Source organism: Microvirga terrestris (assembly GCF_015694425.1).
Classification (GTDB): domain Bacteria; phylum Pseudomonadota; class Alphaproteobacteria; order Rhizobiales; family Beijerinckiaceae; genus Microvirga; species Microvirga terrestris.
The window spans coordinates 281,449-460,680 of record NZ_JADQDN010000003.1 but is presented as its reverse complement, the minus strand read 5'-3'; the positions used below and the strand labels follow the sequence as shown (position 1 = coordinate 460,680).

The window sequence follows — 179,232 nt, the reverse complement described above, 5'->3', positions numbered from 1 at the left end:
GAGCGGGCGAGCTGGCCGACCTCGTCCTTGCGCTCGACCCCCGTGACGCTCACCTCCAGATCGCCCGAAGCCAAGCGGCCCATCGCTCCCGTCATCGAACCCAACGGACGCGTCACACCGTAGATCGTGATGGCTGCAAGGAGGCCGATTGCCAAGGTCAGGCCGACAACGGAGGAGGCAATCAGTTTGGCAGAGGTGAAAGAGGCGAGATCCGCCGCATCCTGCTTCTCCTGCTCCAGGGTCGTGGCATTGGCTGTGACAAGCTCGTCGAGCGCCTGCGTGGCTTTCTGGCGTATATTGCGTCCCTCGCCGCTGGAGAGCTTGAAGGCTTCGTCGCTTTCGTTGAGCTGAGCATGGGCAATGGTCCGGCCCATGATAGCGAAGTAGTCCTCGACGATCTTTTTCAATTGCTCGATGGTCGCGCGGCGCTCCGGCGTTTCGGACAGCGCAGTCAGGGACTCCAGCCCTTTTAGGGTTTTCTCCTTCGCCTCCCGGAAGGCCTGCTCGTAGACCGCCATTTCCTGGAAGCGCGTCTCAATGATCAAGTTCTTTTCTTGAACCGCCGCCTCGTTGACATTGGCCTTGATGTTCAGTGCCATGCTGCGCCGAGCTGCATGGACATCGACGATCTGCTGGGTTTCCGCCGCGAGCGTATCCAGAGCAGTTTTGGCGAAGATGATGAGGCCGATGGTGACAGCCATCATCACGAGCACCGGAATGGCCAGCTTTGCAATGATTTTGAGATTGTTCAAGGCGCGCATCGAATTTCAATGGCCTGCCCGCATCACCGCGGGAGGCGCGCGCCCCCACGACGCGCTTATCCAGGCTACGAAGTTCTAGCCGGGAATACATACCTGAGCTATTACGGTTAATACCTATTGCTGAAGTAAGATTTTATTAATTACTTAGAAAATCTAAGCAGAGATAAAGCTGAATTTACAATTCGTTAACAGATCGAATCTAGAAGCTGTTTCCGCTTCGCCGAAATAACTTTAGAGCACCACGATGCCGGAGTGCTTGGCCTTGGTGTCCGGCTCAACATGGATCGTGATCAGGGCGTCCTCCACATCGGCCTTCAGCGCTCGTTCCAATCGGTCGCAGATGTCATGGGCATCGGTCACGCTCATGGCACCCGACACGACGAGGTGGAAATCAATAAAGGTCATCCGGCCTGCATGGCGCGTGCGCAGGTCGTGCGCTTCGATGGCACCTTCCGCATTCAGAGCGATGATTTCCCGTACGCGGATGAGCGTGGTTTCCGGCAGGGCCTCATCCATGAGGCCGCCGATGCTCTCCTTGATCAGCCCCCATCCCGACCAGAGAATGTTGACCGCCACCATGGCGGCGAGCGCTGAATCGAGCCAGGCCCATCCAGTGAGCGGCACGAGCAGGAGGCCGATGATAACCACCGCCGATGAGACCACATCGGTGAGGAGGTGACGCCCGTCCGCCACCAGGGCGGGTGACCGCAGGCGCCGTCCGCGGCGGATCAAAGCCCAAGACCAGACCGCGTTGATCACGCTGGCCACCATGTTGACGGCAAGCCCCTGCATCGGAGCATCGATCACCCGCGGCGACATGAATCCGAAATAGGCTTCGCGCAGGATCGCAAGCGCTGCGACGATGATCAGCACGCCTTCGAGCACGGCTGAGAAATACTCCACCTTATGGTGGCCGTAAGGGTGATTGGCATCCGCCGGTGCGGCACTCAGACGAACGGCCATGAAGGCTGCCACTGCCGTCACCACGTTGATAACGCTCTCCAGCGCGTCGGAATAAAGCGCAATGCTGCCTGTGATGTAATAGGCGGCATATTTCAGGACGAAAACAACGGTTCCGACGAATATGCTGCCAATGGCAAGCTTTTGAATCTTGTCCATGGCACGTCACTTAAAAGTTGGCTCAGCGGGAAACAAGGCGAGCTTATAGGGCCTGTTTCTACAAGTGCAAGGACTTGTTTTTACTTGCAAATCGGTTGCAAAATCATGATGCTCGACGGAGCGATCGGCAGAATGTCAAGCCCGTTCCAGGATCGGCTGGCCTCACCTTTTCAAGCTCATGCCGCAACTTGGTGCAGCCGCCCAGAATGTGCATCACTCGGGGATCGCCGCCGCCTTCGCCATCAGCTTCTTATAATAGTTCGACAAGGGCGGGGAGAGCGTCTGGCATTGCTGGACCAGGGCCAAGGCTTCCACGCGCTTGCCCGCGCTGATCGTGTCGAGAAGCGTGGGATGCAGCTCCGTCAGCTGTGCAAGCGCCGGGTCCTGCTTGCACTGCTCGATTGGAGCCACGATGGTGAAGATCGCCGATTTCTCGCTGCGGCCTTTGACGGCGATGCGATCGAGTTCGATCAAGACGAAATGCTCCTGCAGGGCCTTCGCCGTGGCAGGGCCCAGCACGATCGAGACGCCGTATTCCTTCGACAGGCTCTCCAGGCGCGAGGCAAGGTTCACCGTGTCGCCGAGCACGGAGTAATCGTAGCGCCAGCGCGAGCCTACATTGCCCACCACGCAGTCGCCGGTGTTGATGCCGACACCGATAGCAAAGCGAGGGGCGTCCTCACCCTGCTCCTGCCGCAGCTCCTCATTGAGGATCTTGACCGCCTCCAGCATGCGCAGGGCGGCGCGTGCGGCGTTCAGCGGGTGATCCGGGCTGGGGAGAGGCGCGTTCCAGAACGCCATCACGCAATCGCCGATATATTTGTCGATGGTGCCGCCTTCCGCGAGCACTGCCTCCGAAAGCGGATCGAGCAGACGGTTGATGAGCGCGGTCAGCCGCTCCGGCTCGTCCTTCAGCTTTTCCGACAGGGTGGTGAAGCCGCGCACGTCGCAGAACAGGATGGACAGGTTGCGGCGCTCGCCACCCAGCTTCAGGGCGCTGGGGTCGCGGGCGAGCTGCGCCACGAGATCCGGTGACAGGTAGCGCGAGAACGCCTCCGACACGGTGCGGCGCAGATGTCGCTCGCGGGCATAATCGAGGCCGAACCGCGCTCCGAACACGGAGAGCGCTGCAGCCGCCGGCAGGGCGGGCGGCGCCCAAACCCGTCCAAAGCGCAGCAAAGCCCAGGCTCCGACGATGAAGAAGGCGAGGAGGAAGGTGGCTGCAAGCCCCGTCTTCCATGTGACGCCGCGGGTGGAGAAGGCAGCCGCGAGGAACGCTCCGGCGACCACGAGCAGCACCATGACCAGGCTGGGGAGCGGGAGCGCGTAGAGGTTATGGCGGAGGTTGTCGAGGATCGTAGCCTGGACCTCCACACCGGCCGTGAGCGTGCCCTCGGTCAGCGTATAGGGGGTCGGGAAGGTATCGGGGGCTCCCGCATCGGCAGTCGTGGCGGCCTGGAGGCTCAAGCCCACCAGAACGACCTTGTCCTTGAAATAATTAGGGGGAAGGAAAGTCTTCGGATCGAGAGCCTGATAATAGGATGCGGTCGGATACGAACGCCGGGGTCCGAAGTACTGGATCAGCGCCCCGTCAGGAGCGGGAGCCTGCGGCTCTCCCTTCAGCCGCAGCGCCTCGGCGGCGAAACTGCCCTGAATGGGTGGCATGCGGCGCAGGTAGGCATCGCCGTCGAGATGCATCGAGGCAATGCCTGGGACGGCGCCGGCATCCAGGAACTGATCGAGCGGATTGACTCGCGTGACCTGCGTGCCCTGCTCCAACGGCGTTGTGACATCGTCAGCTGCGAGCACCACATCCGGGCCGAGCGCGCTGGCGAGGGCTGTATCGGCTTCTGCCGTGGTGGGATCGGCGAAGATGATGTCGATGGCGATGACCTTCGCGCCGGCTGCGCGTAAGCTCTCGATCAGCTTCGCGTGGATGTCACGAGGCCAGGGCCAGCGCTGTCCAATCTCGCCGATGGAGGGCTCGTCGATAGCGACGATCACGGCACCGGGCTCAACAGGTAGCGGAGGGGCGATGACCGACAGAATGTCGTAGAGCCGCGCCTCGATGAGGCGGACAGGCGAGAAGAACAGAAACGGTATCAGCAGCGCCGCGATGATCCCGGCCATGGTGAAATGGCGCCAGAGAGGTTCTCCGCCGCCATGATCCCGTGTCGTCCCAGAACTCTTCACCTCAGAACCTAGCTTTCACACTCGCCTCGATGGTGCGACCCGGCCCGCGGATATCGGGAGCCAGTTCGAAATCCTCGTCGAACATATTGAGCACGCTCAGTCCGAACAGGAGGCGGCGATCCGGAGTCTCCCAGCTCAAGGCTGCATCTGCCGTCCAGTAGTCGTCAATCTCACGCCCCCGCAGGTTGCCCGAAATGTCTCCGAGGAAGGTGCCGGCAAGGGTGAATTTGAGCCGGCTCGGATGGACGAAGGTAACGCCCGCACGGGCGAACTTGCCGGCGATGAAAGGTACGTCGGCACCGGGTGCCTCTTCCGAACGAATGTCCGACGAGATCGTCCCGATGGTACCGAAGACACCGATCCCGTGGGTCAGCCAGAGGTTGGCCGTTGCGGCAAGCCGATCAACGCGCGCCTTGCCGATACCGATGTCATCGAAGCTGTAGGCGATCGGAAGATTTAAGTTTTGGGCATCCTGGCGCTGATATTCCACAGAGGTAAAGACATACGGCGACCATTCCGCATCCCAGCGCAGGGCCAGAGTTTTGGTTTCTCCGCCCAATTGCGTGGGCAGGGCATTCGGCACCAAGCCGACCGTGGTCACAGGCGCCAGGGTGAACGGGATGGGAGATCCCGTGTCCTGGCGGTAAGCCGCACGAAGCCATTGGCCCTCGACGGGTGAGATCCCGATCCCGACCCGTGGCGAAACCTCGTCATCCGCCGACTGACCTCCGACCTTGACCGTGCTGTGCTCGATGCCCGCCTGCGCCTCGATCCAATCGAAGGGGCGCCAGAAGACATCCGCGTAGAGGCGGGTCGTGCGGAAGCTTGTGCTCGATTGATCATTGATGTCGGTGAAGTCGAATGTTTCCGTCGCTGTGTTGTAGACGAAGGCTCGGCCCTCATTGCGGGTGATCGTCCGGCCCCTTTGTGCCTCGAAGCCATAATGTAGGGTCAGGTCGCCGAAACCGATCATGTGGGACAGGGCGGCCGAAGCGCCCTCCGTCCGCGTCCGGTCCCAATTGCGGCCTCCAACGATGAAGCCGGGGAAAGATTCGGCATTCGCCGTGTTCGTGAAGCTGCGGTTGATGGCGTTGATGCCGAAGACGGCGCCCGTCAGGACGTTGCGGTCGCTGAAGCTATGGCTCCAGCCTGCCCCACCCAGTACGGCGGCATTGTTCTGCGTCCCCTCGCCGAAGTTAGTCGGGGTGTTGATCGTGGCGATGGCCGGATCGTTGTTCGCGCCGGCCCCGAACACGAGGAAACGGTCGGCCGCCGAAGGCGCCATGCCAATGAAGAAGGAGCCGCTATTGGCATTCTCCCGGTCGATAAGATCGCGTCCGTTCGTCTTGAGGCGGTTTGCCGTGATATTGAAGGAGGTTGGAATCGGCTCGTTCGAGAAGCCCTGCACATTTGCATCCGCACCCCAGCCGAGGCGCCCATTGTGATGGAGGAGCGAGCCGCCCACTTCCGCGTCCACGAAGGGGCGACGATAAAAGTCGGGCCGTCCGATGCGGCCGGACACGGCCAGCGGATCGAAGAAGAGGCCCTGGATGGTGAGGTTGAATGCCGAGAGATCCAGGCCGACGCCACTCTCGATGTTTGAGACGTCCGGCCGGCCCGTCACGAGGCTGGGCCGCTCCACGGCCGACTGGTCGAAATAGCTCGAGGCGTCGAAGGGATCGAACACCCGGTCGCCGTAGAAGCGGGACCACTCGTTGAGGTTCAGGAAGCGGTAGGCCTGAGCCGGGTAGGAGCCGCCATCCTTGTTGATGGCAATGCCGGCGAAATCGCCGCCGCGCTGGCGGTAGCGGCGCAGAGTCTCACGAGCTGCGAGCACGGCCTGATCCGCCTGGTACTGATCGATGGCGATGCCCGTTCGCACGCTCGAGACGGCCGGATCGTTCGGGTCGAGCCGATCCGCATTGTCGAGAGCCTGGATCGCCAGCTCGTCGTCGCCGTTCTGGTAGTAGGAGGCAGCAGCCAGCAGAAGGCCCTGCGACAAGCCGGGATTAGCGGCCGATCCGGCGAGAATGGCCTCCAGGCCTTTGATCGCCTCCCCCTTCTGCATCAGGTAGCGGCCTCGGGCCAGATAGGCCACATGGAAGCCGGGATCGAGGGTGAGTGCCTTGTCGATCATCGCGCCCGCTTCCTCGACCCGGTACTGATCGAGAAGGAAGATCGCCAGATTGGCGTAAGCGACTGGGCTATACGGATCTTCCGCAATGGCCCGGCGCATGGCCTCTTCGGCGGCAAGCGGTCGGTCCCGGTCGGATTCAAAAAGGCCGAGCGTGTTCCAGAGGCCGGAATTGCCGGGCGCGATCTCGAGAGCCCTGCGCATGGCCTCGATTGCCGCGTTGACCTCGCCGTCGATGTCGCCGCGGATGCTGCTCTCGGCGGCAATCACCTCGGGATCCTCCGGGTCGAGGGCCTTGGCCCTCGCGATCGAGGCGCGCATCTCCTCGCGCCGGTTTAAGGCATAGGCAATCGTTGCCGCCGTCGTGGCAATCCGCGTATCGTTGGGGAAGCGCTTCGCCGCCGCCTTCAGGACCTCGGCCGCAGCATTTAGATCCTGCTTGAACGCGACCACATAGGCATGGGCCAGGGCCGCGAATGGATCGTTGCCCAGAGCCTTTGGCTCCGCATAGATCCGGTTCGGGTCGGCCAGCGATTGGGTGATATAGCGCCCGTAGGAGGCCAGCACGCGCCGCTTGGGATCGAGGCCCCGTTCGGCCCTGGCAAACAGGGCAGCGGCCTCGGACCACCGGTGCTGCGATCCGAGAAGGGCTGCTTCGACCATGTCTGCGCGGGCGCGCTGGGTGGCGCTCAGGCGGCGGCTGCGAGCCTCGGCGAGCGCCTGCGCGGCAACGACCCTTCCGTCATAGGAAGGGGCGATCTCGGCAAGGACCAGCCAATCCTCGACGCTGCGCGCCTGCGGGGGAATGGCTTTGATCCTGGTGCGCTCCTCTCTTAAGGCTGGCCCCACCAAAGGCGTGGTCGAGAGAGACGAGAAGGTCTCACGCAGGCTCAGGTAGAAGAGCATCTGCTCCCGGTCGTTCGAGTTCGTGATCACGAACTTCGTCGGAGCCTGCCCAATCGACGCGACGGCGCCTTCACCCTGGCGGACCGTCACGGAGCCTTGGGCATTGGTGAGCTCGACTACGCCTTCGAGCACAATGAGGGATGTGCGGCCTCCCTCGACCGAAAGAGACCAGTCTGTGCCGCGGATGGCCGCGACCGCTGCGGGCGTCTTGACGTCCACGCCTGAGCCGCCGCGGGCCGCGCGGGCCCAGATGTTGCCGGCTTGGAGGCTGAGCTGGGTGTTGCCGGTCTGGCCGCCGGCGACGTCATTGACGGTCAGGGTCGAGTTGCGCCCGACGCGGATCTGGGTCTGATCGGCAAACAGGATCGCGAGATTGCCGATCTCGTTGGTCCGCAGGGTATCGCCGCCCACCACGTTCTGCTGAATGGCGGCCGCGCGCCAGAGATCCTCGCGCACGAAGCGCATTTCCTCGCCGCCCTTGGTGGCCACGATGGCGCCCGCCGCCGGGACCGGGCGCGGCACGGGAGACTGCGCCTGCGCATGCACGAGGCTCAGCACAAGAGCGCTTGTTGCGGTCAGAAGGCGAGAAGATTGTACAGACATGAAGGACCAGCTTGATCGGAAGCTACCTGCTCTAACGTTACTAGAGCTTAGCAGCAAGAGCCGGGGATCAAAGCCGATTTACATCTTGGCCGGTGTGTTTTGGAACACAGGGTAAATCACTGCAGCATATCGGCCACAGATGACGCCGCAGAGTCACGCAATCAGGCGGTCTTGGTGCGGGCCATGAGAAGCTTCTGCTTCAGGTCGTGCTGGGCAAAAGGCTTTTGCAGAACCGGGCGATCGCGGAAGGTGTCGCGAATTCCGGCACTGCCGTAGCCCGTGGAGAACACGAAGGGAATCGAGCGCTGTGCCAGGGCCTCCGCTACCGGATAGATCGGTTCGCCGGCCACGTTCACGTCGAGAATGGCCAGATCGACCTGCTCGCGGGAGACGGCCTCAAGGGCCGCGGACAGCCGGGCCGCCGGGCCGATCACCTCGCAGCCGAAATCGAGCAGCATGTCTTCCAGCAGCAGGGAAATCGCAGCTTCGTCCTCGACGACAAGGATTCGCAGGCCATTGAGATCGCCGTCGCTCATTACGCTATCGGTCACGGTTTTGCTTTCTTTCAGGCAAGGCGCTGTTAGATTGTTCCCCAGCGCACGGAACACATGCCCTGGATTTTTTGGACTTCAAGCCTTGAGACTCAGACGCTTCTATCACTTTTGCGCCTCCATGCAAAAGGGCCTGGAAATACCCTGATCCATGATATCATTATAGAACATGATTTCAGGGCGACACAGGTCCATTTCCCCTTAGTCTGGAACCCTCTTAAGTCGTATGGCAGCTGTGATAGGAAAAACCGAACGTTTCGGGGTTCTTCGGCTTCTTGCATCTCTTAGCGTCCCTCTGACGCTGTCGAGCGCCCAAGGCCTTGCTCACGGGCATCATCCCATTGTGGTCGCCTCCAAGGCCAATACCGAAGGCGCCCAGATCGTCTATGAGCGCGCCCCCCGTCGTGCGGACCGAGGCGCTGAAGCGATTTCCGAAAATTTCGAAAGCTTTGAACCGGGTCTTTGTCTCTCACAGCACGGCCAAGCTTCAGGCGCTCAATGCGGAGATCGTGGTCGACGAACGGCCGGCCAGGAATGTGGCCGAGCGTTACCTGAACCAGCTTCATCCTCGTCCAGGTGGGTAGGTGCTCGTATGCCCCCTTGCAGAAGCCAAGGCTTGTCCTGAATAATCCCCCATGGTCTCGCGTTTCTCCGCCCTTTCTCCCGCATTCGCCTGGAACCGCCATCATGCCTAAGCGGCGACCCAGGGAGCCGATCCTCATCGTCCTGCATCAGGAGCATTCGACTCCCGGCCGTGTGGGACGCTTGCTTAGAGAGCGCGGCTATCCACTCGACATCCGCCGCCCTCGCTTCGGCGATCCGCTGCCGGAGACGCTCGCCGCGCATGCCGGCGCCGTCGTGTTCGGCGGGCCGATGAGCGCCAACGATCCGGATGATTTCATCAAGCAGGAGATCGACTGGATCGAGGTGCCGCTCAAGGAGAACAAGCCCTATCTCGGCCTCTGCCTCGGCGCGCAGATGATGGCCAAGCACCTAGGCGCCGGCGTCTGGGCGCATCCGGAGGGCCGGGCCGAGATCGGCTATTACCCACTTGTGCCGACGCGGGCAGGCGAGGCCCTGAGCACGGATTGGGGGGTGCCTTGGCCGAGCCACGTCTATCACTGGCATCGGGAAGGGTTCGATTGCCCCTCGGGCGCGGAGACGCTTGCCACCGGCGATGATTTCCCGACCCAGGCGATCCGGGTGGGTGAAAAGGCCTTCGGCCTCCAGTTCCACCCGGAGGTGACCCACGCGATGCTCTGCCGCTGGACGGTCGTGGCCGAGGAGCGCCTCGCGATGCCCGGCGCCCAGGACCGAATCCGCCAGATCGAAGGGCGGTTTCAGCACGACCCGCATGTCTCCCGCTGGCTTGACCGGTTCCTAGACCACTGGCTAACCGAAAAGCAGTGAGAACCAGCCATGAAGACTCCCGTCCTGGTCAGCGAGCGCCTGTGTTTTCATCCTTGGGAAACCGAGGATTTTCCGCTGTTCGCATCGCTTCACGGTGACCCTGAGGTGCAGCACTTCCTGCAGATGGGCGATCCGCCCTGGGACGAAGCGCACCTTTTGGCCAAGTTCGAGGGCTTCCGGGCCGATTATGCGGCCCACGGCTGGACCAAGTTCAAGGTCACCGACCGGCAAGGAGCGTTCCTTGGCCGTGCCGGCTTCGGGTGTTTTCCGGAAACGGATGAGCTCGAACTTGGCTACAGCTTCAAACGCGCTCTCTGGGGTCAGGGCTATGCAGCCGAGGCCGCCCGGGCGCTGCTGGACTGGATCTACACGGCCAAGTCCGTCGATCATGTCATCGGGTTCGCGGTGGCCGAACATGCAGCCTCCCGCCGGGTGCTCGAAAAGGTCGGGATGTCATTGACCGGCATCAGGGATGTCGATGGAATTCCCAACGCCTTCTATCGCCACGACCGCCCAGACTGAGGCACCTCGGTTGCTTCACGTCGCGTCGAACTCGAAGGGCGACACGCCGCGCCGCATCTCGTCGACAATGAGCGCATGCATCAGTGGAGGAGCGGCGCGCTGCGGGCAGGCGACGCGCTCGCACAGGCGGCAGTTGATGCCGATGGGCGTGGCTTCAGCGGAGGTCAAATCGTGGCCTCGGGTATAGACGAGGCGATGGGCATATTTCAGCTCGCAGCCGAGGCCGACCACGAATTGCGGATCGGGCGTTCCCCACGGTTTGAAGGCGCGCTTGACTGCGCGGGCGACAGAAAACCAGCGCGATGAATCCGGCAGCTCGACGATCTGGGTCGCCACCTGGCCCGGTGTGCGGAAGGTGGAGTGCAGGTTCCAGAGCGGGCAGGTACCGCCGAACTGCGAGAACGGGAAGCGGCCGGACGAGAAGCGCTTCGATACGTTGCCGGCCGAATCCACCCGCACTAGGAAGAAAGGAATGCCCCGTGCACCGGGGCGGGCCAGCGTGGTGAGGCGATGGGCCACCTGCTCGAAGCTGGCGCCGAAGCGGGCGCCCAGCACCTCCACGTCGTAGCCCAAGGCCTCCGCAGCCGCGTGGAACTTCGCATAGGGCATCATCAGCGCGCCGGCGAAATAGTTGCCGAACGAAACCCGAAGCAGCCGCCGCGCCGGACCGTCCGCCGGTTCCAGCCGCGCGGCCAGCGCGTCGATGGTCTCGCGCATCTCGGTGAAGGCCAATTGGTAGGCGGCTTGGAAGGTTCTCCCAGAAGGGTCTACCAGTTCGGAGATCAGCAGCTGCCGGCGGTGATGGTCGTAGCGGCGGAGTGAGTCCGGCATCACGTCGACCGGCATCACCCGCACCCGGATGCCGTGCCTGGCGTGCAGGCGCTCGCTGATCGCGAAGAAAAGATCGTGGCCGCTCGATGCGAGTTCCGAGGCGAGCGTCTCGGCGGCTTCGTCCAATTCCGGAAAATGGTTCTTGGCCTCGTGGATCAGCTCCCGCACCCGGTCGACCGGGTTGACCGGGGCTGAGTCCTCGGCGCGGTCGCGGTCACTGAGGCTGGGCATCACTGCCTCCCGGGCCCCGCGCATGGCCTGGTAGGCCCGATAAAGGCGGTTGATGGCGTCCACCAGCGAGGGGGCGCTCTCCACGGTCTCGCGCAGCTCGAGCCGCGCCACCGGAGTTGAGCGGAACAGCGGATCGGCGAAAACCTCCTCCAGGTCCGACACGGTGCGTTTGTGATCGTCGTTGGCGAACTCGCGCGGGTCCAGCTGATAGGCATGGGCGAGGCGGATGAGCACCTGGGCGGTGATCGGGCGCTGGTTGCGCTCCATCAGGTTCAGGTAGCTCGGCGAGAGCCCAAGCTCCTCGGCCATGCGGGACTGGCTCAGGTTGAGGTCCCGCCGCAGACGCTTCAGGCGGGGGCCAACGAAAAGCTTTCTGCTCTCATCCATGTTGTAAATCTTTTTACAATCTTACACGGGGTGACTTGTCATCGATTTACAAGGCGACTTTTCTTCGGGAATCAACCGTTGAAACAATGGCTGCTTCAGGGATTATCAGAAGAATACGCCCCGCTGCACCGCATCAATACTGGCCTGCAGGGAGGTTTTGTCAAGGAATGTAAACAGAAGGATAAGCCATGACCGTCCAGACGCCTCCGGGTTCGCTGCAAGACCTGATCCCCTCCGCTCCTGCGGGCCGCTTCGACGGTGTGAGCCGCCCCTACACGGCCGAGGACGTGCTCCGCCTGCGTGGCTCCTTCCCCATCGCTCATACGCTGGCCGAGCGTGGCGCGCAGAAGCTGTGGCAGCTGCTGCATGAGCGTTCCTACGTTCATTCGCTCGGCGCCATGACGGGCAACCAGGCCATGCAGATGGCCCGTGCCGGGCTCGAGGCGATCTATCTCTCCGGCTGGCAGGTGGCCGCCGACTCGAATGTCGCCGGCGCCATGTACCCCGACCAGTCGCTCTATCCGGCCAATTCCGGTCCCGAGCTGTGCCGGCGCATCAACCGCACCTTCCAGCGCGCCGACCAGATCGAGCATGCGGAGGGCGGCGCGCAGCGCGACTGGTTCCTGCCCATCGTGGCCGATGCGGAGGCTGGCTTCGGCGGGCCGCTGAACACCTTCGAGATCATGAAGGCCTATATCGAGGCCGGCGCCGCAGGCGTGCATTTCGAGGACCAGCTCGCCTCGGAAAAGAAGTGCGGCCATCTCGGCGGCAAGGTGCTGATCCCCACCTCGGCGCACGAGCGCAACCTGACCGCCGCGCGGCTTGCCGCCGACGTGATGGGCACCTCGACCCTGATCATGGCCCGGACCGATGCGGAATCGGCCAAGCTCATCACCTCGGACGTGGACGAGCGCGACCGGCCCTTCATCGAACCCGACAGCCGTACGCCGGAAGGGTTTTATCGCCTCAAGGACGGCACAGGCCTCGACCATTGCATCGCCCGCGGCTTGGCCTACGCGAAACTCGCCGACCTCCTGTGGTGGGAGACCTCGCACCCGGATCTCGACGATGCCCGCAAGTTCGCGGAGGCGATCCACAAGCGCTATCCGGGCAAGCTGCTGGCCTATAACTGCTCGCCCTCCTTCAACTGGAAGAAGAAGCTGGACGACGCCACAATCGCCAAATTCCAGCGCGAGCTCGGTGCCATGGGCTACAAGTTCCAGTTCGTGACGCTCGCCGGCTTCCACCAGCTCAACTACGGCATGTTCGACCTGGCGAGCGGCTACCGCGACCGTGGCATGGGCGCATATTCGGAGCTGCAGGCGGCCGAGTTCGCTGCCGAGACGAGCGGCTATACCGCCACCCGCCACCAGCGCGAGGTCGGCACCGGCTACTTCGACAAGGTCTCGGTGGTGATCACCGGCGGCAAGTCCTCCACGACCGCCATGGCCGAGTCGACAGAGACCGCCCAGTTCCAATCCTCGACCAAGCTTCAGGCGGCCGAGTAAATCTCGATAAACCTCAAACCCTTTCAGCAATGGAGATCGACAATGAGCAATTCACGTTTCTGGGTGGTCGGCGGCGAGTACACCTCCTGCGATTGCGAGAGAATCGTTCAAGGCACGGAACGGGTCGTCGGACCCTTCGAGAGCCGCACGGAGGCCGAGCGCACCTGGCGCACCCTGTCCGAGGATCACCGGCCGCAGGCCCAGGTCCGGTTCACCATCGCCCAAGAACCTCCGTCGACCCTAAGTGCCTAAAAGAGGCCCTTGAGGCGCTGAAGGTCGCCCCGCCGGAGGACGAAGGTTCCTTCGGCGGGATCTTTTGCGGTCACACGAAGTTTTTATCCTCCGGCTCAACTCTTCTTGAGTCCCCCTCTGCCTAAATCGCCGGACTGTCCTAAAAACAGCAGGGCAATGTTCGACTAAGGGGGTTCATATGAAGTCCATCCTCAAGCCGGTGGTGGTTGCTGCTGCCCTCGGGCTGGCGGCAATGGGTGCCGCCAGGGCCGATGTGGTCGTCTCGTCCAAGATCGACACGGAAGGCTCCGTTCTCGGCAACATCATCCTGCTCGCCCTCGATGCCAACGGCATCAAGACCCAGGACCGGATCCAGCTCGGGGCGACCCCGGTCGTGCGCAAGGCCCTCACGGCGGGCGAGATCGACATCTACCCCGAATACACCGGCAATGCGGGCTTCTTCTTCAACAAGGCGGACGACCCGGTCTGGAAGGACGCCGCCAAGGGCTTCGAGACCGCCAAGAAGCTCGATTACGACGCCAACAAGATCGTCTGGCTCGACCCGTCGCCGGCCAACAACACCTGGGCCATCGCCCTGCGCAAGGAAGTGGCCGACGCCAACAAGCTCAAGACCATGTCCGATTTCGGCCAGTGGATCGCCAAGGGCGGCAAGGTGGTGCTGGCCGCCTCCGCCGAGTTCGTGAACTCGGAAGCCGCCCTGCCGGCCTTTCAGAAGACTTATGATTTCCGCATGAAGCCCGAGCAGCTCATCGTGCTGTCCGGCGGCGACACCGCGGCCACCATCAAGGCGGCGGCCGAGCAGACCAACGGGGCCAACGCCGCCATGGTCTACGGCACCGACGGCGGCATTGCCCCCTCCGGCCTCGTGGTGCTGACCGACGACAAGGGCGTCCAGCCCGTCTATGCTCCGGCGCCCGTCGTGCGCGAGGCGGCCCTGAAGGAGAACCCGAAGATTGGCGAGATCCTGAAGCCCGTCTTCGCCTCCCTCGATCTGGCCACCCTCCAGGGGCTGAATGCCCGGGTTCAGGTCGGCGGCGAGCCGGCCAAGGCCGTAGCGACGGATTACCTGAAGTCCAAGGGCTTCCTGAAGTAACCTGAACGTTTGATCTCGGAGGATGAGACGTCAATCACTGATGTTCACTCTGAGACGCAGGCGCCTTCTCCCTCCCCCTTGTGGGGAGGGCCGGGGTGGGGGTGTGAGCGCAGGACTGGACCAGCGTGACGCTCACACCCCCCACCTCCAACTCCTCCCCACAAGGGGGAGGAGGGTTTTACGAGCCAGACTCCCAAGTCATAGGGCGGCGCGATAAAGAGCCTGAAGTTTTGTGAACACGATCTCCTCCCGAACCACTGCGCCCGGCATGCCCACCCTGCGCCCCACCTTGCACCTGGACCGGCTCGGGAGCGTGATCGCCGGGCTCATCGGCCTTGCGCTCTTCGCGAGCCCCTTCGTCACGTACCGGGCCAACCGCATCGTCTCGGGCGAAGGGCGCCTGCTTGTCGACGCTTTGCCGCCGGCAGGCGCACTTATCACCGTCGTCGTGGTGCTTGGCGTCGCGTTCTGTGCGGCGCTGGCGCGTAAGCCCCTCGCCCGGCTGGCGGCAGCCTCCCTCGGATTGTGCGTGATCTTTCCCGCCATCGGCATCTCGGCGGGCTTCGTCACGCCGGCCGGCAACACCTTCGCCCGCGTGTCGCCTGCCATCGGCTTCTGGCTTCTCGCGCTGGCCTTCGCGCTCCTGGCCGCCGACGCGCTGACGCGCCTGCGTTTGGGTCCTTGGGGAAGGCTCGGGGCCTTGAGTGTCGCCGCGGGCGCGCTGGCGCTGCTGCTCGTGTCGGGCGCCTGGAACGATCTCTCCCTGATGAAGGAATATGCGAACCGGGCGGAGACCTTCTGGCGCGAGGCGCGCCAGCACCTATGGCTCGCCTTAGGATCGATGCTGGCCGCCTGTCTCGTGGGATTGCCGCTGGGCCTGGCAAGCCACCGCGTTCCCGCCTTGCGGGCCGCGATCTTGAACGGACTTGGCATCGTGCAGACAATCCCGAGCATTGCGCTCTTCGGCATCCTGATCGCGCCGTTGGGATTTCTGGCGGCAAACGTGCCGCTCGCCGCAGCACTCGGCATCCGAGGCATCGGAGCGGCGCCCGCTTTCATCGCGCTGTTTCTCTATTCCCTGCTGCCGGTGGTGGCCAACACCATGGCGGGCTTGAGCCAGGTGCCGGCCGACGTGATCGAAGCCGCGCGCGGCATGGGCCTGTCGCGGCGCCAGCGCCTCGTGCAGATCGAGCTGCCGCTCGCGCTTCCCGTGATCCTCGCGGGCATCCGCATCGTGCTGGTGCAGAACCTGGGGCTCGCCACGATCGCCGCGCTGATCGGGGGAGGGGGCTTCGGCACCTTCGTGTTCCAGGGCATCGGCCAGACGGCCATCGACCTCGTGCTGCTCGGGGCCATTCCGACGGTGGCCCTGTCCTTTGCCGCGGCCATCATCCTCGATGCGATCATCGACCTGACACGGCGGGGCGCGCATGATCGAGATTGAAAATCTCAGCAAGCGCTATGGCGACAATATCGTCGTCGACGACGTGTCGTTTACGGTCGGAGACGGCGAGATCGTGGTCGTCGTCGGCACATCGGGTGCCGGCAAGTCGACCCTGCTGCGCATGATCAACCGGCTCGTCGCTCCCGATGCAGGCCGCGTTCTCATCGACGGACAGGACACGACAACCATCCCGGAAGACGAGCTGCGGCATCGCATCGGCTATGTCATCCAGGGCTACGGCTTGTTTCCGCATCGGACGGTCGCGCAGAACATCGCCACGGTGCCGCGCCTTCTCGGCTGGGACAAGGCGCGGATCGCGGCCCGGGTCGAGGAACTGCTCGACCTGTTCCAACTCGATCCGGGTGAGTTCGCACAGAAATTTCCGCATCAACTGTCCGGCGGCCAGCAACAGCGCGTCGGTGTCGCTCGGGCGCTCGCCGCAAAGCCCGCGCTTCTCCTGATGGACGAGCCTTTCGGCGCGCTCGATCCCGTCATTCGCGGCAAGGCGCAGGACGATCTCCTCGCGATTCAGCGACGGCTCGGCACCACCATCGTGCTCGTCACCCACGACATGAACGAGGCCTTCCATCTGGGCGACCGCATCGCCGTGATGGATGGGGCAAGGCTCCTGCAATATGCCACCCCGGCGCAACTGCTGACCCATCCGGCGGAAGCCTTCGTCGAGCAGCTCGTCGGAACAGTGGAGCGGCCCTTCCGCCTGCTGTCCCTCGTGACGGTGAAGGACGCCATGGAGCCCGGATCCGCAGACGGAGAGCCGATCACCGTCTCGGCGACCTTGCGCGATGCGCTGGCGCAGCTGATCTGGCGTGGCAGGCCGGCTCTCCCCGTGGCCGATGCATCGGGGGCTCCCATCGGGCGCATCAGCGTCGACGGCATCCTCAAGCACGGGCGGCCTCTCGCATGAGCGCGCGGGCCGTGATCCTGCGCGTTGCCGCTTTGCTGCTGCTCGTCGTCTTCGTGACGGCACCGCAGCTCTTTGCGTTCGCGTTCGCGCCGCTGGCCGCCAACAACGCCCCAGCGATCTACAATCAGGGTAGCCTGCTCGCGCTCACCCTTTCGCATCTGCGCATCGTGTTCCTGGCCACATGCGCCAGCACGGCCCTGGCCGTTGCGCTCGGCATCTTCGTCACGCGGCCAAAGGGCCGGGAGTTCCTGCCGCTCTCACGGAGCCTCGTGAATATCGGCCAGACCTTCCCGCCCATCGCCGTGCTGGCGATCGCCGTGCCGCTTGTGGGTTTCGGAGAAAAACCCACCTTCATCGCGCTGTTTCTCTACGGTCTCCTGCCGATCTTCGAGAACACGCTGGCCGGGCTGACGGAGGTTTCGCCCCAGACGCTGGAGGCCGCCAGGGGGATGGGCATGAATGCCCGCCAGCGCCTGTGGCAGGTGGAGCTGCCGCTCGCCCTGCCGGTGATCCTCGCCGGAATCCGGCTGTCGGTCATTATCAGCTTAGGGACGGCGACCATCGGCTCGACGGTAGCGGCCAAGGGGTTGGGCGAGGTGATCATCGCCGGACTTCAGTCCAACAACATCGCGTTCATTCTTCAGGGCGGGTTGGTGGTTGCCTTGCTGGCCGTTTTGATTCACGACGGGCTCGGGCTGACCGAACGGATGGCTGCGCGAAAGCTTGGCCGTTTCGTGGACGAGACTGCATGACGATTCTGGCACGACTGAAGACAGAGACCCGAGCGGCCCACGACCGCATCGAGACGGCGATGGATCTCGACCGCCGGATCGCCTCACGGGAGGCCTACCGGGATCTGCTCATCCGCTTCTACGGGTTCCACAAGGCCTGGGAAGAGGAAGCCGCCGGCCAAGCGCCCGACCGGGGTTTCTTCGAGCGTCGGCGCAAGACGCAGCATTTGGTGAAGGACCTCGAGGCTCTAGGACTAAAATCGGAGGACATCATCCGTTTGCCACAATGCCGTCCTCTGATGCCACTCTTAGGCTCGGAGGCCGTCCTTGGGAGCATGTATGTGGTCGAGGGTTCCACCCTCGGCGGCACCATCATCGCACGCGAGGTGGAGCGCCGGCTCGGATTCACCGCGGAGACGGGCTGCGCCTATTTCCGCAGTTACGGACGTGATATTGCGGCCATGTGGAGGTCGTTCGGCGCGGTGCTTCTGGAAGCGTCCTCGCCGAAGGTCGACGATCTGATCGTCGAGTCCGCACAAAAGACCTTCACCGTGATGCATGATTGGCTGTGCGAGACCCCATGACCCTGCAAACGCCGCAAGATATCGACCTGACCGCCTGCGACCGCGAGCCGATTCACATTCCGGGCAGCATCCAGCCGCACGGAATCCTCCTGGCGCTTCGGCTCTCCGACCGGACGCTCGCCTATGCCAGCGCCAACATCGCGGAGCTCTTCGGCCTGGATCCGACCGGCGCCCTGGGCCGGCCTTTGGCCGAAATTCTGCCGATCTTAAGCAGGGAATTCGAGGAACAGCTCGCCGATCCGCCACCGGCCGGGACCACGCGCTATCTGCGCACGATCGATGTTGCCGCGACAACGGGTCAGCGGACCTACGAGGCCGCGATCTCCCGCTCGGGCGCATGCGCGGTTCTTGAGCTCGAGGAGACGCCCCGGGAAGACGTCTCAAGTCTCGATTCGCTGTACCCGACCCTGCGCCGCTTCGTGGAACAGCTGCAGGGGGCCTCCAGCGTCGATGCCCTGTGCGAGCTTGCAGCGCAGGACATTCGCCGCATGACCGGGTTCGACCGGGTGCTGATCTATCGCTTCGACGAGCTCTGGAACGGCACCGTCATCGCCGAGGACCGCAACGAGGTCTTGCCGTCCTATCTCGGCCTGCGTTTTCCGGCCTCCGACATCCCGGCCCAAGCGCGGGAACTCTACCGGCGCAACCGCCTTCGCATCATCTCCGACGCCAACTACACACCCGTGCCGATCCAGTCGCGAAGCCCTGAGCCGCTGGACCTAAGCGACTCGGTGCTGCGCAGCGTCTCCCCGGTGCATCTCGAATACATGCGCAACATGGGAACGCTCGCCTCCATGTCGATCTCGATCCTGCGCGACGGCAGGCTGTGGGGCCTGATCTCCTGCCACAGCAAGGAGCCGAAGCGGGTCTCGCTCCAGGTGCGCAACGCCTGTGATTTCCTCACCCAGATTTTCTCCCTGCAGCTCGAGGCGCGCGAGAACACGTCGCTCGCCGAAAACCGGGTGCGCCTCGGCGCCGTGCAGACACGGCTCCTCGCCCATATGGCGGCAGAAGACCACTTCATCGCCGGTCTCGTGAACCACCCGGACGACCTCATGCTCCTGGCCGGAGCGCAAGGCGCGGCGGTGCTCACGCCGGACCATTGCTGGCTTTTGGGCCAGACCCCGGGCGAGGAGGAGGTCAGGGCCCTGTTCGCCTGGCTCTCACGGCATAACCAAGAGGATGTGTTCGCGACGGACAGCCTGTCTGAAGCCTATCCGGCAGCGAAGAGCTATGCGGACCGGGCCTGCGGCATTCTGGCGATCTCAGTCTCGAAGGCGCATTCGAGCTATGTGCTCTGGTTCCGCCCCGAGGTGGTGCAGACGGTCAAATGGGGCGGCAATCCGCAAAAGCCCGTGCAGGAGGAAGCCGGCACCGCCCGGCTCCACCCGCGCCGCTCGTTCGAGATCTGGAAGGAGACGGTGCGGGAGCGGGCCCTGCCGTGGGATCGCAGCGAGATCGAGGCGGTCAAGGAACTGCGCAACGCCATCGTGAGCATCGTGCTGCGCCGGGCCGAGGAACTGGCCGCCATCTCCGAGGAGCTGCGCCGCTCCAACAAGGAGCTGGAGGCCTTCTCCTACTCGGTCTCCCACGACCTGCGCGCGCCGTTCCGGCACATCGTGGGCTATTCCGAGCTCCTGAAGAAGCAGGAAGGGAACGACCTATCGGAGAAGGGCAGGCGCTATGTCGACACCATCATCGATTCCGCCTACACGGCCGGAACCCTAGTGGACAACCTGCTGCGCTTCTCGCAGATGGGGCGCACGGCTCTCAAGCCGCGGCGGATCGACGTGCATCGCCTGATCGACGAGGTCCGGCAGCAGCTCATGGTGCATGCGGGCGATCGCCGGATCGAATGGGTGATCCGCGACCTGCCCGAGGTGACGGCCGATCCGGTGCTGATCCGGCTTGTGTTTGAAAATCTTCTCGACAATGCCGTAAAGTACACCCGCCCCCAGGAGAAGGCCCGCATCGAGATCGGCTCCACGCGCAACGATGGGGAGACCGTCTTTTTCGTGCGCGACAACGGCGTCGGGTTCGATATGAAGTACATCGACAAGCTCTTCGGCGTCTTCCAGCGGCTGCACCGGATGGAGGATTTCGAGGGGACCGGCATCGGCCTCGCCAATGTTCGCCGCATCGTCGAGCGACATGGGGGCCGGGCCTGGGCGGAAGGCACGCTCAACAAGGGCGCGACCTTCTCCATCTCCCTGCCTGACGAAACAAACACTGAAGGAGCGGCGTGAATGCCGGACTTGAAGCCGATCCTGCTGGTTGAGGACAACCCGAAGGATCTTGAACTGACCCTGGCGGCCTTGGAGCAGAGCCAGCTCGCCAACGAGGTCGTCATCGTGCGAGACGGCGCCGAAGCGCTCGATTTTCTCTATCGCCGCGGTGCGCATGAGAGCCGCAACACCAGCGACCCCGCCGTGGTCCTGCTCGACCTCAAGCTGCCGAAGGTGGATGGGTTGGAGGTCTTGGAGAAGGTGAAGTCCGATCCGCATCTCAGGCAGACCCCGGTCGTGATGCTCACCTCCTCGCGGGAGGAGAGCGACCTCGTGCGCAGCTACGAACTCGGGGTGAACGCTTTCGTGGTGAAGCCGGTGGGCTTCCGCGAGTTCTTCGATGCGATCCAAGATCTCGGCGTGTTCTGGGCCATCCTCAACGAACCGCCCCCGCGGCGCCACGGAGAGTAACGCTGCCGATGAGCGTGCAGGACCGTCCTCAGTCCGGCCCGATGCTGCGCATCCTCCTCCTGGAGGACAGCGCGCTCGATGCTGAGCTGGTCACGGAGGCTCTGGCCTCCGCTGACCTGACCGTCGCGACGGAGCGCGTCGATACGGCGGCCGATTTCGCCCGGGCGGTGCAGGACGGGGGCTGGGACATCATCCTGGCCGATTACAGGCTTCCGGCCTTCGACGGGTTGAGCGCGCTGGAGATCGTGCAGGCGCGGGCCCCCGGCACGCCCTTCGTGTTCGTGTCCGGGGCGCTCGGCGAGGAGGTGGCGGTCGAAGCCCTGAAGCGCGGCGCCACGGACTATGTGCTCAAGCACAGCCTCGACCGGCTCCCGGGTACCGTTCTGCGGGCACTCGCCGAAGCCCGCGAGCGGGCCGACAAGCGCCATGCGCAGGATGCCCTTCAGACGCTTCTCGAGCAGCAGACGGCGCTTCTGCACGAGCTCGACCACCGGGTGAAGAACAATCTCCAGCTCCTCCTGTCCCTGATCGGGATCGAGATCCGTCAGGCCGAGGACGATCAGACCCGGCAGGTGCTCGGCCGCATGCGGGAGCGCCTGCAGGCGCTGGCCGCGGCCCATCGCGATCTCTACGACGGCAAGGGATCTGCGCGCTTCGATGCCTCAAGCTTCGCCAAGGGTCTCTGCCAGGAACTGACCGCCGCAATTCCCGGGGTGAGGATCACGCCGGAATTCGAGGTCGAGAACGTGGAGGTGGAGGCCGCCAAGGCGGCGCCCATCGCGCTCCTGTTCAACGAGATCGTCGTCAACGCTCTCAGCCACGCCTACATCGAACGCCATGGCAAGCTGAAGCTGACCTTGCGCATTCGGGACGGGGTTCTCCTGTTCCAGCTCTCGGACGATGCCTTCAGCCCGGAGGAGAAGCAGGCGGCACAGAACGGCGCGTCCGGCACGGTCCTCAAGGCTTTGTCGCGCCAGCTCGATGCCCATGTGGAATGGCCACCGGGTGAGCCGGCGACCCTCGTGCGCGTCACCATGCCGGCTCAGGACGTGAGCTAGCACGATGGCGCGGGAACCCATGGCCGGAACGAACACTGCCCAGGCGGCTATGGGCTTTCCCGGAGGAGCCAGGATATCCCTGCGCCAGATTCTCTGGGGGCTGGTGCTCACCATCTCGCTGCCGATCATCCTGGTAGCGACGGGCGGCTTCTACTCGGGCTACAGGGCCGAGCAGCAGGCCGTCGATCAGCGCATGCAGGAAACCGCCCGGGCCTTGAGCCTGCTGCTCGACCGGGAAATCGACAAATCGGTGCTGGCGCTGCGGATCCTGTCCCAATCGCCGACCCTGGCCAGTGGCGGGTTCGAAAGCTTCTACAACCGGGTGAAGGATGTCGATCTCGCGAATCCGTCCTGGATCGCTCTCTTCGAGCCGAGCGGCCGCGCCATCTTCAACACCCGCGTGCCCTATGGCGTTCGGTTGCCGGACAGCAACCGGCCGGATGCTCTTCGGCAGGTTAAGGAAACCCGCAAGCCTCATGTATCGGATCTCCACACGGGTTCCCTGACCGGACAGCGCCTCATCAACATCGACGTCCCCGTCATCATCGACGGGAGGGTGGCCTACATCCTGTCGCTCGCCATCACTCCCGAGACTTTTCAAGACATCATCCGCGACCAGAGGATCGCCGATGGCTGGAACGCCGCGGTCCTCGACCGCAGCAAGCGGATCGTGGCCCGGTCCCGCGCGCCGGAGCGGTTCGTGGGCCAGCCGGCCAGCGCCAATGTCCAGGAGGCTCTTGCGGCGTCCTCCGAGGGCGTTCTCCAGAGCGTCACGCTCGATGGCATTGCGGTGCGCACCTATTTCAGCCGGTCGCCGGCCTATGGCTGGACCTTCGTCATCAGCATCCCGACTTCGGAACTGGCACAATCGATCGAGCGCGCCCTCTTCTGGCTCACGATCCTGGCCGGGGTCGTTCTCCTCGGCCTGCTCCTGGCAGCTCTTCTGTCGCGCGCGATTGCGAGACCCGTCGACCAGCTCGTTGCGGCCGCCCAGGCGCTCGGCCGCCGGGAGGAGATCTCCGGACCGGACACCACGCAGGTTCTGGAATTCGACACGATCAAGACGGCGCTGGCAGAAGCGTCGGCGGATATCCGCCAGCATGAGCGCGACCGGGATGACGTTCTCTCGCAGATCGCGGAAAGCGAGGCCCGCCTGCGCCTGGCGCTCAATGCGGGGCATTTCGGCTCCTGGGAGTTCACGCCGGAGACAGGCTCCTTCATCACCTCCGCTACCTGCCGGGCCCATTTCGGCCGCAGGCGCGACGAGCCGTTCACTTACGCGGATCTGGTCTCGTCCATTCATCCCGACGACCGCGCCATGCAGGCCGAGGCCGTGGCGCAGGCGATTGCGACCAACACGGATTTGAATGTGGAGTATCGCGCGATCTGGCGTGACGAGAGCGAGCACTGGATCCGTGTCAGCGGGCGGACGCGGACGAGCGCAAACGGCCAGTTGTCCATGGTCGGCGTCTCGCAGGAAATCACCGAGCGCAAGCTTGCCGACGAACGGCAGGCGCTTCTGCTGCGCGAGCTGAATCATCGTGTGAAGAATACGCTGGCGACCGTGCAATCCGTGGCCTCGCTGACGCGCCGTTCGGCCGAGAACACGGATCCTGCGGCCTGGAACGCCTTCATGGATCGCCTGCACGGGCTCGCCAAGACCCACGATCTTCTGACGAACACCCAGTGGCAGGGCGCGCTCCTGGAGGATGTGCTCAAGAGCGAGCTCGATCCCTACCAGGACGCCATGCGCCAGCGCATCCGCCTGAAGGGGCCGAGGATCAACCTTCAGCCGAGCGCGGTGCTGGCCTTGGGGCTCGCCATTCACGAGATGGCGACGAATGCCGTCAAATACGGCAGCCTCTCGGTTCCGGACGGAAAGGTTCACGTGATGTGGGCCGTCACGTCCGGAAGCGCTCCGCCCTCGCTCCTCGTCGAATGGGTCGAGAGCGGCGGTCCGACCGTGAAGCAGCCGGAGCGCCAGGGCTTTGGAACCAAGCTCATCCAGCGCGGCCTGGCGCAGCAGCTCGGGGGCGAGATCAAGCTCGATTTCGCTCCGGCAGGCGTTCGCTGCGTGATCACCTTCCCGATCGCCACCATGGTCACCGATACCGACGATGTTGATGAGACCCGGCAGCGCTATGCGTCCTGATCAATCGTCCTGCTTGACAGAAGACCATGGGTCCAGCGCCCATGGTTTCGAAGCGCTAAGCTGAACCATGCGGTGCCTCAATGCCGACCATTCGCGACAAGCTCGAAACCATCCTGCAGCGTCTGGACGCGCGAGCCGCCGACGAGCGGGTGTTCGTCCGCCTCTACCGCGACGCCGCCCGTGCGGCTGCCGACGCGGCCGATGCCCGCCGGGATGCGGGCGTTTCCTTAGGCCCGCTCGACGGAGCGATCGTCTCGATCAAGGATCTGTTCGATGTGGCGGGCGAGACCACGCTTGCCGGCTCCATTGCGTTGCGCGACAGGCCTCCGGCGACGAGGGATGCCGTCATCGTCCGCCGCCTGCGCCAGGCGGGCGCCGTCATTCTCGGCAAGACCAACATGGTTGAGTTCGCCTATTCGGGGCTCGGCCTCAACCCGCATTACGGCACCCCGGGCAATGCGGCCGATCCCCTGCGCATTCCGGGCGGATCATCCTCGGGGGCTGGGGTCACCGTGGCGGAGGGCACGAGCGAGATCTCCATCGGCAGCGACACCGGCGGGTCGGTGCGCATTCCGGCAGCGCTCAACGGGGTGGTCGGGTTCAAGCCGACCGCCCATCGGGTGCCTCTGGACGGGGCGTTCCCTCTTTCGCCATCGTTGGACTCGGTTGGGCCGCTCGCGCGTTCCGTTCAGGACTGCGCCTCCACGGATGCCATCATGGCCGGCGAAGAGCCGTGGACCGTGAAGCCATATCCCCTTTCAGGATTGAGAATCGGCATTCCGCGCGGACGCCTTTTCTCGGATACGGAGCCGATGGTGGAGCAGGCTTTCGAGGAGGCCTTGAGCCGCCTGTCGCAGGCTGGGGCAAAGATCGACGACCATAGCATCGACGATCTGCTTACGGCCATGACGGAGACTACCGCCGCAGCCTCCATCGCGTCCATCGAGGCCTCCGAAGTTCATGCGGATTGGCTGGAGACCAAGGCTGTCGAAATCGATCCGCGCGTACGCTGGTCGATTGCACGCAGCGGCACCGTTCCCGCACCGGTCTACATCCGCATGATTCGCATGCGTCGGGCGCTGGGGGCCGCCATGGATGAGCGGCTGTTCCCGGTCGACGTGCTGGCGCTGCCGACGACGGCCGTCTCGGCGCCCCTGATCGCACCGCTGGAGGCTGACGACAGGCTCTACAACAAGACGGACTGGCACATCCTGCGCAACCCGATGTTCTGCAACCAGTTCGACCTCACGGCGATCTCGCTGCCCGTTGCCGGCTATGAGCGCCCGGTGGGCCTTATGCTGGTGGCGCGCCACGGAGAGGATAGACGGCTGCTGGAGATCGCAGCCGGGGTGGAGCTTGCACTGGGCGGCTGATTCAATTGTACAGACATCCTCTCTGTCGGAGGCGGGAAAGATCGCGTCAATCGAGTGCCGCCGGCACCGATCATGCCGACCGGCGTTATGATCGCTCCTGCAAACCTTGGAGAGCCCGAGCCGGATGATGCGCCAACTCTATCTCTGTCTGGGCTATGCGAGCCTTGGCCTCGGCGTGATCGGGATCTTCCTGCCGGTTCTTCCGACGACGCCCTTCGTTCTCCTCGCCGTCTGGTTCTTTGCCCGCTCGAACCCGGCTCTGGCCGAGCGGCTCTACAGCCATCCCCGATTTGGCCATCTGCTGACCACATGGCGCGATCAGAGGGCCATTCCGCTGCGTGCCAAGATCATGGCTCTGAGCATGCTGGCCGTCTCCTACGGGCTCATCCTGTGGCTGAGCGAGAGCGCTATCCTGCCAGTTGTCCTCGCGATCATCATGGGCAGCGTTGCGCTCTTCATCGCCACTCGCCCGTCACCGCGTGACAGGTTGGAGGACCGGATCCCGGAAGCCTGAGACGAGCGCATCGTGCGGACACGGCGGGCCGCGCTAGCGAAACGTGGACCCGGTTTTCGCTAGCGCGGCCCTTCGGGTCCGCACCAAACGATGCGCTCATCCAAGAAGCAGCATCGGATGGATCCCAAAAGTGCAAATCCACTTTCGGGTCCGAAGCGCAAGCGGGATCGGAGACATTTCGCATTTAGCCAAGGTTGCGCCATGTTGCGGTCACGGTTCCGGTTAGGCTGCGGGTATCTTGACCAGGAGGGAAGTCATGCGCAGTCTCAGCTTGTCGGTCTTCCTGCTTGCCTCGGCCGCCATGATCGCACCGCTTCTGATCGCCATGGCTTACGGTGCCAGCATCGTGATATCGGCCCTGATGTTTCCCTGAATTTCCACCACGACGAATCGCCGAGCCGTTTGTTCAGCTGCGCGGATTCGCGATTTCGGCCGTCAGCTTCGGCAGTTCCCTGGTCATCCAATCGACCATCTGATCGCTCGTCTTCAGGTGCGCCGGCATGGGAATGAACGGCCCAAGCGATTCATAGATGGCCGTGGGATCCTTGTGTCCCAGAATCGGATCGAGATCGTCCTCGATCTCGGGCGTGATGCTGCGGCTGCCGAACCAGGTCAGGAGCAGGAGGAGCATTCCGACGGCGCCCGCGAGGACGACCAGCAAGGATATCGCCAAGTCTGCCACCAGTTCCTTCCCCGCAATGAGAGGCCCACTTCGCTCATCTTTGAGCTTACCATCGAACGACCTTTCCTCCAACGATGCAAGCCGCCACCTTGCGACATGATGTTCCCTGTTTGATGGCGAGCGAATGAGGTCTACAATCGCCGCATGAGCAGGCGTCATGTCCGCTCATGCATAAAGGGGGCGTGCGATCGATCCTGTTGCAGGGGAGGCGCTCATGAGAACCTACTATGTGTTTCAATCCAGGGCGGAGCCGGGTCTGCGCGGATTTACCGAGATCTCCACGGGCGACACCCTGCCGGCCGATCTGGGGCCATGGGCCCTCGCGCATCAGATCGGTCCCGATGAGGAATGGAACCAGGACATCAGCCGCGCCGTCGTGGCGGCCGGAATCCTGGAGAACGGCTTCTATCTCTGGGGGCCCGTCAACCGCGTTGCCTTATCCCATCCGGTGATCGAGAGCGACCGGGTGGAAGGCACCGCCGTCTACGATCCGCACGCACGGCAAATCGGCACGATCAAGCGTCTCCTGATCGAGAAGGTGAGCGGCCGCGTCCTCTATGTCGACGTCACCTTCGGGGGCTTCTTCGGGATGGGCGTCCATCATCGCACGATCCCATGGGACAAGCTCTCCTACGACAAGGAGCTCGAAGGCTATCGCACCGACGTGACCGAGGCGCAAGTGCAGGGAGCGCCAGCCTTCTACGGCGACGATACGGTCTGGCCCGACCGCAGGCGCGAACAGGAGATGCGGGATTACTGGCATGATGTCCCGCGAGGGCCCATCTGACATCGCCGCTCCATCACATCCTGGAGGACCGCTATGATCGCGCATGTGTTCAAAGTCGGGGAGGTCGTGAAACCTCATCCATCCTGCAATGCTCTTCCGCACGATGTCTTCAGGGTGCTGCGCCTGTTGCCGATGACAGCCGGCGGCCTGCCGCTCTACTGCATCAAGAGCGAGACGGAGATGATCGAACGCGTGGTGGAGCAGAACGCGATCGAGGCTGCGCCGCGTTGATGGCATATGTACACGATACCGGGAAACCTGCACCGGCCCGGAACCAGCTTGAGGCTTGGCCGTTGTCTCTTTGAATACCTTCGTTCCCTCTGGCAACTCGACGGCCTGACGGTCTTTCCGCTCAGGCCTTTTTCTTTGTCGTGCCGGCTCGTCTCGGTCAGCTGCGCGTGGATTGCAGATTCAGCGCCGGCACGATGCTCTCATTCAAAGGGGAAGCATCGGATGCGTCAGGCTGCGGCAGGCTGGTGCGTGAGCGCCGGTGTCATCATGCGCCCGCGATTGATCAAGGTGGCAGCGCAGGTCGCGAGCGAGAGGGCAGCACGGTCCGAGCGCCTCGTCTGCAGGCAGATCACGTAAAGCCGCATCACCTCGACCGTGACATAGTGGAACGCCACATCCGAACCCCGAGCGAGCCTCATGCGCCGGGAGGCCGTGTCGAGCTTATTGAGATAGAGCGCCCGCTCCGTCTGCGGCTCCGCGAGAAAGCCGCTCAAGCCTCCAAAGGTATCCTCGAAATGTCCCCACAGGAGTGCCAAGTTCTTGGCGGCTTTGTCCTGCTGGTCGGGCACAAGCGTCTTGAACTCTCCCAGGAGGCTCCAGATCGGATCCTGTTCAAGGGCCTCGTCCTCAGCGGTGTTCACCAGCGGAACGAAGGGAAGCAGGGTCCGGGCATTCGATATCAGCACGGGACGCAGCCTGTCCCATTCGGAAAAGACTTTCGGAAGCACGATCAGCGCGGCGGCCAGAGCCGTCTGATCGAGCGCCTTGCCGATCTGACGAAGCACCGGACGCGCGGCCTCGCCATATTGTTCCACGATGCGCCAGCGCAGATGGCACAGCCTGGAAACCTGGTCGAGCTTTTCGATGAGTTCATGACGCGGCTGATCGTCGGCGGACCAAGGAAAGACGAAACCGGTTCTGGACTGAGGCGAAGAACTCATGAGGGTGACGATCCGATCCGCAAATCACTGTCGTGCAAGGCTCCGCTCATACAGGGGCAATCGCGGCAACTTTGAGGCTCCGGTTGGAGATTGAGGTTGTTGCTGCGCCTGCCGCAAGCCTGCCGCACCAAGATAGGAATTTGAGTGCTCCGTCAGTGAAAACTCTGCCGACAAATCAGAATGCCGCGCGCACAATGACGCCACGGGAGGCAACGCAACATCATCCACTTCGCCCCGAGCCGACCTTGAACCGCGACCGTTCATGCTTACGTGTCAAACAGACCCCTGATCCGGGCCCCTCTGACGCAGGAAGCGGTGGCGCTTGCGTGATGTCGGATCGTTTCCGATCCGGCCGCCGGCACAGAGATGCTCATGTTTCAAGAACTTCTGGCTTCCCTCGTCAGCCTCCTGATCGTCGATCCGTTGCAGGCGGAGATGAGCGAGCGCTTGGTGCAGGTCCGGGCGCCTCAGGCCGTGATCGCGGATGTGAGAACCTGCGCTGAGGCCTCGCTGCCTGGTCTGGCCGATCGCGCCATGGCCGAGCCCCTCTGGGTCGTGACCACGGCCCTCGACGTCTGGACTGGCCAGACTGCCCCCGAAAACATCCTCGGGAACACCCCTCAATGCGCGGCCGCCCTCAAGTCGGCACGTGTGTATCTGGAGAGCCGCGGGGCGTGATGACGCTCGTCTTCACCTGAGGATGGGCAGGTGAGGCCGGGACAGGGCATGCCAGAGGGAGCGCGGGCGTTCCGGATCAAGAAGTTCGTGATCCGCCAGTGCCTTTTCGGCGTCGTTGATTCTGGGTGGATCGAACGGCCGAAGAGAGCGTCCAGGGCCCGAGAGCGCGTCGATCGCTGCGATCAGGGACCGCCGCTCCGCCATCACGGCGAAGACCTGCTCCGGCGACGTGCCCAGATGTTCGGCCAGCAGCCGAGCCCGAAAGCTCCGGATCACGTGGGCGACCTGCGTGTCGTCATCCGTCTCGAGAGCGAGATCGCACTCGGTATCGTACCCCATCGAGCGGTTGTTCAGGTTGGATGACCCCACCCGCAGCAGCCGGTCGTCCATGATCATGATCTTGGCGTGCACATAGATCGGCTGCTCCCCCTCAGTGACCGGCGTATAAACCCGCAGGCGCCCGAAGCGGTCGCTGCGCCGTAGCATGGCCAGGAGACGAGCCCTTGCCGAGCCCATGGTTTCCTCCTCGAGCCAGCCTTCAGCCGATTCGGGGTTGACGATCACGAATTCGGGTCCGTCTGGCTCGCCTAAGCGCCGGGCGATGGCCTCCGCGACGGCACGCGACGCGAAGTATTGACTCTCGAAGTAGACGCTCCGGCGGGCGGCTGCGATCGCAGCGAGGTACAGCGCTTCGATCTCGCGCACCTCTGGTTGAGTGTCGTAGGCCGGGATGGTCCGGGCGATCGCGACCGCCACATCGGCCATGTCGACGGGCAATCCGTCGGGCCAGGGATCCGACACGGCAGGCGGTGGCGCCAGAACCTCTCCCGAGGCTCGCTCCCAGCGCTCCCGGGCATGATCGCCAAGAGCCTTGGCCGCCGCTCCGCTCACGGCCGTGGTGGCATCATGCCACGGCCCGTAGGCACGCCTCGTGAAAGGGCGGCGACGGCGGGGATCGGCATCGCGGTGCTCCGACGTATCCCAGCGATCGCCTGTCATGTCGATGCCACCGCAGAAGGCCACGGCATCGTCGATCACGACGATCTTGTGGTGGTGCGCCGCGCCGGGCGGGTGGGCGCCGTCGAGCTTGAAGGTGATGCGCTCATGCATGGCCCATTGGGCCACCCGGAAGAGGGTTGTGCCCCGCCACAGGGCCTTCACCATGCCGAGGTCCCACTTCAGAATGTTGACGTGAAGATCCGGCTTGGTGTCGACAAGCCATGTCAGGAACGCCCCCAGGTGCCGGGGATATTCATCTGTCCCGCCGGTGGGGTCGAGATCGATGCGCGTATCGAAATCCCACCCGATCATGAGGATGGAATGCTGCGCCTTGAGCATGGCCGACTGCGCGGCCTGGAAGTAATCGGCGGCATCGACGATGAGGGCAACGCGGTCGGCCTGCTCGATACACCAGCATGTATGGCCCGGCCGCAAGACTTGCACTGTTACTCTCTCCATCGCCCCACCGCCCTGCATGCTTGATTCCTCGATGAGAGCGTGGCGCCATCCAGGATGCCTTGGATCTAAACCGGACGCAGTCACCCCAGGTTCCGCCGGGAAAGCCGGGATCACGGCATCGGTCCGGGCACACTTGAGCGCTGGTCCGGATCGCGCCGGCCCGGCACGACTCTCAAGGTCGATCAACTGAGCCGATGACCGCCCGCGGGTCAGGCATACAACGCGCGTGCCTTGACGTGACCGACTGTGGTGCATGGCAAGCGCTGCGCCTGGAGGCCCGGGCTTGCCAATCGAGCCCTGGAACGGCAATCTCCGGCCTAACCAAAACATTCAGCGGGTGGTTGCCGGAGCATTGGCTCGTCGGGCGCCAGGATAAGGGAAGTTGCCACATCATGATCATGAACCGCGGAAATGCCGGTGCCGGCGAGACGGACGAGGGAACTCTGCTCGGGCGCCGTGAAGGGCTTCTCAGTCGCCGGTCGTTTCTGGTCGGGGCTAGTGCGCTGGGGCTGGCCGGTTGCGCCACATCCGACGGCATGAGCCTCGCGGAGGCATCAAGGGTCTACGGGCCGGTGCCGGATGAGAAGTTCCCGATCCCGGCGATCGATGTCAGCAAGGTCGATCCGAAATATTTTCGCCGGACCGTTCGCTACGACACCAAGGAGGCGCCCGGCACGATCATCGTCGATCCCGGCAATTACTACGTCTACCGCATCGAGGAGGATGGAAACGCTACCCGCTATGGGGCCAATGTGGGCCGAGACGGGTTCCGGTGGAGCGGAGACGCCTATGTCGGGCGCAAGAGCGAATGGGCGACCTGGACCCCGCCTGCGGCGATGATCAAGCGCCAGCCCGAGGCGGCCAAATGGGCCCGCGGCATGCCGGGCGGCCTCGACAACCCGCTCGGCGCCCGAACGCTTCATCTTTATCAAAACGGCGCCTACACGCTCTACACGATCTATGCCAGCCTCGACGCGGAATCGATCGGCAACGGCATCACCAGCGGCTGCGTCGGCCTGCTGACGCAGGACATGATGCACCTGTACGACCGGACGCCGGTCAAGACCAAGGTGGTCGTCCTGCCCGCTTAAGCAGCGGACCATCCCCGGTTGTCTGGCGCTGCCGGTGCGGGCAGCGCCAACACCAGGCCCGTTCTTGAAGCCTGAATGATTGAGGGAGTGGCGACCCCTAGGAGGTCGACGACGCAATCTTTATCGTCACGCAAGACCGCAGGCCCTTGTGGGTGCCCCGACGTTGCACCCGGGTGCAGAGAACGCGACGATTTCTCGGAAACTCAATGGCTTGGGGAAGGCTTGGTGGAGCTGAGGGGAATCGAACCCCTGACCTCTGCAGTGCGATTGCAGCGCTCTCCCATCTGAGCTACAGCCCCGGTCGTTTGAATCGAGCCAAGTGGCGGAAGTTTTAGGCCCGCCGACGTTGGTCTGTCAATCGGCCGGAGGCGGGGGCCTCCCGTGCCTCGGGCCCGGGATGGGATCCTCCTGCGATGCGGTTATGGGTTGTTCAGCCCCGCTTCAATCGTTACATGAGCAACGCCGATCTCCGACAGGTTTCCCATGCGCGCGCTCCTCAATGTCATTCTGCTGGCCCTGCAGCTCTATACCTACCTCATCATCGCCTCGGCGATCCTGAGCTGGCTGGTCGCCTTCAACGTAGTCAACACTCGCAACGACTTCGTCCGCTCGATCTGGAACTTCCTCGATGCGGTGACCCAGCCTGTGTTGCGGCCGATCCGGAACATCCTGCCCAATCTCGGCGGGGTCGACATCTCGCCCATCATTTTGATCCTGCTGATCATTTTCATCCAGAACTTGATCATCGACTACCTGATGCCGATCGCCTTCTAAGGGCGTTGGGCCATGCCCTGGCGGATCCGCCCCGGCGGCCTTGAGGTCCGGGTGCGCGTGACGCCCCGGAGCGGGCGGGATGCCATCGACGGGATCGAGACCCTGTCGGACGGCCGGCCGGTGCTGAAGGTCCGGGTGAGGGCAGCGCCGGAGGACGGGGCGGCGAACGAGGGCGTCCGGCGGCTCCTCGCCAAGGCCTTGAAGCTCCCGGCCTCGGCGGTGAGCCTGGAGGCCGGTGCCACCACCCGGCTGAAGACCTTTGTGATTTCAGGCGAGGGCGACGCATTGGCCGAAGCCCTTGCCGCCGTGACAGGACGGGAGAGCCCATGAGCGCCACGATCATCGACGGAAAAGCTTATGCCGAGGGTTTGCGCTCCCGCATCGCCAGGGCCGTGAAGTCTCTGGTCGGGCAGGGCGTCACGCCGGGTCTCGCGGTGGTCATCGTCGGCGAGGATCCGGCAAGCCAGCTCTACGTGAAAAACAAGGCCCGCCAGACCCTTGAGGTGGGCATGCGCTCCTTCGAGCATGTGCTGCCCGCTTCCACGTCAGAGGCGGAGCTTCTCGACCTCGTCGCCCGGCTCAATGCCGACCCGGCGGTGGACGGCATCCTGGTGCAGCTGCCCCTGCCCAAGCAGATCGACGCCCAGAAGGTGATTGAGGCCATCGATCCGGCAAAAGACGTGGACGGCTTCCATCCGATCAATGCCGGGCGCCTCATGACCGGTGTGCCGGGCCTCGTCTCCTGCACGCCCTTGGGCTGCCTGCTCCTGGCGCAGTCGGTGCGTCGCGATCTTGCCGGGCTCAATGCCGTGGTGGTCGGGCGCTCCAACATCGTGGGCAAGCCCATGGCGCAGCTGCTCATCGCCCAGAGCTGCACAGTGACGGTAGCCCATTCCAAGACCCGCGATCTTCCAGAGGTGTGCCGCAGCGCCGACCTTCTCGTCGCCGCGGTCGGGCGGCCCGAGATGGTGCGCGGCAGCTGGATCAAGCCCGGCGCCATCGTGATCGATGTGGGCATCAACCGGGTGCCAAATCCGGCCGCCGGCGAGGGCAAGACCCGGGTGGTGGGCGACGTAGCCTATGCGGAAGCGGCCGAAGTCGCTTCCGCCATCACGCCGGTTCCCGGCGGTGTCGGCCCCATGACCATCGCCTGCCTGCTGCGCAACACACTGGAGGCAGCGTGCTTAAGGCGCGGGCTCACCATGCCGCAGGTCGATTTCGCCGCCTGATCAGTTCGCCGCGAAGCAGTAGAGCAGCCCCGCGCCGCCGGTGCCGCGCAGGGCGTCCTGGCTGCAGCCGCCGCGCGTCGCGTGCGAGGAATTCCAGGACTTGGCCGGCGGCGACTCGTCGAGGCCCATGCGGTCGTGATGGCCCGTCATGGCGGCGCCCTCGGCGCCGCTCTTCGTCCAGTTGCCGCAGGTCATGTCCTCATTGCCCGCAAAGGCTGTGCCGTCGGGCTGCGACCCCGTGAGGATGTCGTGCTGGTTCGGCTGGTCGCCGCGGCCCTTCACGGGCTCGCCCTTCTCGGTGAGCGCGGTCTGCTTCGTGATGTTGTTATTGGCGCTGTGCAGGTCCGCCACGTCCTTGGCGATCACGGTTCCCTTGGCGTTCTGCCACGGCCCGCGCCCGATCCGGTCCTTGGCATTGACGCCGTTTGCGCCTTGGGTCGAGAGATAGGCGCGCCACATCTTGCCGCGAATGCCGGCGGCTTCGGCAAGCGTCTCGCAATGGCGGTCCGCGCCATCGAGGCCGCCGAGATCGGCGCCCTTGCCGGATCCCACGCTGGTGACGAAGAAAGTGGTGTCGGCCGAGGCCGTCTGGGCCTGGGTGATCCCGAGGGAGCCTAGGATCATGAGGCCGATGAGGCCCAAGAGCGATACGCCGTCCGTTCCACGCATTGTTTCCTCCGAAGGATGTGAAGACCCCCGTCACAATGACACTTCTGATGCGGGAGTCATTCCCTCCTCACGCCGATGTGAGGATCGGAATCCGGCCATGAAGGCCGCCCGGATGATTCCCGTCTCACGCACCATGCCGCAGATGCTCCACGAGCTGGCGCGCCGAAGCAGGGATGTCCTTGAGGGAGCGGATGCACAGGGTCAGATCGCGAGCGGCCCACACATCGTCAAGGTCGACGATCCCGATCGCCATGGTGCGGGCGGCGCGCTTGGCCGTGGTCTCGGGGACGATGCCGAGGCCGACGCCCGCCTCGACCATACGGCAGACCGCGTCGAAGCTGCGCAGCTGCACCCGCAGACGAATGGGCTTGCCGGTGCGGCTCGCCTTGCCGGCGAGGAATCGCTGGAGGGCGCTCGCCCGGTCGAGGCCGACGAAATCGTGCTCCAGCACCTCCGTGAAGGAAATGCCCGGCCGGGCGGCGAGGACGTGATCCTGCGGCACCACCAGCACGAAGCGGTCGCTGCGGAACGGGTAGGTTTCAAGCTGTCCGGTGTCGACGGTGCCGGCCACGATGCCGATGTCGCCCACGCCCTCGGCGATCAGCCCGACGATCTCGTCGCTGAGGCGCTCCTCCAGGTCGATGGAGACCTGCGGGTGTCCGGCCAGAAACGCGCTGAGCGCCTCGGGCAGGAACTCGGTCAGGGCATTGGTGTTGGAGAGGATCCGGATCTGGCCCGTCAGGCCGCCGGTATAGGAGCCCAGATCCTCCCGCAGGCGCTCGGCCTGGGCCAGGAGGGTCCGGGCGTGCTGGAGCAGGGTTCGTCCCGCGGGCGTCGGGGTCACGCCGGCCCGGGTGCGCAGGAGGAGCGGAGCCCCAAGGGACTTTTCCATGTTGCGGATGCGCGTGCTGGCGGCCGCCAGCGCCAGATGGGCCCGCTCCGCCCCATGGGTGATGCTCCCGGCCTCCACCACATGGCGAAAGAGGCTCAGGTCGGTCAGGTCGAATTGCATAGGTTCCCTTCGTCATTGGCGAAGGGAGATAAGAATAATTAAAAATTGTCCGTTAAGCGAGGGGCGCTATATCTTCGCGGCTGACGAAGCATGCTCCTCTGTTACCCGATTGGGCGGAAGGTGCATTGCGGTGCCGCCGCGCATCTTATACGAACCGTTCCAAACTATGCGCGACCTCGTCGCCGATCAGGAGTGAACATCATGGCTGAGGCGAAAGTGGCCCCGAGGCCCTTGTCCCCGCATCTTCAGATTTACCGGTGGAGCTGGACGATGGCGATGTCCGTCGCCCACCGCATCACCGGCGTTGCGCTTTACGGCGGCATCGCGCTCTTCGCCATCTGGCTCGTGGCGCTCGCCTCCGGGCCTGGCGCCTTCGACAAAGTGCAATGGTTCTTCGGCTCACCTATCGGGTACCTGGTCCTGTTCGGCTACACCTGGATCCTCATGCACCACATGCTCGGCGGCGTGCGCCATCTCGTGTGGGATTTCGGCCATGGCATGGAAGCGGCTCAGCGCATCAACATGGCCCGCTTCACCCTCGTCGGCTCGGTCGCGCTCACGCTGGCGATCTGGGTCGTCGCGTTCATCGCGTTCTAAGGAGACCGGAAAATGGCCGACAACAGGGCTGACACCCGCGTTTCCATGCGCACCCCGCTCGCCCGCGTGAAGGGCCTCGGCGCCTCCGGGCACGGCGTCGAGCATTGGTGGCTTCACCGCATGACGGCGGTGTCGAACGTGCCTCTCATCATCGCCTTCGTGATCATCGTGGCGGCGCTGGCGGCCTCGCCCTCCTACCAGGAGGCCATCGCCATCATCTCGCACCCGCTGGTGGCGATCATCCTGATTCTCGCGGTGGTCTCCGTGACCAACCACATGCGGCTCGGCATGCAGATCGTCATCGAGGACTACGTGCACGACAAAGGCCTGAAGATCGCGGCCGTGATCGCGAACAATTTCTATGCCGTGATCATTGGAGTGGCCTGCCTCTACGCCATTCTCAAGGTCAGCCTCGGCCGCATCCTGGTTTAAGGACAACAGACATGGCTCAAGCAACGAACGGCGCAGCCATCAACGGCAAGGCCTACAATATCATCGACCACACCTTCGACGTGGTCGTCGTGGGCGCGGGCGGCGCGGGTCTTCGCGCCACCGTCGGCTGCTCGCAGGCCGGCCTTCGCACCGCCTGCATCACCAAGGTGTTCCCCACGCGCTCGCACACGGTGGCGGCGCAGGGCGGCATCTCGGCATCCCTCGGCAACATGGGGCCGGACGATTGGCGCTGGCATATGTACGACACCGTGAAGGGGTCGGACTGGCTCGGCGACCAGGATGCCATCGAGTATCTCGTGCGCAACGCGCCCGCCGCCGTCTACGAGCTGGAGCATTGGGGCGTGCCGTTCTCGCGCACAGCCGAGGGCAAGATCTACCAGCGCCCCTTCGGCGGCATGACCACCGATTTCGGCAAGGGCACGGCGCAGCGCACCTGTGCCGCCGCCGACCGCACGGGCCACGCGATCCTGCACACGCTCTACGGTCAGGCGGTCCGCAACCAGACCAACTTCTTCATCGAGTATTTCGCCCTCGACCTGATGATGGACTCGGATGGCCGCTGCATCGGCGTCGTGGCGCTGAACCAGTCCACCGGCGAGATCCACCGCTTCCGCGCCCACATGACGATCCTGGCGACAGGCGGCTATGGACGCGCGTATTTCTCGGCCACCTCGGCCCATACCTGCACCGGCGACGGCAACGCCATGGTGCTGCGCGCCGGTCTGCCGCTGCAGGACATGGAATTCGTGCAGTTCCACCCCACCGGCATCTACGGCTCGGGCTGCCTCATCACCGAGGGGGCGCGCGGCGAGGGCGGCTATCTCACCAACTCGGAAGGCGAGCGCTTCATGGAGCGCTATGCGCCCTCCGCCAAGGATCTCGCCTCCCGTGACGTGGTGTCCCGCGCCATGACCATGGAAATCCGCGCGGGCCGCGGCGTGGGCAAGAACAAGGACCACATCTACCTGCACCTCGACCATCTCGACCCGAAGATCCTGCACGAGCGCCTGCCCGGCATCTCGGAGAGCGCCAAGATCTTCGCCGGCGTCGATGTCACGAAGGAGCCGATCCCGGTTCTGCCGACCGTGCACTACAACATGGGCGGCATCCCGACGAACTATCACGGCGAGGTGCTGACGCTCAAAAACGGCAACCCGGACACGGTGGTGCCGGGCCTGATGGCACTCGGCGAAGCGGCCTGCGTGTCCGTGCACGGCGCGAACCGGCTGGGCTCGAACTCGCTCATCGACCTCGTGGTGTTCGGCCGCGCGGCGGGGCTTCGCTGCGCCGAGATCCTGGAGCCGAACGCCCGTCATGCGGACCTGCACAAGAGCGCCGACGAGCTCGCGCTCTCGCGCCTCGACCGGTTCCGCTACGCCAACGGCTCGACCTCGACCGCGGAGCTGCGCCTCCAGATGCAGAAGACCATGCAGAACAACTGCGCGGTGTTCCGCACCGGCGAGGTTCTGGACGAGGGCAAGAAGCTCATCCACGACGTGTGGAACGCATCCGCCGACGTCAAGGTCACGGACCGCTCGCTGATCTGGAACACCGACCTCCTCGAGACGCTGGAGTTCGACAACCTGATCGGACAGGCGGTCGTCACCATGGAGGGCGCGGCCAACCGTCAGGAATCCCGCGGCGCGCATGCCCGTGAGGACTTCTCCGAGCGCGACGACAAGAACTGGATGAAGCACACGCTCGCGTGGCTCGACGACACCTCCCACAAGGTGACCCTCGATTACCGCCCGGTGCACACCTACACCATGTCGAACGACATCCAGTACATCGAGCCGAAGGCTCGCGTGTACTAAGGAAGACGAAAAACGATGGCCCAGTTCCAACTTCCCAAGAACTCCCGCTACACCGAAGGCAAGACCTGGCCGAAGCCGGCCGATGCCGCCAACGTTCAGGCGTTCCGCATCTACCGCTGGAACCCTGACGACGGGCAGAACCCGCGCATCGACACCTATTATGTCGACCGCGACGATTGCGGCCCGATGGTTCTCGACGCGCTGTTGTGGATCAAGAACAACGTCGACTCGACGCTGGTCTTCCGCCGCTCCTGCCGCGAGGGCATCTGCGGTTCCTGCGCCATGAACATCATGGGCGGCAACACGCTCGCCTGCACGCTCGGCATCGACGATTGCGGCTCGGACACGATCAAGATCTACCCGCTGCCGCACATGCCGGTGCTGAAGGATCTGGTGCCGGACCTCACGAGCTTCTTCGCCCAGCACGCGGCCATCGAGCCCTGGCTGCAGACGCAGACGGCGGAGCCTGAGACCGAGTGGCGCCAGACCCCGGAGGAGCGCTCCAAGCTCGACGGCCTCTACGAGTGCATTCTCTGCGCCTGCTGCACCACCTCGTGCCCGAGCTACTGGTGGAACGGCGACCGCTTCCTCGGCCCCGCGGCCCTTCTCCAGGCCTATCGCTGGCTCATCGACAGCCGCGACGAGTCCACCGGCGAGCGCCTCGACAACCTGCACGATCCGTTCCGGCTCTACCGCTGCCACACGATCATGAACTGCGCCAACACCTGCCCGAAGGGCCTGAACCCGGCGAAGGCCATCGCCGAGATCAAGAAAATGATGATCGCGCGCGCCGTCTGAGGCGGACTCGCAACACTTTTATCAAAAGGCGCCTCCGGCGCCTTTTTTTATGATTTGCGATCCCATATGTCGAAGCCGGAACAATGTTGGTCTAGGTTCATATTCCTCCAGATAGTTTTAGGCCGAAGATCAAGCCTTCCTGAAAAGATGGCACCGCACAAGAGGACCTCGATGAAGACTTACCACTGGCTCGCGATGGCCGTGATGGGCTCCGCTCTCGCTCTCGGAGCGTGCTCCTCGACCCGTCTCGGCGGCCCGCCGGTCCGCAGCGCGAACGCTGCCCCGATCGTCGAGGCGCCGCCGGTCGAGGCCGTGCCGTCCGGGCCGGTCGAGGCGACGCCGCTGCCTCCCGTGGCGGGCGCGCCGCTCGCCGCCGACCCCATGGCGCCGCCGGCCGCAGGCACCGACATTGCCGGCCTGCCGCCCGCCCCGCCGCCGCCGACCGTGGCGGCGCCCGCGCCTGCAGCTGCCCCGGCGCCGTCGAGCCGCACCGCCATGGTCGGCAACTGGAGCGCACAGACATCCGGCGGCAGCTGCCGCATCCAGCTTTCGAGCTCGCCGGCGCTCGACCTCTACCGCGCCTCCGCGTCGGGCTGCTCGAACCAGGACCTGTCCCGGGTCAATGCCTGGGACTACCGCGACGGCGAGGTCTATCTCTACCAGACCGGCGGAGCTGTCGCAGCGCGCCTGCGCGGCTCGTCCGCTTCGCTCAGCGGCGTCCTCGCCAAGTCCGGCGCTCCGCTGTCGCTCTCGCGGTGATAACTGAAAGCAGGCTCCTTTCCCTCCCCCTTGTGGGGAGGGCCAGGGTGGGGGTGACAGCGCCTGACCTGCATAGGTTCTCGCTTACACCCCCACCTCCAACTCCTCCCCACAAGGGGGAGGAGGGCTCGGGTCTAGCCGCATTCCGAGGAATGGCGACTTCGTTGAAAATCCCGCCTCAAGACGTTTGCGCTCAACGCTTCGGAGCGCTATCGATCAGCCCGTGAACGACACCTCCTTCTCCTCGCCCCGCTCCATCACCGCCCGCTACAACGCCCTGGTCACGTCCGGGGCCATCGAGCGCGATCCGGCGCAGGTGGCGCTGCTGAAAAGGCTGGAGGCGCTGGCGGAAAGCCTCGCCAATCATCGGCTTGCCCGCAAGCCCAGCGCGCTCGGCTGGCTCTTCGGCAAGAAAAGCAAGGACCATGCGCCGCCCAAAGGGCTCTATGTCTGGGGCTCGGTCGGGCGCGGCAAGACCATGCTCATGGACCTGTTCTTCGAGGCGCTGTCCGTACGGCGCAAGCGCCGGGTCCATTTCCACGCCTTCCTGTCGGACGTGCACGAGCGCATTCACGATTACCGGCAGAAACTTAAAAGCGGCGAAGTTTCGGGCGACGATCCCATCGCCCCCGTGGCCGAGGCTCTGGCGAACGAGGCCTGGGTGCTCTGCTTCGACGAGTTCACCGTCACGGACATCGCCGACGCGATGATCCTCGGGCGCCTGTTCACGGCGCTCTTCGCCCATGGGGTGGTGGTGGTGGCGACCTCCAACGTGGAGCCGGACAGGCTCTATGAGGGCGGTCTCAACCGCTCGCTCTTCCTGCCGTTCATCGGGCTCCTGCAGGAGCGGATGGCGGTGGCGAAGCTCGATGCCCGCACCGACTTCCGGCTCGAAAAGCTCGCCGGTAGCCCGGTCTTCTACACGCCGGCCGATGAGACCTCCCGCGCGGCGCTCACCCGCGCATTTCGCAGCCTCACGGGCCGCGAGCACGGCAAGCCCGTGACCCTGACCGTGAAGGGCCACCCGGTGGACGTGCCGCAGGCGGCCGGCGGCGTGGCGCGATTCTCCTTCGAGGACCTGTGCTCCAAGCCTTTGGGGGCTGCCGATTACTTGGCGGTTGCCGAGGAGTTCCACACGGTCATCCTGGAGAATATCCCCAGGATGACGTTCGAGCGCCGCAACGAGGTCAAGCGCTTCATCACGCTGATCGATGCCTTCTACGATGCCCATGTGAAGCTGCTGGCCTCCGCGGAGGCCGAGGCGCCGGAGCTCTACCACGCCGATACCGGCCGCGAAGCCTTCGAGTTCGACCGCACGGTGTCGCGCCTGATCGAGATGCGGTCCGAAGAATACCTGTCCCTGCCCCATGGCCGCTCCAACTCTGAGGCCTCCGGCAGCACCACCGGGCTTGCCGAGACATGAAGCGGCCCTCCGGCGGATCCTCACGGGTTGCCGATGACGCCCCGGCCGATACCCGGCTTCTCGCCATCGCGGCCGACCAGCTGAAGGAGTTCGGCCCCAGGCACATCACCGTCGTCGGCATCGCGGACGCCGCCGGCATGACCCACGCCAATGTCTACCGCTACTTCACCAACAAGGCGGCCCTCATCGATGCGGTCGCCGGCCAGTGGCTGCGGCGGATGGAGGCGACGATTGCCGACATCGCGGATTCCCCCGATCCGGCCGACGACAAGCTCGAGCGCCTGATCCAGGCCTGGGCGCGGGTTCACCGGGATCTCCTGAACGAGGATCGCCACCTCTTCGACGTCTATTGCACGGCCACCGAAACCTCGCGTCCCCTGGTGCGCAAGCATCGGGCCCGCATGCGCCAGCTCATCGAGCGGGTGCTGGACGAGGGCATCGTGACGGGCAAGTTCGACCCCCGGGACCGGGAGAAGGCCCACGCCTTCATCAGCGATGCGGTCTATCGCTTCATCAATCCGCTGACCGTACGCCTCGACGGGGAGGTGCCGCAGGACATCCTCGACCAGCGTCTAGCCGTCATGATCCGGGTGGTACTGAGGGCCTTGGCCAACGGCAGCGTATAGGGCCAGTTACAAATTTCAAAAATTGTAACAGGAAAATTCCAGCCCGCTCAGCCCAGCAAGCTTCTGTAAACACGAAGTATTTCCTGATTGTTAAGCTTGAGAACACTTTTACTGGGTCCCAAAGCCGGGCCTGTTAACCTTTTGATCGCTTGATGGCTGCCCATTTCTGGTGTCATACAGCGCCACCTCAAAAAGGCTCATGCCAACAATCCAAGGCAAAACCCAAGGACACACTATGGCCCGGAAAAAGATCGCGCTCATCGGTGCAGGCCAGATCGGCGGAACGCTCGCCCATCTCGTCGGCTTGAAGGAACTCGGCGACGTCATTCTCTTCGACATCGCGGAGGGCATTCCCCAGGGCAAAGGTCTCGACATCGCGGAATCCGCGCCGGTCGACGGGTTTGACGCCAAGTACAAGGGCGCCAACGACTACGCTGACATCGCAGGCGCCGATGTGATCATCGTCACCGCCGGCGTGCCGCGCAAGCCCGGCATGAGCCGCGACGACCTCATCGGCATCAACCTCAAGGTCATGGAAGCGGTCGGCAACGGCATCAAGCAGTACGCCCCGAACGCCTTCGTCATCTGCATCACCAACCCGCTCGACGCCATGGTGTGGGCGCTCCAGAAGTTCTCCGGCGTTAAGCCTGAGAAGATCGTCGGCATGGCCGGCGTGCTGGACTCGGCCCGCTTCCGTCACTTCCTGGCCGAGGAGTTCAACGTGTCGGTCGAGGACGTGACCGCCTTCGTGCTCGGCGGCCACGGCGACGACATGGTGCCGCTGGTGCGCTACTCCACGGTGGCCGGCGTCCCGCTGCCCGACCTTGTGAAGATGGGCTGGACCAGCCAGGAGAAGCTCGATGCCATGGTCGAGCGCACCCGCAAGGGCGGCGGCGAGATCGTCAACCTGCTCAAGACCGGCTCCGCCTTCTATGCGCCGGCTGCCTCCGCCATCGCCATGGCCGAGAGCTACCTCAAGGATAAGAAGCGCGTCCTTCCCTGCGCGGCCTATCTCAACGGCCAGTACGGCGTGAAGGACATGTTCGTGGGCGTTCCGATCGTGATCGGCGAGAACGGCGTCGAGCGCATCGTCGAGGTCGCGTTCTCCGGCGAGGAGAAGGCCATGTTCGAGAAGTCCGTCGCTTCGGTGCAGGGCCTCGTCGACGCCTGCAAGCAGATCAATTCGACCCTCGCTTAACCCTCACATGTCATGGCCGGCCTCGTGCCGGCCATCCACGTCTTCAACCGCTGCCGCGGAGAGAAACGAATGAACATCCATGAATATCAAGGCAAAGCGGTCCTGAAGGAGTTCGGCCTGCCCGTCTCCAATGGCGTTGCCATCTTCTCCGCCGACGAGGCGGAGGCCGCTGCCAAACAGCTCGGCGGCCCGCTCTGGGTCGTGAAGTCCCAGATCCACGCGGGCGGCCGCGGCAAGGGCAAGTTCAAGGAGCCTGAGGCCGGAGAGAAGGGCGGCGTGCGCCTTGCCAAGTCGGTGGACGAGGTGAAGCAGTTTGCCCAGCAGATGCTCGGCAAGACGCTGGTCACGATCCAGACCGGCGAGGCCGGCAAGCAGGTCAACCGCCTCTACATCGAGGACGGCTCCGACATCGAGAAGGAGTTCTATCTCTCCATGCTCGTCGACCGTGAGACCGGCCGTGTCGCTTTCGTGGTCTCCACCGAAGGCGGCATGGATATCGAGCAGGTCGCCCACGATACCCCCGAAAAAATCCTGACCTTCTCGGTCGATCCCGCGACCGGCGTGATGCCGCATCACGGCCGCACCGTCGCCAAGGCGCTGGGCCTGACCGGCCCGCTCGCCAAGGAGGCCGAGGACGTTGTTTCGAAGCTCTACAAGGCCTTCATCGCGAAGGACATGGAGATGCTTGAGATCAACCCGCTCATCGTCACCAAGGACGGGCACCTGAAGTGCCTCGACGCCAAGATCTCCTTCGACGGCAATGCCCTCTACCGTCATCCTGATGTGGTGCAGCTCCGCGACATCACGGAAGAGGACGAGAAGGAAATCGAGGCCTCCAAGTACGACCTCGCTTATATCGCGCTCGACGGCACCATCGGCTGCATGGTCAACGGCGCCGGCCTCGCCATGGCGACGCTGGACATCATCAAGCTCTACGGCGAAGAGCCGGCGAACTTTTTGGATGTCGGCGGCGGCGCGTCCGAGGAGAAGGTGACGGCGGCGTTCAAGATCATCACGGCCGACCCGAACGTGAAGGGCATCCTGGTCAACATCTTCGGCGGCATCATGAAATGCGACGTCATCGCCCGCGGCGTGATCGCCGCGGTGAAGACGGTCGGCCTGCAGGTCCCGCTGGTGGTGCGCCTCGAGGGCACCAACGTGGAAGAGGGCAAGCAGATCATCCGCGAATCCGGCCTCAACGTGATCCCGGCGGATGACCTCGACGACGCGGCGCAAAAGATCGTGAACGCGGTTCGTAAGGCTTAAGAATGCGCTTTCATCTGTCCAGCGCTGTGATGTTGTGTTTCCTGAGCGGGATTGTGTCCGCTCAGGGCGTTCATGCGCAAGCAACTGTACAGGTGAAATCGCCTGAAGAGGCATTGGTTCGTCTTTTCACGCGACTCTGCATCGATATTGGTCCCGATGCATCGGAAGGTGCAAAAGTCGCGCAAGCGCTCAAGTGGAAGCAGGGGGACAGTGCCGGTTCCGCTCCCTTGTGCCAAGCTAAAGGCGGGAATTCAAAATCAAGCTTTGGCATCTACAAAGATGAGAACTTCGGTTATCCAGTGTATGTCACGCTAGGCGAGAATTTCACAGCGAACGAACGCATCCAGACCTGTGCTGTTAAGCAAGTTGGTATCGACGTAGATGCTGCAATCGCATTGTTCAAGCAGACCGCAGGTGCTGGTCCCAGCCAAACCCACGACCACGGTGAAATGCGCGAGACTGTTTGGGGATTGCGCAAAGGCCAAACGAAGTATCGAGTTACCGCATTAGATTTCCGCCCTTCGCGGAAAAACGACGTTGTCCTCGCAATCTGCAATGACGGGAGCTGAGTGCTGCATGAAAATTCTCTCTCATTTTCACCCGTTATTCCTCAATAAAGAGACGCCTTAATGTCCATCCTCATCACCAAAGACACCAAGGTCATCTGCCAGGGCTTCACCGGCAAGAACGGGACCTTCCATTCCGAGCAGGCCATCGCCTACGGTACCAAGATGGTCGGCGGCACCTCGCCGGGCAAAGGCGGCTCCACGCATCTCGGCCTGCCCGTGTTCGACACGGTCATGGAAGCGCGCGAGAAGACCGGCGCCGACGCCTCTGTCGTGTACGTTCCGCCTCCGGGCGCGGCCGATGCCATCTGCGAAGCCATCCAGGCCGAGATCCCGCTCATCGTCTGCATCACGGAAGGCATTCCGGTGCTCGACATGGTGCGCGTGAAGCGCGCGCTCGAAGGCTCCAAGTCGCGCCTCATCGGCCCCAACTGCCCCGGCATCGTCACCGCAGGCGAGTCGAAGATCGGCATCATGCCGGCCAACATCTTCAAGCCCGGTTCCGTCGGCATCGTGTCGCGCTCCGGCACGCTCACCTACGAGGCGGTGTTCCAGACCACCAACGAGGGCCTCGGCCAGACCACGGCAGTGGGCATCGGCGGCGACCCTGTGAAGGGCACCGAGTTCATCGAAATGCTCGACATGTTCCTCTCCGACCCCAAGACCGAGTCGATCGTCATGATCGGCGAGATCGGCGGTTCGGCCGAGGAAGAGGCGGCCGCGTTCATCGCCCGCGAGGCCAAGAAGGGCCGCAAGAAGCCGATGGTCGGCTTCATCGCCGGCCGCACGGCGCCTCCCGGACGCCGCATGGGCCATGCCGGCGCCATCATCTCCGGCGGCAAGGGCGGTGCGGAAGACAAGATCGCCGCCATGGAGGCCGCAGGCATCCGCGTGTCGCCGTCGCCGGCCCGCCTCGGCAAGACCCTCGTCGAGGTTCTCAAGGGCAAGTAACCGATAAAGGCCGCCTCGAACCCGGGGCCGCCCACAGTCATTTTGAAATCGAGTATTGTCATGGCACGCCAAGACGCCAACGAAAAGCTTCTCAACACCGCCTTCCTCTATGGGGCGAATGCACCCTATATCGAGGACCTTTACGCCCGCTACGAGCAGGATCCGTCTTCGGTCGACGCCGAGTGGCAGGCCTTCTTCGGTGCCTTGAAGGACGACAAGCAGGCTGTCGAGAAAGCCGCCAAGGGCCCGTCCTGGGAGAAGCCGAACTGGCCAATCCACGCCAATGGCGAACTCGTCTCGGCGCTCGACGGCAACTGGGCGCAGGTCGAGAAGGCGGTCGGCGACAAGATCAAGGCGAAGGCACAAGCCAAGGGCGCCGAGATCAGCCAGGCCGACGTGCAGCAGGCGACCCGCGATTCCGTGCGCGCCATCATGCTGATCCGCGCCTATCGCGTGCGCGGCCACCTGCATGCCAAGCTCGATCCGCTCAACATCAATCCGCCTCCGAACGATCAGGAACTGCACCCGTCCCATTACGGCTTCACGGAAGCCGATTGGGACCGCAAGATCTTCCTCGACAACGTGCTCGGCCTCGAATTCGCAACGATCCGCGAGATCGTCGCGATCCTGGACCGCACCTATTGCCAGACGCTCGGCGTCGAGTTCATGCACATCTCCGATCCCGTCGAGAAGGCCTGGATCCAGGAGCGCATCGAGGGACCCGACAAGGAGATCACCTTCACCAAGGAAGGCAAGCGCGCCATCCTCAACAAGCTCGTCGAGGCGGAAGGTTTCGAGAAGTTCCTGGATGTCCGCTACACCGGCACCAAGCGCTTCGGTCTGGACGGCGGCGAATCGCTCATTCCGGCGCTGGAGCAGATCATCAAGCGCGGCGGCAATCTCGGCGTGAAGGAGATCGTGCTCGGCATGGCCCATCGCGGCCGCCTCAACGTGCTCACCCAGGTGATGGGCAAGCCGCATCGGGCGCTCTTCCACGAGTTCAAGGGCGGCTCCTTCGCGCCCGACGACGTGGAAGGCTCGGGCGACGTGAAGTACCATCTCGGTGCCTCGTCGGACCGCACTTTTGATGGCAACAACGTCCACCTGTCGCTCACCGCGAACCCGTCGCACCTGGAGATCGTCAATCCGGTGGTGCTCGGCAAGGTGCGCGCCAAGCAGGACCAGCACGGCTGCACGCCGGACAATCGCACGGCCGTGATGCCGCTCCTCATCCATGGCGACGCGGCCTTCGCCGGCCAGGGCGTTGTGGCGGAATGCTTCGGGCTGTCGGGCCTGCGCGGCCACCGCACCGGCGGCTGGATCTCGTTCATCATCAACAACCAGATCGGCTTCACCACCGACCCGCGCTTCTCGCGCTCCTCGCCCTATCCGTCGGACGTGGCGAAGATGGTCGAGGCGCCGATCTTCCACGTGAACGGCGACGATCCGGAAGCCGTGGTTTTTGCCGCCAAAGTCGCGGCCGAGTACCGGCAGAAGTTCCAGAAGCCTGTCGTCATCGACATGTTCTGCTACCGCCGCTTCGGCCATAACGAGGGCGACGAGCCGGCCTTCACCCAGCCGCTCATGTACCGCAAGATCCGGTCGCATCCGGCCATCGTGGAGCTCTACTCCAAGAAGCTCCTCGCCGAGGGCGTCATCACGGAGGCCGAGCTCGAAGAGATGAAGTCGAGCTGGCGCTCGAAGCTCGACGCCGAGTTCGACATCGCGTCGAACTACAAGCCCAACAAGGCCGACTGGCTCGACGGACGCTGGTCGGGCCTCAAGGCCGTGCGCGAGGATCAGGACGATCCCCGCCGTGGGCAGACAGGCGTGTCGACCGAGACCCTGCAGCAGATCGGCAAGGCGCTCACCTCGGTCCCGGAAGGCTTCCACCTTCACCGCACGATCCAGCGCTTCCTCGACAACCGCAAGAAGATGCTGGAGACCGGCGAGGGCTTCGATTGGGCCATGGCCGAGGCGCTTGCCTTCGGCTCGCTCCTGCTCGAAGGGCACCGCGTGCGCCTCTCCGGCCAGGATGTGGAGCGTGGCACCTTCTCGCAGCGCCACTCGGTGCTCACCGACCAGGAGAACGAGGAGCGCTATACCAACCTCAATCACATTGCTGAGGATCAGGCCCGCTACGAGGTCATCAACTCGATGCTCTCGGAGGAGGCGGTGCTCGGCTTCGAGTACGGCTATACGCTCTCCGAGCCGAATGCGCTGACCCTTTGGGAAGGTCAGTTCGGCGACTTCGCCAACGGCGCGCAGGTGGTCTTCGACCAGTTCGTGTCGTCGGGCGAGCGCAAGTGGCTGCGCATGTCGGGCCTCGTCTGCCTGCTGCCGCACGGCTACGAGGGCCAGGGACCGGAGCATTCCTCCGCCCGCCTGGAGCGCTTCCTCCAGATGTGCGCCGAGGACAACATGCAGGTCGGATACTGCTCGACCCCGTCGAACTACTTCCACATCCTGCGCCGGCAGCTGAAGCGCGACTTCCGCAAGCCGCTGATCCTGATGACGCCGAAATCCCTGCTGCGCCACAAGCGCTGCACGTCGTCTCTGTCGGACATTTCGGAGGGAACGTATTTCCACCGGGTTCTGCAGGACGATGCTCAGACCGGGCGCGACGTCACCAAGCTGGTGAAGGACGACAAGATCCGGCGCGTCGTGATCTGCACGGGCAAGGTCTATTACGACCTGCTCGAGGAGCGCGAGAAGCGGGGCATCGACGATGTCTACCTGCTGCGCGTCGAGCAGCTCTATCCGTTCCCGGCGAAGTCGCTGGCGGCCGAGATTGCCCGCTTCAAAAAGGCCGACGTGGTGTGGTGCCAGGAAGAGCCCAAGAACATGGGCTCCTGGATGTTCGTCGAGCCCTATCTCGAATGGGTGCTCAAGACGGCCGGCTCAAAGGTGGATCGCCCGCGCTATGTGGGCCGCCCTGCCTCCGCCGCCACCGCCACCGGCCTCATGTCCAAGCATCAGGCCCAGCTGCAGGCCTTCCTCGACGAGGCTTTCGCGGCCTAAAACCCGCGGGAGCTCTCACCCGATTCCGAGGGGCTGGGAAACCAGCCCCGCAAAGACCAAAAGACGATCATGGCAACCGAAATCCGCGTACCCACCCTTGGCGAATCCGTATCAGAGGCCACCATCGGCCGCTGGTTCAAGAAGCCCGGCGATCCAGTGAAGGCCGACGAGCCTGTGCTCGAGCTCGAGACCGACAAGGTCACCCTCGAGGTCAACGCGCCCGCGAGCGGTACGCTCGGCGACATCATCGCCAAGGACGGCGAGACGGTGAGCCCCGGCGCGGTGCTCGGCTCCATCGTCGACGGCGGTGCGGCGGCGGCTCCTGCCGCTGCCCCTGCAGCCGCCCCCAAGGCTGAAGCCCCCAAGGCCGCACCGGCTCCCTCTACTGCGCCCGCTCCCGCGGCAGCCGCTCCCGGCGGCGCCCAGGATCACGGCCCGGCTGTTGCCCGACTTGCTGCCGAGAGCGGCGTGAGCCCGGCCAATGTCGGCGGCACCGGCAAGGATGGTCGCGTGACCAAGGGCGACATGCTCGCGGCGATCGCGACCGGCGGCGCCCAGGCTGCCGCGCCGTCCGCACCGGTTCAGGTGCGTGCGCCTTCCGCGCCGAGCGATGCCGAGCGCGAAGAGCGCGTGAAGATGACCAAGCTGCGCCAGACCATCGCGCGCCGCCTGAAAGAGGCCCAGAACACCGCCGCCATGCTCACCACGTTTAACGACGTGGACATGAGCGCGGTGATGAACCTGCGCGCCCAATACAAGGACGTGTTCGAGAAGAAGCACGGCACCAAGCTCGGCTTCATGGGCTTCTTCACCAAGGCGGTGATCCAGGCACTCAAGGACGTGCCGGCGGTGAACGCCGAGATCGACGGGCAGGACCTCGTCTACAAGAACTACTACCACATCGGCATCGCGGTCGGCACCGAGAAGGGCCTCGTGGTTCCTGTGGTGCGCGATGCGGACGACCTGTCGGTTGCCGGCATCGAGAAGAAGATCGCCGATTTCGGTAAGCGCGCCCGCGACGGCAAGCTTTCCATCGACGAGATGCAGGGCGGCACCTTCACCATCACCAATGGCGGCATCTACGGTTCGCTCATGTCGACGCCGATCCTCAATGCGCCGCAATCGGGCATTCTCGGCATGCACCGCATCGAGGACCGTCCGGTGGTGCGCAACGGCCAGGTGGTCGTGCGCCCGATGATGTATCTCGCGCTCTCCTACGATCACCGCATCGTCGACGGCAAGGAAGCCGTGACCTTCCTCGTGCGGGTCAAGGAAGCCCTGGAGGATCCGGCGCGCCTCGTGCTCGATCTGTAAGTTTTCAACATTCCTGTCATGGCCGGCCTTGTGCCGGCCATCTCGATCGGAGAGGCGCTGCGTTTCACCGGATCGGGATCACCGGGACAGGCCCGGTGATGACGAAGCGAGGGTTCAATCAATGTCCTACGATCTCATCGTCATCGGCACCGGCCCCGGCGGCTATGTCTGCGCCATCCGGGCCGCGCAGCTCGGCCTCAAGACCGCCGTGGTGGAAAAGCGCAAGACCCATGGCGGCACCTGCCTCAATATCGGCTGCATCCCGTCCAAGGCCCTGCTGCACGCCTCGCACATGTTCCACGATGCGCAGCATTTCGCCGACATGGGCATCGGCGTGAGCGCTCCGACCCTCGACCTCAAGACGATGCTGGCCTTCAAGCAGGAAGGCGTCGACGGCAATACCAAGGGCGTCGAGTTCCTGCTCAAGAAGAACAAGATCGATGCCTTCATCGGCACGGCGCGCATCGCGGCCGCCGGCCAGGTCGAGGTCACGGCCGAGGACGGCTCGAACCAGGTGCTGGAGACGAAGAACATCGTCATCGCCACGGGCTCGGACGTCACCCGCCTGCCGGGCATCGAGATCGACGAGAAGACCGTGGTCTCCTCCACCGGTGCACTCGAACTCGAGAGCGTGCCAAAGCGCCTCGTGGTGATCGGCGCCGGCGTCATCGGCCTGGAGCTCGGCTCCGTGTGGCGGCGCCTCGGCTCCGAGGTGACCGTGGTGGAATATCTCGACCGCATCCTGCCTGGCATGGACGGCGAGGTCGCCAAGAACTTCCAACGCATCCTCGGCAAGCAGGGATTCCAGTTCAAGCTCGGCGCCAAGGTGACCAAGGTCGAGCGGACCGGCAACGGTGCGACGCTCACCGTCGAGCCCGCCGCCGGCGGCTCGGCTGAGACCCTAGAGGCCGATGTGGTGCTCGTGGCGGTCGGCCGCGTGCCCTACACGCAGGGCCTCGGGCTCGACAAGGTGGGCGTCCAGCTCGACAACCGCGGCCGCATCCAGACGGACGCGCATTTCTCCACGAACGTCACCGGCATCTATGCCATCGGCGACGTGATCGCCGGCCCCATGCTCGCCCACAAGGCCGAGGATGAGGGTGTTGCCGTAGCGGAGATCCTGGCCGGCAAGGCCGGCCACGTGAATTACGACGTGATCCCAAGCGTGGTCTACACGTTCCCGGAGGTCGCCTCCGTGGGCAAGACCGAGGAGGAATTGAAGGCGGCGGGCATTGCCTACAACACGGGAAAATTCCCCTTCACGGCCAATGGCCGCGCCAAGGTGAACCGCACCACGGACGGCTTCGTAAAGATTCTGGCCGATGCCACAACCGACAAGGTGCTCGGCGTTCACATCGTCGGCGCGGAAGCCGGCAACCTCATCCACGAGGCGGCAATCGCCATGGAGTTCGGCGCCTCTTCGGAAGACATGGCCCGCACCTGCCACGCGCATCCGACCCTTGCGGAGGCTGTGAAGGAAGCAGCCCTCGCAGTGGAGAAGCGCGCCATTCACATGTAAGATGACCGGATGGCAAAGCTCCACTTCATCTACTCGGTGATGAATGCAGGCAAGACGACCCATCTCCTGCAGGTTCGCTACAACTACATCGAGAACGGCGGCAACGTGCTGCTGTTCACCAGCCTGATCGACGACCGGTTCGGCGTCGGCAAGGTAAAATCGCGCATCGGCCTCGAGGCCGATGCGATCCCCTTGCGCAAGAGCGATGACATCGGTGCCATCGTGGCGGCCGAGCACGCCAAGAAGCCGGTCACGGTGGTGTTGGTCGATGAGGTCCAGTTCATGACCGCCGACCAGGTTCGCCAGCTCGCCTGGATCGTCGACGAGCTGAATGTGCCGGTCATGGCCTATGGGCTGAAGAACAACGTCTACGGCACGTTGTTCAGCGACGCGATCATCGCCATGATGGCGCTGGCGCAGGATTTCCAGGAAATCAAGCAGCTCTGCCATTGCGGCCGCAAGGCCACGATGATCCTGAAATACGACCGCAACGGCGAGGCCGTGCGCTCAGGCCCCGTGGTCGAGATCGGCGGCGAGGGTCGCTACGTGTCCGTCTGCAGGCCGCACTGGACGGCTGGCGATATCGGTCCCGCAGCGCGGCAGCTTTTGGCCGAAGCCGTGGTGGCGGCGGAGTAGCCGGTGACAGTGACATGTCATCCCCGGCGGTCCGCAGGACCGGGAAGGGGATCCACTGACACGCTCAGCGCTATGGATTCCCTTCCCCTCCGATGGCTTTGCCATCTCCGGCCGGGAATGACACCGTCTCATTCTCACACGCTTCCGTCATGGCCGGACTTGTCCCGGCCATCCCGATCCGGTGAAGCGCACTGCTTGTCCAATCGAGATGATCGACGATCCGGATCGGGTTCAGGAGGGTGGCGAACGGAGTGAGCTGGGAGAGGAGGCGTCATTGCACGAGCATGGCCCCTCTTCCGACCTGCTGCGCAGGCCACCCTCTCCCACCGCAAGTCGGGTGTTCCCGACTTGCTCATCCAGAATGCCGATCCTGGGAACACCCAGGATCGAGTGGGGAGAGGGATAGCAGCGTGAATGTTCATTATTTGTTCTTGACAATCCTCCTAAGCTCGGCTATAGCTGGGAACATCCTCGCCCGACGAGGGGCGCGCTCGCGAGGCGTCGCAGATGTGGGGCAAGGAGCGGTCCCGCCGCAGGTCTCGCACACCTGTGATCGCGGGTGGCCGATCCTGGCTCAGTTCCAGGTCCGCTGAAACAAACCGCGCGTGATGAGCAGTCCGGCTCTCACTTACCACCACAACCATCGAGCCGGGCTGCCCAACGCGCCACCCTCGATCTTAACCTTCAGGCTCGCAGCACCCGCTGCGGGCCACAAGGCGCTGGCTCTGTGACAATCAGAGCAACAGCGTCATCCCGGACGGCAAAGCCGATCCGGGATCGCCCAAACCAGTCCAGCACTGTCATCCCGGGGCTGCGCAGCAGAGCCCGGGATCCATAAACACAACAGCACTTCAGCTTACACCGTCAGCGGTTATGGATCCCCGCCCTCGCGGGGATGACAGCGTTGAGCTTCCAGCACTTAGTCTTGAAGACGATTCCAAATCGGCTGTGGCGTCCGAGAGGACACCTTCAGCCTTGCTGCTTCACCCGCGCTCTCGGATGCGCCGCGTTGAACGCATCCATCAGCCGGGCCGCGTCCACCTTCGTGTAGAGCTGCGTGGTCGAGAGCGAGGCGTGGCCTAAAAGCTCCTGGATGCCGCGCAGGTCGCCGCCCTTGGCGAGCAGATGCGTGGCGAAGGAGTGGCGCAGGGCATGCGGCGTGGCGCTGTCGGGCAGGCCCAGCGCCCCGCGCAGCTCCTCCACGGCAAGCTGGATGATTCGGGGCGAGAGCGGCCCGCCGCGGGCCCCGACGAAGAGCGGCCCCTCGGGCGGGATCGCATAGGGGCAGAGCGCCAAGTACTCCTCCACGGCCCGCTGGATAGGTGGGATCACCGGCACGCTGCGCATCTTAGCCCCCTTGCCGGTGACGGTGACGGCGTCAATACCGTTCACGGGCGCGTCACGCCGCTGCAGGCCGAGCGCCTCGGAAATGCGCAGGCCCGCCCCGTAGAGCAGCGACAGCACGGCAGCATCCCGGGCCAGGATCCAGGGCTTGCGATTCTCCGATGCCCGCGTCTCCACATCCGTCACGGCCACGGCCGAGGAGGCGGACAGTGGACGCGGCAGGTTCTTCTCCACCTTCGGGGTGCGAATCGCCGCGAAGGCCGAAGCCGTCCCGAAGCCCTCCCGCTCCAGGTGCCGGGCGAAGGAGCGCAGGGCCGCGAGTTGGCGCATCAGCGAGCGGCTCCCCACCGAATCTATCCGCCGGGCCGCCAGAAAGGCCCGGATGTCCATCGGTTTGAGGCTCAGGATGCCCTTGACGCTCGGCGGCTCCCCGAGATGGTTCGTCAGGAACGCCAGGAACTGGCGCAGGTCCCGCGCATAGGCCTCGACGGTTTTTGCCGAGAGCCGCCGCTCCTTGGCCAGCGAAGCAAGCCACGCCATCGCCTCCCGGCGGGTGTCGTCTGCCCCGGGGAGGACCAGATCGAGAACATTTTGCGTGGCGCCGCTTGACATGAGTCCCATTTATGCAAGGGCAGAACCCTAACAGTCACAGGTTAACCTCTTATCCCATGACAAGCCGCATCGCCGATGTCCTCATCCCGCTCGCGCTGGACACGGCCTATTCCTATGCCGTGCCGGACGGCCTTGGCCTCGAGGAGGGCGACGTGGTGCAGGTGCCGCTCGCCAATCGCGAGGTGGCGGGCGTCGTCTGGGGCTTGCGCGAGGGGCAGGGCGGCAACCTGAAGAAGGTGACTGGGATCATCGACGCGCCGAATCTCTCGCCCGAGATGCGCAAGTTCCTGGATTGGATCGCCTGGTACACCCTTGCGCCCAAGGGTTCGGCGCTGGCCATGGGTCTCAAGATCCCGGATGCCGACCGGCAGGAGGTCGCCCGCGTCGGCGTGCGGCTGGCAGGCGCCCTGCCGAAGCGTATGACGCCTGCCAGGCAGAAGGTGGTCGAGCTAGCGCAGGATGGGGCCGTGCGGCTCAAAAGCGAACTCGCCCAAGCGGCTGGCGTTAGCGTTGGGGTCATCAACGGACTGATCGACGAAGGGGCTCTCGAAACCGTGGCCCTTCTGGCCGAGCCCGTGGCAGAGCTGCCCAACCCCGCCTTCGGCGACACCGCGCTCTCCGATGACCAGGGCGACGCGGCGCAGACGCTCGTTGCCGCCATGGGCGAGGAGTATCCGCCCGTGATCCTGCTCGAAGGCGTCACGGGGTCCGGCAAGACGGAGGTCTATTTCGAGGCCGTGGCCGAGGCGGTGCGCCAGGGCCGTCAGGCCCTGATCCTGATGCCGGAAATCGCCCTCACGGCTCAGTTTCTCGACCGGTTCGCCGCTCGCTTCGGCGTGAAACCCGCCACCTGGCATTCCGGCGTCACGGGCCGCAAACGCGAGCGGCTCTATGCGGCCATCGCCTCGGGTGAGGTGAAGGTTGTAGCCGGCGCCCGCTCGGCCCTGTTCCTGCCCTATGCCAATCTCGGCCTCATCGTGGTCGATGAGGAGCACGAGACCGCCTACAAGCAGGATGACGGGGTGCATTACCACGCCCGCGACATGGCGGTGGTGCGCGGCAAGATCGAGAATGCCACCGTGATCCTGGCTTCGGCGACGCCCTCCATCGAGAGCCGGGTCAATGTGGAGCGCGGCCGCTACCGCCATGTGCGCCTGCCGGAGCGATTCGGCGGCCGCTCCATGCCGCAGATCCGGGCCGTGGATCTGCGCAAGGAGGCCATCCCCAAGGGGCGCTGGCTCTCGCCGACCCTCGTCGCAGCCGTGGAAGACACGGTGGCAAAAGGCGAGCAGGCGCTGCTCTTCCTCAACCGGCGCGGCTATGCCCCGCTCACCCTGTGCCGCAACTGCGCCCACCGCTACGAGTGCCCGAACTGCTCCTCCTGGCTGGTGGAGCACCGGTTCCGCCGCTCCCTCGTCTGCCACCATTGCGGCCATGTGGAGCGCACGCCTCAAGCCTGCGTCGAATGCGGCAGCGTCGATTCGCTGGTGCCCTGCGGCCCCGGCGTCGAGCGGATTGCCGAGGAGGCGGCAGAGCTGTTTCCCGACAAGCGCTGCATCGTGCTCTCCAGCGATTTTCCCGGCGGCACGGAGCGGCTGCGCACGGAGCTGGCCGCCATCGCGGCGGGCGAGTTCGACATCGTCATCGGCACCCAGCTCGTGGCCAAGGGGCACAATTTCCCGTTCATGACCCTGGTGGGCGTGCTCGACGCCGATATCGGCCTTACCTCGGGCGATCCCCGCGCGGCCGAGCGCACCTTCCAGATGCTGCAGCAGGTCACTGGCCGCGCCGGGCGCGGCGAGAAGCCCGGGCGTGCCCTGGTTCAAACCTGGCAGCCGGACCATCCGGTAATCGCCGCCCTGATCTCGGGCGATGCCGAACGCTTCTACGAGGAGGAGACCCGGGTGCGCGAGATGGCGGGCCTGCCGCCCTTCGGGCGTCTGGCCTCCCTGATCGTCTCGGCCGCCGAGCGCGAGGCCGCGGAGGCTCATGCCCGGGCCATGGCCCTGGTGGCGGAGCCGCCGCCCGGCGTCACGGTGCTGGGCCCCGCCGAAGCCCCACTGGCCCTGATCCGCGGCCGCTATCGCTTCCGCCTTCTGGTCAAGACTGAACGGGAGGTGGACCTTCAGGGTTATTTGCGTGGCTGGATGGCCCGCTGCCCCAAGATCCGCGGCAACACACGGGTCTCCATCGATGTGGATCCGCAGAGCTTTCTGTGACCAACCAGAGAAATTTCATCTAGACAGGTACCATGCCCAAGATCGTCCATTGCATCCGCCACGGCCAGTCTACCTTCAATGCGCATTTCGCCGAGCATGGCGAGGATCCGGGGCATTTCGATGCGCCGCTCACGGAGCTTGGCCAACGCCAAGTGGCCGAGCGGGCGCCGGAGTTGCGCCAGCACCCTTATGAACTTGTCGTGACCTCGCCCCTGACCCGGGCGATCCAGACCACCCTGGGGCTGTTCGGGACCCATCCCGCGTCGCCGACGATTCTCGTGGAATGCCTCCACCGGGAGCACCTGGAGAGCAGCTGCGACGTGGGCCGCGCCGTCTCTCATCTGGCCCAGGATTTCCCCCACCTGCACTTCGGCCACCTGGATGAGGTCTGGTGGCACAACGAGGGCGAGGTGAACGAGCGGGGCTTCGTCTACGAGCCGCCCCATGTCTTCGAGGAGCGGGTCGAGCGGTTCCGCGGCTGGCTGGCGGAGAGGCCGGAAACGATGATCGCAGTGGTGGGCCACGGCACCTTCTTCAGCAAGCTTGTCGGGCGGTTTCTCACCAATTGCGAAGTCGCCGCCCTGGAACTTTAGGCCCGGCCTCGGCAGACGCCCGGTTTTTCCGGTCCGAACAGGGCTCAGCTCGCCTTGCGCCTCGGAAAAACCCATGCTAGTGCACCCTCGCCTGACGGGCGGAGAAGGCTCCCGTCCCGGGCTCATTTCCACACCTGACGGGTCTCCCGGATGCCTCGCTCGCAGGCCTTTCCGGTCCGAGGGCCCGTTATGACAAGAGAGACGGTTACGTGGCGCAAAGCGGTTCCCATGATGGACCCCTCCTGTCGGGCGTAGCGTTGCGCTATGCTTCGGCGATGTTCGAAGTCGCCCGCGAGGCGAATGCCGTGGACGCTGTCGCCGGCGATCTCGCTCGCTTCGACCAGATGATCCGCGGCAGCGACGACTTGCAGCGCCTGATCTCCAACCCCATTTTCACGGCTGAAGAGCAGTCGAACGCGATCGGCGCCATTCTCGACAAGGCCGGCATTTCGGGCCTTGCGGGTAATTTCATCCGCCTCGTGTCCTCCAAGCGCCGGCTCTTCGTCCTGCCGGATATGATCCGCGCCTTCCAGAACCTCGTGTCCGATGCCAAGGGTATCGTCCGGGCGCAGGTCACCCTGGCGGAGGCGCCGTCCGACACCGTTCTGAACGAAATCAAGGCGGCGCTGCGCGACGTCGCCAAGGCTGACGTTGCTGTCGACGTCAAAATCGACCCGAGCCTCATCGGCGGTCTCATCGTGAAGATGGGCTCCCGCATGGTGGATGCCTCGGTGCGCACCAAACTCAATTCCATTCGTCTAGCGATGAAAGAGGTCCACTGATGGACATTCGAGCCGCTGAGATCTCCGCGATCCTCAAAGAGCAGATCAAGAACTTCGGTACCGAAGCTGAAGTCACCGAAGTCGGGCAAGTTCTGTCCGTTGGTGACGGTATCGCCCGTTGCTACGGCCTCGACAAGGTTCAGGCCGGTGAGATGGTCGAATTCGAGAGCGGCGTGCGCGGCATGGCCCTCAACCTCGAGACCGACAACGTCGGCGTCGTGGTGTTCGGCTCCGACCGTGAAATCGCCGAAGGCCAGACCGTGAAGCGTACTGGCGCCATCGTGGACGTGCCGGTCGGCAAGGGCCTGCTCGGCCGCGTCGTCGACGCGCTCGGCAACCCCATCGATGGCAAGGGCCCGATCCAGTCCACCGAGCGCCGCCGCGTGGACGTGAAGGCTCCCGGCATCATTCCGCGCAAGTCGGTGCACGAGCCGATGGCCACGGGCCTTAAAGCCATCGACGCCCTGATCCCAGTCGGCCGTGGTCAGCGCGAGCTGATCATCGGCGACCGCCAGACCGGCAAGACTGCCGTCGTGCTCGACACGATCCTGAACCAGAAGCCGCTCAACCAGGGCAATGACGAGAGCCAGAAGCTCTACTGCGTTTACGTCGCGGTCGGTCAGAAGCGCTCCACGGTCGCCCAGTTCGTGAAGGTTCTCGAAGAGCAGGGCGCTCTGGAATACTCGATCATCATCGCGGCTACCGCTTCCGACCCCGCTCCGATGCAGTTCCTGGCGCCGTTCTCGGGCTGCGCCATGGGCGAGTTCTTCCGCGACAACGGCATGCATGCCGTGATCGTGTATGACGACCTGTCCAAGCAGGCTGTCGCCTATCGCCAGATGTCGCTCCTGCTGCGCCGTCCGCCGGGCCGCGAGGCTTACCCGGGCGACGTGTTCTACCTGCACTCCCGTTTGCTCGAGCGCGCGGCGAAGCTCAACGACAGCCAGGGCGCGGGCTCGCTCACCGCTCTGCCAGTCATCGAGACGCAGGCCAACGACGTATCGGCCTACATCCCGACCAACGTGATCTCGATCACCGACGGCCAGATCTTCCTTGAGACGGACCTGTTCTACCAGGGCATCCGCCCGGCGGTGAACGTCGGCCTCTCGGTCTCGCGCGTGGGCTCCTCGGCCCAGACGAAGGCGATGAAGAAGGTCGCGGGCAAGATCAAGGGCGAGCTGGCGCAGTACCGCGAGATGGCGGCCTTCGCACAGTTTGGTTCGGACCTCGACGCCACCACCCAGCGCCTGCTGAACCGTGGTTCGCGCTTGACCGAGCTCCTGAAGCAGCCGCAGTTCTCGCCGCTGAAGATGGAAGAGCAGGTCGCCGTGATCTACGCCGGCGTGAACGGCTACCTCGACACCCTGCCCCTGAACCGGGTGCGTGCGTTCGAGGACGGCCTGCTCTCACTCCTGCGTGGCAAGCACACCGATCTGCTCGAAGCCATCCGCGCTTCGAAGGATCTGTCGAGCGACTCGGAAGCGAAGCTGAAGGACGTCGTCCAGAACTTCGCCAAGTCTTTCTCGTAAAGACACCGTTCGCTTAGAATCCAGCCGGATTTCCGGAGAGGGTAGGGCCGCTCGATGCCGAGCTTAAAAGACCTTCGTAACCGCATCGCCTCGGTCAAGGCGACGCAGAAGATCACCAAGGCCATGCAGATGGTGGCCGCCGCGAAGCTGCGCCGTGCGCAGACCGCGGCGGAGGCCGCGCGCCCCTATGCGGAGCGCATGGCCGCGGTGCTCGGCAACATCGCGTCCGGCGTGATTGTCGGACCCGAGACGCCGCGCCTGCTGGCCGGCACCGGCTCCGACCGCGTTCACCTGCTGGTCGTCTGCACCGCCGAGCGTGGTCTCTGCGGTGCGTTCAACTCCTCGATTGCGCGTCTTGCCCGCGATCATGCCAACCGGCTCATGGCCGAGGGCAAGACGGTCAAGATCATCTGCGTCGGCAAGAAGGGCTACGATATTCTTCGTCGCCAGTTCGTCCAGCAGATCATCGAGCTCATCGACTTGCGCTCCGTGCGCCAGCTCGGTTTCGAGCAGGGTGACATGATCGCCCAGAAGGTGCTCGCCCGCTTCGAGGCTGGCGAGTTCGATGTGGCGACGCTGTTCTACTCGCGCTTCCGCTCGGTGATCGCCCAGATCCCGACCGCGCAGCAGATCATCCCGGCTCAGATCGAGGCCACCGGCACTTCGTCCGACGCGGTCTACGACTACGAGCCCGACGAAGGCGAGATCCTGACGACTCTCCTGCCGCGGAACCTCACCGTGCAGATCTTCCGCGCGCTGCTGGAGAACGCCGCTTCCGAACAGGGTGCCCGCATGAGCGCCATGGACAGTGCGACCCGCAACGCGGGCGAAATGATCAAGAAGCAGACGATGACCTACAACCGGTCGCGTCAGGCGATGATCACCAAGGAACTGATCGAAATCATTTCGGGCGCCGAGGCGCTCTGACGAAATCCGAGAGGAGCCAATCATGGCCAATACCGCTACCCCAGCCCGCAAGGCGACCGGTCACATCACGCAGGTCATCGGCGCCGTCGTCGACGTGCAGTTCGAAGGCCACCTGCCGGAGATCCTGAACGCGCTCGAGACCTCGAACAACGGCAACCGCCTCGTTCTCGAAGTCTCGCAGCAGCTCGGCGAGAGCACTGTGCGCTGCATCGCGATGGACACCTCCGAAGGCCTCGTCCGCGGCCAGCCGGTCACCGACACCGGCGCCCCGATCTCCGTGCCGGTCGGCACCGCCACCCTCGGCCGCATCATGAACGTCATCGGCGAGCCGGTGGACGAAGCTGGCCCCATCGTCGGTGAAAGCACCCGCGCCATCCACCAGCCGGCTCCTTCCTATGCCGAGCAGTCCACCGAGGGTCAGATCCTCGTCACGGGCATCAAGGTCGTCGACCTGCTCGCTCCCTACGCCAAGGGCGGCAAGATCGGCCTCTTCGGCGGCGCCGGCGTCGGCAAGACCGTGCTCATCATGGAGCTCATCAACAACGTCGCGAAGGCCCACGGCGGCTACTCCGTGTTCGCCGGCGTCGGCGAGCGCACCCGCGAGGGCAACGATCTCTATCACGAGATGATCGAGTCGAAGGTGAACGTCGACCCGCGTGAGAACGGCTCCGCTGCCGGCTCCAAGTGCGCCCTCGTGTACGGCCAGATGAACGAGCCCCCGGGCGCCCGCGCCCGCGTCGCTCTGACGGGTCTCACCGTCGCCGAGAACTTCCGCGACCAGGGCCAGGACGTGCTGTTCTTCGTGGACAACATCTTCCGCTTCACCCAGGCAGGCTCCGAGGTGTCGGCGCTTCTCGGCCGTATTCCTTCGGCCGTGGGCTACCAGCCGACCCTGTCCACCGACATGGGCGCCCTGCAGGAGCGCATCACCACCACCACCAAGGGCTCGATCACCTCGGTGCAGGCCATCTACGTGCCCGCCGACGACCTGACCGACCCGGCCCCGGCCACCTCCTTCGCCCACCTCGACGCCACGACCGTGCTGTCGCGTTCGATCGCCGAGAAGGGCATCTACCCGGCCGTGGATCCGCTCGACTCGACCTCGCGCATGCTGTCCGCCGCCATCGTCGGCGACGAGCACTACAACACCGCCCGTCAGGTCCAGCAGGTGCTGCAGCGCTACAAGGCGCTCCAGGACATCATCGCGATCCTGGGCATGGACGAGCTCTCTGAGGAGGACAAGCTCACCGTGGCCCGCGCCCGCAAGATCGAGCGCTTCCTCAGCCAGCCGTTCCACGTGGCGGAAGTGTTCACCGGCTCGCCCGGCAAGCTCGTGGCGCTTGAAGACACCATCAAGGGCTTCAAGGGTCTCGTCGATGGCCAGTACGACCACCTCCCCGAGGCTGCCTTCTACATGGTCGGCACCATCGAGGAAGCCGTCGAGAAGGCCCAGCGCCTGGCTGCCGAAGCTGCTTAAATCAAGTCTCGCTTCATCCCGGAGCCGTGCTTGCACGCTCCGGGATGATCGCGTCTAAGCGTATCTCCCAAACGACTCCCGATCACGATCGGGATGACGAGGAGCTCAGATAGATGGCTACCTTCAACTTCGAACTCGTCTCTCCTGAGCGCGTGCTGTTCTCCGGCGACGTGGATGCGGTCGTGCTGCCGGCGACCGAGGGCGACATGACGGTTCTGGCCGGCCACTCGCCGGTGATGACGGCCCTCAAGACCGGGTTCCTCGTCATCACCAGCACGCCCGGCAATGGACGGCGCATCCTGGTCCGCGGCGGCTTCGCCGACGTAAACCAGAACGGCCTCACGGTCCTGGCCGAGCGGGCATTGCCTGAGGAGGAACTGACCCAGGAGATCCTCGATCACGAGATCCTGACGGCCGAGATGCACTACGATGCCAGCAACGAACCGGCCACCAAGCAGGCGGCCGAGTCGGCCATCGCACAGCTGCGCGAAGCCAAGGCGGCGCTGAACTTCTAAAGCGATCGACGGCTTGAGATCTGAAACAACCCGGCCCCGAGCCGGGTTTTTCTATTTATGAACACACCAGCGGCGCTCATCCTCACGCTCCAGCTCGACGAGCGCTCCTTCGCCTTCTTCGACGAGCAGCGGCGGCGCTACTTTCCCCCTGGGAGAAACTTCATCCCGGCGCATCTGACGCTGTTTCATGCTCTGCCAGGCGAGCAGCTTGCAGCTATCCAAAACGACATCGAGACTACGATCTCCGGTCAGCAACCTTTCAAACTCGATGTGACAGGCTTGCGCTCCCTCGGGCGCGGGGTCGCCTATGCGCTTGAATCTTCTGAGCTAAGCAGGGTGCGTCGTCATCTCGCGTTAGGATGGAATGACTGGCTCAAGCCACAGGACCGGCAGAACCATAATCCGCATGTGACGGTGCAGAACAAGGTCGATCCAACACAAGCAAGGGCTCTGCTGGAGGACCTGAAAGAAGGATTTCAGCCGTTCGAGGTCACAGGAACAGGGCTGGACCTGTGGTGGTATCGCGGCGGGCCTTGGGAGAAGGTGAGGACTTTCGTATTCCAGCAATAGCCTACCCAGGTCATCACCGGCACAAGGCCGGCGATGACATCGAGCAAATGACTCAGGTGTGGAGCACTACTCCCCCATGGCGATGAGGTTCGCGTTGCCGCCGGCCGCTGCCGTGTTGATTGTCACAGTCTGTTCGGTGGCGAAGCGCAGGAGGTAGTGCGGACCGCCCGCCTTGGGGCCCGTGCCGGAGAGGCCGTGGCCGCCGAAGGGCTGCACGCCGACCACGGCGCCGATCATGTTGCGGTTCACATAGACGTTGCCCACAGACAGGGCTTCCACCACACGCTCGACTGTCGAATCGATGCGGGAATGCACGCCGAGCGTCAGGCCGTAGCCCGTCCCCTCGATCGCCTGCAGCGCCTCCTCCAGGCGATCCGCCTTGTAGCGGACCACATGCAGCACCGGCCCGAACACCTCCTGGGCGAGATCGTGCGGCTTGTTGAGTTCGAAGATATGCGGCGCCACATAGGTGCCGGTCGCAGGTGCTTCGCCGGCGTAATGCACCTTCGCCTGACGCTTCATGCTGGCGATGTGCGCATCGAGCTTATCCTTCGCCTCGCGGTCGATCACCGGGCCCACATGGGTCGAGATCTCGCGTGGGTCGGCAAGCTTCAGCTCGCGGGCATTGCCGGCGATCATCTCGATCATGCGATCCGCCACATCCTCCTGCACGCAGAGAAGGCGAAGGGCCGAGCAACGCTGGCCGGCGGAACGGAAGGCAGACGTCACTACATCGTCCGCGACCTGCTCGGGCAGGGCCGTGGCATCGACGATCATGGCATTGATGCCGCCGGTCTCGGCGATCAACGGCACGATGGCCGCGTCCTTGTTCGCCAGCGTGCGGTTGATAATGCGGGCGACTTCCGTCGAGCCGGTAAACACCACACCGGCTACGTTCTTATGCTCGACAAGACGGGCACCGACGCGTCCGTCACCCGGCACGAGATGAAGGGCTGTCTTCGGCACGCCGGCTTCGTGCAGGATGCGCACGGCGAGGTCCGCGATCAGCGGCGTCTGCTCGGCGGGCTTGGCCACAACCGCATTACCGGCCATGAGCGCCGCGCTCACTTGGCCGAGGAAGATGGCGAGCGGGAAGTTCCAGGGCGAGATCGCCACGAACACGCCACGGCCGCGCAGGCGCAGTACATTGCTCTCGCCGGTCGGCCCCGGCATCAAGTCACCCCCGCCGAAGAGAGTGCGTCCCTGAACGGCGTAGTAGCGCAGGAAGTCGACTGCCTCGCGCACCTCGGAGAGCGCATCGTCCAAAGTCTTGCCTGCTTCCACCTGCAGCAGGTGCAGCAGCGCCCCACGCCGCTCCTCCAATAGATCGGCCGCGCGCTGCAATGCCTTGGCGCGGGTGTCCGCATCCATGCGGCTCCAGCTTGCAAAGCCCTTGTGAGCCGCCGCCATGGCGCGATCCGCCACCTCCGGTGAGGCTTCCGTCACGTGGCCTGCAACCGTGCTGCCGTCGATGGGGCTGACGACCGGGCGGGACGTGCCCGAGGCCGCCTTGCCGTCAATCAGCGGCTCGGCCTTAAAGCTCTGCTGCGCGCTCTTCCCGATCTCTGCCACAAGCGCATCGAGAGAAGCTTGGTGGCCGAACTCCACGCCGCGTGAATTCGCGCGCTCCGGACCATAAAGATCGCGCGGCAGCGGGAGCTTCGAATGACGCGCTTTGTCGGCGGACACGATGATGTCGGCGGGACGCTTCAGAAGCGCCTCGACCGGCATGTTCGGATCGGCCGCCACGGACACGAAGGAGGAGTTCGCACCGTTCTCCAGAAGACGGCGCACGAGATAGGCGAGGAGATCGCGGTGGCCGCCCACCGGCGCATAGGCGCGGCAGGCAAGGCCCGGATTATCCTCCAGGAGGCGCGCATAGAGCGCCTCGCCCATGCCGTGCAGGCGCTGGAACTCGTAGCCCTCCGTACCGCCGGCGCGCTCGATGATGGACGCGACGGTGAGCGCATTGTGGGTTGCGAATTGCGGGTAGATGCGTGGACGAAGTGACAGCATCTTCTCGGCGCAGGCCATGTAGTGAAGATCCGTCATCGCCTTGCGGGTGAAGACCGGGTAATCGTCGAGCCCGCGCTCCTGGGCACGCTTCACCTCCGTGTCCCAATAGGCGCCCTTCACGAGGCGCACCATGAGCTGGCGGTCGAATTTCTCCGCCATGGCCGCGATGGCATCGATCATCGAGCCGGCGCGCTTCTGGTAGGATTGGATGGCAAGCCCGAAACCTTTCCAGTCGGCGAGCGACGGATCCGCCAGCACGGCCTCGATCACCTCGAGCGAGAGTTCGAGCCGGTCAGCCTCCTCCGCATCGACGGTGAAGTTGAGATCATAGGACTTGGCTTGTCGAGCCAGCTCGATCACCAGTGGCACGAGTTCACGCATGACCCGCTCCCGGCTCGTCGCTTCGTAGCGCGGATGCAGGGCCGAGAGCTTCACCGAGATTCCGGGACGGTTCGGCAGGGGCTCGTTGCCGGCGGATCGGCCGATGGCGTCGATGGCCGACGCGTAGGAATCGAAGTAGCGGCGCGCATCGTCGGCGGTGCGGGCGCCTTCGCCCAGCATGTCGAAGGAATAACGATAGACCCGTCCCTTCGAGGAACCTGCCCGCTTCAGGGCCTCCTCGATGGTCTGGCCGAGCACGAAGTGGTTGCCCATGACCCGCATGGCCTGGCGCGTGGCGGTTCGCACGGCCGGAACCCCAAGGCGCTTGGTGAGCTGGCCGAGAATGCTCTCCGGCGTCTCGCCGGGCTGAATGACCCGCGCGGTGATGCCGAGCGCCCAGGCCGAGGCCGAGACGAGGAAGGCGTCGGACTTCGATTCATGGCCGGCGAAATCGGCCTGGCCCAGCTTGTCCTCGATGAGCCGGTCGGCCGTGGCGGAATCCGGCACCCGCAACAGGGCCTCGGCCAGCACCATGAGGGCCAGTCCCTCCTTGGTAGAGAGCGCATATTCCCGCAGCATCTCCTCGACGCCGCCGAGCCCGCCACCCTTGGCACGGATCGCCTCGATCAGCCGCGTGGCCTGCGCGTCCACACGCTTCTCCCGCTCCGGCGACAGGCGGGAGCTGGCGAGAAGGCGGGCGGCGAGGGCTTTGTCGTCTTCCGCATAGGGTGGGTTGAAGGGCAGGGCGGTGCTGGGGGAAGGACGCATCGAAAGATCCTCTGGATGTTTCCCGGAATATAGGTGGCCAAGAGGCGTGCTTCGATGGCAAAATCAATGGATCTGCCTTAGGAAAGACGGTCATTCTTTTGAAAGACCGTGAAAATGCCGGACTTGGACCGTACCGATCGCAAGATCCTCAAAGCCCTCCAGACCGATGGCCGCATCGCCACCGTGGACTTGGCGGAAAAGGTCGGGCTGTCGCCCACCTCCACCAGCGACCGGGTCAAACGCTTGCAGCGGGAGGGCTTCATCGCCGGCTACGGGGCAAGGCTCGACCCGCACCGGCTCGGCTTAGGCCTCCTGGTCTTCGTGGAGGTCTCTCTCGACAAGACGACACCTGATGTCTTTGAAAAATTCGCCGAGGCGGTGAAGCGGGCACCTGAAGTTCTGGAATGCCACATGGTCGCCGGCGGCTTCGATTATCTGGTGAAGACCCGCGTGGCCGACATGGCCGCCTATCGCCGCTTTCTCGGCGAGATCCTTCTCGCGCTCCCAGGCGTGAAGGAGACCCGCACCTACGCGGTGATGGAAGAGGTGAAGAGCGACGGGATTTTGCCGGTGTGACACCTGCACGCGTCATGGCCGGGACAAGCCCGACCATCTTGATCGAAGAAGCGCTCCTCAATCGAGATCAACGGCACAAAGCCGGTGATGACGTAGAAGGATCTTTAGCTCGAAACCTCCTTCGGCTCGTCCTTCGTCTTCCAGAGGGAGAACACCACGCCGCCTGTGATCAGGGCGAGGGTGACGCCCAACGAGATCGTGGGATCGAGCTTGCCCACGAGCTGGTTCCAGAAGATCTTGCCGCCGATGAATACGAGCACCAGCGCCAGGGCGTATTTCAGGTAGTGGAACCGGTGCACCATGGCGGCCAGGGCGAAGTAAAGCGCGCGCAGGCCGAGGATCGCCATGATATTGGCCGTGTAGACCACGAACGTGTCCGTGGTGATGGCGAAGATCGCCGGCACCGAATCCACCGCGAAGATCAGGTCGGCGACGTTGATCACCACGAGGGCCAGGAAGAGCGGCGTCGCCCAGGTGAGGATCTTGCCTGTCTTCGGATCGGGCTCATGCACGAAGAAGTGCTGGTCGTGAAGGCGGTTCGTCACCCGCATGTGCTTGCGCAGGAAGCGAACGAGCGCGTTCTTCTCGATGTCGGGATCGCCCTCGGGAACGATCAGCATCTTGATGCCCGTCGCGATGAGGAAGGCGCCGAAGATGTAGAGCATCCAGGCGTATTCCTGTACCAGTGCAGCGCCCACGGCAATCATGATGCCGCGCAGGACGATGACGCCGACGATGCCCCAGACGAGGGCGCGGTATTGGTATTTTCGAGGGATCGCGAAGTAGCTGAAGATCAGCGAGATCACGAAGACGTTGTCGATAGACAAGGACTTCTCGATGAAGAAGCCCGTGAAGTAGGCGATGCCCGCATGGCTGCCATCCTGGGTCACCAGCAGGCCGGTTTCGAACGACCACCAGATATAGGCGCCGAAGAGTGTCGCGATACCGATATAGAAGGCAGAGAGGAGAAGGCTCTCCTTCACGCCGAGCTCCTTGTCCTTCCTGTTCAGGACACCGAGATCGAAGGCGAGGAGAAAAACGACAAGGCTCAGGAAAGCCGTCCACATCCAGACGGGCTTTCCCAGCCATTCCATGAGCAGGAATTCTGGCATAACCGGACCTTTGATTGCTTTAAGTTCAAGCATCGGCTCCGACATCGCAGTCGCGGTTGCGTCCTGCCAGAGGGGCCCGGTCGCCGATGGGACCAAGGTGGGGAGAGCTCTTGAGCCCGTCAAGGGTCTCGATTCACAGAACTTCTGCTCAACTTTTTGTCAGATGCCCGTCTTGCCGGCAGGGATGCTTGGCCAAGAGACTTGACCCGAAGCACCGATCTGCTTGCATGATCAAGAACAAGGGAGCTGGCCAAAGGGAAGCCGAAAGGCTCCCGACCATAAAAACAGAGGTGACGGTGATGTTGGCGGATCGTTCGATGAAAGCAAGGTGGATCAGAGGTATGCTGGCGGGCGCCGCCCTGCTTCTCGGCTCCGCCGTCCAGGCTCAGACCCCGGTGCGATTCTCCCTGGACTGGCGCTGGGAAGGTCCGGCAGCGCCCTTCGCGGTGGCCCTCGACAAGGGCTATTTCAAGGCCGAGGGCCTCGACGTCACCATCGATCCTGCGGCAGGCTCCCGAGAGCCGATCTCCCGCGTGGCGTCAGGCACCTACGACGTGGGCTTCGGCGACGTGAACTCCCTTGTACGCTTTCGCGACGAGAATCCCGGCACCGATATCAAGGCCGTAATGGTGATCTATGACCGGCCGCCCTTCGCCCTCATCGGCCGCAAAAGCCGGGGCATCAGCAAGGAGGTGTCGAGCCTCCAAGGCAAGAAATTCGGCGCTCCCGCGGCCGATGGCGCCTACGCGCAGTGGCCGATCTTCAAGGCCGTGAACAAGATCGACGATTCCAGCATGAAGTTCGAGAACGTGGGCTTCCCGGTTCGCGAGCCCATGCTGGCGCAGGGCGAGGTCGATGCAGTCTTCGGCTTCTCCATGTCGTCCTACATCAATCTGAAATCCCGCGGCGTGCCAGCGGACGATATTGTCGTCATGCTCATGAGCGATTATGGCGTCGATCTTTACGGCAATACGATCATCGTCTCGCAGAAATTTGCGCAGGAAAAACCTGAGGCCGTGAAGGGCTTGCTGCGCGCCATTATGAAGGGTGTGCAGGACACGGTGAAGGACCCGTCAAGCGCCGTCGACTCGGTGATCAAGCGAAACGACGTCGCCAAGAAGGACGTGGAGCTCGAGCGCCTCAAGATGGTGCTGGAGCAGAACATGATCACGCCCTGGGTGAAAGAGAACGGCTATGGCGGAATCGACAAAGCCCGCTTCGCCAAGGCCCTCGACCAGATCGGCCTGACCTTCGCCTACAAGGCAAAGCCCGAAGTGGATGCGGTGTTCACGGAGCAGTTCTTGCCTGCTGCCGACCAGCGCAAAGTGAACTGATCATACGAGCCCGGCTGTGAACCAGCCGGGCTTTTTCTTTTGGCTCAACGGCTCTCATGAAACCCTTTGTCGACATCCACGATGTGACCCACGTCTATGCGCGGGCCGAGGACGGCCTGCCGGCGGTTCAAAACCTGAACCTCAAGGTGAACGAAGGCGAATTCGCCGCCATCGTCGGCCCCTCGGGTTGCGGCAAGTCCACCCTGATGAAGCTCGCCACCGGCTTGCAGTTTCCCGTCGAGGGGACCGTGATCGTGGACGGCAGGCAAGTGGGAGCTCCTGTCAAACTGGCTGGCATGGCGTTCCAGAACCCGACCATGCTGCCCTGGCGCACGACCCTCGACAATATCCTGCTGCCGCTGGAGATCGTGGAGCCGCACCGCTCAAGGCTGCGCCGCCACAAGGCGGAGTATGTGGCGAAGGCCGAGGGCCTGCTCGCCCAGGTGGGCCTAAAGGGGCAGGGCCACAAGTTCCCCTGGCAATTGTCCGGCGGCATGCAGCAGCGCGCTTCGCTCTGCCGCGCTCTCATCCACGAGCCCAAGCTCCTGATGCTTGACGAGCCCTTCGGCGCGCTCGACAGCTTCACCCGCGAGGAATTGTGGTGCGTGATGCGTGACCTCCATGCGGCGCAAAAGGTGACGATCATCCTGGTCACCCACGATCTGCGCGAGGCGACGTTCCTGGCCGACCGCATCTTCTGCATGAGCGCGCGCCCCGGCCGCATCGTCGCCGAGCGCGAGGTCGAGTTCCCGCGGCCGCGCGATCTGGAGATCACCTACACGCCGGAATTCTCTGCCCTCGTTCACGAGTTGCGCGGACACATTGCGCAGGCGCGCCAAGCGGCGTGAGGAATCCATGAAAGCCAAGAACAAGCTTGCCCTCGCGCCGTGGGTCTTCACCGTCGGGTTCTTTGTCCTTTGGGAGATCCTCTGCCACGTCCTGAAAATCTCAAGCTTCATCCTGCCGGCTCCCTCGACGATTATGGGGGCCGTGTGGGAGTACCGGAACCAGCTCGCCTATCACGCCATGCACACCCTCTGGATGACGCTGGCGGGCTTTGGTCTTGCGGTCGGTTTCGGCCTCCTGCTCGGGATGTTGCTCGGTTCCTCGCGGCTCATCAATGCAGGCACCTACCCGCTGCTCGTGGGCTTCAACTCGATCCCGAAGGTCGCCGTGGTGCCGATCCTGGTGTTCTGGTTCGGGGTGGGCTGGGTGCCGCCGGTGATGACCGCCTTTCTGATCTCATTCTTTCCGATCGTGGTGAATGTCGCGACAGGCATCGCCACGGTGGAGCCCGAGATGGAGGACGTACTGCGGGCGCTCGGCGCCTCGAAGCGCGACATCGTGTTCAAGGTCGGCGTGCCCCGCGCCATGCCGTATTTCTTCGGCTCGTTGAAGGTGGCGATCACGCTTGCCTATGTGGGTTCCGTCATCGGTGAGCAGAACGCTTCGAATGTGGGCATCGGTAACCTGCTCACGCGCGCCTCCGCGGCCTTCGAGGTGCCTCTTGTCTGGGCCGCTCTCGTGGTGCTCGCAGTGCTCGGCGTCATCATGTACGCGATCACGGCCTATGCGGAGCGCTCCATGACCGGCTGGGCGCAACGCTCGCAGATGGCGGCTTAGCGACGGAGAGACAGCGGATTGTCGGAGAGCGCCGCCGCATCGGCTTGATCAACGGCAGGCTTTCCAAGAAACGCGTTCCAGAGTTTTTCCACCGTCTCGCGTTCGAGATCATCGACGATGAAGACGATGCGGCTGCGACGGTCCTCGCTTGGCCAGCGCGGCAGCACGGCCGGGACGTTGATGACGTGCTGCACGCCATGGATGACCACTGGATGTTCAGGATCCTCGGCCAGGGCCACAAGACCCTTCACGCGCAAAAGCTTCGCGCCTTGCGACGAGCGCAGGAGGTCGAGGAACATGTCGAGCGTGCCCTGACGGATCGGCTGCTCGCTCGTGAGGCAGAAGGCGCGGATTTTCTCATCATGCCGGTTTACATCGTGATGATGGTGATGGTCATGGCCGTGATGGTGGTGATGATGCCCGTGCTGGTGCGCATGGCTTTTGCGTTCAGCCTCCTCGACCGCTTCCGTTTTCAGCCACTCGGCCACATCGGCGATTTTGCCTTCAAGGTCGAAGAGGCCGCCGGCGATGACAGCCTCCGCAGGCGCATCCGCGCTCAGGAGCGATGCCCCAGGATTGAGCTGATGCAGACGAGTCCGCAGCTCCGAGAGCTTCGACCCATCGGTCACAAGGTCGGCTTTCGACAGGACGATGCGCTCAGCCACCGCCGCTTGTTTCACCGCCTCGCGGTGATTGTCGAGGGTTGCAGCCCCATTCACCGCGTCGACCACCGTCACCACGCCCTCCACGGCGTAGCGCAGGGACAGATAGGGATGATAGAGCACCGCATGCAGGATCGGCGCTGGATCCGCGAGACCCGTCGTCTCGATGATCACCCGCTTGAACGGCATGATGCGGCCGTTGTCGCGCTTGCGCAGGAGGTCTTCGAGCGTCGCGATGAGATCGCCACGCACGGTGCAGCAGAGGCAGCCGGCGGAGAGCAGCACCATGCCCTCGTCGACCGTCTCCACCAGAAGATGATCGAGGCCGATCTCGCCGAACTCGTTGATGATCACGACGCTGTCCTGCAGGGCAGGATCTTTCAGGAGCCGGTTGAGCAGGGTGGTTTTGCCTGAGCCGAGAAAGCCCGTGAGGATGGTGAGCGGGATGGGGGCGGGAGGGGTCATCGGGCTGTTCGTCATCATGTTCAATCCGCAATCGGCACCAAGGGCGCGTCCCTCAGACGGCGTTGCTCCAGCATAACGTTGGTCATGATGGCGCCCAGCACAAGGGTCCCGCCTGCAATCTGCAGGGGCGACAGGACCTCACCGAGGATGAGAGCCGACGAGACCGCAGCCACCACGGGCTCGGTGCAGTAGATGATCCCGGCTGCCACCGCCGTGATGCGCCCGAGCGCCAGGAACTGCAGCACGAAGCCGAAGATGTAGCCGCCGATCGTCATGGCGACTGCAAAAGGGGCGGCTGCCAGGGAGGAGGGCGGCGCAAGCTGCCCGGCTGCCAGGCTGATGAGCGCTGCGGTGGGCAGGACGAGCACATGGATCCAGAAGGTCTTGGCCATGACGCCGGTCCTGCGGCAGCGCGCGGCGGCGAAGAACTGAATGGCCGTGGCAATGCTTGCCCCGAAGGCAAGGGCAAGGCCCCGCCAATCGAGATCGCCGAAGGCCGGGCCGACGACGAGAGCCACGCCGAGAGTGGCCACGGCTACGACGCTCAATAATGACGGCGTGAGCCTCGTGCCCTCTACGAAGGGGCTCGCAAGCACGATCAGGATCGGGAAGGTATAGAACACCACGGCCGCCACGGTGACGGGGATATAGGCGACGGATGACAGATAGCAGATGCCCACGAAGGCCGTGGCGACGCCGAGCACGAGCAGGGTGCCGCGCTCCTCCCGGGCAGCCTTCAGCGATTTCTTCATAACCGCAGCCACGATGCCCACCAGCACCAGCATCAGGAACACCCGATAGACCACGATCGCCGAGCCGCTTGCACCCGCAAAGGAGGCCATGCGGGCATAGACGATGTTGAAGCCGTAGAGGCTCGCCGAGATGAGGGCGAAGAGCAGGCCGGTCGTTCGGTGATTCATTTCAAGGTTCAACGGTGAGGCGGCACCGTTCGCTCGAATGGGCATGGATTGCAAGGTCCATATGTCCCGGCAATCGTTTTTCCGGCGGCGTTCACCATGATGATCGAAGCGGTGTTCATCCTCTAAGGTCACCCTCTATCCGGAGAGTAGGCAAGATCAATCACCTCAGGGAAAGCTTGGCTTGAGGCAGTCTGCTCACTTGGACTGACCGTTCAAGAAAGGATTTGCCGTGGGCACACCTCTTCCTGCAGGGCCGGTTTTCAGGATCAACCCGGTTAAATCCTATTCCGTGGGGCACAGTGCTGCCACCCTTAAGGACGGTACTTTCGTTGTCGTCTGGTCTCAAGAAGTCAACGAGACAGTTAAGGACCCAGAAACGGGAGAGGTCGTTTCCGTGACCAGGTACAGCACTGTTCGCGGGCAAGTTTTTTTTGCCAATGGCGACAAACTTGGTGAAGAGTTTCTGATCAGCTCTTTAGAGGGCGATAATGCCGGTCTCGGAGTCAGCGATGTCGTTGGACTGAAAGATGGTGGCTTTGCCGTATCTTACAGCCGCTCGCCGGATGGCTCATTTGAGAATACAGATACCTTGGTGCGGGTCTATGAAGCTGATCGCAGCTCCAGTGGCGAGTTTATTGCCACACAGGAAACTGAGGGGGCGCAGGCGAATTCTGTTCTCACGGCGCTGGAAGATGGCGGCTTCATGCTGTCATACCAGACCAACACAGTGTTCGGAGAATTACCCACACTGACAATTCAACGCTACGATGCGAACGGAGTTCGGCTCGGTCCTAAGAAGTCAGTCAATTTTTCAAGCGACGAAATGCAGAGCTTCACCACGCTCAAAAACGGCAATGTCGTTCTGACATACTTTGATGGCGTCGGTGAGTTGCGATCTCATATCTACACGCCGGATGGTGCGGAAGTGACGCCGGAAAATGGCATCATCCTGCCGAGCACCCGTGACGACCGCCAAGTCCAGCCTTCCATCACAGCCCTCGCGGATGGACGCTTTGTCGCCGTCTGGACCCAAGCGGGTCGAACCGATGAAGATCCATTCGTCAATTCGGTTCGTGGGCGCATCTTCACCGCAGAAGGCACACCTGTCGGGAACGACTTCCAGATCAATGTCAAAACCGAAGGATCTCAGCGTCTCTCCTCCGTTGCTGCCTTGCCGAATGGCGGGTTTGCCGTGGCATTCGAGGATTGGGATTTCGGTGATGGATCGCCTTCTGCTCGCGTCCAATCCATTCGCGTCGTTGCCTTTGGAGCGAATGGCACACGCGATGGCGATGAAGTCCTAGCCGTCACGGGAGGCTTCCAGGATGTCCAAAGTCCTCAACTTTCGGCCTTGGCTGATGGTCGGCTTTTGCTCACATGGACAGAGTTGAACGGGAATAGAGAGCCCCATAGTGCTGCCCAAGTGCTCGATCCTCGTGTTGAGCGTGTGAACTGGGTCGGATCGAACGACGAAGATAATTATGTCGGAACAATTCTCGACGACACACTGAAGGGAATGGCCGGCAAGGATCGCCTCTACGGCAACAACGGCTCCGACACACTCGATGGAGGTGCAGGAGCCGACAGCCTGGATGGTGGAGCGGGTCTCGATCTCGTGTCCTATGCAGCCGCGAAGAGCCGGGTCGATGTGGATCTGGCCAAGAAGGCTGGTGCCGCCGGCGAGGCGGCGGGCGATGTGCTGACCGCCGTTGAAGGCATTATCGGGTCGACCTTCAACGACAAGCTCGTCGGCGACGACGTTGACAACCTGCTGAAAGGCGGAAACGGCAAAGATGATCTGCAGGCCGGTGCCGGCGATGATCAGATCTGGGGCGGAACGGGCAACGACACGCTCAAGGGCAATGGCGGCAAGGACATTTTCGTGTTCGACACCAAAGCGGCCGCGAAGACCAACAAGGATAAGATCGCGGACTTCAAGACCAAGGACGACTCGATCTGGCTAGACAACAAGGTCTTCACCAAGCTCGGAAAGAAGGGCACGGAAGACAACCCGTCCCAGCTCAGCAAGGCCTTTTTCACCATCGGCTCGAAGGCGAAGGACAAGAACGATTACCTCGTCTATGACAAGGCTAAGGGCGTCCTGTATTACGATGCCGACGGATCAGGGAAGGGTAAGGCGGTCGAGATTGCTGCTCTCTCGAAGAAGCTCAGCCTCACCCACAAAGACTTCTTCGTCATCTAATCAGCCTGAAGCGACCGGACGCAAAGAAAAACCCGCTGATCATCAGCGGGGTTTTGCTTTGGACTGACATTTTGAAACGATGCGCTCTTCGGGGTTGAAGAGGGGCTTTAGTTCGTTTTGGTCGTGGGCTTTCCGGCTGCATCGGCCTTCTGCGGCGCCTTGGCCTTGGTATCCGTTGCAGGCTTTGCCCCCGGCTTTGCGCCTGTCACCGGCTTGACGGTGACGCTGACCCGCGGCGGGGCCTTGCCTTTGTCTATGCTCTTGGCTGCAGGCTTTGCGGGCTCGTTCTCAGCAGCCTTGGTATCGTCCTGCTCGGCGGCATCGTCCTGCTTGGCTGCCGCCTTGCCTTTCTTGGGAGCCGCCGCCTTCTTGGTCTTCACCTTGCGGGCCTGCTCGGCTGCAGCTTCGGCCGCAGCCTGAGCGGCAATTTCAGCTTCGCTGGGAGGGTTCAGGCCGACCCAGACCCGCTCCGGCTGCACGGCGGTCCGAGGGGCGAGCACGGTGCGCACCGGCTTGTCGGCGGCAGTGCCGGCAAAAGCCATGACCTCCGAGGAGAACAGGTTCGGAATGTTGCTGTCGGTTTCGGCAACGGCCGGAGCATCCTCCTCCTGCGGCATCGGTCCGCGACGGTCGCAGATGACCGGGCGCATGTCCGGCGGGCTGGTATTGGCCGAGGCCGGCAGTGCCGCAAGCTCCGGATTGGTGAAGTTCACCTTGCTGTTGAAGCCGCGGTCGAACAGTTCGGCGGCCTTGATGGTGCGCTCGTTGGCGGAAGGAGCGCCGAGCACGACCGTGATCAGGTGGCGGCCGTCGCGGTGGGCGCTTGCCACCACGTTGAAGCCGGACGAGCAGATGAAGCCGGTCTTCATGCCGTCCGCGCCGGGATAGCGGCCGATGAGGCCGTTGGTGTTACGCATGATGCGGCGGCCGAACTGGACGGCACCGATGTCGAACAGGTCCTTATGATCCGGGAACTCCAGCAGCAGCGCGCGGGCGAGAAGCGCCATGTCGCGGGCGGAGGTCTGGTTGCGCTCGTCCGGCAGGCCATGGGGATTGGCGAAGCGGCTGCTCACCATGCCGAGCCGCCGGGCATGGGCGTTCATCAGCTCCGCGAAGCCATCGATCGACCCGCCGATATTCTCCGCAATGGTGGCCGCAATATCGTTCGCCGACTTCACCATCATGATCTTGAGCGCGTTATCGAGCCGGATCTCCGTGCCGGGCTTGAAGCCCATCTTCGATGGCGGCAGGGAGGCGGCGCCTTCGGACACGATCAGAAGCGTGTCCATGCTCATCTGACCGGAGCGGACTTTGTCGAGGGCTACATAGGCCGTCATCAGCTTGGTGATGGAAGCCGGATACCAGGGGTCGGTCGCCCGCTCGGCGTGCAGAACACGGCCGGATTCGAGTTCAACGACAAGCGCAGGGCCGCCGGCGGCCAGAGCCGAACCGCTCATCAGGGCGGCAAGGGCAAAGGCTGTCACGCGGAGGACACGGCTAACGTTCATGCGGAACGACTCCCTGGCTTCGTTCGACGATAGGAGAGGATCAATCAGCCCCGCCTGTCAGCTGGGCTATTTCTAGTGCCAAACCTTGGCCTTGGCTAGGTTGGGCCGCTTGTTGATTGCTTAAACTCCCCTTCTTAACGAATTCCGTGGCAAGAGAGTGGCAAGAGCCGTGCGGATTGAAGATCGATATGAGTGCATCCCTTCTCTGGATTCCCGTGACCTTGGCGGCCGCGGCCGCTCAGACGGGTCGCAACGCCACCCAGCGCCGGCTGACTGAGACGATCGGGACCGTGGGGGCGACCCAGGTCAGGTTTCTCTACGGGTTCCCCTTCGCGATCCTGGCCTTGACGGCAATGAGCCTCGTCACCGGTGAAACGGCACCCGCTCCCAATGCGGCCTTTCTGGGCTATGCGCTCATGGGGGCTCTGACGCAGATCCTCGCCACCGCGCTCATGCTTTCGGCCATGCGGGAGCGCGCCTTCTCCGTGGTCACCGCCTACACCAAGACCGAACCGGTGCAGGTGGCGCTGTTCGGACTGGTGCTCTTGGGCGATCCTCTCACCTTGGCCATGGCGCTCGCCATCGCGATTGCCACGGGCGGGGTGTTGCTCATGTCCGTGAAGCCTGGCACGAGCCTGACCTCTTCCGGCCTCAAGCCTGTCTTCTTCGGAATCGCCTCCGGAGCCTTCTTTGCCTTGGCCGCCATCGGCTTCCGCGGCGCGATCCTGTCCCTCGACGGGGGCTCCCCGCTCATCCGGGCTTCCACCACCCTGGTCTGGGGTCTCGGCCTGCAGACCGCTATTCTGCTTGTCTGGCTTGGCATCTTCGATCGCAAGGCGCTGGTGGCGAGCTTTGCGGCGTGGCGTCCATCCTTGGGAGCAGGCTTCCTCGGGGCGCTCGCGTCCCAGTTCTGGTTCATCGGCTTTGCGCTCACCACGGCAGCCAATGTGCGCACCCTCGCCCTGGTGGAGGTGCTGATGGCCCAGGCCGTGTCCCACCATTTCCTGGCGCAGGCGACCACGAGACGTGAGCTGGCCGGAATGCTGTTGATTCTCGGAGGGGTAGCCCTCCTCCTCATGTCCCAACGTTAGCTTGTCGCTGCGGCAGTCGCGTGATAACGAACAACATTACAAAAACTGTAGATGTATTTCGGATCGCCGATGACAGACACTGCTGCTCCAGAACTCGTACAACCTGCCTATCGCGTGCTCCAAGTGGGTGATCCGGTTCCGTGGTTCAAACAGAACTCGACCAGCAATCCAAACTTCAGCTTCGACACGGTGGCCGGGCGCTACATCGTCCTGTGCTTCTACGGCATGTGCTCGGACGAGGTGGGTCATGCGACCCTGGCGTCGTTTCAGGATCAGCACCGCTCCCTCTTTGACGACGACAAGATCGCGCTCTTCGGCGTGAGCGTCGATCCGTCGGATCAGTCCGAGGGCCGCGCCAAGCAGATCGTCCCGGGCATCCGCCATTTCTGGGATTTCGACGGCACGGTTGGACGCCTCTACGGCGCGCTGCCGCGCAACGTCGAATCGGGGCAGGGACCTGTCCCGATCCGCCGCTTCTGGATGGTGCTCAATCCGTCCTTGCGCGTGCGCGCCATCTTCCCGTTCGAACAGGATGGCAGCGACCGGGAAAAGGTGATGGCCTACCTGCGCGACCTGCCGCCGGTCAGCCACTATGCCGGCTTCGAGCTGCCAGCGCCTGTCCTGGTCATCCCGGACGTGTTCGAGCCCGAATTCTGCCGCCACCTGATCGGTCTTTACGAGCAGCATGGCGGTGAGGAATCCGGCTTCATGCGCGAGGTCGACGGCAAGACCGTCGCGGCGCACGATCCGAGCCACAAGCGGCGCAAGGACTACACGATCGACGATCCCAACTTGATCCGGCAGGTGCAGCACCGCATCATCCGCCGTATCAATCCCGAGATCGAGCGGGTGCATTTCTTCAAGCCTTCTCGCATGGAGCGCTACATCGTCTCCTGCTATGCGTCTGAGGACGGCGGGCATTTCCGGGCCCACCGGGACAACACGACGAGCGGCACGGCCCATCGTCGCTTCGCGGTCTCAATCAACCTCAACGGCGATTTCGAGGGCGGCGAGGTGAGTTTTCCGGAGTTCGGGCCGCGCAGCTACAAGGCGCCCCCGGGCGGTGCCGTGGTGTTCTCCTGCCCGCTCCTGCACGCGGTTTCAAAGGTCACGAAAGGCCGCCGTTTCGCCTTCCTGCCCTTCCTCTATGATGAGGAAGCCGCAAAGGTGCGTGAGGCGAACAACGCGAAACTCGGCGAAGGTGTGGGCGCTTACAGAGCTTAACGCTCGCTGGCCTTGATCCACTTGTCGACCTTCGGCGGTTCGTAAGCACGAATGGCCTGAATCAGGATTGCCGGGTCACTCTCGACGATCAGCATGGCGCGGTGGATCGGCTTTACGAAGCCGCGCTCCACCACGTCATCCAGGAAATCGGTCAGCTTGTCGTAGAAGCCGCCGGCATTCAGGAGCGCGCAGGGCTTGCGGTGATAGCCGAGCTGCGCCCAGGTCCAGACCTCGAACAGCTCCTCGAAGGTGCCGAGGCCCCCGGGCAGGGCGATGAAACCGTCGGCCAGTTCCGCCATCAGCGCCTTGCGTTCATGCATCGAGCCGACCACGCGCAGATCGCTCAGGCCCTTATGGGCAATTTCCTTGTCCACCAGCGCCTGCGGCATCACCCCGATCACGTCGCCGCCTTTGGCGAGAACGGCATCGGCGACGGCACCCATGAGCTCCACCGAGGCGCCGCCATAGACCAGGCCGATCCCGCTTGCGGCCAGGGTTTCCCCGAGAGCGCGCGCCGAGGCGAGATAGACAGGATCCTGACCGGCATTCGAGCCGCAGAAGACGCACAGACGCATGGCTGTTCCTCATGATTCGCTTCGCGCCATGATGAACCGCAGCTTGGCGCCAATCTCAAGACGGCATCCGACTTGCTGAATGGCGCAAAGAGCGCCACTTTGTGCACAACAGCACAATCCTTGAGGAGACCTCCATGACCGCCTGCATCGTTGGCTGGGCTCACACTCCCTTCGGCAAGCTCGACGCCGAGACCGTCGAGAGCCTGATCGTCCGCGTCACCAACGAGGCGCTGGAGCATGCCGGGATCGGGCCCGAAGATGTGGACGAGGTGGTGCTCGGCCATTTCAATGCCGGCTTCTCCCCGCAGGATTTCACCGCTTCCTTGGTGTTCCAGGCGAGCGACAAGTTCCGCTTCAAGCCGGCGATCCGGGTCGAGAATGCGTGCGCCACGGGCTCGGCCGCCGTGCATCAGGCCATCAAGACCATTGAGGCCAAGCGCGCCAAGACGGTACTGGTGGTGGGCGTCGAGCAGATGACCCGCACGCCGGGACCCGAGATCGGCAAGAACCTGCTCAAGGCCTCCTACCTTCCCGAGGATGGCGATACGCCTGGCGGCTTCGCCGGTGTGTTCGGCAAGATCGCCGGTGCGTATTTCCAGCGCCATGGCGACCAGTCCGATGCCTTGGCGATGATCGCCGCCAAGAACCACAAAAACGGCGTCGACAACCCCTATGCGCAGATGCGCAAGGATCTGGGCTTCGACTTCTGCCGGGCCGAGAGCGAGAAGAACCCGTTCGTGGCCGGTCCCTTGAAGCGCACCGATTGCTCGCTGGTCTCCGATGGCGCCGCGGCCCTGGTGCTCGCCGACACGGAAACGGCGCTGCGGATGAAGCGCGCGGTCGCATTCCGCGCCACGGCCCACGCGCAGGATTTCCTGCCCATGTCGAAGCGCGACATCGTCCAGTTCGAGGGCTGCGCGGAAGCCTGGCGGCGGGCCCTGTCCCAGGCCGGGATCGAGCTCTCCGACCTGTCCTTCGTGGAAACCCACGACTGCTTCACCATCGCCGAACTCATCGAGTACGAGGCCATGGGCCTGACCCCTCGCGGCCAGGGCGCGATCGCCGTCAAGGAAGGCTGGACGAACCGCGACGGCAAGCTGCCGGTGAACCCGTCCGGGGGCCTCAAGGCCAAGGGCCATCCCATCGGGGCGACAGGCGTGTCCATGCACGCGCTTTCCGCCATGCAGCTCTGCGAGGAGGCTGGCGGAATCCAGGTGAAGAACCCGGTGCTCGGCGGCATCTTCAACATGGGCGGCGCTGCGGTGGCGAATTACGTCAGCGTGCTTGAGCGGATTAAGTGACGAAGTCCTAGTGCTTCGTCATCCTCAGGCTAAGCGTAGCGAGGGAAGGGATCCACGATCACGCTTAAGACTATGGATGCCCTTCCCCTCCGGCCGGGAATGACACCAACGATGCGTTATTCCCCCGGCGCCTTGGCCTGGATGGCCAGGGCATGCAGGCCCTTGTCGAAGGCGCCTTGCAGCGTGCCGTTCACGAGGCGGTGACGCTCCACGCGGCTCTTGCCGGAGAAGGCCTCAGACACGATATAAACATGGAAGTGAGTTTCCCCGCCCTCCCGCCATCCTGCATGGCCGTGATGCTTGTCTGATTCGTCGGTGACGGTCAGTTCGGTCGGCTGCAGGCTGTCCTGCAACGTCTGTGTGATCCAGTGGGTGAGGGTCATTCTGATCTGTAAACCTTTTTGAACGGGTCTGCGGCCAAAAGCGCTCAGGCCTTGGCTCAAAGCCTCAAGACACTCATAATCGCTGAATCATGGATCTCAACTCGCCTCTTTTCGACCGTATCCGCATTAAGTCCTCCGGCGACGAACCGCAGGAGACCAAGGGGCCTGTCTGCGAGCATCCCGCCTGCAAAGCCGCGGGCGAATACCGCGCGCCCAAGGGACGTGACCGGGAGGGCCAGTACTGGCGCTTCTGCCTTCAGCATGTGCGCGAGTACAACGCCTCGTACAACTATTTCTCCGGCATGTCCGACACTGCGGTGGCCGCGTTCCAGAAGGATGCCATCATCGGCCACCGGCCGACCTGGGCCATGGGGGTGAATTCCGCTGGCGAGAGCCAGGGTGCCAAGGCCGAACCCCGCGAGTGGGAGTATGTGGATCCGCTCGGAGTTCTGCGCGGAGAGGACTTTACCCAGTCCCGCGCCCGCCGGGCCTCCCCTGAGCCGAAGCGCCCGCGCTATACGGGGGCGGTGCGCCGGGCCCTGGACATCCTCGGCCTGGATGAGGCCGCCGATGGGCCGGCCATTAAGGCCCAGTATAAGTCCCTGGTGAAGCGCTTCCACCCGGATGCCAATGGCGGCGACCGCTCCTTCGAGGAGCGCCTACGCGACATCATCAAGGCGCACGATACCCTCAAAAGTGCCGGTCTTTGCTAAAGACAATATCCTTTCAGGCAGACCCGATAGGCTTATTAGGAAATTGCACCATCCGATGATGGGGTTTAAGAAACCCCTGACATCTTCACGACATATATCCGAACAAGAGGCCCCTTATGACGGCACATACCGAGACAGCGACCTTGACGCCTGACATGAAGGTGTCCGTGCGACAGGTCTTCGGCATCGACTCGGATCTGGAAGTCCCGGCCTTTTCGCAGGCCGAACAGCATGTGCCTGATCTGGACCCTGACTATCTTTTCGACCGGGATACGACACTGGCGATCCTGGCGGGCTTCGCGCGCAACCGCCGCGTTATGATCACCGGCTATCACGGCACCGGCAAGTCGACTCATATCGAGCAGGTGGCTGCCCGCCTGAACTGGCCCTGCGTGCGCGTGAACCTGGACAGCCACGTGTCGCGTATCGACCTCGTCGGCAAGGACGCCATCGTGCTCCAAGAGGGCAAGCAGGTCACGGCCTTCCAGGACGGCATCCTGCCCTGGGCCCTGCAGAACAACGTTGCCCTCGTGTTCGACGAATACGATGCCGGCCGGCCCGACGTGATGTTCGTGATCCAGCGCGTTCTGGAGCAGTCGGGCAAGCTCACGCTCCTCGACCAGAAGCGCGTGATCCGACCCCATCCGGCCTTCCGGCTGTTCGCCACCGCCAACACGGTGGGCCTCGGCGACACGTCGGGCCTCTATCACGGTACCCAGCAGATCAACCAGGGCCAGATGGACCGCTGGTCCATCGTGACCACACTCAACTACCTGCCGCACGACAAGGAGGTGGACATCGTCCTCTCCAAGGCGAAGCACTACCAGGAGGATGCGTCCGGCCGGGACATCGTCAACAAGATGGTGCGCGTGGCGGATCTCACCCGCTCTGCGTTCATGAACGGCGATCTCTCGACCGTCATGAGCCCGCGCACGGTGATCACCTGGGCTGAGAACGCCGAGATCTTCGGCGATACGGGCTTCGCCTTCCGGGTCACCTTCCTCAACAAGTGCGACGAGCTGGAGCGTGCCCTGGTGGCCGAGTTTTACCAGCGCTCCTTCGGCAAGGAATTGCCGGAGAGCGCCGTGAATATGGTGCTTTCATAAGGCGTCATCCCGGACGCGCCACGGGCGCGATCCGGGATCGTTTGGGAGTTTCGCTGGTTTTAGCGATCCCGGCTCTTCGCTACGCTCCGGCCGGGATGACGGATGAAGGAATTCGATGTCCATCTCGAACCGCAAGCCAGGTGAGAAGAAGGAAGCGCCGGCGGAGCCGCTGAAGCGTTCCATCGCCGGCACCATGAAGGCGATTGCCCGGAAACCCGACCTTGAGGTGGCCTTCGCGTCCGATCGTCCGGTGCTCATGGGCCAGGACAAGGCCCGCCTGCCGGAGCCTCCACGGCGGCTGACCTCGCAGGATGTGGCGATCCTGCGCGGCAATGCCGACGCCATGGCGCTGCGGCTGGCCTGCCACGACACCACTCTTCATCGCAAGCTCGCCCCTGAGGGTCAGGCCGCGCGTGCCGTGTTCGATGCGGTCGAGCAGGCGCGCGTGGAATCCATCGGTTCCCGGCGCATGGCCGGCATCTCGTCGAACATCACGGCCATGCTGGAAGACCGGTATCATCGCGGCGGCAAGTACGAGGAGATCACGGATCGGGCCGATGCGCCGCTCGAGGATGCGCTCGCCCTCATGGTGCGCGAGCGCCTGACCGGACAGAAGCCGCCCGCCTCGGCGGCCAAGATCGTCGATCTCTGGCGCGACTTCATCGAAGACCGCGCGGGCCAAGACCTCGACGGCCTGCTCAAGAACATCGAGAACCAGCGCAGCTTCGCCCGCAACATCCGCGACATGCTCTCCTCCCTGGACATGGCCGACGAGGCGTCCATGGACTCCGAAGACGAGGAGAACGAGGACGAGAACGAATCCGAGCAGCAGGAGCAGCAGGGCGAGGGCGAGTCCGAGCAGGAAAGCCAGGGCGACCGCGCCGAGGTGGAGGTCAGCGAGGATTCCAGCGATGAGATGGAGGATGGCGCAACGGAAGAGGCCGATGGTCCTTCCGGCGAGATGCCTGAGGAATCTGAGGAAGCCAATTCCGAGGATGCCGGCGAATCCTGGCGCCCGCCGTCGCGTTCCAATGAGCAACGCGGCCCCGACTACAAGGCTTATTCCAACAAGTTCGACGAGATCATCCATGCGGAGGATCTCTGCGATGCGGACGAGCTAACACGCCTTCGCGCCTATCTCGACAAGCAGCTTGCCCATCTCCAGGGCGTGGTCGGGCGTCTGGCGAACCGCCTGCAGCGCCGCCTCATGGCGCAGCAGAACCGGTCCTGGGAGTTCGACCTCGAGGAGGGGACGCTGGATCCCGTGCGCCTGCCGCGCATCATCATGGATCCCTACCAGCCCCTGAGCTTCAAGCAGGAGCAGGACACGAATTTCCGCGACACCGTGGTGACGCTGCTCCTCGACAATTCCGGCTCCATGCGCGGGCGCCCGATCACAGTGGCGGCCACCTGCGCCGACATCCTGGCGCGTACCCTTGAGCGCTGTGGCGTGAAGGTCGAGATCCTCGGCTTCACCACCCGCGCCTGGAAGGGCGGGCAGGCCCGCGAGACGTGGCTGCAGGCCGGCAAGCCGGCCAATCCGGGCCGCCTCAACGATCTGCGCCACATCATCTACAAGTCGGCGGATGCGCCCTGGCGGCGCGCGCGCAAGAACTTGGGCCTGATGATGCGCGAGGGCCTGCTGAAGGAGAACATCGACGGCGAGGCTCTCGACTGGGCGCACAAGCGCCTGCTCGGCCGGCCCGAGCAGCGTCGCATCCTGATGGTGATCTCGGACGGCGCGCCGGTCGACGACTCGACCCTGTCGGTCAATCCCGGCAACTATCTCGAGCGCCACCTGCGATACGTCATCGAGGAGATCGAGACCCGCTCGCCCGTGGAGCTCATCGCCATCGGCATCGGCCACGACGTGACGCGCTATTACCGCCGCGCCGTGACCATCGTCGATGCAGAGGAGCTCGGCGGCGTCATGACCGAAAAGCTCGCGGAGCTGTTTGAGGAGAATGCCGGCCCGCCGGTCCGTGGCGCTCCCCGCCGCAAGGCCTTTGCTTGAGGCTCACCCGCCGCAATATCCTGATCGGTGGCGGTGCCGCCGCCGCAACGCTTGCCTGCACGGGCGTCGCCGTGGCGCAGCGTCCGCAGGCCCTCAGGGTGGCAACGGCGATTCAGGTAGAGACGAAGCCGATCAGCCGCCTGTCGGTCACGGATCCGGACCGCAGCCGCTTCGGCGCCCTCGCATTCCGGTCTGGAATCGACCTGCGCTCCGATGTGTCGGCCTTCGGGGGCTTTTCGGGCCTGTGGCGCTCCGGCGATGGTCAGGAGATCATCGCCCTTGCCGACAATGCGCAGATCCTGAAAGCTCGAATCGAGACTGCAGACGGCCGTCTCTCCGGCCTGTCCAGTCCGGTCCTGTCTCCCCTGACCCTGGGCAACGGCGTCCCGATGCGGCGGTCGCGCTACTACGACACAGAGAGCTTCGCGCTCTCAGGCAATGCGGTCTTCATTGGCACCGAGCGCAACCATGCGGTCATCCGCTTCGAGCGCAATGCGGCGGGCAGCATCATCCGGGGCGTCCCGATCCCCGTTCCTAAGGCCCTGCAGGATCTACCGAGCAATGGCGGCCTGGAGGCTGTTGCCGTCGCGCCGCAACGCTCAGCTCTCAGCGGCGCTCTCATCGGCATCGCCGAAGGTGGCAACGGCTTCATCCTCACGGGATCCAGGCAGGGGACCTTTCAGGTGGCTCTCTCCGGTGGCTATGTCATCACGGACCTGGCCTTCCTGCCTGATGGCAATGCCGTGATCCTGGAGCGGCGATTTTCGCTCCTCGGCGGATTCGCGTGCCGCCTGCGCTGTGTCGAGACAGCGGCGATCCGAGCAGGCGCGCGCATTGATGGAGCCGTACTCTACGAGAGCGAGGCCTCGCATCAGGTCGACAACATGGAGGGACTGGCGATTCACCGCGAGGGCGGCGAAACGGTTCTGTCGCTGATCTCCGACAACAATTTTAGCTCGCTGCAGAGAACGTTGTTGCTGGAATTCTCAATGGCTGGCTGACGCGGCAACCCGCTCTGCCATTTTCGTACGCATCTGCTCCTTTTCTCATCATACTTTGCATCTCGTACTCGTTCGTCCCGCTTGAAGCCCTAGGTTTTAGGCAACTAAGCTCTCTTCTGCGAGCCCGATCCCTGTCCAGCATCGGGCCGTCGCATCAAGGGTTGAGGAGACTCGGTGGCGGCACAGACGATCTTCGACGAGATGAACGGCCATGGCGGTCAGAGCCGCGATGCTTACCGGGTCCTTCAGGACTGGCTGAAATCGGTACCGCCGCAATTGCTGGAACACCGCCGCGAGGAGGCAGAACTCTTCTTCCGCCGGGTCGGCATCACCTTTGCGGTCTATGGCAATGCGGAAGCCGAAGAGCGGTTGATCCCTTTTGATATCATTCCGCGCATTCTCTCCGGTCAGGAATGGGCCCGCCTGTCGCGCGGCCTGGAGCAGCGCGTCACAGCGCTCAACCTGTTCCTGAAGGACATCTATAACCAGCGGGATATTCTGCGGGCCGGGATCATTCCGCCGGAGCTGGTCTATCTCAATCCGTATTACCGCCCGCAGATGCAGGGGCTCAATCTCAACAGCAGCATCTATGTGCAGGTCGCCGGCATCGACCTCGTCCGGGTCGACGACCAGGATTTCTACGTGCTCGAAGACAACCTGCGCACACCCTCCGGAGTCTCCTACATGCTGGAGAACCGGGAAGTGATGATGCGTCTCTTTCCCGAACTCGTCGGCATCCAGCGCATCAGGCCCATCGAGAACTACGTGGATGAGCTTCTGGGCACCCTCAAATCCGTGGCGCCGGCGAGCTCTCCCTGGGACCCTACCGTCGTTCTGCTTACCCCCGGCTCCCTCAACTCGGCCTATTACGAGCACAGCTTCCTGGCCGACCGCATGGGCGTGGAACTGGTCGAAGGGCGCGATCTCTTCGTGCGCGACGAGATGGTCTACATGCGCACGACCGAGGGGCCGAAGCGCGTCGACGTGATCTACAGCCGCATCGACGACGACTTCCTCGACCCCCTGGTCTTCCGCCCCGATTCCGGCCTCGGCGTGCCGGGCCTCATCGCCGCCTATCGGGCGGGCAATGTCGCGATTGCCAACGCGCCCGGCACGGGCGTTGCCGACGACAAGGCCATGTACTCTTATGTGCCGGACATGGTGCGCTTCTACATGGGCGAGGAGCCCATCCTGAAGAACGTGCCAACGTGGCGCTGCCGCGAGCAGGAGGCACTCTCCTATGTGCTCGATAATCTACACGAACTTGTCGTGAAGGAGGTCAACGGCTCGGGCGGCTACGGCATGCTCGTGGGACCGCATGCGACGAAGGAGACTTGCGAAAACTTCAAGGCGCGGGTCCTAGCCAACCCGGACAATTACATCGCCCAGCCGACGCTCGCCCTGTCAACGAGCCCCATCTTCACCGAGAAAGGTCTGGCGCCGCGCCATGTGGATCTGCGCCCCTTCGTTCTGACTGGCCGCGACGGCGTACGGCTCGTGCCCGGTGGGCTCACCCGAGTGGCGCTGACGGAAGGCTCCCTCGTGGTGAATTCGAGCCAGGGCGGCGGAACCAAGGATACCTGGGTCTTGAGCGAATGAGCAGGGAGCGTTTGTCGTGCTGAGTCGTGACGCGGACAGCCTCTACTGGCTTTCCCGCTATGTGGAGCGGGCCGAGAACACCGCACGCATCCTCGATGTCGCCTATCGTATGGCGTCGATGCCGATTTCCTACAACGATTTGGAAACCAACGAGTGGGAATCGGCCCTGATCACGGCTGGCGGTGTCGATGAGTTCCGGGCCACTTATGGCGAGGCGACGCCTGAGAACGTGATCGAGTTCCTGGCCTTCTCGGAGGCGAATCCCTCAAGCATCCAGAACAGCTTCGACACCGCACGCCAGAATGCCCGCTCCGTCCGCAGCGCTCTCACATCGGAGATGTGGGAGGCCATCAACTCCGCCTGGCTCGATCTACGCCGCTACAAGGCCAGGAAGATCAAAGTCGAGGATCTGCCGAAATTCCTGAATCTCGTGAAGGAGGCTTCACTCCGCTACGATGGTTCGGCCATGCGCACCATGTTGCGCAACGATGCTTATTGGTTCTCGCGGCTCGGCCTCTACATCGAGCGGGCCGACAACACGGCGCGGGTGCTCGACGTGAAGTATCACGTGCTCCTGCCGCAGGATGCACCCGTGGGTGGCGGCATCGATTATTATCAATGGGCCGCCATTCTCCGCTCGGTCTCGGCGCTGGTCAGCTACCAGTGGGTCTATCATCAGAATCTGAGGCCCTGGCTCGTAGCGGATCTCCTGATCCTGCGCGAGGAGATGCCCCGGTCGCTGGCCGCCTGCTATGGTGCGCTCTCACGCCACCTCGACGATCTTTCGCATCGCTATGGCACGTCCGGCGCGGCGCAGCGCCAAGCAAGGGCGACCCACGCCCGGCTGACGAACCGGAACATCGAGGATATCTTTCAGCATGGGCTGCACGAGTTTCTCCAGGACTTCCTGGCGGACAACAACCGGCTCAGTCTCGCCATCTCGAATCAGTATCTGTGCTGACCCATGCGCATCCGCATCACCCACGAGACGGTTTATCACTACAGCGAGCCCGCACGATCGGCGATTCAGCTCCTGCGCCTCACGCCCCGTGGCTGCGACAGCCAGACGGTCCTGTCCTGGAATATCGACATGGATGGCGAGGGCCGCCTCATGCGTCGGGAGGACTGGTACGGCAACATCATACACAGCTTGTCCGTGCCCGGTCCGGTCAGCCAGATCGTCCTGCGCGTGGCCGGCGAGGTGGAGACGACGGATACGGCCGGTATCATCCGGGGAGGGGTCGAACGATTTCCGGAGATCTTCTACCTGCGCGAGACGCCTCTCACCCGTCCCGATGCCGACATTCGTGAATTTGCGCAGGTCACGGCGGGCCGCTTCACCAATCCGCTTGATCAGGCTCATGCGCTCATGAGCGCAATCCCCGAGCGCCTGCGCTTCGACACGCAAGCCACGAGCTCCACGACCTTGGGAACGGAAGCCTTTGCGGCCGGTCATGGGGTCTGCCAGGACTTCACCCATATCTTCCTGAGCGCAGCGCGCTCCTTGAAGATCCCGGCCCGCTATGTCTCCGGCTACCTTCACAAGCCCGGCGAGGTCGAGCAGGAGGCCGGTCATGCCTGGGTCGAGGCCTATCTCCCGGATCTCGGTTGGGTGAGTTTCGACCCGACCAATGCCGTTTCCGCAACGGAACACTACGTCCGGCTCGCCATCGGGCTCGATTATCTTGATGCAGCCCCGGTCCGAGGAAGCTATTACGGCGCTACCCGTGAGGCGCTCGACGTTCGTTTGAGGATCGAAGGCGCCCGCCAAGCACAGGCGTAAGAATGGCCTCGAAACCGCAGCAATTCGACCAGAAGACCCCTGGAGGAACACCCATGACGTATTGTGTCGGCATCCTCGTACAGGATGGCCTTGTGATGATCGCCGACACGCGTACCAATGCAGGCGTCGACAATATTGCGACATTCCGCAAGCTTCATGTGTTTGAGAAGCCGGGTGAGCGGCTGATCACCTTGGCCACGGCGGGCAATCTCTCGGCAAGCCAATCCGTCCTCTCGCTGCTCTCGGACGGGATCGAGAATCCCGAGACTGGTGAGGTCGAGACTCTTTTCACGGTTTCGAGCATGTTCAAGGCGGCCCAGCTCGTCGGGCGTACCATCCGTCGTGTCTATGAGATGGACGGGATCGAGATGGAAAAGCGCAACATGACCTTCGACGTCACCATGCTGCTTGGGGGGCAGATCGGCCGAGGCCAGATGCGGCTCTATCAGATCTATGCAGCCGGCAATGCCATTGAGGCCACCACCGATACGCCTTTCCTGCAGATTGGCGAACCGAAATACGGCAAGCCGATCCTCGACCGGGCGATTGCCCACGACACCAGCCTTGTTGAGGCACTGAAGCTCGGGCTCATATCGATGGACTCAACCTTGAAGTCCAATCTCGGGGTTGGCCTGCCGATCGATATCGTGGTGGCCAAGCGCGACGCGCTCAAGGCAAGCGTGACGTACCGAATCCAGGAGGACGAGCCGTATTTCCGCGATCTGCGCGATCGCTGGTCGGCGGCCCTACGGGCGGCCCATCAGGCTATTCCCCACCCGCCCTATGCGGAGGAGGCTCTCTAGAGCCCATGTGGCGTTGCCGGCGCACCGGCCCGGAGATTCTGGGGTAGCGGGGCCACTGATCACTTGCGAAAGGCCGCGGTTTTCGTCAACCATCGCGTCATGAAGGCGCCCTCGATCCTACTGGCCGCCGGCCTTTTCCTGACGGGCGCCAGCGCCTCGCCCTTGCTGCTGGTCGATGCGTCCTCCGGCAACATTCTGGCGGCTCAGGAGGCTACTCGGTCCTGGCATCCGGCATCCCTTACCAAGCTGATGACGGCGCATCTTGCCCTCATGGCGGTCCAGTCAGGCAGGCTCTCCATGGATACGTCCGTACCCATGAGCGCCTGGGCCGTGTCCCAAGCCCCGAGCAAGCTGGGCGTTCCGGAAGGCACGTCTCTCCGCCTGGAGGACGCCTTGCTCGTGATGATGGTCAAGAGCGCCAACGACGTGGCGGTCGCAGTCGCGGAGGCCGTCGGCGGCAGCGAGGCCTCCTTCGTAGCCGCGATGAACGCGGAGGCCGGGCGCCTCGGAATGAGCGGGACGCGCTTCGTCAATGCCAACGGCTTGCACGACGATCGTCAGGTGACCAACGCCAGGGACATGGCCGTTCTTATGCTGGCCGTCCTAAGCCATCACTCGGCCCATACCGACCTGTTCAGGACGCCGGCAGTCACGGTCAATGGCCGGACGCTGAAGAACACCAATAAGCTCATCGAGGACTATGCCTCCCTCGAGGCGACCAAGACAGGTTATGTCTGCGCCTCCGGGTTCAACGTGGCCATTTCAGCCGTGAGCGGCGGCAGGCGCGTCATCGCGGTGGTTCTCGGATCCCCCAGCGCGGCTGTGCGGACGCGGATCACGAAGGACCTGCTCAATGCCGGTCTCTCGGGAGACACCTCTCCAATCGGCAATCTCCGCACGCTGAAGGCCAGCTGGCCTACGCCTGGTATCGATCTGCGCCGCCTCAAATGCGGTCGGCAGGGTCCCGCAGTCGCGGGTGCCGTCGTTGCCGGTGGAGACGCCAAGCGTACGGATGTCTCACGACGTCGCGATTAACGATGGCAATCAGGCGGTCCGCTGCAGCCGCGGGCGCATGAGCGCCAGGATAGCACCGTAAGGGGCAATCGCGATGGCGGCCAGTGCGAGCTTCACCCCATAATCCGCTATGGCAAGGTTGACCCATGGGAGGGCGATGCACTCGTCGACGATTCCCGCTTGACCCAACATCTCACTGATCGTGAGGCCGAAGCCCGGCACCACGCCGCAATAGAAGGCGAACGAGAAGAAGATCGCCGTGTCGAGCCCCGACGAGATCACCGAGGAGATGAAGGGTGGCATCCACCAAGCCTTGTCGCGCAGGCGGGCGAAGATGCTGATGTCGAGGAGCTGGGCCACGAGGAAGGCCGCACCCGACGCGATGGCGATGCGCGGCGTCGCCAGGACGACCGAGAGCACCACGGCCAGCACGAAGCCCACATAGACCACACGACGGGCGCCTTGCGTTCCGAAGCGGCGGTTCGACAGGTCCGTGACCAGGAACGAGAATGGATAGCTGAAGGCACCCCATGTCAGGTAGTCGCCCATGCCCCAATGAGTGAAGGGATGCTGGACCAGGATGTTCGACGAGAGGACGACCAGGGTCATCGCGGTGAGCGCAATGAGGAAGTCGCGGCGGTCGATCTGGCTCATGGGATGGACTTTCCAGACAATGCTTAAGCCTTCAGATAACGCAAAACGGGCGGCACCAGGGCCGCCCGCAAAGCATATTTCTCAGAGGCGATCCGAGATCAGCTCGCAGCGGCGAGCTTCTTCTCGAGCTCGCGCTTCACCGCCAGGGCGGTGGTGGAGAGCTCGTCAGCCTTGGCCTTGGCCAGGAAGGCGTCGAGGCCACCGCGGTGCTCGACCGAGCGGAGCGCATTGGCGGTGACGCGCAGGCGGAAGGAGCGCTGCAGAGCGTCAGATTGGAGCGTGACATTGCAGAGGTTCGGCAGGAACTTCCGCTTCGTTTTGCGGTTCGAGTGGCTCACCAGGTGGCCACTCAGCACGGCCTTGCCGGTCAGTTCGCAACGGCGCGACATGGGTTCAATCCTATTCGTCGTGTGAGGGTCGCGACCACAATTCGCGGGTTTGCAAGATCGCAGATCCCACGCGGCCGGACACCAGAAGTCCTTGGAAGGTGCGAGCCTATAAGCCGAAACAGGGGTGTGGGTCAAGAATAGCGCGACGTCGCACCCCCTTTTTTTCGGCCGCGTGGTCACGATTTATTCCGAATCTCGTGCGATGCAACAGAATAGACTATCGGAACAGCCCTATGCGCCTCATCGCCTCAGCTCTCGTCACCCTGGCCTTTGCGGGAACGGCTTCGTTCGCCCAAGCTCAGACCCTCAAGGTGACGTATGACCTCTCCCTTGCGGGTCTGCCCTTAGGGAAAGCAGACCTGGTCTCGTCCTTCAAGGGAAAAAAATACGAGATGCAGGGCAATGCAAAGCTGACAGGCCTCGCCATGATCCTGACAGGCGGCAAGGGTGAAGCGTCCGCTTCTGGCACGCTCGCTGAAGCTGGCCCGCGCTCAACGAACTTCGCCGTGGTGTCGAAGACCTCAGACAACCAGCGCAGCGTCCGCATGGGATTGAAGGGCGGCCATGTGGCTGATGTCGAAATCGACCCGCCTCTCGAGCCCAAGGAAGACCGGATCCCGGTCAAGCCTGCCGACAAGAAGGGTGTCGTCGATCCCATGAGTGCGCTGCTCATGCCTGCTCTGGCGTCCAAGAGCCTGACTGATCCCGATAACTGCAATCGGACTATACCGGTCTTTGACGGCGCTTCCCGCATGAATGTGGTTCTCAGCTATGCGGAGACCAAGACTATCGAGGTTGAGGGCTATTCCGGTCCGGTTCTCATCTGCAATGCCCGCTATGTACCGGTCTCCGGCCACCGGCCCGAGCGTCCGGCCACCAAGTTCATGCAGGAGAACCGGGACATGTCCGTCTGGCTTGCTCCCGTCGAAGGTCCGCGCCTGCTCTTCCCCTTGAAGGTCTCAGTGCGCACGATGATCGGCGTCGGCGAGATGCAGGCCTCGCTCTGGTCGCTGGAAGGAGACGGCAAGGCGTCCCGGCCGATGCGCAAGGCCGTGCGGGCGGATGAGGCCGTCCAAGCCGGGGCTGTGCAATAAGCTCTCATATTATGTCTAGAGAATCCTTGGCGAAAGCACCCGCGGCGGGTAGCGAAAGAGGCGCCCGTGCCCATATAAGGGCATAGCCCGCAGCCGGCCGCGAGGGCCGGTCTGCCTTGAAGAAGGCTTCCGGCTCCGGCGTCCAGCCCGTACAGCCTCTTGTTACTCCGGGACGTTCAAGATTACCCGACATCCAGGCATGGCCCGTCGTTCCCTTCCCCCGCAGGTGCGTTCGCGCGGCGTCACGGCCGTGCTCGGCCCCACCAATACTGGCAAGACCCATCTGGCCATCGAGCGCATGCTCGGCCACGACAGCGGCATGATCGGCCTGCCCCTGCGCCTGCTTGCACGCGAGGTCTACAACCGCGTGGTGGAGAAGGCCGGCCCCCACAACGTCGCCCTGGTCACCGGCGAGGAGAAGATCAAGCCGGACCGCCCGCGCTACTGGATCTCCACCGTCGAGGCGATGCCGCGGGATCTCGACGTCGCCTTCGTGGCCGTCGACGAGATCCAGCTCGCCAGCGACCTCGACCGGGGGCACGTCTTCACCGACCGCCTGCTAAACCAGCGTGGGCGCGAGGAGACGCTGCTCATCGGCTCGGCCACCATGCGCCCTGTCATCGAGGCACTGATTCCGGGCGTCCATGTGGTCACCCGGCCGCGGCTGTCGCAGCTCTCGTTCGCCGGCGAGAAGAAGGTTTCGCGCCTCCCACGGCGCTCGGCCATCGTGGCCTTCTCGGCCGAGGAGGTCTATGGCATCGCCGAGCTCATCCGCCGCCAGAGCGGCGGCGCCGCCGTGGTGCTCGGCGCCCTTTCTCCCCGGACCCGCAACGCCCAGGTCGAGCTCTTCCAGAACGGCGACGTGGATTATCTCATTGCCACCGATGCCATCGGCATGGGCCTCAATCTCGACGTGAACCATGTGGCCTTCGCGTCCGACAAGAAGTTCGACGGGTTCCAGTTCCGCAAGCTGAACAACTCCGAGTTGGCCCAGATCGCCGGCCGTGCCGGCCGCTACATGCGCGACGGCACCTTTGGCACCTCCGGCCGCTGCCCGCCTTTCGACGCGGAGACCGTCCAAGCGCTCGAAAATCACGTGTTCGACCCGGTGCGCATCCTGCAATGGCGCAATCCGGATCTCGACTTCTCCTCGCTGGCGCGCCTACGCGATTCGCTTGGGAACCAGCCGCGGGAGCATGGGCTCGTGCGGGCTCCCACCGGCGAAGACGTCATGTCCCTCGAAGTTCTGGCCCGGGAAGACGACATCCAGGCCATGGCCCGCTCCCAGTATGCCGTGGAGCGGCTCTGGCAGATCTGCCAGGTACCGGACTACCGCAAGGTTTCGCCACAGACCCATGCGGATCTTGTCGGCCAGCTCTACCGTTTCCTCATGAAGGACGGGGCCATCCCGGCCGACTGGTTTGCCCGCCATCTGTCCGCTATGGATCGGACCGATGGGGATATCGATACCCTCTCCAACCGCATCGCCCAGGTCCGGACCTGGTCCTTCGTCGCCAATCGTCCCGACTGGTTGAAGGATCCGGAGCATTGGCAGGATGTTGCGCGTCAGGTAGAGGACAAGCTATCGGATGCGCTCCATGAACGCCTCGCCCAACGGTTCATCGACCGGCGGACGAGCGTTCTCATGCGGCGCTTGAGAGAGAACAAAATGCTCGAAGCGGAAATTACGACCACCGGCGACGTCACCGTCGAGGGTCAGCACATCGGTCACCTGCACGGCTTCCATTTCGTGCCCGACCCCCAGGCCGACACCACGGAGGTCAAGACCCTGCGCAACGCCGCCGGCAAGGCGCTGGCCGGCGAGATCGAGGCGCGGGCGGACCGATTCGCCGAAACCCCCGACACGATGCTCGTGCTGTCGAACGACGGCACCATTCGCTGGATGGGCGACCCGGTGGCCAAGCTGGAGCCGGGCGACAAGCTGTTCGATCCCAAGCTGCGCATTCTCTCCGACGAGCATCTCACGGGCCCGGCCCGGGACAAGGTGGACAACCGCCTGCGCGCCTGGCTCAAGGCCTATGTGGTGCGTCTGCTTGGACCTCTGCAGCAGCTCGAGGACAGCCAGGAGCTGCAGGGTCTGGCCCGCGGCATCGGCTTCCAGATCGGCGAGGCCCTCGGGGTGCTGGAGCGCGCCAAGGTTCTCAACGATGTCCGCAGCCTCGATCAGGATGCCCGAGGCGCCCTGCGCAAGGCCGGGGTTCGCTTTGGTGCCTACCACCTCTATCTGCCGGCCCTGCTGAAGCCGGCGCCCCGCGTCCTCGCAACCCAGCTCTGGGCCCTGCAGAACGGCGGCCTCGACCAGAAAGGCATCGACGAGATCGCTCATCTCGCCCAGTCCGGCCGCACCTCGATTCCCGTCGATCCGGAGATCGCCCATGGGCTGTACCGGGCCGCAGGCTTCCGGGTGCTCGGCGGCCGCGCCGTCCGCGTCGACATTCTGGAGCGCTTGGCCGACCTCATCCGTCCGGCGATTTCCTACCGTCCCGGCATCACCCCCGGCGAGCCGCCGGCGGGTGCCGCCGATGGCGAGGGCTTCGTGCCGACCGTTGCCATGACGTCTCTCGTCGGCTGCGCCGGCGAGGATTTCGCCACGATCCTGAAATCGCTCGGCTACGTGATGGATCGTCGTCCCGGCCCGGCCATCACCGTGCCGCTCGTGGAAGCCCCGCGGGCTATCGAGCCCCAGGCCGCCCCGCCTCAAGGCGAAGCTGCCGCTGAGGAAGCTCCATCCGAGACAGCTCCCGCCGAGGCGTCCGAGGCTGCAATCGGCACCGAGGAAATCGGCGCGGTTGCCGTCGAGGCTCCCGAGACGTTCGTCTCCGAGCAGGAGGTCGAGGCCAGCGCTGCCGAGGCCGTAGCTTCGCCCGAGGGCGAGGCGATGGCTTCCGCGGACGCATCAGGTGAGGCTGCTCCTGCGGAGACAACTCCTGCCGAGCCAGAGATGATCGAGGTCTGGCGGCAGGGCCGTCGCCATCACGAAGGCGCACAGCCTCATCGCGGTCGCGACGCCCGAGGCAGTCGTCACGAGCGCGGCGAGCGTTCCGACCGCCCGGATCAGCGCCAAGATCGCGGCGACCGTCGCCCGCGCCATGGTGCGAACCAGGGCGATCAGACCGGCGAGCGTCGGCCGCGTCCCGAGCGCCGCGAAGCGCAAGGGGAGGGCGGTCGCCCGCAGAACCGCCCACCGCGCGGTCCGGGTCACGGGGAAGGCCGTCGCGGGGACGAGCGCCGCGGTCCGCGGCCCGACAAGCGCGCCGACAACCGCCAGGACGGCGCGCGCGACCGGCGCGAGAAGCAGCCGGATCCGAATTCGCCCTTCGCCAAGCTCATGGCCCTCAAGGCGCAGCTTGAGGACAACAAGAAGTGAGACCCTGACGGCATGCGTGAGGACCGGCAGCGGCTCGACAAGTGGCTGTGGTTCGCGCGTTTCGCGAAATCCCGGACCCTGGCCGCCAAGATGGTCACAAGCGGCTATGTCCGCCTCAACGGACAGCGCACCGACAACGCCGCCAAGGGCGTGGGTGTCGGTGATGTGGTGACCGTCGCGCTTGCCCGGGCCACCCTCGTGGTCCGGGTTGAGGGGCTTGGGCAGCGCCGGGGCCCTGCAACGGAAGCAAGGCTGCTCTACCTGGACCTCAGCCAGGACAACGGAGTGCTTGTCAGCGACCCCGACAACGGCTAGAGCATCGGACCCAAAAGTGGACACCACTTTTGGGGTCCATCCGATGCTCCTCTCCTTGAAGTGCGCATCGTGTGGACTGGAAAACCGGGTCCACTTTTCCGCACGATGCGCTTGTGCGGCAGCAGCCCTTTCTCTCGATTGGAACAGACCTCCGAAGGACCGTGCATGACCTACGTCGTCACTGAAAATTGCATCAAGTGCAAATACATGGACTGCGTGGAGGTGTGCCCCGTCGATTGTTTCTACGAGGGCGAGAACATGCTGGTCATCCACCCGGACGAGTGCATCGATTGCGGCGTCTGTGAGCCGGAATGCCCGGCCGAGGCGATCAAGCCGGATGCGGAGCCGGGCCTCGAGCAATGGCTGAAGCTCAATGCCGACATGGCCAAGAGCTGGCCCAACATCACCCTCAAGAAGGATGCGCCCGCCGATGCGAAGGAATTCGACGGCGTGGCGGGCAAGTTCGAGGCATTCTTCTCGCCCAATCCGGGCGAAGGCGACTAAGCTCAAGACTTGAGTCGAACCGGCTTCCTTAACGCTGTGCTTTGAAATATTTTTGCTTTTTCGGCCGGACTGTGATAGGGTCCGTGAATGCCGTCGCTTGCGCTCAAGCCGTGCACCGTCTCTGCAGACCGGCGGTTCACATAATGAAGCAAAGATTCGCGTCCTTTGACTTAAGGGAGCGTTGCTGCCTTGGTCAAGGGCATGAGCGTTTGTAGCCGCTGCTTATATCAGGGAGACGAGCGGAATCCTCAAGTTCCGTGACACTCACATCCTATCCTCGTTTTATCGGGACCCTGCCCGATGAGACAACAGCTCCCTCGCCGCCCAGGCGAGGACCATGCAAGGAGGCCTCTCTCGCATGACAACCGCCAAGAAGTCCGCCCAGCGTCTTGGGTTCAAGTCCGGTGAAGCCATTGTTTACCCCGCTCACGGTGTCGGCCGCATCACGGCCATCGAAGAGCAGGAAATCGCAGGCTTCAAACTGGAGCTGTACGTCGTCTCCTTCGACAAGGACAAGATGGTCCTCCGTGTCCCCACGGGTAAAGCCTCCAGCGTCGGCATGCGCAAGCTCGCCGAACCGGCTCTGGTCCAAAAGGCTCTGGACGTTCTGACGGGTCGTGCCCGCGTGAAGCGCACCATGTGGTCGCGCCGCGCCCAGGAATACGAGGCCAAGATCAATTCCGGCGACCTGATCGCCGTCACCGAGGTTGTGCGCGACCTCTACCGCTCCGAGGCCCAGCCCGAGCAGTCCTACAGCGAGCGCCAACTCTACGAATCCGCCCTCGACCGGATCGTGCGCGAGATCGCGGCCGTGAACAAGATCACGGACACCGAGGCGCTCAAGCTCATCGAGCAGAGTCTTGCCAAGTCCCCGCGCCGCGTGAAGGGCGCTGAGGGTGAAGGCGATGCGGAAGGCGACGATCTGCAGGAAGAGGCCGCCTGATCGCGCAACCTCACGAGGTTTCAGAAGCCCGGCCGTCGGCCGGGCTTTTTTGTGTCCAAAGCCTTGTTTTTGGAAGGCAGGAATCTATTTTGCAGAACTTGGCTGTTGGAAGTGAACTTTTCGCAGCCTCGCTCGTTGTGTCTCTGCCAAGGGAGAGCACACAATGGGAGAAATCTCAGGGGTTCGCCGCCGGTTCGTCCGCGCTGCCATGAATGCACCTTTTCTCGAGAGAGAAGAGGAGCACCTTCTTGCCGTGCGCTGGAAAGAGAACCGCGATGAGGCGGCGCTTCATCAACTGACTGCTGCCCATATGTGCCTCGTCATCGCGCTGGCAGCCCGTTTCCGTCATTATGGCCTGCCCATGGCCGATCTGGTTCAGGAAGGCCATGTGGGCCTCCTTGAAGCCGCAGCTCGGTTCGAGCCCGAACGGGAAGTCCGCTTCTCGACCTATGCGACGTGGTGGATCCGCGCCTCCGTGCAAGATTACATCCTTCGTAACTGGTCAATCGTCCGCGGCGGGACGAGTTCCGCCCAGAAGGCTCTTTTCTTCAATCTGCGCCGCCTGCGCGCCCGCCTCACCCGTGGTGGGGAAGAGCGCATTTCCTCGGATGTGCATGCCAAGATCGCCGAGGCCATCGGTGTTTCGAAGGCGGATGTGGCCCTCATGGATGCCCGTCTCTCAGGGCCGGATACCTCGCTTAACGCACCGGTTATGGATGCCGATTCATCGAACTCCGCCGAACGGGTCGAGTTCCTCGTCGACAACAGCCCGCTGCCCGACGAGACCGTGAGCGACTCGATCGATACCGAGCGCCGCGTGCGCTGGCTGCAGCAGGCCCTCGAAGTCCTCAACGAACGCGAATTGCGCATCTTGCGCGCCCGTCGCCTTGACGACGAGCAGGTAACCCTGGAGTTCCTCGGCGACCGCCTCGGGATTTCGAAGGAGCGGGTGCGCCAGATCGAGAACCGCGCACTCGAAAAGCTCAAGCGCGCTCTGGTGGAGCGCTACCCTCAGGCCTCCGGCGCGTTTGTCTGAGGCACAGAATTTCCCGGAATATGGATCGGCGAGGCGGGCAACTGCCTCGCCGATGCCGTTTCATGGATGTGAGCGAAGGCTTCTACTCCACCACGATCTTGTAGCGCTCGCCCACTTTCAGGGGAGCGTTCCTGTCGAGGACGTTGAGCAGCAGGAAGCGTTCGAGCGGCCGGTCGATCGGCATGCGGGCGGCAAGAATTTGCGCGGTGTCGCCCCGCTGGGCGGTGACGACCTGCAGCTTCAGCGGCCTGATCCGCTTTGCCTCATCGGGCTGCACCTGCCGGACGCTGTTCAGGGTCTGCTGGAAGATCGCTTCCAGATCGCCCCTGTTGCCCCGGGTGGCCATGATGAGCCGGTAGGTCGTGCTGCCGATCCGGACGGCCGAGAGGCGGAAGGTCCATTCCTTGCCGTTGGACAGGGCCGTCACCACGGGCAGACCGTTCACCATGCCGGGCGTGAGGGTGCCGGGTTCGATGGTGTCCGTCCATGTCGAGCGCAGCACGTCTTCCAGGCTCTGGCCCTCCGGCGTATCGGCCGCATCGAAGAGCAGGCGGCGCTCGCCGTCGGCCGAGGACCCGAGCACAGCCTGGGAGGTGTTCTCAAGGCTGAAGCCCTCAGGCGCCTCGAACGCAACCCCGAGCCGGGAATGAACGAAACGGCGGCCCTTCACGACGCCGTCGGCCGGATCGTCGCCGTAGGAGAGCCCCTCGAGCGCTGTGAGATAGGCAAGCCGTCCGGTCTCGCCGGCATCGGCCAGTTCCGTCCGCCGCGCGGCCTGCAAGGCCCTTGAGACGCGGTCGTTGGTGCTCGGATGCGAGGCCAGCCGGTCCCCCGTCTGGTTGTCGGAGCTCGTGCCCGAGCGCCCGAGCGACGTCAGGAAACGCGGCGCCCCGAAGGGATCGAAACCGGCGCGGGCCAGAACCTTCACGCCGGTCTGGTCTGCCTCGAGCTCCTGCGCCCGCGAGAAGCTGGCCAGCGTCGAGCGGGACTGGCTCTGCGCCGTAGCGGCCTCCTCGGCATCATTCAGCACGTTCTCGGCCACCCGTTCGATCAGGGCCGAGCGAGCCTGCAGCTCGCTGCGCTGGGAGGCATGGCGCAGGGTGACATGGGCAATCTCGTGAGAGAGGACCGCCGCCACCTCGGAGGTGTCGTTGGCGAGCGCCAGGAGGCCGCGCGTCACATAAAGGCGTCCGTTCGGCAGGGCGAAGGCATTGACCGCGGGCGAGTTCAGGATCGTCACCTGGAAAGCCTCGTCCGGCCGGTCGGTGGCCATGACGAGCCGGTTCGTCACATCGGTCAGGAGCTGTTGGAGCTGAGGCGCACGGCCTTCTCCGCCGAAGGCCCTGACGAGACGGACATGATCCCGGTCGCGATCCGGGCCGATCACCCGTGGGGCGTTCGCCGGAAGCGATACGTCCCCACCAAAGCCGGTGCAGCCCGCGAGCAAGGCTGCGAGCACGAGGCTGCCGAGGATGAAACTACCGGTTCGACGTGTTCTGATCATGCTCGTTCATCGTGGCAGATGATCGCCTTCGAGACGTTCGATCATATCCGGTATGACGATCGAAACTGCGGTGCCTTGCCAAGACTGCAAAATGCCTCGGGTCCTGATCCGCCGGCCTTTGAGCGCCTCGGCGTTCAGGCCGCGATCCGACATCTGTTTCCAGGTCGTCTTCGGAATAATAATCGTGAAATCTTCTGCCCAGAGCCCCCCGAAGTTCAAATAGGTGCGCTGCTTGCGCTCGCCGATGCTCCTGACGCGGCCTTCGACCAGCACGAAGCTGCCGATCCGCTCGCGCAGGCGCTCGGATTGATTTGCATCAAGGGGCTTATAGCGGTCATCGGCCCAAACACCAAGGCGTCGTTCGCGGGCCGTGGCCTCGAGGGCGAGGAGTTCGGGCTGGCAGAAAACTCCATCGAGTCCCGCATCGACCAAGGCGAGGCCGGCCTCGACCAACCCACGTGCCCAGTCGAGCGCTGGGGGCTCGTCGGACGACCGGATTCGGACGGCAATCCGATTCCAGCGGTCGCGTCTGTCAGGCCCCAGGACATCGGCCGTTTGACCGATGCGCGCCCTGAGCCAGGAGAGAGCGTGTTCGCGATGGGGTGAAGCGTCGGGAAAGCGGATGCCGGACAGACGGGCCAACTGCCCCGACATCAGGATGAGATCGCCCTCCGGCGTCAGGCCCTGCAGCCGGTCGCTGCGAGCCTCACCCAAGCATTCCGCGGGCCGCGGCATGGGGCGCGTCTGTGCGAGGGCTGCCTGGCTGCCAATGGCCAGTGCAGGTCCGAGGCACAGGGCCAGCAGCATCCGCAGGGTCGATCCCGTCATGAGACAGGATCATACCTGTTCAGGATGAAACGGCTACGCTTGACGGGGCCGGATCAGCGCTCTTTCGGGGCCGGGCCGTGTGACTGCGGCTTGTGCCCGCTCTGGCCTGAATTCTCGTGGTCGTGGCTCTGCTGACGAGCCGCACTATGCGGATTGCCGTTTCTTCTCCTCAGGCTACCAGCGGATCACCACAACCCGCTCCTTACCGTTGCCGAGTTCCACCGCCTCGATTCCTTCCGCTTTCCGATTCTGAGACTTCGCATCCTCGATGATCTCGACCTCCGCCACATGGGCCGCGAAGGCTTCATCCACTTCGGCAACGCAGAGCAAGGTGTCGGGGGGAAGATGCTCGACCTGTTTCAGGAAGTCGCGAAGCGTCTGAGCCATGATGTGCCTCCAATTGCCTTCACCAACCGGCTTGGCCGTGGGGAGTTCCTTCGGCTTGAAGCTGCAATCGTTCAGGGGAGACGCCTGACTCCGAACACGCGTTTGCAACCCACTGGAATGCCCCTGCAGACCGTGCTAAATCCCACCATTCCAGCGGTCCCGTAGCTCAGCAGGACAGAGCAGCGGTTTCCTAAACCGAAGGTCGGAAGTTCGAGTCTTCCCGGGATCGCCAATTATTTCAGAGCCGCTGTGAGGCCGCGGTTACCTCCTGGTTACATGGCTCGGAATGAAGCCAATAATGCCCAGGCTGGGTCAAAACAAGCGAAGCTGCCTTATCAAAAATGGGAAATAGAGTTCTGAGCCATTCTTCCCCCTACGGATACGCAATCTAGAAGTCGTCGTTCATAAGATCGTCAGGGCTGATCCCATACCGTCGATCTCGAGTTAGCGACCGCCCGCCCCCTGGTCCGATTGATTGGCCGCCTCCAGGACCGATAGATCGTCCACCCCCGGGACCTATGGAATGACCACCTCCCGGACCTATAGAGCGACCTCCCCCCGGACCGATAGAAAGGCCTCCGCCAGGACCTATGGATTTACCACCACCCGGTCCGATGGAATCACAACCACCAGGTCCAATTGAGCCCTGTACACAGTTGCGCCATGCCTGTGCGTCCGCAGATACTGGTATCAAAAGTAAAATTGGGATGAACAGCAGAACCCTCATGGAAACCATCCTTTCAAGCCTAGCTTAGAGCAACGTAACGGTTTGCATGAGCAACATCGGGTTAGAAACCGAACTAAATTATACCAAGGTTAATCTTAGGGGGATTAGCGCATTGGTATGACAACCCATGCGGAGTCGAGTGTCTAATACATACTAGGGCACTGCCTTAATGGGCAGCATATACCCACAGCTCGCCAATTCTAAGCAAGCTCATCTGCAAGGTAGGGTAGAGCTAGGCTCAGGACCTATTAATCTCGTTTGAGAGATGAATGAATAGACCCGACCTCTCCGATGTCTACCGGGACTACATTGCCTGCCCGAATAAACCTAGTTTCTCTCGCCAGGGGAGTTTAGCCAAGCGCTTGGAATGAGAAAGTCTTCACTTCCCCTCCAATTCTCCATCTGTGTTACATTTGTCTCGTCGCCCTAGGCGTGGTGATCGGCGTGATCCAGCACGATGATCTGTAAACGTCCTTTGAAGCTTCGCTGTGCCCTGGACAATGCTCGGAAAATTTGTCGGGTGCTCTCAAGATCATCCAAATGACGGCGCGAGCGAGACCTCTGTGTAAGGTTGCCGGTCTTAGTGGTGCCTTCTACGACCGCCTCAAAAGTATCGCTCGGGAAATAAACTTGGCTCGGCTGATCAATGATCAGAAAAGTTGGTACAGGATTTTGCTTACTGCGCTTCAGGAAAACACCATGGAGTGCCAGAAGCGTCGCCAAGTGATAGGCCATCCAATTCTCGCCGCTGCCAATTTGCCATAAGAAGTCAGGCCTATCAGCGCCATCGCGCACAAACTACAGGTTCAGCTCGCGTTCGTCTAAGACGGGATTGCCCACGGCACCGGTAATCCCTAGTGCGTCTACAAAGCGGAGGATATAGCTCGAAATTGCCTCTCCTACAGCTTTCTCTCGCGCTTTGCGCCCCTTCTCGTCTAATTGACGCTGCAGCTGATCGATTTCTTTCTGAAGGATAAGTGCACGTGCTTGGAGACCGTCGTCACCTTCGACATCGCTGATGATTTTTAGCGCTTGTTCAGTGCCACCTATAAAACGGTAGACACTCTCCAAGCTGTGGCTAAGGCCGCGTTCTGCGTCCACTGTAGCTTCAAACTCCTGACGTGTACGCCTGAGATCAAGCAACAATCGCTCATCAGAGAGCAGCTTGCGCTGAATAGAAACTATCTCGCTATCAACCATCGGCTCAGTTGAGGACGTGCCAGCGCTCAGCTCACTTAGCTCCTTGATCGGAACTTCCAATTCTTCAAGTGTGCGGCGAGCGACCATACTGTCAGAACCACAGAGTATACACTGCTCAGCAGCAATCATATTCCTGAACCATCCTACACCCTGCACCCGAGCCTGCTGATCCTCTAGTACATCCTCATAATCAAGAACGGACCGACGAAGACTCCTGAGGCGCCGTAGGCGTCGCCGCTGTGCTGAGATCTCCGCATCAAGCTCTTGCTCTTGTTTTCGGATATCCTCTAAACGTTGAACTGAGGTCGAAACTCTGTCAGGCGCGGCGACTGTACGTCCTCCAGAATTCACTACCTGCTGTAATACATTAATAAGAGTGCGGAGATCCTCTGGAGGCTCACCAGCTGGAACTAAGTTTAACTCCTGGGCTCTATAAAATGCGCCAGTGGCGTTCGCGCGCCAATTCTCAATTCCATTCCGACGAGTGCGCAACTCCGTCTCAAGCTTCCTTAACTCGCTACGCAGTAGGTATAGCCGATGACTGCGCATCAAGTCTTCGTTGGTGATGATGCCGAGAGCAAGGGGTAGTACGTTCTGTAACTTCTCTCTATGCTCTGATGAGTCAGCTTTGAAAAACATTGTATATGGGTTTGCCACTATGTGTTGTGGCAGAAAATTGAACGCAGCCATGTCGCGGAATGATGCGCGCTCGTTGAAGCCGTTACCTTCTTCGGGGTTCAAACGAAGATTGGATAATCCGGAGAGGGCATCCATAGCTAGTTTGAAGCGTTCCGCACTGGTGTTGGCAGTGGGTAAAATAGGTAATGGGCTTTCTACGTCAGCGCCTTGCTGCATCCAGAAAGCATTGGACAATTGTCGCCCCTCCGGCTTCTTCCTAGCTACTCTTATCAAGCCTGTATCAGTCTCCATCAGTAGGCCATACCAAGAGGCATAGTCTCGGATTTCACCAACGGGGATAGTGCATGTGCCGGCACCTAGCACATAATCGATAATAGCGATTATCGACGACTTACCTGTTGCGCTCCAGCCGCTGATAACGCTGACCTTCTCCGGATCAAACGCGACGACCCGCGGCAGATGGTTCGGATCTTCTGGCCAAATGATGAGTTGGTGAATGAAGAGTTTCATCTTAAAGTTCTATATTGAGCTGCTTTTGCAGCATATTGATCTTTTCAGCTGCGAACCACGCGCCAAGGCGTTTCGCGCAGTTGAAGATGTCTGGGACGCTCCCTTCACCATAGCGAATAGGTTTTGGTAAGTCGGTCCCGATTGCGCGGAACGAAGGAAAACCTTCGCCACCTTCTCGCTGCAAGATGCCTGCAGCTGAGCCTACTTGTAGCGCTTCAAGAGCCAGGAGCGAGTAGTCCTCCATACGCCGTTGAAGTCCTGCCACAATATCTGGCCTGTCGGATACAGCTTTCAGGATGCCGCTATCGAATTGCATTCGCCGTACCTTCTCCATTGTGCCACCGTGGAATATCATTCCTGCTGCTATCAGGAAGTAAGGTAGCTCTGGCGCACGTCCGAAGCCGTACTCGGAGAACATGCGTGATAAATGCCAAAAGGCGCAGGCTCCAAGCGCGGGGTTGCGAAGCAGTACCTCCTCATGATCGGAGCGCATTCTACTTAGCCTCTTGTGATTGATAGGTTGGGTCCCACCATACCTCATCATCATCGGCAAGACGGTGGTAGTGCCCTGATGTCATGTATAGCTCGTTGCAGGTCTCTCCACCCAATGGCTCGAGGTGTTGATAAGTAGCCTGCGCTAGGATGCGCTTTCCAATCTCCTGGGGAGGCTGCCCCCGATAATCAAGTCGGGTACTTCGAGCGATATTCTTCCACCTCTGCCTGAGCCTGTCGCCGCGATCTCTCCATTCGCGATCTGCTATCTCCCCTTCGAGAGCTAGCCGATGTTTCTCTACGTTGAACTGTATAAAGTGCTCGACGGCCTGGAAGATGTCATCTTCTTCCGCATCAGTGCGACTAAGGTGCTCCACAAAGGGCCTTGTCAAAGCGCGGTCGCGGTCAACATTTCCTATAGGCAAATCCCGTGCTGGCCGCGGGAGGAAGCGCTGTCTCGCCTGTAGTCGTTCTATCTCACGACATTGGCGTACGCATGCATCGCGGGAGATCATTCCAGGCTGCTGGGCCTGCCATGCATCACGCAACGTTCGAGTAAGCCAACCTAGTAGAGCATCTAGAATTATTTCTGCATCAACTCGGGGTCAATCGCTAATCCATTAGCTATCTCCCTCCGGGATCGGCTGGCATCAAAATGATCTATGATTTCGATGCGGCTGACGAGTTCAGTCAGCACTTCATCGTCAAAAGCTAAGACCTCGTCAATAATCTGCTGGATCTTGGCCTTGGACTTAGATTTTCCAGCCGCGCGGAGTGCCGAAACCACCTCAGGTGGCTGGGATAAGCCGGAGGCCACCCCCTTCATAAGAGCGGCAATCGGTGTGTTCACAGGCGTATTGGTGACGATCAGATAGCGTTCACAAAAAGCACCATCGGCATTTTGACGTTGGGTCAGCCAAATCTGGAGTGTGCGCCAAAGCGCTTTGCTTCGGTTGCCAAGGATCTCGGTGTCGAGATTAACAGAATTCTTGTCCTGCTCCTGAAGAAGCGTCTGCCTTCCGCGCGTGACGGAAACATCGTCAACGTGTTCAACCGCAATCGACACATCAGCTTGTGCTTTTCCTAAATGAAAAAGCGCGCGCTCCAGTTGGAGAATATAGCCGGCCATTTGTGGCGCGGCCGTATTATTTAGTTTTTGTGCCGAGGCCAATGTGCCCCCCAAGGGCCCGTCAGCTAGTTGATAATAATAGATATTCTGCTCCATTCGAGCGTCGACGCCAAGAGGCTCGACAATGGCGGGCAGCAACGATCCTCAATTAGCTGTTAATGATTCCGTTTCTGAAGGGATTGCTCCCTCATAAAATAGCATTTGTTATTTTATTTCGAAGTTTCATGCTCAGCATCGCGTATTAGGGCGTGCGGGTCAGCGCCGATTGCCCTGCTGATTTCAATATATTCCGCAACGTCAAGTCGCCGCTCGCCCAACTCATATTTTGAGACAAACGTCTGCCTTTGGCCAAGTCGGCGAGCAACTTCGGTCTGGGTTAGACCGGCAGCCTTTCGAGTTTGGACGAGCAAGGCGAGGATCCGCCTGTAGAGGTCGGGGTGTGTAGAAGTCAAAGTCGAAGCGCCAGTTTTTGAACCAGCACTCCAGAAACAACCGAATTTCGGGTACCCCAAAATAGGGTACTCTAATATGGGGTATTCGCCGATGCTTGCCGCCACCATCAATGTGATTCGGGGCGGTCATGAAGGAACAATACGTCGGCGACATTAACGATTACCGGAAGTACGCGCTCCTAAGGGCTTTAGCCGAGGGTGGGGTGACTCGCATCGGAGTCTGCTGGATGCTCACACCTCCAGATGGCCGGCCAGATGGGAATAAAGTTTCATATCTAAATCAACCCCAATACGAGCGTTTCGATTCTGCGCTTTTTGCCCTCTTAAAGCGGGTCAAGGACACTCCAAACACTCGCCGCCTCGTCTTAATCGAGGAAAGCGGTATCATCCCCGATGCGACTTACGTGAACACGATGGTGCCGGATAAACTCTTCGAGCGACAGATATGGTTCTCGGAAGCGCTGAAATCGCTCCACCGCAGCGATTTGATCTTCTTTGACCCGGATAATGGTCTAGAAGTTTCGTCGAAGCGAAAGGGGCAGCTCAATTCGTCTAAATATCTCTATCGCGACGAGGTTGCGGCGACCTATCAGGCTGGCCATTCAATCTTGATCTATCAGCATTTCCCTCGCGAGGAACGCCGGGCCTTCATCGAACGGATTTCAACAGATCTTCACGGTCTTGCGCCGAACTCGCAAGTGTGGGTGTTCCAAACCTCGCACGTGGCGTTTTTCCTGCTTATCCACCCGCATCACGAACAGACACTGTCCTCTGCCTCGTTGGATATCGCAGCCAACCATCATTCCCAATTCCTGATGGGCGAGTGCCCTTCCGTGGAGCCAAACACATCCCGTGATGCCCCTTTGCAACGGTCACTCAGCCCCATTGAAACGACGGCTCTGCAGGATAATTGATACGGATATTAAGGCCGTGTTTTTCTGAGATTTCTGGAGAAACACGGCATGAAAACACTTCCACTTGCACTGCTTACAGCCTTTGCCTCTCTGGCAGCCGGATGCCAGACCTTGGAGAAGCGGGTCGAGGCCCGATCCAAACTGGTCTGCTTTCAGGCCGGATACGGCCTCACCTCGCCCAAACACCAGGAATGCATAGAAGCGTTGAAGCCAGTCGCAATGGACATGGAGCGTCAAGCAGCCCTACGCCAATTCAATGAGGGGATCGATATGATTGCAGCAGGAGTGAATCGCGGCGACGAAGGTGTGACCTGTGTGACCTCAGGCCCCATCACCCGCTGTCGCTGACAATGCAATATTCCAGATATTATGCAGTATCCTTGGGGCCCCCGTTGCGGCGACACTGACACTACAATACTGGGAGGGTTGAAGGCAGGACCGGCGCGACGCGACGCGGGTCGGCTTCAAGCGGCTGATACGGGTACTCTACTCCGCAGGGGAGCCTAGGGAGCCACATGCCGATGTCTGTGCACCCATTGCAGCGCCGTCACGCTGCGACCGGCGCGTCCGGACAGAGCTTTCGGCTGCTATCCCTCACTCGGTATCAATGATGCGGTAGCGGTCTGTCTCGCAGATCCCGTACTCCTCAAGCGCCCACTCCACGTCCTTGACCAAGAGCTCCGAGATCTCGGCGGCGGCGTGCAGAAAAATGCGCGACTCATTAGAGGTGACCAGATCAACTAAGACGACTTCACGGTCCGACATGAGCTGCTTCTCCGTACCGGAAAAGCAAAACACGCCGAGGACCCGCACAAAAGTTATCCGCGACGCAGGGCTCTGCGCCGCGGCATGTCTCGAAAACAAACTTTGAGGGCTGCCTAGATAGGCCAGTTACTTTTTGATCCCGAGGGCCCTAAGCAGGCTGAAGTCGTCGCGGTGTCCATCACTTCTAACTACGATGAAAGATCGAGTGGTCTTGTGCTGCTCCGACTGGTTTGCAACCTCGAAATGCGAGATCTTGTATCCGCCCAACTTCTGGGCATGGTCAGGATGCATGTAGAACAAGTCTCGTACGACCTTCTCATCTTCGCCTGTGATGCGCTCGCCCAGAACAACGCGGTTGAGGATCTCGCTCGCGAATCTAGCTGCCGCCGACTTGGAGGGAAACTGATGGGATCCGACCAAAATAGGTATTGCAGTCATATTGCCCTCCTTTACGCCGTTGCCACTGTAGAGCTAAAAGCAAGCTCCAAAGCCGCCATTGCTGCTTCGCCTCCTCGGACTGCCTGTGTGTAGCGCCCGAGTGTGACTACAGCGTTTGAATGTCCCGCAAGTTTGGCGACAAGGCCGACCTCGACGCCTTGAGCCTGCAGTGTGGATATGAAGCAATGCCGAGCTGAGTGAGGCGTGACGTATGGAAGGCCGAGCCGCATCAGCGCAGGCGCCCACATACGATTGCGGAAGTTGGCATAAAGTAATGGACCGCCACCCCCTGTTCGAGGCTTCGGCCACGCTTGCCGCTGTCTAAGACCTGGGAAAACCCGATACAGTTCTCGGCCTCGGCGGGGGCAGCGCAGTCGCCAATCAAGCATCATTCTTCGAAGCGTAGCGCACATCGGGATGTCCCGCGTTCCCGCAACTGTCTTGGTGAGGTTGGTGATTGAGCCATCTGGTTCCTGCATACGCCGGATCCGAATAACGTTCTTCTGGAAGTCTACGTCTTCTCAAAGCAGGGCTAACTGTTCACTCGGGCGCGTCCCCGTCAGGGACGGAAACGCGTAATAGATACCTTTCTCGTTATCTTGCTGAGCAACAGCGACCAGGTGAGAGACCTGCTCGGGTGCGAGGATCGCCTTCTTTTCCTTCCCACGTCCTCGTCCAAGATTTGACGGCATAGCTGGTGGACGGAGTTGATGATCCTCGGCAGCTAGTTTTAGTGCGGCCTCAAGATAGGATTTTGCCCTCCTAGCGGTGAAAGCACCCACCTCTTTCGCCAGAAGTTGGTACCAAGAACGGATCTGCGCAGTCGTTAAATCTGGTACGTTTATATCGCCTAGTAAGGGCTCAAGGTGTGTTCCCTTCGGCAACTTCCCGGTAGTCGTGTACTCTGCCCGCTCCTCACTAGTGCCAATCAGAAGAGGCTCCGTGATGTATCGGCATACGTACTTATACCCTTTAAGGGTACGCTGCTTCACCTGCCCCGAGCGGCTCTCAAGAAAGTTTTCGATGATCTGTCTAACGTTGAGCTGCTTGCGCTCCAAGACGTAAGTGCCCATTGCAACAGAAGCCATCAAATCGGCTTTCCTTTGTTGCGCATCCTTTTGTCTCTCAAAGAACTTCTGCTTGCGTTTTTTTGGTAGAGGGGTCGTTATAGTTTAGGACGTACCGCGTCTGAATGACTACAGTTCCGTCTTTCAGAGTACGCTGACGATCGCGCTTCGTAATGTTCACAGTAAATGGCATGTCGCCAGAACCTTTTCTGATGCTGTGGGATGAAAACGAAAACATGCGGCTGTAACCCGCACAATTATTCGGGTGAGGGGCTGCGTTGATCTGGTCTGAGGATGAATCTGCAACCCGAATTGTAACCGCGAGACTCTAGGGCCCAGAGATCCCCGACGGGACGCGGCCTGAATCGCGGTTCATTAGGCAGTAGGTCGCTTCGGAGAGGCACCCGGCAGTGGTGCCGGTGGCGCCGGTGACGCTCACGGGCAGGAACCGGCGGAAGGGCGCAGGTAGAGGTATATCCCTCCCTCTACTCCAGGCCGCCAAGATCTACCGCTTGCGTCACCGGCATCACCGCGTCACCCGTAAATCGATGGCTTGCTCGGCGTGGGCTCTAATTCGATTGACGACCAGATTCGAATCTTCCTGCCTCGTTTGTCTTTAATCTTGAACTCAACATGGAGGCCGGCTTTCGCCATCGCTTGTCGTAAGCGGACGAGTTGCGCCGAAAGCTGTTGGGTCGTCTTCGGTAATGCCTTATCTCTTGCCGGCTCAATGAGCTTGAATAGTTCGCCAACGTAGCCGTTGAACTCGCGATTTCTAAGTGGAGCCGTCAGTACTTCACGGATTGCGATTACAAGGGATTCATCGTTGATGCGTTCGATGAAGAGGGCCTCTTGAGCGGTAGACATAGCTTTAGTCAAGGTGCCTGGCGTTATGCCGAGCCCCGCCTCCGCCGCTGCAATCCATCGTGCGGCATCGGCCATACGAAGGCCCATCGGGGTCTCCGTTTCGGTATAGTGCCGCAGAGCAGATGACACCGCATCGTAGAGTGCTCCCAGGATGGCCGGTCTAACGCGCTCAAAATCGGCCAACATTTCGCCCTCGGTCCTCCGCCCTTCTACCTGCATCGATTGCAGACGAAGGGGTATTGCACGCTCGAGCAGGTCGGGCCGGCTGGCATAACCCGAGATGCCGTTAATCACCAAAGGTCGGGAATAGGACAAGACTTGTAATTCATCGTTTGTATAGAGCCGGCGAACACCCAAACCCCCTCCCGTGGCAAGTGTGCAAAGTGCGTCCGACATATCCGCGCGCATACCCGAAGCGTTGTCATAAACGAGGAGCCGATACTCTTTTGCCTGGATCATCAGGTCGCGCTCGTTGTCAGGTAAGCGGAGCTTCGACGCCCTATTGGGATCAATGAGCATTTTGGCGGCATGACAAAGGAAGCTCTTGCCGGAGCCCTGCTCACCCTCGACGAGTAACGCCATATACGGCCCTGTCGGTCGGAGGGCATTCACGAGGAAGCTGGTGAAAAGGTAGAACGAGGCCTCTTCGAGCCCGAGCAGAGATTGAAGCGCCGACAGACTGCCACCGCGAGCGGGCTCGGGCAGGGGTTCGAAGCCTGATGCCCTATAGAAGCGCCGTTCACCCTTCTGTGCTAGGTCCCACCCGCTCGCGGTGATACGAACGACCTGGCCGTTGGTTTGGCCTAAATCGATCTCGACGGCGGCATTATCGCCTGCGACCCGGATCTCCACAGGGTGTTTGGCCCCTTGGTAGAGGGCATTCGCCTCAAGCGTGGCAATAGCGTCGCTCAGCGTCCCGCGGCTGATGGGTCTTTCCATACTCTTATAGGTCTGGTGGCGAAGCCATTGCTGAAAGGCCGACGATCCAATCGGATAAGTCAGAATCCCATTGGTGGCCGGAACAGACGCGAATGCATACTCTCCATCGTGGAACAGCTCGACTCCGGCTTCGATAGCGATACTGACGATCTTGGCCGATAGGGTAGTCTCAGATCCTCCATCCTCGCTCTGCTCGAATCCTTTCGCTCGGGCAGATGCAATCCAACCTGGCAACTCTTCAAGCGAGTTTCCGGCGTAGTCCGTTGGCAGGAGAGCTCGGAAGATGTGCGCAATTCCTTCATCCGCGCATTTACCTACGAGTTGAGCAACAAGCCGAACTCCGGCGTCATGGGTACCCCCACCAAGCAGGAGAGCCGGCGTGAACTCGGAGCTCACAATTAGCTTCAGAAGATCCAGCCGACGGCGATCAAGGACCGGGAGTTCGCTCCATTCGCATTCGATCAGGGGCTTGCCAATCCAAGTATACTCAGCACCTGTCTCGGGATGGATGGATGGCGGAATGACCGTGTGCGAATTCCCGACGAGAATATCGACCGCCTGCACCTTCTCGTGGTCCATGAGCGTCGTTTTACGCACCTTGTCTTCACGAGGCACGCGAACGAAGAAGGTCGCTCCCTTCTTTCCACGTTTGCCTGTTACGGGGTTTCCGAGGATCGCCTTGGATACCCGAATGAGTTCATCTCGGTCGACATCTACCGCCCCTAGGGCGAACCCAGGCGAGATCTCCATGTTTGTGAGTAGACCAATATTGTGCCGCCCAAACGACGCAAGCCATTCCTGTTGTTTGGTGTCAGATGGTCGATTGTTGCAGTAGCCGGCCCAGTTTCCAATCTGCCCAGCTGGGCGCTTTGTTTCTGGCTCAACTGGTACGACGCTTAGATTGCGCGCCCAATAGAGGGGGGCGTTCTCGCCGAAGATCCTGGAGGTCGTCATTGGGCACCTCAGATCGCAGTAAGGACCTCGGACAGCAGTGCGCGCTTGCGCTTATTCCCGACAGTGTAAGTGGGAAAAAGCCCGTTATTGGCGCAGCGGAGCACGAGCCAGTACTTCAGGCCCGTAAGCTCCGCTATCTCTTTGAGAGTATGGAATCGCTCCGTCATAGCGGTGCCTCCTTATCTCCGAGAGGCCCGCTGTGGGCCTCTTTCGTGGAGGCCCCCGATAAAGAACACTAAATTCCGAAAAGCGACGGAGAAATAAAAGGCTCTATGGCTCTGTCCGGCGCAATTGCGGCTCTGCGACAGGAATTCCTAGGGCGCGAAGCGCCTCAACCGCCCTCGTAACCGCTCGCGCGGTGTCTCGACTGTTCCAGTCATCTTCCAGTGTAACCCGGGCCAAGAGGAGGTCACGCTTTGAACGAAACTCATCAGCAATCCGCTTGACTTGTGCCTCAAGCGTGCTGGCGCGCCGGCGTCTCGGGTCGTTAGGTGGCAGTTCGTTGAAGGCAGAACGTGCGATAATATCAGGAGCAGGGTTCGGGTTGCCGGCGCGCCACTCCGCCCAGTATCGTCGGGCAACGACGGATAGAAGATCGTAGTCATCGATCTTGTCTGCGCCCCGTTTGCGTTTCACGCCCGTCAGGGCTTCCATTGCGATCTCAAGGCGTTTAATCCGAGAGGATCCTTCGGAGAGCGGGTGTGCGTCGATGATGGCCAGCAGGATCGCTGCTAGCGGTGTCTCCGGATGCCATCCATGCTCCCATAGCAGTGTTTCAGGATTGAGATTACCGTCATCTCCCGTCCAAACTTTATCCTCCGGCCCGAGGCCGAGGTTCGCCTTCTTTGTTTCGGGCGAGTTGGGTGGACTGTTTTTTCGGGAGGCGGGTGTCTTGCGCTCTTTCATCGGAATGATCACCATCTGCTGAGAGACTGCACGGGGACTTAGGTTTTGGCAGTTGAAGCTACAAGCCGCCCCAAGATGGGGACCTGGGGTCCTTCCATTGGAAGCAGTTTGGGATGCTGCAGTGCTCCATCTCCCTACGTGGGTCGCTTCCGCGTGCTCGCGAGCGTCACCGGCGTCACTGCCTCACCCAAGAGGGGAAGAATTGAGCCCTGCAGCGGTGACGTGAGTGACGCCGGTGATGATCCCAGATCTGAGCTGACCAGTGACAGGGAGGGGGCACACGCCCGACGATTTGTGTCCCAGGTCATGTGGACTGCCGCTGTCCTGCCCTGTGCCCGTGGGTAGCCCCGTCCTGCCGTGCCGCGGCCGTACGGACGCCACTGCGGTACTTCCTAGTCCCTACTATAGCTCCACCGCCTCATGCCAGCCCAGTGCCGCCTCCGCGCATGTGCGTATATGGCTGTGGGGAAGCGGCTCCTAGTAGTTCCATGACGGGCAGTACGGACATTACTGAAGTACGGGGAGGGACTTCTCGTACCCGCCATCGGAGTTCTTTTGAGGTGCTTGTCGGCCCTGTGCGAGTAGCTTGGAGCTAGCCCGATGCCGAGAGTAAGGCTGGGCACAAGTGGAACGGGACGGGCTGGAGTATAACCAACATACCCGCAATCGGATTCACTGCAGCGTCCGGCAACCGAAAATCTATAAATCGGCAATGGTTTCCATTTACCTCCTGCAAGTTAACCCAAAAGTGTAGGAGATTAAACTTATCAAAAACTATATAGTTTAGCCTCTCGATTCAATCGGCCCGCATTGTAAGCTGAAGAATCGGGTTCTTTCTCAAACAAGGCCAAGTACCTAACACAAAGACAATTATTCTTATATCGCATCGGGAGCCTCGTATGTTCAGGTGTCTTTCTGCGCTCATAATTGTCACGCTTCCCTTCCTTACGGGCGTCGCTTTCGCCAAGACCAAGCCGCAGTCCAGAGATGTTATTGTTATTGATGCTGCGAGCCTCGCTAGATTTTCTCCAAGAGCGCGAGCGGATGTCGTGTCCACGATGGTGTCGAATTGGAAGATCGCTAGCCAAGCAGGAATTGTCGGAACGAAAAGGATCGAGCATTTCATAGCTCAATTAGCCACGGAGACAGGTGGCTTTCGATACTTGGCTGAAAATCTCAATTATTCGGCTGTCCGCTTGCTGCAGATTTTTCCAAGGCGAGTTAGTCCCGAGATGGCGGCCCAATTGGCGAATCAGCCGGTTAGGATTGCGAACTTCGTTTATGGAAACCGGCTCGGAAACCGACTTCCCGAGGATGGTTGGACCTATCGGGGCTCTGGATTGGTCCAATTGACCGGACGGGGAAATTTCGCCAGCCGAGGCTCCGAATTAAACATTAAACTCGAGGAGGAGCCAGACCTCGCCAGAACCCCGTTCGGGGCGTTCCAAACTGCAGTAGCTTACTGGAAGGCTCGCGGAATTAATGCAATTGCGGACAAGCACGATATTGCGAGTGTCCGCAAGGCGGTCAATGGCGGAACAAATGGACTTGCTGAAGCACGAATTTGGCTAGCCAGAGCGCAGCGATATCTTCGTAGCTCAACGGGGAGTTTTGAAGAACCGGGACTTACCTCCGGTGAACGCAATGCCGTTGCTGACCAGCTGAAAGTGTTAGGAATACTACCCGCCGATCCCGGTGCGTTCGTAGATCCCGACCTGTCAGTGTATCTAAAGCAACTGCAAAGAGCGCGTGGGATTGATGACACCGGCAAATTAGATGAAGATACCCTGTATGAACTAACTGATCCCGCGCATTTCAAAGCTGATTCTGGGAAACAATTTGCGTCAGCAACGACCGATGAATACTCCCATGTGCTAGAGAAGCCTGGCGACGAAGCGGCCTTTAGGCTCTTCTTGGGGCAACTTCCGAAAATCACGATTACAGATGATCGAGAGATTGCTCGCGACTATTATCTTGTTGAAGGAGATACGCTTTCAAGTGCCGACGAGGTGAGAGCGCATCTGAATGAAATTCGCGGGCAGAAAGATAAAAACGCAGCTTCTCCTCCCTCGGGCGAACTCCTTGTAATGACAGATCGTGGCGGTCGCCCTCAGTTCTGGGCCCGAGGACAAAGGCATTTAAGCTATACCGTTAGGAAATCCTCCTTTAGGAGCTTGAATGAATACCAAGATGTTGTTGAACGAATGAAACTTGCTGCATCCGCTTGGGTAAACGAGTGTAAAGGATGCGATTTGAGAATTGACCATAAGCCAGAGTTTGACGATCTAGCTGCTACTTTGGACGACGTCACATTCATTGTGAAATATGAGCCCGCGGAGCAAGGGTTTATCGCCGCAGCATTCTTCCCAAATCAAGAAAAGTTTAGGAGACTGTTAGTAGTTGGTCCGCAGTTCTTTGAGACTTCATTTGACCGTACTGGTGTCCTTAGGCACGAAATAGGTCACATTCTTGGATATAGGCATATGCATATTGTAGGCATTCCAGGATGCGCGATCGAAGACGCAAATTGGAAAGCAATCACGGCCGTATATGACAAGAAATCCGTAATGCATTATTATTGTGGTGGTGGGGGAACGCGGGAACTTGCGCTGAGCAGTCAAGATTTATCCGATCATAACAAGCTCTATGGAAAGTGAGAGGCGGAAATGCGCACCGCAGCACACGCCAGATGGGCAGCCGTCGCTATATTTACTTTGATTGCGCTCTCGATTTCCACGCCGACATACGCTCAGAACTTATCGTGCCCGCGTGGAGAAAAGACAGAATTCGGGGCCGCGTTCAATCCATTACTAAGAATAAAACCAAACTCGAATGGTGTGTTTGTCGATCATGGTCAAGGCAACAGCATCTCATCTATGCGACTATTGCTTTCTATCGCTGCAGAGAGCAAGGCATCGGATTGGGACGTTATAATCCGAGACAAATATTTCCGAATTATTGCAACTTTTCCGGACGATGACTTCCGAGATGCCCAAGGAAATTATACGGTTAGCAGATGGACAGGGCGGCTGCCGACAACAAATGGAGTTTATGTTGAAGTGTTAGCCCGCGATAGCGTGGATGTGCTGTTGGAGATCAACCGAGGGCTTGCGACTCCAGAACTGTCGTCTGACACACGCCTCTTTTCAATCCTTGGCGACAAGCCCGCTTGGACGTCTCTTGAGAACATCGAGGATGTAGGACCTAGGAGGGCGGGCTACTCGGTGGGTATGCTCCTCACCGGCTCCAATGCAGCCCCAGGTTCCGAGGGTCCCGCATCATGGTGCTGCTCTGGTGTAATGATAACGTCCGATTTGTTTCTGACGAATTGGCATTGCGGCGGCAGCAGAGTAGTTGAGGGAGAATACTGGAATACAACGACCTGCGCACAGACACTGATCGATTTAGGCTGGAACTTGGCAACAGGGTTGAGTCAGCAACTGAGCTGTCAGGCTGTCCTAGCGAAGGACCAGCGACTGGACTTTGCAATACTGCGGGTTCGGGCTCTTATCGGAAGCGGTGGAATTTCTGGTGCGCCTATTCGGAGCAGGCTGAGTACGGCGCCGATTTCCGAGCGTGACATTTATGTTGTTCATCACGCGCAATGTAGCCCTAAGCTTGTTAGCAAGAACTGCCGTGTGCAAGACGCCAGAATTCCAGCTTGGATTGAGGCGCCAGTCGACATGGTTGCCGATTTAGCCCCTAATTTTGCTCATGACTGCGATACTGAGCCAGGTTCGTCGGGAGGCGCGGTATTCAATACTGCGCGCGAGCTGATCGGAATTCATCATTCAGGCTTTGCTCGGGACGAAAACTGCGAACCTGTCGACAGGCTCAACAAGGGTGTGAGTCTTGCAGCAATCTTGGATTACTTGGCGGCGCATCACCCAGATCTAAGGAAAGAGATAAGGGCGCCTTGAGAAACAGCTCGCGCGAGGTAGAACATGCGCACGATTCTTGCAGTCGGCTGCTTTATTGCATGCTTTGGAACATCCGCTAGCTCGTCTGAGCTTCCGCAAAAATCAACCCAGAATGATTCCACTCAGCGGATCAATGTGGAACTAGACGGGGGTCTTGCTGCAGAAAATTTGACAGCCATTCTGCGCTTTCTCAAGCAGCGTGGCGTTGCCCTCGCAACTCGGCCCAACAAGCTGGAACAACGAGAACACATCTGTTCTCTGCTGTCCAAATTGAACTATCCGACACCCTGTGGGCCTATAGGTGACCTTATTCTCAGTGAACAGCCAACCAATACGCGATCTGTTTCCCGATCAAAACCATCGGAGACAGAGAGAATTATTTTGACGCCCGATATAGATGTAAACACAAGGCAGACTTCACGAGCTTTGACTAACCAATTCGGTTCGGCTGGGCATGTCGACAGTCTGGTACGAAATTGGAAGGACCATAACCCTTCGGTCTTTGATCGCCGGCTCACTGATGTCACTATTACATACACACTGTATAGAGTAGAAATTGTTATTCCTAACCATATTAATGCCGATGTAATTGTACGGGAATTGGCTCAGTTGCCCCTCGCAAATGTTGCGTATGAATTCCTTGGTCCAACGAGCGGAGGAGTTAAACTTAACTCCTGGTTGAATTCGGACGATGTGCGAAAGCTGTGTGAGGGAGCAGAAAAACTAGATCCACTTCTGTCAACGACAAGATCCTACTCGAGTCTATTTGATTTCGATACCGATGCTGTCGAGGCCCAGAAGATATATACCGGGCTCGTCGATCCTGCCCCCAAGGCTACGATTCATCTGCTTGATACGAAGCTCTGGCCGTTGCCATCATTGTTTCCTGCCTTTGGTGTTTCCCCTTCGCCAATAGGCTCAAAATGCAAATGGTCCTTCGACCGCGCACTCCATCATGCAAATCACATGGCTAGCATAATAGCATCGCAGGGCAAAGGAACCGGCTTCGAGGGGGTTGCTCCAGGAATTAAGTTAAGATCTTTTGATATTTTTGACTCAAAGAATAATCCAGGTGGGGCGCCTATGCATGTCTATGTTGAAGAGAATACTTACTACAAGCCAAGTGGTGTCTTTTTAATACCTAACACCAGGACGCTTGGGAGCGGCGGGGATCTGCCGTCGAAAGATTGGCGCTTCAGGGATCTCTTGGCATATACGCTTAGAAATAAGGGCGGTTTTCAAAGACCGTTGGTGGTCGCTGCCGCTGGGCAACAAGATACATCTACAGAGGCAGTATCTCTTGTATCTATTGATAGTAAGACAAACATGTTTCCGCAGAATCTTGGGGATTTGCCAAACATTATAGTGGTTACTGCCTGTACAGACTGCACAAAGAAGAGCGCCACTATCCATCCTGGCGCCAATCATTCATCTGAATCTGACTGGAAGTATGTTCATGTTGCAGCGCCCGGCGGTGTTCCTATACCTGCTTGGACATCGCCTGATACACTCGGTGCCGCCTATGGAACGTCTCAATCAGCCGCCTTCGTTGCTGGCATCGCAGCTAACATGATAACGCGATTTCCTGAGGTGTATGCACATAATGGTGTCCTCAAATACAGAATACAAAGTTGTTCCTGGCCACTGCCATTTTATAGGATCAGCGGCGCTGAGAATGAGGACATCGGGAAGATCGCTACTGGGGTGGTTGATCCGGCCGTCTGCATGCTTAATCCCAGTAAGACCTGGGTCAAGGATGACTCGGGTTGGAAGCCTGTAGAATTTAGAAGATGGCTTCCTGTGCCTTTTTCTACTCCGCTCAACCAGATACTCCGCGTGATGAGGACGGGAGACGCCCCAAGCGCGGAGTGGACTTTCTATACGATGCGTGAGGACGATGGTGGCGCCAATCTCCAAGTTGACAGAGGCTTGGGGCAGGTCAGGAGAATTTCCCTGCCGTCGATTAGCACGGGTTTTGGAATTGAGCTTTGTGACGGCACCGTCGTTAAACTGTTGGACGGAGTCAAAGATATATTCATGCCCTCTTATAGGGAGGCCTGTCAGTAACACATATCGCCGAACATCCGAGAATTGCTAGCTAGGAAGCTGCAAAGGTCCATGCTATTTTGAACAGTGGGACTATTACAAACTGGAGTGCGGCGATGAAAGCGTTCATCGTTCTATTGTCATTGTTTTCAATGGCGTCGCTAACTGCCGCCCAAGCATGCCCTATTGGCTTTTACAGGTGCCCCGCGGGTTGCTGCCGTTAAACATAGGTTTGCAACGGGTGCTGTCCAGAGACGCTGGAAATGTCGACAGACCTCGAGCATCTGTTGGAGGCGTGTCACGCAAGGGTCAGCCTCTGCTGGCTAAATTCTTATTCTCGGAAAATTCAACTTCGGTCCGATTTATCCCGATAAGTTCGTCTGCTGAAGGTTGTGCGCCGGTTGCCATCGCTATTTGCCAGATTGTCCTTTCCTGACTCCGGACTGTCCCTCGACCGCTTACCGGATACGATCTACCTACTTCTGGGCAAAGCCGTTCGGTCCCTCTTAGGAGCCCCCGATATCATGCGTCATGGTGCAATCGCGCACTACCGCATATTCAATCTGGCCAGAATATACCTTAAAGCAATATATCGCTGTTCCTGGTCATTCGCCGGTTGCTCGGCGGTTACAGTTTCCTGCCTTCATAGGGATGAAAGCCGGTATGCTGGATTACAATCCAGTCGATCTCACGGGGGATTTCCATAGGGCCATCTCTCGATGGAAAGAGATACACCCAGCTATATTTCGGTGAAATGCTGTAGAATACCGAAACGATACAAATTATCGCTTCCTAAACCGAAGGTCGGAAGTTCGAGTCTTCCCGGGATCGCCAGTCTTTCAGCGGCAACCTGCTTATCGACCCACCCGTGCGATGGCGGCTTTTGCGTCGTCGAAGTCGGGCGCGTCGATGTGGCGGTATCGGGCCTGGATGAGGCCGAAGACGCCGAAGGCGAAGAGGCCGAGCGCCGTCAGGGCCAGGAGCACCCAGCCATAGGGCTGCCGCTGCAGAGCTGTCAGCGCCCCGCCGAGGCCGTGCACCTCCGACGACGAGGCATGGAGCGCCGCAAGCACCAGAAAGCCACCGATCATCACGAAGACCACGCCGCGCGCTGCAAATCCCATGCGGCCGATGCTGACGAACCAGTCCCGTTTGTCGGACGGCAGGGAGAGGCGGTCCGCCACCCGCCCGCGCCACGCCTTCACGATGAAGGCGAGACCCGTCCCGGCGATCGCGAGGCCGACGAGACCCACCAGCCACTGGCCGAAGGGCTGGCTCATGAGCCAGGCGGTCCAATCCTGAGCTGCCTGATCCTCACCGCCGCCTCCCTGGCTGCGCCCGAGGGCGAGGTTCAGGGCAAAGAGGGCAAGACCCGCATAAATGATGCCGCTAATCAGATGCGCGCCTCGGACACCCCAGCCCTTCATGCCGGAGCCGCGATGATCGGCATCGGTGAGCGCCTCCAGAACCCGCCAAGCGCAGAACCCGAACAGGCCGAGGGCAATCAGGACGAGCCAGACCTTTCCGAAGGGCTGGGAGACGAGCGTCTGGAGGGCAGAGCGGCTGCCGCCGGTCTGGCCGCCGGATCCGATGGCGGCGAGCAGTGCCAAGCCGCCGACGAGACCATAGACCACGCCCCTTGCGCCATAGCCGACCCGGGCCAGGGTTTCGACGGGGTTGCGGCTGAGGTTGGGCATGGGTGACGACTCCACTCTGTCAGGAGTGAACCGCCAAGCCTTCACGGAGGTTCCTTGTTCGTCGCAGTGGCTGGCGAAGGACTGCCCTGCTGGCGCCAGATGGTGAGGAGAGCAGCCATCAGCACGGGGCCGACAAACAGGCCGATGAGACCGAATGTCTCCAGACCCCCGAGAATGCCGAGCAGGGTCCACAGGAAGGGCAGCCGCACCGCGCCTCCGATCAGCGCCGGCTGGACGATGTTGTCGCCGACCAGCATGACGGCGGCGCCCCAGCCGAAGACGCCGCCGGCGGCGGCGATGGATCCGCCGGTCATCACCAGCACGACGGCCGCAGTGCCGAATGCCAGCCATGCCCCCATGGGCAGCATGGCGAAGGCCGTGGTGAGGATGGCAAACAGGGCGGCGTTCGGCACCCCGGCCACCACGAAGCCGAGGCCGATCAGGATGCCTTCGCCTACGGCCACCAGGATCGTCCCGTTCACCGTGCCCCGCACAGCCGAGGCCATGTCCTCCGCCAGCCGCTCGCCCGGCCGGCCGAACCAGCGGTCGACGGCGGCGAGCACGCGGTCGCCGATCTCATCCCCGTTGCGCAGCAGGATGAAGAGGGTCAAAAAGATCAGAAATCCATGCAGCAGACGGGTTAGCACCGCGCCGCCGAGGGTCTCCGACCACTGGGTCAAGGTCGCGCTGTCGAGGCCGTTCAGAACCTGCCCGGCTGATGGGGGCCTGGCCAGATGAGTCTGCCACCATGCATCCAGATGCTGGCCGATGAGCGGCAGGCGATGGATCCAGTCCGGCATGGGAAGGCCGTTCTGCTGCAAATCCGTCAGCCACTCCACGACGAACTGCCCCTCGCGGCCGATCTCCGCCAGGGCAAGGGTCATCGGAATGACGAGGAGAGCGGCGAGGCTGGCTGTGACCAGCAGCGGCGCGGCCCGGTGAGATCCGCCCAGGCTCGCACGGATGCGTCGGTAAAGCGGCCAGACACTGATGGTGACGATGACGGCCCAGCCGAGTGCCGTGAGATAGGACCGGATCATCCAGAGGGTGAGCGCCAGAAGAGCCGTCGCGCCGACGAGGCGGGTTGCCCGCCGGCCGCGAGCATCCGGCGCATCGCCATCCGGGTGGCGGGGAGCAGAAGCCGGGGCTTTCTCTCGCATGGGAGAGATCTAGGTCTCCCCGGCAGAACGGCCAATGGCGGCTCAGCGCTTTCGCAGTTGCCGGGCCAGGGTCGTGGCATCCTCGGCCAGGGGAGGTCCGGCGAGCAATAGCAGCAGGAGCGCGAAGGGCAGGGCGAACAGGAATCCGGCCCGGCTGAAGCCGATGGCGCCGATTACGCCGCCGATGAAGAAGGAGGCGAGCAGTAGGGTGAGCAGGCGCAGCTTGGCCCGGTCCGCCAGAACCCGATCCGGATTGTCCGGGTTCCGGTTCCAATAGAGGAGCTTGCCGAGCTCGATTCCGATATCGGTGACGATTCCCGTGACATGGGTGGTGCGCATGCGCGCGCCGGAGACCTTGGTAATGGTCGCGTTCTGCAGGCCCATGATGAAGCATAGGAGAGGTACGGCGAGCGCCACGAAGGCCGGCGAGGGATGGGCGAGCCAGCCGAGAAAGCCGAAGCCCATCAGCAGGAAAGCTTCCAGCATCAGCGGCATGGCATAGCGGCTGCCGAGACGATGGCGGCGGCCCCAGTTGATCAGCATCGCCGAGCAGGCCGCCCCCATGACGAAGGGCAGCAAGGCCGCAAGCCCGATCGCAGCCGAACCGAGCAACCCCAGCGCCGTATGGTCGGCCATGGCAGAGAGAATGCCGGACATGTGCGAGGTGTACTGGCCGACGGCCAGGAAGCCGCCGGCATTGATCGCGCCTGCCACGAAAGCGAGGGCCACGCCGAGCAGGGCGTCGGCCGCTCCGGTCCGCTCATGGGCCGCAATGGCTTTCATCGAACGAATGGCGAAATCGCGGGGCTGCGGCTTGACCGACTGAGCGCTCATAGGCGTAAGCCTAGCGCCGATTGCTTAAGAGATCCAATGCGTCGAAGGGCTGCCCGAACATCGCTTTCGGGCAGCCTGCGATTCCGGTTACTGCGCGATGCTGGTCGACGCGGAGGCGCGCCGCTCCATGGGCGGAATGCGGAAGGTTTTGGTGATCTCGGCCTCGCCGATCGGCTCGGCCAGAGAGCTGCCGCCGACGAAGACCTGGATGGCGCCTGCCTCGACCAAGTAGGTGCCGTCGTCGAGATGAAAGCCAAGCGATTCCACCGGCACGCGCAGGGTCACGCGCTTCGTCTCGCCGGGCTTGAGGGCAATCTTCTCGAAGGCCTTCAGCTCGCGCAACGGGCGGCTGCGGCTTGCCACCGGGTCGCGGGTGTAGAGCTGCACGACCTCCTGGCCTTCCCGAGCGCCCGTATTCTTCACGCTTACCGAAACTTCCAGCACTTGCCCCTGGTCGAGCTGCTTTTGCGCCATCGCGGCATCGGCATAGGCAAACTGCGTGTAGCTCAGGCCCCAGCCGAACGGGTAGAGCGGCGTAATCGCCTCGTCGATATACTGCAGGGTGAAGCGGTTTTCCGGCTTGGTTGGCCGGCCGGTGGGCAGGCGGTTGTAGTAGAACGGCAGCTGTCCTGTGGCGCGGGGCCAAGTGAGCGGCAGCTTGCCGCTCGGGCTCACGTCGCCGAACAGCACGTCGGCCAGGGCCGGGCCTGCTTCCGTGCCCGGGTACCAGGCCATCAGGATCGCAGGAACACGCTCAGCCACCGAGCCGAGTACCTGCGGCCGTCCTCCTAAGAGGATGAGCGCGACCGGCTTGCCTGTCTTGGCAAGCTCTTCCAGCACATCGATCTGCTTTCCGTTGAGTTCGAGATGAGCGCGGGAAGCAGCCTCACCGGACAACTCCTGCGGCTCGCCGAAGACGGCGATCACAAAATCGGATTGTTTCGCGGCATCGAGGGCAGCCGGGAGTCCGCTGGTGTCGCGGCAGAAGAGATCGCAGGCCGGCGCATGGCGCACGGTGATGCCGGTGCCCTGCGCCCGGCGGCGGATGCCTTCGAGGACCGTGACGCTGTCCTCCTTGTGCCCGCGGGCCGCATGCGGCCCCATCTGGTCGTGCGGCGCATCGGCCAGGGGGCCGATCACCGCAATCGACCGAGCACTGGCCGGCACAGGCAACACATCGCCGCGATTCTGCAGCAGAACGAAGGTCTCGCGGGCCACCGCGCGCGCCATCTGGCGCGACTCCGGATTCGGGAAGGCGGAATCGGAGCGCGACGGATCCATGTCCGGACGGTCGAACAGGCCCATGCGGAACTTGGTGCGCAGCACCCGGCGCACCGACTCGTCGATCACGCTCTCCGGCACCCGGCCGGCGCGCACCTCGTCCGGCAGGTGCTTGATGTAGAGCAGCCCCATCATGTCCATGTCGACGCCGGCAAGAATTGCCTTGCGGGCGGCTTCCGCGCCGTCGACCGCGATGCCGTGGTTGATCAACTCGCCGATGCCGACCCAATCGGAGGTGACGAAGCCGTCGAAACCCCATTGCTTGCGCAGAATATCCGTCAGCAGCCAGGGATTGGCCGTCGAGGGCTCGCCATTGAGCGCATTGAAGGCCGCCATGAAGCTCGCCGAGCCCGCCTCCACGGCGGCCCGGAACGGCGGCAGATAGGTATCGTACATTTCCGCGCGCGGGATGTAGGTGGTGTCGTAGTCGCGCCCGCCCTGCGGGGCGCCGTAGCCGGCGAAATGCTTGGCAGCGGCGGCAAGGCCCCCCTGGCGGAAGCCTTCCACGCGGGCTGCCGTCAGGACGGAGCCGAGATATGGATCCTCGCCGAACCCTTCGACGATGCGGCCCCAGCGGCTGTCGCGGGAGAGATCGGCCATGGGCGCGAAGGTCCAGTTCACACCCACATAGGCCGCCTCCTTGGCGGCCCATTCGGAGGCGAGGCGCGAGACTCGCGGACTGAAGGCCGCGGCCTCGCCTAAGGGAAGAGGAAACTGCGTGCGGAAGCCGTGCAGCACGTCGAGGCCGAAGAGCGGCGGGATCTTGAGGCGGCTCTGGCGGGCGAGCGCCTGAGCGCGGGCGACGTCGGGGGCGCTGTTGAAGTTGAGCAGGGCTCCGGCCTTGCCTTCGGAAATGTCCTCCCAGCGCAGGGGCGGACCGTGCGAGACGAGGTTCAGCTGGCCGACCTTCTCCTCCAGGGTCATCTGCCTGAGGATCTCGTTGACGCGGCGCTCGATGGATTGGCTGGATGTTTCCTGGGCCTTGGCCTGCGGGACGAAAGCAATCGCCAAAATCACCGCAAGCGCCAGTGGCGCCAATCCATGGACATCAGAAAGCCGCACAATCATCTCCTTTGTCAGGTAGTAACACTTTATCGCGAGGCGACCGCGCTTGCCCTCGGTTCGTGTTACACAAGATAGCGGTTGGAAGTGGCGTCTGAGCGGCGCCGGGTCAATGCATATTTTCGGGAAGCTTAAGTGCCATTTTTGCCTGCCCTGTTGAAGCTGACTCTGCTGGCCCTGTCCTGCGCCCTGATCCTATCGGGTTTCGCGCTGGCCGGCGCTGCCTTCTTCAGGAGTTCCACGCTGATTGCCGGGGCGGCAGGGCTTTTCCTGGTGCTGGCTGCCGGGGTTCCGCTGCTGATCGGGCGGCAGATCCGGGAGGCTCTCAAGGATAAGGACGCCGACACGCCCGATGAATTCTCAGTGTTCGAGGATGTTACGGCTGGCCAGATCGAAGAGCCGGCCGTCCCGTTCGCTTTCGTCGAGGACGCGTTTCCTGACGTGACTTCCGCATCGGATGAGGACGAGGCCCTGCGCCGTCTCCAGAAAGCGGAAGCCGTCGAGAAGCTGCGTGACGGCATCACCCATGACCTCAACAACCGGCTCATGGTCATCAGCGCCAATATCGACGCTGCGGCACGCCAGTTGAAGGATCAGCCGATCCTGCAGCGCAAGCTGCTCTCGGCCCTCGTGGCCGCCGATCAGGCCGCCAAGCTCATCGCCCGCTCGACGGCCTTTGCCCGCCAGGGCGAGGCAAAGGTCCAGTATGTGAACATTGCCAAGCAGGTGAGCTCGGTGGCCGATCTGATGAGCCGCTCCCTGCTGCGAGACACCGTCGACATGCGGCTGTCTCTGGCAGAGGATCTCTGGTCCGTGGAGGCCGACCCGGACGATATCCAGACGGCTGTCGTTATGCTGAGCGGACATGTGCGGGACGCCCTGCCTCAGGGGGGCACCATCACGCTTGAGGCGTGCAACGTTTCGGTCCACAAGGGAGCGCTGCCGGACCTGACGCGCGAGGGCGATTTCGTGCAGCTGACGATTCGCAGCTCTGGACCCACTGACACGCGTCTTGCACCGGAAACCGATCTCGAGCAGGCCTTTGCCCTGCGCAACCTCGATCTCTCGTCCTGGCTGTCCCTGCGTCAGAGCCTGCATTTCCTGGAGGGCCTCGGCGGCGCCTCGGAGGTGCGTCGGGACGAAAACGGCACCGCGATCATTCTCTATCTGCCACGGGCCGATGCGGCGACCCTGCTGTCGCCGAGCCTGCCGAGCGAGGATGAAGCCTCTGATGAGCCGGTGCCGAACCATACCGAGGTTCTCGTGGTCGACGATGAGCTCGAGGTGGCGCTGGCTCTTCAATCGAGCTTGGAGGAGTTCGGTTACGTCACCAGCATCGCCACCGATGCCGCTCAGGCGATCAGGTCCCTGAACACCCGCAGGCCTGCCCTGGTGCTGGCCGACATCGCCATGCCGGGCACGATGAACGGCGTCATGCTGGCGCGCGAGGTTCGTCAGATTGCTCCCGCTCTGCCCGTCCTGCTGATCACGGGCAATCCCGGATCAGTTGGCGAGGAGAGCGAATTCCCGCTGCTGCAGAAGCCCATCGTCAGCCGTGATCTTCATGCGGCCATCCAGCGGCACCTGAATCCGCCCCGCGACAGCAAGGTGATCCCGCTCTTTCCGCGCTTATCGAAGCGAGCCCGCTGATCTAGGTAGCAAGCGCCTCCGCCGAGAGGGGCAGTGCCGCCTCGCGGGCCGCCTCCGTGAGCGCTGCGAACAGACGCTGGTGCGGCTTCTTCCAGACCAGCAGTTCTGGATGCCATTGCACGCCCAGCAGGAATGGCGCTCTTTGGCTCTCGATAGCCTGGACGATGCCGCTCTCGTCACGGGCCGCGATGCTGAGGCCTTGCCCGAGCCGGTCCACCGACTGGTGATGCAGGGCATTCACGAGACAAGGGTTGCAGCGCAGGATGCCGTTGAGGCGTGATCCGGGCTCAACGGTCACCGTCTTGCGCGGCAGCACGGTGCGCATCTTGGGGGCCTGCACATAAACCTCGTAGATGTCCGTGTGCAGCGTGCCGCCGAGCGCCACATTGATCATCTGCGATCCGCGGCAGATGCCGAGCACCGGCAGGCCGGCCGGGAGAGCCGCCTTGAGCAGGCCGAGCTCCAGCTTGTCGCGCTCGGGATCGATGCGCACGTCGGGCAGCACCTGCCCGCCATAGATCTCCGCGCCGATATCGTCGCCGCCGCCGATGACGAGACCATGGAGCGGCTCCGTCGGCAAAGGATGGCCCGGCACGATGCGAATGGAGCGCGCGCCCGAGCGATACAGCGCCAGCCGGTGCATGAGGTAGCTGCGCCATCCGCCGCGGCGAGACGTGGTGACGCCGATGAGAGGCCTGGTCATGAGCGTACGACCTGCTCCACCACGTTGGCCCAGCTTTTGTCCTCTCCTTCGAAGGCGAGATAGGCGGAGCCGACCGCGTCCAGCTTCCCGCGATCGGCGGCCAGACGCTCGACACAGACCCAGCGATTCCAGTCCGGCGCGATGCTCCAGCCGGGGTCGCTCACCCGCGCATCGGGCAGACGATAATGAAACGTGGGGCGGCCGTTGATCTTCTCGTTCGGCAGCACGGCCCGCACGCGCGTGGCATCGAAGTGATGCAGGAGCGGCAGGAGGTCGAGGTCGCGGTTCCGCGTCGGGTTGTGGCTCAAATAATCGTCGATGAAGCTTGCGATATCCGGCCAGTAATCAGGGGAAGCGATCCTGCGCACGTATTCGGCCGGGAAGGGGTCCGCGAAGCCGAGAAGATTGCGGGTGGCGTCCGGGGAGGCCTCGCGCCGGAGCCATGGGTTGAGCAGCGCGAAGCTTTTCATGAAGGCCGTCAGGGTTGCCGCATCCTGGCGAGGAATCTCCGGATTGAAATGCAGCCCGAAGGCATAGAACGGCGCATCCTGCGTTCCCTTGGCGCCGAGCCCGCGCAGGATCGTCAGGATGCGGTTGAGATCCTCCAGGCGGTCGATGGGTGTGGGAGCGGTGACGAGTTCGCAGGGCACGAGATAACTCGCGGCAAAGCCGAAGAGAGCGGCGATCTTGGGCAGCACGCCGCGCTGCGTGCCGGCCTGCTTGCCCGGGTGCAGAATGCGGCTGTCGAGCTCCACGGTCAGGTCGCCGATGGCCGATTCCTTCAGAGCGAAGGCATGAGGATCCTCCTCGATGAGCCGGCCCCCGAGCGCCTCCTGCAGGGCCTGCACGGTCTTCTCGGCGGAGGGGCCGACGAACTCGATTTCGACTCCGACCGTGCGCACCTCGCCCCGCTCGTTGTGCAGGACCGGCGGCAGGACAAAGTCGATTGCGGTGGAGAGCGCCGGCTGCGCCATGGAAAACTCCGGGAAATCAACACGAAAACGTGAGCGAAGAGGGGAACGGACGCGCTTGAGCTCAGGTTCCTTCCGGGCTTCAGGGTTCCTGCGGTGGCTTTCGGGCGGCAGGTTGGCTACAAGCCCGGCACCATGATTCATCGCACCTCCCTGACTGAACGCGCTGCCTGGCTGGCGGAACTCCGCGCCACGCTGGCTCTCGGCTGGCCGCTCGTTCTCGCCACCCTGGCGCAGAACGCCCTGATGACGTCCGACGTGATTCTCATGGGCTGGATGGGCTCGGAAGCTCTCGCGGCGGGTGCGCTCGGCACCAACCTTTACTTCGCCTTCCTGATCTTCGGCATTGGCCTCGTGAACGCCACCTCGCCGATCATCGCCGAGGAGCTTGGCCGCAAGCGCCATTCCGTGCGCGAGGTGCGGCGCACGGTTCGGCAGGGCCTGTGGGCATGCGTGACGGTTGCGATCCCGATCTGGATCGTCGCCTGGAACGGCGAGGCGATTCTGCTGGCCATCGGCCAGGAGCCGCGGCTCGCCGAGAATGCCGGCGAGTACATGCGGGCCCTTCAGTGGAGTCTGCTGCCATTTCTGTTCTTTCTGGTGCTGCGCTCCTTCCTAGCGGCGCTGGAGCGGCCCGGCTGGGCGTTGTTCATGGGTCTGCTGGCCATCCCGGTGAACTTCGGCGCGGCCTATGCCCTGATGGTCGGTTCGTTCGGCTTGCCGGCCCTGGGGCTGGTGGGCGTGGGTCTCGGCACGGTGCTGTCGAGCACGTTCATGTTCCTCGGGCTCGCCTTCGTCATCACCCTCGATCCCAAGCTGAGGCGCTATCACGTCTTCGGCCGCTTCTGGCGCCCCGACTGGCCGCGCTATCGCACCCTGTGGCGGATCGGCGTTCCCATCGGCCTGACGCTGATGTTCGAGGTGACGATCTTCAACGCGGCCGCCATGCTCATGGGCCGGCTCGGCGCAAGCGAACTGGCCGCCCACGCGGTAGCCCTGCAGATCGCCTCCTTCTGCTTCTCCGTTCCCCTCGGCATCGGGCAGGCCGTCACGGTGCGCGTGGGTCGCGCTTATGGCGCGCAGGATGCGCCGGGGGTCACCCGCGCCGGCTGGACGTCGTTCGCGATCGGCACCGGTTTCATGGTCGTCACGGCCTCGCTCATGATGTTTGCGCCGCACCTGCTGCTCGGCGCCTTCCTCGATTTGAGTGATCCGAAGAATGCGCTCGTGGTCGATCTGGCGCGCTCGTTCCTGGTAGTGGCGGCCATCTTCCAGCTGGTGGACGGTGCACAGGCGGTGGGCGCCGGCATGCTCCGCGGCCTTCAGGACACGCGGGTGCCGATGATCTATGCGGCTCTCGGCTATTGGGGTGTCGGCCTGCCGCTTGGCATCATCCTGGCCTTCAACACGCCCCTTCGCGGTATCGGCATCTGGATCGGGCTCGCCAGCGGGCTTGCCGTGGTGGCCGGGCTGATGCTGTGGCGCTGGCTGCGACGCGACCGGCTCGGGCTGGTAACGGCCACGCCGCAGGACGTTCAGGAAGCGTTTGCGAGCTGATTGACGAGACGTGAGAGGTCGACTGGGGCGAACTGGGCGTCCTCGCGGGTCACGCTGACCTCCTCCACCGTGAGGCGCCGCCATTGCGCGAGCCGGGCCAGGGCCTCCTTTACCAGATCCTCGGGCGCGGAGGCTCCGGCGGTGAGGCCGATCACGGCGGCGCCGTCGATGAAGGCGAGCGTCAGATCCTTCGGATCCTGCATCAGAAGCGCTTGGCGTCCTTCGTTGGCGGCGACCTCGCACAGGCGGTTGGTGTTCGACGAGTTGCGCGCCCCACACACGATGATGCGCTCAGCCCGCCGGGCGATGACGCGCACCGCCATCTGCCGGTTCTGCGTCGCGTAGCAGATCGTTTTGACGTCCGGTCCCTGGATGGCCGGAAACCGCGATTTCAGGGCCGCGATGATCTCGCGCGTATCATCGACGGAGAGCGTGGTCTGAGTGATGTAAGCGATGCGTTCCGGGTTCAGGACGGGCAGCTTGAGCGCCTCCTCAACGCTCTCGATCACATGCACGGTGCCGTCGATCTGCCCCGTCGTGCCCTCGATCTCCACATGACCCCGGTGGCCGATGACGATGACCTCGCGGCCTGCCCTGGCATGGCGCTGCCCTTCCAGGTGAACGCGGCGTACCAGCGGGCAGGTGGCGTCGAGCACGGAAAGCCCGCGGCCCGTCGCCTCGCGCTCCACTGCGCGCGGCACGCCATGGGCGCTGAAGATCGCCACGGCCCCGTCGGGAATCTCTGCGATGTCTTCGACGAAGATCGCGCCCTTGCGCTTGAGATCATCCACAACGCGGTTGTTGTGCACGATCTCGTGGCGCACATAGACGGGCTTTCCCGTCCTCTCCAGGGCGTCCTCCACCGCCTGAATGGCGCGCTCGACGCCGGCGCAGAAGCCGCGCGGCGCGGCGAGCAGAACGGTGAGCGGCGGATGGTCCTGAATCATGCCGCGTCCTCCGTCTTCAAGCCTCGGTCTTTGGCGAGAGTGGCCCGGGTGCCGCGGGCATGGTGCAGAATGGAAGCGGCGTGCTCGCCGGCCATAACGGCGCTCTCGATGGTGGCGGGGAGGGACCCGATCCAATCGCCGGCCAGCGCCAAATTCGCGAGCGGCCGCAGGGGCGGCTGGGGCAGCGTTTCGGCGGCTTGACGGATCGTGGCGCGCTTTTCCTTCACCACGCGCGTTTCGGGCTGCCGGTCGGGTTGCGCATCGAGGCCCAGGAAGCGCAAAGCCGGCATGATCTCGCGCCAGATCCGTGCCGCCACATCGGTGGCGTTCTGGTCGACCACCGCATCGGCCGCCGAAACGGTGACGCTCACATGGTTCTCGCGGATCAGCGCCCATTGGGCCAGCGTGCCGGTGAAGCCGATGAAGCGCGGGCGGTCCAAGCCTTTCATGCGGTAATGCACGTTCAGGATCGGCTCGAACTGTGTCGGCACCGGAAGGGCGGGCAGAAGCCGCTCAATCTCGTAGGGGGGAAGCGCCAGGATCACGCGGTCGTCGGGGCCGAGCATCACCGTGCGGTCGCTCAGCGCCAGCCCGATGACGCGCCCATTGGCAGTGAGAAGGGTGCGCAAGCGCTGTCCGTTGAGGACGGGCATGCCCCTGGCCTGAAGCGCCGCAACGGCGGGCTCGATCAGGTCCTGACTTAGGCCGTTCCTGGCTACCAGAAGACGGCCCGCGCCAGGGCGGATAAGCTGGCGAAGCGCGCAGGCAAGGCGCTGCGCGGAGGCCTGCTCGGGCGGCGTGTTGAGGACCGCCACGGTCAGCGGCTCGATCAGGCTGTCCATGATCGGGCGCTTGCCGATGATGGAGGCGACCGGGCATTCCTTCGCGGCGAAGACGAGGCGCACGATGCGCATGAGATCGGGCAGGGTTAGCCCCTGAGGACGGCGGGACGGCATCAGCCAGGACCAGGGCGACAGACCGACACAGCGCATCTCGCCGGTGCGGCCGTCATAGAGCGGAAGGCCCTTGGGTTCGGGCTCGATCCAGCGCTCGCGCGCACCCACGGTCTTCAGGAGGTCGAGCGCACGTCCGTTGGCCGTGAACAGCACATGGGTGCCGTTGTCATGGGTGAAGCCATCGGCGGGGTGCAGCGTGCGGCAGCGTCCGCCCGGATGAGGAGCGGCTTCATAGAGCGCGGCCTCGCCGCCATCGGTCGTGACGGCCAGCGCCGCGCTCAAGCCCGCGATCCCCGCTCCGACGATATGGGTGCGTCGTGCCGTCATGCGGGCCTCATGGCGCGGGAGATCAGGTGCAGGCGATCGGCGGTGCTCAGACGCAGCCGGCCTTGCCGCGTTCCCCAGCCGCGGGCCTGCAATCGTGCGAGCACGCGGCGGTAATTCTCCATCATCAGGATCGCGGGTTTCAAGGCCGCGCGGTCGAGGCGCATTAAGGCATCATCCGCAGCCGTAAAGCCTGCCCGCGCCTCCTCGGCCAGGCCTTCGCAGACGCGGGCGAAGCGCGGATCGGCCACGAGGGTGGCGGCCGGCGCGTCCTGCAATCCGAGCTGCGCCAGCCGCGAGAGCGGAACATAGACGCGCTCGCAGGCGGCATCCTCATCCACATCGCGAAGGATGTTCACGAGCTGCAGGGTGCGCCCGAGATTGATCGCGAAATCGTGGGCGGACGGTACGCCGAAGATGCGGATCGAGAGGGCCCCGACCGAACCCGCCACCCGGCGGCCGTAGAGGTTGAGCTCGTAATCGTTCGTGATCCGCAAGCGTTCCGCGCTGTCCATCTCCATGCCATCGAGGAGCGCGTGGCATTCCTCCACCGGCAGCTTGAAGAGGCTTGAGGCGCGGGCGAGCTCCCGCCCGATGGGCGTTTCCGGCGCGCGATGCAGCCGGTCGAGCTCACGCCGCCAGTCGCGCAGGAATGCACGCTTCTCGGACGGCGGTGCAGCCCCATCGGCGATGTCGTCGACGGCGCGGCAGAACGCATAGACCGCATGCATGGCGCGCCGGCGCTCCCTGTGCAGGCTTTGCATGCCCAAACGGAAGGAGGATCCGGACCGCTGCACCATGGCGGCCGTGATGCGATGGTCCCCGTTGATCGGCCGGCGCAGCGTACCGCCAAGGCCCCGCAGGAACGCCATGCAGGCATCAGCCTTGCTCACCTGCACACGCTCCAGAACCGGATCGCTGCTGCGCAGGCGTTCACTCAAGGCGCGGGCGAGCGCCATGGTGGCGATGCTCTGCGCCCGCAGGCGCCGGTTCTGCACATGCTCCGGCAAGGATTGCGCCTGGTCGATCAGCGCATCGACCCGATCCAGCATGGCATCGATCACGCTGCGACGCAGAGCGGCCTGGGCCGGATCGAAGAAGGCCTTCTCGGAGCCTGCTCCCATCATCCAGCGCAAGGGGATGTAGATTCGCCCGAGTTCCTGATGGTCCTTGCCGCAATCCTGCAGATGATTGAGGATCTGCAGCGCCGTGCAGAGGGCATCGGCCGGAGCCTGGGCAGCGCTGCGCTCCTTGTGGAGCGCCAGGAGAAAACGGCCAACCGGGTTGGCCGAGAAGCGGCAATACTCGATAAGCTCTGCCCACTCGTTATAGCGGGCTTTGACCACGTCCTGCCGGAAGGCCCGCAGGAGATCGCGCGCCTGGACGATCCCGGCCTTGTGCTGCCTGTCGGCCGCGTTGAGATGTGCGGCTTGTGAGACTGCAGGATCGCCGGCGATGAGCGCCTGCTCGAGCTCGTCGAGCCGCTTGAGCTTTTCGGCAGCCTTGAGTCCTGGAGCATCGGCGATGTCGTCGGCCATCCGGGCAAAGGCATAGAAAGCGAGAACCGCATCCCGGTGCTCGGGCGAGAGCACCAGCGAGGCCACCGGAAAGTTTTCGTCCCGCGGTCGCTTCGTGGCTTGGGTGATGGCTTGGCTCATGGCTTCACCCCCACGGGATAGAGCCTTCCCTTCCAGCCGGCGCGGCGGGTCGTGCCGATCCGCAGGAGCACGCTCCATTGGATCGCGAGCCCGACCAGCATGGTGAAGGGATGCATGGGAATCGACCAGGGATTCTCCCGCGTCGCCACTGTCACGAGCGTGCGGGTCGCGAGCGACAGGAGCGCCGCTGCCACGATGGGAAAGGTCTGCACAAATGGAAGCAGCGTGAAAGGTAGTATGTGCCCGCCGAGAAGAAGCGCCGTCCAGATCGGCAGGGCCACCGGCGTTGCCATGCCCTCATGGGCATTCTTGGCAAAGCCGTTCCACGCCTCGTCGAAGCGTGTGTACATCCGGCAGGAGGCGAGATGATCGCCTCGCACGAGATCGGTCAGGAAGCCCTTGCGGCGGAAGAGCCGCGCCAGCTGAATGCCGTCATGAATCCGCTCGCGGATGGCGGCATGGCCGCCGCTGGCACGATAGGTTTCCCGCTCGACAAGCATGAGCTGGCCGCAGGCAGCGCCCAGTCCTGGATCGCGCGACAGGCGCATGAAGCCCATGGGCAGATATCCGAGAAGCAGAAGGTTGATCGTCGGCACCGTCAGCAGCTCGCCCAGCGAGCGCATGATCTGCCGAGGCACGGCGCTGACCAAGCCGGTATGGCTCTCCTGCGCGTGGCCTGCGAGACGAGCGGCCGCATGCGGAGCCATGCGTACATCAGCATCCACGAATAGGAAATGCGTGCCCTTGGCTGTTTCAGCGAGATGATGGCAGGCATGGACCTTGCCGGTCCATCCCTCCGCGAGCGGAGGCGCCGTGAGAAGGCGCACGCGCTCATCGCGTGCAGCGTAGGCTCTGACGATCTCGGGCGTGGCATCCGTGGAGCCGTCATCCATCACCAGGATCTCGACCGACACACCGACGCTCGCGAGCGCTGCATCGAGAGCCGGGCCGATGTTCTTCGCCTCATTGCGCGCGGGAATCAGGATCGAGACGAGGACATCGCCTTTCGGTATGTGGAGCGGCGTTGCACGCAGGATGCTCAGGTTCACGAGAGCCAGAACGAAGGAAAGCCCTGCAAGAGCTAGAAGGACGAGACCAAGCACGATCATGAGGCGCGGCCCTCATGGGATGGATCGAAGCTCCGGCCCCGCAGGGCCGCCATCGTCCGGCGCCATCCGTCATAGATGCCGCCCACGCCGGCGCGACCTTCGAGCATGGCGCGGAAGCGCGCGGGATCGCGGCTCTGCACATCGGCGCTCAACCGGTCGAGAGTGGCTGCGAGCTCCGTCTCGAGACGCTCCACGCGGTCATGGCGTGCAAGATCCAGAAGGTCTCTGCCATGCATAGGCTTGCCGAAGGCGAGGAAGGCCTCGGCCCCGCGCTCGAGCCAGAAGCCGTATTCGATAGCAAGCGGAATCACCGTACAGTCGGGTGCGAGTTCGGGAACCCGCGCTACACCGGGCTTGAGCCCCAGCGGGCGCTCGCGCACATCGCCGAAGCGACCCTGTGCGGTAACCCACAGTGCGCGGTTCGGCGATGACAGGATCTCAGCGCTGGTCCGCAGGAAATTCGCCGCGCCGCGAGGGCTATCGAGATCGACTCCGAACGCGCCAATGCGGCCGAAGATGCCGTATTGCTTGAGCATCGCAGCATCGATGGGCGCGTAGCTTTCATAGGATGGAAGGAAGTGGTCTGCGGCGATGATGTAGATGGCTGCGTCCCACCAGCCCGGATGGTTCGAATAGACGATCACAGGGCCATTCACTGGGGCTGCCGGCATGCCCCATGAGGCGACACGCAAGGCATTCATATGGCGCGTGAAATAGCGGCGGAATGTCGAGACCATGAAGCGGTGGATCAAGGGAGAGCGACGCGCGACAGGAGACCGCTCCGCGCCATGTGGCGTGGAGCGGTCTCTGGCGGTGTTGCGCGTTTTCTGCCTCAAGACACGTTCCGTAGATTCTCGGCCTTGCTGTCCGCATCGAGCGCGTCGGCGGCGATCCAGCCCGACATCATCACCATCGGCATGCCAGGGCCTGGGTGAGCCGCGCCGCCGGCGAGATAGAGGCCCTGCACCTGGCGGCTCCGGTTGCCCGGCTTGAACGCGCCCATGAACTTGCCGTGGCTGGCGAGCCCATAGATGGCGCCGTTGAGCACCTTGTAGCGGTCGTGGATGTCCTGCGGCGTGAGATGGCGCTCGACGACGATGCGCTCCTCGATGTCCGCCATGCCGGCCGTGCGTTTCAGCTTGTCGATGATCACCTGACGATAGGCCGGAAACATCTGCGACCAGTCGTGATGCGGGCGAAGATAGGGCGTATGCACCAGGACGTAGAGCGCCTCGCCGCCTTCCGGTGCAACGGTTGGGTCGGTTGCGGCCGGTGCCGCGAGATAGCAGGTCGGATCGGGTGCGGGTTCGCCGCGGCGATAGATGTAATCGAACTCCTCCTCAGGATCGCGCGAGAACACGAAGTCGTGGTGGAGGACGTGATCGTAGCGCTTGTTGAGGCCGAGATAGAGCACCACGCCGGAGCAGGCCGGTTCGAAATCCTTTCTCGCGTAATGCTCGCCCACCTCACCGCCGACGAGTTCGCGGTAGGTGCGGATCGAATCCATGTTGGAGATCACGCTGTCGTAGGCGACGTCTTCGCCATCAGCGAGAACGACGCCTTCCACCGCACCGTTCACGATCTTGAGGGACGCCACGTCGCTGTCGGTCTTGATGGTAGCGCCAAGTTCCGTTGCGAGCTTCGCCAGCGCTTCGGCCACGGCGCGGGTGCCGCCCATGGGATACCACACACCGTCCGCCGCCTGCATGTGGGCGATGGCGCAGAGCACGGCGGGCGAACCGTATGGAGAGGAGCCGACATATTGCGTGAAATGGTCGAGCATCTGCGCCAAACGCTCGTCCTTGACCTTCGAACGGATGGTGCCGGCAACCGACGAGCCCATGCGCAGGGACAGCACATCCTTCAGTGTCCCGGGATTCATGTTGGCCCGGATGTTGATGGTGTCGAAGAGATCCTCCACCGGCTTCCAGAAGAAGAACTTGTTCGAGATCTCGTGAAGATGGGCGGAGATTTCCTGAAAGCGCTTGTAGCCCTCGCCGGTATTCTTGCCGGGCGCGAAGCGGTCCATGGCCTCAGCCATGGCGCCGATGTTCTCCTGCAGGTCGATCTGCGTGCCATCATCGAAAAAACAGCGCCATTGCGGGTCGAGCCGAACCAGATCGAGATAATCGGAGAGGTTGCGTCCTGCTTCCGCGAAGATGCGCTCCAGAACCCGCGGCACGGTGAGGATCGTCGGGCCCATGTCGAACCGGAAACCGTCTTCGTGCAGCACTGCCGCCTTGCCGCCGATCCAGGCGTTCTTGTCGTAAAGCGTGACCGTGTGGCCGCGGGCGGCCGCAACACAAGCCGCCGCCAAGCCGCCCAGCCCTCCGCCGATGACTGCAACCGAAGTTCCTTGAGCGCTCACGATGTCCTCCCGCAGGGCACAAGCCTAGTCGTTCCAAGGCCTATGTCCAGTTGTGTTGGTTCTAGGAATGGCATGACCCAGTTCAAGGCAGATCACGCAGGTTTGGGCGACGGGCGCAGACCATGCGCAGCGACTGCCGGCCGGGCGCCCGGATCACCGGATTGAAGCCGGCCGATTCCAGAAGCGGCTTGATGCGAGCCACGCCCCGGGTGTTGCCGCCCCAGAGCAGGTTCTTCAGCCGGTTGACGGACGAGACTGTGCCCGGACCGTCATGGGAGAGCACAGCGACCAGAAGCCAACCACCCGGCTTCAAGGCGCGGAAGATCCGGCGGAGAGCCTCCTCGATGACCGCGTCGGGCAGGAACATCTGCGGCAGGAAGGCGAGGTCGAACGCCTTGTCCTCCCGAAACTCTTCCACGCGCTCCCGTCGAACCGCGATCCGATCCGCCAAGCCCGCCTGCCGCACGTGCCTCTCCCCAAGCTCCGCCGGATGCGGTGCCGGTTCGATCGCCACGGCGCTCAAGTGAGGGAAGTGCCGGCAGAGCGCAATGGAGAGACCCGCGGCGCCTGCTCCCACGTCAAGAAGCGCCGCTCCCGGGGCCTCGAGCCGAGGAACGAGCCCGGGGAGAAATTTCAGCTTCGGCAGCGCGCGCGTGGTCCAATGCCGGGTCAGGGTGCCCTGCGCTTCGATGATGGCATCGTCCGTATGGGACCAGCCGTCGAGGCATAAGCTTCCCGTCTTCAGCCTGTGCCGGAAGTCTTCGGTCTGAAGCAATGGTGCGCGCAAAGCCGCCTTGAAGGTCTCGACACCCTCAGAGGATGTAAACGGCATCAGCGCGGGCGAGGCCCGCACCCGGCCGTCCTCCCATGTGATGAAGCCGAAAGTTCCGAGGCTGTCGATCAGGGTTTGCACGAGAGCCGGCGGAAGCGACAGGGCCAAAGCCAATTCGCCGATGGTGGCGGACTGTCCGAGCCGTGCGAGCAAACCGCTCTCGGCGCAAGCCGATAAAGCGCTCGCCGACCAGATGGCGGTATCGGCCTCTTCGAGCACCTTCAGGACATCGCTGGCGTTTCGGGAGGCCGCCGGAATGGCAGGCATGCGCCAGGATCCAAGGCCCACGGAGCCGAGGCCGAAGCGGTCTCCTCCGTGGGACAGGAGGGCATAGGCGCGCCACAGCATGGGAGTTTCAGAGGATCGCGCGTGCGGCCTTCATCGAGGCATTCTCGACGAAGAGCGCGGCCGGTCGGAGGGCTTGGGCGCGGAGGAGGGGGCGAGAAACAGAAATGCGAGCAATCCGATTCGACTCATGGCACTGGTTCCTCACAAAGCGGCTTCGCTCAAAGGAGCGACGGCGGGCTCCGGCGCGTCATTCCCGATCTTGCGGCGCTCCCGGTCTTCGAGCAGCAATCGCGTCGTGATCCGCGCGCCTTCGTAGATGACCGGCAGGCCGCTGCCCGGATGGGTGCCGCCGCCCACCAGGTACACGTTGCGGCCGAAGCGGTTGTTCGGCCGGAAATAAAGCATCTGCGTGAGATTATGCGCGAGGTTGAAGGTGGCGCCCTCGAAAACCGCGAACTCGTCCTCCCAGCCGCGCGGCGTTACCACGCGCTCATAGCGGATGCGGCTTTCGATATCAGTGAGGCCGAGCACCTTTAGTCGCTCCAACGCGATCCTGCGATAGCGCGGAGCCTCCTGCGCCCAATCGATGCCGCAGCGCAGGTTCGGCACAGGCACAAGCACATAAAGGCTCGCATGGCCCTTCGGCGCGAGCGACGGATCGGTCACGCCGGCATGATGAATATAGATCGACGGCTCCTCCGGCAGGATGCCGTTGGTGATCTCGTGGATGTTGCGCTCGTATTCTTTCGACAGCAGGATCGTGTGATGAGCGAGATCGCCCAAGTCGCCCTCGATGCCCAGATAGAGCATGAAGGTGGAGCAGGAGATCTTGGCGCGATCGAGCTTCCTGTTCTTCCAGCGCGGGCGCATCTCTTCCGGCACGAGGCGGCGCATGGCATGGCCGAAATCGCCGTTCACGACAACGGAGCCTGCCGCAAATCGCTCGCCGGCCGCCTCAAGGCCGACAGCCTCGCCGTTCTCGTAGAGAATGCGGTCCACAGGCGTGTTCAGACGAATGTCGACGCCCATCTTGCGGGCGACATTCGCCATCGCCTCCGACACCGCGCCGCAGCCGCCCATGGGATGAAACACGCCGTGCTCGTATTCCAGAAACGACAGGATCGTGAACAGGCTCGGGCACTGGAACGGCGACATGCCAAGATATTTCGTCTGGAACGAAAAGGCGAGGCGCACGCGCGGGTCGGCGAAATAGCGCTTGAGATCGCTGTCGACGCTCGAGAAGGGCCTAAGCTTCGGCAGCGCCGCGAGCATTGCTGGTGAGAAGAGATCCGCTGGGCTCGAAAAGGCCTGTTCCAGCACCGGCCGGAAGGCCTCAAGCTTCTCGCGGTTGTCGTCGAGGAAACGCCGCACGTTGCGCGCATCCGCAGGAGCAAGCCGGGCGATCTCCTGTTCCAGCCGCTCAAGGTCATAGGTTGCGCGGATATCGCCGCCGCCTTCAAAGACGAGGTGGTATTGCGGGTCGAGACGTTTGAGCTCGACATGGTCCTCCAGACGCTCGCCGCAAACCTCGAAGATGTCCTTCAGGACGCGCGGATACAGGAAGAAGGTTGGGCCGATGTCGAATTTGTATCCGCCGGGCGCATGGATCGTCCTAGTGCGGCCGCCGACAGCCGGTTCGCGCTCGAAGATCGTGACCGGGATCCCCTCGCGGGCCAGCAGCATGGCAGACGCCAGACCGCCTGGGCCGGCCCCGACAATGGCAACATGCGGGGATGGAGAGGATTTCAGCATCGAACGGATGGCCTCGGCCGCCTTGGGAACAGTGAAGACTTACCTATAGCGGCTTGACTGTCCGGCCAGAGTCACATTCTGGCGATCACGGAACAGTGAGAATGGGCTCTGAGACAAAAGAAACGTTGTTCCATATATAGTCATGCAGCAAAAAAAATTCTTCAGGCTAGTTTTACCAATAATTCCATATCTCTGAAGTATGAGTGAGCGTCGAAAAAATTTAGTCGCCTTATTCTTGCCTTTTTAAGGATCAGCTTCACTTCCAACCAGAACGGAAGGGGAGACTGTCCTTGAAGAATATCCTCACCCGAGCATCTGCAATGGTGCCACTTCTTTTGATTGCTGCTTGCAATACAACCGCCTCTAACGACCCATCGGTCACAGGATCCATCTCAACGGCCAATATCGAGACAGGCAAAGCCTTTCAGCGTGGCGCAGCGTCCTGGTACGGACCCGGTTTCCATGGCCGCAAAACCGCCAGCGGCGAGCGCTTCAACTCCTATGACATGACGGCCGCCCATCGATCCTTGCCGTTCGGCACCCGGCTTAAGGTCGTGAACGAGACCAACGGCCGTTCCGTGGTCGTGCGGGTAAATGATCGCGGTCCCTTCGCCCACCGGCGCATCATCGATCTCGCCAAGGGACCCGCACAAGCTCTTGGCCTGACCTCGTCCGGGGTCGGCTACGTCTCCCTTCATCGGCTCGATTAGGCGCTTCTTAATCCCTTGCGACGATTCTTGGCTCGATTCGGGACCAAGGGTTGCTTACATGGAATCGAGATCGTCTCAGCCGACGAACGTCATACGCTTTCCGGGCGCGCGCTCGTCGGCCCATCCACGCCACGACCAGAAGAGCCTCATGGATGCCGTGTATTCGGCGGGCTCGCTGACCATCCGCGCCGACGATCGCGCGATGAAGGCCATGGCGACGCGGCTTACCATCTTCGGATTCGTCGTCATCGATGAAATCCAAGTTGACGGCATGGGCCGGCGGCTTCGCCCCTCCGAGGCTTTCAATGCCTCGACAGCCTTGCCCTGGCGTATTTCGAAGCCCTCGGGCCGATATCGAATCGAGGCCGGCATTCCCGAAGCGGACCAGGACCTGTTTGCAGCTTTGCAGGCCTGAGCGCCTCCAGGGCTCGCCTTTCCCGTCCCGTGAGCTATGTCCTGCTCCGGCCATGGCATTTCAGGGGAAGGCGATGCACCTAATTCAGATCCTTCTGCCGCTTGCCGACAATGCAGGCCGCCGCTTCGACGGCGCAGCCTATGGGCGGGTGCGCTCGGAGCTGGCCGAACGGTTCGGCGGCATCACGAGCTTCACGCGCGCCCCAGCCGAAGGTGTCTGGAAGGAAGGCGGCCATACGGCCCATGACGACATCGTCGTGTTCGAGGTCATGGCACGCGAGATTGATCACCCCTGGTGGGAGCGCTACCGCGCGGACCTGGAGCGTCGCTTCGATCAGGAAGCGATCGTCATTCGGGCGATTCGTGTCGAAATGATCTAGCGCAACATGCAGACCTCTGGGTCCGCGCGATTGATGCGCCATCTCAAGAATTGGAGCATCAAATAGAGACCAAAAGTGCATTCGGCTTTTAGGTTCGATGCTCTGTCGACGGAACCGATCCGGCACGGCTTCGCTTGTCGAGTAAAAAGCGGAGCATTTTCATGTCGAAGCCCCTTGTCGTTTCCATTCCCCACAATCTGGGCCAAGCCGAAGCCATGCGACGGCTGCAGGGCGGCATGGCAGGCGTAAAATCGCAGTTCGGTGACAAGGTCGCCTCCATTCAGGAAAATTGGAGCGGTAACCGAATGGATTTCCGCGTTGGCGCCATGGGTCAGAACGTCAACGGACATCTTGAAGTCATGCAGGATCAGGTGCGTGTCGAAGTCCAATTGCCATGGATACTTGCGATGATTGCGGAGAAGGCAAAGACCTTCATTCAAAAGCAAGGAACGCTCTTGCTCGAAAAGAAGTGACGCCCACTATTCCCATGAATAGCCGTTCACGAAGATGAACGCAGATGGAACCAAACGGTACCATCTGCGTTATAAAATCGATTGCGACCGCGACCCTTCGTTGGTGCGCTTCATTAAAGACATCGTTTTATTCGCCCCGGACCGTGTTCTTCTGTCCGACCGTGACAACACACCTTTATCTGAGGTTCGCGCTATGCATGAGCGTTTGATGACGCAGTCCTACGCCCTTCGTTCGCCTATGAAAGCCGGTTCGGAAAAACCCCTCCTCGTTTGTTTCTCGCACCTTCGCTGGGATTTTGTCTGGCAGCGTCCTCAACATCTTCTCAGCCGCGCCACCAAGCACTACAACGTGCTGATCATCGAAGAGCCGATATTCAAGCCCGGAATCACCCCGCATATGGACGTGAGCGAGCGTCCGCAGGGCGTCACGATCGCCGTTCCCATGCTCCCCGAAGGCTTGTCCCACGAGGATGTCATCTCCGAGCAGCACGACCTTATCGAGGAACTGATCGGCCGCGAGGCGTCGAGCCCGCGCGTATTCTGGTACTACACGCCGATGGCCATGGCCTTCACCAGCGATCTTGAGTGCGACCTGTGCATCTATGACAACATGGATGAGCTGTCGCTCTTCCGCGGAGCGTCGCAGGAACTCATCGACTTGGAAAATGCGCTCTTCTCGCGTTGCGATCTCGTGTTCACCGGCGGGATGAGCCTTTATGAGGCCAAGAAGAACCGCCATCGCAGCATCCACGGCTTCCCGTCCTCCATCGACTTCAGTCATTTCTCGCAGGCTCGCTCCATCCGTCAGGATCCCGAGGATCAGGCGACGATTCCCCATGTCCGTCTCGGCTTCTTCGGCGTCGTCGACGAGCGCATGGATATCGATCTCCTGGCCGAGGTTGCCGATCTGCGTCCCGACTGGAACTTTGTGATGATCGGTCCGGTGGTGAAGATCGACCCGGCCAGCCTGCCGCAGCGGCCCAACATCCATTGGCTCGGCGGCAAGTCCTACAATGAACTGCCGCACTACCTGGCCGGCTGGGACGTCGGCTTCATGAACTTCGCTCTCAACGAGGCGACGAAGTTCATCAGCCCCACCAAGACGCCCGAGTTCCTGGCGGCCGGCGTTCCCGTTGTCTCGACCGCGATCACCGACGTAGTGCGCCCGTACGGCGAGAAAGGTCTCGTCGAGATTGCAAGGAACGCTAAGGAGGTGGTCGCCAAGGTCGAAACCATTCTCGCCCGTCCGAAGGATCCTTGGCTTGCCAGGGTGGACCGGCACCTCGCCGCCGGCTCCTGGGACAAGACCTGGGCCGCCATGCACAAGCTGATACTGGATGCCACCGGTGCTGGCGCCACGGATCGCCCGGCTTCGTCCCTTCCCGTTTATGCCACCACGCCTGCGGAGTGATCTGGAATGTATGATTGGCTGATTGTCGGCGCCGGCTTTGCGGGCAGTGTTCTGGCGGAACGACTTGCGAGCGAGCGCAACGAGCGCGTCCTTCTCATCGACCGCCGTCCTCATATCGGCGGCAACGCCTATGATAAGTACGATGATGACGGGCTGCTGATCCACCAGTATGGGCCGCATATCTTCCATACCAATTCCAAGCAGATCTTCGACCATCTTTCCCGCTTCACCGAATGGCGCTTCTACGAGCACCGGGTGCTGGCGGAGGTGGACGGCATGCAGGTGCCGATCCCGATCAATCTCGACACGGTCAACAAGCTTTATGGCCTGAACCTCACCTCCGAGCAGTTGCAGGATTGGTTCGCTGAGCGCGCCGAGTCCATCGGCGAGATAAAGACGTCGGAGGACGTGGTCGTCTCCGTCGTGGGCCGCGAGCTCTATGAAAAATTTTTCCGCGGCTACACCCGCAAGCAGTGGGGTCTCGACCCGTCCGAGCTCGACAAGTCCGTGACGTCGCGCGTGCCGACCCGCACGAACCGGGACGACCGTTACTTCACGGACGAGTTCCAGTTCATGCCGAAGCACGGCTACACCCGGATGTTCGAGAAGATGTTAAGTCACCCGAACATCGATATCATGACGCAGACTGAGTACGATGACGTCAAGAACGTCATCCCTCATCGTCGCGTCATTTATTGTGGGCCGATCGACGAGTATTTCAATTTCCAGTTCGGCAAGCTGCCCTATCGCTCGCTGCGCTTCGAGCACGTGACGCTTGATAAGCCCTGGCACCAATCGGTCGGCGTTGTGAACTTCCCGCAGACGAACGATTACACCCGTGTCACGGAATACAAGCACCTGACCGGCCAGGAGCACGCCAAGACGGCGCTCACCTACGAGTACCCGTCGGCCGAAGGCGATCCCTACTACCCGATCCCGAAGGCGGAGAACCAGGAGCTGTTCAAGAAGTACGAGCGTCTGGCCTTGGCCACCCCGGATGTGTGGTTCGTGGGCCGTCTGGCGACCTACCGCTACTACAACATGGACCAGATCGTCGGTCAGGCGCTTGCCACCTTCCGGCGCATCAACGAGTCCCTGCCGGTCGGCGCCGACACATCGGCCGTCAAGGTCGTGTCGGCTTCGGCAGGGCTGGTCTCGTAATGAAAAAAGTCATCGAACAATCCGCGCTAAGAATTGTTGAAGAACGCTTAGTGAAATAGCTCGGAGTTGTACGATGAAGCAATCACTAGAGCTTTGGGGCGGTTTGGAATGTACTGTCGCAAGAGTCCGCGACGACTACCGCGACCAAAGCCTGGAGACCGGTCATCAGGATCGGATCGAGGATCTCGATCGTATTGCTGAACTCGGGATCCGCACCCTGCGCCATCCGGTGCTCTGGGAGACGATCTCTCCCGAGAGCCCGGACCGGACGGACTTCTCCTGGCATGATACGCGCCTGAAGCGCCTGCAAGAGCTCAATATCCGCGCCATTGCGGGCCTGTGCCATCACGGCAGCGGCCCCCGCTACACCCATATGCTCGATTCCGCATGGCCGGAGCTTCTGGCCCGCCATGCCGCCAATGTGGCGGAGCGCTATCCCCATCTCGATCTCTACACGCCGGTCAACGAGCCGCTCACCACGGCCCGGTTCTGTGGTCTTTACGGACACTGGCATCCGCATGGCACCGGTTACGAACCCTTCCTCAAGATCCTCGTGAACGAGTGCAAGGCGACCGTTCTGTCCATGCGAGCCATCCGCAAGGTGCGGTCCGACGCACAGCTCGTCCAGACGGACGACATGGGCAAGACCTTCTCGACACCGACGCTCTCCTATCAGGCGGAGCACGAGAACCAGCGCCGTTTCCTGAGCTTCGATCTCCTGTGCGGCATGGTCGACCGGGAGCATCCCTGGTGGCAAATCCTGCTCGATCATGGCGTTGCTCAGGCCGATCTCGAACTCCTGCTCGAGGCCGATGCCGCACCCGATATCATCGGCATCAATCACTATCTCACCAGTGAGCGTTATCTCGACGAGCGCAAGAGCCGCTATCCGGAACACCATTGGGGCGGCAACGGCCGGCACGAATACGCCGATGCGGAAGCCGTGCGCATGCCGCTGCCGATCAAGGGGCTAGGTCCAGCGGCTCGCCTGCGCGAGGTCTGGGAGCGCTACCGGCGGCCCATCGCCATCACGGAGGCTCACCACGGCAGCACGCGCGACGAGCAGTTGCGATGGCTCATGCAGATCTGGAACGATGTTAGCACCCTGCGCGACGAGGGAGCCGACATTCGGGCCGTGACCGTCTGGTCGCTCTTCGGCACCGTGGATTGGAACAGCCTCCTCACCCAGCGCAACGACTTCTACGAGCCGGGGCCGTTCGACGTGAGGGCGCCCGAGCCTCGCAAGACGGTGCTTGCCCATGCCAGCGAGTCGCTGGCCAAGACAGGAGCCTTCGATCATCCGGTGCTCGACCGCGCCGGCTGGTGGCGACGGGATATCCGCTTTTACAAGCGCCCGTCGAAGGAGTCGCGCGCCTGCTGGCTCGCCGACGAGCCGCGCCAGCTCTTGATCACAGGTGCGACCGGCACGCTCGGTCGAGCCTATTCGCGCCTGTGCGATTTCCGCGGTCTCAACCACGTGCTGCTCTCGCGCCAGGACATGGATATCGCCGATGCCAGGAGCGTCGCGGACGCCCTGAAATGTCATCGTCCCTGGGCGGTGATCAACACCGCCGGCTATGTCCGCGTCGCGGAAGCCGAGAACGACCGCAAGGCCTGCTTCCGCGAGAACACCAAAGGGGCCGGGATTCTTGCGAAAGCCTGTGCCGATCTCGGCATTCCGCTCGTGACTTTCTCGTCCGATCTCGTCTTCGACGGCTCACTTGAGAGGCCGTATGTGGAGAGCGACGCGATCAACCCGACGACAGTCTATGGTGAAAGCAAAGCCGAGGCGGAGCGCCGTGTGCTGGAGGCTCATGACAAGGCGCTCATCCTGCGCACGAGCGCCTTCTTCGGGCCCTGGGACCGCTACAACTTCATCTGGTCCATCCTCAACACTTTGAGCAAGGGTGAAGGGGTGGAAGCCAGTCTCGATGTGGTATCACCCACCTATGTGCCTGATCTCGTGAACACCTCTCTCGATCTGCTGATCGATGGCGGCTCAGGCATCTGGCACATGGCCAATATCGGCGAGACCTCTTGGCGGGATTTTGCCGCCATGGCGACCGAGCGCGCGGGCTTCGACCCCAGCCTTGTCACCGACGCGGGCGATCTGCCGGCCCTCAACACGGCGCTGTCCACGGAGCGCGGCATTCTCATGCCGCACCTTGAGAGCGCCCTCGACCGATTCTTCATCGACAACGAAATCGAATGGTCGGACGACGCCATGAAGGTCGCGGCCGAGTAACTTTTCTACTCCCAAAACGCAAAGGGCGGTGCAGACAACCTGCACCGCCCTTTTCGCGTGAAGTAAAGCGCCTTACGCCGCGGCTTCTGCGGCCCGGACGGCTTCCTCGAGTCGAGCAGTCCGCGACTCGACCGCGAGTTCCACCAGGGCATCCGTGAGCATCGTTGCCGTCGGATCGGCCAGAGGCGCATCCCGCATCAGGCGCAGGGTCGAGGCGACCAGACGACCGCGCCCATAGGAGCGCTCGACGCCGAGCGCCACCGGCTTGTGGATCCAGCCAACCACAAGACCGGCGAAGACTCGGGCCTGGAAGTCGAGCAGGTTGCAACCTGAGATCACGAAGTCCGGCAGCACCCGATCCATGGTCTCGTCGAGCAGCGGTCCTGACGGGAAGCGCGCGAAATGACCGGTACGCCGCAGCCATCCGAAGGACGACGCCCAATCTCCCGACCACAACGTCCCGTGTCGGGTCTGCACCTTCACCGCCTGCCAGTGCGGGAAGAACGGATACAGGCTCATGTCGCTCTCGGGCAGCAGCAGAAGCTTGGCGCCGGCGCGCACATGGTCGGCAATCGCCTTGTTGTGGGTGCGGGCCACGACAAGAGTCGATTCCTCGAAGGCGCGGGCCATGGTGTAGCCCAGCGCCTGGAAGTGCTCGCGGATATCCTCGTCCGGCGACCATACCAGCTCGCGCGCGTGAGCCGGCCGGGTGCGCTTGGGATGGATCGCGATGTCATGGTGGTTATGCGCGATCAGGCGGCCGTCGGAGGTGCGCAGATCGAAATTGATCCGCCGCAGCGAAGGCTCGTCCATCTGAGGCAGCTGAATTTCGACACGGCCCAAGTCGAACACGTCCGGCGCTTCGATGCGGGCCAGGGGCAGCGTCTGGCTCTCGCCTGCAATTGAAACTTCCAGCGTGCAGTCTTCGAGCACGGGCCCGGCACCGTGAGCGATGGCAAGGCCGAGAGAGGCCTTCTCGCCGGACCAGTAGGAGGCACGCTCCCATTTCGGCGCGATCACCGTGTCCGAATTGACGATGGGAAACAGCTCGTGGAACACGCGCGTGTTGCGGCGCATGTCGAGCAGGCCGTTCGACTCCCAGTGACAGTCGTGTAGCTCGGTGATGACATAGCCCGCGAGGCTGGGCTTGCGCCGCATCGCCTCGATCTCGTATTTCAGCGCGCGGAACTGCTGCCATTGGGCCGCGATCACGAACCGGCGCAGGTCGCCGAAAACGCGATCCAGACTCCAGTCCGAGAAACGGTTTTCGACACCGTGGGCATACATAACACCCTCGCCCCAGTCGTGGCCTGTCTCGAACCACCAGGGCTCCTCTCCCTTCTCATCGCGCAGGTCCTTCGGATAGGGCAGGCCCCAGTTCCCGAACTCCGAGCACATGAGCGGCTCGCGGCCGGTGATCACCGCATCGCCATGGGGCGAGTAGAGCCACGAGGCGCGGCCCGACAGCTCGTCCACGAACTGGTCCCACTGCTCCCGATGATCGGGATAGGCGGCATAGAAGTGATAATCCGCAATGTCGGATTCCACGTGGAAGCTCGGCGCGAGCGGCGAGTTGTCGACCACGAGGCGCGTGGGATCGTAGGCCTTGAGCCAGGCGAAGGTGCGCTTGAGCCAGTCGCGGTGGTCCGCATCGTTGACGAGGTCGACGCCCCAGTTCTCGTTGATGATCGTCCAGATGACGATCGAGGGATGGTTGCAGTCGCGGTCGACGATGCCCTTCAGGAGCTTTTCCTTGCGTCCGCGCGAGCGGTCGGTGGCCATGCCGCCGTTGGGCAGCTCCGTCCAGATGAGCAGACCCATGCGATCCGCGACTTCGTAGTAGCGCGGATCCGCCGCCTTGATGTGGCAGCGCAGGCAGTTGAGCCCCATCTCCTTCGCCTTGCGGAACTGGTCCTCCAGGAATTCCACCGACGGCACGGTGCAGATCGTGTCCGGATAGTAATCCTGGTCGAGCGCGGAGCGGATATAGAGCGGCTCGCCGTTGAGGTAGAACTTGCCGTTCCTCGTCTCGATGGAGCGGAAGCCGAAATTGTCCCCGATCTCGTCCTTGATCTCGTCGTCGCGCATTAGAGCCAGGGTGATCCGGTAGAGGTTCGGATGATCGGGCGACCAGGCGCGCACATCGTCGAGGGTGAACTCGAAGGGCATCGAGGTGACGCCGACCTGCGTCTCATGCATCTCGTCGAGCACCACATCGCCTGACGGGTCGGTGACACGGATGCGGATCTGCGTCGCGTCGGTGAGCGGACGCGCGAAGAACACGCCGGAGGTCACGCGGCCGGTGGTCAGGTTGGGCACAAGGCGCACGCGGCTCATGTGGTCCGGAATGCGGCGCTCGAGATAGACAGACTGCCAGATGCCGGACAGGGGGCCGTACCAACTCTGCTTGCCGAACGGAATCTCGGCGAAGGGCGAGTCCGGGAACTCGGCCGGATTGTCCGTGGGGCTGTCGACCCGGACCTTGATCTCGTTCGCCCCCGGCTTCAGGTGGGGGGTCACGTCGAAGGAGAAGGGCAGGAAGCCGCCCTCGTTGTGGCCCACGGCCTCGCCGTTCACGAAAACCTTCGTATTGTGGAATACGGCGCCGAAGCGGATCCAGACGCTGTCGTGGAGCCACTCCTCCTCAACTTCGATCGTCCGGCGATAGATGCCGATGCCGGCGCGCATGCGCAGGTCCGCGAACTGGGCCTGCCAAGGACTGGGCACGGTGATCTGGCGAACCTCCGCCGGGCCAGCGAGACGGTCGTCGGCCACATGCAAAAATTCCCAAGTCCCGTCCAGACTGATGCGATTGTCCAGCATGATCTCTCCTTGAATCAGAGATTACCCAAGGGTCTCGAAAACGGCGAAAACATGGCTGAGAGCAGCCCGGCGGAGGCTTTGCCCACCCTGCGACACCTCGTGCACGCCCGCTTGCTCGACCCATCGGCCCCTCGTCTCTGACCGTGATTGGCGGCCTGTGTCGGACAACGGGAAAAAGCTTCATTGGATCCAGACGGTAGGACGCATGGACAGGCAAACGGCCAAGATCGATCCCGGCAGGAACCGCCACCTCCATCTGGCGTTGCCCTGATAATGCCGAGCCTTGCTGCTCGCTCAACAGGCACAATAACTGAAAGAGGCTCGAGATGGCTCAATTGATCCCCGACGATCGGACCCGGCAGGGAGGCTCAGGCCGTCCTGTTCTCGGCGTCCTGATCGGTTCGCTCCTGCTGCTGGCCGTCGCCGTCGGTGGCTACATGATCTGGGTTGGGTCGACCTCGCCCGACGATCCGGGCACGGACGCCGCCCGCTCGGCCACGACGGGCTCCACGACCGGTTCGTCCAACGCCAATCCCACCAACCGGATCGCGCCGGCCAATCCGGCGTATCCGGCGCCCAATGCGCAGCCTTCGGCCAACGAGGCTCCCAAGCAGTAACGCAGCTTCCGTAAAGGCAGCCGGGCGAGGTGTGATAGCCTCCCCGGCTTTTTTGTTGCGCTTGGTCTGCCCTGCGGCGAGTTTTCGCCGTAATGATTCGCGAAGAACCGGCCCGCTTACGCTTTGTGCGAGAACGGAACCGGCGGAATGGGAGCGTAGGGCCACCCTCATGCTCCAAGGAATGCGATAGGGTAGACCGAATGATGAGTATTGGCCTCAAGCGGCTCTTCGGAGCCGCCGTGATCGTGCTGGCGGTTGCTGCCGGCGGCACGTCTGACGCACAGCAAGCACAGACGGCTCCCAATCCTCAGGCACAAGCTCCGGCTCAACCGCAGCCTCAGGCGGCACCGACGCCCGCTCCAGCGACGATCTCGGCGGAAACCAAGGCTGCCCGCGCCAAGCTCGATGGCTACAAGGCCGATCTCGACCAGAAGGAAGCGGCGATCCAGGGCCGGACCATGCCCGACACGGATCTGCAGAACATCCGCCAGCAGATCGAACCGATCATCGCCGATATCCGCGCCGTCGTGGACGAGCAGACCCCGCGGCTTGAGGCCAGCAAGCAGCGCCTCAGCCAGCTTGGACCCAAGCCCGAGAAAGGGCAGCCCGAGGAGAGCGCCGACGTGGCCCGGGACCGCGCCGAGCGCGAGGCGGCCGTGGCTGAGCTCGACGAGACCCAGCGCCTCGGCCGCGCCCTGCTGGTGCAGGCCGAGCAGCTGAGCACCCAGATCGGAGACCTGCGCCGGACGGGCTTCACCCGCGCCCTGTTCGAGCAGAGCGACGGCCTGCTCAGCCCGAGCCTCTGGATGAGCGTGGTCCAGGCGGTTCCGCGGGAGTTCCGGGCGTTGGGCCTCATCGCCGAGGATGCCCTGGATCAGCTCCGGCGCAACACGTCCCTCGGGGTCCTGCTCCTTCTCGGCTTGGCCATCGGCGCGGCGATCGCGCTCTATGTCGGCCGACGCTCGATCGCGCCCCGGCTTGTGCGGCGCGACCCCGCCATCAACGATCCGTCCCGACGCAGCCGCCTGTTAGCAGCGCTCGGGGTTCTTATTCTCGGAGCAGGCCCGGCCATTGCCGGAAGCTGGATCGTGTGGGTCGCCTTCGATTCCGCCGATATCGTGCCGCCCCGGTTGGAGCAGGTCGGCAAGGCTGTCTTAAGCGGGCTTGCCTTCATCGCCTTCGTGCGCGCCCTGATCGACGCCATCCTGGCGCCGGATCATACCTCGTGGCGGCTGATCCCGGTGCGGGATGCCTCCGCCACGCGGATCATGAGCTTCTCCGTCCTCCTCGCGACCGTCATGGTCTTCGGCAAGGTGATCGAGGCCTTCAACAAGGCCATAGCCGCCGCCCTGCCGATTACGGTCATCACCCGGGCGGTCTTTGCCCTTGCGGCGGCTCTCGTCTTCGCAGAGCTGCTACGCCGGTTCGCAGCTCGTGAGACGCAGGACGAAGCCTGCCTCGGGCCCTATGTTCCGCAGGAGGTCGATATCGGCGGCCCCCTGCGCAGCCTCGGCTGGTTCATCGTCGCGCTGATCATCGGCAGCGTGGTGGGCGGCTACATCGCGCTGGCGTCCTTCCTGGTCGATCAGGCGGTGGGGATCTCCATCATCATCGCCCTTCTGGTGCTGGGCATCGCCTTCGCCGACGAGTTCATCGGCGGTTCCCTGCGGGGCCAGAGCCGGATCGCCACGACCCTGCAGGCCAATACGGGCCTGCGGCGCCGTTCGCTCGAGCAGATCGGCATTCTGGTGAGCGGCGTCGCGCGCCTCGTGCTGATCATCATCGCGATCCTGCTCGTGCTCCTGCCCTGGGGCATCGAATCGACCGATGTGACGGGCTCGCTCAGGGCGCTGTTCTTCGGCTTCAATGTGGGCGACGTCACCGTCTCCCTGTCGTCGATCCTGATCGCCGCCCTGTTGTTCGCCGGGGGCTTCACTATCACCCGCGTCATCCAGCGCTGGCTCGACAACACGTTTCTGCCCGCCACCGATCTCGATGCGGGCCTGCGCAACTCGATCCGCACGGCCGCGGGCTATGTGGGCATCATCACGGCGGGCGTGGTCGCCTTCACCTATCTGGGCCTGAGCCTCGAGCGGCTCACCATCGTGGCCGGTGCGCTGTCGGTGGGTATCGGTTTCGGCCTGCAATCCATCGTCAACAACTTCATCTCGGGCCTGATCCTGCTGTGGGAGCGCCCGATCCGCGTCGGCGACCTCGTGGTCGTGGGCGACGGCGAGGGCTATGTGCGCCGGATCAACGTGCGCTCCACCGAGATCCAGGCCTTCGACCGCTCGATGCTGATCGTGCCGAACTCGAACCTGATCTCCGGCATCGTGCGCAACCGCGTGCGCAACGACCGCGTCGGGCGCGTGCTCGTGTCGGTTCCGGTCCCTCGTGCGTCCGATCCGGATCAGGTGGCGGAGATCATGCGCAAGGCGGCTCTCGCCCACCGGGAGGTGATGAGTGAGCCCAACCCGCGCGTGCTGTTCAAGAAGGTGACGGAGAACACCATCGATTTCGACCTCGTCTGCTTCGTCGACGACATCGATGCGGCCGGGCGCGTGTCGAGCGAACTCTATTTCGAGATCTTCCGCGGCCTGCGCAAAGCCGGCATCGGGGCACCGGCGCCGACACCGGCTCCAGAGCCCGAGGAGCCAGCGGAGAAAGCGCCAAAAACCGAGGAAAAGGAGGATGAAGCCTTAACCCTTCTCAAGGATAAGACGCCCGCATGAAGCGTCTCATCCTCGCCAGTCTTTCCGTGCTCGCCCTTGCTGCCTGCCAGAGCGAGAAGCCCGTCGCGCGGGGCCAGACCCCGAGCTTCTACGTCTCGATGGCCAAGGCCGGGGCTGAGGTGGATGCCGCCATGGCGCGCGACATGATCAGCGCCTATCGCGGCAACAACGGCCTGAAGCCGCTGTCCCTCGACCCTGACCTCCAGGCTATCGCGCAGGCGGAAGCCGACGCCATGGCGAGGGCTGACAAGCCGAGTTCGGCGGATTCCTTCAAGGCGCGGCTTGCCACCACGGGCTTTGCTCAACCGGCCGCAAACCTGTCCGCTGGTTACCACACCCTGGCCGAGGCCTTCTCCGGCTGGCGTGAGAGCCCGCCGCATAACCGGGTGCTGCTCGATTCGAGAGCGACCCGGATCGGCATCGCCACGGCTTACGCGCCGAACTCCAAGTACAAGGTCTACTGGGCTCTGGCCGTCGCAGCCGACAAACGCTGATCGCTGACCGCGGTCTCAAACGAGCTAACCCGGAACTTAACCCATGTTAGCGGGCTTTAGCTTGAGGAACTCTCAAGCTTAGCGAGTGCGCGTTTTGTAACATGCCGGACTTCGACCCGAAATTGGGCAGGCAAGTGCCCCCGCCGCCGGTGACAGGACGTGAGCAGGAAGTCGGTCCCGGTCAGGACAACACGCTGGCCAAGGAAGCGAAGAAGGCTGCCGCGCACGAGCCCGACCCCCAGCACCCTGATGATGCCATCGCCGAGGTGAAGCCGAGCATCGGCCGGGAGCTCTATGCGCTCTTTCGCGACATGCTCCGGGGCCGCAAGGGCTGGCCGATGCTGCGGCTGTCCGTGGCCATCCTCGTCATTCTCGTCGGCAATATGTTCGGCCAAGTGCGGCTCAACGAATGGAACGGCGCTTTCTTCGACGCGGTTGAGAAGCGCGACACCTCCGCGTTCTTCGACCAATTTCTCGTCTTCCTGGTGATCGTCGCCGTTCTGCTGGCTCTGGTGGTCGCACAGACCTGGCTGCAGGAACGCCTCAAGATCCGCCTTCGGGAGCGGCTCACCCAGGTGCTGCTCGACCTCTGGCTCAAGCCCAACCACGCCTACCAACTCGGCTTCATGGGCAAGAGCGGTTCGCAGCCGGATCAGCGCATGCAGGAGGATTGCCGCCTGTTCTCCGAGCTTTCGACGGAGCTCGGGGTCGGCATGCTGCAGGCGCTTCTGCTGCTCGTCAGCTTCATCGGCGTGCTCTGGGGCCTGTCCAGCCCTGTCACCTTCACGATTGCCGGAAACGCCATCACGATCCCCGGCTACATGGTATGGGTTGCCTTGGGCTATGCGGGAATCGGGTCGGGCCTCACCTGGCTCGTCGGCCGCCCCTTGATCCGGCTCAATACGGAGCGCTATGCCCGCGAGGCGGAGCTGCGCTATGCACTCGTGCGCGTGAACGAGAGCGCCGAGAGCGTTGCGCTCTACAACGGCGAGCCCGACGAGCGCCGCAGCCTGGACGAATTCGTGGAAGCGGTGCTGAAGGCCTCGCGGCGCCTTTCCAGCGGCCTCGCCCGTTTGACCTGGATCACGTCGGGCTACGGCTGGCTTGCCATCGTGGTGCCGATCCTCGCCGCCGCGCCGGACTATTTCGCCGGACGCCTGTCGTTTGGCGAGATGATGATGGTGGTGGGCGCCTTCAATCAGGTGCAGTCGGCCCTGCGCTACTTCGTCGACAACTTCCCGAAAATTGCGGACTGGCGCTCGGCGGTGTTGCGCGTTGCCACGTTCCGGCAGGCGGCGCTCGATCTCGATGTGGTCGCGGCCGAGAACCGGCGCATCGACATTGCCCCGCATCCGAAAGGCTGGCTCAGCTTCGAGGGCGTGTCCATCGCGCTCAACGACGGAAGCATCCTGATCGAGGACGCGACGGCCGAGATCAAGCCCGGCGAGCGCGTGCTGATCATGGGTGAATCGGGGGCCGGCAAGAGCACGCTCTTTCGCGCCATCTCCGGCCTCTGGCCCTGGGGCTCCGGCAAGGTCCGAGTTCCCAAGCCCGAGCAGATGATGTTCCTGCCGCAGCGCCCCTACCTGCCGCTGGGAACCCTGCGGGCCGCCATCAGCTATCCGGCATCACCCGACACCTTCGACGACAAGGACGTGCGCGCGGCGCTCGAGCGCTGCGGCCTCGGTGAGTTCCTCGACATGCTCGACCGGCACGAGCGCTGGGACCGCAGCCTGTCGCTGGGTCAGCAGCAGCGGGTGGCCTTCGCCCGCGTCATTCTGCACAAGCCGCAATGGGTGTTCATGGACGAGGCAACCTCGGCCCTCGACGAGGACAACCAGGCCTCCATGCTGGGGCTGTTCGAGAATGAGCTGAAGGGCGCAAGCGTGATGTCCATCGGCCACCGGCCGGGACTGGAAGAATTCCATACCCGCACCCTTCATATCCGCAAGACCAGCGAGGGCGCCGTTCTTCTGGCTCGTCCGATGCGTGCTCCGCAGCCGAAGCTGGGGCCGCGATGGATCGGCCGCTTCAGGCGAAAGCTGCGCTCGTCTCATGCCCGGAGTGTCGATGCATGAAGGCGCAGCGCGTCGGCGTGGGCCTCCATGAGACGCAACTCTCTATCGCGAGCGGAGTTTCTGCCTTAAGGTCCGTTTCCTTGACAGAGTCATCTCCATGCGGCTGATCAGGCTCTATATCCGTGTTCTCGGCCAACTCGGGTCCGATCTGCGGATCGGCGCGGTACTGGCATTGGCCAATGTGGCGCTGGCGATCTCTGCCTTTGCTGAGCCCATCCTGTTCGGCCGCATCATCGACGTGCTCACCCGCGGTCAGGTGCCGGGCACGCCGCCTGTGACCTTCGGGATCCTGACGCCGCTCATCCTCGCCTGGGTGGCTTTCGGCTTGTTCTCCATCGGCGCCGGCGCCCTCGTGGCGCTGCATGCGGACCGCCTCGCCCATCGCCGGCGCCTGGCCGTGGTGGCGAGCTATTTCGAACACGTTCTCGAACTCCCGCTCGCCTTCCATACCTCGACCCATTCGGGCCGTGTCCTGAAGGTGATGCTGGAGGGCTCGGGCGCCATGTCCTGGCTCTGGCTCGGCTTCTTCCGCGAGCACATGGCCGCCCTGATCGCGCTGGTCGTGCTGTTGCCGCTCACCGTGTTCCTGAACTGGCGCCTCGGCCTCCTGCTCGTTGCGCTCGTGGCCGTGTTCGCGGTGCTGACCGCCGTGGTCCTGCGCAAGACCGAGACCCTGCAGGGCTCCGTCGAGCGCTACCACTCCAATCTCGCGGAACATGCCTCCGACGCGCTCGGCAATGTGCCGGTCATCCAATCCTTCACTCGCGTCGAGGCCGAGACGCGGTCGCTCAGAACCATCATCAACCAGCTGCTCCAGGCACAGAATCCGGTTCTATCCTGGTGGGCGCTGGCCGCCGTCGCGTCGCGGGCCTCCGCCACCATCACGGTCACGGCCATCTTCCTGCTCGGCACATGGCTGCACCTGAGCGGGCTCGCCACCATCGGTGAGATCGTCATGTTCATGAGCATGGCCACCATGCTGATCGGGCGGCTCGAACAGGCCGTGAGCTTCATCAACCAGCTCTTCATGCAGGCGCCGAAGCTACAGGAATTCTTCGAGATCCTGGATACGGCGCCGGTCGTGCACGACCGGCCCAACGCGAAAAACGTGGAGCGTTACGGGGGCGACGTGGTCTTCGACAATGTCAGCTTCTCCTATGACGGCAAGCGCTCCGCCGTTCAGGACGTGTCCTTCACCGTCCGTGAGGGAGAGAACGTGGCGCTGGTGGGCGCCACCGGTTCCGGCAAGTCGACGACGCTGGGTCTCCTGCACCGCGCCTTCGATCCGCAATCGGGCTGCATCCGCATCGACGGGCTCGACATCCGCGACGTCACCCTGTCGTCGCTTCGGCGCAACATCGGCGTGGTGTTCCAGGAGCCGATGCTGTTTGCCCGCACCATCCGCGAGAACCTGCAGGTCGGACGTCCCGATGCGACGGATGCCGAGATGATCGAGGCTTTGGAACGCGCGCAGGCCATCGAATTCATCGCCCGCCAGACCGACGGTCTCGACACGGTGATCGGCGAACGCGGGCGCTCCCTGTCGGGCGGCGAGCGCCAGCGCCTGTCGATCGCCCGTGCGCTCCTGAAGAACCCGCCGATCCTCATTCTCGACGAGGCCACGAGCGCGCTCGACGCCGCCACGGAACGCAAGTTGCAGATGGCGCTCGACGAGGTCATGAAAGGGCGCACGACCTTCGTCATCGCCCATCGCCTCGCCACCATCCGCAACGCCGACCGCATCCTCGTGTTCGATCAGGGGCGCGTCATCGAGAGCGGTACCTTCGATGAACTCGTGGCTACGGGCGGCCGTTTTGCGGAGCTGGCAAAGGCTCAGTTCATGGCTCCCGAAGAGCCGCCGAAGCGGCCCGTCAGGGTGTCCGCACACGCATGACGCAGAGCTTCGATCCCAACACGCCCGTCGATCGCTTCCGCACCAACGGCATCACGCTTCATGCCATCGCGGCGGGACCTGAGGACGGTCCTCTCGTCATCCTGCTTCACGGCTTCCCGGAATTCTGGTGGGGATGGCGCTACCAGATCGGGCCGCTCGCTAACGCGGGCTTTCGCGTGCTCGTGCCCGACCAGCGCGGCTACAACCTCAGCGACAAACCGGAAGGACGGCGGGCTTACGATCTCGATACTCTGGCGAAGGACATTGCTGGCTTGGCCGATGCCCTCGGCCGGCAGAGCTTTTCCGTGGTCGGACATGACTGGGGCGGGCTCGTGGCCTGGTGGACGGCCTCGCGCTATCCGGACCGCGTCGAAAAGCATGTCGTCCTCAACGCGCCTCACCCGAACGTGGCCGGCGCCTACATGCGCTCGCATCCGAGCCAGATGGTGCGAAGCCTCTATGTGGGCTTCTTCCAGATTCCGTTCCTGCCTGAAACCATGCTCTCGGCCAACGGCCATCGCAGCCTCAAGGATGCACTCCGGCGTACGAGCCGTCCGGGCACGTTCTCGGACGAGGATATCGCCGCTTACGAGAAAACATGGTCGCAGCCCGGTGCGCTCACGGCGATGCTGAACTGGTACCGCGCCCTGCCGCTCAAGCCCGAGATGAAGGACGCGACCGTGCGCGCTCCTACTCTTGTCATCTGGGGCAGCAAGGATCGGTTCCTCGAAAAAGGGCTGGCGGAGGCGAGCCTTGCGCTATGCGAGCACGGCAGCATCCGCTGGATCGAGAGCGCCACTCACTGGGTCCAGCACGAGGAGCCGGAGGCAGTTAACGCGGCTCTGTTGGAGTTCCTGAGAGCCTGACGATCATTCCGCCCTTGGCCGCACCAGCGACAGCGGTGTGATTCTTACCGCCATGATCCGGTTGCGCGACTTGCGCAGCACCTGGAAGCGGAAACCGTGGAAGGTGAAGATCTGGCCGGTGTCGGGAATGGCCTGCGCCTCGTGGATCACGAGGCCGGCGATGGTGGTGGCCTCCTCGTCAGGCAGGTTCCAGTCCATGGCGCGGTTGAGGTCGCGGATCGGCACGGAGCCGTCCACATTCACCGAGCCGTTGGGCTGGGGCCGCACGCCTTGCACCGAGAGATCGTGCTCGTCCTTGATGTCGCCGACGATCTCCTCAAGGATGTCTTCGAGGGTGATGAGACCCATCACCTCGCCGTACTCGTCGACCACGAGGGCAAAGTGCGTTTTCTTGGCGAGAAAGGCCTTGAGCTGATCGCGAAGCGACGTGGTGTCGGGCACGAACCAGGACTCCAGCGCAATCGCCTCCACCTTCAGCTTGCTCGCATCGCCACCCACCGCATCCAGCGCCCGCAGCAGGTCCTTGGCGTGGAGCACACCGACGATGTTTTCCTGGCTCTCGCGCCACAGCGGCATGCGCGTATAAGGCGAGGACAGCACCTCGCGCACGATCTCCTCGGACGAGAGATCCGCGTTGATCGTGCGCATCTTGGTGCGATGGACCATGACCTCCGAGACGCTCAGATCCTCGAGATCAAGAAGACCGCCCAGCATGTCGCGGTCGGTCTTGGCGACGCCGCCCTCCTTGTGCAGCAGGGCCACCTGGCCGCGGATCTCCTCTGACGCGGACAGGATCGGCGTGTTCTCGCCAATCCGGATGCCGAAGGGCCGCAGCATGACGCGCGCAATGCGTTCGACCGCGATGGCGAGCGGCCCCAGCAGGGCCACGGCCCAGGACATGGGACGCGAGAGGACGAGCGATACGGTCTCGGGGGAGGAGATGGCGAGCGTCTTGGGCAGCACCTCGGCGAACACGATCACCAGGATCGACATGATGATCGTGGCGTAGATCGCGCCGCCGTCGCCGAAGATCGCCACCAGCACGCTCGTGGCGAAGGCCGAGACGCCGATATTGACGATGTTGTTGCCGATCAGCACCGTGCCGATGAAGCGCTCGCGCATCTCAAGCAGGCGGTTCACCAGCTTGGCGCGCCGGTCGCCGCCCTTTTCCAGCACCAGCATGCGGGAGCGCGAAGCGGCCGTAAAGGCCGTCTCGCTCGCCGAGAAGAAGGCCGAGAGCAGAAGGCAGAAAACGACGAAAGCCGCTGCAAACCAGAGATTGCCGGATGATTCTTCGACCATGACCTTATGCGTCGATCTCGCCTGTCAGGAACCTGCGAACCTCGTCGGCCGCGATACCCGGCGCGATGAAGCTTTGGCCGATGCCCCGCGCCAGGATGAAGATGAGGGCGCCGCCCTTGACCTTCTTGTCCTGCGCCATGGCATCGAGCAATGCGTCGACCGTGCCGCAGCCTCCCGGAACCTGGGACAGGCGTGTGGGAAGTCCGACGGCTTTGAGATGAGCCTCGACGCGCTCTGCATCCGCCGGCGGGCAGAGCCCGAGGGACGCGGAGAAGCGGAAGGCCAGCGCCAAGCCGATGGCCACGCCCTCGCCATGGACGAGGCGGGTGGAATCGTAGGCCGTGATCTTTTCCAGCGCATGGCCGAAGGTGTGGCCGAGATTGAGCAGCGCGCGGTCGCCGTTCTCATGCTCGTCGCGTACCACGACAGCCGCCTTGGCGCGGCAGCTCTGCGCCACGGCCTCGTCGCGCTCCGGGCCCCCGGCGAAGACGCCCTGCCAGTTGGCCTCGCACCAGGCGAAGAAGCGTGCATCGTCGATGAGGCCGTACTTCGCCACCTCGGCATAGCCGGCGCGCATCTCGCGGAGCGGCAGCGTGTCGAGCAGCGCCGTGTCGGCGATGACGAGGCTCGGCTGGTGGAAGGCGCCCACAAGGTTCTTGCCGTGCCGCGAATTGATGCCGGTCTTGCCGCCGACGGACGAATCGACCTGGGAGAGCAGAGTGGTGGGCACCTGGACGAAGCGCACGCCCCGGCGCACGACCGCCGCGGCAAAGCCCGCGAGATCCCCGATCACGCCGCCGCCGAGCGCCACCACGAGGTCGCCGCGCTCGATCCTGGCGGCCAGCATCGCATCGCAGACCCGCTCCAAGCCGGCATAGGATTTGGTGGCCTCGCCGGGCGGCAGGGTGACGACGGAGACGCGCAACCCTTGCGCTTCAAGCGAAGCCGTGAGCGCAGAGGCATAGAGCGGCCCCACATGCTCATCCGTCACAATGGCGGTGGCACGCGCGCTCAGGCTTGCGATGCGCGCGCCCGCAGACTCGATCAGGCCGCGCCCGACCAGGATCTCATAGGCCCTGTCGCCGAGGGGGACCGGCACCGTGATGAAGGACGGAGAGTCCATCCTGGCCGATGAAAGCGTCATGTCCGGGCGCTCTCCTGCTTCTCGTGCTCGAACCATTCCCGCAGAGCCTTGATGAGTTCGGTCACCACCTTGTCGTGCGGGGCCTCATGGGAATCGATCGTGATGTCGGCCGTGGCATAGACCGGGTACCGCAGGTCCATGAGGCGGCGCATGGTGCCCTCGGGATCAGGGTTCTGCAGCAGGGGACGGGTCGCGCGCTTGCGCACCCGGCGCATGAGAACGTCGAGATCGGCCTTGAGCCAGATCGAGATGCCCTGCTCGGCGATCCGCCCGCGGGTCTCCTCGTTCATGAAGGCGCCGCCGCCGGTGGCCAGCACGATGGGCCCCTCCTGCAGGAGGCGGGCGATCACGCGGCGCTCTCCGTCGCGAAAGTGCTCCTCGCCGTGAATCGCGAAGATTTCGGGGATCGTCATGCCGGCCGCGGCCTCGATCTCGTGATCGGCATCACGGAACGGCAGCTTGAGCGACTGCGCGAGCCTGCGGCCCACGGTGCTCTTTCCGGCGCCCATGAGGCCGACGAGCACGAGCGATCGCGTGCCGAGCAGGCGGCTGATGGAAGGGCCGCGCTGGCTTGCCTGGTCTTGCCCGCCAGCTTCATCGAGCGAATTGAAGCGGCTGATTTTGTTCATGGCTCCATGTCCTAGCACGGGCGCGGCGGCCTGTCACAAGGCCGTGACCTTCCTGTCCTCGGAAACTTAACCGATATGAGGGACTTGCCATCCAGGCGCTGGCATGGTTCTAGCGGGTCAACATATCTAGAGGCTCAGGTGCCCACGCTCTTTCGGTTTCTCCTCGTCGTCGCCATTCTTGCTGGCCTTGGCTTTGCCGCCATGTTTGCCCTGGCGACCCTTGTCGATCCCGACCCGCGGGAAATCAGCGTTCCGGTCCAGACTAGCCGTCCGCCTTCCTCTTCATGAGCGGCGCCCGCCACGCCAGCCTCTTCCTCGACATGCTCGCCGCCGAGCGCGGCGCCTCCAAGAACACGCTCGACGCCTACCGGCGCGACCTCGACGATTACCTGAGCTTCCTCGCCGAGGCCGGCGCCCAGCCCGACAATGCGAGTTCCGCCACCATTCGGGGCTTCATGGCGAGCCTAGAGGAGCGGGGCTTGAAGGCGTCTTCTGCCGCCCGCCGGCTCTCGGCCGTGCGCCAGTTCCACAAGTTTCTCTACGTCGAGGGCTGTGCTCCTGCCGATCCGACGGCCGCCGTGTCGGCGCCCAAGCGCGGCAGGGCGCTGCCCAAGGTGCTCTCGGTCACCGAGGTCGACCGCCTGCTGCAGGTGGCGTCCGAGGGGATTGCGCACCCGGAGGCTACACCATCCGAGCGCCTGCGCGCCGCCCGCATGACCTGCCTGCTGGAGCTTCTCTACGCCACGGGCCTCCGTGTCTCGGAACTCATTGCCCTGCCCAAAAGCGCCGCCAAGACCCGCGACCGCTTCCTCGTGGTGCGCGGCAAGGGCGCCAAGGAGCGGCTGGTGCCGCTCACCGATGCGGCGAAAGAGGCGGCCAATACCTATCTCGCCCTGCTGGAGGAGCAGAAGAAGGCCGCCGGCCCCTGGCTGTTCCCGGCTGACAGCGAGAGCGGCCACCTGACCCGCCAGGCCTTCGCCCGTGACCTGAAGGTAATGGCCGGTGCGGCGGGGCTTCGCGCCGACAAGGTCAGCCCCCACGTGCTCCGCCACGCCTTTGCCAGCCACCTGCTCCAGAACGGGGCGGACCTGCGCGTGGTGCAGGAGCTTCTGGGCCATTCCGACATCTCGACCACGCAGATCTACACCCATGTGCTGGACGAGCGCCTGAAGAGCATGGTGCGGGATCTGCACCCGCTCGCGGAGGGGGAGGGGTAGTATCGCTCTCCCGTCATCCCCGGACTTGTTCCGGGGATCCACGTCTTTGCTGTCCACCTCTCCAGCCTCATCCTGAGAGTTTGGCTCACAAAGGGGAACACGCCTCGGTTTCCGTCATGGCCGGGCTTGTCCCGGCCATCCCGATGCGGTGAGGCGCTGCGCTTCAAGCCATCGAGATCACCGGCACAAGGCCGGTGATGACGTGAGGAGGGCGGTCGGTCCTTTATGAGCCAGACTCTGAGGAGCAGGCGCAGTCTGCGTCTCGAAGGAGGATCCAGAGAGCACTGGACGATCTTTCGAGACGGCGCTGACGCGCCTCCTCAGGATGAGGCCGGAAGGAGACGCAATGATTGAAGACGTGGATAGCCGGGACAAGCCCGGCCATGACGTGTGTGAGTCACCGCCGCTTCAGCAGAAACACCGCCTGATCGCCGAGCAGGTTCCACACCCACCAGGGCAGGGTCACGCGCATGGGCTGGCCGCCGGCATTGAGCGCCACGGCTTTCTCCATCTGGGCGCCGACGTCGCGGCACAGCTCCACGAAGTCGCGGATGGTGCAGAAATGGATGTTGGGGGTGTCGTACCAGGAATAGGGCAGGTTCTCGGTCATGGGCATCCGGCCCCGGATGCCGAGCTCGAAGCGCACGCGCCAATGGCCGAAATTCGGGAAGGACACGATGGCCCGGCGGCCGATGCGCAACAGATGCTCCAGCACCACCTTGGGCTGGCGCGTCGCCTGGATCGTCTGCGAGAGGATCACGTAGTCGAAGGCATCATCCGGGTAATCGGCGAGGTCCGTGTCCGCGTCGCCCTGGATCACCGGAAGACCCTTGGCGAGGCAGGCATTCACGCCCTCTCGCGAAATCTCGATGCCGCGCCCGTCGACCTGCTTGCGGTCGCGCAGCAGCGAGAGAAGTGCCCCGTCGCCGCAGCCGACATCGAGCACGCGCGAGCCAGGCTCCACCATGTCGGTGACCAAGAGAAAGTCGAGGCGGTGGCCGCTTGCCGTGTCGGTGAGGGGCAGGGTGGCGGGCAGATTCATGCGATCCCCCTGGCCCGCGCCGCCGCATCGATGAAGCCGCGCGCCGCCGCAAACATCTCGGGCTCCTCAAGCAGGAAAGCGTCGTGTCCCTTGTCGCTCTCCACCTCGACGAAAGCCACGGATGCCGCCGCCGCATTGAGCGCATGGACGATGGCGCGCGAGTCAGAGGTGGGAAACAGCCAGTCGGAGGTGAACGAGATCACGCAGAAGCGCGTCGGCGTGCCCTTGAAGGCTTTCGCGAGCGAGCCGCCATGCTCGGCCGCGATGTCGAAATAATCCATCGCCCGGGTGACATAGAGATAGGAATTGGCATCGAAGCGCTCGACGAAGGAGATGCCCTGGTAGCGCAGGTAGCTCTCGATCTGGAAATCGGCGTCGAAGGAGAAGGTGGGAGCGGCACGGTCCTGGAAATTGCGCCCGAATTTCCGGTGCAGAGCCACTTCGGACAGGTAGGTGATGTGCGCGCCCATGCGGGCGACGGCGAGGCCCTTGGAGGGGCGCGTGCCCTCGGTCAGGTAGCGCCCGCCGCGCCATTCGGGATCGGCCATCACGGCCTGGCGCCCGACCTCGTGGAAGGCGATGTTCTGGGCCGAGTGGCGGGCCGCCGTGGCGATGGGCAGCGCCGAGAAGACCCGGTCCGGATAGCTCACCGCCCATTGCAGCACCTGCATGCCGCCCATGGAGCCGCCGACCACGCAGAAAAGCTTCTCGATGCCGAGCCGGTCGATGAGAGCGGCTTGCGCGCGCACCATGTCGGGCACGGTCACGACCGGGAAGTCGAGGGCGTAGGGTTGGCCGGTCGCCGGGTTGATCGAAGCCGGACCCGTGGTGCCCATGCAGCCGCCGATCACGTTGGCGCAGATCACGAAGAAGCGGTCCGTGTCCACCGGCCGGCCCGGCCCGACCATGGTGAGCCACCAGCCGGGCTTGCCCGTCACCGGATTGTCGTTCGCCACGTGCTGGTCCCCGGTGAGCGCGTGGCAGATCAGGACCGCGTTGGATTTGTCCGCATTGAGCGTGCCGTAGGTCTGATAGGCGATCTGCCAGGGCGCGAGCGCGATCCCGGCATCCATCATCAGGGGCTCGTCCGCGCCAAAGCGCATCACGAGGCTCGACGGGTCGTCGACCTGGCTTCGCGGTTCGGAGGCAAGGGGGGCGAAGGACATGCTTTCAGCGGAAACGTTCGTTCTTTCGAACAATCGGTACTGCTCAGCGCCTGCCGCGTCAACGAGCATGACGTCTCGGCAACGGGTTCAAGGTGTCATCCCCGGCGGTCCCACAGAATCGGGAAGGGGATCCATAGCGCCGAGCGTTTGAGTGGATTCCCTTCCCCTCCGATGGCTGCGCCATCTCCGGCCGGGATTGACACACTCTCCCGTCATGGCCGGGCTTGTCCTGGCCATCCCGATCCGAGAAGCGCCGCGCTCCATTCAAGCGCCATCACCGGCACGAAGCCGGTGATGGCGTGGTGAGGGAATGTTCTTATTTTGTTCTTGACAATCGTCCTAAGCTGGGCTATAGCTGGGGACATCCTCGCCCGACGAGGGGCGCGCTCGCGAGGCGTCGCAAGAGTGGGGCAAGGAGCGGTCCCGCCGCAGGTCTCGCACACCTGTGATCGCGGGTGGCCGATCCTGGCTTGATCCAGGTCCGCTGAAACAAACCGCGCGTGACGAGCAGTCTGGCTCTCACATTTCCCACACCCATCGAGCCGGGCTGCACGACACGCCTCCCTCGATCCACCTTATAGGCTCGCAGCTCACGCTGCGGGCCCCAAGGTGCTGGCTCGAACCCGCTGCGCAATCAGGGATGACAAGAACCGGCAAAGCCGTCAAAGAAGAACCTCTCCCTGAGGATCCCTGCTCATGTCCGCCGAGAAGCCCGCCCCATCCCTTGCAGAACTCCGCCAGGAGATCGACCGCATTGATGAGGCGATGCATCGGCTGCTCATGGAGCGCGGCACCATCATCGACCGGCTGATTGCTTCCAAGAAGGCCTCGAAGACGGGCATCGCCTCGGCCTTCCGCCCCGGCCGCGAGGCTTCGATGATGAAGGCGCTCGCCGAGCGCCACGACGGCCTGCTGCCGCTCGACACGGTGGAGGGCATCTGGCGGGTGATCATCGGCACCTTCACCTATGTGCAGTCGAATTATTCTGTCCATGCCGACATCTCCGGGGGCGACGCGCCCATGCGGGATTCCGCCCGGTTCCATTTCGGCTTCACGGTGCCGTACATGACCCATCCCAGCGCCGCCGCGGTGATCGAGGCCGTGGCCTCCTCCGGGGGCGATCTCGGCATCTTCCGCCTCGACCAGGGGGCGACGAGCGGCGCCTGGTGGCGCACGCTGGCCGACCGGGACCGCCCGAAGGTCATCGCGCGCCTGCCCTTCATCGAGCGGCCGGATCATCCCGCCGGCACGCCGGTCTTCGTTATCTCGAAGCCGCTGGTGGATGCGGCCGTGCGCGACGTGGTGCTCTATGCCGCCCAGTTCGAGCGCTGGCACCGGGGCGCCAACGAGGCGCTCGTCCGCCTTGGCGGCGAGGTGGTCGCGAGCGCCGCCGACGCCCATGGCCTGTCGGAGCTCATCGCCGTGCCAGGCCATGTCGAGCCTGCTCAGCTGCACGAGACCCTGACGAAGGCGGGCGCGAGCCTCGCCCAACTGGCCGAGGTCGGCAGCCATGCCGAACGTTTCCACGTGAAATAAGAACGCAGCTGCGCTAGAGCCTCCCCATAGATTGATTGTTAGGAAGTAGAAATGTCCGTTCGCCCCCAGCCCCGTCCCGGCGTGATGCAGATCGACGCCTATGTGCCCGGCAAGAGCAAGGCCGCAGGGGTTGCGAAGATCCATAAGCTCTCCTCCAACGAGACGCCGCTCGGCCCCTCGCCCAAAGCCATGGAAGCGATCCGGACCTTCGATCATCTCGAGCTTTATCCGGATGGGACTGCGACGCGCTTACGCGAGGCGATTGCGGCCCGCTATGGGCTCGATGCGAACCGGATTATCTGCGGCGCGGGCTCGGACGAGCTTCTGGCGCTGATCACCCACGCCTATGTGGGCCCGGGCGACGAAGGCCTCTTCACGGAGCACGGCTTCCTGGTCTACCGCATCGCGATCCTGGCCGCCGGCGGCACGCCGGTGGTGGCGCCGGAGAAGGATCTGCGCACGGACGTGGATGCGATCCTCGCCCAAGTGACGGACAAGACCAAGATCGTCTTCCTGGCCAACCCCAACAACCCGACCGGCACCTACATTCCGTTCGATGAGGTCAAGCGCCTGCACGCCAACCTGCCGCCGCAGGTCCTGCTGGTGCTCGACGCAGCCTATGCGGAATACGTGCGCCGCAACGACTACGAGGCTGGCCTCGAGCTTGTCGCCACGTCCGAGAATGTGGTGATGACCCGCACCTTCTCGAAGATCTACGGACTGGCCAACCTGCGCCTCGGCTGGATGGTGGCGCCTGCCCACATCGCGGACGCGGTCAACCGCATTCGTGGCCCGTTCAACGTGAGCGGCCCGGCGATTGCCGCCGGCATCGCGGCGATCCAGGACGAGGCGCATATCGCGAAAGCCATCGAGCACAACGAGCGCTGGCTCGCCTGGCTCAGCCGCGAGATCGAAGCGCTCGGCCTGAAAGTCACGCCGAGCGTCGGCAATTTTTTGATGATCCATTTCCCGGAAAGTGCCGGCAGGACCGCGCAGGATGCGGATGCGTTTCTCTCCGGCCGCGGCCTGATCCTGCGTCGGATCGATGCCTACGGCTTGCCGAACTCCCTGCGCCTGACGGTGGGCGACGAGGAGGCGAACGGCCTCGTTGTGGCGGCGCTGCGCGATTTTCTTGGTGGCAAACATGCCTGAGCGTCTCGGCCCCCCACGTGACACGCCGCTCGTCGAGCGCGTCGCGCTCATCGGCCTCGGGCTGATCGGCTCGTCGATCGCCCGCGCGGCCCGTCATCTCAATCTCGCGCGCACCATCGTGGCGGTGGATGCGAGCGACGCGGTGGTGGCGCGGGTGCGGGAGCTTAGGCTTGCCGACGAGGCGTCGACCGATGTGGCGGCCGGTGTGAGGGATGCGGATCTCGTGATCCTCTGCGTGCCCGTCGGTGTCTGCGGCAAGGTCGCGGAAGCGATGCGCTCAGGCCTCAAGCCCGGCAGCATCGTGTCGGATGTGGGCTCGGTAAAGGGCTCAGTCGTTGCGCAGGTGCAGCCGCATCTTCCCGACGGCGTGCATTTCGTGCCGGCCCATCCGGTGGCGGGCACGGAGCATTCGGGGCCTGATGCCGGTTTCTCGACGCTCTTCCACAATCGCTGGTGCATCCTCACCCCGCCCGAGGGCACGGACGAGGCGGCAATCGAGCGCGTGCGCGTTTTCTGGGAGGCCATGGGCTCCAACGTGGAGGTCATGAGCGCGCAGCACCACGATCTGGTGCTCGCCATCACCAGCCATGTGCCGCATCTGATTGCCTACAACATCGTCGGCACGGCGGCCGATCTGGAGACGGTCACGCAGGGCGAGGTGATCAAGTTCTCGGCCGGCGGCTTCCGCGATTTCACCCGCATTGCCGCCTCCGACCCGACCATGTGGCGCGACGTCTTCCTGCACAACCGCGAGGCGGTGCTGGAAATGCTCGGCCGCCTCAACGAGGACATCGCGCTTTTGGCGCGCGCCATCCGCTGGGGCGAGGGCGACAAGCTGTTCGACCTCTTCACCCGCACCCGCGCCATCCGCCGCGGCATCATCTCGTCCGGTCAGGAAACCCCAGAGCCGGATTTCGGGCGCCGGCGCGAGGACAAGACTTAGGCGGCGGTCGGTGGTGGAGTGTCATCCCCGGCGCACGAAGTGCGGGAAGGGGATCCACCCATACGCGCGGCGCTATGGATTCCCTTCCCCTTCTCTACGCTCCGGCCGGGAATGACACTGGTGCATCCTCGCTGCGTCATGGCCGGGCTTGTCCCGGCCATCCCGATTCTGTGAAGCGCCGCACTTTTCCGATCGAGATCACCGGCACAAGGCCGGTGATGACAAAGGAATGGTCATCAATATAACGGCTGCAGCTTCACGTTCGGGATCACGAAGGGCCCCATGGCCAGGAGGCCGTTCTCAAGCCGCAGCGGCGGCAGGGAGGCGAGTTGCGGCTTGGCGTTCGGCTGCGCAGTTGTTGAGCGCGGACCCTGTCCCAGCAGCATGCCCAACAGATTGCCGCCGAGCCGTCCGCCGGTGAGATTGCCCAGAAGGCCATCGAGCCCGGCAGCCGCCACGTTCAGCTGACCGGCTGGCCGGTGCTGCTCGTCGAGGCGCAACTCGCCCTTGGTCTCGATCTGGCGCGTGCCCTTAGCGGCCGCCAGCATCAAGATGTCGAGCTTGCCGCCGGCTTTGCGCCAGAGCTCCATCTCCTCCGCGATGGTGCCGCCCTTGAAGCCGTCCGCTTGGGTAACGGTGACGTCCGCGTTCAGGTTCGTCGGCTCCGCACCGCCGATGAGCGCATCGAGAAGGGGAATGCGCGCCTCCGTCACGGAGGCGGCCACGTCGCCGGCCAGCTCGGAGCGCCGTGTGGGGTTGGGCCGCACGTGAAGCTCCAGACGCTTGCCGGATCCGGTCAACTCACCGGCCGGCAGGCCGGTGACGGTCACCTTCGGGGCGTTGGCAGCCACCGAGACCCGCTGCAACCCCCTCTGCGAGGCATTGAGGCTGGCCTGCAGCAGATCCCAGCTGCCTTGCACCGTCACGGTCCCGTCCGTCACCTTCAGGGGGCCGGCCACTTCGGTGATGATGCGGCGGGGCTCATAGACCTGCGCCACGGCCTCGGTGCGCCCGAAGGAGGCGGACACGCCTCCGCGCTTCAGGTCGAGCGCGTTGCAGATCACCTCGATGCGGAACGGATAGCCGGCGATGGTGCGATCCTGGCAAGTCCATTCCCGCCCGGCCTTCGCCTCCGCGGCGATCCAGCCGTCGAGGGCCTCCGCCGTGCGGTTGCGGATCACGAACCAGGCGATGCTCCAGGCAATGGTGAGGAGAAGCAGCAGGACGAAGGGCGCGTAGAGCCAGAAGCGACTGCGGCGAACATGCCCTGCGGGGGTGGCCTGATCCATGCGCGATCTCCTGTTGTGTTGACGCTTCCTAGCTCTAGCGCCTCGTGCGGAAAAGTGGACCCCACTTTTCCGCGACAACGATGCGCTCATCAAAACACAAGCATCGAATTCAGTCCCAAAAGTGGTTCCCACTTTTGGGTTCGATGCTATAGGCCCGAAGCAGGCAAGGTTCGGGCGGGGTGACATGAAGGACCTCACGGAGGATTTATGGGTGTTCGGCTACGGCTCGCTCATGTGGCGGCCGGGCTTTCCCTATCTTGAGCGCGTGCATGCCCATCTCTACGGCTATCACCGCTCGCTCTGCGTCTTCTCCCATGTTCATCGTGGAACGCCCGAACATCCGGGGCTGGTGCTCGGCCTCGATCGCGGCGGGCGCTGCCACGGCGTGGCGTTCCGGGTCGCCTTGGAGGAAGCGGAGGCCACGATCCAATATTTGCGCGAGCGTGAGCAGGTCACCGCGGTCTATCTGGAGCGCCACCTGCCGGTGCGGCTGGCCGACGGCCGTCGGGTCCGCGCTCTGGCCTATGTAGTCGACCGCTATCACGGGCAATATGCGGGGCGTTTGTCCTTCGAGGATGTGTTGAAGCATGTGCGGCAGGGTAACGGCGTTTCCGGACGCAACCCGGATTACGTGCGCAACACCTACGATCACCTCGTCGGCATGAGCGTGGTCGACCCATTGCTGCACAAGATCCTCGATGCCTTGGATCAGGAAGCCTGAGTCTCGTCCTCGCGCAGATCCTCGAAAATCGCGCGGCGATCCTCGTCCGTAGCGGCAAGCCTGTGAATGTGAAGCTCGGTGGCGCCCAGTTCCTGGGCCTTGGCCAGCCAGCGCATCCGGGTGTGCTCGGCCGGCTCGGACGCGGCCATGGCGGCGTCGATCACCGTGCCGGTGCCGTCCCGGTCCCGCTTGACGGCCAGGATCACGGCGTCCGTGACATCGAGAAGTTCTTCTTCGTTCAGGGGATGGACGCCGACGATGTAGCGGCGGCCCGAGCGACCGCGCCAGGAACTCAAGGTGGAAGTGGAGCGAAGCCCTGCGGTCGCCCGTAGCCGTTCCTCGCGCACGCCAGCCCTCCGCATTCGGTCGTTGCGGAGATCCCGCATGGCCGCATTCCAGGATATGGTTCGTTTGTTCGCCATATGTTCTTATATGTAAGAACGGGCAGGTGAGTCGTCAAGGTTGATAGAAGCTTGGCAGGACTTGGGTTTGCGGGTTTTTGTGGCTGTGAGAGAGCCGCTCCCCTTCTCACCGTCATCACCGGCCTTGTGCCGGGGATCTCGATAGCCTGAAGTGCCGTGCCTCATCATATCGGGATGGCCGGGACAAGCCCGGCCATGACACCGAGGGTGTCGTTTTCATGCCTTCGACAGGGACGCTTCCGAAGTCGTCGCCGGGCCGAGGCCGAGCTCCTGCCGGCCCTTCTCGTAGAGCCTGTCCGAGGCCGTCTCGATCTCAGCCTGGACCCGCTGAAAGAACTCGTCGCGCGGCAGGCCCGCCGGGATGGGGTCTAGCACCTCGATCTGCACCGTGCCGGGCCGGCGGATGAACTGGCGGCGCGGCCAGAAGAGCCCGGCATTCAGGGCGATCGGGATGCAGGGAAAGCCGAGATTCTGGTAGAGATGCGCCACGCCATACTTGTAGGCCGGCGGCGCGCCCGGAGGGCGGCGGGTTCCCTCGGGGAAGATGATGATCTGACGTCCGTGCTGGGCCTCCTCCTTCGCCCGCTGGGTCATCTGAACCAGGGCGACCGTGCCGGCCTTGCGGTTCACCGGCACGCATCGGGCCTTGGCCAGATGCCAGCCGAAGATGGGAATCCACATGAGCTCCCGCTTCAGGATGTAGGTCGGATCGTCCAGGATCGTCACGATGGCGAAGGTCTCGAGGAACGACTGGTGCTTGGCCGCCACCAGCGCCCCGCCCGGCGGGATCTTCTCCCGCCCGATGATCTCGACCTTGACGCCGGCAATGACCCGCAGCAGCCAGATCGATGTGCGGCCCCAGAGCTTGACCAGCTCCATGAAGGTCCGGCGCGGCACCAGGAGGCCCGGAATCAGCAGGATCAGCCACAGGACCAGGTTGGCGTAGAAGGCGATGTTGAACAGCAGGGAGCGGAGGATCAGCATGGAATCGCGAAACTGAAAAGCGGAGCAACAGGCTCCGCGGTCGCAATGACCTTAGAGGGTTTCCTCGCTCTTCTCTAGCGCCAGATGGGCTCGGCGATCAGCTGCCGTTTGACCGGGGAGCCGCCGCTGATGAGGTGGGCCACCGAGGAGCGCTCCGGGTCGTCCTCAAGGTGGGTGCGCACCCAGACAGCCAGAAACTTCAGATACTCGGTGAAGATCACGCGGGCCACCGCCGGATTGTGCCACCAATCGTGCGGGTCGATGGTCGCCGCAACCGGGTAGGGGATCTTCTGCAGGTTCGGCAGGGCGTGGTCGAGTTCCACGAGGGTGCGTGGCATGTGGTAGTTCGAGGTCACCACGATGATGGTGTCGAAGCTGTTCTTCTCGGCCCAGCGCCGTGTCTCGATGGCGTTGCCGATGGTGTTGCGGGCCCGGTAATCGAGATCCACGCAGCAATCGAACAGGCGCCGCTGTCCGGGATTGAGCCGGGCGATCTGGTCGCGACTGGTGTTCTCGTTGACGCCCGAGATCAGGAGCCTCTTGGCATAGCCCTTATCCAGAAGGTCGATGGCATCGCCGATGCGCTGGGCGCCGCCGGTCAGGGCCACGATGCCGTCCGCCCGGGTTTCCGGCCGCTGCTCGGAGCGGTCGAGGCTGTAGACGAAGGCGAGAAAACCCAGGAAGCCGATGAGGGCGGCGCATGTGGCGGCCCAGAAGCCGAAACCGAGAATGCGTCGCGCCCACGACCGCCGTGCGGGAGCCTTAGGCGATTCCTGCATCGTCCAGCCCCAGCCGACGGTTTCCGTGGCGTCCGGCGCACCCAAACTCTGCGTTTGCGAGGTCATCCGGGACGAAGATAATGGAGATTGCGGCAATGGAGAGGCGGCCTGCTCTTTCTCTGTTAACTGTCACCATCAACCATTTTCGTTAAGAAAGCGTCTCACGGTGAGCCGCGATACGATGCCTGTGATCACGGCCACGAAGAGCGCGATCAGGATCACGACCCCATAGCCCCGCCAGCTGATCGTGAAGGCGCCGAACAGGGCCTCGATCTGATCGCCCGTGGGGCTTGCCCGCCAGGAGCGGGTCACGAGGCCCAGGATCAGGGTCAGGACCATGGCGCCGCCGGCCCCGATGGCCGCGCCGCGCAGCCCCAGCCGGAAGAAGCGGCGCTGGAATTCCTTGGCGATGAAGTCGTCGTTGGCGCCCACGAAGTGGAGCACGTCCACCACCTCCCGGTTGCTCGCCATGGCGCCCCGGGTAGCGAAGATGACCGCGAGCGCCGCGGCTATCAGCACCAGGCTGACCAGGAATACGCCGACGCCGATGATGGTGTTGGCCATGGTGGAGAGCCGCGACACCCAGAGGGCATGGTCGTCGAGGGTCGCGCCCGGCACATCGCGCTGGAGGGATTGCCGCAAGGTTGTGAAATCCGGCTTCGCGCCCTCCCGGATCTTGATCACGATCAGGCGCGGCACCGGCAGGTCGTTGAAATCGAGGCCGGTTCCGAGCCAAGGCTCGAGCAGGCGCTCGGATTCTTCTTTCGAAAAGGCCTGAGCCACTTCGACCCCCGGCGCCTGCCGGGCCAGCGCCACTGCGCGCTCCACGTCCTGGTCGATGGAGCGCTGGGCGTTGGGGCGGATCTGGATAGTGACTTCCCGGGAAATCTCGGAGCGCCACTGGGCGGACGAGGCTGCCACGAGCTCTGCGCCGCCGGCGCAGAGAGCCGCCAGAAAGGTGAGGATCGCGATAACCGCTGCCAAGGCCTGGCCGCCGGCCGAGTCCACTGGCACGAGGGGCGCGTTCCGGCTGAGAGAAGCGGGCAGGGCGCGCTTCTGCCTGTCGGGAGCTGCGGCGGCCTTCCTCAGGCGCGGTGGCGAGGGGGCGTTCATCTTAAGCTCACCCGTCGATGTGCAACTGGCCGTCGCCGAGCACGAGGCGGCGCACGTCGAGCTGATCCATGAGGCTGAAATCGTGGGTGGCGATCACCACCGAGGTTCCAAGCCGGTTGAGTTCGATGAAGAGGCGCAAGAGGCGGCGGGCGAGCGACGGGTCCACGTTGCCGGTGGGCTCGTCGGCGAGCAGCAGGTCGGGGCGCACGATGAGCGCGCGGGCAATCGCCGCGCGCTGCTTCTCGCCGCCCGAGAGCACCGGCGGCAGCATGTGCATGCGGTCCCCCAAGCCCACCCAGCGCAGGAGCTCGACCACTTCAGCCCGGTAGCTCGATTCCTCCTTGCCCTGCACGCGCAGGGGCAGGGCGACATTTTCATAGGTCGTCAGGTGATCGAGCAGGCGGAAATCCTGGAACACCACGCCCATGCGGCGGCGCAAAGAGGTCAACTCGTCCTTCGAGATCCGGGAGACATCCTCCCCGAACATGGAGATCAGGCCGCGGGTCGGCTTCACCGAGAGCAGGATGAGGCGCAAAAGCGTCGTCTTGCCGGCGCCCGACGGGCCGGTGAGGAACTGGAAGGAATTGGGCTCGATGGAGAAGGTCAGGTCGCGCAGAACCTCGGGCCCCATGCCGTAGCGCACGCCCACATTCTCGAAATGCACCACCGGCGGCGCGCCTTCATCGTAGTGATAATCGTCGTGATCGAGCGCTTTCACACGTAACCGAGCCATCGTTGAGGTGAAGAAAATCGGCGATTCGCTTCCTTATCGCCCCGTTATGGTTAGCAAGCCATAAACTTGCAGGACTGTAACGGGAAGCGAAGCTCTCGCGGGACATTGCCGCAGGAGTAGATTGCGAGAAGCCCCGGGGTCATGGATTTGCTGAAAAACAGCCAACTCCGTTTGACATCCCAGGCCAAGCATGGTCGTGAAGGGGCGGCTCTGGGAGCCCCGTATTTCTTTTCTGGACGATCATGATGAGCAACGCCCACCGAATCCGGGTTCTTTTCGACGAAGACACCATCGCCAAGCGCAACGAAACGCTGGCCCAGGAGATCGCGGCCGCCAAGCCCGAAAACCTGCTCGTCGTGGCGATCCTCAAGGGCAGCTTCATGTTCGCCGCCGACCTGATCCGCGCCCTGCACCGGACCGGGCTCACCCCGCAGGTCGAGTTCGTGCACCTGTCGAGCTACCTGAATGGCACGGTCTCCACCGGCAACGTCACCATTCTGCGCGACATCGAGAGCGACGTGCGCGGGCGCGACGTGCTGCTCGTGGACGACATTCTCGAATCCGGCCGCACGGTCACCTTCGCCAAGGACCTGCTCATGGCGCGCGGCGCCAAGAGCGTAAAGACCGCCGTGCTCTTGGAAAAGCCCGGCAAGCGCGCCGTGCAGATCCACCCGGATTATGTGGGCTTCACCTGCCCGGACGTGTTCGTGATCGGCTACGGCATGGACGTGGCCCATTCCTACCGACAGCTTCCTTTCGTCGGCGTCCTCGATCATCACGACAAGGATCCGGACCTGTTCGACAAGCCGGAATAGCGCAAGCTTCCAAACACACGGCCCTCAGGATGCACTTTTAGTACACCTGCGCGGCTAGCCGTTCAAACGCCAGATCGTGCCGTTGAGCAGGGTCGCGTAAGAGACCCAAGCGAGATACGGCACGAGCAGCAGGGCCGCCATGCGGTCGAGCCGCCAGAAGGTGCGGATCGTGGCGAGGATCGCCACGATCAGGGCGGCGATGACCACGAGCCCAGCCAGCGGGCTTTTGCCTCCGAAGAAGGCGAAGGACCACGCCCCGTTCAAGGTCAACTGAACGAAGAACGCGATAATCGCCGCCGCGCGTCCGGGCCGGTTCTCCGGCAGCGAGAGAATGCGCCAGAGCGCATAGGCCATCATGGCGTAAAGGATTGTCCAGGCGACGGGGAAGGCCCAGTTCGGCGGCGTGAAGCCGGGCTTCTGGAGGTCTGCATACCAGGCCGGAATGTTCGGCTGCGTGATCAGGCTTGCCGACACCGCCACCGCGACCACCGGCAGCACGGCCACGAGAAAGCGCGGGAGCGGCGGCATTGCATGCCTGCCCGGCACAGTTTGGTCTGTATGCATTCCTCAAATCCCTTTAAAGACAGCGTGTCTGTTTCCAGTGACGCAACCTGTCACGCTCTCCGGAGGTTCCCAATGTCGTCATCGCGTTCCCCATGGTCGAAGCGCAGCCTGACCGCTCAGGCCATGGGTCATGTGGATCCGCTTACCAAGGCGGTCGTGCCGCCGATCCATGTGGCGACCACCTATATCCGCGATGAGGATAATGCCTATTCCTCAGGCTTCGTCTATGGCCGACCGGACAATGCCACGATCCGCGAGGCGGAAGGAGTGCTGGCGATGCTGGAGGAGGCCGAGGCCGGCGCGCTCTTGTTCTCCTCCGGCATGGCGGCCGCCACCGCCGTGTTCCAGGCCCTCGATCCGGGCGATCACATCGTGGCGTCCAAGGTCATGTACTGGGCTCTTCGCAGCTGGCTGATGACGGAGGCCGTCCGCTGGGGTCTCAAGGTCGATTTCGTCGAGACGGACAACCTCGACGCCCTCCGCGAGGCCGTGAAGCCGGGGCAGACCAAGCTGGTCTGGATCGAGACGCCCTCCAACCCGCTCTGGACCATCACGGACATCGCCGGGGCCGCCGAGATCGCGCACGCGGCCGGCGCGCGGCTCGCGGTCGATTCCACCACCGCGTCGCCGATCCACACCCGCCCGCTCAATCTTGGCGCCGATATCGTCATGCATGCGGCGACCAAGGTGCTGAACGGCCATTCCGACGTGGTGGCCGGCGCGCTCGCCGGCGCCAAGGCCGATGCGTTCTGGGCGCGCGTCGTCAATATCCGCAAGATGCAGGGCGCGATCCTCGGCCCCTTCGAGGCTTATCTCCTGATGCGCGGCATGCGCACGCTCCATGTGCGCACGGCAGCCCAGGCCAAGAGCGCGCTCGACCTCGCGCAGCGCTTTTCCGCTCATCCGAAGGTGGCCCGCGTACTCTATCCCGGCCTGCCGCAGCATCCGGGCCATGACGTCGCTGCCCGGCAGATGGAGAACGGCTTCGGCTACATGCTGTCGATCCAGGTCTCAGACGGCGAGGCCGCGGCGATCCGCACGGCTGCCCGGGTGGGCCTGTGGAAGCGGGCGACGTCGCTCGGCGGCGTCGAGAGCCTGATCGAGCACCGCGCCTCCGTCGAGGGGCCGGGCACACCCTGCCCGCCGGATCTGCTGCGGCTCTCTACCGGCATCGAGGATGTGGAAGACCTGTATCGGGATTTGGACGAGGCGTTGCGTGGGTAATTCCCCACTGTCATTTCCGGCCGGGGCGCAGCGGAGGGGAAGGGAATCCACTCATACGCTCGGTGCTATGGATCCCCTTCCCGCACTTCGCGCGCCGGGGATGACAACATCTTCGTCATGGCCGGGCCTGTCCCGGCCATCCCGGTCCGAAAACCATGACGCTCTTCCGGTGGAGATCACCGGCACAAGGCCGGTGATGACGAATAAAGGGATCGGTGAATTCCGGGCCTTCCTTTGCCAGCTATATTGATTCCGTCACAAAACCTGTGCTTCTGTCGTGTAGAGGCGAATTTTGTTTCGCCACACAACAAGACCAAAGGGAAGATTATGACCCAATCCATCACCCGCCGCCGCGTCCTGCAGACCGGCGTGGCTGCCGCCGCAATCGCCGGCCTGCCGCAGACCAGCTGGGCCGCCGGCCCGGTCGTGAAGCTCCGCATCCTGGAGACCACCGACCTTCACGTGAACATCTTCCCTTACGACTACTACCGCGATGCGGCCGACGACACGGTGGGTCTCGCCCGCACGGCTACCCTGGTGAAGGGCGCCCGTGCCGAAGCCAAGAACAGCCTGCTGTTCGACAACGGTGACCTGATCCAAGGCTCGCCGCTGGGCGATTTCGTGGCCTATCGGCAGGGGATGAAGAAGGGCGACGTGCACCCCATGGTCGCCGCCATGAACGAGCTGAACTACGATTGCGGCACTCTCGGCAACCACGAGTTCAACTACGGCCTCGAGTTCCTGCAGAACGCCCTGGGGACAGCCAAATTCCCGCTGGTCTGCGCCAAC

At 63.0% G+C, this 179,232-nt stretch carries 160 protein-coding genes, 2 tRNA genes and 2 pseudogenes (1 of these 164 only partly in view); 99 read left to right on the top strand and 65 right to left on the bottom strand.

The window, feature by feature from the left end; genetic code table 11:
* The 5 genes from I2H36_RS09165 to I2H36_RS09145 all read right to left on the bottom strand — a co-directional run.
* On the bottom strand, window positions 1-761 hold a 761-nt coding region (locus tag I2H36_RS09165), incomplete at its 3' end, for an MCP four helix bundle domain-containing protein (protein WP_196263571.1).
* 231 nt (window positions 762-992) lie between these two features.
* Window positions 993-1,880 (bottom strand): cation diffusion facilitator family transporter, encoded by an 888-nt coding sequence (locus I2H36_RS09160; protein ID WP_196263570.1) that lies wholly within the window; start codon window positions 1,878-1,880, stop codon window positions 993-995.
* Window positions 1,881-2,093: 213 nt separating this feature from the next.
* Window positions 2,094-4,073: a CHASE2 domain-containing protein gene (locus I2H36_RS09155; RefSeq protein ID WP_343234419.1), complete on the bottom strand. Its 1,980-nt coding sequence runs from the start codon at window positions 4,071-4,073 to the stop codon at window positions 2,094-2,096.
* Between the two features lies 1 nt (window position 4,074).
* On the bottom strand, window positions 4,075-7,716 hold the full coding sequence (locus tag I2H36_RS09150) for a FecR domain-containing protein (RefSeq protein ID WP_196263569.1): 3,642 nt from the start codon (window positions 7,714-7,716) through the stop codon (window positions 4,075-4,077).
* Window positions 7,717-7,877: 161 nt separating this feature from the next.
* Window positions 7,878-8,252 (bottom strand): response regulator, encoded by a 375-nt coding sequence (locus I2H36_RS09145; RefSeq protein WP_196263598.1) that lies wholly within the window; start codon window positions 8,250-8,252, stop codon window positions 7,878-7,880.
* A gap of 401 nt (window positions 8,253-8,653) precedes the next feature.
* On the opposite strand from I2H36_RS09145, the gene I2H36_RS09140 reads away from it, so the two are divergent.
* The 3 genes from I2H36_RS09140 to I2H36_RS09130 all read left to right on the top strand — a co-directional run bounded on the left by I2H36_RS09140 (window position 8,654) and on the right by I2H36_RS09130 (window position 10,199).
* Entirely contained in the window at window positions 8,654-8,851 is a 198-nt protein-coding gene (locus I2H36_RS09140) for a glycine betaine ABC transporter substrate-binding protein (RefSeq protein ID WP_196263568.1), read from the top strand.
* A gap of 103 nt (window positions 8,852-8,954) precedes the next feature.
* Window positions 8,955-9,677 carry a glutamine amidotransferase gene (locus I2H36_RS09135; protein WP_196263567.1) on the top strand — a complete coding sequence of 241 codons (723 nt, stop codon included), beginning with the start codon at window positions 8,955-8,957 and terminating at the stop codon, window positions 9,675-9,677.
* Between the two features lie 9 nt (window positions 9,678-9,686).
* Complete coding sequence (locus I2H36_RS09130; protein WP_196263566.1) at window positions 9,687-10,199, top strand: GNAT family N-acetyltransferase; 513 nt, start codon at window positions 9,687-9,689, stop codon at window positions 10,197-10,199.
* 15 nt (window positions 10,200-10,214) lie between these two features.
* Here the strand turns inward: I2H36_RS09130 and I2H36_RS09125 are convergent, their stop codons facing one another.
* On the bottom strand, window positions 10,215-11,648 hold the full coding sequence (locus I2H36_RS09125) for a helix-turn-helix domain-containing protein (RefSeq protein WP_196263565.1): 1,434 nt from the start codon (window positions 11,646-11,648) through the stop codon (window positions 10,215-10,217).
* 188 nt (window positions 11,649-11,836) lie between these two features.
* Here I2H36_RS09125 and aceA point away from each other — a divergent pair, with 188 nt between their 5' ends.
* The 13 genes from aceA to I2H36_RS09060 all read left to right on the top strand — a co-directional run bounded on the left by aceA (window position 11,837) and on the right by I2H36_RS09060 (window position 25,978).
* Window positions 11,837-13,156, top strand: coding sequence for an isocitrate lyase (gene aceA / locus I2H36_RS09120; RefSeq protein WP_196263564.1), 1,320 nt, complete (start codon window positions 11,837-11,839; stop codon window positions 13,154-13,156).
* 42 nt (window positions 13,157-13,198) lie between these two features.
* Entirely contained in the window at window positions 13,199-13,408 is a 210-nt protein-coding gene (locus I2H36_RS09115; RefSeq protein ID WP_190845585.1) for a DUF4170 domain-containing protein, read from the top strand.
* 232 nt (window positions 13,409-13,640) lie between these two features.
* Window positions 13,641-14,501, top strand: coding sequence for a glycine betaine ABC transporter substrate-binding protein OsmF (osmF, locus tag I2H36_RS09110; RefSeq protein ID WP_246718734.1), 861 nt, complete (start codon window positions 13,641-13,643; stop codon window positions 14,499-14,501).
* Between the two features lie 268 nt (window positions 14,502-14,769).
* On the top strand, window positions 14,770-15,945 hold the full coding sequence (locus I2H36_RS09105) for an ABC transporter permease (RefSeq protein ID WP_196263597.1): 1,176 nt from the start codon (window positions 14,770-14,772) through the stop codon (window positions 15,943-15,945).
* Window positions 15,932-16,870 carry an ABC transporter ATP-binding protein gene (locus I2H36_RS09100; protein ID WP_196263562.1) on the top strand — a complete coding sequence of 313 codons (939 nt, stop codon included), beginning with the start codon at window positions 15,932-15,934 and terminating at the stop codon, window positions 16,868-16,870. The genes I2H36_RS09105 and I2H36_RS09100 overlap by 14 nt, the downstream gene beginning before the upstream one ends.
* Window positions 16,867-17,622 carry an ABC transporter permease gene (locus I2H36_RS09095; protein WP_196263561.1) on the top strand — a complete coding sequence of 252 codons (756 nt, stop codon included), beginning with the start codon at window positions 16,867-16,869 and terminating at the stop codon, window positions 17,620-17,622. Before I2H36_RS09100 ends, I2H36_RS09095 begins: the two co-directional genes overlap by 4 nt.
* Window positions 17,619-18,185 carry a biliverdin-producing heme oxygenase gene (locus I2H36_RS09090; protein WP_196263560.1) on the top strand — a complete coding sequence of 189 codons (567 nt, stop codon included), beginning with the start codon at window positions 17,619-17,621 and terminating at the stop codon, window positions 18,183-18,185. Before I2H36_RS09095 ends, I2H36_RS09090 begins: the two co-directional genes overlap by 4 nt.
* Window positions 18,182-20,431 (top strand): ATP-binding protein, encoded by a 2,250-nt coding sequence (locus I2H36_RS09085; protein WP_196263559.1) that lies wholly within the window; start codon window positions 18,182-18,184, stop codon window positions 20,429-20,431. The genes I2H36_RS09090 and I2H36_RS09085 overlap by 4 nt, the downstream gene beginning before the upstream one ends.
* Window positions 20,432-20,881, top strand: coding sequence for a response regulator (locus tag I2H36_RS09080; RefSeq protein WP_196263558.1), 450 nt, complete (start codon window positions 20,432-20,434; stop codon window positions 20,879-20,881).
* Window positions 20,882-20,889: 8 nt separating this feature from the next.
* A complete protein-coding gene (locus I2H36_RS09075) occupies window positions 20,890-21,939 on the top strand; it encodes a sensor histidine kinase (RefSeq protein ID WP_196263557.1) in 1,050 nt (349 codons plus the stop codon).
* A gap of 4 nt (window positions 21,940-21,943) precedes the next feature.
* Window positions 21,944-24,091 carry a sensor histidine kinase gene (locus tag I2H36_RS09070; protein WP_196263556.1) on the top strand — a complete coding sequence of 716 codons (2,148 nt, stop codon included), beginning with the start codon at window positions 21,944-21,946 and terminating at the stop codon, window positions 24,089-24,091.
* An 80-nt stretch (window positions 24,092-24,171) separates the two neighbouring features.
* Entirely contained in the window at window positions 24,172-25,464 is a 1,293-nt protein-coding gene (locus I2H36_RS09065) for an amidase (protein WP_196263555.1), read from the top strand.
* 124 nt (window positions 25,465-25,588) lie between these two features.
* On the top strand, window positions 25,589-25,978 hold the full coding sequence (locus I2H36_RS09060; RefSeq protein WP_425523291.1) for a YbaN family protein: 390 nt from the start codon (window positions 25,589-25,591) through the stop codon (window positions 25,976-25,978).
* Between the two features lie 406 nt (window positions 25,979-26,384).
* Here the strand turns inward: I2H36_RS09060 and I2H36_RS09055 are convergent, their stop codons facing one another.
* Window positions 26,385-26,651: a hypothetical protein gene (locus I2H36_RS09055; protein WP_196263554.1), complete on the bottom strand. Its 267-nt coding sequence runs from the start codon at window positions 26,649-26,651 to the stop codon at window positions 26,385-26,387.
* A gap of 223 nt (window positions 26,652-26,874) precedes the next feature.
* Between I2H36_RS09055 and I2H36_RS09050 the strand changes: the two genes are divergently transcribed.
* Complete coding sequence (locus I2H36_RS09050; protein WP_196263553.1) at window positions 26,875-27,447, top strand: PRC-barrel domain-containing protein; 573 nt, start codon at window positions 26,875-26,877, stop codon at window positions 27,445-27,447.
* Window positions 27,448-27,480: 33 nt separating this feature from the next.
* Window positions 27,481-27,678, top strand: a complete 198-nt coding sequence (locus tag I2H36_RS09045; protein WP_196263552.1) for a hypothetical protein — start codon at window positions 27,481-27,483, stop codon at window positions 27,676-27,678.
* 227 nt (window positions 27,679-27,905) lie between these two features.
* Here the strand turns inward: I2H36_RS09045 and I2H36_RS09040 are convergent, their stop codons facing one another.
* Window positions 27,906-28,619 (bottom strand): hypothetical protein, encoded by a 714-nt coding sequence (locus tag I2H36_RS09040; RefSeq protein ID WP_196263551.1) that lies wholly within the window; start codon window positions 28,617-28,619, stop codon window positions 27,906-27,908.
* 372 nt (window positions 28,620-28,991) lie between these two features.
* On the opposite strand from I2H36_RS09040, the gene I2H36_RS09035 reads away from it, so the two are divergent.
* The gene (locus I2H36_RS09035; RefSeq protein WP_196263550.1) at window positions 28,992-29,297 is read left to right on the top strand and encodes a hypothetical protein; all 306 of its coding nucleotides are present in this window, start codon (window positions 28,992-28,994) and stop codon (window positions 29,295-29,297) included.
* A gap of 12 nt (window positions 29,298-29,309) precedes the next feature.
* On the opposite strand, the gene I2H36_RS09030 is transcribed toward I2H36_RS09035, so the two are convergent.
* Window positions 29,310-30,773, bottom strand: coding sequence for a phospholipase D-like domain-containing protein (locus tag I2H36_RS09030; protein ID WP_246718711.1), 1,464 nt, complete (start codon window positions 30,771-30,773; stop codon window positions 29,310-29,312).
* A 374-nt stretch (window positions 30,774-31,147) separates the two neighbouring features.
* On the opposite strand from I2H36_RS09030, the gene I2H36_RS09025 reads away from it, so the two are divergent.
* Window positions 31,148-31,846 (top strand): L,D-transpeptidase, encoded by a 699-nt coding sequence (locus I2H36_RS09025; protein WP_196263549.1) that lies wholly within the window; start codon window positions 31,148-31,150, stop codon window positions 31,844-31,846.
* Window positions 31,847-32,069: 223 nt separating this feature from the next.
* On the opposite strand, the gene I2H36_RS09020 is transcribed toward I2H36_RS09025, so the two are convergent.
* Window positions 32,070-32,145: transfer RNA gene (locus tag I2H36_RS09020), tRNA-Ala, on the bottom strand.
* Between the two features lie 184 nt (window positions 32,146-32,329).
* Between I2H36_RS09020 and I2H36_RS09015 the strand changes: the two genes are divergently transcribed.
* From I2H36_RS09015 to folD, 3 genes are read left to right on the top strand one after another with little or no spacing between them, the layout of a single operon-like run.
* A complete protein-coding gene (locus I2H36_RS09015; RefSeq protein ID WP_036358112.1) occupies window positions 32,330-32,620 on the top strand; it encodes a YggT family protein in 291 nt (96 codons plus the stop codon).
* Between the two features lie 12 nt (window positions 32,621-32,632).
* Window positions 32,633-32,950 (top strand): DUF167 family protein, encoded by a 318-nt coding sequence (locus I2H36_RS09010; RefSeq protein WP_196263548.1) that lies wholly within the window; start codon window positions 32,633-32,635, stop codon window positions 32,948-32,950.
* Window positions 32,947-33,849 (top strand): bifunctional methylenetetrahydrofolate dehydrogenase/methenyltetrahydrofolate cyclohydrolase FolD, encoded by a 903-nt coding sequence (gene folD, locus I2H36_RS09005; protein ID WP_196263547.1) that lies wholly within the window; start codon window positions 32,947-32,949, stop codon window positions 33,847-33,849. Before I2H36_RS09010 ends, folD begins: the two co-directional genes overlap by 4 nt.
* Here the strand turns inward: folD and I2H36_RS09000 are convergent, their stop codons facing one another.
* Window positions 33,850-34,473 (bottom strand): hypothetical protein, encoded by a 624-nt coding sequence (locus I2H36_RS09000; RefSeq protein ID WP_246718733.1) that lies wholly within the window; start codon window positions 34,471-34,473, stop codon window positions 33,850-33,852.
* 169 nt (window positions 34,474-34,642) lie between these two features.
* Complete coding sequence (locus tag I2H36_RS08995) at window positions 34,643-35,530, bottom strand: LysR family transcriptional regulator (RefSeq protein WP_196263545.1); 888 nt, start codon at window positions 35,528-35,530, stop codon at window positions 34,643-34,645.
* A gap of 201 nt (window positions 35,531-35,731) precedes the next feature.
* Here I2H36_RS08995 and sdhC point away from each other — a divergent pair, with 201 nt between their 5' ends.
* The 15 genes from sdhC (at window position 35,732) to I2H36_RS08920 (ending at window position 52,471) form a co-directional block, all read left to right on the top strand.
* Complete coding sequence (sdhC, locus tag I2H36_RS08990; RefSeq protein ID WP_196263544.1) at window positions 35,732-36,127, top strand: succinate dehydrogenase, cytochrome b556 subunit; 396 nt, start codon at window positions 35,732-35,734, stop codon at window positions 36,125-36,127.
* Window positions 36,128-36,139: 12 nt separating this feature from the next.
* On the top strand, window positions 36,140-36,559 hold the full coding sequence (gene sdhD, locus I2H36_RS08985; protein ID WP_196263543.1) for a succinate dehydrogenase, hydrophobic membrane anchor protein: 420 nt from the start codon (window positions 36,140-36,142) through the stop codon (window positions 36,557-36,559).
* Between the two features lie 11 nt (window positions 36,560-36,570).
* Window positions 36,571-38,394, top strand: a complete 1,824-nt coding sequence (gene sdhA / locus I2H36_RS08980; protein ID WP_196263542.1) for a succinate dehydrogenase flavoprotein subunit — start codon at window positions 36,571-36,573, stop codon at window positions 38,392-38,394.
* Window positions 38,395-38,409: 15 nt separating this feature from the next.
* On the top strand, window positions 38,410-39,192 hold the full coding sequence (locus tag I2H36_RS08975; protein ID WP_196263541.1) for a succinate dehydrogenase iron-sulfur subunit: 783 nt from the start codon (window positions 38,410-38,412) through the stop codon (window positions 39,190-39,192).
* 171 nt (window positions 39,193-39,363) lie between these two features.
* A complete protein-coding gene (locus tag I2H36_RS08970; RefSeq protein WP_196263540.1) occupies window positions 39,364-39,951 on the top strand; it encodes an AprI/Inh family metalloprotease inhibitor in 588 nt (195 codons plus the stop codon).
* 223 nt (window positions 39,952-40,174) lie between these two features.
* Complete coding sequence (gene zapE / locus I2H36_RS08965; RefSeq protein ID WP_343234418.1) at window positions 40,175-41,374, top strand: cell division protein ZapE; 1,200 nt, start codon at window positions 40,175-40,177, stop codon at window positions 41,372-41,374.
* The gene (locus tag I2H36_RS08960; protein ID WP_196263539.1) at window positions 41,371-42,000 is read left to right on the top strand and encodes a TetR/AcrR family transcriptional regulator; all 630 of its coding nucleotides are present in this window, start codon (window positions 41,371-41,373) and stop codon (window positions 41,998-42,000) included. Before zapE ends, I2H36_RS08960 begins: the two co-directional genes overlap by 4 nt.
* Window positions 42,001-42,235: 235 nt before the next feature.
* A complete protein-coding gene (mdh, locus tag I2H36_RS08955; RefSeq protein WP_196263538.1) occupies window positions 42,236-43,198 on the top strand; it encodes a malate dehydrogenase in 963 nt (320 codons plus the stop codon).
* Window positions 43,199-43,210: 12 nt separating this feature from the next.
* Window positions 43,211-44,464: an ADP-forming succinate--CoA ligase subunit beta gene (gene sucC / locus I2H36_RS08950; RefSeq protein WP_281432980.1), complete on the top strand. Its 1,254-nt coding sequence runs from the start codon at window positions 43,211-43,213 to the stop codon at window positions 44,462-44,464.
* Between the two features lie 2 nt (window positions 44,465-44,466).
* Window positions 44,467-45,033, top strand: a complete 567-nt coding sequence (locus I2H36_RS08945; RefSeq protein WP_196263536.1) for a hypothetical protein — start codon at window positions 44,467-44,469, stop codon at window positions 45,031-45,033.
* Between the two features lie 60 nt (window positions 45,034-45,093).
* Complete coding sequence (gene sucD / locus I2H36_RS08940; RefSeq protein WP_196263535.1) at window positions 45,094-45,981, top strand: succinate--CoA ligase subunit alpha; 888 nt, start codon at window positions 45,094-45,096, stop codon at window positions 45,979-45,981.
* A 60-nt stretch (window positions 45,982-46,041) separates the two neighbouring features.
* The gene (locus tag I2H36_RS08935) at window positions 46,042-49,002 is read left to right on the top strand and encodes a 2-oxoglutarate dehydrogenase E1 component (protein ID WP_196263534.1); all 2,961 of its coding nucleotides are present in this window, start codon (window positions 46,042-46,044) and stop codon (window positions 49,000-49,002) included.
* A 69-nt stretch (window positions 49,003-49,071) separates the two neighbouring features.
* Complete coding sequence (odhB, locus tag I2H36_RS08930; RefSeq protein ID WP_196263533.1) at window positions 49,072-50,316, top strand: 2-oxoglutarate dehydrogenase complex dihydrolipoyllysine-residue succinyltransferase; 1,245 nt, start codon at window positions 49,072-49,074, stop codon at window positions 50,314-50,316.
* Window positions 50,317-50,437: 121 nt separating this feature from the next.
* On the top strand, window positions 50,438-51,835 hold the full coding sequence (gene lpdA, locus I2H36_RS08925; RefSeq protein WP_196263532.1) for a dihydrolipoyl dehydrogenase: 1,398 nt from the start codon (window positions 50,438-50,440) through the stop codon (window positions 51,833-51,835).
* Window positions 51,836-51,844: 9 nt separating this feature from the next.
* Window positions 51,845-52,471 (top strand): thymidine kinase, encoded by a 627-nt coding sequence (locus tag I2H36_RS08920; RefSeq protein WP_196263531.1) that lies wholly within the window; start codon window positions 51,845-51,847, stop codon window positions 52,469-52,471.
* A gap of 969 nt (window positions 52,472-53,440) precedes the next feature.
* Here I2H36_RS08920 and I2H36_RS08915 read toward each other — a convergent pair.
* Window positions 53,441-54,436 carry a tyrosine recombinase XerC gene (locus tag I2H36_RS08915; protein ID WP_196263530.1) on the bottom strand — a complete coding sequence of 332 codons (996 nt, stop codon included), beginning with the start codon at window positions 54,434-54,436 and terminating at the stop codon, window positions 53,441-53,443.
* Between the two features lie 47 nt (window positions 54,437-54,483).
* On the opposite strand from I2H36_RS08915, the gene I2H36_RS08910 reads away from it, so the two are divergent.
* The 8 genes from I2H36_RS08910 to I2H36_RS08875 all read left to right on the top strand — a co-directional run bounded on the left by I2H36_RS08910 (window position 54,484) and on the right by I2H36_RS08875 (window position 63,039).
* Window positions 54,484-56,646, top strand: a complete 2,163-nt coding sequence (locus tag I2H36_RS08910; RefSeq protein WP_196263529.1) for a primosomal protein N' — start codon at window positions 54,484-54,486, stop codon at window positions 56,644-56,646.
* Between the two features lie 32 nt (window positions 56,647-56,678).
* Window positions 56,679-57,239, top strand: a complete 561-nt coding sequence (locus I2H36_RS08905; RefSeq protein ID WP_196263528.1) for a histidine phosphatase family protein — start codon at window positions 56,679-56,681, stop codon at window positions 57,237-57,239.
* Between the two features lie 209 nt (window positions 57,240-57,448).
* Window positions 57,449-58,021, top strand: a complete 573-nt coding sequence (locus I2H36_RS08900; RefSeq protein ID WP_196263527.1) for a F0F1 ATP synthase subunit delta — start codon at window positions 57,449-57,451, stop codon at window positions 58,019-58,021.
* Window positions 58,021-59,550 (top strand): F0F1 ATP synthase subunit alpha, encoded by a 1,530-nt coding sequence (atpA, locus tag I2H36_RS08895; protein ID WP_196263526.1) that lies wholly within the window; start codon window positions 58,021-58,023, stop codon window positions 59,548-59,550. The genes I2H36_RS08900 and atpA overlap by 1 nt, the downstream gene beginning before the upstream one ends.
* Window positions 59,551-59,604: 54 nt before the next feature.
* On the top strand, window positions 59,605-60,477 hold the full coding sequence (locus tag I2H36_RS08890; RefSeq protein WP_196263525.1) for a F0F1 ATP synthase subunit gamma: 873 nt from the start codon (window positions 59,605-59,607) through the stop codon (window positions 60,475-60,477).
* A gap of 22 nt (window positions 60,478-60,499) precedes the next feature.
* The gene (gene atpD, locus I2H36_RS08885; protein WP_196263524.1) at window positions 60,500-61,954 is read left to right on the top strand and encodes a F0F1 ATP synthase subunit beta; all 1,455 of its coding nucleotides are present in this window, start codon (window positions 60,500-60,502) and stop codon (window positions 61,952-61,954) included.
* A 113-nt stretch (window positions 61,955-62,067) separates the two neighbouring features.
* A complete protein-coding gene (locus I2H36_RS08880) occupies window positions 62,068-62,469 on the top strand; it encodes a F0F1 ATP synthase subunit epsilon (RefSeq protein ID WP_196263523.1) in 402 nt (133 codons plus the stop codon).
* Between the two features lie 57 nt (window positions 62,470-62,526).
* Window positions 62,527-63,039 carry a 2'-5' RNA ligase family protein gene (locus tag I2H36_RS08875; protein ID WP_196263522.1) on the top strand — a complete coding sequence of 171 codons (513 nt, stop codon included), beginning with the start codon at window positions 62,527-62,529 and terminating at the stop codon, window positions 63,037-63,039.
* A gap of 66 nt (window positions 63,040-63,105) precedes the next feature.
* Here I2H36_RS08875 and putA read toward each other — a convergent pair whose 3' ends face one another.
* The gene (gene putA / locus I2H36_RS08870) at window positions 63,106-66,204 is read right to left on the bottom strand and encodes a bifunctional proline dehydrogenase/L-glutamate gamma-semialdehyde dehydrogenase PutA (protein ID WP_196263521.1); all 3,099 of its coding nucleotides are present in this window, start codon (window positions 66,202-66,204) and stop codon (window positions 63,106-63,108) included.
* 114 nt (window positions 66,205-66,318) lie between these two features.
* Between putA and I2H36_RS08865 the strand changes: the two genes are divergently transcribed.
* On the top strand, window positions 66,319-66,780 hold the full coding sequence (locus tag I2H36_RS08865; RefSeq protein WP_196263520.1) for an Lrp/AsnC ligand binding domain-containing protein: 462 nt from the start codon (window positions 66,319-66,321) through the stop codon (window positions 66,778-66,780).
* A 104-nt stretch (window positions 66,781-66,884) separates the two neighbouring features.
* Here the strand turns inward: I2H36_RS08865 and I2H36_RS08860 are convergent, their stop codons facing one another.
* Window positions 66,885-67,892 (bottom strand): TerC family protein, encoded by a 1,008-nt coding sequence (locus I2H36_RS08860; RefSeq protein WP_196263519.1) that lies wholly within the window; start codon window positions 67,890-67,892, stop codon window positions 66,885-66,887.
* Window positions 67,893-68,233: 341 nt separating this feature from the next.
* Here I2H36_RS08860 and I2H36_RS08855 point away from each other — a divergent pair, with 341 nt between their 5' ends.
* The 3 genes from I2H36_RS08855 to I2H36_RS08845 are packed head-to-tail and all read left to right on the top strand — an operon-like array spanning window position 68,234 to window position 70,849.
* Window positions 68,234-69,226, top strand: coding sequence for an ABC transporter substrate-binding protein (locus I2H36_RS08855; RefSeq protein ID WP_246718710.1), 993 nt, complete (start codon window positions 68,234-68,236; stop codon window positions 69,224-69,226).
* Window positions 69,227-69,282: 56 nt separating this feature from the next.
* Window positions 69,283-70,074, top strand: a complete 792-nt coding sequence (locus I2H36_RS08850) for an ABC transporter ATP-binding protein (protein WP_196263517.1) — start codon at window positions 69,283-69,285, stop codon at window positions 70,072-70,074.
* A 7-nt stretch (window positions 70,075-70,081) separates the two neighbouring features.
* On the top strand, window positions 70,082-70,849 hold the full coding sequence (locus I2H36_RS08845) for an ABC transporter permease (protein ID WP_196263516.1): 768 nt from the start codon (window positions 70,082-70,084) through the stop codon (window positions 70,847-70,849).
* Here the strand turns inward: I2H36_RS08845 and I2H36_RS08840 are convergent.
* Window positions 70,846-71,994 (bottom strand): CobW family GTP-binding protein, encoded by a 1,149-nt coding sequence (locus tag I2H36_RS08840; protein WP_196263515.1) that lies wholly within the window; start codon window positions 71,992-71,994, stop codon window positions 70,846-70,848. The genes I2H36_RS08845 and I2H36_RS08840 overlap by 4 nt on opposite strands.
* A 2-nt stretch (window positions 71,995-71,996) precedes the next feature.
* The gene (locus tag I2H36_RS08835) at window positions 71,997-72,896 is read right to left on the bottom strand and encodes a DMT family transporter (RefSeq protein WP_196263514.1); all 900 of its coding nucleotides are present in this window, start codon (window positions 72,894-72,896) and stop codon (window positions 71,997-71,999) included.
* A 229-nt stretch (window positions 72,897-73,125) separates the two neighbouring features.
* Between I2H36_RS08835 and I2H36_RS20325 the strand changes: the two genes are divergently transcribed.
* On the top strand, window positions 73,126-75,099 hold the full coding sequence (locus tag I2H36_RS20325; protein ID WP_196263513.1) for a calcium-binding protein: 1,974 nt from the start codon (window positions 73,126-73,128) through the stop codon (window positions 75,097-75,099).
* A 107-nt stretch (window positions 75,100-75,206) separates the two neighbouring features.
* On the opposite strand, the gene I2H36_RS08825 is transcribed toward I2H36_RS20325, so the two are convergent.
* Window positions 75,207-76,607, bottom strand: coding sequence for a D-alanyl-D-alanine carboxypeptidase family protein (locus I2H36_RS08825; RefSeq protein ID WP_196263512.1), 1,401 nt, complete (start codon window positions 76,605-76,607; stop codon window positions 75,207-75,209).
* Window positions 76,608-76,795: 188 nt separating this feature from the next.
* On the opposite strand from I2H36_RS08825, the gene I2H36_RS08820 reads away from it, so the two are divergent.
* Both I2H36_RS08820 and I2H36_RS08815 read left to right on the top strand, forming a co-directional pair.
* The gene (locus I2H36_RS08820) at window positions 76,796-77,698 is read left to right on the top strand and encodes a DMT family transporter (RefSeq protein WP_196263511.1); all 903 of its coding nucleotides are present in this window, start codon (window positions 76,796-76,798) and stop codon (window positions 77,696-77,698) included.
* A 69-nt stretch (window positions 77,699-77,767) separates the two neighbouring features.
* Window positions 77,768-78,922, top strand: coding sequence for a 2OG-Fe(II) oxygenase (locus I2H36_RS08815; protein WP_196263510.1), 1,155 nt, complete (start codon window positions 77,768-77,770; stop codon window positions 78,920-78,922).
* Here I2H36_RS08815 and I2H36_RS08810 read toward each other — a convergent pair.
* Window positions 78,919-79,497: an LOG family protein gene (locus I2H36_RS08810; RefSeq protein WP_196263509.1), complete on the bottom strand. Its 579-nt coding sequence runs from the start codon at window positions 79,495-79,497 to the stop codon at window positions 78,919-78,921. The genes I2H36_RS08815 and I2H36_RS08810 overlap by 4 nt on opposite strands.
* Window positions 79,498-79,631: 134 nt before the next feature.
* Between I2H36_RS08810 and I2H36_RS08805 the strand changes: the two genes are divergently transcribed.
* Window positions 79,632-80,798: an acetyl-CoA acetyltransferase gene (locus I2H36_RS08805; protein ID WP_210331006.1), complete on the top strand. Its 1,167-nt coding sequence runs from the start codon at window positions 79,632-79,634 to the stop codon at window positions 80,796-80,798.
* A gap of 116 nt (window positions 80,799-80,914) precedes the next feature.
* On the opposite strand, the gene I2H36_RS08800 is transcribed toward I2H36_RS08805, so the two are convergent.
* Window positions 80,915-81,181 carry a BolA family protein gene (locus I2H36_RS08800; protein WP_196263508.1) on the bottom strand — a complete coding sequence of 89 codons (267 nt, stop codon included), beginning with the start codon at window positions 81,179-81,181 and terminating at the stop codon, window positions 80,915-80,917.
* A gap of 89 nt (window positions 81,182-81,270) precedes the next feature.
* Between I2H36_RS08800 and I2H36_RS08795 the strand changes: the two genes are divergently transcribed.
* The 9 genes from I2H36_RS08795 to I2H36_RS08755 all read left to right on the top strand — a co-directional run bounded on the left by I2H36_RS08795 (window position 81,271) and on the right by I2H36_RS08755 (window position 91,235).
* Complete coding sequence (locus I2H36_RS08795) at window positions 81,271-81,894, top strand: J domain-containing protein (RefSeq protein WP_196263507.1); 624 nt, start codon at window positions 81,271-81,273, stop codon at window positions 81,892-81,894.
* 116 nt (window positions 81,895-82,010) lie between these two features.
* Window positions 82,011-83,000 carry a cobaltochelatase subunit CobS gene (gene cobS, locus I2H36_RS08790; protein WP_196263506.1) on the top strand — a complete coding sequence of 330 codons (990 nt, stop codon included), beginning with the start codon at window positions 82,011-82,013 and terminating at the stop codon, window positions 82,998-83,000.
* 115 nt (window positions 83,001-83,115) lie between these two features.
* Window positions 83,116-85,014, top strand: a complete 1,899-nt coding sequence (gene cobT, locus I2H36_RS08785) for a cobaltochelatase subunit CobT (protein WP_196263505.1) — start codon at window positions 83,116-83,118, stop codon at window positions 85,012-85,014.
* Complete coding sequence (locus I2H36_RS08780) at window positions 85,011-86,015, top strand: esterase-like activity of phytase family protein (RefSeq protein ID WP_196263504.1); 1,005 nt, start codon at window positions 85,011-85,013, stop codon at window positions 86,013-86,015. Before cobT ends, I2H36_RS08780 begins: the two co-directional genes overlap by 4 nt.
* Window positions 86,016-86,216: 201 nt before the next feature.
* On the top strand, window positions 86,217-87,614 hold the full coding sequence (locus tag I2H36_RS08775) for a circularly permuted type 2 ATP-grasp protein (protein WP_196263592.1): 1,398 nt from the start codon (window positions 86,217-86,219) through the stop codon (window positions 87,612-87,614).
* A 16-nt stretch (window positions 87,615-87,630) separates the two neighbouring features.
* A complete protein-coding gene (locus I2H36_RS08770; RefSeq protein ID WP_196263503.1) occupies window positions 87,631-88,575 on the top strand; it encodes an alpha-E domain-containing protein in 945 nt (314 codons plus the stop codon).
* Window positions 88,576-88,578: 3 nt separating this feature from the next.
* On the top strand, window positions 88,579-89,397 hold the full coding sequence (locus tag I2H36_RS08765) for a transglutaminase family protein (RefSeq protein WP_196263502.1): 819 nt from the start codon (window positions 88,579-88,581) through the stop codon (window positions 89,395-89,397).
* Between the two features lie 53 nt (window positions 89,398-89,450).
* Window positions 89,451-90,200, top strand: a complete 750-nt coding sequence (locus I2H36_RS08760; RefSeq protein ID WP_196263501.1) for a proteasome-type protease — start codon at window positions 89,451-89,453, stop codon at window positions 90,198-90,200.
* Between the two features lie 99 nt (window positions 90,201-90,299).
* Window positions 90,300-91,235 carry a D-alanyl-D-alanine carboxypeptidase family protein gene (locus tag I2H36_RS08755; RefSeq protein WP_196263500.1) on the top strand — a complete coding sequence of 312 codons (936 nt, stop codon included), beginning with the start codon at window positions 90,300-90,302 and terminating at the stop codon, window positions 91,233-91,235.
* A gap of 9 nt (window positions 91,236-91,244) precedes the next feature.
* On the opposite strand, the gene I2H36_RS08750 is transcribed toward I2H36_RS08755, so the two are convergent.
* The gene (locus I2H36_RS08750) at window positions 91,245-91,868 is read right to left on the bottom strand and encodes a queuosine precursor transporter (RefSeq protein WP_196263499.1); all 624 of its coding nucleotides are present in this window, start codon (window positions 91,866-91,868) and stop codon (window positions 91,245-91,247) included.
* Between the two features lie 98 nt (window positions 91,869-91,966).
* Window positions 91,967-92,257 carry a 50S ribosomal protein L28 gene (rpmB, locus tag I2H36_RS08745; RefSeq protein WP_196263498.1) on the bottom strand — a complete coding sequence of 97 codons (291 nt, stop codon included), beginning with the start codon at window positions 92,255-92,257 and terminating at the stop codon, window positions 91,967-91,969.
* 233 nt (window positions 92,258-92,490) lie between these two features.
* Here rpmB and I2H36_RS08740 point away from each other — a divergent pair, with 233 nt between their 5' ends.
* The 6 genes from I2H36_RS08740 to I2H36_RS08715 all read left to right on the top strand — a co-directional run bounded on the left by I2H36_RS08740 (window position 92,491) and on the right by I2H36_RS08715 (window position 99,537).
* Window positions 92,491-93,351, top strand: coding sequence for a DUF3108 domain-containing protein (locus I2H36_RS08740; RefSeq protein WP_196263497.1), 861 nt, complete (start codon window positions 92,491-92,493; stop codon window positions 93,349-93,351).
* A 199-nt stretch (window positions 93,352-93,550) separates the two neighbouring features.
* Window positions 93,551-96,739, top strand: coding sequence for a helicase-related protein (locus I2H36_RS08735; protein ID WP_196263496.1), 3,189 nt, complete (start codon window positions 93,551-93,553; stop codon window positions 96,737-96,739).
* 12 nt (window positions 96,740-96,751) lie between these two features.
* Window positions 96,752-97,054, top strand: coding sequence for an RNA-binding S4 domain-containing protein (locus tag I2H36_RS08730; protein ID WP_196263495.1), 303 nt, complete (start codon window positions 96,752-96,754; stop codon window positions 97,052-97,054).
* Window positions 97,055-97,219: 165 nt separating this feature from the next.
* Window positions 97,220-97,558, top strand: a complete 339-nt coding sequence (gene fdxA / locus I2H36_RS08725; RefSeq protein WP_036358241.1) for a ferredoxin FdxA — start codon at window positions 97,220-97,222, stop codon at window positions 97,556-97,558.
* Between the two features lie 358 nt (window positions 97,559-97,916).
* Window positions 97,917-98,501: a CarD family transcriptional regulator gene (locus I2H36_RS08720; RefSeq protein WP_196263494.1), complete on the top strand. Its 585-nt coding sequence runs from the start codon at window positions 97,917-97,919 to the stop codon at window positions 98,499-98,501.
* Window positions 98,502-98,664: 163 nt separating this feature from the next.
* Window positions 98,665-99,537 (top strand): RNA polymerase factor sigma-32, encoded by an 873-nt coding sequence (locus tag I2H36_RS08715; protein WP_196263493.1) that lies wholly within the window; start codon window positions 98,665-98,667, stop codon window positions 99,535-99,537.
* An 82-nt stretch (window positions 99,538-99,619) separates the two neighbouring features.
* Here the strand turns inward: I2H36_RS08715 and I2H36_RS08710 are convergent, their stop codons facing one another.
* The 3 genes from I2H36_RS08710 to I2H36_RS08700 all read right to left on the bottom strand — a co-directional run bounded on the left by I2H36_RS08710 (window position 99,620) and on the right by I2H36_RS08700 (window position 102,256).
* Window positions 99,620-101,041 (bottom strand): M48 family metalloprotease, encoded by a 1,422-nt coding sequence (locus I2H36_RS08710; RefSeq protein ID WP_196263492.1) that lies wholly within the window; start codon window positions 101,039-101,041, stop codon window positions 99,620-99,622.
* A 6-nt stretch (window positions 101,042-101,047) separates the two neighbouring features.
* Complete coding sequence (locus tag I2H36_RS08705; protein WP_196263491.1) at window positions 101,048-101,869, bottom strand: thermonuclease family protein; 822 nt, start codon at window positions 101,867-101,869, stop codon at window positions 101,048-101,050.
* 174 nt (window positions 101,870-102,043) lie between these two features.
* Entirely contained in the window at window positions 102,044-102,256 is a 213-nt protein-coding gene (locus I2H36_RS08700; protein WP_196263490.1) for a sugar phosphorylase, read from the bottom strand.
* 155 nt (window positions 102,257-102,411) lie between these two features.
* Between I2H36_RS08700 and I2H36_RS08695 the strand changes: the two genes are divergently transcribed.
* Window positions 102,412-102,488 (top strand) — tRNA-Arg (locus I2H36_RS08695).
* Between the two features lie 921 nt (window positions 102,489-103,409).
* On the opposite strand, the gene I2H36_RS19805 is transcribed toward I2H36_RS08695, so the two are convergent.
* The 6 genes from I2H36_RS19805 to I2H36_RS08675 form a co-directional block, all read right to left on the bottom strand.
* On the bottom strand, window positions 103,410-103,778 hold the full coding sequence (locus I2H36_RS19805) for a DUF3732 domain-containing protein (protein ID WP_343234417.1): 369 nt from the start codon (window positions 103,776-103,778) through the stop codon (window positions 103,410-103,412).
* Window positions 103,779-103,781: 3 nt separating this feature from the next.
* Window positions 103,782-105,332, bottom strand: a complete 1,551-nt coding sequence (locus I2H36_RS08690; protein WP_210331004.1) for a DUF3732 domain-containing protein — start codon at window positions 105,330-105,332, stop codon at window positions 103,782-103,784.
* Window position 105,333: 1 nt separating this feature from the next.
* Window positions 105,334-105,825 carry a three component ABC system middle component gene (locus I2H36_RS08685; protein WP_196263489.1) on the bottom strand — a complete coding sequence of 164 codons (492 nt, stop codon included), beginning with the start codon at window positions 105,823-105,825 and terminating at the stop codon, window positions 105,334-105,336.
* 1 nt (window position 105,826) lies between these two features.
* Window positions 105,827-106,339 (bottom strand): ABC-three component system protein, encoded by a 513-nt coding sequence (locus I2H36_RS20490; RefSeq protein ID WP_425523289.1) that lies wholly within the window; start codon window positions 106,337-106,339, stop codon window positions 105,827-105,829.
* 68 nt (window positions 106,340-106,407) lie between these two features.
* Entirely contained in the window at window positions 106,408-107,091 is a 684-nt protein-coding gene (locus tag I2H36_RS08680) for a hypothetical protein (RefSeq protein WP_196263488.1), read from the bottom strand.
* 71 nt (window positions 107,092-107,162) lie between these two features.
* Window positions 107,163-107,513, bottom strand: a complete 351-nt coding sequence (locus I2H36_RS08675) for a helix-turn-helix domain-containing protein (RefSeq protein ID WP_196263487.1) — start codon at window positions 107,511-107,513, stop codon at window positions 107,163-107,165.
* Between the two features lie 20 nt (window positions 107,514-107,533).
* Between I2H36_RS08675 and I2H36_RS08670 the strand changes: the two genes are divergently transcribed.
* Together I2H36_RS08670 and I2H36_RS08665 are read left to right on the top strand one after the other, a co-directional pair.
* Window positions 107,534-108,319 (top strand): hypothetical protein, encoded by a 786-nt coding sequence (locus I2H36_RS08670; protein WP_196263486.1) that lies wholly within the window; start codon window positions 107,534-107,536, stop codon window positions 108,317-108,319.
* Window positions 108,320-108,367: 48 nt separating this feature from the next.
* Window positions 108,368-108,667 (top strand): hypothetical protein, encoded by a 300-nt coding sequence (locus tag I2H36_RS08665; RefSeq protein WP_196263485.1) that lies wholly within the window; start codon window positions 108,368-108,370, stop codon window positions 108,665-108,667.
* 246 nt (window positions 108,668-108,913) lie between these two features.
* Here I2H36_RS08665 and I2H36_RS08660 read toward each other — a convergent pair whose 3' ends face one another.
* The 7 genes and pseudogenes from I2H36_RS08660 to I2H36_RS08630 form a co-directional block, all read right to left on the bottom strand.
* Window positions 108,914-109,084 carry a hypothetical protein gene (locus I2H36_RS08660; protein WP_196263484.1) on the bottom strand — a complete coding sequence of 57 codons (171 nt, stop codon included), beginning with the start codon at window positions 109,082-109,084 and terminating at the stop codon, window positions 108,914-108,916.
* A gap of 126 nt (window positions 109,085-109,210) precedes the next feature.
* Window positions 109,211-109,522 (bottom strand): DCL family protein, encoded by a 312-nt coding sequence (locus tag I2H36_RS08655; protein ID WP_196263483.1) that lies wholly within the window; start codon window positions 109,520-109,522, stop codon window positions 109,211-109,213.
* 11 nt (window positions 109,523-109,533) lie between these two features.
* Window positions 109,534-110,028, bottom strand: a pseudogene (locus I2H36_RS20485) (tyrosine-type recombinase/integrase); the annotation flags it as partial.
* 15 nt (window positions 110,029-110,043) lie between these two features.
* Window positions 110,044-110,610 carry a hypothetical protein gene (locus I2H36_RS08645; RefSeq protein ID WP_196263481.1) on the bottom strand — a complete coding sequence of 189 codons (567 nt, stop codon included), beginning with the start codon at window positions 110,608-110,610 and terminating at the stop codon, window positions 110,044-110,046.
* Between the two features lie 513 nt (window positions 110,611-111,123).
* Window positions 111,124-113,349 (bottom strand): bifunctional DNA primase/polymerase, encoded by a 2,226-nt coding sequence (locus I2H36_RS08640; protein WP_196263480.1) that lies wholly within the window; start codon window positions 113,347-113,349, stop codon window positions 111,124-111,126.
* Between the two features lie 8 nt (window positions 113,350-113,357).
* Window positions 113,358-113,516 carry a hypothetical protein gene (locus I2H36_RS08635; protein ID WP_196263479.1) on the bottom strand — a complete coding sequence of 53 codons (159 nt, stop codon included), beginning with the start codon at window positions 113,514-113,516 and terminating at the stop codon, window positions 113,358-113,360.
* Between the two features lie 103 nt (window positions 113,517-113,619).
* Window positions 113,620-114,270, bottom strand: coding sequence for a hypothetical protein (locus I2H36_RS08630; RefSeq protein WP_196263478.1), 651 nt, complete (start codon window positions 114,268-114,270; stop codon window positions 113,620-113,622).
* A 1,034-nt stretch (window positions 114,271-115,304) separates the two neighbouring features.
* Here I2H36_RS08630 and I2H36_RS08625 point away from each other — a divergent pair.
* The 3 genes from I2H36_RS08625 to I2H36_RS08615 all read left to right on the top strand — a co-directional run bounded on the left by I2H36_RS08625 (window position 115,305) and on the right by I2H36_RS08615 (window position 120,242).
* Window positions 115,305-116,912, top strand: a complete 1,608-nt coding sequence (locus I2H36_RS08625; RefSeq protein WP_196263477.1) for a hypothetical protein — start codon at window positions 115,305-115,307, stop codon at window positions 116,910-116,912.
* A 9-nt stretch (window positions 116,913-116,921) separates the two neighbouring features.
* Window positions 116,922-118,175 (top strand): trypsin-like serine peptidase, encoded by a 1,254-nt coding sequence (locus I2H36_RS08620; protein WP_196263476.1) that lies wholly within the window; start codon window positions 116,922-116,924, stop codon window positions 118,173-118,175.
* 609 nt (window positions 118,176-118,784) lie between these two features.
* Window positions 118,785-120,242 carry a S8/S53 family peptidase gene (locus I2H36_RS08615; protein WP_210331003.1) on the top strand — a complete coding sequence of 486 codons (1,458 nt, stop codon included), beginning with the start codon at window positions 118,785-118,787 and terminating at the stop codon, window positions 120,240-120,242.
* A gap of 833 nt (window positions 120,243-121,075) precedes the next feature.
* Here I2H36_RS08615 and I2H36_RS08610 read toward each other — a convergent pair.
* From I2H36_RS08610 to I2H36_RS08595, 4 genes and pseudogenes are all read right to left on the bottom strand, one after another.
* Complete coding sequence (locus I2H36_RS08610; protein ID WP_196263474.1) at window positions 121,076-121,918, bottom strand: DUF1206 domain-containing protein; 843 nt, start codon at window positions 121,916-121,918, stop codon at window positions 121,076-121,078.
* A 41-nt stretch (window positions 121,919-121,959) separates the two neighbouring features.
* The gene (locus I2H36_RS08605) at window positions 121,960-123,078 is read right to left on the bottom strand and encodes an AI-2E family transporter (RefSeq protein ID WP_196263473.1); all 1,119 of its coding nucleotides are present in this window, start codon (window positions 123,076-123,078) and stop codon (window positions 121,960-121,962) included.
* Window positions 123,079-123,156: 78 nt separating this feature from the next.
* A pseudogene (locus I2H36_RS08600) lies at window positions 123,157-123,861 on the bottom strand (YoaK family protein); the annotation flags it as partial.
* A gap of 138 nt (window positions 123,862-123,999) precedes the next feature.
* Window positions 124,000-126,261: a glycoside hydrolase family 3 N-terminal domain-containing protein gene (locus I2H36_RS08595; protein WP_210331002.1), complete on the bottom strand. Its 2,262-nt coding sequence runs from the start codon at window positions 126,259-126,261 to the stop codon at window positions 124,000-124,002.
* A gap of 129 nt (window positions 126,262-126,390) precedes the next feature.
* Between I2H36_RS08595 and I2H36_RS08590 the strand changes: the two genes are divergently transcribed.
* Window positions 126,391-127,905: a response regulator gene (locus I2H36_RS08590; RefSeq protein WP_196263470.1), complete on the top strand. Its 1,515-nt coding sequence runs from the start codon at window positions 126,391-126,393 to the stop codon at window positions 127,903-127,905.
* Window position 127,906: 1 nt separating this feature from the next.
* Here I2H36_RS08590 and I2H36_RS08585 read toward each other — a convergent pair whose 3' ends face one another.
* On the bottom strand, window positions 127,907-128,608 hold the full coding sequence (locus I2H36_RS08585; protein WP_196263469.1) for a gamma-glutamyl-gamma-aminobutyrate hydrolase family protein: 702 nt from the start codon (window positions 128,606-128,608) through the stop codon (window positions 127,907-127,909).
* Window positions 128,605-129,582, bottom strand: coding sequence for an amidoligase family protein (locus tag I2H36_RS08580; protein ID WP_196263468.1), 978 nt, complete (start codon window positions 129,580-129,582; stop codon window positions 128,605-128,607). The genes I2H36_RS08585 and I2H36_RS08580 overlap by 4 nt, the downstream gene beginning before the upstream one ends.
* 132 nt (window positions 129,583-129,714) lie before the next feature.
* On the opposite strand from I2H36_RS08580, the gene I2H36_RS08575 reads away from it, so the two are divergent.
* Window positions 129,715-131,136 carry an MATE family efflux transporter gene (locus I2H36_RS08575; protein WP_196263591.1) on the top strand — a complete coding sequence of 474 codons (1,422 nt, stop codon included), beginning with the start codon at window positions 129,715-129,717 and terminating at the stop codon, window positions 131,134-131,136.
* Here the strand turns inward: I2H36_RS08575 and ispH are convergent.
* The 8 genes from ispH to crtI form a co-directional block, all read right to left on the bottom strand.
* Window positions 131,115-132,083, bottom strand: coding sequence for a 4-hydroxy-3-methylbut-2-enyl diphosphate reductase (ispH, locus tag I2H36_RS08570; RefSeq protein ID WP_196263467.1), 969 nt, complete (start codon window positions 132,081-132,083; stop codon window positions 131,115-131,117). The two genes, I2H36_RS08575 and ispH, sit on opposite strands and share 22 nt — an antisense overlap.
* On the bottom strand, window positions 132,080-133,366 hold the full coding sequence (locus I2H36_RS08565) for a hydroxysqualene dehydroxylase (RefSeq protein WP_196263466.1): 1,287 nt from the start codon (window positions 133,364-133,366) through the stop codon (window positions 132,080-132,082). The genes ispH and I2H36_RS08565 overlap by 4 nt, the downstream gene beginning before the upstream one ends.
* A complete protein-coding gene (locus I2H36_RS08560) occupies window positions 133,363-135,021 on the bottom strand; it encodes a squalene/phytoene synthase family protein (RefSeq protein WP_196263465.1) in 1,659 nt (552 codons plus the stop codon). The genes I2H36_RS08565 and I2H36_RS08560 overlap by 4 nt, the downstream gene beginning before the upstream one ends.
* Window positions 135,018-136,130 carry a glycosyltransferase family 2 protein gene (locus I2H36_RS08555; protein ID WP_196263464.1) on the bottom strand — a complete coding sequence of 371 codons (1,113 nt, stop codon included), beginning with the start codon at window positions 136,128-136,130 and terminating at the stop codon, window positions 135,018-135,020. The genes I2H36_RS08560 and I2H36_RS08555 overlap by 4 nt, the downstream gene beginning before the upstream one ends.
* Window positions 136,127-136,867 (bottom strand): lysophospholipid acyltransferase family protein, encoded by a 741-nt coding sequence (locus I2H36_RS08550; protein ID WP_196263590.1) that lies wholly within the window; start codon window positions 136,865-136,867, stop codon window positions 136,127-136,129. Before I2H36_RS08550 ends, I2H36_RS08555 begins: the two co-directional genes overlap by 4 nt.
* Window positions 136,868-136,962: 95 nt before the next feature.
* On the bottom strand, window positions 136,963-138,498 hold the full coding sequence (locus I2H36_RS08545; RefSeq protein WP_196263463.1) for a phytoene desaturase family protein: 1,536 nt from the start codon (window positions 138,496-138,498) through the stop codon (window positions 136,963-136,965).
* A gap of 82 nt (window positions 138,499-138,580) precedes the next feature.
* Window positions 138,581-139,678, bottom strand: coding sequence for a class I SAM-dependent methyltransferase (locus I2H36_RS08540; protein ID WP_196263462.1), 1,098 nt, complete (start codon window positions 139,676-139,678; stop codon window positions 138,581-138,583).
* 141 nt (window positions 139,679-139,819) lie between these two features.
* The gene (gene crtI / locus I2H36_RS08535; RefSeq protein WP_196263461.1) at window positions 139,820-141,370 is read right to left on the bottom strand and encodes a phytoene desaturase family protein; all 1,551 of its coding nucleotides are present in this window, start codon (window positions 141,368-141,370) and stop codon (window positions 139,820-139,822) included.
* A gap of 320 nt (window positions 141,371-141,690) precedes the next feature.
* On the opposite strand from crtI, the gene I2H36_RS08530 reads away from it, so the two are divergent.
* The 7 genes from I2H36_RS08530 (at window position 141,691) to I2H36_RS08500 (ending at window position 148,164) form a co-directional block, all read left to right on the top strand.
* Window positions 141,691-142,080, top strand: coding sequence for a septal ring lytic transglycosylase RlpA family protein (locus I2H36_RS08530; RefSeq protein ID WP_196263460.1), 390 nt, complete (start codon window positions 141,691-141,693; stop codon window positions 142,078-142,080).
* Between the two features lie 58 nt (window positions 142,081-142,138).
* Window positions 142,139-142,495 (top strand): hypothetical protein, encoded by a 357-nt coding sequence (locus I2H36_RS08525; protein ID WP_196263459.1) that lies wholly within the window; start codon window positions 142,139-142,141, stop codon window positions 142,493-142,495.
* A gap of 73 nt (window positions 142,496-142,568) precedes the next feature.
* Window positions 142,569-142,874, top strand: a complete 306-nt coding sequence (locus tag I2H36_RS08520; RefSeq protein WP_196263458.1) for a hypothetical protein — start codon at window positions 142,569-142,571, stop codon at window positions 142,872-142,874.
* 161 nt (window positions 142,875-143,035) lie between these two features.
* Entirely contained in the window at window positions 143,036-143,347 is a 312-nt protein-coding gene (locus I2H36_RS08515) for a polyhydroxyalkanoic acid system family protein (protein WP_196263457.1), read from the top strand.
* Between the two features lie 208 nt (window positions 143,348-143,555).
* Window positions 143,556-144,758 (top strand): glycosyltransferase, encoded by a 1,203-nt coding sequence (locus I2H36_RS08510; protein ID WP_246718709.1) that lies wholly within the window; start codon window positions 143,556-143,558, stop codon window positions 144,756-144,758.
* Window positions 144,759-144,764: 6 nt separating this feature from the next.
* On the top strand, window positions 144,765-145,919 hold the full coding sequence (glf, locus tag I2H36_RS08505) for a UDP-galactopyranose mutase (protein WP_196263455.1): 1,155 nt from the start codon (window positions 144,765-144,767) through the stop codon (window positions 145,917-145,919).
* A gap of 73 nt (window positions 145,920-145,992) precedes the next feature.
* Window positions 145,993-148,164: a family 1 glycosylhydrolase gene (locus tag I2H36_RS08500; RefSeq protein WP_196263454.1), complete on the top strand. Its 2,172-nt coding sequence runs from the start codon at window positions 145,993-145,995 to the stop codon at window positions 148,162-148,164.
* Window positions 148,165-148,236: 72 nt separating this feature from the next.
* Here the strand turns inward: I2H36_RS08500 and I2H36_RS08495 are convergent, their stop codons facing one another.
* On the bottom strand, window positions 148,237-150,987 hold the full coding sequence (locus I2H36_RS08495) for a glycoside hydrolase family 2 protein (protein ID WP_196263453.1): 2,751 nt from the start codon (window positions 150,985-150,987) through the stop codon (window positions 148,237-148,239).
* 326 nt (window positions 150,988-151,313) lie between these two features.
* Here I2H36_RS08495 and I2H36_RS08490 point away from each other — a divergent pair, with 326 nt between their 5' ends.
* From I2H36_RS08490 to I2H36_RS08465, 6 genes are all read left to right on the top strand, one after another.
* Window positions 151,314-151,604 (top strand): hypothetical protein, encoded by a 291-nt coding sequence (locus tag I2H36_RS08490; RefSeq protein WP_196263452.1) that lies wholly within the window; start codon window positions 151,314-151,316, stop codon window positions 151,602-151,604.
* A 200-nt stretch (window positions 151,605-151,804) separates the two neighbouring features.
* Window positions 151,805-154,336 (top strand): DUF3772 domain-containing protein, encoded by a 2,532-nt coding sequence (locus I2H36_RS08485; RefSeq protein ID WP_246718708.1) that lies wholly within the window; start codon window positions 151,805-151,807, stop codon window positions 154,334-154,336.
* Complete coding sequence (locus I2H36_RS08480) at window positions 154,333-154,830, top strand: CAP domain-containing protein (RefSeq protein WP_196263451.1); 498 nt, start codon at window positions 154,333-154,335, stop codon at window positions 154,828-154,830. The genes I2H36_RS08485 and I2H36_RS08480 overlap by 4 nt, the downstream gene beginning before the upstream one ends.
* Window positions 154,831-154,931: 101 nt before the next feature.
* Complete coding sequence (locus tag I2H36_RS08475; protein ID WP_196263450.1) at window positions 154,932-156,908, top strand: ABC transporter ATP-binding protein/permease; 1,977 nt, start codon at window positions 154,932-154,934, stop codon at window positions 156,906-156,908.
* Between the two features lie 97 nt (window positions 156,909-157,005).
* Window positions 157,006-158,802 carry a glucan ABC transporter ATP-binding protein/ permease gene (locus I2H36_RS08470; RefSeq protein ID WP_196263449.1) on the top strand — a complete coding sequence of 599 codons (1,797 nt, stop codon included), beginning with the start codon at window positions 157,006-157,008 and terminating at the stop codon, window positions 158,800-158,802.
* Complete coding sequence (locus I2H36_RS08465; RefSeq protein ID WP_196263448.1) at window positions 158,799-159,668, top strand: alpha/beta fold hydrolase; 870 nt, start codon at window positions 158,799-158,801, stop codon at window positions 159,666-159,668. The genes I2H36_RS08470 and I2H36_RS08465 overlap by 4 nt, the downstream gene beginning before the upstream one ends.
* Window positions 159,669-159,671: 3 nt before the next feature.
* Here I2H36_RS08465 and I2H36_RS08460 read toward each other — a convergent pair whose 3' ends face one another.
* The 3 genes from I2H36_RS08460 to I2H36_RS08450 are packed head-to-tail and all read right to left on the bottom strand — an operon-like array spanning window position 159,672 to window position 162,743.
* Complete coding sequence (locus tag I2H36_RS08460) at window positions 159,672-160,970, bottom strand: HlyC/CorC family transporter (protein ID WP_196263447.1); 1,299 nt, start codon at window positions 160,968-160,970, stop codon at window positions 159,672-159,674.
* A 4-nt stretch (window positions 160,971-160,974) separates the two neighbouring features.
* A complete protein-coding gene (aroB, locus tag I2H36_RS08455) occupies window positions 160,975-162,114 on the bottom strand; it encodes a 3-dehydroquinate synthase (protein ID WP_246718707.1) in 1,140 nt (379 codons plus the stop codon).
* Window positions 162,111-162,743: a shikimate kinase gene (locus I2H36_RS08450; protein WP_246718706.1), complete on the bottom strand. Its 633-nt coding sequence runs from the start codon at window positions 162,741-162,743 to the stop codon at window positions 162,111-162,113. Before I2H36_RS08450 ends, aroB begins: the two co-directional genes overlap by 4 nt.
* A gap of 138 nt (window positions 162,744-162,881) precedes the next feature.
* Here I2H36_RS08450 and I2H36_RS08445 point away from each other — a divergent pair, with 138 nt between their 5' ends.
* Together I2H36_RS08445 and xerD are read left to right on the top strand one after the other, a co-directional pair.
* Window positions 162,882-163,031, top strand: coding sequence for a hypothetical protein (locus I2H36_RS08445; protein WP_036358377.1), 150 nt, complete (start codon window positions 162,882-162,884; stop codon window positions 163,029-163,031).
* On the top strand, window positions 163,028-163,960 hold the full coding sequence (gene xerD / locus I2H36_RS08440; protein WP_196263446.1) for a site-specific tyrosine recombinase XerD: 933 nt from the start codon (window positions 163,028-163,030) through the stop codon (window positions 163,958-163,960). The genes I2H36_RS08445 and xerD overlap by 4 nt, the downstream gene beginning before the upstream one ends.
* 397 nt (window positions 163,961-164,357) lie before the next feature.
* Here the strand turns inward: xerD and metW are convergent, their stop codons facing one another.
* Together metW and metX are read right to left on the bottom strand one after the other, a co-directional pair.
* Window positions 164,358-165,002, bottom strand: coding sequence for a methionine biosynthesis protein MetW (metW, locus tag I2H36_RS08435; RefSeq protein ID WP_196263445.1), 645 nt, complete (start codon window positions 165,000-165,002; stop codon window positions 164,358-164,360).
* Window positions 164,999-166,168 (bottom strand): homoserine O-acetyltransferase MetX, encoded by a 1,170-nt coding sequence (gene metX, locus I2H36_RS08430; RefSeq protein WP_196263586.1) that lies wholly within the window; start codon window positions 166,166-166,168, stop codon window positions 164,999-165,001. The genes metW and metX overlap by 4 nt, the downstream gene beginning before the upstream one ends.
* A 696-nt stretch (window positions 166,169-166,864) precedes the next feature.
* Between metX and I2H36_RS08425 the strand changes: the two genes are divergently transcribed.
* The 3 genes from I2H36_RS08425 to I2H36_RS08415 are packed head-to-tail and all read left to right on the top strand — an operon-like array spanning window position 166,865 to window position 169,799.
* Window positions 166,865-167,704, top strand: coding sequence for a chorismate mutase (locus I2H36_RS08425; protein WP_196263444.1), 840 nt, complete (start codon window positions 166,865-166,867; stop codon window positions 167,702-167,704).
* Between the two features lie 51 nt (window positions 167,705-167,755).
* Window positions 167,756-168,856 (top strand): histidinol-phosphate transaminase, encoded by a 1,101-nt coding sequence (hisC, locus tag I2H36_RS08420; protein ID WP_196263443.1) that lies wholly within the window; start codon window positions 167,756-167,758, stop codon window positions 168,854-168,856.
* Window positions 168,849-169,799 carry a prephenate/arogenate dehydrogenase family protein gene (locus I2H36_RS08415; protein ID WP_196263442.1) on the top strand — a complete coding sequence of 317 codons (951 nt, stop codon included), beginning with the start codon at window positions 168,849-168,851 and terminating at the stop codon, window positions 169,797-169,799. Before hisC ends, I2H36_RS08415 begins: the two co-directional genes overlap by 8 nt.
* Before the next feature lie 236 nt (window positions 169,800-170,035).
* Here the strand turns inward: I2H36_RS08415 and I2H36_RS08410 are convergent, their stop codons facing one another.
* Complete coding sequence (locus tag I2H36_RS08410; RefSeq protein ID WP_196263441.1) at window positions 170,036-171,088, bottom strand: DUF2125 domain-containing protein; 1,053 nt, start codon at window positions 171,086-171,088, stop codon at window positions 170,036-170,038.
* A 184-nt stretch (window positions 171,089-171,272) separates the two neighbouring features.
* Between I2H36_RS08410 and I2H36_RS08405 the strand changes: the two genes are divergently transcribed.
* Window positions 171,273-171,809: a gamma-glutamylcyclotransferase gene (locus I2H36_RS08405; RefSeq protein WP_196263440.1), complete on the top strand. Its 537-nt coding sequence runs from the start codon at window positions 171,273-171,275 to the stop codon at window positions 171,807-171,809.
* Here I2H36_RS08405 and I2H36_RS08400 read toward each other — a convergent pair.
* From I2H36_RS08400 to ftsE, 5 genes are all read right to left on the bottom strand, one after another.
* Complete coding sequence (locus I2H36_RS08400; RefSeq protein WP_196263439.1) at window positions 171,797-172,195, bottom strand: hypothetical protein; 399 nt, start codon at window positions 172,193-172,195, stop codon at window positions 171,797-171,799. The two genes, I2H36_RS08405 and I2H36_RS08400, sit on opposite strands and share 13 nt — an antisense overlap.
* A 252-nt stretch (window positions 172,196-172,447) precedes the next feature.
* A complete protein-coding gene (locus I2H36_RS08395) occupies window positions 172,448-173,215 on the bottom strand; it encodes a lysophospholipid acyltransferase family protein (protein ID WP_196263438.1) in 768 nt (255 codons plus the stop codon).
* 74 nt (window positions 173,216-173,289) lie between these two features.
* Entirely contained in the window at window positions 173,290-174,060 is a 771-nt protein-coding gene (locus tag I2H36_RS08390) for a YdcF family protein (RefSeq protein WP_196263437.1), read from the bottom strand.
* Between the two features lie 69 nt (window positions 174,061-174,129).
* Window positions 174,130-175,107, bottom strand: a complete 978-nt coding sequence (locus I2H36_RS08385; RefSeq protein WP_196263436.1) for a cell division protein FtsX — start codon at window positions 175,105-175,107, stop codon at window positions 174,130-174,132.
* Window positions 175,108-175,114: 7 nt separating this feature from the next.
* Window positions 175,115-175,840, bottom strand: coding sequence for a cell division ATP-binding protein FtsE (gene ftsE, locus I2H36_RS08380; protein WP_210330999.1), 726 nt, complete (start codon window positions 175,838-175,840; stop codon window positions 175,115-175,117).
* A gap of 245 nt (window positions 175,841-176,085) precedes the next feature.
* On the opposite strand from ftsE, the gene hpt reads away from it, so the two are divergent.
* On the top strand, window positions 176,086-176,655 hold the full coding sequence (hpt, locus tag I2H36_RS08375) for a hypoxanthine phosphoribosyltransferase (protein ID WP_196263584.1): 570 nt from the start codon (window positions 176,086-176,088) through the stop codon (window positions 176,653-176,655).
* A 54-nt stretch (window positions 176,656-176,709) separates the two neighbouring features.
* Here the strand turns inward: hpt and I2H36_RS08370 are convergent, their stop codons facing one another.
* Window positions 176,710-177,219 (bottom strand): TspO/MBR family protein, encoded by a 510-nt coding sequence (locus I2H36_RS08370; RefSeq protein ID WP_196263435.1) that lies wholly within the window; start codon window positions 177,217-177,219, stop codon window positions 176,710-176,712.
* Between the two features lie 72 nt (window positions 177,220-177,291).
* Here I2H36_RS08370 and I2H36_RS08365 point away from each other — a divergent pair, with 72 nt between their 5' ends.
* Window positions 177,292-178,443 (top strand): trans-sulfuration enzyme family protein, encoded by a 1,152-nt coding sequence (locus tag I2H36_RS08365; protein ID WP_196263434.1) that lies wholly within the window; start codon window positions 177,292-177,294, stop codon window positions 178,441-178,443.
* Window positions 178,444-178,770: 327 nt separating this feature from the next.
* Window positions 178,771-179,232: the beginning of a bifunctional 2',3'-cyclic-nucleotide 2'-phosphodiesterase/3'-nucleotidase gene (locus I2H36_RS08360; RefSeq protein ID WP_196263433.1), read on the top strand. 1,482 nt of this gene lie beyond the right edge of the window; only the first 462 of its 1,944 coding nucleotides appear in the window; it begins with the start codon at window positions 178,771-178,773; its stop codon lies off the right edge, out of view.

Excerpts from the sequence above, each read along its gene's own strand:
- I2H36_RS09160 (WP_196263570.1), bottom strand. The coding sequence starts at position 1,880 with ATGGACAAGATTCAAAAGCTTGCCATTGGCAGCATATTCGTCGGAACC.
- I2H36_RS09150 (WP_196263569.1), bottom strand. The coding sequence starts at position 7,716 with ATGTCTGTACAATCTTCTCGCCTTCTGACCGCAACAAGCGCTCTTGTG.
- I2H36_RS09145 (WP_196263598.1), bottom strand. The coding sequence starts at position 8,252 with ATGAGCGACGGCGATCTCAATGGCCTGCGAATCCTTGTCGTCGAGGAC.
- I2H36_RS09140 (WP_196263568.1), top strand. The coding sequence starts at position 8,654 with ATGAGCGCGCCCCCCGTCGTGCGGACCGAGGCGCTGAAGCGATTTCCG.
- I2H36_RS09135 (WP_196263567.1), top strand. The coding sequence starts at position 8,955 with ATGCCTAAGCGGCGACCCAGGGAGCCGATCCTCATCGTCCTGCATCAG.
- I2H36_RS09130 (WP_196263566.1), top strand. The coding sequence starts at position 9,687 with ATGAAGACTCCCGTCCTGGTCAGCGAGCGCCTGTGTTTTCATCCTTGG.
- I2H36_RS09125 (WP_196263565.1), bottom strand. The coding sequence starts at position 11,648 with ATGGATGAGAGCAGAAAGCTTTTCGTTGGCCCCCGCCTGAAGCGTCTG.
- aceA (WP_196263564.1), top strand. The coding sequence starts at position 11,837 with ATGACCGTCCAGACGCCTCCGGGTTCGCTGCAAGACCTGATCCCCTCC.
- I2H36_RS09115 (WP_190845585.1), top strand. The coding sequence starts at position 13,199 with ATGAGCAATTCACGTTTCTGGGTGGTCGGCGGCGAGTACACCTCCTGC.
- osmF (WP_246718734.1), top strand. The coding sequence starts at position 13,641 with ATGGGTGCCGCCAGGGCCGATGTGGTCGTCTCGTCCAAGATCGACACG.
- I2H36_RS09105 (WP_196263597.1), top strand. The coding sequence starts at position 14,770 with ATGCCCACCCTGCGCCCCACCTTGCACCTGGACCGGCTCGGGAGCGTG.
- I2H36_RS09100 (WP_196263562.1), top strand. The coding sequence starts at position 15,932 with ATGATCGAGATTGAAAATCTCAGCAAGCGCTATGGCGACAATATCGTC.
- I2H36_RS09095 (WP_196263561.1), top strand. The coding sequence starts at position 16,867 with ATGAGCGCGCGGGCCGTGATCCTGCGCGTTGCCGCTTTGCTGCTGCTC.
- I2H36_RS09090 (WP_196263560.1), top strand. The coding sequence starts at position 17,619 with ATGACGATTCTGGCACGACTGAAGACAGAGACCCGAGCGGCCCACGAC.
- I2H36_RS09085 (WP_196263559.1), top strand. The coding sequence starts at position 18,182 with ATGACCCTGCAAACGCCGCAAGATATCGACCTGACCGCCTGCGACCGC.
- I2H36_RS09080 (WP_196263558.1), top strand. The coding sequence starts at position 20,432 with ATGCCGGACTTGAAGCCGATCCTGCTGGTTGAGGACAACCCGAAGGAT.
- I2H36_RS09075 (WP_196263557.1), top strand. The coding sequence starts at position 20,890 with ATGAGCGTGCAGGACCGTCCTCAGTCCGGCCCGATGCTGCGCATCCTC.
- I2H36_RS09070 (WP_196263556.1), top strand. The coding sequence starts at position 21,944 with ATGGCGCGGGAACCCATGGCCGGAACGAACACTGCCCAGGCGGCTATG.
- I2H36_RS09065 (WP_196263555.1), top strand. The coding sequence starts at position 24,172 with ATGCCGACCATTCGCGACAAGCTCGAAACCATCCTGCAGCGTCTGGAC.
- I2H36_RS09060 (WP_425523291.1), top strand. The coding sequence starts at position 25,589 with ATGATGCGCCAACTCTATCTCTGTCTGGGCTATGCGAGCCTTGGCCTC.
- I2H36_RS09050 (WP_196263553.1), top strand. The coding sequence starts at position 26,875 with ATGAGAACCTACTATGTGTTTCAATCCAGGGCGGAGCCGGGTCTGCGC.
- I2H36_RS09045 (WP_196263552.1), top strand. The coding sequence starts at position 27,481 with ATGATCGCGCATGTGTTCAAAGTCGGGGAGGTCGTGAAACCTCATCCA.
- I2H36_RS09040 (WP_196263551.1), bottom strand. The coding sequence starts at position 28,619 with ATGAGTTCTTCGCCTCAGTCCAGAACCGGTTTCGTCTTTCCTTGGTCC.
- I2H36_RS09035 (WP_196263550.1), top strand. The coding sequence starts at position 28,992 with ATGTTTCAAGAACTTCTGGCTTCCCTCGTCAGCCTCCTGATCGTCGAT.
- I2H36_RS09030 (WP_246718711.1), bottom strand. The coding sequence starts at position 30,773 with ATGCAGGGCGGTGGGGCGATGGAGAGAGTAACAGTGCAAGTCTTGCGG.
- I2H36_RS09025 (WP_196263549.1), top strand. The coding sequence starts at position 31,148 with ATGATCATGAACCGCGGAAATGCCGGTGCCGGCGAGACGGACGAGGGA.
- I2H36_RS09015 (WP_036358112.1), top strand. The coding sequence starts at position 32,330 with ATGCGCGCGCTCCTCAATGTCATTCTGCTGGCCCTGCAGCTCTATACC.
- I2H36_RS09010 (WP_196263548.1), top strand. The coding sequence starts at position 32,633 with ATGCCCTGGCGGATCCGCCCCGGCGGCCTTGAGGTCCGGGTGCGCGTG.
- folD (WP_196263547.1), top strand. The coding sequence starts at position 32,947 with ATGAGCGCCACGATCATCGACGGAAAAGCTTATGCCGAGGGTTTGCGC.
- I2H36_RS09000 (WP_246718733.1), bottom strand. The coding sequence starts at position 34,473 with ATGATCCTAGGCTCCCTCGGGATCACCCAGGCCCAGACGGCCTCGGCC.
- I2H36_RS08995 (WP_196263545.1), bottom strand. The coding sequence starts at position 35,530 with ATGCAATTCGACCTGACCGACCTGAGCCTCTTTCGCCATGTGGTGGAG.
- sdhC (WP_196263544.1), top strand. The coding sequence starts at position 35,732 with ATGGCTGAGGCGAAAGTGGCCCCGAGGCCCTTGTCCCCGCATCTTCAG.
- sdhD (WP_196263543.1), top strand. The coding sequence starts at position 36,140 with ATGGCCGACAACAGGGCTGACACCCGCGTTTCCATGCGCACCCCGCTC.
- sdhA (WP_196263542.1), top strand. The coding sequence starts at position 36,571 with ATGGCTCAAGCAACGAACGGCGCAGCCATCAACGGCAAGGCCTACAAT.
- I2H36_RS08975 (WP_196263541.1), top strand. The coding sequence starts at position 38,410 with ATGGCCCAGTTCCAACTTCCCAAGAACTCCCGCTACACCGAAGGCAAG.
- I2H36_RS08970 (WP_196263540.1), top strand. The coding sequence starts at position 39,364 with ATGAAGACTTACCACTGGCTCGCGATGGCCGTGATGGGCTCCGCTCTC.
- I2H36_RS08960 (WP_196263539.1), top strand. The coding sequence starts at position 41,371 with ATGAAGCGGCCCTCCGGCGGATCCTCACGGGTTGCCGATGACGCCCCG.
- mdh (WP_196263538.1), top strand. The coding sequence starts at position 42,236 with ATGGCCCGGAAAAAGATCGCGCTCATCGGTGCAGGCCAGATCGGCGGA.
- sucC (WP_281432980.1), top strand. The coding sequence starts at position 43,211 with ATGGCCGGCCTCGTGCCGGCCATCCACGTCTTCAACCGCTGCCGCGGA.
- I2H36_RS08945 (WP_196263536.1), top strand. The coding sequence starts at position 44,467 with ATGCGCTTTCATCTGTCCAGCGCTGTGATGTTGTGTTTCCTGAGCGGG.
- sucD (WP_196263535.1), top strand. The coding sequence starts at position 45,094 with ATGTCCATCCTCATCACCAAAGACACCAAGGTCATCTGCCAGGGCTTC.
- I2H36_RS08935 (WP_196263534.1), top strand. The coding sequence starts at position 46,042 with ATGGCACGCCAAGACGCCAACGAAAAGCTTCTCAACACCGCCTTCCTC.
- odhB (WP_196263533.1), top strand. The coding sequence starts at position 49,072 with ATGGCAACCGAAATCCGCGTACCCACCCTTGGCGAATCCGTATCAGAG.
- lpdA (WP_196263532.1), top strand. The coding sequence starts at position 50,438 with ATGTCCTACGATCTCATCGTCATCGGCACCGGCCCCGGCGGCTATGTC.
- I2H36_RS08920 (WP_196263531.1), top strand. The coding sequence starts at position 51,845 with ATGGCAAAGCTCCACTTCATCTACTCGGTGATGAATGCAGGCAAGACG.
- I2H36_RS08915 (WP_196263530.1), bottom strand. The coding sequence starts at position 54,436 with ATGGGACTCATGTCAAGCGGCGCCACGCAAAATGTTCTCGATCTGGTC.
- I2H36_RS08910 (WP_196263529.1), top strand. The coding sequence starts at position 54,484 with ATGACAAGCCGCATCGCCGATGTCCTCATCCCGCTCGCGCTGGACACG.
- I2H36_RS08905 (WP_196263528.1), top strand. The coding sequence starts at position 56,679 with ATGCCCAAGATCGTCCATTGCATCCGCCACGGCCAGTCTACCTTCAAT.
- atpA (WP_196263526.1), top strand. The coding sequence starts at position 58,021 with ATGGACATTCGAGCCGCTGAGATCTCCGCGATCCTCAAAGAGCAGATC.
- I2H36_RS08890 (WP_196263525.1), top strand. The coding sequence starts at position 59,605 with ATGCCGAGCTTAAAAGACCTTCGTAACCGCATCGCCTCGGTCAAGGCG.
- atpD (WP_196263524.1), top strand. The coding sequence starts at position 60,500 with ATGGCCAATACCGCTACCCCAGCCCGCAAGGCGACCGGTCACATCACG.
- I2H36_RS08880 (WP_196263523.1), top strand. The coding sequence starts at position 62,068 with ATGGCTACCTTCAACTTCGAACTCGTCTCTCCTGAGCGCGTGCTGTTC.
- I2H36_RS08875 (WP_196263522.1), top strand. The coding sequence starts at position 62,527 with ATGAACACACCAGCGGCGCTCATCCTCACGCTCCAGCTCGACGAGCGC.
- putA (WP_196263521.1), bottom strand. The coding sequence starts at position 66,204 with ATGCGTCCTTCCCCCAGCACCGCCCTGCCCTTCAACCCACCCTATGCG.
- I2H36_RS08865 (WP_196263520.1), top strand. The coding sequence starts at position 66,319 with ATGCCGGACTTGGACCGTACCGATCGCAAGATCCTCAAAGCCCTCCAG.
- I2H36_RS08860 (WP_196263519.1), bottom strand. The coding sequence starts at position 67,892 with ATGCCAGAATTCCTGCTCATGGAATGGCTGGGAAAGCCCGTCTGGATG.
- I2H36_RS08855 (WP_246718710.1), top strand. The coding sequence starts at position 68,234 with ATGCTGGCGGGCGCCGCCCTGCTTCTCGGCTCCGCCGTCCAGGCTCAG.
- I2H36_RS08850 (WP_196263517.1), top strand. The coding sequence starts at position 69,283 with ATGAAACCCTTTGTCGACATCCACGATGTGACCCACGTCTATGCGCGG.
- I2H36_RS08845 (WP_196263516.1), top strand. The coding sequence starts at position 70,082 with ATGAAAGCCAAGAACAAGCTTGCCCTCGCGCCGTGGGTCTTCACCGTC.
- I2H36_RS08840 (WP_196263515.1), bottom strand. The coding sequence starts at position 71,994 with ATGATGACGAACAGCCCGATGACCCCTCCCGCCCCCATCCCGCTCACC.
- I2H36_RS08835 (WP_196263514.1), bottom strand. The coding sequence starts at position 72,896 with ATGAATCACCGAACGACCGGCCTGCTCTTCGCCCTCATCTCGGCGAGC.
- I2H36_RS08825 (WP_196263512.1), bottom strand. The coding sequence starts at position 76,607 with ATGAACGTTAGCCGTGTCCTCCGCGTGACAGCCTTTGCCCTTGCCGCC.
- I2H36_RS08820 (WP_196263511.1), top strand. The coding sequence starts at position 76,796 with ATGAGTGCATCCCTTCTCTGGATTCCCGTGACCTTGGCGGCCGCGGCC.
- I2H36_RS08815 (WP_196263510.1), top strand. The coding sequence starts at position 77,768 with ATGACAGACACTGCTGCTCCAGAACTCGTACAACCTGCCTATCGCGTG.
- I2H36_RS08810 (WP_196263509.1), bottom strand. The coding sequence starts at position 79,497 with ATGCGTCTGTGCGTCTTCTGCGGCTCGAATGCCGGTCAGGATCCTGTC.
- I2H36_RS08805 (WP_210331006.1), top strand. The coding sequence starts at position 79,632 with ATGACCGCCTGCATCGTTGGCTGGGCTCACACTCCCTTCGGCAAGCTC.
- I2H36_RS08800 (WP_196263508.1), bottom strand. The coding sequence starts at position 81,181 with ATGACCCTCACCCACTGGATCACACAGACGTTGCAGGACAGCCTGCAG.
- I2H36_RS08795 (WP_196263507.1), top strand. The coding sequence starts at position 81,271 with ATGGATCTCAACTCGCCTCTTTTCGACCGTATCCGCATTAAGTCCTCC.
- cobS (WP_196263506.1), top strand. The coding sequence starts at position 82,011 with ATGACGGCACATACCGAGACAGCGACCTTGACGCCTGACATGAAGGTG.
- cobT (WP_196263505.1), top strand. The coding sequence starts at position 83,116 with ATGTCCATCTCGAACCGCAAGCCAGGTGAGAAGAAGGAAGCGCCGGCG.
- I2H36_RS08775 (WP_196263592.1), top strand. The coding sequence starts at position 86,217 with ATGAACGGCCATGGCGGTCAGAGCCGCGATGCTTACCGGGTCCTTCAG.
- I2H36_RS08765 (WP_196263502.1), top strand. The coding sequence starts at position 88,579 with ATGCGCATCCGCATCACCCACGAGACGGTTTATCACTACAGCGAGCCC.
- I2H36_RS08760 (WP_196263501.1), top strand. The coding sequence starts at position 89,451 with ATGACGTATTGTGTCGGCATCCTCGTACAGGATGGCCTTGTGATGATC.
- I2H36_RS08755 (WP_196263500.1), top strand. The coding sequence starts at position 90,300 with ATGAAGGCGCCCTCGATCCTACTGGCCGCCGGCCTTTTCCTGACGGGC.
- I2H36_RS08750 (WP_196263499.1), bottom strand. The coding sequence starts at position 91,868 with ATGAGCCAGATCGACCGCCGCGACTTCCTCATTGCGCTCACCGCGATG.
- rpmB (WP_196263498.1), bottom strand. The coding sequence starts at position 92,257 with ATGTCGCGCCGTTGCGAACTGACCGGCAAGGCCGTGCTGAGTGGCCAC.
- I2H36_RS08740 (WP_196263497.1), top strand. The coding sequence starts at position 92,491 with ATGCGCCTCATCGCCTCAGCTCTCGTCACCCTGGCCTTTGCGGGAACG.
- I2H36_RS08735 (WP_196263496.1), top strand. The coding sequence starts at position 93,551 with ATGGCCCGTCGTTCCCTTCCCCCGCAGGTGCGTTCGCGCGGCGTCACG.
- I2H36_RS08730 (WP_196263495.1), top strand. The coding sequence starts at position 96,752 with ATGCGTGAGGACCGGCAGCGGCTCGACAAGTGGCTGTGGTTCGCGCGT.
- fdxA (WP_036358241.1), top strand. The coding sequence starts at position 97,220 with ATGACCTACGTCGTCACTGAAAATTGCATCAAGTGCAAATACATGGAC.
- I2H36_RS08720 (WP_196263494.1), top strand. The coding sequence starts at position 97,917 with ATGACAACCGCCAAGAAGTCCGCCCAGCGTCTTGGGTTCAAGTCCGGT.
- I2H36_RS08715 (WP_196263493.1), top strand. The coding sequence starts at position 98,665 with ATGGGAGAAATCTCAGGGGTTCGCCGCCGGTTCGTCCGCGCTGCCATG.
- I2H36_RS08710 (WP_196263492.1), bottom strand. The coding sequence starts at position 101,041 with ATGATCAGAACACGTCGAACCGGTAGTTTCATCCTCGGCAGCCTCGTG.
- I2H36_RS08705 (WP_196263491.1), bottom strand. The coding sequence starts at position 101,869 with ATGACGGGATCGACCCTGCGGATGCTGCTGGCCCTGTGCCTCGGACCT.
- I2H36_RS08700 (WP_196263490.1), bottom strand. The coding sequence starts at position 102,256 with ATGGCTCAGACGCTTCGCGACTTCCTGAAACAGGTCGAGCATCTTCCC.
- I2H36_RS08690 (WP_210331004.1), bottom strand. The coding sequence starts at position 105,332 with ATGAAACTCTTCATTCACCAACTCATCATTTGGCCAGAAGATCCGAAC.
- I2H36_RS08685 (WP_196263489.1), bottom strand. The coding sequence starts at position 105,825 with ATGCGCTCCGATCATGAGGAGGTACTGCTTCGCAACCCCGCGCTTGGA.
- I2H36_RS20490 (WP_425523289.1), bottom strand. The coding sequence starts at position 106,339 with ATGATCTCCCGCGATGCATGCGTACGCCAATGTCGTGAGATAGAACGA.
- I2H36_RS08675 (WP_196263487.1), bottom strand. The coding sequence starts at position 107,513 with ATGGTGGCGGCAAGCATCGGCGAATACCCCATATTAGAGTACCCTATT.
- I2H36_RS08670 (WP_196263486.1), top strand. The coding sequence starts at position 107,534 with ATGAAGGAACAATACGTCGGCGACATTAACGATTACCGGAAGTACGCG.
- I2H36_RS08665 (WP_196263485.1), top strand. The coding sequence starts at position 108,368 with ATGAAAACACTTCCACTTGCACTGCTTACAGCCTTTGCCTCTCTGGCA.
- I2H36_RS08660 (WP_196263484.1), bottom strand. The coding sequence starts at position 109,084 with ATGTCGGACCGTGAAGTCGTCTTAGTTGATCTGGTCACCTCTAATGAG.
- I2H36_RS08655 (WP_196263483.1), bottom strand. The coding sequence starts at position 109,522 with ATGACTGCAATACCTATTTTGGTCGGATCCCATCAGTTTCCCTCCAAG.
- I2H36_RS08645 (WP_196263481.1), bottom strand. The coding sequence starts at position 110,610 with ATGGCTTCTGTTGCAATGGGCACTTACGTCTTGGAGCGCAAGCAGCTC.
- I2H36_RS08640 (WP_196263480.1), bottom strand. The coding sequence starts at position 113,349 with ATGACGACCTCCAGGATCTTCGGCGAGAACGCCCCCCTCTATTGGGCG.
- I2H36_RS08635 (WP_196263479.1), bottom strand. The coding sequence starts at position 113,516 with ATGACGGAGCGATTCCATACTCTCAAAGAGATAGCGGAGCTTACGGGC.
- I2H36_RS08630 (WP_196263478.1), bottom strand. The coding sequence starts at position 114,270 with ATGGTGATCATTCCGATGAAAGAGCGCAAGACACCCGCCTCCCGAAAA.
- I2H36_RS08620 (WP_196263476.1), top strand. The coding sequence starts at position 116,922 with ATGCGCACCGCAGCACACGCCAGATGGGCAGCCGTCGCTATATTTACT.
- I2H36_RS08610 (WP_196263474.1), bottom strand. The coding sequence starts at position 121,918 with ATGCCCAACCTCAGCCGCAACCCCGTCGAAACCCTGGCCCGGGTCGGC.
- I2H36_RS08605 (WP_196263473.1), bottom strand. The coding sequence starts at position 123,078 with ATGCGAGAGAAAGCCCCGGCTTCTGCTCCCCGCCACCCGGATGGCGAT.
- I2H36_RS08595 (WP_210331002.1), bottom strand. The coding sequence starts at position 126,261 with ATGATTGTGCGGCTTTCTGATGTCCATGGATTGGCGCCACTGGCGCTT.
- I2H36_RS08585 (WP_196263469.1), bottom strand. The coding sequence starts at position 128,608 with ATGACCAGGCCTCTCATCGGCGTCACCACGTCTCGCCGCGGCGGATGG.
- I2H36_RS08580 (WP_196263468.1), bottom strand. The coding sequence starts at position 129,582 with ATGGCGCAGCCGGCGCTCTCCACCGCAATCGACTTTGTCCTGCCGCCG.
- I2H36_RS08575 (WP_196263591.1), top strand. The coding sequence starts at position 129,715 with ATGATTCATCGCACCTCCCTGACTGAACGCGCTGCCTGGCTGGCGGAA.
- ispH (WP_196263467.1), bottom strand. The coding sequence starts at position 132,083 with ATGATTCAGGACCATCCGCCGCTCACCGTTCTGCTCGCCGCGCCGCGC.
- I2H36_RS08565 (WP_196263466.1), bottom strand. The coding sequence starts at position 133,366 with ATGACGGCACGACGCACCCATATCGTCGGAGCGGGGATCGCGGGCTTG.
- I2H36_RS08560 (WP_196263465.1), bottom strand. The coding sequence starts at position 135,021 with ATGAGCCAAGCCATCACCCAAGCCACGAAGCGACCGCGGGACGAAAAC.
- I2H36_RS08555 (WP_196263464.1), bottom strand. The coding sequence starts at position 136,130 with ATGATCGTGCTTGGTCTCGTCCTTCTAGCTCTTGCAGGGCTTTCCTTC.
- I2H36_RS08550 (WP_196263590.1), bottom strand. The coding sequence starts at position 136,867 with ATGGTCTCGACATTCCGCCGCTATTTCACGCGCCATATGAATGCCTTG.
- I2H36_RS08540 (WP_196263462.1), bottom strand. The coding sequence starts at position 139,678 with ATGCTGTGGCGCGCCTATGCCCTCCTGTCCCACGGAGGAGACCGCTTC.
- crtI (WP_196263461.1), bottom strand. The coding sequence starts at position 141,370 with ATGCTGAAATCCTCTCCATCCCCGCATGTTGCCATTGTCGGGGCCGGC.
- I2H36_RS08530 (WP_196263460.1), top strand. The coding sequence starts at position 141,691 with ATGGTGCCACTTCTTTTGATTGCTGCTTGCAATACAACCGCCTCTAAC.
- I2H36_RS08525 (WP_196263459.1), top strand. The coding sequence starts at position 142,139 with ATGGAATCGAGATCGTCTCAGCCGACGAACGTCATACGCTTTCCGGGC.
- I2H36_RS08520 (WP_196263458.1), top strand. The coding sequence starts at position 142,569 with ATGCACCTAATTCAGATCCTTCTGCCGCTTGCCGACAATGCAGGCCGC.
- I2H36_RS08515 (WP_196263457.1), top strand. The coding sequence starts at position 143,036 with ATGTCGAAGCCCCTTGTCGTTTCCATTCCCCACAATCTGGGCCAAGCC.
- I2H36_RS08510 (WP_246718709.1), top strand. The coding sequence starts at position 143,556 with ATGACGCAGTCCTACGCCCTTCGTTCGCCTATGAAAGCCGGTTCGGAA.
- glf (WP_196263455.1), top strand. The coding sequence starts at position 144,765 with ATGTATGATTGGCTGATTGTCGGCGCCGGCTTTGCGGGCAGTGTTCTG.
- I2H36_RS08500 (WP_196263454.1), top strand. The coding sequence starts at position 145,993 with ATGAAGCAATCACTAGAGCTTTGGGGCGGTTTGGAATGTACTGTCGCA.
- I2H36_RS08495 (WP_196263453.1), bottom strand. The coding sequence starts at position 150,987 with ATGCTGGACAATCGCATCAGTCTGGACGGGACTTGGGAATTTTTGCAT.
- I2H36_RS08490 (WP_196263452.1), top strand. The coding sequence starts at position 151,314 with ATGGCTCAATTGATCCCCGACGATCGGACCCGGCAGGGAGGCTCAGGC.
- I2H36_RS08485 (WP_246718708.1), top strand. The coding sequence starts at position 151,805 with ATGATGAGTATTGGCCTCAAGCGGCTCTTCGGAGCCGCCGTGATCGTG.
- I2H36_RS08480 (WP_196263451.1), top strand. The coding sequence starts at position 154,333 with ATGAAGCGTCTCATCCTCGCCAGTCTTTCCGTGCTCGCCCTTGCTGCC.
- I2H36_RS08475 (WP_196263450.1), top strand. The coding sequence starts at position 154,932 with ATGCCGGACTTCGACCCGAAATTGGGCAGGCAAGTGCCCCCGCCGCCG.
- I2H36_RS08470 (WP_196263449.1), top strand. The coding sequence starts at position 157,006 with ATGCGGCTGATCAGGCTCTATATCCGTGTTCTCGGCCAACTCGGGTCC.
- I2H36_RS08465 (WP_196263448.1), top strand. The coding sequence starts at position 158,799 with ATGACGCAGAGCTTCGATCCCAACACGCCCGTCGATCGCTTCCGCACC.
- I2H36_RS08460 (WP_196263447.1), bottom strand. The coding sequence starts at position 160,970 with ATGGTCGAAGAATCATCCGGCAATCTCTGGTTTGCAGCGGCTTTCGTC.
- aroB (WP_246718707.1), bottom strand. The coding sequence starts at position 162,114 with ATGACGCTTTCATCGGCCAGGATGGACTCTCCGTCCTTCATCACGGTG.
- I2H36_RS08450 (WP_246718706.1), bottom strand. The coding sequence starts at position 162,743 with ATGAACAAAATCAGCCGCTTCAATTCGCTCGATGAAGCTGGCGGGCAA.
- xerD (WP_196263446.1), top strand. The coding sequence starts at position 163,028 with ATGAGCGGCGCCCGCCACGCCAGCCTCTTCCTCGACATGCTCGCCGCC.
- metW (WP_196263445.1), bottom strand. The coding sequence starts at position 165,002 with ATGAATCTGCCCGCCACCCTGCCCCTCACCGACACGGCAAGCGGCCAC.
- metX (WP_196263586.1), bottom strand. The coding sequence starts at position 166,168 with ATGTCCTTCGCCCCCCTTGCCTCCGAACCGCGAAGCCAGGTCGACGAC.
- I2H36_RS08425 (WP_196263444.1), top strand. The coding sequence starts at position 166,865 with ATGTCCGCCGAGAAGCCCGCCCCATCCCTTGCAGAACTCCGCCAGGAG.
- hisC (WP_196263443.1), top strand. The coding sequence starts at position 167,756 with ATGTCCGTTCGCCCCCAGCCCCGTCCCGGCGTGATGCAGATCGACGCC.
- I2H36_RS08415 (WP_196263442.1), top strand. The coding sequence starts at position 168,849 with ATGCCTGAGCGTCTCGGCCCCCCACGTGACACGCCGCTCGTCGAGCGC.
- I2H36_RS08410 (WP_196263441.1), bottom strand. The coding sequence starts at position 171,088 with ATGGATCAGGCCACCCCCGCAGGGCATGTTCGCCGCAGTCGCTTCTGG.
- I2H36_RS08405 (WP_196263440.1), top strand. The coding sequence starts at position 171,273 with ATGAAGGACCTCACGGAGGATTTATGGGTGTTCGGCTACGGCTCGCTC.
- I2H36_RS08400 (WP_196263439.1), bottom strand. The coding sequence starts at position 172,195 with ATGCGGGATCTCCGCAACGACCGAATGCGGAGGGCTGGCGTGCGCGAG.
- I2H36_RS08395 (WP_196263438.1), bottom strand. The coding sequence starts at position 173,215 with ATGCTGATCCTCCGCTCCCTGCTGTTCAACATCGCCTTCTACGCCAAC.
- I2H36_RS08390 (WP_196263437.1), bottom strand. The coding sequence starts at position 174,060 with ATGACCTCGCAAACGCAGAGTTTGGGTGCGCCGGACGCCACGGAAACC.
- I2H36_RS08385 (WP_196263436.1), bottom strand. The coding sequence starts at position 175,107 with ATGAACGCCCCCTCGCCACCGCGCCTGAGGAAGGCCGCCGCAGCTCCC.
- ftsE (WP_210330999.1), bottom strand. The coding sequence starts at position 175,840 with ATGGCTCGGTTACGTGTGAAAGCGCTCGATCACGACGATTATCACTAC.
- hpt (WP_196263584.1), top strand. The coding sequence starts at position 176,086 with ATGAGCAACGCCCACCGAATCCGGGTTCTTTTCGACGAAGACACCATC.
- I2H36_RS08370 (WP_196263435.1), bottom strand. The coding sequence starts at position 177,219 with ATGCATACAGACCAAACTGTGCCGGGCAGGCATGCAATGCCGCCGCTC.
- I2H36_RS08365 (WP_196263434.1), top strand. The coding sequence starts at position 177,292 with ATGTCGTCATCGCGTTCCCCATGGTCGAAGCGCAGCCTGACCGCTCAG.